Annotated in this window: 183 protein-coding genes and 2 riboswitches (1 of these 185 cut by a window edge); of the genes, 106 read left to right on the top strand and 77 right to left on the bottom strand. The window is 40.9% G+C overall.

Annotated features, from left to right (window positions below; genetic code table 11):
- Positions 1-1,336: the 5' portion of an MFS transporter gene (locus EGN73_RS18550; RefSeq protein ID WP_014772545.1), read on the bottom strand. The gene continues 5 nt to the left of window position 1, outside the view; the window shows 1,336 of its 1,341 coding nt (coding positions 1-1,336); it begins with the start codon at positions 1,334-1,336; its stop codon lies beyond the left edge, outside the window.
- Between the two features lie 142 nt (positions 1,337-1,478).
- Between EGN73_RS18550 and queD the strand changes: the two genes are divergently transcribed.
- The 3 genes from queD (at position 1,479) to EGN73_RS18535 (ending at position 3,141) form a co-directional block, all read left to right on the top strand.
- The gene (queD, locus tag EGN73_RS18545; protein WP_014772546.1) at positions 1,479-1,886 is read left to right on the top strand and encodes a 6-carboxytetrahydropterin synthase QueD; all 408 of its coding nucleotides are present in this window, start codon (positions 1,479-1,481) and stop codon (positions 1,884-1,886) included.
- A gap of 514 nt (positions 1,887-2,400) precedes the next feature.
- Entirely contained in the window at positions 2,401-2,631 is a 231-nt protein-coding gene (locus EGN73_RS18540) for an SH3 domain-containing protein (protein ID WP_157466080.1), read from the top strand.
- 57 nt (positions 2,632-2,688) lie between these two features.
- A complete protein-coding gene (locus EGN73_RS18535; protein ID WP_219293149.1) occupies positions 2,689-3,141 on the top strand; it encodes a hypothetical protein in 453 nt (150 codons plus the stop codon).
- Positions 3,142-3,317: 176 nt separating this feature from the next.
- On the opposite strand, the gene EGN73_RS18530 is transcribed toward EGN73_RS18535, so the two are convergent.
- The 6 genes from EGN73_RS18530 to EGN73_RS18505 form a co-directional block, all read right to left on the bottom strand.
- A complete protein-coding gene (locus EGN73_RS18530; protein ID WP_041779309.1) occupies positions 3,318-3,632 on the bottom strand; it encodes a hypothetical protein in 315 nt (104 codons plus the stop codon).
- A gap of 4 nt (positions 3,633-3,636) precedes the next feature.
- Positions 3,637-4,272 carry an HPP family protein gene (locus tag EGN73_RS18525; RefSeq protein ID WP_041779601.1) on the bottom strand — a complete coding sequence of 212 codons (636 nt, stop codon included), beginning with the start codon at positions 4,270-4,272 and terminating at the stop codon, positions 3,637-3,639.
- 205 nt (positions 4,273-4,477) lie between these two features.
- Positions 4,478-5,068: an SCO family protein gene (locus EGN73_RS18520; protein ID WP_219293145.1), complete on the bottom strand. Its 591-nt coding sequence runs from the start codon at positions 5,066-5,068 to the stop codon at positions 4,478-4,480.
- 7 nt (positions 5,069-5,075) lie between these two features.
- Positions 5,076-5,864: a formylglycine-generating enzyme family protein gene (locus EGN73_RS18515; RefSeq protein ID WP_219293143.1), complete on the bottom strand. Its 789-nt coding sequence runs from the start codon at positions 5,862-5,864 to the stop codon at positions 5,076-5,078.
- Entirely contained in the window at positions 5,861-7,363 is a 1,503-nt protein-coding gene (gene nirK / locus EGN73_RS18510; RefSeq protein ID WP_246611658.1) for a copper-containing nitrite reductase, read from the bottom strand. The genes EGN73_RS18515 and nirK overlap by 4 nt, the downstream gene beginning before the upstream one ends.
- A 143-nt stretch (positions 7,364-7,506) precedes the next feature.
- Complete coding sequence (locus EGN73_RS18505; RefSeq protein ID WP_016255031.1) at positions 7,507-8,169, bottom strand: Crp/Fnr family transcriptional regulator; 663 nt, start codon at positions 8,167-8,169, stop codon at positions 7,507-7,509.
- Between the two features lie 242 nt (positions 8,170-8,411).
- On the opposite strand from EGN73_RS18505, the gene EGN73_RS18500 reads away from it, so the two are divergent.
- The 7 genes from EGN73_RS18500 to EGN73_RS18470 all read left to right on the top strand — a co-directional run bounded on the left by EGN73_RS18500 (position 8,412) and on the right by EGN73_RS18470 (position 14,634).
- Complete coding sequence (locus tag EGN73_RS18500; protein ID WP_009034375.1) at positions 8,412-8,852, top strand: c-type cytochrome; 441 nt, start codon at positions 8,412-8,414, stop codon at positions 8,850-8,852.
- A 113-nt stretch (positions 8,853-8,965) separates the two neighbouring features.
- On the top strand, positions 8,966-10,321 hold the full coding sequence (locus tag EGN73_RS18495) for a cbb3-type cytochrome c oxidase subunit I (RefSeq protein ID WP_009034374.1): 1,356 nt from the start codon (positions 8,966-8,968) through the stop codon (positions 10,319-10,321).
- 130 nt (positions 10,322-10,451) lie between these two features.
- Entirely contained in the window at positions 10,452-11,231 is a 780-nt protein-coding gene (locus EGN73_RS18490) for a CbbQ/NirQ/NorQ/GpvN family protein (RefSeq protein WP_014772556.1), read from the top strand.
- A gap of 329 nt (positions 11,232-11,560) precedes the next feature.
- Positions 11,561-13,327 (top strand): nitric oxide reductase activation protein NorD, encoded by a 1,767-nt coding sequence (locus EGN73_RS18485; RefSeq protein ID WP_219293142.1) that lies wholly within the window; start codon positions 11,561-11,563, stop codon positions 13,325-13,327.
- Between the two features lies 1 nt (position 13,328).
- Positions 13,329-13,916, top strand: coding sequence for a cytochrome c oxidase subunit 3 (locus EGN73_RS18480; RefSeq protein ID WP_219293139.1), 588 nt, complete (start codon positions 13,329-13,331; stop codon positions 13,914-13,916).
- A 1-nt stretch (position 13,917) separates the two neighbouring features.
- Positions 13,918-14,160, top strand: coding sequence for a cytochrome C oxidase subunit IV family protein (locus EGN73_RS18475; RefSeq protein WP_014772559.1), 243 nt, complete (start codon positions 13,918-13,920; stop codon positions 14,158-14,160).
- An 87-nt stretch (positions 14,161-14,247) separates the two neighbouring features.
- Complete coding sequence (locus tag EGN73_RS18470) at positions 14,248-14,634, top strand: GxxExxY protein (RefSeq protein WP_219293137.1); 387 nt, start codon at positions 14,248-14,250, stop codon at positions 14,632-14,634.
- 319 nt (positions 14,635-14,953) lie between these two features.
- Here the strand turns inward: EGN73_RS18470 and EGN73_RS18465 are convergent, their stop codons facing one another.
- Genes EGN73_RS18465 through EGN73_RS18455 form a run of 3 tightly spaced genes read right to left on the bottom strand, consistent with a single transcriptional unit; the run spans position 14,954 to position 17,911 of the window.
- The gene (locus EGN73_RS18465; protein WP_219293135.1) at positions 14,954-15,631 is read right to left on the bottom strand and encodes an anaerobic ribonucleoside-triphosphate reductase activating protein; all 678 of its coding nucleotides are present in this window, start codon (positions 15,629-15,631) and stop codon (positions 14,954-14,956) included.
- Positions 15,632-15,636: 5 nt separating this feature from the next.
- Entirely contained in the window at positions 15,637-15,807 is a 171-nt protein-coding gene (gene nrdD / locus EGN73_RS22705) for an anaerobic ribonucleoside-triphosphate reductase (protein ID WP_219293134.1), read from the bottom strand.
- Positions 15,797-17,911 (bottom strand): ribonucleoside triphosphate reductase, encoded by a 2,115-nt coding sequence (locus EGN73_RS18455; protein WP_219293133.1) that lies wholly within the window; start codon positions 17,909-17,911, stop codon positions 15,797-15,799. Before EGN73_RS18455 ends, nrdD begins: the two co-directional genes overlap by 11 nt.
- 263 nt (positions 17,912-18,174) lie before the next feature.
- Between EGN73_RS18455 and EGN73_RS18450 the strand changes: the two genes are divergently transcribed.
- The 11 genes from EGN73_RS18450 to EGN73_RS18400 all read left to right on the top strand — a co-directional run bounded on the left by EGN73_RS18450 (position 18,175) and on the right by EGN73_RS18400 (position 29,770).
- Complete coding sequence (locus EGN73_RS18450) at positions 18,175-18,774, top strand: uracil-DNA glycosylase family protein (protein ID WP_009034362.1); 600 nt, start codon at positions 18,175-18,177, stop codon at positions 18,772-18,774.
- Between the two features lie 98 nt (positions 18,775-18,872).
- Positions 18,873-20,678: a hypothetical protein gene (locus tag EGN73_RS18445; RefSeq protein ID WP_219293132.1), complete on the top strand. Its 1,806-nt coding sequence runs from the start codon at positions 18,873-18,875 to the stop codon at positions 20,676-20,678.
- Between the two features lie 387 nt (positions 20,679-21,065).
- Positions 21,066-22,163 (top strand): hypothetical protein, encoded by a 1,098-nt coding sequence (locus EGN73_RS18440; RefSeq protein ID WP_219293130.1) that lies wholly within the window; start codon positions 21,066-21,068, stop codon positions 22,161-22,163.
- Positions 22,164-22,180: 17 nt separating this feature from the next.
- Complete coding sequence (locus EGN73_RS18435) at positions 22,181-22,621, top strand: RrF2 family transcriptional regulator (RefSeq protein WP_219293128.1); 441 nt, start codon at positions 22,181-22,183, stop codon at positions 22,619-22,621.
- A 457-nt stretch (positions 22,622-23,078) separates the two neighbouring features.
- Positions 23,079-23,906, top strand: coding sequence for a MotA/TolQ/ExbB proton channel family protein (locus EGN73_RS18430; RefSeq protein WP_219293126.1), 828 nt, complete (start codon positions 23,079-23,081; stop codon positions 23,904-23,906).
- Between the two features lie 57 nt (positions 23,907-23,963).
- Complete coding sequence (locus EGN73_RS18425; RefSeq protein ID WP_219293124.1) at positions 23,964-24,293, top strand: hypothetical protein; 330 nt, start codon at positions 23,964-23,966, stop codon at positions 24,291-24,293.
- A complete protein-coding gene (locus EGN73_RS18420) occupies positions 24,293-24,934 on the top strand; it encodes an ExbD/TolR family protein (RefSeq protein WP_219293122.1) in 642 nt (213 codons plus the stop codon). The genes EGN73_RS18425 and EGN73_RS18420 overlap by 1 nt, the downstream gene beginning before the upstream one ends.
- A 1-nt stretch (position 24,935) precedes the next feature.
- Complete coding sequence (locus tag EGN73_RS18415; protein WP_219293120.1) at positions 24,936-25,397, top strand: ExbD/TolR family protein; 462 nt, start codon at positions 24,936-24,938, stop codon at positions 25,395-25,397.
- Between the two features lie 66 nt (positions 25,398-25,463).
- Positions 25,464-26,789 (top strand): MFS transporter, encoded by a 1,326-nt coding sequence (locus tag EGN73_RS18410; protein WP_219293118.1) that lies wholly within the window; start codon positions 25,464-25,466, stop codon positions 26,787-26,789.
- Positions 26,782-28,254: an NAD(P)H-hydrate dehydratase gene (locus tag EGN73_RS18405; RefSeq protein WP_219293116.1), complete on the top strand. Its 1,473-nt coding sequence runs from the start codon at positions 26,782-26,784 to the stop codon at positions 28,252-28,254. The genes EGN73_RS18410 and EGN73_RS18405 overlap by 8 nt, the downstream gene beginning before the upstream one ends.
- 271 nt (positions 28,255-28,525) lie before the next feature.
- The gene (locus EGN73_RS18400) at positions 28,526-29,770 is read left to right on the top strand and encodes an MFS transporter (RefSeq protein WP_219293114.1); all 1,245 of its coding nucleotides are present in this window, start codon (positions 28,526-28,528) and stop codon (positions 29,768-29,770) included.
- 55 nt (positions 29,771-29,825) lie between these two features.
- Here EGN73_RS18400 and asnS read toward each other — a convergent pair whose 3' ends face one another.
- A complete protein-coding gene (asnS, locus tag EGN73_RS18395; protein WP_219293112.1) occupies positions 29,826-31,277 on the bottom strand; it encodes an asparagine--tRNA ligase in 1,452 nt (483 codons plus the stop codon).
- A gap of 344 nt (positions 31,278-31,621) precedes the next feature.
- Between asnS and rpoN the strand changes: the two genes are divergently transcribed.
- Together rpoN and EGN73_RS22760 are read left to right on the top strand one after the other, a co-directional pair.
- Entirely contained in the window at positions 31,622-33,079 is a 1,458-nt protein-coding gene (rpoN, locus tag EGN73_RS18390) for an RNA polymerase factor sigma-54 (RefSeq protein WP_219293110.1), read from the top strand.
- A complete protein-coding gene (locus tag EGN73_RS22760) occupies positions 33,080-33,697 on the top strand; it encodes a phosphatase PAP2 family protein (RefSeq protein WP_343207140.1) in 618 nt (205 codons plus the stop codon).
- A gap of 121 nt (positions 33,698-33,818) precedes the next feature.
- On the opposite strand, the gene EGN73_RS18380 is transcribed toward EGN73_RS22760, so the two are convergent.
- On the bottom strand, positions 33,819-34,988 hold the full coding sequence (locus tag EGN73_RS18380; RefSeq protein WP_219293108.1) for a baeRF7 domain-containing protein: 1,170 nt from the start codon (positions 34,986-34,988) through the stop codon (positions 33,819-33,821).
- A 109-nt stretch (positions 34,989-35,097) separates the two neighbouring features.
- Here EGN73_RS18380 and EGN73_RS18375 point away from each other — a divergent pair, with 109 nt between their 5' ends.
- Positions 35,098-35,406: an HPF/RaiA family ribosome-associated protein gene (locus EGN73_RS18375; RefSeq protein WP_219293106.1), complete on the top strand. Its 309-nt coding sequence runs from the start codon at positions 35,098-35,100 to the stop codon at positions 35,404-35,406.
- A gap of 51 nt (positions 35,407-35,457) precedes the next feature.
- Here the strand turns inward: EGN73_RS18375 and EGN73_RS18370 are convergent, their stop codons facing one another.
- Genes EGN73_RS18370 through rnr form a run of 3 tightly spaced genes read right to left on the bottom strand, consistent with a single transcriptional unit; the run spans position 35,458 to position 39,250 of the window.
- On the bottom strand, positions 35,458-36,087 hold the full coding sequence (locus tag EGN73_RS18370) for a rhomboid family intramembrane serine protease (protein WP_219293104.1): 630 nt from the start codon (positions 36,085-36,087) through the stop codon (positions 35,458-35,460).
- Positions 36,088-36,096: 9 nt separating this feature from the next.
- Positions 36,097-37,083 carry a polyprenyl synthetase family protein gene (locus tag EGN73_RS18365; protein ID WP_219293101.1) on the bottom strand — a complete coding sequence of 329 codons (987 nt, stop codon included), beginning with the start codon at positions 37,081-37,083 and terminating at the stop codon, positions 36,097-36,099.
- On the bottom strand, positions 37,058-39,250 hold the full coding sequence (gene rnr / locus EGN73_RS18360) for a ribonuclease R (RefSeq protein WP_219293099.1): 2,193 nt from the start codon (positions 39,248-39,250) through the stop codon (positions 37,058-37,060). Before rnr ends, EGN73_RS18365 begins: the two co-directional genes overlap by 26 nt.
- A 156-nt stretch (positions 39,251-39,406) precedes the next feature.
- Between rnr and EGN73_RS18355 the strand changes: the two genes are divergently transcribed.
- Positions 39,407-39,742 (top strand): hypothetical protein, encoded by a 336-nt coding sequence (locus tag EGN73_RS18355; RefSeq protein ID WP_219293096.1) that lies wholly within the window; start codon positions 39,407-39,409, stop codon positions 39,740-39,742.
- 160 nt (positions 39,743-39,902) lie between these two features.
- Here the strand turns inward: EGN73_RS18355 and EGN73_RS18350 are convergent, their stop codons facing one another.
- The 4 genes from EGN73_RS18350 to lipB form a co-directional block, all read right to left on the bottom strand.
- Entirely contained in the window at positions 39,903-41,063 is a 1,161-nt protein-coding gene (locus EGN73_RS18350; RefSeq protein WP_219293094.1) for an ATP-binding protein, read from the bottom strand.
- Positions 41,064-41,449: 386 nt separating this feature from the next.
- A complete protein-coding gene (locus EGN73_RS18345) occupies positions 41,450-42,199 on the bottom strand; it encodes a 3'-5' exonuclease (protein WP_219293092.1) in 750 nt (249 codons plus the stop codon).
- A gap of 74 nt (positions 42,200-42,273) precedes the next feature.
- Positions 42,274-42,675, bottom strand: a complete 402-nt coding sequence (locus EGN73_RS18340) for a hypothetical protein (RefSeq protein ID WP_219293090.1) — start codon at positions 42,673-42,675, stop codon at positions 42,274-42,276.
- Between the two features lie 353 nt (positions 42,676-43,028).
- Positions 43,029-43,742, bottom strand: coding sequence for a lipoyl(octanoyl) transferase LipB (gene lipB / locus EGN73_RS18335; protein WP_219293088.1), 714 nt, complete (start codon positions 43,740-43,742; stop codon positions 43,029-43,031).
- Positions 43,743-43,864: 122 nt separating this feature from the next.
- Between lipB and EGN73_RS18330 the strand changes: the two genes are divergently transcribed.
- Positions 43,865-44,221 (top strand): YraN family protein, encoded by a 357-nt coding sequence (locus tag EGN73_RS18330; RefSeq protein WP_219293087.1) that lies wholly within the window; start codon positions 43,865-43,867, stop codon positions 44,219-44,221.
- Positions 44,222-44,283: 62 nt separating this feature from the next.
- Positions 44,284-44,736 (top strand): hypothetical protein, encoded by a 453-nt coding sequence (locus EGN73_RS18325; RefSeq protein WP_219293085.1) that lies wholly within the window; start codon positions 44,284-44,286, stop codon positions 44,734-44,736.
- 34 nt (positions 44,737-44,770) lie between these two features.
- Here the strand turns inward: EGN73_RS18325 and EGN73_RS18320 are convergent, their stop codons facing one another.
- The 4 genes from EGN73_RS18320 to EGN73_RS18305 all read right to left on the bottom strand — a co-directional run bounded on the left by EGN73_RS18320 (position 44,771) and on the right by EGN73_RS18305 (position 49,733).
- Positions 44,771-45,742, bottom strand: a complete 972-nt coding sequence (locus EGN73_RS18320; protein WP_219293083.1) for a c-type cytochrome — start codon at positions 45,740-45,742, stop codon at positions 44,771-44,773.
- A 98-nt stretch (positions 45,743-45,840) separates the two neighbouring features.
- Positions 45,841-47,400 (bottom strand): helix-turn-helix transcriptional regulator, encoded by a 1,560-nt coding sequence (locus EGN73_RS22700; protein ID WP_219293081.1) that lies wholly within the window; start codon positions 47,398-47,400, stop codon positions 45,841-45,843.
- 195 nt (positions 47,401-47,595) lie between these two features.
- Complete coding sequence (locus EGN73_RS18310; protein ID WP_219293079.1) at positions 47,596-49,092, bottom strand: M43 family zinc metalloprotease; 1,497 nt, start codon at positions 49,090-49,092, stop codon at positions 47,596-47,598.
- A complete protein-coding gene (locus EGN73_RS18305; protein ID WP_219293077.1) occupies positions 49,092-49,733 on the bottom strand; it encodes a porin family protein in 642 nt (213 codons plus the stop codon). Before EGN73_RS18305 ends, EGN73_RS18310 begins: the two co-directional genes overlap by 1 nt.
- 242 nt (positions 49,734-49,975) lie before the next feature.
- On the opposite strand from EGN73_RS18305, the gene EGN73_RS18300 reads away from it, so the two are divergent.
- The 4 genes from EGN73_RS18300 (at position 49,976) to EGN73_RS18285 (ending at position 55,887) form a co-directional block, all read left to right on the top strand.
- A complete protein-coding gene (locus EGN73_RS18300) occupies positions 49,976-52,657 on the top strand; it encodes an alpha-L-rhamnosidase-related protein (protein WP_219293076.1) in 2,682 nt (893 codons plus the stop codon).
- A 59-nt stretch (positions 52,658-52,716) separates the two neighbouring features.
- On the top strand, positions 52,717-54,132 hold the full coding sequence (locus EGN73_RS18295; RefSeq protein WP_219293075.1) for a DUF1593 domain-containing protein: 1,416 nt from the start codon (positions 52,717-52,719) through the stop codon (positions 54,130-54,132).
- 86 nt (positions 54,133-54,218) lie between these two features.
- A complete protein-coding gene (locus EGN73_RS18290) occupies positions 54,219-55,091 on the top strand; it encodes an alpha/beta hydrolase (protein ID WP_246611657.1) in 873 nt (290 codons plus the stop codon).
- A 181-nt stretch (positions 55,092-55,272) separates the two neighbouring features.
- Entirely contained in the window at positions 55,273-55,887 is a 615-nt protein-coding gene (locus EGN73_RS18285) for a DUF4230 domain-containing protein (protein ID WP_219293073.1), read from the top strand.
- Between the two features lie 324 nt (positions 55,888-56,211).
- Here EGN73_RS18285 and EGN73_RS18280 read toward each other — a convergent pair whose 3' ends face one another.
- Entirely contained in the window at positions 56,212-57,051 is an 840-nt protein-coding gene (locus tag EGN73_RS18280) for a bacteriorhodopsin (protein WP_219293071.1), read from the bottom strand.
- A 370-nt stretch (positions 57,052-57,421) separates the two neighbouring features.
- Here EGN73_RS18280 and EGN73_RS18275 point away from each other — a divergent pair, with 370 nt between their 5' ends.
- Positions 57,422-59,557, top strand: a complete 2,136-nt coding sequence (locus EGN73_RS18275) for a M3 family metallopeptidase (RefSeq protein WP_219293069.1) — start codon at positions 57,422-57,424, stop codon at positions 59,555-59,557.
- A gap of 91 nt (positions 59,558-59,648) precedes the next feature.
- On the opposite strand, the gene EGN73_RS18270 is transcribed toward EGN73_RS18275, so the two are convergent.
- The 4 genes from EGN73_RS18270 to EGN73_RS18255 form a co-directional block, all read right to left on the bottom strand.
- Positions 59,649-60,611, bottom strand: coding sequence for a PorP/SprF family type IX secretion system membrane protein (locus EGN73_RS18270; protein ID WP_219293068.1), 963 nt, complete (start codon positions 60,609-60,611; stop codon positions 59,649-59,651).
- A gap of 87 nt (positions 60,612-60,698) precedes the next feature.
- Positions 60,699-72,644, bottom strand: a complete 11,946-nt coding sequence (locus EGN73_RS18265; protein WP_219293067.1) for an MBG domain-containing protein — start codon at positions 72,642-72,644, stop codon at positions 60,699-60,701.
- Between the two features lie 367 nt (positions 72,645-73,011).
- Positions 73,012-74,232 (bottom strand): helix-turn-helix domain-containing protein, encoded by a 1,221-nt coding sequence (locus tag EGN73_RS18260; RefSeq protein WP_219293066.1) that lies wholly within the window; start codon positions 74,230-74,232, stop codon positions 73,012-73,014.
- Positions 74,233-74,308: 76 nt separating this feature from the next.
- Complete coding sequence (locus tag EGN73_RS18255; protein WP_219293065.1) at positions 74,309-75,025, bottom strand: acyl-[acyl-carrier-protein] thioesterase; 717 nt, start codon at positions 75,023-75,025, stop codon at positions 74,309-74,311.
- A gap of 259 nt (positions 75,026-75,284) precedes the next feature.
- Here EGN73_RS18255 and EGN73_RS18250 point away from each other — a divergent pair, with 259 nt between their 5' ends.
- Entirely contained in the window at positions 75,285-75,692 is a 408-nt protein-coding gene (locus tag EGN73_RS18250) for a hypothetical protein (RefSeq protein ID WP_219293064.1), read from the top strand.
- On the opposite strand, the gene EGN73_RS18245 is transcribed toward EGN73_RS18250, so the two are convergent.
- A complete protein-coding gene (locus EGN73_RS18245) occupies positions 75,679-76,851 on the bottom strand; it encodes an MFS transporter (protein WP_219293063.1) in 1,173 nt (390 codons plus the stop codon). The two genes, EGN73_RS18250 and EGN73_RS18245, sit on opposite strands and share 14 nt — an antisense overlap.
- A gap of 111 nt (positions 76,852-76,962) precedes the next feature.
- Here EGN73_RS18245 and EGN73_RS18240 point away from each other — a divergent pair, with 111 nt between their 5' ends.
- Positions 76,963-77,508 carry a cupin domain-containing protein gene (locus EGN73_RS18240; RefSeq protein WP_219293062.1) on the top strand — a complete coding sequence of 182 codons (546 nt, stop codon included), beginning with the start codon at positions 76,963-76,965 and terminating at the stop codon, positions 77,506-77,508.
- A 193-nt stretch (positions 77,509-77,701) separates the two neighbouring features.
- Here the strand turns inward: EGN73_RS18240 and EGN73_RS18235 are convergent, their stop codons facing one another.
- The 5 genes from EGN73_RS18235 to trxA all read right to left on the bottom strand — a co-directional run bounded on the left by EGN73_RS18235 (position 77,702) and on the right by trxA (position 82,124).
- Positions 77,702-78,184, bottom strand: a complete 483-nt coding sequence (locus EGN73_RS18235) for a DUF6691 family protein (RefSeq protein ID WP_219293060.1) — start codon at positions 78,182-78,184, stop codon at positions 77,702-77,704.
- Between the two features lie 12 nt (positions 78,185-78,196).
- The gene (locus EGN73_RS18230) at positions 78,197-78,778 is read right to left on the bottom strand and encodes a YeeE/YedE family protein (RefSeq protein ID WP_219293058.1); all 582 of its coding nucleotides are present in this window, start codon (positions 78,776-78,778) and stop codon (positions 78,197-78,199) included.
- Between the two features lie 23 nt (positions 78,779-78,801).
- Entirely contained in the window at positions 78,802-80,169 is a 1,368-nt protein-coding gene (locus tag EGN73_RS18225; RefSeq protein WP_219293056.1) for an OprD family outer membrane porin, read from the bottom strand.
- Between the two features lie 127 nt (positions 80,170-80,296).
- Positions 80,297-81,718 (bottom strand): MBL fold metallo-hydrolase, encoded by a 1,422-nt coding sequence (locus EGN73_RS18220; RefSeq protein ID WP_219293054.1) that lies wholly within the window; start codon positions 81,716-81,718, stop codon positions 80,297-80,299.
- A gap of 85 nt (positions 81,719-81,803) precedes the next feature.
- Positions 81,804-82,124: a thioredoxin gene (trxA, locus tag EGN73_RS18215; protein ID WP_219293052.1), complete on the bottom strand. Its 321-nt coding sequence runs from the start codon at positions 82,122-82,124 to the stop codon at positions 81,804-81,806.
- A gap of 148 nt (positions 82,125-82,272) precedes the next feature.
- Here trxA and EGN73_RS18210 point away from each other — a divergent pair, with 148 nt between their 5' ends.
- The gene (locus EGN73_RS18210) at positions 82,273-85,254 is read left to right on the top strand and encodes a glycosyltransferase family 117 protein (protein ID WP_219293050.1); all 2,982 of its coding nucleotides are present in this window, start codon (positions 82,273-82,275) and stop codon (positions 85,252-85,254) included.
- A gap of 253 nt (positions 85,255-85,507) precedes the next feature.
- On the opposite strand, the gene EGN73_RS18205 is transcribed toward EGN73_RS18210, so the two are convergent.
- Together EGN73_RS18205 and EGN73_RS18200 are read right to left on the bottom strand one after the other, a co-directional pair.
- On the bottom strand, positions 85,508-85,921 hold the full coding sequence (locus EGN73_RS18205) for a GxxExxY protein (protein ID WP_219293048.1): 414 nt from the start codon (positions 85,919-85,921) through the stop codon (positions 85,508-85,510).
- Between the two features lie 1,380 nt (positions 85,922-87,301).
- The gene (locus EGN73_RS18200; RefSeq protein ID WP_219293046.1) at positions 87,302-87,583 is read right to left on the bottom strand and encodes a hypothetical protein; all 282 of its coding nucleotides are present in this window, start codon (positions 87,581-87,583) and stop codon (positions 87,302-87,304) included.
- Between the two features lie 221 nt (positions 87,584-87,804).
- Between EGN73_RS18200 and EGN73_RS18195 the strand changes: the two genes are divergently transcribed.
- The gene (locus tag EGN73_RS18195) at positions 87,805-88,137 is read left to right on the top strand and encodes a YbaB/EbfC family nucleoid-associated protein (protein WP_219293044.1); all 333 of its coding nucleotides are present in this window, start codon (positions 87,805-87,807) and stop codon (positions 88,135-88,137) included.
- On the top strand, positions 88,137-89,132 hold the full coding sequence (locus EGN73_RS18190) for a glycosyltransferase family 2 protein (RefSeq protein WP_219293042.1): 996 nt from the start codon (positions 88,137-88,139) through the stop codon (positions 89,130-89,132). The genes EGN73_RS18195 and EGN73_RS18190 overlap by 1 nt, the downstream gene beginning before the upstream one ends.
- Here the strand turns inward: EGN73_RS18190 and EGN73_RS18185 are convergent.
- Complete coding sequence (locus EGN73_RS18185) at positions 89,129-89,347, bottom strand: PspC domain-containing protein (RefSeq protein ID WP_219293040.1); 219 nt, start codon at positions 89,345-89,347, stop codon at positions 89,129-89,131. The two genes, EGN73_RS18190 and EGN73_RS18185, sit on opposite strands and share 4 nt — an antisense overlap.
- Positions 89,348-89,458: 111 nt before the next feature.
- Here EGN73_RS18185 and EGN73_RS18180 point away from each other — a divergent pair, with 111 nt between their 5' ends.
- From EGN73_RS18180 to EGN73_RS18165, 4 genes are all read left to right on the top strand, one after another.
- A complete protein-coding gene (locus EGN73_RS18180; protein ID WP_246611656.1) occupies positions 89,459-91,213 on the top strand; it encodes a tetratricopeptide repeat protein in 1,755 nt (584 codons plus the stop codon).
- Positions 91,214-91,758: 545 nt separating this feature from the next.
- Positions 91,759-95,019, top strand: coding sequence for a SusC/RagA family TonB-linked outer membrane protein (locus EGN73_RS18175; protein WP_219293036.1), 3,261 nt, complete (start codon positions 91,759-91,761; stop codon positions 95,017-95,019).
- Positions 95,020-95,079: 60 nt separating this feature from the next.
- Positions 95,080-96,813 carry a RagB/SusD family nutrient uptake outer membrane protein gene (locus tag EGN73_RS18170; protein WP_219293034.1) on the top strand — a complete coding sequence of 578 codons (1,734 nt, stop codon included), beginning with the start codon at positions 95,080-95,082 and terminating at the stop codon, positions 96,811-96,813.
- Between the two features lie 471 nt (positions 96,814-97,284).
- Positions 97,285-100,812, top strand: a complete 3,528-nt coding sequence (locus EGN73_RS18165; RefSeq protein ID WP_219293032.1) for a VCBS repeat-containing protein — start codon at positions 97,285-97,287, stop codon at positions 100,810-100,812.
- Positions 100,813-101,016: 204 nt separating this feature from the next.
- On the opposite strand, the gene EGN73_RS18160 is transcribed toward EGN73_RS18165, so the two are convergent.
- The 11 genes from EGN73_RS18160 to EGN73_RS18110 all read right to left on the bottom strand — a co-directional run bounded on the left by EGN73_RS18160 (position 101,017) and on the right by EGN73_RS18110 (position 115,492).
- Entirely contained in the window at positions 101,017-102,264 is a 1,248-nt protein-coding gene (locus EGN73_RS18160; RefSeq protein WP_219293029.1) for a serpin family protein, read from the bottom strand.
- 64 nt (positions 102,265-102,328) lie between these two features.
- Complete coding sequence (locus EGN73_RS18155) at positions 102,329-103,501, bottom strand: trans-sulfuration enzyme family protein (RefSeq protein ID WP_219293027.1); 1,173 nt, start codon at positions 103,499-103,501, stop codon at positions 102,329-102,331.
- A 509-nt stretch (positions 103,502-104,010) separates the two neighbouring features.
- A riboswitch (SAM riboswitch) is annotated at positions 104,011-104,115 on the bottom strand.
- 264 nt (positions 104,116-104,379) lie between these two features.
- Positions 104,380-104,940: an aminoacyl-tRNA hydrolase gene (gene pth, locus EGN73_RS18150; RefSeq protein ID WP_219293025.1), complete on the bottom strand. Its 561-nt coding sequence runs from the start codon at positions 104,938-104,940 to the stop codon at positions 104,380-104,382.
- A gap of 171 nt (positions 104,941-105,111) precedes the next feature.
- The gene (locus tag EGN73_RS18145) at positions 105,112-105,684 is read right to left on the bottom strand and encodes a 50S ribosomal protein L25/general stress protein Ctc (protein ID WP_219293023.1); all 573 of its coding nucleotides are present in this window, start codon (positions 105,682-105,684) and stop codon (positions 105,112-105,114) included.
- Positions 105,685-105,725: 41 nt separating this feature from the next.
- Positions 105,726-106,652 (bottom strand): ribose-phosphate pyrophosphokinase, encoded by a 927-nt coding sequence (locus EGN73_RS18140; RefSeq protein WP_219293021.1) that lies wholly within the window; start codon positions 106,650-106,652, stop codon positions 105,726-105,728.
- Positions 106,653-106,777: 125 nt separating this feature from the next.
- A complete protein-coding gene (locus EGN73_RS18135; RefSeq protein WP_219293019.1) occupies positions 106,778-107,488 on the bottom strand; it encodes a 2-phosphosulfolactate phosphatase in 711 nt (236 codons plus the stop codon).
- Between the two features lie 189 nt (positions 107,489-107,677).
- A complete protein-coding gene (gcvT, locus tag EGN73_RS18130) occupies positions 107,678-108,772 on the bottom strand; it encodes a glycine cleavage system aminomethyltransferase GcvT (RefSeq protein WP_219293017.1) in 1,095 nt (364 codons plus the stop codon).
- Positions 108,773-108,884: 112 nt separating this feature from the next.
- The gene (locus EGN73_RS18125; RefSeq protein WP_219293015.1) at positions 108,885-110,225 is read right to left on the bottom strand and encodes a RagB/SusD family nutrient uptake outer membrane protein; all 1,341 of its coding nucleotides are present in this window, start codon (positions 110,223-110,225) and stop codon (positions 108,885-108,887) included.
- Positions 110,226-110,237: 12 nt separating this feature from the next.
- The gene (locus tag EGN73_RS18120) at positions 110,238-113,285 is read right to left on the bottom strand and encodes a SusC/RagA family TonB-linked outer membrane protein (RefSeq protein ID WP_219293013.1); all 3,048 of its coding nucleotides are present in this window, start codon (positions 113,283-113,285) and stop codon (positions 110,238-110,240) included.
- Positions 113,286-113,664: 379 nt separating this feature from the next.
- Positions 113,665-113,991: a HesB/IscA family protein gene (locus EGN73_RS18115; protein ID WP_219293011.1), complete on the bottom strand. Its 327-nt coding sequence runs from the start codon at positions 113,989-113,991 to the stop codon at positions 113,665-113,667.
- A gap of 151 nt (positions 113,992-114,142) precedes the next feature.
- Positions 114,143-115,492 (bottom strand): CoA-disulfide reductase, encoded by a 1,350-nt coding sequence (locus EGN73_RS18110; RefSeq protein WP_219293009.1) that lies wholly within the window; start codon positions 115,490-115,492, stop codon positions 114,143-114,145.
- Between the two features lie 149 nt (positions 115,493-115,641).
- On the opposite strand from EGN73_RS18110, the gene mce reads away from it, so the two are divergent.
- From mce to EGN73_RS18080, 6 genes are all read left to right on the top strand, one after another.
- Positions 115,642-116,040, top strand: a complete 399-nt coding sequence (gene mce, locus EGN73_RS18105; RefSeq protein ID WP_219293007.1) for a methylmalonyl-CoA epimerase — start codon at positions 115,642-115,644, stop codon at positions 116,038-116,040.
- Between the two features lie 324 nt (positions 116,041-116,364).
- Positions 116,365-116,937 carry a hypothetical protein gene (locus EGN73_RS18100; protein ID WP_219293005.1) on the top strand — a complete coding sequence of 191 codons (573 nt, stop codon included), beginning with the start codon at positions 116,365-116,367 and terminating at the stop codon, positions 116,935-116,937.
- Positions 116,938-117,168: 231 nt separating this feature from the next.
- Positions 117,169-118,197: a thiamine-phosphate kinase gene (gene thiL / locus EGN73_RS18095; RefSeq protein WP_219293003.1), complete on the top strand. Its 1,029-nt coding sequence runs from the start codon at positions 117,169-117,171 to the stop codon at positions 118,195-118,197.
- Positions 118,198-118,292: 95 nt separating this feature from the next.
- On the top strand, positions 118,293-118,973 hold the full coding sequence (locus EGN73_RS18090) for an ERCC4 domain-containing protein (protein ID WP_219293001.1): 681 nt from the start codon (positions 118,293-118,295) through the stop codon (positions 118,971-118,973).
- A gap of 143 nt (positions 118,974-119,116) precedes the next feature.
- Positions 119,117-122,062: an FAD-binding and (Fe-S)-binding domain-containing protein gene (locus EGN73_RS18085; RefSeq protein ID WP_219292999.1), complete on the top strand. Its 2,946-nt coding sequence runs from the start codon at positions 119,117-119,119 to the stop codon at positions 122,060-122,062.
- A 671-nt stretch (positions 122,063-122,733) separates the two neighbouring features.
- Positions 122,734-123,036, top strand: a complete 303-nt coding sequence (locus EGN73_RS18080; RefSeq protein WP_219292997.1) for a GIY-YIG nuclease family protein — start codon at positions 122,734-122,736, stop codon at positions 123,034-123,036.
- Between the two features lie 820 nt (positions 123,037-123,856).
- Here the strand turns inward: EGN73_RS18080 and tenA are convergent.
- The 8 genes from tenA to EGN73_RS18040 form a co-directional block, all read right to left on the bottom strand.
- A complete protein-coding gene (gene tenA / locus EGN73_RS18075) occupies positions 123,857-124,513 on the bottom strand; it encodes a thiaminase II (RefSeq protein WP_219292995.1) in 657 nt (218 codons plus the stop codon).
- The gene (thiD, locus tag EGN73_RS18070) at positions 124,500-125,330 is read right to left on the bottom strand and encodes a bifunctional hydroxymethylpyrimidine kinase/phosphomethylpyrimidine kinase (RefSeq protein WP_219292993.1); all 831 of its coding nucleotides are present in this window, start codon (positions 125,328-125,330) and stop codon (positions 124,500-124,502) included. The genes tenA and thiD overlap by 14 nt, the downstream gene beginning before the upstream one ends.
- Complete coding sequence (gene thiE, locus EGN73_RS18065) at positions 125,327-125,974, bottom strand: thiamine phosphate synthase (RefSeq protein WP_219292991.1); 648 nt, start codon at positions 125,972-125,974, stop codon at positions 125,327-125,329. The genes thiD and thiE overlap by 4 nt, the downstream gene beginning before the upstream one ends.
- Positions 125,974-126,765 (bottom strand): hydroxyethylthiazole kinase, encoded by a 792-nt coding sequence (gene thiM / locus EGN73_RS18060; protein WP_219292989.1) that lies wholly within the window; start codon positions 126,763-126,765, stop codon positions 125,974-125,976. Before thiM ends, thiE begins: the two co-directional genes overlap by 1 nt.
- A 63-nt stretch (positions 126,766-126,828) precedes the next feature.
- A riboswitch (TPP riboswitch) is annotated at positions 126,829-126,920 on the bottom strand.
- A 538-nt stretch (positions 126,921-127,458) separates the two neighbouring features.
- A complete protein-coding gene (locus tag EGN73_RS18055) occupies positions 127,459-129,114 on the bottom strand; it encodes a S8 family peptidase (RefSeq protein WP_246611655.1) in 1,656 nt (551 codons plus the stop codon).
- 110 nt (positions 129,115-129,224) lie between these two features.
- Entirely contained in the window at positions 129,225-130,625 is a 1,401-nt protein-coding gene (locus EGN73_RS18050; RefSeq protein ID WP_219292987.1) for an MBL fold metallo-hydrolase RNA specificity domain-containing protein, read from the bottom strand.
- Between the two features lie 108 nt (positions 130,626-130,733).
- On the bottom strand, positions 130,734-132,650 hold the full coding sequence (locus tag EGN73_RS18045; protein ID WP_219292985.1) for a PspC domain-containing protein: 1,917 nt from the start codon (positions 132,648-132,650) through the stop codon (positions 130,734-130,736).
- Positions 132,651-132,654: 4 nt separating this feature from the next.
- Positions 132,655-132,984, bottom strand: a complete 330-nt coding sequence (locus tag EGN73_RS18040) for a PadR family transcriptional regulator (protein WP_219292983.1) — start codon at positions 132,982-132,984, stop codon at positions 132,655-132,657.
- A gap of 391 nt (positions 132,985-133,375) precedes the next feature.
- On the opposite strand from EGN73_RS18040, the gene EGN73_RS18035 reads away from it, so the two are divergent.
- The 3 genes from EGN73_RS18035 to EGN73_RS18025 are packed head-to-tail and all read left to right on the top strand — an operon-like array spanning position 133,376 to position 140,030.
- A complete protein-coding gene (locus EGN73_RS18035; RefSeq protein WP_219292981.1) occupies positions 133,376-134,488 on the top strand; it encodes a putative type IX sorting system protein PorV2 in 1,113 nt (370 codons plus the stop codon).
- The gene (gene porU2, locus EGN73_RS18030; RefSeq protein WP_219292979.1) at positions 134,488-139,515 is read left to right on the top strand and encodes a putative type IX secretion system sortase PorU2; all 5,028 of its coding nucleotides are present in this window, start codon (positions 134,488-134,490) and stop codon (positions 139,513-139,515) included. Before EGN73_RS18035 ends, porU2 begins: the two co-directional genes overlap by 1 nt.
- A 2-nt stretch (positions 139,516-139,517) precedes the next feature.
- Complete coding sequence (locus EGN73_RS18025; RefSeq protein WP_219292977.1) at positions 139,518-140,030, top strand: GNAT family N-acetyltransferase; 513 nt, start codon at positions 139,518-139,520, stop codon at positions 140,028-140,030.
- Here the strand turns inward: EGN73_RS18025 and EGN73_RS18020 are convergent.
- Positions 140,024-140,731 (bottom strand): TVP38/TMEM64 family protein, encoded by a 708-nt coding sequence (locus tag EGN73_RS18020; protein ID WP_219292975.1) that lies wholly within the window; start codon positions 140,729-140,731, stop codon positions 140,024-140,026. The two genes, EGN73_RS18025 and EGN73_RS18020, sit on opposite strands and share 7 nt — an antisense overlap.
- 71 nt (positions 140,732-140,802) lie before the next feature.
- On the opposite strand from EGN73_RS18020, the gene EGN73_RS18015 reads away from it, so the two are divergent.
- From EGN73_RS18015 to EGN73_RS17985, 7 genes are all read left to right on the top strand, one after another.
- Positions 140,803-141,951: a cystathionine gamma-synthase gene (locus EGN73_RS18015; RefSeq protein WP_219292973.1), complete on the top strand. Its 1,149-nt coding sequence runs from the start codon at positions 140,803-140,805 to the stop codon at positions 141,949-141,951.
- A 12-nt stretch (positions 141,952-141,963) separates the two neighbouring features.
- The gene (locus EGN73_RS18010) at positions 141,964-142,683 is read left to right on the top strand and encodes a glycosyltransferase family 2 protein (RefSeq protein WP_246611654.1); all 720 of its coding nucleotides are present in this window, start codon (positions 141,964-141,966) and stop codon (positions 142,681-142,683) included.
- A gap of 66 nt (positions 142,684-142,749) precedes the next feature.
- The gene (locus tag EGN73_RS18005; RefSeq protein ID WP_219292971.1) at positions 142,750-143,850 is read left to right on the top strand and encodes a Gfo/Idh/MocA family protein; all 1,101 of its coding nucleotides are present in this window, start codon (positions 142,750-142,752) and stop codon (positions 143,848-143,850) included.
- A 10-nt stretch (positions 143,851-143,860) separates the two neighbouring features.
- Positions 143,861-144,751, top strand: a complete 891-nt coding sequence (locus tag EGN73_RS18000; protein WP_219292969.1) for a hypothetical protein — start codon at positions 143,861-143,863, stop codon at positions 144,749-144,751.
- A 17-nt stretch (positions 144,752-144,768) separates the two neighbouring features.
- On the top strand, positions 144,769-146,085 hold the full coding sequence (locus EGN73_RS17995) for an MptA/MptB family glycosyltransferase (RefSeq protein ID WP_343207136.1): 1,317 nt from the start codon (positions 144,769-144,771) through the stop codon (positions 146,083-146,085).
- Positions 146,075-146,803: a hypothetical protein gene (locus EGN73_RS17990; RefSeq protein WP_219292967.1), complete on the top strand. Its 729-nt coding sequence runs from the start codon at positions 146,075-146,077 to the stop codon at positions 146,801-146,803. Before EGN73_RS17995 ends, EGN73_RS17990 begins: the two co-directional genes overlap by 11 nt.
- Positions 146,804-146,917: 114 nt before the next feature.
- A complete protein-coding gene (locus EGN73_RS17985) occupies positions 146,918-147,646 on the top strand; it encodes a DUF6503 family protein (RefSeq protein WP_219292965.1) in 729 nt (242 codons plus the stop codon).
- Positions 147,647-147,658: 12 nt separating this feature from the next.
- On the opposite strand, the gene EGN73_RS17980 is transcribed toward EGN73_RS17985, so the two are convergent.
- Positions 147,659-148,759 (bottom strand): hypothetical protein, encoded by a 1,101-nt coding sequence (locus EGN73_RS17980; RefSeq protein WP_219292963.1) that lies wholly within the window; start codon positions 148,757-148,759, stop codon positions 147,659-147,661.
- A 312-nt stretch (positions 148,760-149,071) separates the two neighbouring features.
- Between EGN73_RS17980 and EGN73_RS17975 the strand changes: the two genes are divergently transcribed.
- The 5 genes from EGN73_RS17975 (at position 149,072) to egtD (ending at position 153,681) form a co-directional block, all read left to right on the top strand.
- Positions 149,072-149,560 carry a DUF2062 domain-containing protein gene (locus tag EGN73_RS17975; protein WP_219292961.1) on the top strand — a complete coding sequence of 163 codons (489 nt, stop codon included), beginning with the start codon at positions 149,072-149,074 and terminating at the stop codon, positions 149,558-149,560.
- A gap of 233 nt (positions 149,561-149,793) precedes the next feature.
- Positions 149,794-150,075, top strand: coding sequence for a DUF427 domain-containing protein (locus tag EGN73_RS17970; RefSeq protein WP_219292959.1), 282 nt, complete (start codon positions 149,794-149,796; stop codon positions 150,073-150,075).
- Positions 150,076-150,117: 42 nt separating this feature from the next.
- Positions 150,118-151,602: a BCCT family transporter gene (locus tag EGN73_RS17965; protein ID WP_219292957.1), complete on the top strand. Its 1,485-nt coding sequence runs from the start codon at positions 150,118-150,120 to the stop codon at positions 151,600-151,602.
- Complete coding sequence (egtB, locus tag EGN73_RS17960) at positions 151,599-152,753, top strand: ergothioneine biosynthesis protein EgtB (RefSeq protein WP_219292955.1); 1,155 nt, start codon at positions 151,599-151,601, stop codon at positions 152,751-152,753. Before EGN73_RS17965 ends, egtB begins: the two co-directional genes overlap by 4 nt.
- Before the next feature lies 1 nt (position 152,754).
- On the top strand, positions 152,755-153,681 hold the full coding sequence (egtD, locus tag EGN73_RS17955; protein WP_219292953.1) for an L-histidine N(alpha)-methyltransferase: 927 nt from the start codon (positions 152,755-152,757) through the stop codon (positions 153,679-153,681).
- A 52-nt stretch (positions 153,682-153,733) separates the two neighbouring features.
- On the opposite strand, the gene EGN73_RS17950 is transcribed toward egtD, so the two are convergent.
- Positions 153,734-154,012 (bottom strand): hypothetical protein, encoded by a 279-nt coding sequence (locus tag EGN73_RS17950; RefSeq protein ID WP_219292951.1) that lies wholly within the window; start codon positions 154,010-154,012, stop codon positions 153,734-153,736.
- Between the two features lie 260 nt (positions 154,013-154,272).
- On the opposite strand from EGN73_RS17950, the gene EGN73_RS17945 reads away from it, so the two are divergent.
- Positions 154,273-155,682: a Gfo/Idh/MocA family protein gene (locus EGN73_RS17945; RefSeq protein WP_219292949.1), complete on the top strand. Its 1,410-nt coding sequence runs from the start codon at positions 154,273-154,275 to the stop codon at positions 155,680-155,682.
- A 527-nt stretch (positions 155,683-156,209) separates the two neighbouring features.
- Here the strand turns inward: EGN73_RS17945 and EGN73_RS17940 are convergent.
- From EGN73_RS17940 to EGN73_RS17920, 5 genes are read right to left on the bottom strand one after another with little or no spacing between them, the layout of a single operon-like run.
- Positions 156,210-156,668: a DUF4268 domain-containing protein gene (locus EGN73_RS17940; RefSeq protein ID WP_219292947.1), complete on the bottom strand. Its 459-nt coding sequence runs from the start codon at positions 156,666-156,668 to the stop codon at positions 156,210-156,212.
- On the bottom strand, positions 156,669-157,532 hold the full coding sequence (locus EGN73_RS17935) for a ChaN family lipoprotein (protein WP_219292945.1): 864 nt from the start codon (positions 157,530-157,532) through the stop codon (positions 156,669-156,671).
- A complete protein-coding gene (folB, locus tag EGN73_RS17930) occupies positions 157,525-157,890 on the bottom strand; it encodes a dihydroneopterin aldolase (RefSeq protein ID WP_219292943.1) in 366 nt (121 codons plus the stop codon). The genes EGN73_RS17935 and folB overlap by 8 nt, the downstream gene beginning before the upstream one ends.
- Positions 157,890-158,792 carry a DivIVA domain-containing protein gene (locus EGN73_RS17925; RefSeq protein WP_219292941.1) on the bottom strand — a complete coding sequence of 301 codons (903 nt, stop codon included), beginning with the start codon at positions 158,790-158,792 and terminating at the stop codon, positions 157,890-157,892. The genes folB and EGN73_RS17925 overlap by 1 nt, the downstream gene beginning before the upstream one ends.
- Positions 158,793-158,797: 5 nt before the next feature.
- Positions 158,798-159,706 (bottom strand): WD40 repeat domain-containing protein, encoded by a 909-nt coding sequence (locus tag EGN73_RS17920; protein WP_219292939.1) that lies wholly within the window; start codon positions 159,704-159,706, stop codon positions 158,798-158,800.
- Between the two features lie 38 nt (positions 159,707-159,744).
- Between EGN73_RS17920 and EGN73_RS17915 the strand changes: the two genes are divergently transcribed.
- Both EGN73_RS17915 and EGN73_RS17910 read left to right on the top strand, forming a co-directional pair.
- Complete coding sequence (locus tag EGN73_RS17915) at positions 159,745-160,374, top strand: 4'-phosphopantetheinyl transferase family protein (protein ID WP_219292937.1); 630 nt, start codon at positions 159,745-159,747, stop codon at positions 160,372-160,374.
- Positions 160,375-160,419: 45 nt separating this feature from the next.
- Positions 160,420-161,007: a redoxin domain-containing protein gene (locus EGN73_RS17910; RefSeq protein ID WP_219292935.1), complete on the top strand. Its 588-nt coding sequence runs from the start codon at positions 160,420-160,422 to the stop codon at positions 161,005-161,007.
- A gap of 7 nt (positions 161,008-161,014) precedes the next feature.
- On the opposite strand, the gene EGN73_RS17905 is transcribed toward EGN73_RS17910, so the two are convergent.
- The 3 genes from EGN73_RS17905 to EGN73_RS17895 form a co-directional block, all read right to left on the bottom strand.
- A complete protein-coding gene (locus tag EGN73_RS17905) occupies positions 161,015-161,866 on the bottom strand; it encodes a transglutaminase-like domain-containing protein (protein WP_219292933.1) in 852 nt (283 codons plus the stop codon).
- A 117-nt stretch (positions 161,867-161,983) separates the two neighbouring features.
- Positions 161,984-163,612, bottom strand: coding sequence for an acyl-CoA carboxylase subunit beta (locus tag EGN73_RS17900; RefSeq protein WP_219292931.1), 1,629 nt, complete (start codon positions 163,610-163,612; stop codon positions 161,984-161,986).
- Positions 163,613-163,947: 335 nt separating this feature from the next.
- Positions 163,948-164,748, bottom strand: coding sequence for an N-acetylmuramoyl-L-alanine amidase family protein (locus EGN73_RS17895; RefSeq protein WP_219292929.1), 801 nt, complete (start codon positions 164,746-164,748; stop codon positions 163,948-163,950).
- Between the two features lie 110 nt (positions 164,749-164,858).
- On the opposite strand from EGN73_RS17895, the gene EGN73_RS17890 reads away from it, so the two are divergent.
- From EGN73_RS17890 to EGN73_RS17870, 5 genes are all read left to right on the top strand, one after another.
- Positions 164,859-167,591: a putative LPS assembly protein LptD gene (locus EGN73_RS17890; protein ID WP_425515036.1), complete on the top strand. Its 2,733-nt coding sequence runs from the start codon at positions 164,859-164,861 to the stop codon at positions 167,589-167,591.
- Between the two features lie 470 nt (positions 167,592-168,061).
- Complete coding sequence (locus EGN73_RS17885) at positions 168,062-169,504, top strand: fasciclin domain-containing protein (RefSeq protein ID WP_219292927.1); 1,443 nt, start codon at positions 168,062-168,064, stop codon at positions 169,502-169,504.
- Positions 169,505-169,615: 111 nt separating this feature from the next.
- A complete protein-coding gene (locus EGN73_RS17880; RefSeq protein ID WP_219292925.1) occupies positions 169,616-170,638 on the top strand; it encodes a sensor histidine kinase in 1,023 nt (340 codons plus the stop codon).
- The gene (locus EGN73_RS17875; RefSeq protein WP_219292923.1) at positions 170,619-171,389 is read left to right on the top strand and encodes a LytR/AlgR family response regulator transcription factor; all 771 of its coding nucleotides are present in this window, start codon (positions 170,619-170,621) and stop codon (positions 171,387-171,389) included. Before EGN73_RS17880 ends, EGN73_RS17875 begins: the two co-directional genes overlap by 20 nt.
- Before the next feature lie 2 nt (positions 171,390-171,391).
- Positions 171,392-171,760 (top strand): hypothetical protein, encoded by a 369-nt coding sequence (locus EGN73_RS17870; protein ID WP_219292921.1) that lies wholly within the window; start codon positions 171,392-171,394, stop codon positions 171,758-171,760.
- Here EGN73_RS17870 and EGN73_RS17865 read toward each other — a convergent pair whose 3' ends face one another.
- The 5 genes from EGN73_RS17865 to EGN73_RS17845 are packed head-to-tail and all read right to left on the bottom strand — an operon-like array spanning position 171,761 to position 175,511.
- Positions 171,761-173,272 carry an NFACT RNA binding domain-containing protein gene (locus EGN73_RS17865; RefSeq protein ID WP_343207134.1) on the bottom strand — a complete coding sequence of 504 codons (1,512 nt, stop codon included), beginning with the start codon at positions 173,270-173,272 and terminating at the stop codon, positions 171,761-171,763.
- A gap of 56 nt (positions 173,273-173,328) precedes the next feature.
- Positions 173,329-174,093 carry an MBL fold metallo-hydrolase gene (locus EGN73_RS17860; protein ID WP_219292917.1) on the bottom strand — a complete coding sequence of 255 codons (765 nt, stop codon included), beginning with the start codon at positions 174,091-174,093 and terminating at the stop codon, positions 173,329-173,331.
- A complete protein-coding gene (locus tag EGN73_RS17855; RefSeq protein ID WP_219292915.1) occupies positions 174,090-174,368 on the bottom strand; it encodes a hypothetical protein in 279 nt (92 codons plus the stop codon). The genes EGN73_RS17860 and EGN73_RS17855 overlap by 4 nt, the downstream gene beginning before the upstream one ends.
- A gap of 16 nt (positions 174,369-174,384) precedes the next feature.
- Complete coding sequence (locus tag EGN73_RS17850) at positions 174,385-174,762, bottom strand: response regulator (RefSeq protein WP_219292913.1); 378 nt, start codon at positions 174,760-174,762, stop codon at positions 174,385-174,387.
- Entirely contained in the window at positions 174,759-175,511 is a 753-nt protein-coding gene (locus EGN73_RS17845; RefSeq protein ID WP_219292911.1) for a response regulator, read from the bottom strand. The genes EGN73_RS17850 and EGN73_RS17845 overlap by 4 nt, the downstream gene beginning before the upstream one ends.
- Positions 175,512-175,561: 50 nt before the next feature.
- Between EGN73_RS17845 and miaA the strand changes: the two genes are divergently transcribed.
- Positions 175,562-176,476, top strand: coding sequence for a tRNA (adenosine(37)-N6)-dimethylallyltransferase MiaA (gene miaA / locus EGN73_RS17840; protein WP_219292908.1), 915 nt, complete (start codon positions 175,562-175,564; stop codon positions 176,474-176,476).
- 65 nt (positions 176,477-176,541) lie between these two features.
- Here the strand turns inward: miaA and EGN73_RS17835 are convergent, their stop codons facing one another.
- From EGN73_RS17835 to EGN73_RS17825, 3 genes are all read right to left on the bottom strand, one after another.
- A complete protein-coding gene (locus EGN73_RS17835) occupies positions 176,542-176,919 on the bottom strand; it encodes a hypothetical protein (RefSeq protein ID WP_219292906.1) in 378 nt (125 codons plus the stop codon).
- A gap of 3 nt (positions 176,920-176,922) precedes the next feature.
- Positions 176,923-177,897: a 6-phosphofructokinase gene (gene pfkA, locus EGN73_RS17830; protein WP_219292904.1), complete on the bottom strand. Its 975-nt coding sequence runs from the start codon at positions 177,895-177,897 to the stop codon at positions 176,923-176,925.
- 213 nt (positions 177,898-178,110) lie between these two features.
- Positions 178,111-178,464 carry a single-stranded DNA-binding protein gene (locus tag EGN73_RS17825; RefSeq protein ID WP_219292902.1) on the bottom strand — a complete coding sequence of 118 codons (354 nt, stop codon included), beginning with the start codon at positions 178,462-178,464 and terminating at the stop codon, positions 178,111-178,113.
- A 219-nt stretch (positions 178,465-178,683) separates the two neighbouring features.
- On the opposite strand from EGN73_RS17825, the gene EGN73_RS17820 reads away from it, so the two are divergent.
- Entirely contained in the window at positions 178,684-180,189 is a 1,506-nt protein-coding gene (locus EGN73_RS17820; protein WP_219292900.1) for a S10 family peptidase, read from the top strand.
- 65 nt (positions 180,190-180,254) lie between these two features.
- Here EGN73_RS17820 and EGN73_RS17815 read toward each other — a convergent pair whose 3' ends face one another.
- Complete coding sequence (locus EGN73_RS17815) at positions 180,255-180,581, bottom strand: hypothetical protein (protein ID WP_219292898.1); 327 nt, start codon at positions 180,579-180,581, stop codon at positions 180,255-180,257.
- Between the two features lie 518 nt (positions 180,582-181,099).
- Here EGN73_RS17815 and EGN73_RS17810 point away from each other — a divergent pair.
- The 33 genes from EGN73_RS17810 to EGN73_RS17655 all read left to right on the top strand — a co-directional run bounded on the left by EGN73_RS17810 (position 181,100) and on the right by EGN73_RS17655 (position 225,958).
- Complete coding sequence (locus tag EGN73_RS17810; protein ID WP_219292896.1) at positions 181,100-183,130, top strand: tetratricopeptide repeat-containing sensor histidine kinase; 2,031 nt, start codon at positions 181,100-181,102, stop codon at positions 183,128-183,130.
- A gap of 204 nt (positions 183,131-183,334) precedes the next feature.
- Positions 183,335-183,961 (top strand): response regulator, encoded by a 627-nt coding sequence (locus tag EGN73_RS17805; protein ID WP_219292894.1) that lies wholly within the window; start codon positions 183,335-183,337, stop codon positions 183,959-183,961.
- Positions 183,962-184,325: 364 nt separating this feature from the next.
- Positions 184,326-185,156, top strand: coding sequence for a helix-turn-helix domain-containing protein (locus tag EGN73_RS17800; protein ID WP_219292892.1), 831 nt, complete (start codon positions 184,326-184,328; stop codon positions 185,154-185,156).
- Positions 185,157-185,305: 149 nt separating this feature from the next.
- Positions 185,306-185,995 carry a hypothetical protein gene (locus EGN73_RS17795; protein ID WP_219292890.1) on the top strand — a complete coding sequence of 230 codons (690 nt, stop codon included), beginning with the start codon at positions 185,306-185,308 and terminating at the stop codon, positions 185,993-185,995.
- A gap of 172 nt (positions 185,996-186,167) precedes the next feature.
- Positions 186,168-187,718 (top strand): hypothetical protein, encoded by a 1,551-nt coding sequence (locus EGN73_RS17790; RefSeq protein WP_219292888.1) that lies wholly within the window; start codon positions 186,168-186,170, stop codon positions 187,716-187,718.
- A 146-nt stretch (positions 187,719-187,864) separates the two neighbouring features.
- Positions 187,865-189,403: a hypothetical protein gene (locus EGN73_RS17785; protein ID WP_219292886.1), complete on the top strand. Its 1,539-nt coding sequence runs from the start codon at positions 187,865-187,867 to the stop codon at positions 189,401-189,403.
- Between the two features lie 135 nt (positions 189,404-189,538).
- A complete protein-coding gene (locus EGN73_RS17780; RefSeq protein ID WP_246611653.1) occupies positions 189,539-190,042 on the top strand; it encodes a YceI family protein in 504 nt (167 codons plus the stop codon).
- A gap of 207 nt (positions 190,043-190,249) precedes the next feature.
- Positions 190,250-190,387 (top strand): hypothetical protein, encoded by a 138-nt coding sequence (locus tag EGN73_RS17775; RefSeq protein WP_219292882.1) that lies wholly within the window; start codon positions 190,250-190,252, stop codon positions 190,385-190,387.
- Between the two features lie 33 nt (positions 190,388-190,420).
- Positions 190,421-191,674, top strand: coding sequence for a dipeptidase (locus EGN73_RS17770; RefSeq protein ID WP_219292880.1), 1,254 nt, complete (start codon positions 190,421-190,423; stop codon positions 191,672-191,674).
- Positions 191,675-191,918: 244 nt separating this feature from the next.
- On the top strand, positions 191,919-193,100 hold the full coding sequence (locus EGN73_RS17765; protein WP_219292878.1) for an ATP-binding protein: 1,182 nt from the start codon (positions 191,919-191,921) through the stop codon (positions 193,098-193,100).
- Between the two features lie 184 nt (positions 193,101-193,284).
- The gene (locus EGN73_RS17760; RefSeq protein ID WP_076499352.1) at positions 193,285-193,629 is read left to right on the top strand and encodes a helix-turn-helix domain-containing protein; all 345 of its coding nucleotides are present in this window, start codon (positions 193,285-193,287) and stop codon (positions 193,627-193,629) included.
- Positions 193,623-194,909, top strand: a complete 1,287-nt coding sequence (locus EGN73_RS17755; RefSeq protein WP_219292876.1) for a type II toxin-antitoxin system HipA family toxin — start codon at positions 193,623-193,625, stop codon at positions 194,907-194,909. The genes EGN73_RS17760 and EGN73_RS17755 overlap by 7 nt, the downstream gene beginning before the upstream one ends.
- Before the next feature lie 239 nt (positions 194,910-195,148).
- The gene (locus tag EGN73_RS17750) at positions 195,149-196,438 is read left to right on the top strand and encodes an agmatine deiminase family protein (protein WP_219292874.1); all 1,290 of its coding nucleotides are present in this window, start codon (positions 195,149-195,151) and stop codon (positions 196,436-196,438) included.
- A 165-nt stretch (positions 196,439-196,603) separates the two neighbouring features.
- Complete coding sequence (locus EGN73_RS17745; RefSeq protein ID WP_219292872.1) at positions 196,604-197,125, top strand: hypothetical protein; 522 nt, start codon at positions 196,604-196,606, stop codon at positions 197,123-197,125.
- Entirely contained in the window at positions 197,115-197,393 is a 279-nt protein-coding gene (locus tag EGN73_RS17740; protein WP_219292870.1) for a DUF418 domain-containing protein, read from the top strand. The genes EGN73_RS17745 and EGN73_RS17740 overlap by 11 nt, the downstream gene beginning before the upstream one ends.
- A gap of 461 nt (positions 197,394-197,854) precedes the next feature.
- Positions 197,855-198,781: a leucine-rich repeat domain-containing protein gene (locus tag EGN73_RS17735; protein WP_246611652.1), complete on the top strand. Its 927-nt coding sequence runs from the start codon at positions 197,855-197,857 to the stop codon at positions 198,779-198,781.
- A 334-nt stretch (positions 198,782-199,115) separates the two neighbouring features.
- Positions 199,116-201,905: a TonB-dependent receptor gene (locus EGN73_RS17730; protein WP_343207133.1), complete on the top strand. Its 2,790-nt coding sequence runs from the start codon at positions 199,116-199,118 to the stop codon at positions 201,903-201,905.
- Between the two features lie 31 nt (positions 201,906-201,936).
- Entirely contained in the window at positions 201,937-203,289 is a 1,353-nt protein-coding gene (locus EGN73_RS17725; RefSeq protein WP_219292866.1) for a hypothetical protein, read from the top strand.
- Positions 203,290-203,349: 60 nt separating this feature from the next.
- A complete protein-coding gene (locus EGN73_RS17720; RefSeq protein ID WP_246611651.1) occupies positions 203,350-204,327 on the top strand; it encodes a hypothetical protein in 978 nt (325 codons plus the stop codon).
- A gap of 312 nt (positions 204,328-204,639) precedes the next feature.
- A complete protein-coding gene (locus tag EGN73_RS17715; RefSeq protein ID WP_219292864.1) occupies positions 204,640-208,353 on the top strand; it encodes a hypothetical protein in 3,714 nt (1,237 codons plus the stop codon).
- A 99-nt stretch (positions 208,354-208,452) separates the two neighbouring features.
- Positions 208,453-209,025 carry a flavodoxin family protein gene (locus tag EGN73_RS17710; RefSeq protein WP_219292862.1) on the top strand — a complete coding sequence of 191 codons (573 nt, stop codon included), beginning with the start codon at positions 208,453-208,455 and terminating at the stop codon, positions 209,023-209,025.
- An 81-nt stretch (positions 209,026-209,106) separates the two neighbouring features.
- Positions 209,107-210,450: a DUF418 domain-containing protein gene (locus EGN73_RS17705; protein ID WP_219292860.1), complete on the top strand. Its 1,344-nt coding sequence runs from the start codon at positions 209,107-209,109 to the stop codon at positions 210,448-210,450.
- A gap of 396 nt (positions 210,451-210,846) precedes the next feature.
- The gene (locus tag EGN73_RS17700; RefSeq protein ID WP_219292858.1) at positions 210,847-212,268 is read left to right on the top strand and encodes a hypothetical protein; all 1,422 of its coding nucleotides are present in this window, start codon (positions 210,847-210,849) and stop codon (positions 212,266-212,268) included.
- A gap of 45 nt (positions 212,269-212,313) precedes the next feature.
- Positions 212,314-214,449, top strand: a complete 2,136-nt coding sequence (locus tag EGN73_RS17695; RefSeq protein WP_219292856.1) for a S9 family peptidase — start codon at positions 212,314-212,316, stop codon at positions 214,447-214,449.
- A gap of 236 nt (positions 214,450-214,685) precedes the next feature.
- Positions 214,686-215,054, top strand: a complete 369-nt coding sequence (locus tag EGN73_RS17690; RefSeq protein WP_219292854.1) for a DMT family protein — start codon at positions 214,686-214,688, stop codon at positions 215,052-215,054.
- Positions 215,051-215,866 carry a prephenate dehydratase gene (locus EGN73_RS17685; protein WP_219292852.1) on the top strand — a complete coding sequence of 272 codons (816 nt, stop codon included), beginning with the start codon at positions 215,051-215,053 and terminating at the stop codon, positions 215,864-215,866. Before EGN73_RS17690 ends, EGN73_RS17685 begins: the two co-directional genes overlap by 4 nt.
- A 1-nt stretch (position 215,867) precedes the next feature.
- Complete coding sequence (locus tag EGN73_RS17680; protein ID WP_219292850.1) at positions 215,868-217,031, top strand: pyridoxal phosphate-dependent aminotransferase; 1,164 nt, start codon at positions 215,868-215,870, stop codon at positions 217,029-217,031.
- 1 nt (position 217,032) lies between these two features.
- Entirely contained in the window at positions 217,033-217,881 is an 849-nt protein-coding gene (locus EGN73_RS17675; RefSeq protein WP_219292848.1) for a prephenate dehydrogenase, read from the top strand.
- A 108-nt stretch (positions 217,882-217,989) separates the two neighbouring features.
- Complete coding sequence (locus EGN73_RS17670; protein WP_219292846.1) at positions 217,990-218,694, top strand: SIMPL domain-containing protein; 705 nt, start codon at positions 217,990-217,992, stop codon at positions 218,692-218,694.
- Between the two features lie 649 nt (positions 218,695-219,343).
- Positions 219,344-220,870, top strand: a complete 1,527-nt coding sequence (locus EGN73_RS17665; RefSeq protein WP_219292844.1) for a M20/M25/M40 family metallo-hydrolase — start codon at positions 219,344-219,346, stop codon at positions 220,868-220,870.
- Positions 220,871-221,393: 523 nt separating this feature from the next.
- Positions 221,394-224,774 carry a methylmalonyl-CoA mutase family protein gene (locus EGN73_RS17660; protein ID WP_219292842.1) on the top strand — a complete coding sequence of 1,127 codons (3,381 nt, stop codon included), beginning with the start codon at positions 221,394-221,396 and terminating at the stop codon, positions 224,772-224,774.
- A 774-nt stretch (positions 224,775-225,548) separates the two neighbouring features.
- Complete coding sequence (locus EGN73_RS22695) at positions 225,549-225,680, top strand: hypothetical protein (protein ID WP_281422297.1); 132 nt, start codon at positions 225,549-225,551, stop codon at positions 225,678-225,680.
- Between the two features lie 44 nt (positions 225,681-225,724).
- Positions 225,725-225,958: a (2Fe-2S) ferredoxin domain-containing protein gene (locus EGN73_RS17655; RefSeq protein ID WP_219292840.1), complete on the top strand. Its 234-nt coding sequence runs from the start codon at positions 225,725-225,727 to the stop codon at positions 225,956-225,958.
- A gap of 364 nt (positions 225,959-226,322) precedes the next feature.
- Here the strand turns inward: EGN73_RS17655 and ald are convergent, their stop codons facing one another.
- Positions 226,323-227,441, bottom strand: coding sequence for an alanine dehydrogenase (gene ald, locus EGN73_RS17650; protein ID WP_219292838.1), 1,119 nt, complete (start codon positions 227,439-227,441; stop codon positions 226,323-226,325).
- A gap of 442 nt (positions 227,442-227,883) precedes the next feature.
- Between ald and EGN73_RS17645 the strand changes: the two genes are divergently transcribed.
- Entirely contained in the window at positions 227,884-230,301 is a 2,418-nt protein-coding gene (locus EGN73_RS17645) for an alpha-ketoacid dehydrogenase subunit alpha/beta (protein ID WP_219292836.1), read from the top strand.
- Positions 230,302-230,686 lie beyond the last annotated feature (385 nt).

The following is a 230,686-nucleotide window of genomic DNA, read 5'->3' as shown; positions in this document are numbered from 1 at the left end:
AAGGTCTCTCAGCTCCTTTTCTATCGTAGAAATACCAGTTGATAACTGTCGCGAGGACCAGGAAGATAGCAAGTATCCAGAAGAAGCCTTCTGCATGGCCAGTGCTCCCGATAAAGGCACCAAGGGCCAAGGAGAATATAAATGGGCCATATGCCGCAATTGCCGCTGTCCAACCAATTACCCCGGCCGCTTGTCTAGGGTTATGCTTAAATATAATAGGAAATTGTCGAAAAGTCGAGGCATTTCCGATTCCTGTGAAAAAAAACAAGGCCATCATGGTGCCCACAAAGAGTGGAAACTGCTCCATTCCCGTTGGATTGACCAATCCAAATGAAAGCAAGACGATCACTCCGCCTAAGAGTCCTACACCTGTTATAGTAGTCAAAACAGCCCCGCCGGTTTTATCTGCCACAAATCCAAAAAGAATTCTGGATGCAGAGCCCACTAAGGGCCCGTAAAAAGCATATTTCAATGGATCCAAGCTGGGGTCAAAGCTGCCATAAAGTACCTTCATCAGCAAGGGGAAGGCAGCTGAAAGTCCAGCAAAAGTACCAAAGGTCATAAAGTAGGTGATGGTACAATACCAGGTATGTTTGTCTCCAAAAATATCCAACTGTTCTTTGAAAGAGGCTTTGATTGGAATACTTTTTAGGTATTTCCAACTAATGATACCCATGATGATCAAAAGAGGAGCATACCAAAAAGCACCACTTTGCAGGTAAATCTCTTTTGAAACCACTTCTCCTGTTGCCTTATCTACACTTTGGAAAAGCTGAGGTGCTCCATATAAGGCTACTCCGATCATGACAGGGGTCATGAACTGGGCTATGCTGACACCAAAATTACCGATGCCTGCCTGAATTCCCAAAGCTGTTCCCTTTAACCTGGCTGGGAAAAACATATTGGTCGATGGCATAAAAGAAGAGAAATCTCCTCCTCCAAATCCTGCCGTAAGGGCAAGAACTACAAATACCCAGAAAGGTGTTCCAGGATTCATCACTGCCAAACCAATCCCAATCACCGGGACAAGTTTAAGTATTGTAGCTACTGTAATGGTATGTCTGCTGCCATAGATCGGGATCAGGAATGTATGGACAATCCTTAAAGTTCCTGCAGCCAGTCCGGGGAGAGCAGCAAGCCAAAACAGTTGGTTATCTGTGAATGAAAAGCCGATACCCGGTAGTCGGGTGACGATAGCGGACATCATAAACCAGGTACAAAACGACAGGGTCAATGCGATAGTAGTGATCGTGAGGGTACGCCAAGCAATTTTTTTTCCGGTTGATTCCCAAAAATCGTTGTCTTCAGGATTCCATTCTTTCAGCCAAGTAGCCATAGTTTTTTGCTTTTATTGGAAGCAAAGGTAATTTACTAAAACACAACAAAAGATGACAAAAGTCATAAAGAATGATGATACAAATGAAATGAAAACCTTTGCATTTAAAGATAAATTTGTCTTTTAAATAAAGGTTTAAATTATGTTGAGTATTACAAAAATTTTCACATTTGAAGCAGCGCACCGGATTTCAGATCATGATGGAGCCTGCAGTCAACTACATGGGCATAGCTATAGTCTGCATGTGACAGTATCAGGAGATGATTTGAAAAAGGACATGCTGCTGGATTTTAAAGATTTGAAGAAAATAGTACAAGAGGAGGTGATTGAAGTATTTGATCATGCCCTTCTTTTAAAAGAATCCGAAAAAAACCTGATTGATTTTGAAAAAATTGGCCAGAAGATTTTTTGGATGCCTTATGAACCTACGGCAGAACGGATATTGCTTTGGATGAAAGATAGGATTGCTCCCCAATTGCCTTCCCATGTAAAATTGGAAGGTTTGACCCTCTATGAAACTGCGACTTGCTATGCAAGATGGAAAGATTGATGACCGTATTCTGCTGTTAGGGATTTGCAATCCCGAACCTAGATAAAGAGGATTTCAAATCCTCTTTTCCGGTTTAGGGTAAAATGAAATTTAAAATTCACGTTATCTGTACCTCGAAATTGCAAATTTCGAGGAGCAAGGATAAGATAAAGTTCTGCCGTCCACAGCTGGCTTATGGCGGGCGTGGTTTTGGTTTTGTTGATGGTGAGAATTGGATGATTACCAGATTGATAAAATAAGTATTATCTATGGTTCTCTGTGAAAATATTATAGGAATTGTCTCAATTGAACTAGTGTACAATGGTAAAAAAGTTTGAAAGAATGTAAATCTATTGGCACAATAATTGAAAATGTGATTGGATAAACCAACAACTTAGCTATGCTTTTAATTTCACAATTCTTATCACGAAAAAAGATTGGTGCCTTATTTTTAAAATCCTTTTCAAGGCAAAAAAAAATTCTATTTAGTTTTGTTGCATTCTCCTTTTTTTTCTCCAGCTCCTTTGCTCAATCCATGTATGTCAGCTCCACTGTTGGAGCAAACTTAAGAAATGGGCCTGGAACTGATTACAATGTGATCAGTACAGTTGGGTACAACAATCAGGTAAAAGTAGTCGGGAATGAAGGTTCCTGGAAAAGAGTCGAATACAATGGGAATACAGGGTATATCAGCTCTTCTCTGCTTAGCGAAAAGCAAGGCAGGTCCTCTCAAAATAATTCATCTTATTCGAATAGGGGCAGTTGAGGTGCAAGAACATCAAGCGTTGCGAGAGGTGCTTCCGGATATACTACTGCTATTGGTTTGAGAGGTGGATTTACCTCTGGAGTTTCTTTGAAACACTTTACCAGTTCGAGAGGTGCTCTTGAATTCGTTGTTGGTTCTCGATGGCATGGAGTTTCCATTTCGGGGATGTATCAGATGCATCAATCTGGAGCCTTGGGAGTGCCTGAACTTTCATGGGTATATGGACTCGGTGCAAGGGTAGGTCATTATGATAGGTATTACTATTATTATGGCTATAGAGGTCCGGGAAATTGTCAGGATCCGAATAATCCGAGATGTTACCCCTATTATAACCGCTATCGTACAGGTGGGTTTACAGCAGTGGGATTACTGGGGATTGGAGGTTTGGAATATAAATTTAAGGATATCCCATTTACGCTCGGCATAGACCTTATTCCTTATTTTTATTTCAACCATTGGGGAGGGAGTTTTATAGATGGAAGTATTTTAGTCCGTTATATTTTGAAGTAGATACTGGCTGTTAGGGCTGCCCAGCTGCCAGCTGTTCCCAGCCGTTCGGGATTTGCAATCCCGAACCTAGATAAATAGGATTTGTAATCCTTTTTCCGGTTTAGGGTAGAATGGAATTAGAAATTCCTTTTAACTGTACCTCGAAATTGCAAATTTCGAGGAGCAAGGATAACGGTTCAAGTTTTCCCGGAACCAATTCTGATATTTTCCCAAAACATCTCGGTTGACTTTGGAATAGCTGAATTAAAATCACTCTTAATTTTCTCTTCAAAATCAATTCCTACAAGGTAAAATGCGAGATCCAGGCTTGAAAAATGGGTTCGGTATTCATCCCGAATCTCTGCCACTTCTCTAAGACAAAGATTGGCTGTGGGGTTGTTGTCAGGAAGGTATGTCAAGTTTAATTCTTTTTGTATTGAATTGGTCATATCCTGAAATTCCCCTGCCTGAATTTTTTGAAGTAGATTTTGAAGTTCAGAGGTATTAGCCATTTGCTTAAAATTCAGTCTGTTTGGTTTCCTTTTTCCAAAAATAGACTTTCTCTCCATATTTTAAAGGCCGGATTTCTTCATCTCTGTATGGATAAACCCTGTTTTTGGATAAATTATTGAATAAAATGGCCATTACAAAAAGAATGATGATACCGGTCAGGATCGGGTTGATGACATAAAAGTAGCCCATTGATTTGATTTCATCCGAACCGATGTTGGCAATCAAGGCAATGGCACCCCCAGGAGGATGTAAAGTTTTGGTGTATTGCATGGCCAGAATAGCCAATGAAACAGACAATGCAGGTGAAAACCAGATCATTGATTCAATGTAAAAAAACTTATAAACTGTAACTCCAATAACTGCCGAGATTAAGCTTCCCAAGAATAAATTTCTGGGTTGAGCAAATGGACCGTGAGGATTGCCGAATAATATGACTGAGGTGGCTCCAAATGCTCCAATCAAAAATAAAATATCCGAATTGTCATCAGTGTGGAAGAGTCCTTGAAGGATGCCTATAGTACTTAAACCTAAAAAGCCACCAAAAAAAGACCATGCATTATCCCTTGGGTTGTGTCTCGTTTCTTTATAGACAATGTATCGGGCTTTTTGGAAGGACTTTTTCAGCTTTTTCTTTTTCATGGCTGCAAAAATAGGCAAATTGCCTTATGTCATGTTTTAAACCATCTTAGATTTCAAAAAATGACCAAGCACCAACCTAAGCTGTTCGGGATTTGCAATCCCAAACCTAGATAAATAGGATTTGTAATCCTTTTTCCGGTTTAGGGTAAAATGGAATTTAAAATTCCTTTTATCTATCCTCGAAATTGCAAATTTCGAGGTACAGCTAATTTTTTGCCACAGCCACAATCTTGTTTACGATCTCCTCATTGACCAATCCAAGCCCTTCTTTTTGGTACTTCATGACTCCTTGACGGTCAAAAACGGAGATGATGTTGGAATGGGAAAAATCTATGGGATTGATTTGTTTGTACTTGACGGCCATGATATTGGCAAAATCCCTCACGCCATCTTCGGTGCCTTGTAGGAAAAGCCATTCCGGGCCTTCCATTTGGTTGTCCTTGGCAAATTGCTTTAGTTTTTCTGGGGTATCATTGATAGGGTCAATACTGACCATCACGTATTGGACATCTTTCATTTTTTTGGATGAAACTCTTTCCTCGATCATGCGCATATCGGCTACCAATCTAGGACAGGCTGTTCTACAGGCCGTATAGATCATCACTACGACCAATGGTTTTCCTTTGAGGTCTTTGAACTCGATGGTCTGGCCATCCTGGGTATTCCATTCAGAAGGAAGCTGATAAATAGAGAGGTCATCCATGGTCTCTTCCATATTTTCAGATTGTTCTATTTGGGTGTTTTCCTGACAAGAGAAAAGGAAAAAAGATAGAAGTATAAGGCTGAAGTAACGCATGACAGGTTTATTTAAATGTGAGTTGATTTTGTGGGCCGGCATCTTTGGCACATCTGAACCCCAGAGTTGTGAGGGAGAAGTTGGCCTTCAGGCTGGAGCGCATGGCAAAGCGCATAAATGCTGCGTAATTCATCATGTCTTTGGCACCGATAGCACCTGCGGCGCAGAATAATCCTGCATCTGTGTTGCCGTTGTTTCTGGATTCTCCGGTCAGGATGATGGAATTGAAGTCCTGAGTCCATTCCCAGACCATGCCATGCATGTCTTGGACTCCCCAGTAATTGGCTTCAGAGTTCCCTACAGTTTTCATGTAGGTTTTGGGTTGTTCATAGCTTCTGAGTATGGATACATTATAGAGGCTGTCTGAGCGGGAATCTCTTTTGGAAGTTGAGGCCATGGCAGCATATTCCCATTCATCCACTGTAGGAAGTCTTTTTCCCTGACACTCGCAGTAAGCTTTGGCAGCAAACCAAGATACCATAGTAACCGGCTTGTCCATCAGATTGGCAGGCGCTTTCAGGTCATTTTCCCAATTGGACAAATACCTGCTGTCAGCAAATAACTTGGTGACATTGGATTTTTGCCATTTGGAGTGATTTCGGACAAATTCCTGAAAGTCCGCATAGGTGACAGGGAGTTTGTCCAAATAGAAGTCCCCCACAGCAGTTTCGGACTGTTCACCTACTCCGTAGAGGGGGGTGTAATTCCCCCCCTCTATAAGAGCCATTTGATTATTTTGGGCTGAGGCATTGCTGATTAGAAAAAAGCCTGCCATCAGTAAGATTAACTTTCTCATTTCTTTCTTCTTTTGTTCACCATTTCAGGGGTGACTTCGGAACCGTTATTCCCCCAGCTGTTGTACACATAAGTCAATACGGCTGCTACCTCTTCATCTTTGAGCTGCTGGGAAGGCATGATGCTGTTGTATTTTTTGCCGTTTACTGTGATTTCACCTGAAAGCCCATGAAGTAATACATCTATAGAGCGATTGACGTCAGCATTCAGATAGTCGGCATTGGCTAGGGGAGGGAAGGCATTAGCTACCCCTTCACCATTGGCTTGGTGACAGGCAAAGCAGGCCTGCATGTAGATTTTCTTTCCTGTATCGATCAGCTCACTTTTGGTCATAGTCACTGGAGGGCTTACAACATTGCCATCTTTGGGCATTTTCTGAATGGTACTTCCTTCAGGGAGATAGATCCCTTCCATGATTTCTCCGGCAAAGATTTTTTCATTTTCTTCACCAGTTACACTTAAGATTCCCAAAGCACCTTTATTAAATGCCCTGAAAATGGAGTGATCTACGAGGACAAGGTTAGAGGGTACATCAGCTTTGAATTCCAGGATCGCTGCTCCACCTGCCGGAACCAAAGTCGTACCTACATTGGAATTGATCTGATCACCACCATCTACATAGACTTTATCGAAAATTTCTCCGATGACGTGGAAGGAAGAAGCCAGGTTAGGGCCGCCGTTTCCAAAGAAGATCCTGATGGTTTCTCCTGCTTTGGCTTGGAGGGCATTTTCTCCACTGAGTCCATTGACGCTACCGTTGAATACCACATAATCAGGTCTTTCGTCGTAAGCTTTTTGCATGTCGAAAGGCTGTAAACCAGGTTCTCCAAATCTACCTTCAGTATAAAAGTCTCCTTGCATCACATAGAACTCTTTGTCTACTGGAGGTAAACCGCCTTCTGGTTCCACGAGAATCAGTCCATACATTCCGTTGGCGATGTGCATGCCCACTGGAGCTGTGGCACAGTGATAAACATAAAGCCCAGGATTGATCAGTTTGAAGGAGAAGGTTTTTTCATGACCCGGAGCAACGAATGAAGCTTCGGCGCCACCTCCCTGACCTGTCACTGCGTGGAGGTCAATATTGTGAGGAAGTTTATTATCAGGGTGATTTTTGATTTTAAATTCTACTTCATCACCAACCCTAGCGCGGATAAATGATCCTGGTACAGTTCCGCCAAATGTCCAGAAAAGGTAAGATACCCCATCTGCCATTTCCATTTCTTCTTCGGTGATTTCCATTTCCATGTAGAGTTTCATGGCTGGTCTGTTTCCAACAGGTGGAGGTACATGGGGAGGTGCAGTCAGTTCTGCTACCATTTCTCCGAATACTTTGGTTTTGCTGTAATCCTTTGTATAGCTCTTGGCTCCTGTGTTCCTAGACTGGCTTTGGGTGCAGGCTGTAAAAGCTAAAGCTAAGATAAAGAGTAAAGGATAAAAATATCCTTTATTTGGGCAAATGTTTTTGTAGTTCATGGTTTCGTATTTTTTTAATTTCATGGATTTACTTCATTGACTTCAAAAGGCGATTAGGCTTTTTGTCACTACAAAGAAAATAGATAAGCTATAGAAAGCTCATGATTGGAGTCAATCCGATTTAACTATTTTGGCAGAAAAATATCTGCGAAATCGCAGGTTTGGGTTTAATATTGTGTTGCAAAAGCATAGTGGCTGATAACTTCTTTCAGTTTTCGGATATCACAGAGCAAAATTGCCCTTTCATGGGTTTCTATCAGGCCATCTTTTTTGAGAGAAGAAAGAACCCTGCTGACCTGTTCGGAATTGGTACCTATGATCTGGGCAATTTCCTGTCTGCTGAGATTGATCTCTACCTGATTATCATTTGGATCGGGTAAGTAATTGTCAGCTATGTACAATAAACCTAAAATTACCTTCTCTTCATTGTTCATCAAGGCAAGACATTTAGTTCTGATTTCACTTTTTCTTAACTCTCTTGAATAAAAGCGCATCACCTCAAAAGTGAATTTGGGATTCTCCATAAATGCAGCCTGCAAAGTTTGATTATCAATAAAGCAAACCTGAGAATCTGTCAGGGTAACAGCGCCAATACTGTATTTTTCCATACCTATGGCGGTATGCCCCAGCATATGGCCTTCACGGGCCAATCGGACTGTATGTTCTTTTCCGTCCAAGCTGGAACTGATGACTTTGACTTTTCCTTTCAAGATAAAATAAGCACCCATCACCAAACTCCCTTCCATAAAAATAAACTGCCCTTTGGGGTAAATAGGGGAGTTTTTGGCAAGGGATAATTTCTCCAGCCATGCATCGCTACAATTTTTCACAAGGCAAGAAGAAGTTATACATACTTTACAATTGACTTCCATAATTTGAAGATGCAAGTAAACTTTTGTTGAAGCTTTTTTTTCTGACCTGCGCCAAGTCTAAACCTGATCTACATCAGGTTTTTTTCAATTTGGTAATTTTTTTTCAAAATCCTATTTGATTTTTCAATTCTGGTTGTACCTTCGTTTCAATAAAAGATAAAAAGGTCTTTTAATACTAAAATATTTAAACCCGGTTATATATGCTATCAAAATCACAGGCAAGGACATTCTTTCTGGGTGGTACGGTGGTGACCTTTCTGATATTTATCGGATTGACCATTTATTCCATGGCTCCTAGCAATGACCAGTCCAATCATCAGAACATTACCGAACAGGTAATTAAAGGCAAGCACATTTGGGAAACCAATAATTGCATGGGTTGCCACGCTATTCTGGGAGAAGGGGGCTACTATGCTCCTGAGCTTACCAAAGTCATCGATAGAAAAGGAGCCCCAATGGTAAAGGCTATCCTTCAATCCCCGATACCTTGGGCACCCAACGGAAGGAAAATGGTTGCTTACGAAATGAACGACGAAGATGCAGAAGCCATGGTTGAATACCTCAAGTGGATTGGGGAGATCGACCTCAATGGCTTTGAGAGGATTGTTTCACCATTGGCAAAAGACAAAATAAAAGACTAGAACTATGAAATCGAGCATGTCAAAAATCTCTTTTAGAGACAAAATGCTGTCATGCGAGATTCCACCCCGATTATCGGGGCAGGTTATGACCATTGTAAACAAAAAACAAACACATGAAATATAAATCACAACAGGTAGCCTACTGGTTTTTTGCCTTATGTATGCTGCTCTTCGCTCTACAGATCGTCTATGGATTTATCATGGGATTTGCCAGAATCGGCATGGATGGACTCCATGACTGGATTCCCTTCAATACCGCGAGGGCGGTTCATACCAATTTATTGGTTGTTTGGTTGCTGACCGGATTTATGGGTGCAGCATATTACATCATTCCGGAAGAAGCACAAAGGGAACTCGTCAGTGTAAAACTGGCATACGTGCAGTTGATTTCTCTGGCTGTGGTTGGGGTGGCTGCCATCACAGGCTACCACTTTAATATCTGGGAAGGAAGAAAGTTTTTGGAAATCCCCCGAGAACTGGATTATCTGGTGGTCATCAATGTACTGCTGTTTTTGGGAATAATCTTAGCTACTTTGTTTAAAGGGAAAAGGCAGACCACCACAGCTTTGGTTATGACTATGGGGCTGGTTTTTGCCGCGCTCTTGTACCTCCCTGGAATGATATGGTTTGATTCACAGGTAACCGACTCCTTTTTTAGATGGTGGGTAGTTCATCTTTGGGTAGAAGGAGTTTGGGAATTGATCATGGGCGGAATATTAGCCTTCCTTCTGATCAAATTGACAGGGGTAGATAGAGAAGTCATTGAAAAATGGCTTTATGTGATCGTTGGTTTGACCTTCCTATCAGGGATCCTGGGTACAGGTCACCACTATTACTATATAGGAGTGAATAAAATCTGGTTAATCGTAGGGGGAGTATTCTCTGCCTTGGAGCCACTTGCATTCTTGGCCATGGCATTGTTTGCAGTCTATATGTACCGCAAAGGTGAGAAAAACCACCCCAACAAAATCGCCCTTTTCTGGACTATCGGAGCGGCTATTGTTTCTTTTATCGGTGCAGGGTTGCTGGGCTTTGCCCATACACTTCCACAGACCAATCTCTACACCCACGGTACTTTGGTGACGGCTATGCATGGACATTATGCTTTTTGGGGTGCTTATGTGATGATTGTATTGGCCATCATCAGTTATGCCATGCCTAATATCACCGGCAGAAAACGACATGACAAAACCAACGGACATCTTGCTTTCTGGCTGTCAAATATCGGTATGCTAGGGATGGTGGTAGCACTTGGTGTTGCAGGTGTAGTACAAGTCTATCTGGAAAGAAGACTCAGCATGGATTTTATGGTGGCTCAGGAAGAAGTCAAAATCCACTTTGTGGTGATGCTGCTTTGTGCTACCATGTTTGCAACCGGAATCGGAATCTATATTTATGAATTTATCAAATATGGTAGGCCTACTGATGAAGCACTAACCAAAAATGAAGAAGCTGTTTTGGTTAGTTAAAGCCTTCATTTTAATTCTCAAACAGGAAAATAGGCCATCGGTCTGTTTCTTTATCAGATTTGCCGATTCCTGATTTTAGCTGGGTTGTCTCTTCTGGCAGCCCGGCTTTCAAAACTCAAAACTCAATATTATGGTCATCGAAGCACCTTATTATCATCAGACACATCAGGAATCGGAGGTTTTTTTACAAACCTTCCAAAACCGCATGCCTTTACTGCTAAAAGGGCCAACAGGAAGTGGGAAATCCCGGTTTGTGGAATATATGGCCCACACAACAGGTCAGAAACTGATCACTATTTCCTGCCATGAAGAAACATCCTCTACGGATTTGATAGGTAGGTTTATTATCAAAGGAGCTGAAACGGTATGGATAGATGGCCCATTGACTACAGCAGTCAGGGAAGGGGCAATCCTTTACCTGGATGAGGTGGCTGAGGCCCGACCTGATGTGATAGTGGCTATCCACTCGCTGACAGATCACAGAAGGGAATTGTTCATTGATAAACTCGGAGAGACGGTCAAAGCCCATGAAAACTTCATGTTGATTGCTTCCTTCAATCCAGGTTACCAAAGAGGTTTCAAAGAGCTGAAACCTTCCACAAGGCAACGTTTTGTGGCTTTGAGCTTTGGTTATCCAACAGCAAAAATTGAAACAGAAATTCTTGTCAACGAAACTGGAGTGGAGCAGGATATTGCCAAAAAGCTGGTGGCTATAGGTGGTAAAATCCGGAATCTTACCGAATTGGGTTTGACAGAAACGGTTTCTACCCGCTTGTTGGTGGATGCGGCTAAACTGATCAATAGTGGTCTACCCAAGAGGCTTGCCTGTCATGTGGCGATTGTCGAACCCCTTAGCGATGATGCACAGACCATTGAGTCTATGAAGGATTTGGTGGATTTGATGATATGATATTGGAATAGGGTTGAAATATAATTGAAATATGCGGTGCGAAATCGGAGTGAAACGGAGATCCCGAGAGCGAAGCGATTCGGGATATTGTAGAAATATAATGGAAATATGCTTCGCGAAATATGATTGAAATAGATATTGGTGGATACTGATTGATATTTATGGATACTGGCTGAAAGTGATCTTGGGTATTGGTTATTGAAATATACTTCGTGAAATAAAGTTGAAATATGCCTTCGGCGAAATATTTTCAAACCAGAGCTTTAGCGCAAACCAGAAGAGAGAAGTGATTCGGGATAAAATTGAACAAAATAGAAATAAATCAGAAAATGGGACTGGATATAGATGAATGGGTATATGGCAGGTTGGTTCGGTATTTTAAAAAAAGCCGACTGAAAGCCGAATTGGAAATGCACCAGAAGGTGGATTTGGAAGTAATCCGGCCAAGATTGACTTTTTTGGCCAGGGCCATTACCGGGAAAGCAATTGACATTTATCCTGCTGAAGCAGAGGGAGGTTTTAAAAACAATAATTTCTTCCTTCCCATTTCTTTTGCCGAGTTTCCAACTTGGGAAGAAAACCTCTATTTCTATTTTTTTAGAACACTTTATCTGAGCGCACAACAAGACCTAGGCTATAATTGGACTAAGGAAACGGACGATCTGATCCTTTCCCGTCAGATGGCCGAACAGACGGCTCCTGCCGTCATGGAAAAGTTAGCTGATGAGTTTAGGATTGCTGCCCAACTGCATGATAAAATAAAAAGCCATTTTGAGTCCAAGACCAAGCCCGGAGAGCAAGCGGATTTGAGTTTACTTTATGGAAAATGGATGTATGCTGACCCTTTGGCAGATGTAGATGATTCCCTTCAGAATTTTGACGATCGAACCAAAAAGGGCAAAGAAGAAAATCCAACAACCACATTGATGGCCAAAGCGGTGGAGGAAGTAAAAAACCTCACCATCGATAAAAAGCAGCAGGAAGACTATGTTTTACTGCACAACTTTGAAAAGGTGGAAACGGCTGAAGAATCCAATGGGGTTTGGCGGGATTTTGATGGCAAAGACGAGTTGGAAGACCATCAGGATGCATTGGAAGAGTTGAGCATGAAATTTACTGTTAGGGTGGATGACCCTGCGCATTCGATTTATCAGGCAGAATTTGTAGAAAATACTACCGTCTCTGAAAGTGCTGAGCGGGATGAAAAAGGCTTCCATTTGCTCTATGATGAATGGGATTTTAAAAAGCGGATTTATAAACCTGATTTTTGTAAAGTGTATCCCCAAACTTTGGTGAAAACTGATTTGGACTATTACCGAAATACCATTTCCAAGCATGCAAATACCTTGTTGGGTTTACGTAAAATGCTTACTTCCGTCAACAACAAAATGCAGCAGCAGCGCAGGCAGAATCAAGGGGATGAGTTTGATATAGATGCTTTGACGGATTTATATACGGATGTACATGCCCGGAAAACTCCTGCTGAAAATATTTATCTCTCCAAACGGAAAAAAGAGAAAGACCTTTCCATATTACTTCTTTTGGACGTGAGTTTATCCAGCGATGGATATGCTGACAATAATCGGGTGATTGACGTGGAAAAAGAAGTCTCCATTCTTTTCGGAGAGATTTTGAATGAGTTTGATATAGATTTTTCCATTGATAGTTTTTATTCCAAAACCAGAAATTACTCCACGTACCTTACTCTTAAGGAATTTGATGAAAGCTGGAATTTAGGCAAACAAAGAATTGGGGCGGTCGAACCTCAAGGCTATACCAGAATTGGGGCTGCACTGCGTCATGCCGGTGCCAGGCTAGATCAACGAAAGACCAAAAACAAATGGGTAATCCTGATATCAGATGGCAAGCCCAACGATTATGACCGATATGAAGGGAAATACGGCATTCAGGACATCAAGCAGGCACTACGCGAACTGAATGAGAGGCAGATACATTCCTATGCCCTTGCCATTGAAGCCCAAGCCAAATACTACCTGCCTCAGATGTTTGGACAAAATCATTATCAGATTCTGACCACACCAGTGGAGTTGTTAAGCTCACTGGTCAAGTTGTACGAAAGGATTAAACACCAGTAGAATGCAAATAAAAACACATTCCATAGATCATAGAGACATTTCTTATCCTCCAGGTGGAATCCTGTTATGGATTATCATCATATTGGAGTTGGTCACCTTTGGATTGGGGATTGGAGGTTTGGTTTATTATGGAAATTTAGAGACGGAACTTTTTCATACATCGAGATTGATGCTCAATGCGCCGCTGGGAATGCTGAATACCTTGGTACTTTTAGTGAGTGGATATTTTATGGCCGACACTGTTGCGAAGTTGAAATCTTGGGAAATGGAAGCCTCTAAGAGGAGTCTTTTGTTGACCATGCTTGGCGGCCTGGTATTCGTAGGTCTGAAAAGCTGGGAATATTATGAAAAGCTTTCATCAGACATAGAAATGGCAGATAATATGTTTTTTACTTTTTATTGGCTACTGACAGGTTTTCATTTGGCGCATGTGCTCGTGGGTTTGGTGATTTTGCTGGTAATCTGGATCAATATGAAAAGTAAATCTATGGCAGTAGAGCTGGCTGATGTTGAGTCTGGAGCTGCATTTTGGCATATGTGTGACCTGATATGGTTGTTGCTTTTCCCGGCACTTTATCTTGTGTTTTGATATGAAAAATGAAAATTTATTTACGCTCTCGGTTTTGATAGGATTGACTTTGACTACTGCACTGATAGTCAGTTTTTGGGGAGATTCAAGGCTACTGTCTCTTATGGTTATGGGAATCGCAGGGGTCAAGTTTTATTTGGTAGCCTTTGAGTTTATGGAGTTGAGAAAAGCGCATGTTTTCTGGAAGATTGCAACTATCATGGTAGGGATGTTGGTCGTGATAGTGGTGGGGATGTCTTTTTGAAATTCACTAATCGAGGGCTGTAGTGATTGAATAATTTTCTGAGAATCATTAATTTAGTTCATTATTTTTCACTAAAACTTTTAAAATATGGAAATTAAGCAAGAATTTTTCCCTCTAGCAGGGGACACTGAAATTATCATTGGATTGGCAATCGAGGTACACAAGACATTGGGGATGGGGTTTTTGGAGGTGGTTTATAAGGATGCTTTGGAGTATGAATTCAACAGGAACAACATTTTCTATGAGCGAGAAAAAATGTATGATGTCCCGTATAAGACAGTGATTTTGCCCCATAAGTTTTTTGCCGATTTTGTTGTTTTTGATTCTGTGATTTTGGAAATCAAAGCCAAAAGTTCAATTGCCAATGAAGATATGGCTCAAACGATCAATTACTTGAAATGCTCAGGATGTGAAGTTGGGTTGATTCTTAATTTTGGGAAGGTAAAGTTGGATATTAAAAGGGTATTGCTTTGATATTATTATTGCCACGGAGGTTCGGAGGAGCACGGAGGGGGTGGTTAGTGGTACTTAGGATTTTATTGTTTTGAGATATTTCTTCCGTGTTTTCGGTGCTTCTGTGGCAATAGAATATTTGCCACGGAGGTTCGGAGGAGCACGGAAAGGGAGGGTTAGCGGTATTTAGGGTTTTATTGTTTTGAGATATTTCTCCAAGTCTTTGGTGCTTCTGTGGCAAAAATAGTTACCACGGAGACTCGGTGGATCACGGAAAAGAGATTTACTTTTTTAGAATTTATTTCCGTGTATTCAGTGCTTCGGTGGCAAGGGAAAAATCTTAGTTTCGCCAGACTAATTCAAGTTCGGGATAATCTGTGAATGCCAAATTTGGTTTTTTGCTGTGAGATAAGGTCTTGATTGTTTCTTTTTCGCCTACAAAGTGTTGTAAATAATATTTTCCCTTGTAGCCTTGGTCACGAAGGAAACTAGCCATTTTCGAAAGCTTTTCTACGTTGATCAATTCTGAATGGACGGTTGTCCTTATTTCAAAGGGAACATCGTGGCCTATCAATACTTCCAGACTTTCTTTAAACTGCTCAAAGAAATCAGAGTGGGTGATGCTTTCAAAATCTTCTGGCAAAGCTTTGAAATCCAGTGCGACATAATCCACCAATCCTTCATAAAGCAAATCCTCGAGCACGTGTGGACGACTTCCGTTGGTATCTATTTTGACTTTCATCCCAAGGCGCTTTACTTCCGAGGCATAGTAAGGTAGGTCTTGGTGCATCGTGCACTCCCCGCCGCTGAAGACAACACCATCAAGCAGGTTTTTCCTTTTTTCTAAAAAGCTGAGCACTTCATCGAAACCGACCTTTCCTTTTCCCCTGACGATTTCAGGATTGTAGCAATAGCCGCAACGCATATTACAGCCTGCAAACCAAAGGATGCAGGCTGTATGATCTGGATAATCCAGCAGCGTAAATGGGGTGATACTGTAAATTGGCTTTTTGACCATTAAGTTTATTCTTTGAAATGGGTTCTCTGTTTGTGCTCCCCTTTTTTGCCAATGTTAAAACTTTCTACAGGTCTGTGGTAACCCATGACCCGAGTATATACCAGACATTTCGTCCTTTTGTCTTTATGTTGGGAAAGTAGGTTTTTGGTTTGGGGTTCTTTGATTTCAGTTTGCATGTTCTTGTTTATTTTGGTTTAAATTATCTAATAGGATTTCATCGCATTTTGGGCAGAATTCATGTTCACCGTTCAGATATCCATGTACAGGGCAAATGCTGAATACCGGGGTGACAGTTATGTAAGGCAGTTTAAAGTTAGAGAGTACTTTTTTGACCAAGTTTCGGCAAGCCTCTGCTGAAGATACTTTTTCCCTCATGTAAAGGTGCAAAACCGTGCCTCCGGTGTATTTGCATTGGAGATCATCCTGTAGCATCAATGCCTCGAATGGATCATCGGTGTAGTCTACAGGAATCTGCGAGGAATTGGTGTAGTAGATGTTTTCCTCCATTCCAGCCTGAATGATATCATCAAAGCGTTTTTTGTCTTCTTTGGCAAATCTGTAGGTAGTGCCTTCAGCAGGCGTGGCTTCAAGGTTGTAAAGGTTACCTGTCGCCTCCTGATAGACTTTCATCTTCTCCCGGATATATTCCAGGATATCTGCCGACAATTTTTGCCCTGAGTCAAAGGTGAGATCATCCACACCGTCGGTGAAATTGAGGATCATTTCATTGATGCCATTGACACCGATGGTGCTGAAGTGATTTCGGAAATGGGGAAGGTACCTTTTGGTATAAGGGAAAAGACCTCTGTCATACATCTCTTGGATAAATTGTCGCTTCTTCTCCAGGGTGGATTTGGCTATTTCCAAAAGATGATCCAACCTTTGGTATAATCCCTCCAAGTTTCCTTGGTAGATATAGCCTAACCTTGCCATATTGATGGTGACTACGCCAATGCTTCCGGTCATCTCTGCCGAGCCAAAAAGGCCATTTCCTCTTTTAAGAAGTTCTCTGAGATCCAGTTGCAATCTACAACACATGCTGCGCACAGCGTTGGGTTTATAGGCATTTGGGTTTTCGACCTTGTTGCCCGATTCATCATAGGTGTATTGACTTCCTATAAAATTCTGGAAATACGAGGAGCCGATTTTGGCGGTATTTTCGAACAGCAGGTCGGTATTTTCTCCATACCAATCAAAATCTTCCGTGATGTTGACAGTGGGAATGGGGAAAGTAAAGGGCTGACCATTGGCATCACCTTCTGTCATTACAGTGTAATAGGCCTTGTTGATCATATTCATTTCCTTTTGAAAATACTTGTAGCTCAAATCTTCCAAGCTGTTTACACCTCTGCTTTTGGCGATTTCCAGTAGTTTTTCATCTTGGATAAATTTGAACAAATGAATGTCATTTTTAGTGGGGATCTGATCTTTTAAGTCCTCAGGAACAACCCAATCCAAAGTAATATTGGTAAAAGGAGACTGTCCCCACCGGGCAGGTACATTGAGGTTGTAGACAAAAGAGCGGATGGCTTTTTCTACATCCTTCTGTGAAAGTTGGTCTTTGAAGACATAGGGAGCCAGGTAAGTATCAAATGAACTGAATGCCTGTGCTCCTGCCCATTCACTTTGGAGGATTCCAAGGAAATTGGCCATTTGACCAAGTGCCTCTCTGAAGTGGGAGGGAGGCTTGCTTTCAACCCTGCCTCTTACACCATTGAAACCTTCATTGAGCAAAACTCTCAAACTCCAACCTGCACAATATCCGGTCAGACAGTCCAGGTCATGGATATGAATGTCTCCATTGCGGTGTGCATAACCTTCTTCCTTGCTATAAACCTTATCGAGCCAGTAATTGGCGATGATTTTTCCCGCTACATTATTGACAAGTCCTGCATTGGAGTAGGATGTATTGGCATTGGCATTGATCCGCCAGTCGGTTTGATGGATGTATTCTTCGATGGTCTGCGTGCTGTCCACGTAGGTTGTGTCTTCGTTGAGTCCTGCCACATGCTCCCGTTGCATTTTGCGGGTATGCCGGTAGAGCATAAAGGAGCGCATGACATCAAAATACCCGAATGCATACAATTCCTTTTCGATGATATCCTGAATCTCCTCTACTGCCCAGGTCGTTTTGGATTGTAAATGGTGAAGGACTTTTTTAAAAGTGAGGGAATGATACGGTTGATGCACACTCTGAAATGCCTTGATCAGGGCATCTTCTATTTTGAAAGGTTCAAATGGGGCGTATTCCCCGTTTCTTTTGATGACAAATTGATTCATATTTATGCTAAAGGTTATGGGTGTTATTAATTAAAATCATCTCCAATGTAGGGAATCGGGCAGCTTTGCAAGCGGGGAATTGTCATGAGTTGAAATGACTTAAATCAGGGAAAAAATCAGGCTGGAAATTTGGGTGAAAACCTAAAAAAAGATAATTTTGTCCTCTAAATTTGAATCATATTTTTAAGATGAAAGGCAGTTTGAAAGTTTAAAAAAAGATAAAAGTCTGAATTTTTATATGTTTATGTATTGCAAAAAAAGCTATGCTGGAAAGATTGTTAAAGGAAATCAGTAATTGTGAAATCTGTAAAGAAAAACTGCCGTTTGCTCCAAGGCCTGTTTTACATATTTCCTCCGAAAGTAAAATTCTGATAATAGGCCAGGCACCTGGGACAAAGGTACATGCATCGGGGATTCCTTGGGATGATCAAAGTGGTAAAGAACTCAGGAGATGGCTGGGAGTGGATAAGGAGACCTTTTATGACACATCGGTTTTTGGAATTATGCCGATGGGGTTTTGCTATCCAGGAAAGGGGAAAGGTGGGGATTTGCCTCCTAGGCCAGAGTGTGCTCCTGCCTGGCATCGATCTGTTTTGAATTACCTTCCTCAAGTAAAACTGACTTTTTTGATCGGGCAATATGCTCAAAAGTATTATATCGGTTCAGAGGTAAAGAATAACCTTACCGAAACTGTCAGAAACTTCCATGACTACCTACCGGATTTTTTTCCTTTAGTTCATCCTTCTCCCAGAAATAAAATTTGGCAAAAAAGAAATCCTTGGTTTGAAGAAAATGTGGTTCCTGAGCTTAGGGAGGTTGTGCTAAGAATAATAGGAGAGGAGTTTATAAAAGGCGAATCCTGATCAAAATCATATTTTTTAGACTTCATCAAATTACAGTTTGAGAATTGGGTCAGGTACCTTTGGAGGAAATTTCAGTTACCTATATTTTAAAAATTCCAATGACCCCAAATCACGCATTTCATATCCCAGTAATGGGATTAGGCTTCACAGTCGACTCTCCTTTAAAGGTAGCCAATTTTGGTATCAGCTCTGTAGTTTCCATTATGGATGACCATTTGCTGGAAGACATGAGACGGCTCCATTCCAGAAAAAGAAATATTCCTTATATACCAATAGAACCCAATACTCCAGATTACAGAGCCGAGCGGATTAAAAGTTATCTTAATCTTTTGCACGGTATAGTATCGAGACAAATCAATGAGGTCAAATCTCAGGCATTCAGTCCAGGTAGTGTGTTGTTTAAGTATTTTGAATTGCTTCACCCTCAGAATTCTCTTTATTTAAAATTCAAAAAATACTTGAGTATCCCTGAATCTATTGAAAAATCGGAACTGGAACGAGAATTAATCGAAGCTGTAAGACCTGGGGACATAGATGTCAACATCATGACTAAAGTGGATAAAATAAACTTCGATAAGGAAGGGAATGAATTGCCTAGAACTTATTCGGACGCCTTGTCTGCATTGCGTGGATTTGCTCAATCTTCACTTCAAAGTTCTGTTGTATTTTCTGCAGGCATGAACCCAGCCCTTTACAGCTATATAGAAGAGTTCGATGACTTTTTCCCTGATAGTCAGGGGAGGTTGAAAAAGAAGATTATTTTGAAAGTTTCTGATTATCGTTCTGCGATGATACAAGGAAGGTTTTTAGCGAAAAAAGGAATATGGATTTCAGAGTTTAGAATTGAATCCGGCCTCAATTGTGGAGGTCATGCATTTGCTACAGAAGGGGTGCTTATTGGTCCTATATTGGAGGAGTTTAAAAAAGAGAAGGCAAACCTTACCCAGATGTTGTTTTCTTCTTGTCAACAAGCACTTGAGACCAAAGGGAAAAATCCACTTCCAGAGAATATTATTCCTAAAATCACTTATCAAGGTGGAATAGGTACTTCGGAAGAAAATGAATTTTTGATGACTTATTACCAACTCGATGGAACAGGTTGGGGAAGTCCGTTTTTGCTTGTTCCGGAGGCTACCTCAGTGGATAAGGACACCTTAGATAGGTTGATTCAGGCCAAGAACTCCGATTATTACCTCAGCCATGCTTCTCCTCTGGGGGTTCCTTTCAATAACCTCCGAATCAGTAGTGGAGAGGATCAAAGGAAAATGAGGATAGCTAAAAACAGACCCGGAAGTCCTTGCTATAAAAAGTTTTTGTCCTTTAATACTGAGTTTACAGAAAAGGCTATTTGTACGGCTTCACGACAATATCAGGATCTTAAAATCAAGCAATTTAACGCTGGAAATACCAGCAAAGCAGCGCTGGATGAAGTCTTGGAAAAAGATTGTCTATGTGAAGGTTTAAGTGCCCCTGCGATTTTAAATGAAGGAGGAACACCTAAAAGAAACTTAAATGCGGTGACCATTTGTCCTGGACCAAATCTGGCTTATTTCAAAGGTGTTTTCACTTTAAGTGAAATGGTGGGCCATATTTACGGAAAGCTTCAATTAAAGGTCCAGGCGGAAAGGCCTCATATTTTTGTAAAAGAGCTCCAATTGTATTTTGAGTATCTGAAAAAAGATATTCAAAAAAATCTACCCGATCCAAGCAAAAAATACGAGGCATACGTAGAGAAATTCAAATCAAACCTTTTGGGTGGGATTGAATATTATCAAAATTTGGAGTTGCAATTTTCAGAAGAAGCTGGAAATGTTAAGAATCAGTTTTTTCAACAACTGGATCAAATGAAAGAGGAATTAAATGGCTTGAATTTCTTCAAAAATGAGAAGGTATTGTCCATGTGATTTTCAAATATATGTATATCCGGAATTAGACCAGTAACCTATTTAATGTGGGGCTTGAATCAACCCGGCCCAGAGTCTTCGGGGTTGGTTACTCATTGATAACTTTTCCCGGTTTATCGGGATTGGATAGAAATCGTAGGCTTATTCTATTGTGAAAATTCCACTGGTTATAGAACGGATGATTATGTTCAAAGAGAATCTTAGAATAATAGATTATGTCAGATGACTTTATTTAAAAGGTGAAATTGTAAACGAAAATAATAAAGGATAAAATTGTCTTATAATATTTTTCTTTTACCTTTGTAATCAAGAAACAAAAATGAGGGAGTTCTTGCTCCCTTTTCTTACAATACAATAAAGGATAAAAAAGTCCTTAAATTGCTTACCATGAAAATAATTAAGCCTAACTATATTTTACCTCTGGTTCTATTGGCCTTACTGATGGGTATTTCCGGAGGATGGGTTAGGTTGGGGGATTTATCTTGGGTTGTTCCTGGCGCTGCCGCTCAGCATGGTTTGTTGATGGTAGGGGGGTTTTTGGGCACCTTGATTTCCTTAGAAAGAGCAATGGTCATGAAGCATAAAAGTTGGTTGGTTGTTCCTCTCCTGAGTGGGTTGTCTGTTCCGGTAATGTTGTGGATGGGCAATCCCACTCTCGGAGGTATAATGCTACTAATGGCCAGCATTGGACTGGTATTGATCATGTACTTTCAGAGTTTCCAACACCAGGTTTTGGAACAATATGTAATTTCATTAGGTGCTGTTTGTTGGTTGTTGGGCAATGCGATGGTACTGAAAACTGGATTTATACCTGCTGGGGTGTCTTGGTGGATCGGGTTTATATTATTGACTATAGTAGGAGAGCGGCTAGAACTTAGCAAGTTTTTACCTACTCCTCAATGGGCCAAAGTAATTTTATTAGCGCTGATATTTATTTTCTTCGTCAGTTTGCTCCTGCCTTTCCATGGATATGGAGGCCTTTTGCTGGGAATGTCGATGGTTTTAGCTGCATTGTGGCTATCTGCTTTTGATATGGCCAAAGTGGCAGCTAAAAAGGTGGGACAGTTTTGTTATATAGGAATAGGTTTGAGGTTTGGTTATATTTGGTTAGGACTGAGCGGATTGATTCTGAGTTTCTTTTCGCACAGTCCTTTTCATTATGACTTGTTTGTTCATAGTTTCTTTTTAGGTTTTACATTTTCTATGATTTGGGCACATGCCCCCATTATTTTACCTGTCGTATTAAATATTAAAGAGAAGCCCTATCATCCCATATTATGGTTTGGGTGGATTGTATTCCAAATGAGTTTAATAGGGAGGATTGTATTCAGTGCTTTGGAAATTCAAATAGGGAGGACCATGTTTGGTCTGATTAACGGCTACAGCATTTTGGCAATGTTTGCCTTGATGGCTTTGATTGTGCTTATCAAAAGCTTAAAGAAAAGGTTTAATTTTATTATTAAGACATTTTTATCCTTAATTTAGCTTCAAATCTATTTAATATGTTTTCAAAAGCTTGCCAATATGGCATCAAAGCGGTAATCTACATTTGGGTTCAAAGTTTATCTGGAGCGAGAGTAGGAGCCAAGGAAATTGCAGTTCATGTTGATGCCCCGGAGCCTTTTACGGCTAAGATTCTTCAGGATTTGGTCAGGAAAAAAATCGTTGGTTCACAAAAGGGGCCCAATGGAGGATTTTATGTAGACAAATCGCATGAAAAGTTTACTTTAAAGGATTTGGTTTCGGCAATAGATGGGGATGGGCTGTTCAGTGGATGTAGTTTAGGTCTCAGGGAGTGCTCGGAAGAAAACCCCTGCCCCCTTCATTCGGAAATCAAAAAGGTGAGAAACCATGTCCTTGAAATGTTGACTAAAAAAACACTAAGGGAACTGGCCTTAGAAGTCAACAATGGAGAAACAGTACTTTCAAGGCTTATAGGATAAAGTCCAAAAGTCCTGAAATTCCGAATTTTCAATTCTTTTTGAATATACTCCAGTCATGGGGCATATTTTCCGACTTACACAAAAAGCATGGTGCTTTAAAAAATCTTTATTAATCTTGAAAATTGAGATGGTTCTGGTTTTTGTACAGATTCACATGAACGGTTGTCTGCCAAAACCTGAATCATAATGGTATTATTTGTAGAAAGATAATTGCGGAGCTATATGCCTATTTGTCAGGGAAATGATTTTCTGAATGAATTTAATACAAAATATAAGCAGTTCATTATCCATTATTTAACCTATTAAATACGCCTTTGTGTAGGTGATAATCGCTTGGGATAAAAAAAATATGAATATTTCCTTTGCAATTTGATTCGAAAAAATGATAACTTTAAAATCTCAATATTAAATTAGAAACCGTTTAACCTTTATTTAAATTCTATTTAAAATCTACATTATGAAAAAGTTAATCGCTTTGTTCATGCTTGCCGGATTCCTATTCTCTCCGGTGATTACAAAAGCTCAGGACGCAGACGAATCTGCAGACGAAACCACTGAAGAAGTTATGGACCAGGAAGAAGAAGAGCAAGTTGTCGAACCTGCTCCGGCTGCTCCAGCAGTAGTTGATGATGAAATCATCGACGAAGAGAAAGGCTTCCACCAAATCATCAAAGAGAAGTTTATTGAAGGTGATCCTACTTTCATGTCTCCAGTATTGATCTGTTTGATTTTAGGTCTTGCTGTAGCATTGGAAAGAATCATCACTTTGAACCTTTCTACTACCAACACCAAAAAGCTTTTGGCCAGAGTTGAAGAAGCTCTTGAACAAGGCGGTATTGAAGCTGCAAAAGATGTGACCAAAAACACTAAAGGTCCAGTTGCTTCTATCTTTACCCAAGGCTTGATGAGATACACTGAAGGTATCGAAATGGTAGAAAAATCAATCATTGCATACGGATCTGTGGAAATGGGTCGTTTGGAAAAAGGATTGGTTTGGATCTCCCTATTCATCTCCCTTGCTCCGATGCTTGGTTTCATGGGTACGGTAATCGGTATGATCGGTGCCTTTGACGCTATCGAGGCGGCTGGTGACATCTCTCCATCTCTTGTGGCCGGTGGTATCAAAATCGCCCTTTTGACTACAGTAGCTGGTTTGATCGTAGCGATTATCCTTCAGTTGTTCTACAACTATTGTGTTGCAAAAATTGACTCTTTGGTTAATGACATGGAAGATGCTTCCATCTCTTTGGTAGACTTGCTTGTAAAGCACAAATTGACCAAGTAATCTAATAGGAGTACGGACTCCAATTAGAATTATCAATTAACTAAAGAAAATATTATTATGGATTCTATAGACATCTTTTTATTCGTAGCTGAGGCGATGATCGTTATCGGTGCCATTCTTGCGATCTTGATGCCATTAATCAAGTCCTTGAGTGATCCCGGAAGTTTGGTCAAAACCGGTGCGGCGGTCGTAGCATTGGCAGTTGTGTTCTTTGTAATGTATTCCATTGCAGATGATACAGTGTTGCCAAGATATGCTGCTGATCCCTTCAATTTAACCCCAGAACTGTCAAGGTTCGTAGGGGGTGCACTCCTAACAACCTACGTATTATTCTTCGTAGCCTTGATAGGTATCGTATTTACAGAAATCAATAAAGCAATTAAGTAATGGCAAGGAAAAAAGGTAGAATGAGTCAGGAAGTAAATGCAGGATCCATGGCGGATATCGCGTTCCTGTTGCTTATCTTCTTCTTGGTGACCACTACAATTGCCTCAGACAAGGGTATTCTTAACTTCCTGCCTCCAAAGCAGGATCCAAACCAACCACCACCTGAAATTTTATTGAACGAGAGAAATATTTTCAATATTCTCGTCAATGCAAATGATCAGCTTTTGGTGGAAGGAGATTATTTGGAAAATACCAATAACCTTGCTGAGCAAGTTAAAGAGTTTCTTCTCAACTTCGGTGCTCCGGATGAGGAGGCAGTAGCCCTGTTCAACAGCCTGCCAGCTTCCCTTCGTGAAAAAGCGAGGAGAGATCCTTCCTCTTCTGATCACCCTATGTCCGGTGGTGCGGTAGTATCCATCAAAACCAACAGAGGTACGTCTTATGAAATGTATCTTGAGGTCTTGGATCAGGTGAAAAAGGCTTACTTTGAAATCTATGCTGAGCGTGTTGGACTAACAGCAGACCAATACAGGGCATTGACAGGAAGAAACCCGGCAGAAAGAGAACTACAGGATAGAGGAAAAGAAGGTATACCAATGGCAATCTCGATTGCAGAACCAGACAAAATAGGAGGAAATTGATATGTCAAAGTTTAAGAAAAAAACAGGCACTTCCGAAAATATCCCGACTTCTGCACTTCCGGATATTATCTTCATGCTTTTGTTCTTCTTTATGGTGACTACTGTATTGAGGGAAAATGAAATCTTGGTAGAGCAAAAAATCCCACAGGCAACCCAGCTTCAAAAGCTGGAAAAGAAATCATTGATTTCTTACCTTTATGTGGGTAAGCCAAAAAATACCGCTATGTACGGTACCGAACCAAGAGTACAGGCTAATGACGTGTTGATAAGTACCAATGACATTGTGCTTTGGGTAAATCAGGAAAAAGATAAACTTTCTGAAGTAGAAAGAGATCAGATAACCATTTCGATGAAAGCTGACCGTGATGTGAAAATGGGTCCAATCTCAGATGTTCAGTTTGAACTAAGGGAAGCGGACGCCAGAAAATTGCTCTATGCAGCAGTAGGCAGGGTTCAAAATTAATCGATATTTAAAATTTAATAATGAAAAGCTATTCCACTTGGAATAGCTTTTTTAATTTAAATCCTGATGACAACTGTAGTTACTTCAAACAAAAAAGTGCAAAATGCCTGGGCAATGTATGATTGGGCCAACTCAGTCTATAGCCTTGTCATTACTTCAACCATATTTCCGGTGTATTTCAATAGCGTCACCAAAACAGAGAATAGAGGTGATGTGGTCTCTTTTTTTGGGATTGATATTGTCAATACCGTACTCTATTCATACTCTATTTCTTTTTCATTTTTAGTAATAGCCATTATTTCACCACTACTTTCCGGAATTGCTGATACAGGTGGTAAGAAGCTTACTTTTATGAAATTCTTTGCCTATCTGGGCTCCGTATCTTGTGTTGGGTTGTTTTTCTTCGATGGGGACAATCTTGAATATGGAATTCTCTGTGCAGTTTTGGCAAGCATAGGATATGCAGGAAGTATTGTGTTTTACAATGCCTTTTTGCCTGAAATTTCCAAAGAAGAAGAATATGATTTTTTAAGTGCAAGGGGATTTGCCCTAGGTTATATAGGAAGTGTAATATTATTGATTTTAAACCTGTTAATGATAGAATTTCCGTCTTCATTCGGATTGTCTGATGGCGGTCAGGCTGCCAGATGGTCATTTTTGATTACAGGAATTTGGTGGGCAGGTTTTTCGCAGATACCTTTTAAGTATCTTCCTGATAATCCGTATAATAAAAAAGTGCAGAAGGCGCTTATTTTTAAGGGGTACCAAGAAATTAAAAATGTATTTGAAATTGTCAAAAGCAAACCTGTGATGAATAGGTTTTTGGCGGCCTTTCTTTTTTACAGTATGGGAGTGCAGACGGTAATGTATTTGGCAGCTACTTTTGGAGACAAAGAACTTGGACTTCCAGGTGATAAGCTGATCATTACTATTTTGATCATTCAACTGGTTGCCATTGTAGGGAGTTACCTTTTTGCTTTTGTTTCCAAAAAATTCGGAAATAAGTACTCCTTGGTTATTATGGTTTTCATTTGGGTTTTGATTTGTGGAGCTGCCTATTATGTCATAAATGAATACCAGTTCTACGCATTGGCATTTGTTGTAGGTATGGTAATGGGGGGGATACAATCTCTTTCCAGGTCCACATATTCCAAACTGATCCCTCCTGATACTACAGATCATGCTTCTTTCTTTAGTTTTTTTGATGTAACTGAAAAAGTGGCAATCGTTTTGGGAACTTTTTCGTATGGTTTTATTGAACAACTTACCGGAAATATGAGGAACTCATCTTTGGCCTTGGGATTGTTTTTTGTTGTTGGCTTAGGCTTTTTATTTTTGGTGAGGATTCCAAAACAGGATTTGCAGAATATAATTGAAGTGAAGCATGCTTAAAATTCTTTCAGGAAATAAGGTTTCAGAACTGGACCAAAGTTTTATAAAACATGAAAATATAAGTTCATGGCAATTGATGGAAAGGGCTTCCTTGGCATTTTCCAATTGGTTTATGCAATCTCACGGGAATAGTGGAGACAAAGTCTTTGTATTTTGCGGGCCTGGAAATAATGGGGGAGATGGTTTGGCCATTGCCCGACAATTATTTGATAAAGGATTTTCGGTTTCAGTTGTTCTTTTTTCATCCCTTTCAAATAGTAGTAAAGATTGGCAGGAGAACTTCAAAATGCTTCCAGAGGACATAGGTAAATTTCAATTTGATGATTTTGACTTTCAATTGGCAGATGGAGGAATAATTATAGATGCCCTGTTTGGAATAGGTATCAACAGACCATTGGAAGGTAAATTTCTGAAAGCCATTTTGTCCCTCAATAAAATCGGGGGAGAAAAGATTGCCATAGATATTCCTTCCGGCTTGCCTTCGGACGATTTAGTTGAAGGTGAAGCATTTTTGGCAGATGTAACCGTAAGTTTTCAGTTTCCTAAATTGTCATTATTGGTACCCGACCATGTAAAGTTTGTCGGAGATTTAGAAGTGGTCGATTTAGGGATCCCGAGTTCTTTTTTGGAAAGGTTTGAATCTCCCTATTATTTTATCCAATCTGCTTCCGTCAAACAGGGGCATACTAAATTTCACAAATTCAGCCATAAGGGGGACTTTGGCCGTGTTTTGTTCATTGGGGGACGCAAGGGCAAGGTAGGCGCCATTATTTTGAGTGCCAAGGCTGCATTAAGGACAGGCAGCGGTCTTGTGCATGTATGGGCAGAAGGATCCTCGGAAGATGTGATCCATGCTTCAGCTTTGGAGCTGATGACCGAAGGAGAAGAGGTGATGAAGCGGATTGATGATTTTGATGCTTTAGGGATAGGGCCTGGAATGGGAGAGATACCTGAGATGGTTTTTGAGGAAATTTTGCGGTCATTTAGAAAGCCCATTGTTCTGGATGCAGACGCGTTGAACATGATTGCAAGGCACAGTGAACTATGGGATCTTTTGCCTTCAGGAAGTATTCTGACCCCTCATGTGGGAGAGTTTGACAGACTGGCAGGTAAGTCAATGGATCATTTTGATCGTTTGAAAAAAGCGAAAACTCTTGCCGAGAAAAATAAGATATATTTGGTTTTGAAAGGAGCTTATACCTGTATCTCAACTCCAGATGGGAAGCAGTATTTTAACTCTACAGGAACCAAACATATGGCTACAGCAGGCTCAGGTGATGTGCTGACAGGAATTCTGACCTCTTTTTTAGGGCAGGGATATTCTCCTTTCAATGCCTGCGTTGCTGGTGTATACCATCACGGATTGGCAGGCGAGATTGCTTCAAAAGAAAAAGTACGGGGAACCATTGCCTCTGATATCTTGGAGAAGATTCCGGAAAGCTTTTTGAAATTGGGTATTGACTGATTTTATGTGAGGTGTCGACAGGGTTGCATCCTGTCCTGGAATGATCTAGAGAATTTGCGGAAATTTGTCCTGATCACAATACAAATGTTGTCAGTTGCTATTTTATGTGGAAGGGTATCATAATGGTTTAGGTACCTTTAATAAATCGGGAACAAATAAAATTTTCAGTTAGCTGTTTTTTTTAGATCGAGTGACCTTCAGGATCAAACAATTTTAGGACGGGAAGAACTTAATCCGATCGGTAAAGGTTGTAGAGTGGAATTTTGTAAGAATGAATAAAGAGAAACTTCTGCTGTGGACACTGGCTGCCATCAACTTTACCCACATTGTTGACTTTATGATTTTGATGCCTCTGGGTCCTCAATTGATGAGGATTTTTGAAATCAGCCCAAGGGAATTTGGTTTACTGGTATCTTCTTACACCTTTAGTGCCGGATTAAGCAGTTTTTTAGGTGCATTTGTCCTGGACAAATATGACCGTAAAAAAATTACTCTCTGGGTTTTTGTAGGTTTTTTACTTGGTACTTTGGCCTGTGCCCTTTCACCCAACTATCCTATCCTACTCGTGTCAAGGATTGTTGCAGGAGTTTTCGGAGGACTTACCTCGGCATTGGTATTGGCCATCATAGGGGATGTTATCCCTGATTCCCGTAGAGGCAGGGCCATGGGCTTGGTCATGGCTGCCTTTTCTGTGGCCTCTGTCTTTGGAGTGCCTTTTGGTTTATTTATTGCAAGCATGTCCAATTGGCATGCACCATTTTTCTTTTTGGCAGGACTATCGCTTATTATCCTTTGGATGATATATAAATATATCCCGAGTATCACAGCTCACTTGGTCTCTGGTCGCCTCAAGCCCAGTCCTATTCAGGTAGTACGCAGAGTGACCGGTAATGCCAACCAGATGAGGGCCATTACACTTACGATCATGATGATGCTGGGACAGTTTACTATCATTCCTTTTTTAAGCCCATACATGGTGGCCAATGTTGGATTTACTGATTTGGAACTGACATACATCTATATAGCAGGTGGGCTGTTCACCATATTTACCTCACCTTGGGTGGGTAAGTTGACTGACAGGTACGGTAAGATCCGGATTTTCACCATCTTCATGTCTTTAAATATCATACCTATTGGAGTCATTACTCATTTGGGAGTGACCCCCATTCCTTATGTGTTGTTGATCACGACCATGTTTTTTGTGACATCAAATGGCAGAATGGTACCGGCAGCTGCTTTGATTACTGGAACAGCAAAGGCAGAAAATAGAGGAAGCTTTCTAAGTTTCAATTCGGCTGTTCAGCAATTGGGTGCCGGGGTTGCATCATTTTTTGCGGGATTAGTATTAGCAGAAGGGCCAAATGGGGAATTGGTAAATTTTGATACGATCGGATACATTGCCATTGTTTTCAGCCTCCTGTGTATTCCTTTGATCAGAAGGATAAAGGTAGTAGATGTGGAAACCGAAATTGTCGCTGATTCGGAAAAAGATAAGGCGATTGTATTGGAAAAATAAAATATGGGTTTAAAAGCAAAGGCTGCCAAATTTTGACAGCCTTTGTTTATTCAGTTTAGAATTCTGCATTTCCAGGAGTTCTTGGAAAAGCAATTACATCACGGATATTTCCCATCCCTGTGACAAACAAGACCATCCTTTCAAAGCCCAGCCCAAAGCCTGCATGAGGGGTGCTGCCAAACCTTCTCGTGTCCAAGTACCACCACATCTCTTCCTGAGGAATGTCCATTTCTTCCATTCTTTGGGTGAGCTTGTCCAATCTTTCTTCCCTCTGCGAACCTCCGATGATTTCACCTATGCCCGGGAAGAGTATGTCCATGGCTGCCACGGTTTTGCCATCGTCGTTTTGACGCATGTAAAATGCCTTGATGTCTTTGGGGTAGTCGGTGAGAATCACAGGTTTTTTGAAGTGCTTTTCTACCAGGTATCTTTCATGCTCTGACTGTAGATCAGCTCCCCACTCTTCTATTAAGTACTGAAACTTTTTCTTCTTATTTGGATTGGAGTTTTTCAGCACGTCGATTGCCTCTGTATAGGTCAAGCGCTCAAACTTATTGTCTACTACAAATCTTAGCCTTTCCAGAAGACCCATTTCAGCTCTTTGTTCAGCTTTTTTGTTACTTTCTTCTTCTTGTGCTCTTTTGTCCAAAAACTCCAAGTCATCCTGGCAGTTTTCCAAAGCATAGGAAATGATATATTTCAGGAAATCTTCTGCAAGATCCTGGTTGTCTTCGGCATCGTAAAAGGCCATTTCAGGCTCTATCATCCAAAATTCAGCAAGGTGCCTCGTGGTGTTGGAGTTTTCCGCTCTGAAAGTAGGACCAAAGGTATAGATTTCCGCCAATCCCATCGCGGCAAGTTCACCTTCCAATTGACCTGAAACGGTAAGGTTGGTTTCTCTTTCGAAAAAGTCCTGTTTGTAGTCAATATTTCCTTGATCATCCAAAGGAGGATTTTTCAGATCCAAAGTAGTCACTTTGAAAGTCTCTCCGGCCCCCTCTGCATCGGAAGCTGTGATTATAGGGGTATGTATATAAAAAAAACCTTTGTCGTTGAAATACTTGTGGACAGCATATGCCAGGGCATGTCTCACTCTGAAGACTGCGCCAAATGTATTTGTCCTCACCCTCAAGTGGGCAATTTCTCTCAAAAACTCCAGAGAGTGTTTTTTGGGTTGAAGGGGATATTTTTCCGGATCTGCATCACCAAGGACTTCGATTTTTTCTGCAAGCAGTTCTGCTTGCTGACCCGCACCCTGAGAAGCTACTATCTTGCCACTGATTTTTAGGCAAGCCCCTGTGGTGGCTCTTCTTAAGGTTTCATCCTCAATTTGATTGGGATCTGCCACCACCTGAAAATTTTTGATGGTAGAGCCATCATTCATGGCAATGAAGGATACATTCTTGTTGCTCCTTTTGGTTCTTACCCAGCCCATGATGTCTACTTGCTTGTCCAGAAAGTCATCGGACAATAGATCCTTGATTTTTACTCTTTTGTTAAAAGCCATATCAAATTGATAATGTTGAAGAAATAAAGATTATGCCTTAAAAAAGGCCCTTTTGAAAGGAATGCAAAAAAACGATATAATCAGCTTTTTATCAATAAATTGTTCTAATTTCCTAAATTTGGTGACTTGGGAGAAGAATTTGAGCTCTCAGGTGTTCACAAGTGACATAGACTGAAGGGTATCAGATTTTAAGAAAGCATCATTTTAGGTTGATGGGAATGTCCGTCTGAAAAAAACGGGCTTTTTCTTCACTGAAAGGTGTATTAAAGTCTGAAATAGTAGCCTTTAATCTATTGTGAATATTGAAAATTTAACCAAACCGGATTTTTCAACAGAAGAGATATATGCAGAAATTACATTTAAGCCAAGTATTGTCCCAGAAGCTTTCTCCTCAGCAGATTCAGTTTATCAAATTGCTGCAAGTGCCTACTGCAGAACTAGATGCCAGGGTTGAGGAGGAGTTGGAAATCAATCCGGCGCTTGAAGAGGGAAGAGAAGAGGAGAAAAAGGAGTCGGAAGAGGAGGATTTTGAGGATAGCTATGAGGAGGACGTGTCTTTGGAAGACAAAGACCTTAATCTTGATGATTACCTCAATGATGATTATGGAGGATACAAAATGCAAGGAGATGGTAATTATTCCCCTGATGATGAAGACAGAGAAATTCCCATTTCCAGCGGATCATCTTTGCACGAGCAGCTACTGTCACAATTGGGTTTTCTCAAACTTGACGAAAGGCAGAAAAATATTGGAAAGCAACTGATCGGAAGTATAGAGAATGATGGATATATCCGTAGAGATTTGGAGGCCATCATTAATGACTTGGCTTTTTCCCAAAATGTAGAAACCGATCTGGATGAAGTAGAAGAGATACTAAGAAGGATTCAGGAGTTTGATCCAGCAGGTATTGCGGCACGTAATCTACAGGAATGTCTGTTGATACAGCTAGAAAGAAAAGAGCATCCAGATGATCCTGCTGTACAGAATGCCATCAAAATCGTTACGGAATGTTTTGATGAATTCACTAAAAAACATTATACCAAGATCCAGAAAAAGCTTGAAATTGAGGATGAAGACTTAAAGGATGCAGTCAATCTTATCATTAAGTGTAATCCTAAGCCAGGAGGCATTTCTGATGGACTGGTCAAGACACAATACATCATTCCGGATTTTATTCTGACCAATGTGGACGGGAAATTGGATATTTCTCTAAACTCTAAGAATGCTCCTGAGTTAAGAGTAAGCAGATCGTATTCAGAGATGTTTGATGCTTATGACAAGAGTGATAAAAAGGACAAAAAACTCAAAGATACTGTCACCTTTGTCAAGCAAAAGCTTGATGCAGCAAAGTGGTTTATTGACGCCATAAAGCAAAGACAACAGACACTGCTCAGGACCATGCAGGCTATTTTGGACTACCAGACAGAATTCTTCGTGGAAGGTGACGAAACCAAACTTAAGCCCATGATCTTAAAAGATATAGCTGAAAAAATAGAAATGGACATCTCTACAGTTTCCAGGGTAGCCAATAGCAAATCTATTCAGACTGAGTTTGGTATTTTTCCTCTGAAATACTTCTTTTCGGAGGGAATTGCAACAGATTCCGGTGAGGATGTCAGCAACAAAGAAGTAAAATCAGTCCTTCAGCAGATGGTAGACAATGAAGATAAAAGAAAACCTCTTTCAGACGACAAACTTGTCAAGCTGCTCAATGACAAAGGCTATAACATTGCCAGAAGAACCGTAGCAAAATATAGAGAACAATTGCAAATCCCTGTCGCGAGACTCAGAAAGGAACTTTAAGTGTACAGAGTTTTAGCTTTATTGATTACATATGTATTTCAGCCACTACTGATGCCGACATTGGTAGTGGCTCTATTGCTTTTTAAAGGCATTCAGCCTCCGCAATTCAACACCACTACCAACCTTATTTTGGTGTTTTTGGTATTTCTTACCACGTTTATCATTCCTGCTTTAAGTTTGATTACGCTAAAACTGACCAAAAACATCAGCTCATTGCATATGAGGGAGAGGGAGGATAGACTTTTGCCTTTTGGGATGGTAAGTGCTTTTTTTCTATTATCCACTTATTTGTTTTCTACCAAGCAGGAACTAGATCCGCTCATAGTTTTGGCTATGTTTCTCGTTACAGCCTGCATCATTTTGTTGACCGTCTTGACGATGTTTACCAAAATCAGTGCTCACATGATGGGAGTGTCGGGGCTTCTTGGCTTCACACTTTTTGTGCTGATCAAGCAGCCTGAATCCCAGCTCTTGCCCTTGTTTCTGTGTGCATTGGTTTTAACCGGAGCTGTCGGGAGTTCCAGGCTTTATCTTAATGCCCATACACCGAAAGAAATTTTATGGGGATTTTTGGTAGGGTTTTCGGTTTGCTTTACGGGGATGTGGTATTGGATGTAAAAAGGCAGGTCATCAACCTGCCCTTTTGAAAGATAAAAATAATTCGAGTCACTTATTTTGCTGAGTTTGATACCTTTGTCTTAAAGTGAAGATAAACCTAAGACGCCTTTTGATGTGTTTATTACAGTGGATACCTAAGGATCGCCGCTACTTGAGCACTTTCAGGCATGTTTTCCTCTTTGACCATGTATACTTTTCCTTTGAACTCTACCGTTTTAGCTGCAGCTTCATCTATAAGGCAATGTTGCCCATTTTCCTGTTTGTCTGATGTGGCGATTTGATGGTTTTCAGGGTCATAAGTGCCAAAAAGGTGTTTGTGGTTGGTGTTGACCAAAAGCGTATCTACACCACCTGTAAGAGCAGCCTTGATGATTTTTAGCTTGTCATTGCTCAGAGCAAGTCCATCCGCAGATTTTTGTTCAAATGTTTCTTTTCGTTTAAGTCTTTCTTTTTCGAAGTGTGGTGCCACTAACTCCCATGATTTTTGGTGCAGTGTCATCATGTCTTTTTCACCAAATGCACCACTCACATGACCTTCCAAAAGGTGGTTGTATTTGGTGGCTTCATTGAAAATGGGAATAAGATAATCCACTCCTGCCAAAATCAAAGGTAAGGGATTGTTGTTAAGCTTTGGTTCCAGCATATTGGTCATCCTATGAAAATAATTCAGGATAGTTACTTTCTTTTCCTCATCCGAACCACCGGCATGGCCATGGTACATGGCACCAGCCTTTCCGACTCCACCTTGTCCATGAAGCTGTTTCTGATTTTCGTCCTCCTCTTCTTCAGCGGTAAATGACACAGCCACTTCTTCCGGATCAAGAAGAATTTCCTGAATGGTATTTCTTGTGGCTTCGTATAATCTGATCTGGTCCAAATTGAGCAGCAACAAGTAGTAATGCCCGTCGTCCGAAAGCTCAGGGAGCATAGGGAGAAGCATGGGCTTGTGCCCTACAAAGTTTTGCCCGTCTTTGATTTCTACAGGAACCTTGATCAGGTCCATACCATCTTCTGATAGGAAACAAGCAAGCAAATCGGAATTATTTTGCCAGAACTTATGGTCTTCCAAGAGCCTATTGGCCGGTGAAAGCAGTTTGTCTATTTGAGAGGATTCCATCTTATAATCCTGCTCAAGTTTGGAGGTGACATCCTTGAGTTGATTTTTGAGGTGAATCTGATCTTTTTTATATCCATCAGAACTTTGACGGGATGTTGGCACGTAAATACTGATAAAAGGATTGGCCTTCTTTTTGGATAGGTCTACAAAGTCGTTTCTATTAAAAATCTCCATACGATTTGAATTTTAGATTAAACATTTAATTTTGATAAACGCCCGAACGGCTATTAAAATGGAACAAAAACTTCGCCAAGGAATTCTTATTTAAACTAAATCATATTATATGAATTACACCGAAAATTATAGAGGAATTAAAATTGATGTACAATCTGTAAATCTGGATATCAGTGAGTCTGTTCAGGCAGAGATCAGAAGCTGCATAGATAAGCTTTCTAAGTTCACTAACGTGATCAATGCAGTAGATATTTACTTTAAAGTAGATGGACAGGGAGGCACTGCAGAAAGTGTGGTCAGCATGCGTGTGGGAATCCCCGGTCCGGATGTTTTTGCTGAAGATAAAGGTGAGCATTGGATCCCTTTGCTCAAATCTGTCACGGATAAAAATGTACGACAACTCAAAAAGGGGAAATAATTCCCCATTATTCACTCAAGAGGGATCACCTCAAATCAAAAAGCTTCAGGACTAAAAAATCCTGAAGCTTTTTATTTGCTCAAAAAAGTCCAAAGCACTGGAAGGAGAAAGTATAAGTATAAATATTATACCAAAGAGTGCACCAAACAAATGGGCATCATGGTTGATACCATCATCCCCTTGCCTTGCCTTTACGACCGAATAAATTAAAAACATAACCCCCAAAGCAAAGCCAGGAAGGCACAATATTCCAAAGAGGCAAATATCAGATAATGGCATCAATATGATGCTGGCAAAAACAGTAGCTGCGACTCCTCCGGAGGCTCCTAATGCCCTGTAGTAACTGTGGTCACTGTGCTTGAAATAGGTGGGGATATCTGCTACCACAATGGCAGCAAAATAAAACAAGACATATATGGCTATTCCCAAGCCACTTCCAAACTTATAACTGAGGTACATTTCTATCACCCTGCCGAAAAAGAAGAAAGTAAACATGTTAAACAACAAATGCATGCTGTCTTTATGAATGAGTCCGGAAAGTACAAATCTGTCCCATTGTTTTCTATGCTTGATGGCATAAGGGGTAAACATCCACCTTTCCATTAGCTCAGGCTTTTTCCAAGCCTGATAGGAAGTCAATACCGTGATAAGAATTAAGATTACCGTAGCGGATAATTCCATAAATATGGGTTATTTTTCCCTGTTGATCAGGTCCTTTGTAAGTTGACGCAATACCTCCAAGGTATCCTGATTGGAAACCTCTAGTTTTTCAAATTGGGAAAAGCCCAAATCAAAATACTCTTGCATTTTCTTTTCAGTCAGCGTTTTGATATGGAGTTTGTCATAAATGGCAGTTACAGCCTTGACTTTCTCCTCTTTGTCAAAATCCTTAGAGGCTATCCATCTTTCTAAATCTTCTTTAATTGCCCCAGATGCCAGTTCTTTGGCTTTGATCAAAAGAAAAGTCTTTTTATTGGCAATGATATCTCCCCCTACTTGTTTTCCAAACTTTGCCTTGTCTGCATACACATCAAGTAGGTCATCTTTGAGTTGGAAACCGATGCCGATATTGACCCCGAAATCATACAATAGCTTAGCCTCTTTTTCGTCCCTTCCTGCCAAAATTGCTCCCAGTTCGAGTGCGAAACCCAGTAATACGGCTGTTTTGAGCCGGATCATATTAATATAGGTGTCTTCTTCCACCTCGTCCATTGACTCAAAGTTCATGTCATGCTGCTGCCCTTCACATACCTCGGCAGCAGTCCTGTTGAAGAGTCGGATACATTTTGGAAGGAGTACAGGGTCAATATCTACCAATAAATCATAAGCCCTGACAAGCATGACATCACCAGAGAGGATGGCTGTGTTGGGGTTCCACTTTTCATGTACTGTAGCCTTTCCCCTTCTCAAGGGTGCATCATCCATGATATCATCATGCATCAGTGTGAAATTGTGAAACACTTCCACTGCTGCGGCAGGAGAGAGTGCCTGTCGGTAGTCGTTTTTAAAAAGAGAATATGAAAGCAAAGTCAGTAAGGGGCGGATTCTTTTGCCGCCCAGACTCATGATGTAAGAAATAGGCTCGTAAAGTTCTTTTGGCGATTCTCCGTAATTCAGGTTTTCGATATGTGATTCCAGATCCTGGAGGATATCATTTACGCTTATAGTTTTGTTCATCATTTACAAATTCGAGGTCAATAGTTCTACGGTCAATGTCTGTGGCAATGACGCGTACCATTACTTTTTCACCCAAAGTGATCATTTTTTTATTTCTTGTCCCAATGAGACGCATATTTTTTTCGTCAAACTCATAGTAATCGTCTTTCATGTCGGTGACTCTTACCATACCTTCGCATTTGGTTTCGGTAATTTCTACAAATACACCCCACTCGGTGACTCCTGTGACAATGCCTTCATAATCTTTGTCCTCTGCCAAAGCCATGTATTCCACCTGCTTGTATTTGATGGAGGCTCTTTCGGAATCTGCGGCTCTTTTTTCCCTTTCGGATGAATGTACGCACTTGTCTTCCCAGGTTTCGGCATCCGGGCTTTTCCCCTCATCTAGGTAATGCTGAAGCAGCCTATGGACCATCATATCCGGGTACCTCCTGATAGGGGAGGTAAAGTGAGTGTAATGTTTGAAAGCCAGCCCAAAGTGCCCTTTTGGCTCAGTGGTGTATTTGGCTTTGGCCATACTGCGGATAGCGAGCTGTTCGAGAACGTTCTGTTCCGGTTTGCCCACAATTTCGTCCATAAGTTGGTTGAGAGCCCTGGATATTCTGACGCCTTCACCGATTTTGAGTTCATGGCCGAATTTTTTGGCAAAATTGGCAAATGTCTCCAGTCTTTCCGTGTCGGGATTGTCGTGAATCCTATATACAAAAGTATCCTTGCCTTTGTTTTGATTGAATACATATTCGGCGACCGTTCTATTGGCAAGGAGCATAAATTCCTCGATCAACTTATGGATATCCTTTCGTTCTTTGACCATCAGTCCAAGTGGAGTCCCTTTTTCATCCAATTTGAATTTAACCTCCACGGTCTCAAAATTGACAGCACCTTTATCAAACCTTCTTTTTCGGATTTTCTTGGCGAGCTCGTTGAGTAGGGTGAGTTCCTGGAAGAAATCGCCTTCTTGCTTGTCAATGCATTCCTGTGCTTCCTCATAGGCAAAGCGCCTGTCAGAATGGGTTACCGTCCTGCCAATCCAGTGATTGAGCACATCGGCGTTTTCATCCATTTCGAATACACAGGAAAATGTCAGTTTGTCCTCATTGGGACGAAGTGAGCACAGTCCATTACTCAGCCGCTCAGGTAGCATGGGGATTGTCCTGTCCACCAAATACACGGAAGTAGCCCTGTCGTAGGCTTCTTTTTCCAGCTTGGTATTGGGCTTGACATAATGTGTTACATCGGCAATGTGCACACCGATTTCATAATTTCCGTTTTCGAGTATCCTGTAAGAGATGGCATCGTCAAAGTCTTTGGCGTCTGCCGGGTCAATGGTAAATGTAGGAATGTCCCGCATGTCCCGTCTGTTTTTGATCTCCTTTTCAGGTATTTCATCCGGGATAGCGTTGGCTTCTTCTTCTACTTCTTGAGGGTATTCGAAAGGAAGCCCAAATTCGGCCATGATGGAGTGGATCTCTACTTCATGCTCTCCTGCTTTTCCTAGGACGCGGATAATTTTTCCAGTTGGATTTTTATCCTCTTCCCTCCATTCGGTCATTTTGACTACTACCTTCTGATTGTGTTCTGCACCACCCAAGTCTCCTTTGTGTACGAAAATGTCATGATGCATTTTTTTGAAATCGGGTACTACAAAAGCGAAGCGTGGTGAAATCTCCACCCTTCCAACAAATTCATCTCTGTTGCGCTCCAAGATTTCAAGCACCTTTCCTTCCTGCCTTCCACTCCTTCCTTTTGCAGGATGGATCATTATCCTGACCCTGTCTCCATCAAGTGCATGCTTGAGATCGGCTTCTTTGACCTGTATGTCTTCATCCAGCCCATATTTGGAGTCAGGGATAATATAGGCGAACCTTGGGTTGACAAAGTCCACCTCCCCTTCTATAAATTCCGGTTCCTTAACCGAGGAAAAGTAGTTTCTGGGGCTTTTTGAAATACTGCCCGAGTCGGCCAGTTTGTGCATGACAGGTTCTACTGCTCCTTTTGTCAGACTGTCTCTGATTTCCAATTTTTTGATAATTTGTTTGGCATTGAATTCCTGCCCGTAATGGTTGTCCAAAAAGTTAAGGACTTTACGTGCCAGTTGGGCTGAGTCGGTTATTTTTCCGCCTTTCTTTTTGCCCTGTTGGCTATTTTTATTTGATTTTCTTCCCATAAAAGTTTATTTCGAATTATTTAATTTCAGGCCATTGATATGTTTGAACTGGGCCTGTTTGTTTGTGATTAAAGTTACTAAAATCATTTGGGTTTCGAGGGATATTTTTAACTTAGAGTTTAATTAAAGAGTGATAGGTTATTAACCTCTAAAAAGATGAACTCGAATATCAGCATTTTTTTATTATTCACCTGCTTTGCTTTTGAGATAAATGGGTTTTCTCAGAATTTTCAGGGTATCTATCAGAGTATTGACGTGGAGAACCCATTGGTTTTATCTGTTTCTGAGCAGGGCGAATTGCTAATGGGAAAACTTTACCGATCCGATTTAAGTTCCAAAGAGTTTGTTGGCAGGAAAAGTAAAATTGGATTTGCAGGTGTTTTTGAGGTGGAAGGAGAAGCAGAAGAAGTCCATGGAGTAATTACCAAAAAATCACTGACCTTGACTTTGAAAGCTTCAGAATTTTTAGAAGCATCGCAAATGATGGCTTGAAAAATAGTGGGAAACAATATTCATATTTTTCCTTCACAATCAATCCCTGGTGCACCAAACTTTGTTCAAATTTCAAATGTTGATTTCGAGGATGGCAAAATGATTCTCAAAAACACCGAGTTTGGATGGATTGAGGTATACGAGAGGAAAGATTGAATTTTTATAATTCAACCCTCCTCCATGACACCAAATTTCCAGCACTTCTTTTTTGAGTTGTATCTCCTCCATAAACCAATGACTTGTTTAGGTTTTGTATTTGGGAGATTTCTTCAAACTTGGCAAGTCCATCAAACATTTGGGTTTTTATAGTTTGGGAGGCTTTGAATTCTATGATATCAATTTTGTCGCCTTTGTCGACCAATAGGTCAATTTCATTCCCAGCAGCATCCCGCCAAAACCATAGATCTTGAGGATTGTTTTGATGGTGCATTTGTTTCACATACTCTGCAATCATCATGTTTTCGAATAAAGCACCTTTGATAGGATTTGTCAGTATACTTTCCGTTTTGCTGATTTTGAGCAAGTGACATAATAAACCTGTATCGTAGAAGTAAAGCTTAGGTGTTTTGACAATCCTTTTATTGAAATTTTTGTGATAGGGGTATAGTTGAAATGTAATGAAACTTTGTTCCAAAGCGGAAAGCCAGGCTTTAGCAGTAGGTTGACTGATGCCGCATTCATTGGCCAAGGCATTCATGTTCAATAGTTGTCCTGCTCTAGTAGCGCAAAGGGCAAGGAAGTTTTGGAAAATCCTCAAATTCCGAATAGCAACAAGTTCACCGATGTCCCGGTTGATGTATGTTTCGATGTAATTGGAGTAAAAGACCTTTGAAGGGATATCCCGGTCATAAATGGCCGGGTAATATCCTTTGATCAGTGAATTCAAATAGTTCTCTTCCAATATTCCGGCATTGTTCAATTCCTTTAAATCAAAAGGGAACAATTTGAAAATCGCAACTCTTCCGGCTAGGCTTTGGGTGATGCTGTGCATCAGGTGAAAATTTTGCGAACCTGAAAGGACATAAATACCCATTTCCCCTCTTCGATCATCAACGATATTTTGGATGTAAGAAAACAGTTCAGGAACACGCTGAACTTCATCAAAAATGACATGTGTATGGAATTCTTTCAAAAAGCCATTAGGATCTGACTCAGCGAAGTTCCTGTTGTCAGGATTTTCCAAACTGACATATCGGTAGTCCGGGAATAAACTTTTGAGCAGGGTAGTCTTTCCGGATTGTCTTGGGCCTGTGAGTGCCAGAATCGGGTACTTGGGGCTAATCCTTTTTATTGCTGACACTATGTCTCTCGAAACCAGCATGTTTTTATTTCAAAGGTAAGTTTAATTTTGAAATTTCACAATGTTAACTTTGAAATAACACAAGTTAAATTTTGAAATAACATATTATAAACTTTGAAATAACACAAGTTGAATTTTGAATTGACATGGCGGTAAAATGCCTTAATTATCTTAGTAGAGAAAAATTCCCATCAATATCGAAACCCCTATTTCAATCCTATTTCCATAATCTCCCAAATAGCTCTGGTCTCAGAATCTCTGTTTCTTATAGATTTTCCCGCTATTCTATTTCTAATTATTTCAATTTTATCCCAAATCACTTCGCTCTCGGGATCTCCGTTTCACTCCGATTTCGTGAAGCATATTTCAATATCCACCAATATCGATAATCCTGCTCTAATCATATATCATTCAGAATTATCTGTATTAATAATCTCCATCTCCACATCAGGAGGGAAACATTGAAAAGCCAAATATATCTGTGCGGTCACCAATACATCCCTTAGGCAATATTCACGGATTTTTTGAAGGTTGTTTTCTACATAGTACGCCTCATTGACCTGAGAACCATCAATCCCATCTTTGGAAGTAGGAATGTCAAAAACTGCAGCCAGCAATTCCAATCTGGTGTAATGCTTGTAATCCCCGAATTTCCAAAGTTCCAGGGTGTCCAAATGGCGGATTTCCCATGGTTTCTTACCTGCCATCTGAAGTGGCTCTGGTAATGGAATCCTATTGATCAGAATCCTCCTGCTCAGGTAAGGGAAATCAAATTCTTTTCCATTGTGGGCACAAAGGATCCACTTCTTTTTTTGAAGCAGCTCGGCAAAAGCAGATAAGGTGTCGTACTCATTTTCATCTGCAAAACTCTTGAGCCTGAATTCCAACTTGTTTTCTTCAGCATTAAAATGAAAATACCCAACCCCTACGGTGATGACTTTGCCAAATTCAGCATAGATGCCAGCCTTCTCGAAAAACAAACTCCCGGCTTCAGTTTTTTCTTCCTTCTCCTTATTATTTCCTTGGGTGATGAGTTTTTCTTTTTTCAACCATTCTTCTTGCAGCCTCGGAGGCAAGTCTTCGTAAGAGGATTCGCAAGAGGCTGTTTCGATGTCGAGAAAAAGGATGTCTTTGAGTTCATTCAAAAAATTGTTCATTCGCTTTAATTATTAAGTTGGTAGCGATGAATTTAATTAGAAATCACGGATTTTAAAATTGAATTTTGATCCTTTTACCCATGCAGAACTCCCTCAAGGCCCAGTTCAGGAATGAATTTAACATTGCCGGGATCCATGCTACCATGGGGGAAGATGAATTTTTTGTCAAAAATCTGATCCAGAATATAGTAACTCACCCAGAATTCATTGCTTAAAGCAAAAAGTACGGGATCAATAGGTTCAATTTTAGCAATGGACTGTGCTCCCAATTCCTGTATCATGTGACGCAGTGTGGAGGTTTTCTTTTCTTCCCCATCCATGATTCCATAACCTTTTGAGGTGATCATCACTGTATTCAGCTCTATCAGGTTGAGGTTGATGATATATACTGTCCATTCTGTATTGCCGTTTACCTCTTCCTTGGCAATGGCTAGTTTTACCCCTGTTACGGGATGAAAGTTGATGTCTTTTTTCATTTTTTAGATTTGAGACATGAGATTTGAGACATAAGATGCAAGACAAAAGATGCAAGACATGAAATCTAGTTTTTGACTTGTTTTATATGAATGTCCACTAATACCTACTAGTTTTTTAAACGAGATCCCGAATCAATTGTCTCTTCTGGTTTGCGCTAAAGCTCTGGGTTGAAAATATTTCGCCGAAGGCATATTTCTAATTATTTCGCGAAGCATATTTCTGTATCATAATATCCACTAATATCCAATATCCATTAGTATCTAAAACCTTATTTCAACCATATTTCAATTATATTTCTACCTATTTCTATTTAGGTCTGACCAGAAAATAAAATATCCATTTTTATCACAAATCATTCTTCCATTTCAAATAGATGAATGATATGCTTTTTGACCTTTTCCTTGACTTCGTCTTGATCTAAGGGCCTGCCTAATTCCAAGTGCATGGAGGTCACTGCTTTGTCCGGAATGCCGCAGGGAATGATGTTGTTGAAGTAATCTATATCTGCATTGACATTGAAAGCAAAGCCATGCATGGTGACCCATCTGCTGGATTTGACTCCCATAGCACAGATTTTTCTGGGATTTTTTTGCTCGATATGATCAATCCAGACACCCGTAAGCCCATCAATTCTTCCGGCCTCAATCCCGTAATCAGCCAAAGTTAAAATGATGGTTTCCTCAAGCAGTCTCAGGTACTTGTGTATATCCGTAAAGAAATTATCCAAATCCAGAATTGGATAGCCAACAAGTTGCCCAGGACCGTGATAAGTAATGTCGCCACCTCGGTTGATCTTGTAAAAAGTAGCTTTTTTTTCTGTCAGTCCAATCTGATCCAGCAAAAGATGGGATTCCGCACCGCTTTTGCCCAATGTATACACATGGGGATGCTCCACAAAAATCAGGTAGTTGTCCGTTATTTGTTGCGCTTCGGGAGTAGCATTTCTATTTGCGATTTTTAAAGCTACGGTTTTGGCGAAAATTTCTTCCTGAAAATCCCAGGTTTCCTTGTAATCTTTGATGCCTAGGTCTAGAAATTTTACTTTTTTATTGATAACTTGATTCACGGGATGTAATTGATGCTATATGGAAACGCTGATTTTTTTCGGATAGTTCTCCTGTAGACGCCATTGTAATTGCTCCTGTTTTTAACTTAAGTTTTTTAACACACACACAAACAAAACAAAAAATGGCCATTCATAATGACAAAGGTAAGGAAGCGGAGGACCTGGTCAAAACTTGGTTGTCCGGAAAAGGGTATGAATTTCAGGAAGCCAATTACCGCTATGGGCATGCGGAGATTGACCTGATATTTACATTTCGTGGATTGCTGGTTTTTGTGGAGGTTAAATACCGCAGTGGTACTGGCTTTGGGTTTGCCGAGGAGTTTGTCGATGCTACCAAGCGTAAGCTGCTGATCAAGGCTGCGGATCATTATATCCACGAAAAAGATTGGCACAAAGATATCCGCTTTGATATTGTAGGAGTGTACAGGGATCGAAACGGGAATATTAATTTCAGGCATTTTGAAGATGCTTTTTATTAAAAAACCAAAGGAACTGGTAAGTATTGTCAGAATTTAGGTAGTTTCGGACAAATATCTTCAATATGAAAATCCGCTTCGTAATTTTATTTTTTATGCTTATTGGATTGTATTCCTGTAATACTGATCCCATGGTCAAATCCGCTAAAAAGGATGCGGAAAGATTTCTAAAAAATGTAAGAAATCCTCAGCAATTGATCCATCATCCCATGCTCGAACCGGAAGGACTTTCCACCACCATCGCTTTACAAAACAAAAAGAGAAACTTGGAAGGTTTACGTGATTCTGTCAACGAGCTCTGTGGCAAATCTTCGGATTATTCCTTGGTCAATACTTTCAAAAAAGTCGGGGAAAATCAAAAGAAGTTTATCTACCTGGAATATGAATATTGCAAGCAGATCACATTTATAATGGGATATGTGAAGCAGGGAGACAAAGTGATGCTACATAGTATTTGGCCAATGAACAGCGAAGACAGACCCAAGGACCTTTTTCAAAAGGATGCAGACTGGAATTAAGAAGGGGCAGTTGTAATACCGCCTCTTTGATGATTTATTTTTTAGCCTGAAATTTTTCCACGTAGTTTTCTACCGGCTGAAGGGATTTGAGGTAAGTATATATGGCCTCCAGGTCACTTTCATCCATACCTGCGTACATGATCCATGGCATTATTGTCTGAAAGTCGCCTGGTTTGACTTTTTCGGGGATATAATTGTCTCCATACATTTTAAAGCGCTGAACAAACATTTCCTTGGTCCAATTCCCTATTCCACTTTCATGTGGGGTAAGGTTAGGGGTTACAAGCATAGCCTCAGGGAATTCAAACTCACGTCCCCCGGCCAGCCTTTCTCCTACAAAAGCCCCGTTTTCAAATCTGGTATGGCATTCAGCACAACCCGAAATCGTAGCCAAATAGCCACCATATGCAACTTGATCTTGTTTTGGGTCCGGTCTTTTGCTAAGGTTTGCTTTTTTGGGCATAGTATTCAGAATGATGTTGAATGGGAAATCAGGCTTGGACTTTGGGTGGTTTGTTTCTACTGGGTCTAAGGTTCTGAGGTAAGCAATCACAGCTTTTACATCCTCGGCGTCTGCCTTGGAATATTCTCCATAAGGCATCACTGGGAAAATAGCGGAACCGTCTTTTCTTACCCCAGTGGTAATGGCCCTGAAAATCTCCCCATCTGTCCAGTCTTTGAGGTTGAAAGGAGTGAGGTTTGGGGAAATAAACGTTCCAGGGAAACCTTCTTTTTTGTCAAAAACTTCTCCCCCGGCAGCCAAGGTGGACTGAATCGGGGGACCCGCAAAAAGTTCGAAATCCCGCACAGAATGACAGTCAACACACAACATTACGTGGTGGGCTAGGTATTTTCCATGAGCTACCCGTTCTTCTGTGATTTCTATTTGCATCTCCTCCGGTGGGCCAACATTGGGAAGCGCAATGGAAATGTAAGCAATTGCCACAAGAATTAAGGCAAGGATTCCTGTGATTACGAAAGCAGAGATTTTCAAGATTTTCTTCATAGTAAAAATTGGTTTTGAGAGCGGTTGTTTTCTTGACAAAAATCCAGGAATCTTACTTTTCATCAATCACCCTTTTGGGTGATTTTTGCTTCTTTCTCTCAATACCTGTGCAATCTGTGAATTAGGTCAGTCCTATTATTGGCTTCTGTTTTGGAAAAAATATTTTTAAGATGTGTCTTGATGGTGTTTTCACTGACAAACAATTGATTGGCAATTTCTTGGTTTGATTTCCCTTCCTCTACCAGCCTGATAATTTCGATTTCTCTTTTTGTCAGAGGGCTGAGCATTTTGAGGTTGATTTTTGCAAAATCAAGGTTCCCTGAATTGTTTTTTTGTTCCAGCTCCTCTTGCCGGATTTTTACTTGTTTTCTCCATTTTTTTACATAAAAAAACAAACTGATGGTAAAAGCGAAAAACAATAATGTAAGGATGATGCTGATGTTTTTCTTTTTTGACTGCTCCGAAAATAAGGCCATTTCCTGCTGTTGGATTTTCTTATCTTTTTCTATAGCGTCAAACCTTGCCTGCATCTCTTCTATGGCCCATGCTTTTTGCTCATTATTGATACTGTCATTGAGGAGGTTGTATTCTTTCCAGAATCTAACAGACCTTCCAGGATCGCCAGTCAACTCGTAGGCAAGTGCCAGTTCTTTATAAAGAAGTCTTCTGAGTTCTAGCCGGTCAGAGTTTTCGAGCAGCTCTCTGGCCTCCAAGAGTTTATTAATCCCGTTTTTGTCAAGTTTGATCTCTACTATTCCCAAATAAGTAAGGGCAGCTGCTTTTTCATGGATTTTGTCTGGCTTGAGTTTGGGGACTTCTTCAGAAAGGAGTTTATAGGCAAGAGTGTCATTGCCTAAGTGATAAAAGGCTACCGCTTTTCCGATATTGATTTCTGCCAGATTGTGGGAAGAGGCAGTATTGGATGAAAGTGCATCAGCTTTTTGGAATTCAAGTAAGCTTTTGGGATAATCATTAAGGTAAGCATATAACAGTCCAAGATTGTAATGTGAATTGATCATTCCCACGGTGTCTGCTTGGCTGTTTTTGATTTCGAGGGACTTTTGGTGTACCTCCATAGCTCTTCTGAAATTTCTTTGTTGCCTGTAAATGACTGCAAGGTTGTTGAGTGCTTGGGACATACCCTCCAAATATCCCAAGTGCTCGCTGAGGTCAAATCCCTGCTGAAAATTTTCCAAAGCCTGATCCTGAATACCTTGGTAATAATAGGCCACTCCAATGGCATTGGTGACCTTGGCGAGACTAAGGCTATCTTTACTCTGTAATGAGAGACTCTTCATAAAAGCAAAAACTTCCATAGCTTCCTCAAATCTGTTGAGGTACTCCAGCGCAAGTGCTTTTTGGTAAAGGCTCCAGATTTGTCCGCGAATAAAATTGAGCTGAATGGCCAATTTGGCACCTTCGTCTGCGAAGTAAATGACAGAATCGGAATGCTGATCTTGATAGTAAAATGCCAGGTCTCTGTATATCCAAACCTTGTTGGTGTCCCTTGGGGCAGTGATCAAGTCCTGCTTTAGTTGCTTGATGATAATTTCTTGGGAAAAAACGGGTGAGAAAAACAGGCAGCAAGTAAGAGTCAAAATAGTTCTACGCAACTTTTTCAAGAAAAAGGCTTCTGACTTTGATCCATCTCGCTTCATAATCCGGGTGTATAAGCGTAAAAGTGAATGTGAAACTTTCGGTTTGGAAAATGAATGTAAGGATTTTGGAAATCAAAGTGAAATAATGGATTGATTTTTAGCCTGTTGAGGGTTCATGGGTAATATTGGAAAAAGTAACACAAAAAAAGCCTTGCAAATTTTCACTTGCAAGGCTTTCAATATGGATTACCAGATTTAAAAATTACAAATAATGGGTTCAATGCTCCTGTCAAGTGTTCCCTTTTTAAAAGAGGAGATCCTTGAAGTCTGATTTTCGGCACGGGGTACAAAAAGACCAAAATCATAAACTGCATTCATTCTCTCTCTTTGGTCAAAGGTGAAATGATCCACATTTACCACGTAATCCATGAAATTGGTAGAAATGAAGTTTTCACCTAAACAACTCCTTCTATTGTTGTTGAAAACAGCATTTCCAGAAAGGTTGTCTATGCTATGGGGTTTTGTGTCATCTACATAATCACCGGGTCCACAGTTTTGGAAGGTATGATACAATCCCAAGTAATGCCCCATTTCATGAGCTAGGACATGTGGATTTGGATTGCTTTGTTCTATGGCAAACCTGTAGTCCAAAGATATAGAATAAGGGTAGTTGATGACCGGGTCAGGGTTGGAGTTGACCTGAAGACCGGGAATCACTCCCTCACTCAAAGTAGGCAAATAGGCAAATCCTGCAGCAAAACCTATGCTTTCTATGAATACATTAATATACCTGTTTGGGTCCCACATTTCATCGAACTTGGTCTGAAGGTATTCCGGACTGTCATCAGAAAAGTCAGATGCTACTTCAATCCTATTGTATCCTACTGTCTGAAGCATGCTTCCATCCGGGGCCCTGTCCGCTAATCTAAATCTGAAATAACCGTTTACGGCATTTACATTACTTCTGAAGCTTGTTCTGATTGTATTGGCAAATGCTGCATTGACTTTGGAAATTTCATTGGCCATCTGTGCTTCAGAAATATTGGGACCATTGGAAAATACATGAAAAATGATCGGCATTTCTTTCACTGGATAGACAATATCTTCTCTGGATTCAATCTGAAGCTCATTGCTTTCCACTCCGAAAATTCTGGCTTTGACTTTAAGGGATCCGGTCTCTCTGATCCGTATGTTTTGAAGCGAGCTACTTACTTGTTCGCCCACTTGAAGCTCCAAGTTTCTCAAAATCTGATCTTCCAGTCCTGTAATTTCTCCTTCAGGCCCAAATACCCTGACCCTGAAATCCATGGTGTTGTTGTCTGCTACCGCAAAACTGTTTCTTGTTTCATCAGAAAAATCCAATCTGATCTCTTGAATGTAATCTGGGCCTACCACTTGGATTTCCACATCGTTGCTAAAAGTGCGTTCCCGTGTCGGAAATGCTGCCCGAAGTCTGTATGTACCTGGTCGGGAAAGGTCCAGGCTTGGTGCTTCAATCAAGGAATCCGTGAGGAATAATTCGAAAGGAATGTTTTGGTTTGTAAAAAGAGGCCTGTTGCTTTCGTCAAAATACCTGACATCCACAGGCAAAGCCTGGCTAAGATTTTCAGAAAAGAAAATCTGCTGTGGGGTGCTTATGGAAATCCTTGCGATCTGATTAAGGTAAAAGGAATTTTCCTGTTCTCTTTCTGCCACACAGGAAATACCGAGTAGGAGTGCCAGGCAGGGGATGAATTTTTTTAATGCCTTCATTAGTATACCAGGATTAATTGAACTTGATTGATGCTGTTAGGAACCTGAGTGTTTTCCACGAAATCATTCAGGGATTGGTAATATCTGAATTCCACTAAGCGTTTCCCTATATAGACACCGACGCCATAGTTTAGGCCATACTGCAAACTACTGGTGTTTGCTTCGAAGTTATTTACGGAGTTACCATTCAAGGTGGTTTCCTGAGAGGTGCTCAGGTAATACTTTGCAAATCCGCCAAATGAAATTTGGGGTTTAATTTTTCCTCCGTAAGTCAGGACTAACGGAATGGCATCAAGCCCAAACACAAAATTGTTGAATTCTGTAACAGCTTCGATATTGGAATTGATTGAATTGTTGACCACTGGCTGGATCTCCATATATGGTTCCAGTCTTGCATGGTTAAATTCAGACAACTTCCAATCAAAAACTGCTCCTGCGCCAAAGCCTACCTTATAGTCTGATGTTACTTGTGCAAAACCCAAATCATCGTAATTGAAAAAATTGAGTGATGGAGCAATTCTGACTCCTACTTTCATTTCTTTTTTAGGTTTGGGGATACTGTCATTCAGTATCTCGGCCTGGAGTTGATGTGAAATCGACACGATTGCCACAACCAGCATTATTGCCATTGCTTTTTTCATATAAACAAGTTTAAGTTATCCCAATCACTATTTTTCCGGGAAAGTCTAAAATTAGCCCCTGAAACTAGGTATTTCTGATTTTATTCTCAATATAAACTAAGGGATTTTTCGAAATGTTTGTAAGCGTTTGGTAATTAGTTATTTGAATTTATCATAAAGTCTTCAGTTATTGTATTTATTCACTAATTTATTGATGGAAATAGGTCTTTTTAGAATAAATAAAAAAATAACCGAACATAAATATGGGTAAGTTTAAAGGAGATAATAAAGGCAGACGGGACTTTCTACGTACCATATCAGCTACGGGGGCATTTTCATTGATGCCTGTTTCATTTGCACTTTCAGAATCAAGAAATGCTTTGGAAAATCTCAAAAGAGCCAAAGGTGTTGTCGAACTTTCTGAGCTACCCAAGCGGAAGGAGCTTAACCTTTCTCCTGCTTCATGGATTTGGTTTCCTGCCGAACGGATACTTCCAAATTCCTTTTTTCATTTCAGAAAGGTGCTCAAGCTAAACAAGTCAGTACGTTCCGCAAAAGGTTGGATTCAGGCAGAAAGTAGGTATGTCCTTTTTTTAAATGGGCAAAGGATTCAATTCGGGCCAGCCCCATCTGACCCACGATATGCAGAAGCCGATCCTATAGATTTAACAGATAGATTAAAAATTGATGATAATGTCTTTGGAGCAACTGTAGTTTATTTCGGTTTTGGAGATGGTGCATGGCCTGCAGGAAAAGCAGGATTTATTTTTAGGTTAGAAATAGGATTTGAGGATGGTGAAAAATCAATCTTGGTGAGTGATGAAACCTGGTCTGTCCAGCAGGCAAAAAGCTGGCCTTCCGGAAAATATAAACGCTGGTATCTACGAGCTTTACAGGAGGAGTTTGACAACCGGTTATATCCGGATGGCTGGAACGACGTAGGTTTTTCCGAAGATAATTCTTGGAAAAAGGCCAAGGTGTTTTCGAAGGAGGCGCAGAAAACGGCCTTGAGTTCTTCCATTTCTGATTATTTATATGACAGCGGAGGAAATCAGAATACTCAACTCAGAAGACGCACTGTTCCGCTGATATTGGAAAAGCCTGTACATGATTTTCAACTTAAGGAAGTACATACTTTAAATTGGAATACCTCGATTGAAGAATACTTTGATTTTAAAACTGAAAATGCTTTTCAAGTTGATCAAATTATAGATGGGTTTTCGGAAAAAGGTGCAACATGGGAGTTTGAAGTACCTAAAAGCCAAAATCAGGGACTGGTTCTGTCTTTTGAAATGCAGGAGCATGCTATTGGTTGGCCTTTCGTTACCATCAGCTGTAGTGAAGGTACTACAGTTGAAATGTTGGTGCAGCAAGGGCATGAACTGTTGAAAAGGGGTGGTCCTGCTCTGATCAACAACAATTTCAATTCATGGACAAGATTTATATGTAAGGAAGGGGAGAATCAATTCATGTCATTTGATTATGAAAGCGTCAAGTGGATTCAGCTTCACATCCACCATGCAGTAGGAACAGTCAAAATCAGTCATCCCGGACTTCTGAGAAGAGTGTATGATTTTCCTTTTCAACCTACAGTTGAAACGTCTCATGAGGGATTTAACCGACTTTTGGGAGCATGTATCAATACGGTTTGGAACAATAGCCATGATACCATTGTGGATTGTGTGGGGAGGGAGCGGCAGCAATATAGTGGAGACATTGGACACATGATCCATGCCTTGCATGTTGGATTTGGAGAAGGGCAGCTTCCTTATAGATTTGTAGACACCTTCAGTCAAGGGTTGACATTGGGAGGTTTTTTTATGGACAGCTGGCCGGCCTACGACCGATTAAATAGATTGGCGCAAAGACAGTTGGATCTTACTCCTTGGGGAGTGCTTTTGGATCATAGCGTAGGTTTTTGTTATGATTGCTGGAATCATTATCTCTATTCGGGGAAAAAAGAGGACTTGGAGGAAGCATTTCCAAGACTGTTACGTTTTTTTGAATTGATCCAAAGCTCTCTAGACAATGAAGGCCTGCTTCAGGTAGAAAATTTAGGGGTAAATGCCATCTGGATGGATACAGATTCTTACAAAGCAGTCAGAGATAAGCAATGTGCCTATAATTTGTATGTCGCCAGCATGTTGAAATTAGCTCTGGCTCCATTGGCAGCCGAGTTTGGGTTGGATGCATTAAAAAATCAAATGTTTGATATGTCCTTAAAGCTGGCTGAGAAAGTAGAAGCCAAGTTTTACCTTGCCAGTGAAGGTTTGCTGGTTATCAACTTGCCATGGCTTGACGAGGATAAAGAGAAAAGAACCTGTGAGCGCTCTTTGGCTCATTGGGTATTGGGAGGTTTTGTACCTAAATCTTCAAAAAAAGCGGTTTTAAATGAATTGACCACTCTGCCCAAGAGGTTAGGAAGGTGCTACCCGGCCAATACTATCTGGACGTATTGGGCTTGTTCAGCTTTGGGGAATACAGAGTTTATTTTGAAAGACTTTGATCAGAGGTGGTTGCCAATGCTTTCTGTAAAAGAGAACAATACCATCCAGGAACATTGGCAAGCAGAGAAAGATACACAAAACCAATTGAGCCATGCCGGAATAGCCCCTTTCTATGCAGCCTACATGTGTTTTGCCGGTATTGAAGTCATCAGACCGGGTGGGAGCTTGGTCCGAGTGAAACCTCAGCCAGCTAGTTTAGAGAAATTGAAATTGACCTACCATACTTCTTATGGGCCTATGGGGTTTAACTGTCAAGGAAAAAAAGGGAACAGAAAATTAATCCTATCTATTCCTAAAGGTGTCTTAGTCCATTTGGAAATTCCTTCCTCCGAAAAGATCCCCCATGGAGCTGAAAAGGTGACAGCCGATAAAAATGAATTTACAACTGTTTGCCTTTCCGGTGGGAAGGTGTGGGAAATAGATTTGTTGTATGTTTAAAAGGGCTGATGTATCTTTAAATGAATTGATAAAAACCTCCCAATTAACCTTGTATCTAAATGAAAGACCTTCTTTTTTTTCCTTTACTCTTTATTTCTTTGGCCATCTCCGCTCAAACTTCCTTGGAATTTAAGAATCCTGTCAAACAACGTGTTTTGGTACTCACGGACATTACCAATGAACCCGATGATCAGCAGTCTTTGGTGAGGTTTTTAGTCTATTCCAATGAATATGATGTGGAAGGAATAGTGGCTACCACTTCCACTCATTTGAGAGACCACACAAGGAAAGACAAAATTGAAGAATTGATCAGGAATTATGGAGAAGTAAAAGCCAACCTGGATAAGCATGGGGATGGCTTTCCCAGCGCGGAATATCTGCTGAGTGTGACTTCTGAGCACTTACCACTTTATAGCATGGATGGAGTAGGGGAAGGGAAAGATTCTCCAGGCTCGGAGCTGTTGATAAAAGCAGTGGACAAAGAGGATGATAGGCCGCTTTGGGTGTCCGTGTGGGGAGGTGCCAATTGCTTAGCGCAGGCCTTGTGGAAAGTGAAAAATACCCGTACCGAGGATGGGATCAAAAAGTTTGTCGAAAAAATCAAAGTATACGCCATCTCTGATCAGGATTTTGCAGGGCATTGGATCAGACAAAATTTCCCTGGTATTTTTTATATCGTAGATGCAAGTGCCGGGGACAACTGGAGGGAATATTACAAAGCCACCTGGACAGGAATAGCCGGCGATAAATGGTATAAAAATGGGCCATTTCATCATTTTGATCTGGTTGACAATCCGTGGCTGATGGAAAATATCCGGGACAACCATGGCCCACTAGGTGCAAATTATCTCCCTGTAGAATATATAATGGAGGGTGATACGCCTTCTTTTATAGGTTTGATTCAAAATGGGCTAGGCTGGGATCAAAGTCCCAGCTATGGAGGATGGGCCGGGAGATATGAACACTGGAAGTCTTTCGGAGAGGTGGACAAAATCTGGACTTCTTCCATCAACACGCAAGATGAGCTTGTATTGCCTGATGGCAGAAAAGAAGCTTCGAATCAAGCGACGATCTGGAGGTGGAGAAAGGCCTTTCAACATGATTTTGCGGCTAGGATGGATTGGAATGTAGCCGAATCCTTTAGTGAAGCCAATCATAACCCTGTAGTACTCCTTAATGGAAATGAAGGAAAAGCTTTGGCTTTTGGAAAGGTAAAAAAGGGAGAAACCGCCAGACTATCAGCGAAAGGAACATTTGATCCTGACGGGGATCTGCTAAGGTTCAAATGGTGGATCTACGGGGAAGCAGGAGGTTTTTCAGGGAAGCTCCAATTTCATAATCCGCATGGAGAAGAACTGGTTTTTGAAATGCCAGTGCTAGGTCAGGGACAGTCGTTGCACGTGATTTTGGAGGTAGAGGACAATGGAGAACCTAGTTTGACCAGTTATAGAAGGGTAATCATTCAGCATCCGTGATCCGCTAATTTGACATGAGGATAAAAAAAATGTTATCTTCCAAGACGATAAAAACCAATCTCTTGATTGTTTTAAGTCTGCTTTTTATGTTTTCTACGCAGGCACAGTCAGTTTTCAGTTTGTACGGAGAGCAAAATATTCCCAATTCCATAGATACACCCGATGATGAATTAACTGAAGTAGGGGAGGATGGTATATTGAGGATCAGTAAGGTCAGCCGGCCAACCTTGACAGCATATTTTCCAGAGAAGGAAAAAGCCACCGGGGAAGCAGTCATTATAGTTCCAGGTGGGGGATATTGGATACTTGCAGCTGGACATGAAGGTGCGGATGTTGCGGTGGCACTGGCTGAAATGGGCATTACAGCATTTGTTTTGAAATATAGACTTCCAAGCGATGACACCATGATCAATAAGCGTATTGGTCCTTTACAGGATGCACAGCGGTCTTTGCAATTGGTAAGGGAAAATGCAAAAGAATGGGGAGTCCAGTCTGAAAAAGTTGCTTTGTTGGGCTTTTCGGCTGGTGGACACTTGAGCTCAACTGCCGGAACCAAATTCGAAACTTCTTATATTCCCAATCCTGAGGGCTTGAGTCTGAGGCCTGACTTTTTGATTTTGGTTTACCCTGTCATTAGCTTCGATCCTGCAATCGGCCATAGTGGTTCCTCCAAAAATTTGTTGGGAGAAAACCCATCTAAAGAAATATTGGACGATTTTTCAAGTGATAAGCATGTCTCATCAGATACTCCTCCTGCATTTTTGGTACATGCGGCCAATGATCCAGTCAGTATTGACAACTCCAGAGTTTTTGAAAATGCGCTGAAAACCCACAATGTGCCGGTGGGAACCTTATATTATGAAACCGGTGGACATGGGTTTGGGCTGTACAATCCAGAATCGGATAATTTATGGCTGGACAAGGCTATCCAATGGTGGAGGGAAAATTCAAACCGTTAAAATTATTTAATTTTTACGCTTTGGATGTGATTATGAAGGGTTTGGATAGTTTATTGTTCCGTGATGACTGTAAGATTTGCTTGGAAAAGTCTATTGATGGCCCAAGAATACAGAACACTTATCGCAAGCGACCTTTCTTAAAAACTCAACTAGCATTTTGACCACCCCGTAATACAATACTATGGTAAGATTTATTTCAGGATTTGTGATTGCTGTTCTGCTTTTGACAGGAGCATGGATCATATTCAGTGAAAAAGAAAGCAAAGAATCTTTGGACGAAAGTTCGGCATTGATCCAGCAACAGATAGAGCAAGTCGGAAAATTGATAGTTACTGAGGGTAATTTTTCCCAGGTATTTAATTTCAAAAATTCCCAAAACCTATTTCTCAATATTCTGAAATCAGATAAAAAAGCTTTAGTGGTTGCAAATGCCAAGGTAACGGTAGAGTATGACTTGAGACAACTGGAAACAGAGCTTGATGTAGAAAACAAGAAGGTTATTTTGAAAAAAATCCCCGATCCTGTGATCAATATTTACCCTGATATCCAGTATTATGATGTCAGACAGGATTATTTCAATCAGTTTGGTGCTGCAGACTACAATAAAATCAAAAATACCGTGACCGAGCGTATCAGACAAAAAGTTGATCAATCCAATTTGTTGGATAATAGTCGGGAGCGTTTGATGGCGGAATTGGCCAACATATACGTACTTACCAAGTCATTGGGCTGGACTTTACAGTACAATGAGATAGTAATAGAGCACGAAGAAGACCTTATGATTCTCCAGCGTTAAAAGTAAATAGGGCGTGCTGAAAAACGCCAACTGGAGAATAAATGCTTTAAATTTTGATGAATATCCCGTTTGTCAAGTATTTTCTTTTTAAGCAGGTGCACGCTTATTCAATGATATAAATGATTTCCGTGCTCCTTAAAATTTCAAAATTCGAAATTTTAAGGCTAGTATCAGGCATACCATCTTCTTCATTGGGCTTACTCGAAGTATAAGCATACATCTTCATTCGCCCGCTTTGAATCTGGCATACCTGAGACTTTTTCAGCAAACCCTAAATAGGCCACTCTTTCAAGAAAGTGGCCTAAAAAATTCAACGGGGATTTATTAAACTGTGTGTTCCAAATATCCTTCTTCCTTACTCAATATCTGAGCGACATTGGTCAAAAGAACCCCATAAATTACCTTGGAGCTGACATCCGCAATGGTATATGTAATCTGCCTGGCAACAACTCCTACTTCATTGAAAAAAGCACCTTCTATGCCTGCCAAATGTGGCATGAGATAGGCGCCAGGATATAACATCCAGCTGACCAGAAATAATACCCAAATGGACTGCAAAGTTTTTTGTGCTTTGACAGGGATACCTTCTTTACCCTCATCGATAACTTTTTTCATCAGCCACAGAATATGGAAGAAAAAGACTGTGGAGATAGCTCCCCAAACTGCAAACATGGTCAGATCTGTTACTTCATAGTACTGTCCTACATAGCCAGTTAAAATCATACCTGTTCCAGAGAACCAAAACTGATTTCTAATACTGCTGAAGTTGGATTTGGTAAGTGTGACCACAAATAGAATTTGGAAAAGTAACATGGGAACATCAATCAGCCAATTAAGATATCGATATCCATTATTGAATAGGTCATTGCCTTCTCCTAGGAAGTATTTGCCTCTTTCCGTATCAAAAACAAAACTACTGGTCCAATTTTCCGCCTGAACGTAAAGGAGTAAGAATGCGGAAACCATTACCACTACAGAAAGCACCGAAGATGTTCTAAACCTTGGTGCTACCGTTTTGATGGTCAAAACAAAATAAAACAGCCCTGCCAGCATTACTGCATAGCCAAGGGTCAAAACGTGGGCTACCATCTGATAAGCCATTTCATTGAAGCCATCCTGAAAACCTATATAATTTTCAAAAGTGGCATTGCCTAATTGTTCCATGGGTTTAGGGTTTTTGATTTGAAGTTGAAACAGCTTGTTCGGAATTATGTTTTTTTAAAAGGGTGTAAATTTTAATAAAATTCTGATAATTCATTATTTATCTTATAATAATAGAATTCTATTTTATTTTTTTGGGGAGAAAAAGTTAAAAACCGGATATGAATAGAGCCTTTTTGTATGTGATTTAAGAAGTTCTAAAAATGGGGATCAGTCTTTTTTATTCAGTTATTTTCGCACTTCTTATTTTTTTATTGAAAGTTAAAATCAAAACCTATGAATTAAGGAATCAACGGGTGATTATTGAAGTGATTGAATAGTAGGGGTTAAATTATTCTTATATTTGCCATCCGAAACCCAAATATTCATATTCATGAGAAAATCAATATTGACTTTGGCCGCAGCGGGAACCCTGCTTTTTGCCTGCGACCAATCTGATGAAGCATCCACTTCTATGAACCCATTCTTCGAGTCTTACAATACCCCTTTTGAGGTGCCTCCTTTTGACAAGATCAAAAATGAGCATTTTGCTCCAGCACTTAGGGAAGGGATGAAAATCCAGCAAGAGGAAATCGATGCGATAACCAATAATCCGGAAGATCCTACTTTTGAAAATACCATTGAAGCCATGGAAAACTCAGGTAGACTGCTGGCTAAGGCAAGCATTGTATTTTCTAACCTGAATTCAGCAAATACCAGTGATGAGCTTCAGGCGATTGCCAGAGAAATGGCTCCAGAATTGTCCAAGCACAGCGACAATATCAACTTGAATCAAGAATTGTTTGAGCGAGTAAAGGCTGTTTGGGACAAAAAAGATGAGCTAGGCCTTAGTGAGGTTCAGCACAAATTGTTAGAAAAAAGGTATAAGGCATTTGTCCGAAGCGGAGCAAATCTTAATGATGCTGATAAAGAGAAAATGAGAGAAATCAACAGCAAACTCTCTACTCTTGGACTTCAGTTTGGACAGAACCTTCTAGCCGAAACCAATGCATTTCAATTGGTGGTAGAAAATGAGGAAGACCTTTCAGGTCTTCCGAATTCCTTGAAAGAAACGGCTGCTGCAGATGCCAAGGATGCCGGAATGGATGGGAAATGGCTTTTTACCCTTCAGAATCCAAGTGTAATGCCTTTTTTACAATATGCTGACAACAGAGATTTGAGAAAAAAAATCTGGGAAGCTTATAAAAACAGGGCTGATCAGGATAATCAATACGACAACAAAGAGATCCTTATTGAAATTGCCAATTTGAGAAGAGAGAAGGCCAATCTATTGGGATTCGAGACTCATGCTGATTATGTGCTTGAGGAAACCATGGCCAAAAACCCCGAGGGCGTGTACAACTTGCTCAATCAACTTTGGACACCGGCACTCGCTAAGGCCAAGGCTGAGGCTGCTGAAATACAGGAATTGATCAAAGCTGAGGGCAAAGATTTTGAATTGGAACCTTGGGATTGGAGATACTATGAAGAAAAGCTAAAAGTCAAGAAATTTGACCTTGACGAGCAGGAAGTCAAACCTTACTTTTCACTCCCTAAGGTTCAGGAAGGAGTGTTTATGGTAGTCAACAGGCTATGGGGACTTACATTTGAAGAAATTGAGAATATTCCTGTTTACCATCCTGATGCCAAAGCTTATGAAGTAAAAGAAGCTGACGGTTCCCATTTGGGAGTCCTTTACATGGATTTTCATCCAAGAGCTTCCAAAAGGGGAGGGGCATGGATGACTTCTTATAGGGGACAGGAGATGGAGAATGGGGAGAGAAAGGCTCCGGTTATTTCTATAGTGTGCAATTTTTCCAGACCTTCTGGCAATGCGCCTGCTTTATTGACCTTTGATGAGGTGACTACCTTTTTCCATGAGTTCGGTCATGCTTTGCATGGTCTGATGTCCAATGTGCAGTACAGAAGCCTTGCCGGCACCTCTGTTCCAAGGGATTTTGTGGAATTGCCTTCACAGATAATGGAAAACTGGGCTACGGAACCTTCTGTCCTGAAAGAATATGCTTTTCACTATGAGACAGGAGAAGTGATTCCGGATGCTTTGATAGAAAAACTTCAGAAGTCCGGTACTTTTGGACAGGGTTTTGGAACCACCGAATACTTAGCTGCATCTTTATTGGATATGGACTATCATACTCAGAAAGAAGCCATTTCAAAAAGTGCTGATGAATTTGAAGAAGCTTCTATGGATAAGATTGGCTTGATTGATGAAATTATACCAAGGTATAGAAGTACCTATTTTCAGCACATTTTTGCGGGTGGATATTCAGCTGGGTATTACAGCTATATTTGGTCAGGAGTGTTGGATACAGATGCTTTCCAGGCATTTAAGGAAACTGAGCTCTTCAATCAGGAAAAAGCTCAGGCATTCAGAAAAGAGATTTTGGAAAGGGGAGGTACGGATGACCCTATGAAGATGTATGTCAATTTCAGAGGAGCTGAACCTAAAATCGATGCTTTGCTGAAGAAAAGAGGATTGGACCAGGTGACTGTGGACAGGACAAAGTGAAAAATCCTACCCTATAAAAGTAAAAAACCCGTAGCATGCGTTACGGGTTTTTCTTTTAGGGTGAAAGCAACTTGATCTGATTCCATAATTCTTACCAGATAAGGACTTCGTCTTTTGACTCTCTGATGTTCTTTCTAAAGATCGGGAAAACAGCCAGGAATTCATGTGTTGTATTGGGTAGCAAAAAAGCCCTGTTGCTTGGCATTTCATAAACATATCCGATCCTGACAGCTGGGAAAATTACACCAAACTGAAAGTTGTTGGCATAGTCCACTCTGTGTCCTGCGCCCAGCCATATTTTGTCCATCAAGATGGCTTTGAGGTTGAATTCTATATTGTCCGGCAGATCGCTTTGTGAGCGGTACATGAAGTTGGAAGCTATTCCAAAGTTGTCTGTCACCATGCTACGATAGCCTGCCTGCACCACTGATACAGGAGCTTTTCTATCCATAAATACATCCCCTGAACTCAATGCTCCCTGATTGACATTGTGCATGGCGTAGGAAACATAATATTTAGGATGTGTCAGGGCCATTCCAATGTTAAAGTCGAATACCTGCATATTCGCAAAGCCATTGACATATTGGGCCATGGTTGGGTCATTGGATTGTTCGGTAGTCATACTGTTGCCATCTAATCGGACAGTATTATAGTTTAGGCCTACCCCCAGTCTTAAGTTTGCCTTGTCGGAAAGCTGGATTCTTGAAGCGTAGCTGAGCATCAACTCTGTATCTACGAAGGCTCCATATCGATCATGCATGAGGTTTAGACCCACTGCATTTTTTCCGGCTGTGGAAGGGTCAGGTGCAGAATTGAAATCGGCAAGATCAAATTCTGCCGAAGCAAAATAAGTCTTTGGAGCCCCTTCAAACCCTGACCACTGGTCTCTCACAAATCCTCTGAAATTGGATCCCTCATAGCCTGTCAGGGCAGGGTTATAATAGTTTTGAAGATGACTGAACTGGCTTACGTATTTTCTGGATTGGGCTGAAACACCTAAGCTAAATAATATGGCCAGGCCAGTCAGAAAAAGGGTTTTTGTAAAATTTGCCATAATGATATCAGTTTGGAATGTTAGATTCTGAAATGAGTTTTTGTAAGGCGGGATGTCTTTGCGCATCCCGCCTCTTATTGAATAGTCTTATTTTCTGATCAAGTTGAGTATGCCTCTTCTTGATTCACCTGTCTCCTGAACTTCAAGGACCCAATAGTAGGAGCCCACCGGCAGTTCTTTTCCGTTGTGGGTTCCGTCCCATCTGTGGTCTGGATTGTTGGTGACAAAGACTTGTAGGCCACTTCTTTCAAATACCCTTATAGTGACACCTTGATAAAATCTCAGGTCAGGGATGCCCCATGTATCATTTACCCCGTCTCCGTTTGGAGTGAAGCTGTTGAAGACTGTAATGTCAGAAACCGATTTTCTCACTCTTCTAATCTCAAAGGTTTTGGTCAGTATATTTCCGTCTCTGTCATTTACTTGAACATGGACCGTGAATTCATTTCTACCTTCAACCTGTTCTGCACTGCTCCAGAAGAGCATTTTGTCGATGATTTCAAAGTACCTGTTGTCCCCTGCATCCCCAGCCAGTGCTATCACATGGGTTTCATCTATTGGATCAACTACAGAGAAACCTCCCACATGGATGAAGAACTCTGTTGCCGAACCTTCAAATGTATTGTTGCTTAGCAATAAGTCTTCAGGAGCAGGTTTTGCGAGTACCCTAACTTTAAGGATTCCTTTCAGTCCTTCTTCATTCAATACCCCTTCCGGTAGCTTGATTGAGCCGGAGATTTCGTATTCTCCTCGTGAAAGGAGATTGAGGTTGGCAAGGTCCCAGGTAACTTCAAATTCCAGGAATCTTCCATCTTCAGTCATTATGGTGATGGTTTGTGGCAATTCCGGTGAGCTGTTCCATGCTGTCTCCACATCTGCCGGACTGATTACAGCTTCTAACCTTGCAGGGATAATACTGAATTCATTTCCTGTGAAGGTGATGGTGTAATTGTCTCCTGCATAGATGGAACCTAACTGAATTGGGTAATTCCCGACATTTTCACCCTCAATTCTTTCCAATGTGCCACTAAGCAGGTCTTTATTGTCCTCTAACTTAAATCCGACAGCAGTGAATGTAAATACAGGATCTTCTGTACCATATATTTTAAACTGTCCATGGTCCACTGTGAGCTCAAGTATTGCAGGAGAGACTTCCAATTGGCCACTTTCTATAGTTATGGTGTAATTGCCATCTTCCGCTCCGATCAGTTCGATTGGGTAAGTACCAATATTCGAATGAAGATTTGCAGAAGTGGAGATTTTCGGCTCCGTACTGATGCGAGTGTCCCCATTGACCAACCCTGTATAGGTAAAGGTCAAGATTGGATTTTCATCACCATATACTTTGACTTTGTCATCAGCAGTAATAGTCAATGCCTTTTTGCCTACCGTCAAGGTTCCATTCTCTAAGGTGATTTTGTAATTCTCATCTGATCCCCCTTCTAGTAGGATAGGGTAAGTTCCTGCATTGGAACTTTGATTGGCTGTGGTAGAGATTACAGGTTCATTATCAATTTTCTGATCATTATTGACCAGCCCGGAGTAAGTAAAGGTTAGTGCAGGATTCTCTTCGCCGTAGATTTTGCTCTTGTTATCTGCGGTGATTACGAGTGTCTTTTTGGTGATGGTAAAGTCAGCTCCCTTGAAGTCAATCTCGTAATTGTCTCCTGCACTTAAGCTTCCCAAGTTGATGGCATAGTTGCCTACATTCTCACCTGCTGTTCTTGCCAAGGCTCCGGAAATTACATCCTCATCATCTCCATTTTCAAAACCAATTGCTTTGAAAGTGAATACAGGGTCTGCTGCTCCGTAAACTTTGCTTTGTCCTGCATCCGCAGTGATTACGAGTGTCTTTTTGGTGATCGCAAAGTCCGCTCCCTTGAAGTCAATCGCGTAATTGTCTCCTGCGCTTAAGCTTCCCAGGTTGATGGCGTAGTTACCTACATTTTCTCCTGCGGTTCTGGCCAAAGTTCCAGTCAACACATCCTCGTCATCATCATTTTCAAAACCTGAAGCTTTGAAGGTGAATACCGGATCTGCTGTACCGTAGATTTTGGATTGACCTGCTTCAGCTGTAACTGTCAAGGTAGCTTTTGTGATAGCGAAATCCGCTCCCTTGAAGTCAATCCCGTAATTGTCTCCGGCACTTAAGCTACCCAGGTTGATGGCATAGTTGCCTACATTCTCACCTGCGGTTCTGGCCAAAGTTCCAGTCAACACATCCTCGTCATCATCATTTTCAAAACCTGAAGCTTTGAAAGTAAAGACAGGATCTGCTGCTCCGTAAACTTTGCTCTGTCCTGCATCCGCAGTGATGACAAGCGTCTTTTTGGTGATGGTAAATTCAGCTCCCTTGAAGTCAATCGCGTAATTGTCTCCTGCACTTAAGCTTCCCAGATTGATGGCGTAGTTACCGACATTTTCTCCTGCGACTCTGGACAATGTTCCAGTCAACACATCCTCGTCATCATCATTTTCAAAACCTGAAGCTTTGAAGGTAAATACAGGGTCTGCTGCACCGTAAACTTTGCTCTGTCCTGCATCGGCAGTGATGACCAAGGTCTTTTTGGTGATGGTAAAGTCAGCTCCCTTGAAGTCAATCTCGTAATTGTCTCCTGCGCTTAAGCTGCCCAAATTGATGGCGTAGTTACCTACATTTTCACCTGCGGCTCTTGCCAAGGCACCGGAAAGTACCTCCTCGTCATCTCCATTTTCAAAACCTGTTGCTTTGAAAGTAAAGACAGGGTCTGCGGCACCGTAAACTTTGCTTTGTCCTGCATCGGCAGTGATGACCAAGGTCTTTTTGGTGATGGTAAAGTCAGCACTGTTGAAGTCAATCTCGTAATTGTCTCCTGCACTTAAACTTCCCAAGTTGATGGCATAGTTGCCTACATTTTCCCCTGCTGTTCTTGCCAAAGTTCCAGTCAACACCTCTTCATCATCATCATTTTCAAAACCAATTGCTTTGAAAGTGAATACAGGGTCTGCGGCACCGTAAACTTTGCTCTGTCCAGCATCTGCGGTGATTACGAGTGTCTTTTTGGTGATGGAAAAGTCAGCACTGTTGAAGTCAATCTCGTAATTGTCTCCTGCACTTAAGCTTCCCAGATTGATGGCATAGTTGCCTACATTTTCACCTGCGGCTCTTGCCAAGGCTCCGGAAAGTACCTCCTCGTCATCTCCATTTTCAAAACCCGTTGCTTTGAAGGTGAATACAGGGTCTGCTGCTCCGTAAACTTTACTTTGCCCTGCATCTGCGGTGATTACGAGTGTCTTTTTGATGATGGTGAAGTCCGCACTGTTGAAGTCAATCTCGTAATTGTCTCCGGCACTTAAGCTTCCCAGATTGATGGCGTAGTTGCCTACATTTTCCCCTGCTGTTCTTGCCAAGGTTCCAGTAAGTACGTCCTCGTCATCATCATTTTCAAAACCTGTTGCTTTGAAAGTAAAGACAGGATCTGCGGCACCGTAAACTTTGCTCTGTCCTGCATCGGCAGTGATGACAAGTGTCTTTTTGGTGATAGCGAAGTCAGCACTGTTGAAGTCGATCACATAGTTCTCACCTGCGCTAAGGCTTCCTAGGTTGATGGCATAGTTGCCTACATTTTCACCTGCGGCTCTTGCCAAGGCACCGGAAAGTACCTCCTCGTCATCTCCATTTTCAAAACCTGTTGCTTTGAAAGTAAAGACAGGATCTGCTGCTCCGTAAACTTTGCTCTGTCCTGCATCAGCTGTAACTGTCAAGGTAGCTTTTGTGATAGCGAAATCCGCTCCCTTGAAGTCAATCTCGTAATTGTCTCCTGCACTTAAGCTGCCCAAATTGATGGCGTAGTTACCGACATTTTCTCCTGCGACTCTGGACAATGTTCCAGTCAACACATCCTCGTCATCATCATTTTCAAAACCTGAAGCTTTGAAGGTAAATACAGGGTCTGCTGCACCGTAAACTTTGCTCTGTCCTGCATCGGCAGTGATGACCAAGGTCTTTTTGGTGATGGTGAAGTCCGCTCCATTGAAATCAATGGCATAATTGTCTCCGGCGCTCAGGCTGCCTAAGTTGATGGCATAGTTGCCTACATTCTCACCTGCTGTTCTTGCCAAAGTTCCAGTCAACACATCTTCATCATCATCATTTTCAAAATCTGTTGCTTTGAAAGTGAATACAGGATCTGTTGAACCGTAAACTTTGCTTTGTCCTGCATCGGCAGTGATGACCAAGGTCTTTTTGGTGATGGTAAAGTCAGCCCCGTTGAAGTCAATCTCGTAATTGTTTCCGGCACTTAAGCTTCCCAGGTTGATGGCGTAGTTGCCTACATTTTCTCCTGCTGCTCTTGCCAAGGTTCCGGAAAGCATATCCTCATCATCTCCATTTTCAAAACCTGTTGCTTTGAAGGTAAAGACAGGGTCTGCTGCACCGTAAACTTTGCTCTGTCCTGCATCGGCAGTGATCACAAGTGTCTTTTTGGTGATGGTGAAGTCAGCTCCCTTGAAGTCAATCTCGTAATTGTCTCCGGCACTTAAGCTTCCCAGGTTGATGGCATAGTTGCCTACATTCTCCCCTGCTGCTCTTGCCAAGGCTCCGGAAATTACATCCTCATCATCTCCGTTCTCAAAACCTGTTGCTTTGAAAGTAAAGACAGGGTCTGCTGCTCCGTAAACTTTGCTTTGTCCTGCATCCGCAGTGATTACGAGTGTCTTTTTGGTGATCGCAAAGTCCGCTCCCTTGAAGTCAATCGCGTAATTGTCTCCTGCGCTTAAGCTTCCCAGGTTGATGGCGTAGTTACCTACATTTTCTCCTGCGGTTCTGGCCAAAGTTCCAGTCAACACATCCTCGTCATCATCATTTTCAAAACCTGAAGCTTTGAAGGTGAATACCGGATCTGCTGTACCGTAGATTTTGGATTGACCTGCTTCAGCTGTAACTGTCAAGGTAGCTTTTGTGATAGCGAAATCCGCTCCCTTGAAGTCAATCCCGTAATTGTCTCCGGCACTTAAGCTACCCAGGTTGATGGCATAGTTGCCTACATTTTCACCTGCGACTCTGGACAATGTTCCAGTCAACACATCCTCGTCATCATCATTTTCAAAACCTGTTGCTTTGAAGGTAAAGACAGGGTCTGCTGCTCCGTAAACTTTGCTCTGTCCTGCATCGGCAGTGATGACAAGTGTCTTTTTGGTGATAGCGAAGTCAGCACTGTTGAAGTCGATCACATAGTTCTCACCTGCGCTAAGGCTTCCTAGGTTGATGGCATAGTTGCCTACATTCTCCCCTGCGGCTCTGGACAATGTTCCAGTCAACACATCCTCATCGTCTCCATTTTCAAAACCTGAAGCTTTGAAGGTAAATACAGGGTCTGCTGCTCCGTAAACTTTGCTCTGTCCTGAATCGGCAGTGATCACAAGTGTCTTTTTGGTGATGGTGAAGTCAGCACTGTTGAAGTCAATGTCGTAATTGTCTCCTGCACTTAAGCTTCCCAAGTTGATGGCATAGTTGCCTACATTTTCACCTGTGGCTCTTGCCAAGGCTCCGGAAATTACATCCTCATCATCTCCGTTCTCAAAACCTGTTGCTTTGAAAGTAAAGACAGGGTCTGCCGCTCCGTAAACCTTGCTTTGTCCTGCATCCGCATTGATTACGAGTGTCTTTTTGGTGATGGTGAAGTCAGCACTGTTGAAGTCAATGTCGTAATTGTCTCCTGCGCTTAAGCTTCCCAAGTTGATGGCATAGTTGCCTACATTTTCACCTGTGGCTCTTGCCAAGGCTCCGGAAATTACATCCTCATCATCTCCGTTCTCAAAACCTGTTGCTTTGAAAGTAAAGACAGGGTCTGCCGCTCCGTAAACCTTGCTTTGTCCGGTATCTACGATTACAGATAACTGTTTTGCAGTAATTTGGAAAGTAATGTTGTCGGTGAATTCGATTTTGTAATTACTAGCCAGGAAGTCTCCATTATCTTCCAAAGCCAAGGTTCCAATGTTAATATTATAGTTGTTGACATTTTCACCGCTTTTCCTGCCAAGATTACCTATTAATGAAGGTGTCTCATTTTGGACTTGGCCGTTGAAGGTATAGGTGAATATTGGATCAATGCTTCCATATATTTTTGATTGATTGCTATCTGGAGTTACGCTGATGCTAGCAGGTGTAATGTCAGCGGTGCTTGTAGGGGCGTTTATCAGGCTAAGTGTGTAATTGTCAGCTCGAGTGCCGGACAATCCCGCAGAAGAAATCTGAACTGACCTATTTTCTCCAACATTAGGGGAGTTGAATTTCAGAACAACATTGTCAAGGGAAACATCATCACTTCCTGCAATTCCGGATAAGCTCAAATTATTGGTGTTAAATACAGCTGCTTCCGACCCATCGTAAATTTTGTCAAGAGCTGTAAAACTACCTGAAATCAAAAGTTCCTTTTTACTTACTTCAACTTCAAAAGCATCTGTGAAAACTGAATTACAGACTCCGCTTTTTACTTCTGCTCTGTAATACCAGGTTCCAGTTTCAGCAGGACTTTCTTCGTACACTTTAGAAGTTATAGCTAAGTCCATCCACGTTCCACTGTCACCTTGTCTTCTTTGCCACTTGATTACTTCTCCTATGTTTCCTGAAAGAACCAGATCCCCTGTACTTTCTCCATAGGTGATGGAATTTTGTCCAGTGATGTGGCCGGAAACTGTAGCTTCATCTACTGTCACCACTATTGAATTAGAAGGTAATGCTTTGCTCCAGTCACTTTCGCATTCCACTTTTGCCAATCTCCTAAACCAAGTAGTATTTGCTAATGTGCTGCTTTGGTAAGATGCAGAATTTGAATTGGATATGTCTGTCCAATTGCTGTCATCAAAGCCTAGACCTGATGGATCTAGGGTAGTGAATTGCCACATGAACTCCAAGGTTCCTGTTTCTCCACTAGGGCTTTGGTTATTGGTGAAAATTGTTGGGGCAGTTTCAAAACAAATCGTTTGAGTACCGGTGATTTCCCCTGCATTATCAGGATTTAGACAATCTTTTTCCCTGAATATCACATAAACTCCATCACCTATTGGATCGCCTTCTATCAGGCTTGGATCTGAGTTGTAGCGGATATTTTCTATTGAAACCAAATCTGACAATCCTTCACTATCAGAGATACTTCCTGAGAAAAGTTTGGCAGTGCCCCCTGGTCCAACAGTTATCGTTGGATTTCCAGTGATTAAGATATTGCCACCAGTAGGATCACCTGCTGACTTATTGATATCTGCAATTAATTGAATGGCATTTGTGGAGGAATTGGTAGTGGTGATACTTTGGTTGATTTTTAAGTCTCCTCCAAGAGTAGAAATGTCAATCAAACCGCTTACACTTATCTCTCCAAGTACCAATTCATTTTGACCAAAAATCTGGAGGTTTGCTGCACTTGACACCGAAACACTACCGCCGAAATCATTGCTTTCATGCGATAAAGTAATATTGTCAGTTGCTTCTAAATTGGAGTCCCCTCCAATGATCAATCCCCCTAATGAAGCTGAAATTCTTCCGGTACTTAGTGCAGTGAAGTTTCCACCAGTTTTGATAAAAGAACCTGGTGTTGAAACATTGATCCCATTTCTCGCTGATGCAGTTGGTTTGCCATCAAGAAAAATGTATCCGTTTTCATTTTCCAAAATACCAATTGCACTAGGGTTAAACCAACTATCACCTAAGGCAATAGCATCCGAAATACCTCTAGCAATTCCATTTATCGTGATATTGCCATTGTTTGAAGTTTTTATCGTTGCTCCAATGCTTACCCCTCTACCATTTGAAACGCTGTTCGATGCTTTACCATTAATTGTAATATTTCCTCCTGCTGCATTTATTGAGCCATTGATTGTCACTCCACGATTTCGTGCAGAATTTTCATCTGTAGAAGGAACGCTTGAATCTCCAAAAGCAAAACCTACCAAAGGATCAGAACCTCCACCCATAATTATATCTCCACCGCCTGAATTAACTGAAGAACCTTGAAGCATCCATACTTTGCCATAATTAGCATCGGTTGCTTCATTGTTACCACTTGCACGGCTCCATAATTTCAAATTATTGGCAAATGGGCTGCTTACATTAGCATTTGAATTAAAAATGATGCTCCCATTGGATTTAATAGTTAAAGGATCATGGTAAGTAATGTCTCCTTCTAATGTTATAAGCCCGGTTTGATTATTCCCTACAATTATTTCCGAGAACCCATCAGCAAAATGGGTACTGAAGTTATTTGAAGAAAGCAATAAACTTCCTGCAGTCCCTCCAATACCAATAGAGGTGTTGGGGTCAATAGGGTAAATGTTTAATTTCCCGTCTTCTGATATTAGGGTAGCAGTTCCATTGATATTGATTTTATTAGCAGTAAGGTCTATGTTACCTCCCTGGGCATCAAGGGTAATCAAACCTCCGCCACCACCGACGATGTGAATAGGGTTGCCGTTGGTAGTTGGCAGTTCCCCTTGGACAAAAATGGAATTTGTAGCAGAAACATTTAATTCGGATCCACCACTTCCTGAGGTGGAAAGTGATACTCCCCTGGCCCCTGCGGCGGTACTTGCACTTGAACCAATCAAATGAATATTTGCTCCGTTTAAATCTACATTTCTATTTGAGCTGTTGTTGGAGATCAACCTGATCCCAAAATTATTCGTGCTCTTACCAATCAACCTTATATCTCCAGTACCACTGTTAAGACTAGCAGATTCCACATTGATAGCATATCCGGCAACTGTCGCTCCTTCTGGCCCTGTAAGGTCATTCCAGATTTCTTCTGCCTGACCTGACCCCATCCAAATATGACCGCCGTTGGTATTGATGCTGGCAAGTTCATTGATGTTGATATTGCCTGTGCCATTGGCTATTGCATCAGACCAGAGTACCAAAGAGGCATTTTCTCCTACCTGACCTGTCAAGGAACTGGATGCCAACATTTCGATTTGTCCGGAGGACTTTAGGGTCAGGTTGTCTTTGAATGTAGTACTGCCTCCTATTGTGATTTTTCCAGTTTCTGCTGATCCAATTATTATTTCTTTGAATCCGTTTTCAAAGTTTTCGCTAAGTATAGTGGAGCTTACTTGAAGTGTACCTGTAGCACCTCCGAGACCAATAGTCGTATTAATAGTTCTTGGTCTAACGATTAAAGAGCCTTCATCCCCTCTAAATCTCACAATGCTTGCAACATTTATTTCATTGGCTTCCAAAATTATTTTTCCTCCTGCCAAAGCATTTGAATCATCCCTAGATTCTGAAATACCATTTGTATAATCAATATCTGAAGAGTTTGCATGAAGTCCTGTTGTACCATTAAGCAATAATGTTCCAGTATCAACCCTCAGGGTTCCTCCGTTGAGCCGGATACCATCATTGTCGCTGTTGGCACTGATAGAAGGATTGCCTCCTCCAGTTCCGATTAGGGTTAAATTCCCAGAGCCTTTTACGATAATTGAAGAATTTGAATTAGTGAAAATCCCGTGATTTCCACCTCCATTGGAGCCGGCATTTTGTCCTCCAGCTTTGCCTTCGAGTAATATGTTTCCAGAGCCAGTAATAATGGTATTTTCTACTCCTATACCCCAGTTGCCTCTATTGGTGTCAGAGCTCGTGTTGGCGTTTGGTGAACCTTCGCCGAGAATTGTAATGTCATTTCCGGTCATGTCCATCCTGTTTATCCTGGTTCCAATCCCAAATCTGTACGTTGTTTGGGTGGATTTACCATTTAGGTACAGGTTTCCTTCGCCGGCATTGATTGAGCTTCCAACAGCATTGATACCGGCATAAGTTTCAGAAACACCTGTTGCAGTATTTGTGAGACCTACAGCATAGCTGTCACCGACAGTCAACCCGTTCCATAATTCCGTGGAGCCCCCACCTCCAATCCAAATATGACCGTTGTTACTTGAAATACTTGTATTAGAGTCAAAGAGAACTCCTCCAGATTGATCAGCATCAGTGTCTGCCCAAAAAATTAGATTGAGGTTGTTACCTGATGCAGTAATCTCTTTCTCATCGGTCAATACAATGTCTCTGGAAGATTGGAAGGTAAGCGTTCTAGAAGTTGTTAAAGCAATTTGTATATTTTCTCGAATCACAACATCCCCATCACAAGACTCAATGACCAAATCTCCAGTATTTTGTAGGTAGTCTACAATTACAGAAGCTGGTACAGTTGCATTTCCTGAAGTTTTCAGAACACCTCCATCGATAGAATAAGCAGCTCCTAAAGCAGTTGAGCCAATGGTTATGGTACCTGTGCAAGGAATAGCTATTGTCGTGAAACTCTCCACTCCCCCGTAGCTTGTTCCCTCAGAATTGGTGGCATAAGCTTGGAAATAGTAGGTAGTCGAAGGTTCCAAACCTGATACTGTCTCTTGGAAAGTGCCAGTACCGCTCCCAACTACCACATTGGTTACTCCACTTTCACCAATGGTTGGAGTATTGTCAGAACTGGAATAAACGAAACCTCGGGCAGAAACTGCGGAGCCTCCATCTGAGGTTACATCACCATTTAAAGTGGCTTCCGACGAATTGATTGAAGAGGCAGTGTTTGAATTAACACTTGGAGCTGAAATTACAATTTCAGCTGGCTCAAAATTGATATTATCTAAACCAATATATATATTGTTAAAAGGGGCATCATCTTCGGGGAAAAATCTGATCTCATCAATATTACTCCAACCTATTCCGAAAGTGAGTGTTCCTGAATTACTTCCATCTTGATCAAAATCCTCTCTGATATAACCAATAGCAGCATTTCCAATACCATAAGTCCCAGAGGCTTTTACCTCAAATCCAGTCACGCTAACTACTTCTATTCCATCATCATACCCTTTAATCGAATAGACCTCAGACACTTGCCCATTGGAATGTCCAAAAAATTCTGCCACAAATGATACAATTCTAAAATTATTTGAAGGATTTGCACTATTAAAGCTTACATACCCTCCCGGAGAATCACTTATCAATACCACTGCACTACCTGAAAAAAGTGGACTTAATGTGATTGCTTGGCCAACTGCGTTGCCGATTCCTACATAAGCATCACTACCAGTATATGTAATGCATTGATAAGTTATTGAACCCCTGTAATCAATATCTTCATAACTCCCAAAGTTCTGATCGGGTGGAGTACTACAATCCAAATCAGTTGTAAAACTCTCCACTCCCCCATAGCTCGTCCCCTGACTATTGGTGGCATAAGCCTGAAAATAATAAGTTGTCGAAGGGCTTAATCCAGAAACCGTCTCATTGAAAGTACCCGTACCACTTCCTGATGTCACATTGGTTACTCCTGATCCCCCTATAGTTGGGGTATTGTTTGAACTGGAATATACAAAACCTCGGGCAGTGACAGTGGCTCCACCATCAGAGGTTACATTGCCATTGAAGGTAGTTCCTGTGGCAAAAATAGAGGATGCAGCCGAGGTGGATATGGTCGGCAAAGCAACTACTACACTTGGATTTTCAAATACAAAAGTGTTAAAAGATTGAGTAACAGATCCATTCTGATTTGAAATCTCCACTCTATTAACATTTTCAAAATCAGTATTTAGATTGATCTGAATATAAGCACCAGGGCTAATGGTTTGGGTTTGTGTAGCTACGGGTATTCCATCCCGGAAACCCGAAATTAAAAAATTTGGAGACTCGCCTAATTCATCAAATACTTTGAAGCTTTTTAGAGAAAACGAATTACCTGATCCGCTTTCAATTATCAATCTATTTATTGGTAATCCCATCCAACTGCCATCATCAATAAAGAAATAGTGTGACTCTCTTGGGGGAGCATAGTCTAAAACCAAGATATTTCCTATTTTCCCTCCACTCGAATTAACTCCATAGATATTATAGGTAATGCCTGGTATGTCAGTTGAACCGGCAGCCCCATCAGTCAATGTATTTCCGTGATGGCCTACTTCTGTAAACTTTAAAGTACCGGCCTGTCCAAAAGCTTGCATCGGAAAAATGAAACCTATAATTATCAACACCATAAAAAGTGTATAGAGACCATTCTGAAGTATTGAACTTTTCATGTAGTTATAGTGGCTTTTTGAAGTGGCACATAAAATCTCTGACGAATTCATAAAATGAAATTTAGTGTGGGGGTGATTTTTAGAATTAAATGATTGGTAAATCACACCAAACTCACCCCGATTTTCAACTTTTATTTGTTTCAAATTCCGTTTTTGAAACACAAAGTCAGAGAACTCCGAAAAATTTAAAATGAAATGCAAAAAGCTTATGTTAAAAAAAGAAGGTTAAAAAAAATATTTGAGGAGTGGTATCGTTGCGTAAAGATTTTGCAGTATTTTGATTAACAATAGCTTAATTTTCTTAAACAAAAAGTAGTGTTACTGGTTATAAAATCCTGTAAAAAGTCAAACTTCACAATAACAAGTGTTATGCTCCATTTTGGAATTTTTTCCAGTATTCGCTGGGACTACAGCCCTTATATTTTTTGAATGCATTGAAAAAGGTTGTTCGTGAATTGAAGCCTACCTCTTCTCCTAATGCCTCCAGGGTAAAATCATCCAAATACCCATTTTCAATTTTATCAACTGCATAAGTAATTCGCATTTCATTGACAATCTCATTGAAACCCTTGCCATAGGCCAATTTGATGCATGTTGAAAGGGTTTTTGGAGAGGAACCAATCCTGTCTGACATAACCTTGAGGTTTAGGCTTTTTTCTTGAAAAATCTTTTCGTTTTCCAGAAGGTATTTCAATGCTTCTATTGTTTTGTTCTCTGTTTTGGCTACCAATTGTTCATTTTTTTCAACTTCTGAGTGGTATTTTGTTACGTCTTGCTGTCTTAGAGATATAGTTTGACCTACTTCATTCTGATTTGATCCAAAGTCTTTCTGGGGATCAAATTGATACACTATTTCAGGCTTGAAGTTGACATAAATATTCAGAACCAAAATCCCGATCAATGAAATATGAATCGTGATTTGCCCTAAGAAAAAAGTATTACCTCCGAAATTGAAATATCCAAGCAAAACATAGAGTAGGTTAGAAAAAACAATCCAGCCCATTAGGAAAATAGCAATGGATAGCCAATCCTTCAAGGTATCCATATTGAATCTTTGCAAAAAATCAGGTCTGATCTGAAGCACTAAATGAATACAATAAATATAGTAAAGGGTCTGAAGAAAGATTCTGAACGAGTAGTGAAAAGACATAGGAATCAGACCGCTGCCCAAATAATTGATTTGATTTGGAGAGGCTATGATAGCTTGGGCCATTTCCAGTTTCACTTCTGTTGGAAGTAAATAAAACGGGATCAACTCCAGTAAATGAACCAATGCCGGAATAAAATGTATCCAATCTAAAGGTTGTAGTCCCCGAAGTCCCTTAACTGAATTTCTTACATAAAAATAAAAAAACGGAGCACATAGGTACATAAAAGGACTGAAGGACCTTAACAAATGAGGCTTGTCCAGAATATATTCTGCCTCAATCCATAAAAAATAGGTTAGGATAAATAAATTATACATCAATAGTGACCAACCCAACATGGTATTCGGGTAGTAACCTTTGCCCTTGTTGACTATCAAAAAAATGCTGTTGACAGTGCCCAAGGATAAAAGAATAATAATAAGGAGTAAGCCTACGCTCATGTCAAAATCAGTAAATCAGAGGTTTTGATAATGTTTGGTTCTAATCTAAAATCCTAAAAAACTTAATGTATAGAATTCAGGTTATATCTACAATAAAAAACACCTTACTTTCAGAAATTCCTGCCAAAATGTTTTTTGTATGGCTAAAATCCCCTTTGATCGTAACAGTCTCTCCAATCCGCGCTTCAGACAGGTAATTGATGCAAAGTTTATTGAATTTTTTTTTCTGTTCTATAGCGAAATCTTCAACCCATCTGATATAGCTGACATTGTTGACATGGTTGTTCATGTCCAGATCAGAAGCTCGGACGTTGAATGCTGTGGAAAGATCTCCCGTTTCAGAAAAAGTGATTTTGGGTGGCAATTGTGAATCGTCTTCAGTCAGTGCAAATAATTCCGACGGCAAGACCTGACTTGGTCTTTTCGGTCTTTTGCTTTTGACATCCAAAAGCAACCATGCAGACATGGCTTCAGCGAGTACCTCACCTGCTTGGTCTATCACTTCAAATTCCCTCAAGGCAAAAAGTCCGGAAATTCCCCTGCCAGCAGTTTTTACTGTGATGAGCTCTCCCCATGAAGGCATGCGGTGTACTTGAATCTGAAACCTCGAAAGCACCCACATCAGTCCTTTTTCAAACAGCTCCTGCCCAAATCCACGGCTATCAGCATGCTTCCAGGCTGTTTCCTGAAGTAAGTCTCCCAGTGATGCCCATCTCAGCTTTCCTGATGGATTGATCTGAAAAGAGAGAACTTCAAATTCTTTTTCAAATTGAAAGGGCTTCTTTGGGGTCATTTGGTGATTATTGAACTTGACAAGGTTTTTAAATTTCTTTCCTCTACTTTTTCCTGGAATTTACCGGGACTTTCTTCTAAACTTAGGAATATTTCAAAAATTTAGCACTACAGATTGTTTTTTATTGGCGTAGCCTATTGATTATGAGTGCGTAATAAATTAACTTTTGAAAATTATTCTCCTTATGAAATGTATACTTACATTACTTTTATTTATGAATTTATCCTTGTCAGCCTTAGGCCAAAAACCAATTCCGACTATGCCTTTCAAGCATTTTACCCATCAAGACTTCATCGACCTAGCTGAGGAAAATGATACCTTGATGGCTGTGGTCAATTTTTTCTTCAGGAAAAGAAATGAGGCTAAGACTGGATATTATATTGCTGGTGGATCTTATTTTCTAATGCCTATTTTGCTTACTGGCACTGCCTTGACTTCCCAAAGTGATCCCAATGAATTTCTGCCTGCTGTAATTTCAGTTTATTCTACAGCATTTCTGGGGGTTTTGACTTTTTCTACGGTCAATACTATCCGATATCCGAAAAGGGAACTCCTTCAGGTGATCAAAGATTACAGGCTAAACGGAAAAATCCTGGAAAAATATCTTGGAAGACTTAAATCTAAGGATTTTCCTCCTGGGTCCTTGACCAAACCTATTGGACAGTAGTTTTCTCCGGTGCATTTAGGCTACTAAACACATCCATTTTAAGGCTGGATAACAATACTATCCCAAATCCAGCAAAGGCGACCAACACAAATGAAGCTTTCAGGGAAAGGAGCTCGGCAATAAACCCAATTAGTGGTGGTCCAATCAAAAATCCAAAGAATGATATGGTAGAAATAATCGCCAAAGCCACGCTGGGAGGATAATCCTTGGAGCGACCCGCTATACTGTAGGAAGTAGGTACAATGGAGGCCACTCCCAATCCGACCAGAAGAAAGCCAACAGTAGCAGTTACTGGCTCAGGGAATATTACTGACACGAGCAATCCGGTGAAAATCAGGAAGCCGCTTGACCTAAGAATTACAATCCTTCCAAACTTATTGATCAGCCTGTCCGTAATAAATCTGCCTCCTGCCATTGCTCCCATAAAAGCCACATATCCCAAGGCTACAAATCTGGCCTCTATTTCCACTACCTTTTTGAAGTATACCCCGCTCCAGTCAAACATGCAGCCTTCGCTCAGCATCCCCAAAAAAGCGATGCCTCCAATCCGCAATAGAAGACCTTCAGGTTTTTTGAAAACCATTCCGGAACTTCCCCCGCTTCTTTTGTCCTGAACCAAGTAGCTATTGGTAAGCAGTATGATAAGAATGGTGATTACAGAGATTATCAGAAAGTGTTGTCTGGGTAAGAAATCCCAGTAAATCATCATTGCGCCTATGCCCGCTCCGGTAAAACCTGCAAGACTCCAAAGGCCATGGAGCGAAGCAAGAATACTTCGGCCATAACTGTCCTCCAGGGCCAAGGCCTGGGTATTGAGGGAGATATTCATCATGTTACCGATCATTCCAAAAATGACAACCACAGGAATCAGCATCCATAAACTGTCGCTAAAGCCAATAAGCGGAAGAAAAACAGCATAACTCAAAGCCGATATGATTACCACTATTCTGCTTCCGAAACGATGTGCAGCCCAACCGGCCAAAGGTAGTGCCACCATAGACCCTATAGGCAAACCCAATAGCAAGGTGCCCAACTGTGCTTCAGATAGGGAGAATTTCATCTGAATATCCGGGATCCGGGAAGCCCAAGAGGCAAAGCTCAGTCCTGCCAAAAAAAACAGGCCGCCGATCGCTAACCTTCTTTTGGATAGTGGGTTCATTTATTACAATAGCTTAGGTTTGAGCCCGCAATCTACAAGGAAAAAACAGAATAATAATTGGTTTTCCTTGAAAGGTTTTATAGTTTAGGATTTGACTAAATAATAAGCCAAATGAAAAAAACAATCGTTAATCCTTTGTTCAAAGATAAAGTCACTTTTGTCCAAACAGCAAAGGAAAGCAACGGGAAAATTACAGAACTTTTATTAGAATTGAACCCAAAGGGAGGTAATCCAGTACACCTTCACAAGACTTTCACAGAGACTTTTACAGCAGTAAAAGGAAAGCTTGGCCTAAAACAGAAAGGGGGTAAAACTATTATTTTAAATCCTGGAGAATCTTACAAAGTTGAAAAAAACGAATGGCATGGATTTTACAATCCCGAAGACCAGCCTATAGAATTCAATATCAAAATTGAGCCCGGACATCAGGGTTTTGAGTATGCACTCAGAATCATGTATGGGTTGGCAGAAGATGGACTGACCGATAAAAACGGCATACCAAAGGATTTGGGAGTTGCTTTTATCCTGGCCGGGATGAACGATTCTTTTATCGACAGTTTCTTTTTCAGACTCATTTCTCCTCTAGGTTTTTTTCTGGCCAACAAAGCCATCAAAAAAGGAGTCAAAGATGAATTGATCAAAAAGTATTGTATCTAAAACAATGATACAAACAGAAGGTTGTTAGGGAAAGCAACAGTTTATGGAATTTGTAATAGCAGGCTCGGTCATATTTGTAGCCATATTGATGATCAGAGCTATCATCAAAAGAGTGTTTGATTGAAGAAGCCACCCTTTCTACATGGAAAAGGTGGCTTTCAGTTTCTTTGCTCAAGATATCAAAAACTTGAAATCAGTTTGGAAGCTTGTGTGCAAACCTGCCGTATACCCATGTACCGACTATAGCAGAAAGTAAAGTGACTGCTACCACCGTAAATCCTGTTCCGATCTGAGCATATAATGGTCCAGGGCAAGCACCTGTGATAGCCCATCCCAAGCCGAATAAAAATCCGCCAATGATCTGACCTTTCCGGAATTCTTTTTTGGGGATATCGATCACTTCGCCTTTCATGGTTTTGATATTAAATTTTTTGATCAGTTGAATGGAAATGACACCTACCGCAATTGCACTTCCTATGATTCCATACATGTGGAAAGATTGAAGTCTGAACATTTCCTGTATTCTAAACCAGGAAATAACTTCAGCTTTGACAAATAAAATCCCGAAAATAACACCTACGATCAGGTATTTAAGAAGATTTTCACTTTGCTGCTGCATATTTGGTGAATCACATACAGCGTCATTATTTTGAATTTTTGATTCTTTTGTTTTCATCGTATCAGTATTTTAGAATCCTGCCCAAGCCATCAAGGGACCAAGAAGAAAATGAGTGGTGAAAAAACCACCGATCATAAAGAAAATAGTGGCAACTACTGATGGCCACTGCAGGGCACTGATGCCCATAATGGCGTGGCCGGAAGTACATCCTCCGGCATACCTAGTGCCAAAGCCTACCATAAATCCTCCAAACACGAAGAAAATCAATCCTTTTAGGGTAAACAGGTTTTCCCAATTGAAAATCTCAGCTGGAAGAAGCTTGGAATAATCGGTAATACCCAAAGCCGCCAAATCTCTTTGTGTAGATTCTGCCACTACAATGGTGTTGGGATCGGAGAGAAAAGATGAAGCGACGATTCCACCTATCAGAATCCCAAGTACAAATGTCATGTTCCACATTTCCTTTCTCCAGTTATATTGGAAAAAGGGGATGTTGGCAGGAGCACACATCGCACAGACATGTCTGAGTGAAGAAGATATTCCGAAAGATTTATTTCCTATCAGCAAAAGTACCGGGACTGTAAGTCCAATAAGTGGGCCTGCTACATACCAAGGCCAAGGTTGTCTCAGCCATTCCATAAATTGTTCCATATAATTTGTTTTTTTGTTTCGTATTAAAATTTGTAATCCATAATCAAGTTGAAATTCCACAGGTCGACCCTGTTTATTCTATATCTGTCAGGTACGTTAGTACCGTCTTTTGCGGTTTTGTTGGCGACCAAAAGCTGCATATTTAAGCCATCAAAATAGCCATTAAATTGATAAGAAGCCATGCCGGTAAAGTGATAGTAGGAAGGAATCCCATATTTATTGGATCTAAAATCATCTATACCGGAATGTAATACCGACCCTGCTCCCAGTTGCATCAATAAACCTTCCACAGGGGTAGATTGCTCATATTTGAAAACCAGTGCGCTCATGTCTCCGCTACCTTCATACCTTTCCCTTGGTAAACTGGCAAAGAAACTTTCTCTTCCCCATTCTCTGGGGAAAAGGAACCTTCCCTTGTCATTGATGCCCAGATAATTGACGGACAATTGATGCCTTTGGAAAAACCAACCCAACTTTGCACCAATTCCGCTTGCGCTTTCATCAGGCATGATATAGGCTTTTTGCATATCAGGATTGCCTCCCTGCCCCAAGGCGAATTGGTGGAAGCCTTGTATGCCAGCTTGTAGTTTTGATCCGTTTTGTAAGGTTTTTATGTATTCTGCCTGCCCAAAACTGATATTGAAAACATGGTCGGCGGTATAGTTCCATGCTTGGGCACTAAGCCCGCTTTTATGGTACTGCCATCCAAAGACACCAATACCCCTGGAGGATACATTTCCTTTGTAACCGGAAGGCTCACCTAGTGGATTTCTTCCAAAAGGATAAACTCCAAATGAATCCTCAATGCTGTACCAATCTACTGTACCCCTTATGGTTACAGATGATAGCCACATGCCTGTGACTTTCCAGTTTGTATGACTATATGTAGCTGATAATCCTCCGAAGACATTTGGACGCATCCTGTTGTCCTGTTCGTTGAGAAGGGGACTATGAACCTTCTGACGTCCGAGTTTTAGTCTTAGGTTTTTGATTTTATAGCTTAAATATAGCTCCTCCAACCTATCCAGCTTGTTGGTATTGGTGATGTCATTCATGTCATATAGCAGAATTTCATACCTGTTACCGGCCCCAGTGCTTGGATCTGCAATCCGGATATTGTTTTCAAAGAGCTGAAAGGTGAAGAAACCGTTAAACCTCAGTTGAAAGCCTTTCCACTCCGGACTGGTATATCCAATGCCCGCCCCAGCGGCCAATGTGCTGTAATTGAGCAATTCACCTTTGTTGATCGTAGACATGAAAAAAGATTTAACGTGAAAGTCAATTTCACCTTTTTTCAACTCCTCCCCCAATGTAAGTGGAATGCTATCTACGCTGGCCTGGGCCCAATTGCCAAATATCAGGAAAGCCAACACTGAAACTGTCCTTGTCATTTTCAAAACTCAGGATTTTGAATCTTTGTTCTTGTGACTATTATCACTTAACCATTCTCCAAACTAAAAATGGCAGAGCTCATGTCTCTGCCATTTTAAAGTTTTTACGAATGTACTACGGCTTCTCTTACAGCAAAGTAGTAGGACAAACATAGTCGCTGACTTTGATGTCACCGGAGTCTTTGATGGCTGCAAAACCACCTTTGACGTCGATGAGATTTTCAAAACCCCTTGCTTTTAAGATGGATACAAAAATCATAGACCTGTAACCACCTGCACAATGCACATAGTAAGTTTTATCTTTGTCCACTTTGGACATGCTTTCATTGATATAGTCCAAAGGTGCGTTTTCGGCACCTAATACATGTTCACTAAGAAATTCTGAATTTTTCCTTACATCCAATACTTCTAAGTTTTGGTCTTTTTCCATCAAGGAAGCCAATTCTCCGGCAGAAATTGAGGTGATGGTATCCACTTCTTTTCCTTCGCTTTTCCAAGCTTCAAAACCGCCTTTCAAAAACCCGATGGCATGGTCATATCCCACTCTGGCAAGCCTTGTAACTACCTCTTCTTCCCTTCCTTCTTCAGCTATGATAAGAATCTCCTGCTTCAGGTCAGGGATCAAAGCACCTACCCATACGGCAAAACTACCGTCAATACCTATATTGATTGAGTTTGGAACGAAACCTTTTGCAAATACCTGTGCTGCTCGAGTATCCAATAGTACCGCCCCTGTTTCGTTGGCAGCAGCTTCAAATGCAGCAGGACTGAGTGGGTTAATACCTCTGTTCAGTACTTCGTCAATAGAATCATACCCTTGAATGTTCATCATCACATTTTGCGGGAAATAGGATGGGGGAGGGGTAAGTCCTGTAGTGACCTCTTTTATAAATTCCTCCTTGGTCATTTCCTGCAAGGCGTAATTGGTTTTCTTCTGGTTGCCCAAAGTATCCGTGGTTTCTTTGCTCATGTTTTTACCGCAAGCACTTCCTGCTCCATGGGCAGGATAGACAATGATGTCATCTGCAAGAGGCATGATTTTATTTCTCAAAGAATCATAGAGGTGGCCGGCCAGTTTGTCCTGTGTCAGGTCTTTTACTACCTTTTGGGCCAGGTCAGGCCTTCCTACATCTCCTATGAAAAGGGTGTCTCCTGTGAATAAAGCCTCTTCTTTTCCTTCTTCATTGGTCAATAAATAGCAGGTGCTTTCCATGGTATGTCCGGGAGTGTGGATTACCCTGAATTTCGCTTTGCCAAGTTGGAATTCCTGTCCGTCTTCTGCGATGATCGCATCAAATCCCATTTTCATGCTAGTTGGGCCAAAGACAATAGGCGCCCCGGTTTTGGCCGAAAGGTCCTTATGACCCGATACAAAATCAGCATGGAAGTGTGTCTCAAAGACATATTTGATGCTTGCCCCTCTTCTTTCTGCTTTTTCAATATAAGGCTGCACTTCTCTAAGTGGATCAATGATAGCCGCTTCTCCATCTGACTCAATGTAATAGGCTCCCTGAGCCAGGCATCCGGTGTATATTTGTTCTATAATCATGATTTTCTCTTTTATTTTTGTTGATGATACAATATTAAAGCAAAGGCAAATCTGTCAAAATGACTTTTGTCACTTAAGTGTTATTTCAGGAAGTGACCTGTGTGTTTTGTCTGATGATCGTGGTCAGCTGATGCGCAGGTACTACTCCGGACTGACGCCAGAGGATTTTTCCTTTGTGGAAAAGTATAAGTGTAGGCACTCCTCTGACCTGGTATTTATTGGCGGCGAGCTGGTTTTTGTCTACATCCACTTTGATGATCTTTACAGCTTCTCCCAATTGTCTGGAAGTATCCTCCAGAATAGGTTGCATCATTTTGCATGGGCCACACCAGGTGGCGTAGAAATCCACCAATATTGGCGTATCTCCATCTATCAGTTCGCTGAATGTTTTAGGCTTTTCGCTCATGGTGTTTTGATTTTAAGTATGATACAAATGTACCCAATGACAAGAGGGTTTTCAGTAATTTTTATCACATTCCCTTAAATGCTGTTAAAATACCCCTCAATTATTAATTATTGCTTATTTTCGCCGTTCACAACTATTTTCAAAAACAATGCTTGAATATAAGAAGGTCAATAACCTGACAGGTTGGCTGGTTTTTGTCGTAGCTACTTTGGTATATGCGCTTACAGTAGAGGAAACGGCAAGTTTTTGGGATCCGGGAGAGTTCATCGCGGTATCCTACAAACTTCAGGTTCCACATCCTCCGGGAGCTCCGTTTTTTCTTTTGACATACAGAATGTTTGGCTTTTTGGCTTTCGGTGATGGACTTTCGGTGGCCTATTGGATGAATATTGGAAGTGCTGTTTTCTCCGGTCTGACCATTTTGTTCCTTTTTTGGTCGATAACCCTTTTTGGCAGGAAGCTATTTGGGGTAGAAAAAGGTAAAGAAAGTAAAGGGCAAACCATCACGCTGATGGGGGCAGGTATAGTGGGAGCTTTGGTATATACCTTCTCAGACAGTTTTTGGTTTTCTGCGGTTGAGGCCGAAGTGTATGCCATGTCTTCTTTTTTTACTGCAATTGTCATTTGGGCATTTCTGAAATGGGACGTGATAGAGGATCCAAGGGATGAAAACAGGTGGATGATCTTTATCGCCTATCTGGTAGGGCTCTCTATAGGGGTCCACTTGCTCAATTTGGTGACATTGCCTGCTTTGGCTCTGATTTATTATTTCAAAAAATATAAAAATCCAGACCTCAAAGGAGGAATCATTGCCTTGGGTTTAGGTGGAGTGGCACTGATCATCATCAACAGTATCATTATTCCCGGCCTTCCAAGTATGGCAGGATCCATGGAGATTTTCTTTGTCAATAGTCTTGGCTTGCCTTTTGGATCTGGTGTTGTTGTCTTTATAGCCTTGTTTTTAGGTTCTTTGATTTACGGCGTTCTTTATTCCATCAAAAACCAAAAAGTTATTTTGAATACCATCTTGGTTTCATTGGTATTTATCATGATCGGTTACGGATCATATGCATTGATCGTCGTACGTGCCAATCAGGATACTGTCATCAACCAAAATGCTCCCAAAGATATCATTAGCTATGTGTCTTATCTGAAGCGTGAGCAATATGGTTATAGACCGTTGATGCATGGACAGTATTTTGATGCAGAACTGATAGAGCAGGAAGAGGGGGCGCCCATTTACCTCAAAGGGAAAGATAAGTACGAGATCGTGGATTATTCCACTGTCAATAAATATGACCCATCGAGGACCACAATTCTTCCAAGGATATATTCCACACAGGAAAGGCACAAGCAGCTTTATCGTTCCAAACTGGGTTTAAGAGAAGGGGAGAAGCCCTCTTTTGGAGACAACCTTTATTTTATGTTCTCCCATCAGTTGGGTCACATGTATTGGAGATATTTTATGTGGAATTTCTCCGGTAGGGAAAGTGATTTTTCAGATGCCCCATGGCTCGGAATCACCGATTTTTTCTCTGATAAATTCCCTGATTATATCAAAGAAAACAAAGCGCACAACAACTACCTGATGCTTCCGCTACTTTTGGGAATTATTGGATTGATTTTTCAGGCCAAATTTGACCCCAAATCCTTTTATGTTACAGCCATGCTCTTCCTGATGATGGGGGTGGTGCTGGTATTGTACCTCAATTCTCCACCTATAGAACCTCGCGAACGGGATTATATTTATGTGGGTAGTTTTTATGCATTTGCCATCTGGGTGGGTATGGGCGTGATGGCCTTGGCTCATGGTATAGGCAAACTCAATAAAAACCTTGCAGTGGCCGGAGTAATTGCTACATTGATCACATTTCCGGTTCCTATTTTGATGGCCAATCAAAACTGGGACGACCACAACAGGCAGGGGAGGTATTTCTCGGTAGATTCCGCCAGGAATTTTCTTTCTTCCTGTGCTCCTAATGCCATATTGTTTACCGGAGGAGACAATGATACTTTTCCATTGTGGTATGTTCAGGAAGTAGAGGGCTTCAGGACAGATGTAAGGGTAGTGGTGTTGAGCTATTTTGACACTGACTGGTATGTGGATCAGCTGTCGCGTCCGGCATACGAGTCTGAAGGTTTGCCGTTTTCCCTTGAGTACGAAAACTACAAGAAGGGGACAAACGATGTGCTTTATGTCATGGAGCGGCAAAATTTGGAAGCGATTTCAGCTAGGGAATACCTCAGACTCCTAAAAAATAAAAGCAATGCCTTGAAATTGACTGCCGGAGGAAGGAGCAGTTACAATATGGTTCCTTCCAAAAATCTGATATTGGATGTAGACCTTCAGGATGTTTATGAAAAAGGTTTGATTCCAGAAGGAATGGAACCTTTGATGACAGACCAGATGAATCTCAGGGTCAAAGGAAACTACCTTACCCGTGGGAATCTGATGTTGGTGGATTTGATTACGAGCAACAATTGGGAGAGGCCGATATATTTCAACAACACGTCCTTGGCGACCATAGGATTGGATATTGAAGATTATGTCGTGATGGAGGGTTTGACCTACAGGTTGCTTCCTGTCCGTAAGCCACAGAACATGCGCTCCGAATTGGTCAATTCAGACCTTGCATTTAAGAATGTCATGGAAGAATTTGCTTTCCGTGGGATGGATAATCCTGATAATTATTTTGATGATGAGTTTAGGAGGTTTACCTCCAATCATAGGTCTGCTATCAATGCCATTGCCATTGCATTGCTGGATGAGGATGATATGGATAGGGCTTCAGAAATTCTGAAGTTTAGCTTGGAAAAAATGCCTCACGAAGGAGTGCCTTATGATCTGGCCAGTGGTCAGATGGTTCCATTGCTATTTGAGGTGGGAGAAGATGATCTGGCCTTGGATATTGTGGAAAAAATCTCCCATAAGTCCATTCAGATGCTTGAATTCTATACCAGAGAAGATAGGGAATTTGACAGGGAGGCCATGATCAGTATAGAAATGCTGAAATACTTTATCCCACTACTTAATGAGCGTGGTTATTCTGAGTTGGCTGATCAGCTAAAAGTTGGGCTTGAAAGGGTGATGGGGCCTGTATCCGGAGGGTCTTTACTAGATAGAATGTAACATTTGATTGCACTTTAAAATACCGTTAAACTTGGTGCTACCTGTCCTGAACTTTGGGGCAGGTAGTGCTTTTTTTGAACCATAAAAGAAGACAAAAGTCACAAAAGGTAGGGGAGTGAATGTTATCAGAAGGAATTAAATGCTTATTGATGTTCGTGTTGGTTCAGGAAAATGGGTTCCGGTTAATAATTTTCTTTTGTTTCCTGTTATGACTTATCCCGAAAGTCGGGACAGGTAGTGGTACAAAACAAAATCACTCATTTAGAACCGTATAAAATTCATTAACATAGGTCTTTTGGCCTTCGTGGTAGAGGTTGACCACATTGAAATTATACATTATTCCTTTTGGAGATTTAAGGAGCTTCATATAGCTGATCAACTTTGCCTCTGCTATCGGAGGAATAGCATCTACTGACTTTAATTCTACTACAATCAGATCTTCAATGTAGAAATCGCACCTTAATTTGGAGTCAATTGAAATATCTTTGTATTGGATTGGTACTCTTAATTCTGATTGAAAATGTAATCCTCGTTTTTCCAATTCATAAGCAAAGCATTGATGGTAAACACTTTCTAATAGGCCTGGCCCCAAAACCTTATGAACCTCAATTGCTGCTCCATTTATTTTATACGTTAGGTCTTTGATGCTTGATTTTGTAGGTTCCATAAAAGTTGAGTTTAAATTTCTTTTTAAAGACTATGTCTAAACTTAAAGTTATATAAAAAGTGTGAAAACATATAATTTAGGTTTCAAATAATTCAACCACAAAAGATTACAAAAGTCACAAAAGTGGGGGGTATGAATGCGAATAGAAGGGGTTGATAGTGATTGTTCTAATAGCAATTGGCTTTGGATTAAAGTTAGTATTGATAATTTCTTTTGTTCCCTATTGTCACTTTTGTGGTTCAACAAAAAAATATGCTGTTGGGAAAATTGGCTTAATATTCCTCAAAAGACAGGGAAGTAATTTTTAATATTGAGGTTTCACCTAGGGATTTATTGAACCACAAAAGAAGACAAAAGTCACAAAAGTTTAGTGATGTGAACGTTCCTAGAAGAAATGAAAGGTATAATTAATGCCTTATCGATACTGGAAAATGGGTTCCGATTAATAATTTTCTTTTGTTCCCTTTTGTGACTTTTCCCGAAAGTCGGGACAGGTAGTGGTTCATTAAAAAAAGACTAATAGTTGTTCAGGAGATCTACTTAGAATATCTCAAATTATAGGGGAATGATATTTTTACTTTTTGAGGTTTCAGCTTGGATTTATTGAACCACAAAAGAAGACAAAAGTCACAAAAGTTTAGTGGTTTGAACGTTCCTAGAAGAAATGAAAGGTATAATTAATACTTTATCGGTACTGGAAAATGGGTTCCGGTTAATAATTTTCTTTTGTTCCCTTTTGTGACTTTTCCCGAAAGTCGGGACAGGTAGTGGTTCATTAAAAAAAGACTAATAGTTGTTCAGGAGATCTACTTAGAATATCTCAAATTATAGGGGAATGATATTTTTACTTTTTGAAGTTTCAGCTTGGATTTATTGAACCACAAAAGAAGACAAAAGTCACAAAAGTTTAGTGGTTTGAACGTTCCTAGAAGAAATGAAAGGTATAATTAATGCCTTATCGGTACTGGAAAATGGGTTCCGGTTAATAATTTTCTTTTATTCCCTTTTGTGACTTTTCCCGAAAGTCGGGACAGGTAGTGGTTCAACAAAAAAATATGCTGTTGGGAAAATTGGCTTAGTATTCCTCAAAAGACAGGGAAGTAATTTTTAATATTGAGGTTTCAGCTTGGATTTATTGAACCACAAAAGAAGACAAAAGTCACAAAAGTTTAGTGATGTGAACGTTCTTAGGAGAAATGAAAGGTATTTAATGCCTTATCGGTACTGGAAAAGGGGTTCCGGTTAATAATTTTCTTTTGTTCCCTATTGTCACTTTTTTGATTTAAAAAAAATCGGCCTTCACCTGTGAAAAGAAAAAAGCACGGAGAAAGTGATGTTTTCTTTTCCGTGCCTTAATTTCTTTAGCAGGTTGCAATCAGTTCAGTCTACTTCCAAAATGGCATTGATTGGGATAAAAAGATTTTGTTTTAGACTGACATATTCAGATCCTACAGCCCACACTGTGGTGGTTACCTGAAAGATTTTTTCATCCGCAGTTTCGAAAGTAATACTTACCTTATTTTTCAATAAGTTCCCCAAAGCCTGCGCTCTCATCAACTCAAAGTTGCGCCGCTTTCGCTCCATTTCATCCTGAAGTACTTCCTTCTTGGAAAATTTCAGGTTTGTGATGTCCTCCTTCTCAATTCTTTCAACAGTTCTCATATTCAATTTAGTCAATGGTATTTGGTGTTATACTTTTTTCAATCGAATTTGATTGAAATAGGTTACGTTAGTTCTATAAAATTTTCAAATAATTTACATATATAAAATTTAATTTCTGTGAACGGTAGATCATTATTGTCATAATTCTTTTAACCTACAAAAAGATGCAGGTTAGACTAAAAGGAAAAAACTATATTTGCCTGAAATTAAACTGATATACTATGTTTGACTTTATGAGTATTATGAATAAGGTGAAAGAAGCCCAAGTTAAAATCAAGGAAGCACAATCCAAGCTTGTGCACCTAAAGGCTGAGGGTGAATCAGGTGCAGGTATGGTCAAAGTTACCGTCAATGGCCAAAGGAAGGTGATTTCTATTCAAATGGATGATTCCTTGGTCAATGTGGCAGATAAAGATATGCTCAGTGACCTCGTAGTAGCAGCTACCAACAAGGCCCTGGAAGAAATCGAAGTAAAAATCAAAGAAGAAATGAAAGCCGCTACCGATGGCATGATGCCAAATATTCCCGGTATGGACTTTGGAAATATGTTTTGATGCAAAAAGCAGCGATTGTCATCCTCAATTATAATGGTGTAGCGCAGCTACGGAAATTTATTCCTTCCGTAGTGTCGTTTTCCTCATTTGATATTGTCGTGATTGACAATGCGAGTACTGATGCCTCTTTGGATTTCCTGCGAAAAAACTTTCCACAAATAAAGCTTGAACAACTGCCCGAAAACCTGGGTTTTGCAGGTGGATATACCAAAGGACTGGGAAATCTTAGAGGGAGATATGAATATTATATTTTGCTCAATTCTGATGTGGAAGTTACCCCACTTTGGGATAGTGAGCTGATCACTTGGCTTGAAAATAATCCTGAGGTGGTCGCTGTACAGCCTAAGATTCTCAAATATGATCAAAAGGACTTTTTTGAACATGCCGGAGCTGCCGGGGGATTTTTAGATGAGTTAGGGTATCCATTTTGTAGGGGAAGGATTTTTGAAACACTGGAAAGTGACAAAGGTCAGTATGAAGAGGACATAAGAGTTGATTGGACTTCCGGCGCCTGTATGGCTGTGCGTTCTGAGATGTTTCACCTTTTTGGAGGGTTTGATCCCTTGTTTTTTTCCCACATGGAAGAAATAGACCTTTGTTGGAGATGGAGAAACCATGGCTACCCGCTTTATTGCCTTCCAAAAGTACAGGTGTTTCATGTAGGAGGAGCTACCCTTTCGCCCACTCATCCACGCAAAACATTCCTGAATTTCAGGAATAGCCTTTTTTTACTTAGAAAGAACCTTGACAAATGGGAATACAGAAAAATTTACCTAAAACGAATACTGTTGGATTTGCTGGCAGCATTTGTTTTTCTCCTCAGAGGCTTACCGTCGCATAGTAAAGCGGTTATAAAAGCCCATATTGGATTCCATAAGTTTAAAAATAAACTTCACAATAGCGGTAAAAAATCTAAAAAGATTGGGACAATGGGAGTTTCTTCCATTCTTTGGGAATATTATTTGCTAGGAAAGAAGAAGTTTTCTGAAATTTAGTCGAACAGTACCGGGTTATTCATCTTTCTAAGGTATTTCCTTACTTTCATCATCATGGCCATACTGACATATATGATGATCGGAGAACCCAGGGTGATAAAAGAACTATAGATGAAAAAAAGTCTGATTGAATCGATGGGAAAGTTGAATTTCTCACCCAATCTGGAACAAACCCCAAAGGCTCTTTCTTCGAAAAACAGTTTTAACTTATTCATGATTCGGTTGGTTTAGAGTCGATTAAATGTAATAAAATATTCTCAATAACTCCAATAATATATTTGAAGCTGGAAATGTTTAAATCTTATCCTTATTTAATTCCGACCATTTTGTTTTTGGTAATTTTTTCTTCTTGTAGTCCAAAGCTTCATAAATATGAAAGTCTGCTGGATGGTATTTCTGCCAAACCGGAAGTGCTTACCATGCACAGGGATTCGGTTCGCGTCAACATTACCGGAGCTTTGCCATTGCCTCTTCTCAATAAAGATACCAAAATATATCTTTTCCCGGAATATAGATATGGAGAGGGAGCTTTGAGATTGGGAGAATTTGTGGCCTTCGACGGCACATACACAAATGCAGTACAGGCCGTAAGGCTGGATGAGAAAATCACTTTCCCCTACCTGGAAGGCATGGACAAAGGAGTGTTGGCCATCAAAGCGCTAGTATTTCATAAAGACAAGGTTTTTGTGCCTTCAGAAAAGGAATTGGTACCTGGAGTCAGCATATTGCCATTGCTGACCCGCTTGGGGCAAATCACTCCCAATGAGCCCATTGAGGAAATAGGGATGTACATCAGCACTGACTTCCCGGGTTTTTCCACCAATTCAGAAAGACAGTTTTCTGTAAATTTTCCATTAGGTTCTGCACAGGTACCTGGCAGAACTTTGCCGACTACACTTTACAACTTTCTAAATAGAGGAGAAAGAGGTTTTGTAATCAAAAAAATCACGGTCACAGGATTGGTTTCTCCTGAAACCGCTGAATTGAGCAATCCCACTTTGTCTGGTCAGCGGGCGGAAAACCTGAAGCAAAGAATCAAGAATATCCCTGCTGTAAGTCATGTTCCGGTGGAAATTGAAGAGAGGAGAAATGATTTTTTTGATTTCAGGATGCTGCTGAGAGATTATGGAGGTATCAATACTACACAGAAGGATGCGTATTACCAGATTCTGACCACAGATGAAAGTTTCGAATCCCAGCTTGCCCAAATCCGACAGTTGAGCACTTTTAGAAAAGTATCAGCAGACCTGTTCCCAAAGCTGCGGACCGCCCAAGTTAAAATAGAACTGGAGAATTCGAGATTTTCCGATGCGGAGATTTCTGCCTCAGTGTATAAGATGCTCAAGGAAGGCGAAGGATTGGAAGGTTTTACGAAAGAGCACCTTATTTTTGCCGGGCAGCAGGCCAAGCGATTGGAAGAAAAGGAAAAAATCTATCAAAAACTGGTTGAAATTGCTCCTTCCGTACTGGCTTATAATAACCTGGGGGTAGTCTTTCTCAATAAGGCTCAGAGGGAACTGGATGTGCGGCAAAAAAATATATATATCAGCAATGCGCTTAGTAACCTAAGGGAAGCAAACAGGATTCAGACCAATTCTATTTCCATGCACAATATTGGTAGGGCGTATTTGTTAAGAAAGGATTATTTTGAGGCTTATGTGGCTATATCGGAAGCCTCTGGCCTGGAAAGAAGTGAGACGAGCGAGTTTCTTAGGGTCAATGAAGGCCTGAGAGGAGCTTTGGATATTTTGAATGGGGATTACCGATTGGCCACCATAAGGTTTAACCGTGCTCCTGAAAGTGAAGTGAATTATTTTAATAAGGGTTTAGCCTATTTTTTGGCGGAGGATTACAGGCAGGCCATGATTGCTTTCGAAGAGTCGGCGCTTTTGGACAGAGATTTCGGATATGGATTTTATGGACTTGCTTTGGTAGCAGCTGTCAGCAATGATGAACAGGCCCTGATAGAAAATCTGCAGAAAGCGATCAGCCGGTCTGAGTTTTTAAGAGAAAGGGCCATGAGGGAAGTTCTGTTCAGAAGGTATTGGGACAGACCGGCATTTATAAGAGTGTTGAAATGACATTATTTTTTGATATGCTCAAAAACTGCCTTTAAAGAATATTAAAGGCGTTTTTTGTCAAATATAGGATTATTTGAAGTTTGTTTTAAAATGTTAAAAAATTTAAAAATCGAATTTCAAAAAAAGTTTTTGTATTATTCATTATTCTCTTAAATTAGTTGCTGATATATGGGGAAATGTAAAAGAATCTTCATTCTTACGCATCTTTACCAAATATTCATGAAGTACCCAATCAAAGAATAACCTTAAAACCTATATTAACAATAATCCCAAATCTCGATGCCTATGAACAAAGCCCCTTTTTTTATTTGAGAATACAAAATCGTTTTAGCAGTACACACTGACGACCTCCTGATCTTTGGATCCAGGATTGTAGAAAAAGATAGCACAAGTTATCGTGGTTTAATCAAGCAATAGGAAAAGGCTGATACTGGTCTTGCAAACTATTGCAATTATTTTGCAAAATTTTGCAAACGATTGCATGATTAAGAAATAATTAATTGCTTTCAAACCTTATCAATTAATAATTATTACCCAATCAATCTATGTTTATGGAAAAACTTTACAAAAGCTTAAGTGTATTTATACTACTCTTAGTGCTTTCCAGTGCTACAGCACTGGCGCAAAGAACAGTGACGGGTACCATTCTCGATGAATTCGGGGACGGTCTTCCTGGAGTTACTGTTTTAGTCAAAGGAACCACCACTGGAACAGCGACGGACATTGATGGAAACTTCTCCCTTAATGTTCCCTCAGATCAAAGTGTGTTGGTATTTTCTTTTATCGGCTATGCTACTATTGAGCAAGTGATAGGAAACAGGTCAGTCATTAATCTGACTATGAATCCCGATGAAAGAACGCTTACAGAATTGGTCATCACAGGTTATACTATTGATAGCCGTAGAGAAACTACAGGTGCTATTTCAACGGTTGACCCAAAAGATTTGACGATCATTCCTACAGGAAATATTGAGCAGACCTTACAAGGAAGGATTGCCGGTGTTACTGTAGTTACCAATGGTCAGCCCGGAACGGCTTCCCAAGTTAGGGTACGTGGTTTTGGTGCTTTCGGTGGTAACGAGCCATTGTATATTGTTGACGGTTTACCAGTTACCAATACTGATTTCTTGAATCCTGATGATATTGAATCAGTTACTACTTTGAAAGATGCTGCAGCTGCTTCCATTTATGGTGCTCGGGCAGCGAATGGTGTAATTGTATACACTACAAAAAGAGGTAGTAAAAAAGCCCAAAAATTAAGATTTGATTATAATGGCATGATGGGCTTTACTGATCCAGGTAGAGGTTTGGATATGACTAATCCTCAGGAATATGCAGACATTACATGGTTGGCTGAAAGAAATCAGGCTAGAATCGACGGTAGAGCTCCTAATTTCGGTCACCCACAATTAGGTAACGGTCCAAATCCTGTTTTGCCATACTATATTAATGTGGGTGGTGAGGCAGGTGTGGCGGGACCTTTGACTCCTGCTCAACTTGAAGAACAAAGAGAACTATACAATATTGACCCCAGAAGAGGTGCAGTGCATCAATTGGTGAGGGCTGCTACCGGAGAAGGTACAGATTGGTTTGATGCTGTAACCAGAAGAGCACCAATTCAGAGACACTCTTTAGGTTTTTCAGGTGGTTCATCCACCAGTAGATTCTTCTTGGGTATGGGTATCCAGGAACAAGCAGGGATCTTGTTGAACAATGATTTTAGAAGGATTTCATTGAGAGCCAACTCAGAGCATGATATTGGAAGCAAAATAAGAGTAGGACAAAACTTTCAGGCTACTTATATCCAAAGATTGGGTCAGACTGGTGCTGGTGGAGGACAAAGGGTAGCTCAGGATGAAAATGACATCCTACAGGCTTTCCGTATGCCTTCTATTATTCCTGTTCGTGATGAATTTGGTGGATATGCAGGCACGGCTGCAAGAGGCTTCAATAACCCTAGAAACCCTGTAGCCAACAGAGAGGGATTAGCCGACAATAGAAACTTCGACGCCAATGCATTTGGTAACGTATATGTTGAATTTGAGCCGGTGCAAAATTTGGTATTTAGATCTTCCATTGGTGGTCAATACAATAATTTCTATGGAGTAGGATTCTCAAGATTACAGTATGAAAACTCTGAAAACAATTCAGCTTTTGGATACAATGAATTTTCAGGTTATAGCATGCAGTGGGTATTCACCAATACGGCACAGTGGAAAAAGACAATTGACAGACATCAATTTGATATTTTGGTAGGTCAAGAGTCTTTGAACACAGGTTCTGGTAGAAATATGAACACTACAGGTCAGAATCCTTTCTCTGAAGACCCCAACTTCATTACCATTTCTAATTTGCCGTTTGCCACTAGGATTGCCAACTCTGGACAATTCTTAGGTGTTAATTTCCTCTCTTATTTCACTAGGGCGAATTATACCTACAATGACAAATATATTTTCAGTGCAGTAGTAAGGCGTGATGGTTCTTCCAGGTTTGGTCCAAACTTCAGATGGGGTACTTTTCCGGCCTTCTCAGCTGCATGGAGGTTATCTTCAGAGTCGTTCATGTCTTCTGCAACATGGTTGGATGATTTGAAAATCCGAGGGGGTTGGGGACAGATGGGTAACTCTAACAACGTGGATCCCAATAATCAATTCTCATTGTTCGGTGGTGACTTAGGAGCTTCTTCTTATGATATCACAGGCTCCAACAGTTCAGCCTTGATTGGTTTTAGAAGAACTAGAATTGGTAACCCTAATGCGAGATGGGAAACAGCTGTAACCAAGAATATTGGTTTTGACGGTTCAGCCTTCGGAGGAAGATTGGATGTAATCGTGGATTTGTGGCAGAAAGATACCAGAGATCTTTTGTTCCAAGTACCTATTCCATCTGTGGCTGGATTTAATGCAGCAGCTCCTGCTGTGAACATTGGAGAAATGCTGAACCGTGGTGTGGACATTACCATCGCTACAAGAGGTAATTTTTCTTCAGATTGGAGATATGATCTTCAGGTGAATGGTGGTTTCTTGAAAAACGAGATAGTATTCTTGGCTCCAGGAATTGACTTTATCATCGGCGGTGCAGCTGATCCTGCATTTAGAGGTATCCGACCAATCAGAAACCAAGTGGGTCAGCCAATTTCTTCTTTCTTTGGTTATGTCGTGGATGGATTGTTCCAAAATGAAGAAGAGGTGGCCAATCATGCCACTCAAGACGGTGCTGCCCCTGGTCGATTCAGATATGTGGATACCGATGGGGACGGAAGAATTACACCAGATGATAGACAGTTCCTAGGATCTCCTGTGCCAAAATTCTCTGGAGGGTTGAATTTCACAGTAGCATATAAAAACTTTGATATGTCGGCCTATTTCTTTGGTACTGCTGGTAACAAGATTTGGGCACAGTGGAGATGGTTTACTGACTTCTTCCCTACATTTGAAGGAGCTGCCATATCAAGAAGGTTATTGGATTCTTGGACACCTGATAACCCTAACACTAATGTACCTGTGGCTGATAAAACAGCCAGCTTCAGTACTTCGGGTGTAGAAAACAGTTATTATGTGGTTGATGGCTCCTTCTTGAGACTTCAAAACCTTACTTTAGGTTATACCATGCCTAATAACTTACTACAAAGATGGAAATTAGAGAGGTTGAGAGTTTTTGTTGCAAGTAACAACTTGTTTACTATCACTGGATATGATGGATTGGATCCAATGGTAGGTGGTAATGTTGACTTGGCTTATGGTATTGACGTAGGAAACTACCCTGTAACTAGGCAGTACACTGTAGGTTTAAATTTAAGCTTCTAAATCTAACAATGTTTCAAACATTTTGTTAGCGAAGAAAATTTCAAAAGTAATTACTGAAATATGAAAAGATTTAAAATTAAAATGGCGATGATGCTTACAGCAGGAACTCTGTTGTTTGCATCAAGTTGTGAGGACTTCTTGGAGGTTCCGGTGGTGGGCCAGTTATCAGAAGCTCAATTATCTTCCTTAGAAGGTATTGATGCTGCCTTGATTGCTGCTTATTCTCAGGTAAATGGAAGGTTCCAGCGTATGGCTTCTCCTTCCAACTGGGTATGGGGAAGTATTCGAGGTGGAGATGCCAATAAAGGTACTGATCCAGGGGATTTCGTTTCCATTAACCCTATTCAAAGGTATGAGGCATTCTCTACAATTGATATCATTGAGGAAAACTGGAATGGTAACTATGAGGGTATAGCAAGAAACAACAATGTCCTTAGATTGCTAGATATTAGAGGTAGTGATGTTTCTGATGCGCAGGCTTTACGTTTTGAAGCTCAGGCAAGATTCTTAAGAGCTCATCATTACTTTATGTTGTACAGAAACTTCAATAAAGTTCCTATTGTACCTCATACTGTGGATTATGGATCTGAGGAGTTTGATAACTTGAGCAATGACCAGGAAATGCTTCCTTTTATTGAAGCTGAATTTAGGTTTGCTGCTGAAAACCTACCGGCTACACAGCCTCAAGTAGGAAGGGTTAATTCTTGGGCCGCCAAATCTTACCTTGGAAAAGTTCTATTGTACCAAGGAAAGTGGGCTGAGGCAAAGCAAGTATTTGATGATGTGATTGCCAATGGTGTTACCAGCAATAACCTTAAATATGGACTTGTCCCCTATTATGACGATATGTTCCGGGGTGCCAATGATAACCATCAGGAATCTATCTGGGCATATCAGTCAGCGGCCGGTACAGGTACTGTGAACAATGCCAATCCTGAATTTGACCTGAATTTCCCATACAATACCGGACCAAATGGACCTGGTAACTGTTGTGGGTTCTTTCAGCCTAGCTTTACCTTTGTAAATTCATTCAGAACAAGTAACGGTTTGCCTTTATTGGACAACTCCTTTAACCAACCAGCAAACAGAGTAGTTAGTGATATGGGTTTGACTTCTGCACAGCCTTTCACTCCTGATGCTGGTCCATTGGATCCAAGGTTGGATCATACTGTGGGAAGAAGGGGTATTCCATATTTGGACTGGCAGGACCATCCAGGTGAAGCTTGGGTACGTAACCAACCAAATGGTGGACCTTATGCGCCTAAGAAGTATGTGTATCAGCGTGCTGAGCAAGGTACTTTCCAAGATAACTCTTCTTGGACTCCAGGCTATACCGGTATCAACTTTCTGATCATTCGTTTCGCGGATGTATTGTTGATGGCTGCAGAAGCAGAAGTTGAGTTGGGTAATTTGGAAGCAGCCAGACAATATGTAAATATGGTTAGAGAAAGGGCCAAAAACTCTGAGCTTCTTAGAGACAATGGACAGCCTGCTGCCAACTATGTAGTGGAATTATATAATTCTCCTTGGACTGATGCCAATACTGCTAGGACAGCGGTTAGGTTTGAAAGAAACCTAGAACTTGGTATGGAAGGACATAGGTTCTATGATTTGGTAAGATGGGGTATTGCCAAAGAAGCCATTGATTTCTATTTGGCTTTGGACGGAACCCTTTTACAAGCTGCATTAGGTGGATCTGTATTCACCGCTGGCCGTGATGAATTGCTTCCAATTCCGCAAAACCAAATTGACTTGATGGGTTCTGACAAAGTCAGACAAAATCCTGGATTCTAATTTATTATGTAGTTTTATATTGAAAAGAGGATGGCTTATGCCATCCTTTTTTTATGTGTTGTTTGGAAGAACGTATGATAATTTTTAGGCATGTTTGTTAAGCTATAGCTTTCACTTTGGTGTTATATTTGATAGCTGCCATTCGTGTCTTATAAAGGCTACCGTTTATGTCTTCAAGTATTAACCGCCTACGTTCGTGTCTTCACGAACGGCTACAACCGCCTACTTCATCGCCCCAGTTCGTATCCTCACGAACGGAAACATCCTCCACTTTCACCGCCTACGTTTGTGTCTTCACAAAGGTATAATCACCGTACTGCCGTCCATGCTGAAATTTCCATCGCACTTAAGCGGTGGCATAAGCTTGGTAATTGGCCTTTAAAGTCAAAATTCCCTAAAATCTTTTCGCCTTTTAATAAATAAATACCAATATTTGGTTTCTATTAAGCCCAACACAACCTGTTATTACCCATGAGAATTATCCTATTGATTTGCAGTGCTTTGGTGCTGCTTTCATCCTGCAAAAAATCCCCCGAAACCTTATTCGTCCTCAAGTCCCCAAATGAGACCGGTATTCATTTCAATAACGAAATTGTAGAAACGGACACTTTCAATATCCTGACGGACGAATATATTTTTAACGGAGGCGGTGTGGCTGTAGCTGATTTCAACAATGACGGATTGCCGGATCTTTACTTTACAGGGAATCAGGTGGCCAATAAACTATACCTCAACAAAGGAAACCTGAAATTTGAAGACATAACAAATGGTTCAGGTACAGCCGCTGCCGATAGGTGGAGTACGGGAGTGACCATTGTGGATATCAATGGAGATGGTTGGATGGATATTTATGTCTGTGCCGCCATGTTTCCGGATATGGAAAAAAGAGCAAACATGCTTTTTGTAAATCAGGGTCTTGATGAAGAAGGGAATCCTTACTTCGAAGAACAGGCTGCCCAATATGGAATTGCGGAAACGGGCAATAGCATGATGGCTACTTTTTTTGATTATAACAATGATGGCTTTCTTGACCTTTATGTGCTCAACAATGAGCAAAATAAGGCCATTCCTTCCAATTTCAGAGAGAAAATCACCGATGGTTCTGCAATCAATAATGATAGACTTTATCGCAATAATGGGGATGGGACTTTTTCAGACGTGACCATTGAGGCAGGAATTACCATAGAAGGTTTTGGTCTTGGATTGGCCATTGCTGATATCAATTTTGACGGCTGGCCGGATATTTATATTTCCAACGATTACACACCGAATGATATCCTGTATATCAATAATCAGGACGGCACCTTTTCCAATCAGACCAAGGAGTATATCCGGCACCAAAGCATGTTTTCTATGGGCTCTGATATAGCGGACTTCAACAATGATGGATTTGTAGATATCATAACTTTGGATATGTTGGGTGAAACCAATTTCAGAAAGAAAACCACCATTGCCAAGAATCCATATCAGACCTATATTTCCAATGAGCAGTGGGGCTACGAATACCAACATGTAAGGAATATGCTACATGTGGGTAATGGTCCAGGTGTACCTTTCAGCGAAATTGGGTTTATGGCAGGGGTGTATCAGACCGATTGGTCCTGGTCTCCTTTGTTTGTGGATGTGGACAATGACGGGCAGCGGGACTTGTTGGTGACCAATGGTTTTCCCCGGGACATCACAGACAAGGATTTTGCCAATTACCGGGCGGATGTTGGAGGTGTAGCCAGCACAAGGCAGCTTCTGGATTCTATACCTATAGTCAAAATACCCAATTACTCCTTTAAAAATAAGGGGGATTGGACCTTTGAAGATGTTGGGGAAAAGTGGGGACTTAATAAGCCATCCTTTTCCAATGGAGCAGTGTTTGTGGATCTGGACGGGGATGGAGACTTGGACTATGTGGTCAATAACATCAATGATCCGGCTTTTGTTTTTGAGAACACATTGGATTCAAGAGCTGATAAGGGACATTTCTTCAGGGTCAAATTGCAGGGAACGAAAAATAATCCAATGGGAATAGGGGCCAAATTGGCCCTGCGGGATGAGAATGGCGGTTTTTTGTATCATGAACAACAGGTCTCCAGAGGATACATGTCAGCAGTGGAAGATGTGGTGCATTTCGGACTTGGGTCGGGGAATGGAAACCTAACTTTGGATGTTTTATGGCCTGATGGCAAGTTTCAGCAAATAAAAGGTTTGTCCCCTGATCAATTGATCCAGGTAGCTCATCAGGATGCTGCTGTGGTAGATTTAGCCCAGGTCACTTTTCCTTTGAAAGCTCCTGTGACCAATCCTTTTCTCAAGGAGGTGTCAAGAAGTCTGGGGATAGATTTTACGCACAAGGAAGATGATAAAATTGATTACAATGTTCAAAGGACCCTTCCCCATAAGCTGACACAATTCGGCCCAAGTCTGGCGGTAGGAGATCTGAACGGTAATGGACGAGAGGACTTTATTGTGGGCAGTGCTGCAGGTTACCCTGCCTCAGTATTTTTGCAGAATGGAGATGGAAGCTTTACCGAAAGGAGATTATTGGACAGTGATGAGGACAATCGCTATGAGGAAATGGGGATGGTCCTCTTTGATATAGACAATGATGGCGATCTGGATCTGTATCTTGTTTCAGGAAGTTCTGAATTTAAACCAGGCGCAGAAGAATACATAGACAGGGTGCTTATCAATGACGGCAAAGGTAATTTTTCAAAGCCCAATGATTCCAACCATTTTTTACCGGAGGCAAGTGGTACAGTGGTACGGGCAGCAGATTTTGATGGTGATGGATATATGGATCTCTTCGTTGGAGGAAGGACACCGATAGGCAAGTATCCAATGCCGGAGCGTTCTTTTATTCTCAAAAATGTGGACGGCAGGCTTCAGGATGTGACAGAAGATATTGCTCCGGGGCTTTCTGAAATTGGTATGGTGACGGATGCCTTGTGGACGGATGTGGACGGAGATGGGTTGCCGGACCTGATGGTAGTGGGCGAGTTGATGTCTATTGTAGTCTATAAAAACACAGGTAATGCATTAAAAAGGCTGAATGATACCGGGCTGGAAAAATACAAGGGCTGGTGGAACAGTATTGCGGCAGGGGATTTCAACGGAGATGGTAAAATGGATTACATCGTAGGTAACCTCGGCGCCAATAATTATTACCATCCATCCCAGGAAAGGCCGGTGAAAGTGTATGCAAAGGATTTTGATGGCAATAACAGTATAGACCCTGTGATTTTCACCCATTTCAAAGACAATACAGGGAACTATATTTCTGTACCGGCACACTACTGGGATGACTTATATGGACAGAGTACGCTTTTCAGGAGGAAGTTTTCCAGGTATAAAGAATACGGCAGGGTGACTGAACAAAGTTTGTTTACTCCCCAAGAATTGGAGGATGTATTGATTTTGGAAGGAACTTATGACAGAAGTGCTTTTTTGGAAAATTTAGGAAATGGAAAGTTTAAGGTTCATGAGCTTCCTTTATTGGCCCAGACGGCTCCGGTCAATGGGATTACCATTGATGACCTTGATGGAGATGGAAATTTGGATGTTTTGTTGATTGGGAATGATTATGGCAATGAAGTGTTTTCCGGCAGGTATGATGCCTTCAATGGCCTGGTATTGCTGGGAAATGGAAAAGGTGGCTTTGAGCCAAAAAGGTCTTTGGAAAGTGGTTTTGTCGTGCCTGCTGATGCAAAGGCAATGGTAAAGCTTCATCAGGAGAATGGCAATGCCTTATATATTTCTTCGCAAAACCGGAACCGTTTATTGGTACATCAACAGGTAAATGAAGTGAATGACAAGGTTTTTAAGACCCCTACCCAATTCCATACTTTGATTATGGAAATGCAGGATGGTAAGAAGAAAAGGGTGGAGGTGAATAACCGATCCGGTTTCCTGAGTAATTCTTCCAATGCAGTGCGATTGCCTGAAAATATCAAGTCATTGAAAGGGGTGGATTATAAAGGGAATGAGGAGGAGTTGGAAGTGAATTAGTTCAATTTGAGCTTCTGGATTTTCCTCATCTTGGAGCTCTATAAACACACTCTCTGGTATCGGCCTTAAAGTATAAATATCTTCTCCACTGGGATACAAAAATGCATCTCCACAGGTACTTGTGGGGAGGTCTGGATCATCAGCACAAGATGCCAAAGTGAAAAGTAAAAGTATTAAGATTGCTTTGGGGATTTTGGGCATGGCTTAAAGTTTTGACGGATCTCCAAGCTTACCCATGAACAAAATGGCACCGCTGTGTTTTTCCTGAATCATGAAGATAAAAGGCTTGTCCAGCGTGATTACCGGAGGTACAGAAGGCCCAGCACTAAACCTTTCCACCACTTCGACAACCGTCGCTGCCGCTGCTTCACTTCCTTTTTCATCCACTTCTATCAGGGCATCGTGGATCACCCTGGAGATTTTCAGTAAGTCAGTAGGATTATCAAACAATTGGGTGAAGTTATCCTCATGAAATCCAAAAGGTGTCACCAAGCCCATGGCTATCAGGTCATCTGCAAGATTCTCGATTTTATAACCCATTTTGAACTTGGGCATTTTTAGGATAAAGTTGGCCTCCTGACTTTCTTCCTTCCATTTTTTATAATTGTCAAAAGTAAGGGCAGCTGCTGCTTGATTGAGGTCGCCTGATTCATTGTACAAGATAGCCATATTGTATTGTCCTGTGCTGTAGGGGATTTCCAGATAGCGGTATCCATTTCCCCAAAAGGTTCTAAAAGTGCTAGGTTTATCCAGATCCATCATATCTACCTGAATGGGAGAGTTCGGGCTAGGGTAGAAGGGTTCTTTTTTGGTTTTTTTGGAATCAAACTGGTATTTCCAATCGGCTTTGTAATGGATGGCATTGACCAGGTACATGACTGCATTGGTAGGAATCATATCCAGAATATCCCTGATCATGCCTCTTGTTTTTTTCTCTACCCAGTCATTGATGACTTTGACGGAATTGGGATCCGTCATTTGGAGTGGAGCAATTTCCGCATCATAAAAATCATTGGCTATGGATTTAAATGGAGCTTTCACCTGATATCCTTCTTTGTACCATATGGCATTGGCAATCTTCAGGTCAACTTTTGGATCCACTTGGGTTAAAAACTGTCTTAAGTCTCTGGATCCCTGATTGGCCTCATCAACACTCAGATTGTCGTAGCGCAAGGTTTTGATATATTCCTGGAGCACCGGGTTTTCATTACCGTTCATGGTCATGGAAAGTGCCTGGTGAATGCTATAGGGGCTGAAAAACTGGTTAGGCTCCTGCTCATCATTGAGCTGATGAAACAGGTCAATGGCAAAAAGGCTACAGGCTCCTGAAAGCTCCTGCTCCTCCGCCGATAGTGTTCTTAAATTGGCTTCCCTGGGTGTTTGCTCCTGATATTCTATACAGGAAGAGGCAAGTAAAACTAAAACAATGAGAGAAATAGCTGGAGTTTTCATGGCTCAAATAATTTTGTTTACAGCTACAAGACGCCAGCTTTAACCTAAATGCTACAGTTGCTTATCAGAATTTTGATTTTTCCAAAGCTCTTTCGATATCCTTGGTGATGTCTTCGTGGTGCTCAAGTCCAACAGAAAGCCTGATAAGCCCGTCAGAGATCCCGACTTTGGCCCTTTCCTCTTCGCTCAGTTTGCTATGTGTGGTAGAGGCAGGATGCGTGATAATACTTCTGCTATCTCCCAGGTTAGCGGTGACAGAAATCATTTGAAGCTGGTCTATAAACCTTTGTGCCCTGGCTATGCCTCCTTTCAAGGAAAGCGTAATGATTCCACCCCCTAGTTTCATCTGTTTTTGAGCAAGATCATATTGTGGATGGCTCTTTAAAAATGGATATTTTACATTTTCCAATTCAGAATTCCCCTCGAAATACTGGGCTACTTTCAATGCACTTTCACAATGCCTGTCCATTCTGACGGCAAGTGTTTCCATGCTTTTTGCCAAGATCCAGGCATTGAACGGGGAGATGGAAGGTCCTGTATGTCTGGCAAAAAACTGTACCTCTTGGATAAGCTCTTTTTTGCCCAATATCAATCCACCTAATACCCTTCCCTGTCCGTCGATAAACTTGGTAGCAGAATGGGTTACAATATGGGCTCCCCATTTGGCAGGTTGCTGTAAGTATGGTGTAGCAAAACAATTGTCCACTACCAGTATCAGGTTGTGCGCTGCCGCAAACTTGCCTGCCCATTCGAGGTCAATGATTTCCAGTCCTGGATTGGAGGGTGTTTCGATGAAAAGCATTTTGGTGTTGGGCTGAAGCAGTTTTTCCCAATTGGCAATATCTGAAATGTCACCATAGGTAGAGCTGATCCCCCATTTTGGAAATACCCTTGTCAAAAGCTGATGGGTGGAGCCAAAAAGAGAGCGAGATGCCAGAATATGATCTCCCTGTTGCAGCAATGCTGCCATACTGCCAAACATTGCCGCCATACCGGAGGCTGTTGCGATACCATCTTCCGCCCCTTCAGCAGCACAGACTTTCTGTATAAGGTCGGTTGAGTTTGGATTGGCGTATCTGGAGTAAATATTTCCTTCAATCTCTTCCGCAAACATGGCACGGGCTTCTTCTGCGGTGTCAAAAGTAAAGCTGGAAGATAGGTACAGTGGGGCAGAATGCTCCCTTTGATTGGATTTGGAGGCTGCTATGCGTATGGCGTCGGTTTCAAAATGGGTCATGGGATATTAAATTGATATATAGTAGAAATAGGGTAGAAATATATTGAAATAGGCTTATAGATATTGATCGATACTGGTTGATATTTGTAGATATTGTTTTCGCAAGTTGTAAGTTTTCTGATAAGTTTTAAAAGAGAAATTGGGTTATTAATATAGATATAAGGTTGAAATACAGTGGAAATAAGTAGAAATAGGCTTATAGATATTGATCGATACTAGTTGATATTTGTAGATATTGTTTTCGCAAATTGTAAATGGCATGAGTGAATTTTAAAGGAAAATGGAGTTTAGGCTTCACCCGAGCGAGTAAGGTGAAATTATTGAAACTTGAAATAAGGTTGAAATACAGTGGAAATGTGTTGAAATAGGGTTGGAGGCTAGTTTTGGGTTTGCCCAACCTTTGAGGTCTTTTTTTGACCTCGAAGGTTTTTCTTATAACGATCCCTAAATCGAATGCTCTTTCGAATCCCTTAAATAAAATGAAAAGCTGAATCAATCGCATAATTTCCAATTTATAGTTCCCACTTGGGGCAGGTATTGGCACCTTTCCTGATGTGTCGGGATGGTTGCCAGAGGGTCCTAGAGCCTGTTCTCTCACCTCTTCTTTATAAATCAGTTTCCTGAAGTGAATACAAAGAAAGTTTTCAAAAAGTTGAAATCAAAAAAATACAGTCAATACTTTTGAAACAGATAGGATCTCCTTAGATGTAGAAGGGAAATATGATAGAAATATGATAGAAATACGGTAGAAATAAAATGGAAATACAATTGAAATATATGTATATCCGGTATTATACTACTAGCCAATTTAAACAAGTGCCTAGATCAATCAGATACTAAAATCCATCAATATCGATAAATACCCATCAATATTTATTTTAATCATTAAACTGAGTCATGGTCATATTGATCCCGGCAGTTCCAAAACTTAAGGTCATGTCAATGGCCTTGTCCATGAAAATAGGCAATTCATCGATTTCCTGCTGGGTCCATCTTCCAAGGACATAATCCACCTGTCTTCCTTTGGGGAAATCATCACCTATTCCAAACCTAAGTCTAGGGTAATCTTGACCTCCGCAGAGTGCTTCAATATTTTTTAATCCATTGTGTCCTGCTGCAGATCCTTTTCCGCGCATTCTCAATTTCCCAAAAGGTAGCGCAACATCATCCACGATTACCAGGATATTTTCTTTTGGAATATTCAGCTCCTTCATCCAGTAATTGACAGCCTTGCCACTGAGATTCATATATGTTGTAGGTTTGATCAGGTGGAAGGCCCTTCCCTTGTGTTTGAAGTCTGTGGTGAAGGCAAGACGGTTACTTTTCCAAGCCGCACCAAACTTGTCCGCAAGTCTATCTAAGGTCAAAAAGCCCACATTGTGTCGGGTAAGTTCATATTCAGGTCCGATATTTCCCAGTCCCACTATAAGATATTTCATACTTTATGCTTTCAGTGTGTATTCATTATACTTTGAGGGTACAAATAAAGACCTGTCAGGTTTTTAAAATCTGACAGGTCTTAAATTGCTGTTTTTTAAAACTTACCCAAAAATAAAAAAATCCTGCTTAACTGGTAAGCAGGATTTTGAGTTTCGGTTATCTGAACCGGCTTATTCAGCTTTTTTACCTCTAAGCGCTCTTGGAATACCGATAGTAACGATAGACACGTTAGGGCTGGTAAGGATCTCAAAGCCTTCAGGCTTCAATTCAGCAACTTTGAAAGATTTTCCAAGATCAAGATTGGAAATGTCAACCGTGATTTTGTCAGGAAGGTTGGAAGCCAAACCTTTAACAGCAAGTTTTCTGGTTTTGATTTCCAATTTACCACCTTTTTGAATACCTGGAGAAGTACCTTTGATTTCCACAGGAATTTCAAATTTAATAGCTCTATCTTCGCTGAAAGCCAAGAAGTCAGCATGTAGCAACACCTCAGATACCGGATGGAACTGAGTGTCTTTCAATACTGCTTTCATTTTTGTGCCTTCAATGTTAAGGTCTACCATGTGCACATCCGGAGTATACACCAAGTCCCTGAAAAGGATAGCTGGAGTGTAGAAATGGATCTGCTCTTCGATAGCAGGACCGTAAACTACGCATGGAACATTGCCTTCTTCACGGATCTGCTTCAAGTCTGCACCGTCGAGATTTGCTCTTTTAAACCCTATAATCTCTAGTGATTTCATAAGTTTTGATTTAAGTATATAATTGAATAAAATTTTTCTAATTAAATAAACAAGGCACTGATAGAAGTATTCCCGGTCACTGCATGGATGGCTTTTGCAAACAAATCCGCTACAGAAAGCACCCTGATTTTGGATGATTGTTGTTTCAGAGGAATGGTATCCGTAATCACCAATTCTGTGAGCACTGAATTTTCAATGTTTTCATAAGCTTTACCCGAAAGTACACCATGCGTTACTATGGCCCTTACCGAGTTGGCTCCTTTGTCCATGATGATTTGGGCTGCTTTGCAGAGCGTGCCTGCTGTATCTACCAAATCATCGACTAAGATGACATCTTTCCCTTCTACATCTCCTATTACCTGCATGGAAGCCACTTCATTTGCTCTTTTTCTGTGCTTGTCACAGACCACCATTTCTACTTCGAAGTGCTTGGCGTAAGATCTTGCTCTTGCTACACCGCCTACATCAGGGGCTGCAAAAATAAGGTTGTCCAAGTCCAGTCTTTCCAAATAGGGCACAAAGATAGCTGATCCATTCAAATGATCCAAGGGAAGATCAAAAAAGCCTTGGATTTGTCCGGCATGCAGGTCGCAGGTCATGATCCTGTCTGCCCCGGCAGAAGTAAGCATGTTGGCAATCAGCTTGGCTGCGATCGACACCCTAGGCCTGTCTTTTCTGTCTTGCCTGGCATAGCCATAGTAGGGGATTACAGCGCATACTTTGTAGGCTGAGGCTCTTTTGGCAGCATCTATCATAAGACAGAGCTCCAATAAATTGTCAGCAGTCGGGTTAGTGGATTGGATCAAAAATACGGTACAGCCTCTTACAGACTCGTTGAAACTTGGGGACATTTCGCCGTCGCTAAACTTTGAAATGGTAAGGTCTCCCAATTTTTTTCCGTAATGTTTGGAGATTTTTTCAGCTAATTCGTGACTGTTTGTTCCGGAGAATAATTTGACCTCGGTCATGATGGTGTGGAAGATTTTGCAGTGAAATGATTGATTTCAGAATGCTTGCAAAGGTAATTAAAATTGGATTCTTTTGGTGCCAATCTCCGATGTTTATGAAATTTAATTCTGTTTTTGGAACACTTCTACTCTGGAATTGAAATTTCATTCCCTTTCATTTTGGCTACAAAATCATACCGGTCTATTTCAAGGCAAAAATCAATATCCCTGTCTATGCCATGGTTTTCAAGCCTTTTGGCATGTGAAGCCTGCCCTAGAAAAAGTTGTAGCCTGTGAGAATTGCCCTCATAGAGGTTTTTCATGGCAATGGTGCTGTCGCACTCTGTAAGAAAATGTGGATGCAGCTTGCTTGCCAAGGCTCCTGCATAAATGGAATCCTCGAGGTTGAATTTTCCTTTCCACCCGGCGCATAGGATCAGGACATCTTTGTCCTGGGTGAGGATTTCGGCAGCTGTGGCAGAAAGGTTCACAAATGCACCGATCAAAATGGAGGATGCTGCTTCTTTGGTTTTTTCGATGGCCACGGTACCATTGGTTGTGGTCATGGCTACTTTTCTTCCTTTATGATTTTCTTCAAGATAGGCCACAGGTGAGTTGCCCATTTCAAAGCCTGCTGCTTTTTTACCGTCTCTTTCACCGGCGATCAGGTATCCCTTTGACTGGAATGACCTGCAGGTGTCGAGGTCCATAACGGGAAGAATACTGCTGACACCACTGTGCAGGGCTGCGATCATGGTGGAGGTAGCACGGAATATATCTACTATTACCACGACCTTGTCCTGGTGGTCATACAAGTGAAGCAATTCGGGGCTTAGGCAAATTTCAACTTTTTTCATGTTTGGGGTGATTTGGATTTTATGGAATCAAGCCTATTCGATTCTGGGGTAATGCCAATGGAGTGACTATAATTTGGCTTTTGATCATTAGACCAACCCGCCCGTAATCTTTTTGGTTTCACTGATTCCTGTCAATAAAAAAATCCCAAGCACATAGCCTGTGCCTGGGATTTTTGGTTTAATATTAAATTATTTTTTGTAAAGGGGAAGTTTTTCAATTTTGGCGGGGATGCTTTTGTTTCTTACAGCGATGAAGATTTCTGTACCTGGAGAAGACAATTCAGTTTTTACATACCCAAGTCCAATTCCGACTCCCATGGAAGGAGACATGGTGCCTGAGGTCACCTCACCGATCTCATTCCCATCTTGGTCGGTGATTTTGTAATGTGCTCTGGGGATGCCTTTTTCCTGAAGGATAAACCCAACGAGTTTTTTATTTACACCTGCTTCTTTTTGTTTTTTTAGGTTTTCTGCATTGATAAAGTCCTTGGTAAATTTGGTGATCCATCCCAATCCTGCTTCCAATGGGGAAGTTTCGTCGTTGATGTCATTTCCATAAAGGCAATAGCCCATTTCCAGTCTCAAGGTGTCTCTGGCCCCAAGTCCTATGGGCTTGATGCCGAAGTCTTTCCCAGCTTCAAAAATGGCTTTCCATACTTTTTCTGCATCTTCATTTTTGACATAGATTTCAAAGCCACCGGCCCCAGTATACCCAGTGCCGGAAATGATGACATCTTTCACCCCTGCAAATTCACCGACTGTAAAATGATAAAATTTCACCCCCGATAGGTTGACAGGAGTAAGAGATTGTACTGCCTCTATGGCTTTTGGTCCCTGAACTGCAAAAAGAGAAATGGTATCTGAGATGTTTTCCAGTTGCGCTCCCATACTATTGTGCTGGTTGATCCAGTTCCAGTCCTTTTCAATATTGGAGGCATTGACTACAAGCATGTATTTTTCATCTTCAAACTTGTACACAATCAGGTCATCTACAATTCCGCCTTTTTCATTGGGAAAGCAGGAGTATTGAGCTTGTCCATTGACCAACTTGGAAGCATCATTTGAAGTGACTTTCTGGATCAGGTCCAGGGCCTTAGGTCCTGTCACCATAAATTCCCCCATGTGTGATACATCAAATACGCCCACAGCCTCACGCACGGTTTTGTGTTCTTCTATATCCGAGCTGTATCGCACAGGCATATTGTAACCTGCAAAAGGAACCATTTTTCCTCCAAGAGCTTCGTGGAGGTCATTTAACTGTATTTTTTTGATCTTTTCTGTCATGTTTGGGATTTATTTTCTTCTGTGGCAAAGGTAATAAAAGCATTCAAACTCCTAGGAAATAAAATCGGCCACTTTACGAATAAAGTAGCCGATCAAAATAAGCGGAAAATACTTAAAGTGTTTCGTATCCAGGATTTTGTACCAAAATACCATCAGATACCTGTAACTCATCCCTTGGAATTGGCCATACTTTTCTGAAAGAAGGCATGTCCAATACTGAACCGATTCTGTCAAACCTGACTAAGTCAAAAAATCTATGTCCTTCATAATTTAACTCAACCCGCCTCTCCTGAAGCAATGCATCAATGTAATCGCCCATGCTTGAAAAACTATTAATAGGGCTTAGACCAGCTCTCTCACGGATTACATTTAAGTCATCAGTGCCTGCATTAGGGTTTTCACTGACCATTACTGCTGCTTCGGACCTGATCAAATATAATTCAGCAAGTCTGAAAACCTTCGCATTGTTGGAGTTGGTAGGGTCAGGATACTTGTCAGATCTGAATGAATTTCTACTGAATGTGAATAGTTCCGCTCTTTCATCTCCGTCTTCAAATGCATCCAGAAGACTTGGATCTACATTGTACTCATCTCTTCTTATGATATAAGTATTGAAAGAACTTTGGTCCTGGTCATTATACTCTACGTCAAATATGGACTCTGAAGTAGGTTCTGTTGCTTGATAGATATCAAAAACAGATGATAGCAAAGAGAAAGGTCCTTCTGTGATAACCCTGTCAGCATCTTCAATGGCAGCGGAATAGTTTTCTCTATAAAGATTAATCCTGGCCCTTAGACTTAGTGCTGCCCAGAAATTCAACCTGCCCCGATCATTAAATCCCTCTAAAAGCTCAATGCCTGTGTTGAGGTCATCTAGGATTTGATTGTAGGTTTCGGCTACTGAACTCCTACCTATTTCCGGAATCAAACTGAAATCATTATTTTCAATAGGTTCCAAAATCAAGGGAATACCAAATGCTGATCCAGCAATGAAAAACTCCCCATAAATCCTCAATAAATCAAAGTAGGCAAGAGCCCGGATGGCATGCGCCTCTCCTAATACTCTGTTTCGGTTATTGAATAAAGGATCTTCAATTTCCGGAACTTCAGTAATCAATAGATTGGCCATATTGATGACTCTATAAATATTTGGCCAGGCTTGCGTGACCCAAAGATTTGTGAAAGGAACAGCTCTTTGGTCAATTTCTAATTGAGAATCAAAAAAGCCCTGGTACCTTGCATTATCAGCAATGAGATCAATGTTCAGTACATATTCCATTCCGTAATAATTGATGTTTTGCATCTGAGAGTAAGCTCCCAAAAGAATGGCATTTGCCGAGGATCCATCAACCAAAGCGGCTGTTGCGTCCAGGGAAGTAAGCGGTTCAGGCTCTAATATATCGCATGATGCAACTGTAAAGAGAGCTAAAATGATGATATATAATTTTTTCATGATTTCTGAAGATTAAAGGCCAATATTAAATCCTAATGAGATGCTCCTGGTCTGTGGAAATGTTCCAAAATCAGAACCGGCCACCCTTGGATCTCTTGCATTTTGACTTACTTCTGGATCAAATCCAGTATACCTTGTGAATGTCAAGAGGTTCTGTGCCTGAGCAAATAGTCTTAAACTCCTCAAACCTATTCTGTCTATCACTGCGGGATTAAAGTTATATCCCAAAGTCAGCATTCTTAGTCGCAGAAAAGAACCGTCTTCCAGCCATCTGGAAGAATATTCTCTCCAATTCCTGTTTGTAAGGGATGCTCTCGGGATATCGGTTACATCACCGGGATTCATCCATCTATTGTCAGCAAGCCTGTGATTGTTTCCATCTGGCAGAGGGAATCCTGTACCGATTCTGCTCCAGCCAAGATTTTCATAAGATGCACGGGAGTGGTTGAAAATTTGATTCCCAACTGTAAACTGGAAGAAGACATTCAGATCAAATCCTTTATACCTGAAATTATTGTCCCAGCCTCCAAAGAAATCCGGTTGTGCATTACCTACTATTCTTCTATCAGCGGAGTTGATAGCTCCGTCTTCATTGAGATCTACCCATCTCATATCACCTGTTTCAGGATCTACGCCTTCATGATCAATTAGGAAAAATGTTCCTATGGGATGACCTACAGCAAGGATATGGGAATCATTCAAGATCTGTTCGTCCACCTCTAATGCCAATACCTTATTCCGGATCCAGGAAATATTAAATGCGGAACTCCATTCAAAAGGCCCAGTCAAAATCGCTCCTCTTATGGCTAATTCCAATCCTCTGTTTTCAACACTTCCTATATTTTCCGTAACAAACTTAAAACCTGAAATTCCTGGAATAAGTCTGTTTAACAAAAGGTCATCTGTAGTCTTAACAAAAGCATCAGCGGTAAGAGTGATTCTATCATTGAGTACACCAAAATCCAAACCGACATTCAACTGCCGGGTACTTTCCCAAGTTAGGTTAGAGTTGGTCAATTGTGTAGGGACTAAAGTAGGTGCTAGTCTATAGGCGCTTACTCCATAAAGCCCTCTAGAAGCGAAATTTCCAATTCCATCTTGGTTTCCAACTACACCATAAGATGCTCTCAATTTCAGATCAGACACCACATTTTGGTCTTTCATGAAAGATTCCTCACTGATTCGATAAGCTAATGATCCAGAAGGAAAAACTCCAAAACGGAAGTTTTCACCAAACCTTGAAGATCCATCTGCCCTTACGGTAAACGTTGCCAATAATTTATCTGCATAGTTGTAATTACCCCTGAAAAAATATGAGGCAATACCCCAGTTGGTACCTGAAGTGGAAGCTGCGGTAACCCTTGCAGCAACTGATAGTTTTGTGAACTGATCACTTGGGAAACCTTGAGCAGAAATAGAGGAAAAGTCCCTTTGCGATGCCTGGTATGATGTTCCAAGTACCCCATTTATGGAGTGTAGGCCATCTCCGAAACTATTGGTATAGGATAAGTAGTTTTCTGCAATCCAAGTGAAATCTTGCGTGTTGCCATAATTTCCAAATCCGTTGAAATTTCCGTTGACCGATTCTCTGGAAATGATAGGGGTATACGCTTCATCCTCCAAATAAGTATAGTCAATCCCCATAGTCGATCGCAAAGTAAGTCCTTTAGCAAGAGTGGCTTCGGCATAAGTGTTAGCCAATGCCCTCACAGTGCGGGTAAACCTATAGTAATTCTCCGCTATCAAAACAGGGTTGTCCAGCATCCACCACCCAAAGTAGTCAAAAGGATCTGCATAAGAACCGTCGTCTTCTCTGACCGGCATCAATGGGTCTCCTGCTAGGGAATTGATTACTACACCGTAAAGGGAGTTGTCATTGATAGTTCTGTCCTGAATTGTCCTGTTTAAAGTCATACTGGTACCTACTTTGAGCCACTTTTTGGCTTGAGTATCAAGGTTAAGTCTTGCAGAAATTCTTTCGAAACCTGTTCCTATTTGTACACCATCTTGATTAAAGTAAGCCAAACTTGTATAGTATTGGGTTTTGTCGGTTCCACCAGAAACTGCGATATCATAACTTTGAATAGGTGCATCTCTAAAAATTTCCTGAAACCACCTCGTGTTTTGAAGATCTGGATCATTTGGGTCAAATCCCCAAATATCAGATACATAGTTTTCCGGATAATTTGTCCCAAGTGCTCTATTATCCTGCCTGGCAGCATCATTCATCAAGTTTAGAAACTCCTGAGAGCTATGCATCTCAATTTCATTGGTTATTCTTTGAAAACCATAAAAACCATTGATGTCAATCTTAGCATCCCCGGACTTTCCTCTTTTAGTGGTGATCAATACCACACCATTTGCTCCTCTTGAACCATAAATGGCAGCGGCTGATGCGTCTTTGAGGATTTCTATTGATTCTATATCGGCAGGGTTGATGTCAGCTAAGGAATTTGTTGCCTGGCCTCCTGAAAAGAGTCCAGATAGATCCTCCGAAATGATAGGAATTCCATCAATTACATATAGAGGTTGGCTGCTGGCAGAAAGAGAAGTGTTTCCTCTAATTTGCATGGAAATCCCAGCGCCAGGTGTGCCGGAAGGAGACTGTACAAATACTCCAGCTGCTCTTCCCTGTAGTGCTCCATCTAAGGATGCTACTGGCATCCTGTTGATATCCTCTCCGCTTACACTTCCCACTGATCCTGTTAGGTCTCTTCTGGATTGTGTGCCATATCCAACTACCACAATTTCCCCCAAAGTTTTGGAGTCAAGCTGAAGGACCACATCCACCGTAGACCTATTTCCGATAGCCAATTCCTGTGTGTCAAATCCAATGTAGGAGAAGACCAGCACCTGATTGGCATCACCCTGGATGGTATATCTGCCATCTAGGTCTGTCACTGTTCCGGTAGTCGTACCTTTAATTCTGACATTGACACCAGGTAAAGGCAAATCATCCTCCGCGGAGATTACAGTACCGGTCACCGTTTGATTCTGGGCTATTGAATTGTTTCCCACAAGAAACAAAACTAGCGCACTGATTAGTAATTTTTTCATCATAAACGATAAGGTTAAAATTGGAAATAATAGACTAAAAAGGTTATTATGGGGTAGGAAATTACTAAATAATTTCTATTGTTTATTGTAGAATTTCAAATTAATCAAATATTTATTGTTCGAAAAATGTAATAAAAATGTAAGTTTTTATATTATAGCAATATTTTATTTTAATTTATTTTTAATAGATTTCAACTTGGTTTTTTGTAGAAAAGAGAGAAAAGTAAAAATATAAAAAGTACCATAGCAAACGATTGAAATGAACTGAAAAATGCGTTTTTAGGCTTTGGTGAAAATTGATTTCCCTAAATTCAACAGGGGCACAAAAAAAGGAATCCGGACTTTTTAGCCCGGATTCCTTTTTGTACAATTCTAATAATTCCTAAATAGAGAAACTTTCTCCACATCCACAGGTTCTGGACGCATTTGGATTGACAAATTGGAATCCTTTGCCGTTCAGGCCATCTGTAAATTCCAAAGTTGTCCCCGCCAGATACAAGAGGCTCTTCCGGTCTACAATGATTTTAACACCTTTGTCTTCAAATACATGATCGGTCTCCGAAGTGTTTGCATCAAATCCTAAGTCATACATCAGACCGGAGCATCCTCCACCTTTTACCGAAACCCGTATGTTCTCACCTTCATTTCGGCCCTCTTCTTTTTTTAGCTCTAGAATCCTGTCTTTGGCCTTTTCTGAAACGATTATCATATATCTTCTTATTTATCTTTCTACTTTCAAACAGAATCAAAACACCCTGCTCAAAAAAATGATTCAACAACAAAGTTAAATCTGTTGCAATAAAGTAACAAATGTGAAGCGAATTTCCAAAAAACAGTTTTGACCAATATAGGCCATTCCTCTAAATCAGCCTTCTGGCAGCAATCTGAACGGGATCCCACACGGTAGAAAGTGGAGGAACATATGCCAGATCCATCATAGCCAGGTCAAAGGCTGTCATTTTGCCCATGATTGCTGATGCAATTACATCAATTCGCTTGCCGCTGCCTTTATTGCCTATAATCTGTCCTCCAATGATATGCCTGGATTTTTTATCAATTATTAATTTGACTTTGATATCGCCGCTATCAGGGTAGTAGCCTGCAAAATTACTGCTTTTTATGGTGGCCGTTTCATACGGAATATCCGCTTCCTTGGCCTCCCTTTCCGAAAGGCCTGTTCTGGCTATTTCCAAATCCTGAAATTTGGTAATGGCAGTTCCCAGGACTCCCCGAAATTCCATTTCTTCCCCAGCCATATTGCTGCCTGCTACCAAACCATGTTTGTTGGCAATGGTGCCCAAAGCGATAAATTGGTGTACTTCTTTCAACAAATGGTAGGAAGAAGCACAGTCTCCTGCTGCCCAGATGTTTGGATGGGAAGTCTCCATTTTGGAATTGATCTGTATGGCTGCCGTGTCGCACAGCTTGATGCCTGACAGCTGGGCCAACTGACTGTTAGGGCTGACACCCATACCCAAAATGACCAGATCAGTAGCGTAGCTGCTTTTATCTGTTTTGATTTTATTCACATATCCATCGGAATCTGCTTCAATAGTTGTGAGGTTTTCATCAAGTTTGAGGCGGACTCCTGCCTCTGTCATCTTGCTACAAATGTCTTCGGACATGTCTGTATCCAAAGTTTTCATGATGTATTCATTTCGGTCAAACAGCGTCACTTCCATATCCAGTTCCAATAGGGCTTCTGCCATCTCCACCCCTAGATATCCTCCTCCGATGATGCTTGCTTTTTGAGGTTTGTTTTTTTCTATAAATTCAAATACATCAATCCCACTCTGCAAGGTGGAAAGGCAAAATACCCCCTTGGAATCCACCTCGGGAAGGTCGGGCTTGTGGGGATTGGCACCTGTAGCGATCAAAAGCTTGTCATAAGTGTCCCATTGGGATTTGTTGGTTTTCAGATTTTTGACCAGCACTTTCTGTTTGCCCGGGTCAATCTGTATCACTTCATGGAAAACCTTGGCCTGTATATCGTATTCTTCTGCGAAGGTTTTGGGGTCTCTGGCAATCAGCTTTTCAGAGGAGTCAACTTTGCCGGAAATAAAATATGGCATCCCACAAGCAGAGTAGGAGGTGTGAGGGCTTCTTTCGTATACTGTAATTTTCCAGTTTTTGTGAACCCTGCGGATTTTGGAAGCTGCGCTCATTCCTGCCGCATCACCTCCGATTATGATAACCTTACAATCTGGCATAGTTGGATTTTATTTTAAAATCTGAATTTACTTCTTTATTCATTATTCCATGGTTAAAACCCCATCTCTTTTAGGTGGAGTTTTGGGAATGCATCTGAAATTCCATCTTTTAAGTATTTAGTGTATATTTGATCAGTAAGTAAAAAAATATGAGAAAAATAGAGCATCTTGGTATAGCTGTGGCGGATCTTGAAAAGTCCAATGCGCTTTTTAAAAAACTTTTGGGGTCAGCGCATTATAAAGAAGAAACTGTGGAGGGAGAAGGAGTGAAGACTTCTTTTTTTCAAATAGGGGAAACTAAAATTGAGCTTTTGGAAGCTACAAGGGAAGACAGTCCTATCGCGAAATTTATTTCAAAAAAGTCAGAGGGAATCCACCACATTGCTTTTGATGTGCAGGACATTTATGCAGAGGTAGAACGTCTAAAGAATGAGGGATTTGAAATTCTGAACGAAACGCCGAAAGAGGGGGCGGACAACAAACTGGTGGTGTTTCTCCATCCTAGGTCAACCAATGGAGTTTTGGTGGAATTGTGTCAGGAGAGATAGATTATTGGGTTGTGGTTTTTGATTTATAATGGATGCTCTGATGATTTTAATTTTAGTTGAAATAATGTTGAAACTGGAGCTTTAGCGGAAGTCCCGAGAGTGAAGCGATTCGGGATATACTTGAAATAGATATTGGTGGATATTGGATATTAGTAGATATTGAAATATGTGTTCGTGAAATCGGAGTGAAACGAAGATCCCGAGAGCAAAGTGATTTGAGGTAAGGTAAAATATGTAGGTGATTTATCAAAAAAGGGTGAATGAAAATGGTACCAGGGGCATCCTAAGAAGGTACTTTCGAAGAATCTGCAAGAAAAATATTATATGAAAAAAGCCATTTTTATGATTGTCGTTTTCATTGTTTGTGCTGGATCGGGTTATGGACAAGATAGGGAAAAGGCAAGGTTTGGTATTCAGGGATCTTTTGGTAAGCCCTATTATATTCCTTCTTATGCAGACGGGGCGCCAAGTTATGAGGGAAGGTATTTTTTTGATATTGGCTTGCTTTACATGAAATCTATTTCCGAAAAATGGGAATTCGAGACAGGATTGGTTTATTCGAATAATCAATTTCTTGTGACACCCTCAGATCCATTTGGACAACCTATAAGACCGAATAATTTGGGTATGAATTATTGGTTAGTTCCGGCTAATTTCAGGCTTTGGACTCCTCATAGGTTCTTTTTACAAGCAGGGCCCAATTTGGTGCATTCTGCTAATGAATCCTTTGGATTTTTCCGTTTGGGCTTTTCTTTGGGTGTGGGCAAAGAATTCAATTTGAGTGATAAGCATTCCCTTATGATTGCCCCAACAATAAATGCCAATCCGTTTTTCCCGACCAATTGGGATGGAATGACCCAATTGGGAATAAAGACCGTTTTTGTATTTGCACCTTAATTTTGAAAAATATGATCGCTGAAATGATGAAAACTTTGAATCTTGCTTCTGTTTTATTGTTTTTTTGATAACCTTTTTTGCCTTTTTGATCTCTAAACAGCAGGCCCAAGGCCTTTTCGATTAATAAGCTTACTTTTGTGAATTCAAATTGATGGCAGCTCAATTTTAATCCCAAGCGAGAATACTGTCTTTCGGGGCAGGATGCTGTCAATGCACTAAAAGAGAATAAATATGTCTGAAAAAAGAACTGAAATAAGTGAGATCGGAGAGTTTGGTTTAATTGACCGCCTTCATCAAAAAATCAAAATCCAACATGAGTCTTCTTTAAAAGGAATTGGTGATGATGCAGCGGTGATTGATGCGGGAGATCATGTCAAAGTGGTGACTACCGATCTTCTGCTGGAAGGGGTGCACTTTGATCTTTCTTATGCACCCTTGCCGCACGTAGGATTCAAGGCGGTGGCAGTCAATGTGTCCGATGTGGCAGCGATGAATGCCATAGCCAAGCAGATTACAGTAAGTATAGCCATTACGAACAGGTTTTCAGTAGAAGCTGTGGAAGCTTTGTACGCCGGGATCAATGCAGCTTGTGAGCACTTTGGAGTGGATTTGGTGGGGGGCGATACTACTTCCTCCAGGTCGGGTCTTGTAATATCTGTTACGGCTATCGGAGAAGCCCAAAAAGAGCAGCTTAGCTACAGGTCCGGGGCCAAAGAAAACGACATCATCTGTGTCACAGGTGACTTGGGAGGAGCCTTTGTGGGATTACAGGTGTTGGAAAGGGAGAAGCAGGTGTTTTTGGCCAATCCAAATATGCAGCCTGAGCTTGAAAAATACCAGATTGTGACTGCAAGGCAGCTTAGGCCGGATGCCAGAATGGACATTGTCCACGAGCTCCGTGAGTTGGGAGTGGTTCCTAACAGTATGATGGATATTTCAGACGGACTGGCCTCTGAGCTTTTTCATATCTGTAAAGCTTCCGGGGTAGGGGTAACCATTTATGAAGACAAGTTGCCAATAGACAAGCAGACTTTTGATACTGCTGTAGAGCTCAATATGGATCCCATTACCTGTGTGCTCAATGGAGGGGAAGATTATGAGCTGATCTTTACTATCAGTCAGGAAGATTACAAAAAATTGGAAAAACATCCGGATATACACTTTATCGGATATGTGAACAAAGAAGCCGACGGGAAGCATTTGGTGACCAAATCAGGAACCGCTGTAGCCCTGAAGGCTCAGGGTTGGAAACATTTCTAAGATATATTTAAAATAGAGAGAGCAAGAGCAGCTCTCTCTATTTTGAAAATAATTGCTGTTGTGTATTTTTATTTCGTAACAGTTTTCTTAACAATATGGGAGATTTTTTAAAGGGTTCTAAATTCTATCCTTTACAGATTGTAATAGATGACAGGGAGCCACAGGCCATTGTTGATCAGATTCTGGATTTTAAAAATATTATAGTAAGGAAGGAGCGTTTGCCCATTGGAGACTATCTTTTGGATTCAGATTTATTGGTTGAAAGAAAATCGGTTCCAGACTTTTGTGCTTCTGTCAAGGATGGCAGGCTTTTCAAACAAGTAGCCAAGTTGGCCAATTCAAAAGTCAGGCCCTGTTTGATTTTGGAAGGAAAGGAAAAGGAGTTTAGAGAAACCGGCTTTAAGAAAAAAGCAATTCAAGGGATGATTATTTCCATTTCTTTGGTCTTTAAAATTCCGATAGTAAGGTCCAAATCCCCAAAGCAGACCATTTCAATAATGCTCCAAAGCTATCGGCAACTTACTAAGGACAGATTGGAAGATTTCAGATTTTTCCCAAGGCTGAAACCGAAATTCAGGAAATCTGATGCTTACTTTAAACAGAAGGTGCATATCCTTGAGGGCTTTCCAGGAATAGGAGCCGATAAAGCAGAACAGTTGCTTCGTCATTTTGGTAGCCTTCAAAATGTTTTTGTTTCACCTGAATCAGAATTGGTTAAGGTAGAAGGTATTGGGAAAACTATTGCTGCCCAAATGAGAAAGGTGTTAGGAGATTGATTATTTTGATAAACTTTCTTTAAGAATGGTGGAACTCTTGTTTTGGGCCTAGTTGATACCGGATCTAAATATTAAGTGTACAAACATGAGTTTTCTTATCGATACACGATGCACCCAAAGCTTCTATTCCTTATTTTTGGGACATGACTTTGACCAAACCTAACCTATTGCCTGCCTTGGAATCTCTGAAACAAAAACTGGCAGGAGACCTGAAGTTCGATTCACTTACCAAAACACTTTATGCCACAGATGCCTCTGTGTACAGAGAAATGCCTTTGGCGGTAGCTTTTCCTAAAAATGAAGATGATCTTAGGGAACTGATTGTTTTTGCCAAGGCTCATAAAACATCATTGATTCCTAGGACAGCAGGGACTTCCCTGGCAGGTCAATGTGTAGGTAACGGAATTGTAGTGGATGTTTCAAAATACTTTACCTCCATCCTCGAATTCAATCAGGAGGAGAAGTGGGTCAGGGTACAGCCAGGTGTGGTCAGAGACGAACTCAACAGGTTTCTAAAACCACACGGACTTTTTTTTAGTCCCATTACTTCCACTGCCAATAGGGCCATGATAGGCGGTATGGTGGGCAACAATTCTTCCGGGACTACCTCCATTGTGTATGGTACCACTAGAGATAAAGTGCAGGAGCTTAAGACCTTACTTTCCGATGGAAGTACCGCATTATTTGGAGCGCTCGATAAGGAACAGTTTGATCAAAAATGCCAGGCTGACAGTCTTGAAGGAGAAATTTACAGACAGATCAAATTAGAATTGTCCGATCCTGTCGCCCAAAAAAGCATAGAGGAGAATTTTCCCAAAAAAAGCATCCATAGAAGAAATACTGGCTATGCGGTGGATGCCTTGCTGGACTCTGAGATTTTCCAAGAAGAAGGCGAACCTTTTAATTTCTGCAAATTGCTTACCGGTTCTGAGGGTACATTGGCTTTTACTACTGAAATTAAAATAGCTTTAGACCCACTTCCGGATCCTTTGGAAGTAGTGGTTGCCGCCCATTTTGACTCCATTCATCAGAGTATGCTGGCTGCACAGGTGGCCATGAAACACCCGGCTACTGCCGTGGAGCTAATGGACAAGATCATCTTGGACTGTACCAAAGAAAGTATAGAATACAGCAAAAACCGGTATTTTGTGGAAGGTGACCCTATGGCCTTGTTGATGGTGGAGTTTACAGGGAAAAGTGAAGAAGAAGCACGGTCTAAAGCTTCCAAGCTGGTTGAGGACCTCCAAAAAGCTGGTTTGGGCTATGCATATCCCGTGATAGGCCCTGACAAGACCAAGTCTGCCTGGGCCCTTCGTTCTGCGGGCCTTGGCCTGTTGGCCAATATCCCGGGAGACAGAAAAGCAGTAGCCTGTATAGAAGATACCGCAGTGGATATCGAAGACCTTGCGGCCTATATTGATGAGTTTGACAAAATGATGGAGGCCTATGGGCAGGAACCTGTCCACTATGCCCATGCAGGGGCGGGAGAGATTCACCTGAGGCCGATTTTGGACCTTAAGAAAAAAACAGATCAGGAGGAATTTTACCGCATATCCTTGGATGTAGCCAAATTGGTGAAAAAATACAATGGATCCCTGTCAGGAGAGCATGGGGATGGCAGGGTACGGGCTCCTTTCATCCCAATGATGGTAGGTGAAGACAATTACCAACTGTTCCGAAGAATCAAATACACCTGGGATCCGGACAATATCTTTAATCCTGGCAAAATTGTAGATACAGCACCCATGAATACCTTTTTAAGGTATGAACCCGATATGCATACTCCTGAGCAGGAAACTTTGATGGATTTTGGACATGTCGGCGGATTTTTGAGAATGGCAGAGAAGTGCAATGGCTCGGGAGATTGTAGAAAGCTGCCTGCTTCCGGAGGAACCATGTGTCCTAGCTATCAGGCTACCAGAAATGAAAAGGATACCACAAGGGGCAGGGCCAATACTCTGAGGGAGTTTTTGACCATGGACAAGAAGCCTAATCCATTTGACCATCCCGAAATCAAAGAAGCTTTGGATCTCTGCCTTTCCTGTAAAGGTTGCACGGCTGAATGTCCTTCCAATGTGGATATGGCATCCCTAAAAGCGGAATTTTTATACCAATACCAGCAGCAGAACGGTGTACCGCTGCGTTCGAAAGCCTTTGCCTATATCAACGATCTCAATGGTCTGGCGGGAATTCTTCCAGGGCTAAGCAACTTTGTGTTAAAAAATGGATTGACCGGGAACTTGGTCAAGAATGTATTGGGAGTAGCGCCAAAAAGGGAACTCCCGGCCATTCAGAAGGTGACATTAAGGAAGTGGTTTAGAGAAAATTACGCCCTTCTTCCTGTTCCAGAAAAGATTGTCAAAACCATTTACCTTTTTGTGGATGAGTTTACCAATTACAACGATCCCCATATTGGAATAGCAGCAGTAAAGTTGCTTAGAAAGCTTGGGTATGAGATCATGATCACTCAGCATCAGGAAAGTGGGAGGTCGGCGCTATCAAAAGGACTTTTGGAAAAAGCGAGAAAGCATGCTGATGCCAATGTGAAGCTGTTTGATGGCCTGATAGATGGAAATACACCCTTGGTGGGTATTGAGCCTTCAGCAATCCTTGGCTTCAGAGATGAATATCCGAAATTGGTTTCCAAGCCGTTGGTAGAAGCTGCCAAGAAATTAAAGTTTCACACTTTGTTGATTGATGAGTTTATCGGAAGGGAAATCGCGGCAGGCAACATTACAAGCAGTCAGTTTACACAAGAATCCAAAAGCATCAAACTCCATGGCCACTGCCATCAGAAAGCCTTGTCTTCCTTGACCTGGACGCAGAAGATGCTTACCCTTCCGGCCAATTATAAAGTGGAAACCATACCATCCGGCTGCTGTGGGATGGCGGGTTCTTTTGGGTATGAAAAAGAACACTATGAAGTGAGCATGCAAATAGGAGAAATGGTATTGTTCCCCGCTGTACGTACGGCAGACAGTGAGGTCGAGATTGCAGCACCTGGCACTTCATGTAGGCATCAGATTGCGGATGGTACTGGCAGAAAATCCAAGCATCCAGTGGAAATTTTATGGGAAGCGGTGAGGTAGAAGCGAGAGACGAGAAGCGAGAGGTGAGATGCGAGAGACGAGAAGCGAGAGACGAGAAGTAAGAAGGGAGAAGCGAGAAACAAGAGACAAGAAGCAAGAATCAAGAAGGGTTGATGTTGACCTTTGGGGTTTTCAAAACCCCGGTCTGAAGGGAGTGAAGTGAAGAGAGACGAGAAGCGAGAGACAAGAACAAAGATGCAAGAAGCAAGAAGGGTTGATGTTGACCTTTGGGGTAGAATATTTGTTTGGTAAAACAAAAATATTTTGATTTTACGGATGATGCTTTTTGAAAATGAAGACCGAGAAAGGCCTCACCTTGTCATCCCGACGCAGGAGGGGTCTGATAATATTTGGTAAGTTTGGATTTTTCACTTCGTTCAAAATGACAAGGGGAAGTTTTTCTCAGAAATTGAATGTAAAGCCGTATCGAAGGCTGAATAATGCCTTGCCTTGTCACCCCGACGCAGGAGGGGTCTTATCATATTTGGCAAGTTTGGATTTTTCTCTTCGTTCAAAATGACAAGGTGAAGTTTTTCTCAGAGATTGATCATAAAAGCGTAACGACGGCTGAATAATGCCTTACCTTATGAGACGGCAATTGAGGGGTTTAAAATTTCAATTTTGAAGCAAAAAGTCATTAAATTTCTTTTCAACTTTTAAACTTAACTTTTATGAAAAGGCATGAATACTTTGTTTACATATTAACAAATTACAATAAAACAGTCCTCTACGTAGGTATGACGAACGACCTCTCGAGAAGATTATCGGAGCATGTTGAGAAATTTAATCCTGACAGCTTTACAGTCAAGTATAGATGCAAGTATTTGTTGTTTTGGGAACAATATCAATATGTAAGAGAAGCGATAGCGAGAGAGAAGGAGATTAAAGGTTGGAGAAGATCAAAGAAGGATTTGTTAGTTTCTGAATTTAATCCAGATTGGAGGTTTTTAAATGAAGACGTTTTATCAAATTGATCAAAAATTTAATAAGTTGGATTTTTCACTTCGTTCAAAATGACAAGGTGAAGTTTTTCTCAGAGATTGATCATAAAGGCGTATAGAAGGCTGACTATTACTTTACCTTGTCACCTCGACGCAGGAGGGGTCTGTTCATATTTGGTAAGTTTGGATTTTTCACTTTGTTCAAAATGACAAGGGGAAGTTTTTCTCAGAGATTGATCATAAAGGCGTATCGAAGGCTGAATAATTCCTCACCTTGTCACCCCGACGCAGGAGGGGTCTTTTCAATTTTGGTAAGTTTGGAATTTTCACTTCGTTCAAAATGACAAGGGGAAGTTTTTCTCTGAAATTGAATATAAAGCCGTATCGAAGGCTGAATAATGCCTCACCTTGTCACCCCGACGCAGGAGGAGTCTTACCATATTTGGCAAGTTTAGATTTTTCACTTCGTTTAAAATGACAAGGGGAAGTTTTTCTCAGAGATTGATCATAAAGGCGTATAGAAGGCTGACTAATGCTTTACCTTGTTACCTCGATGCAGGAGGGGTCTATTCATGTTTGGCAAGTTTAGATTTTTCACTTCGTTCAAAATGACAAGGGGAAGTTTTTCTCAGAGATTGATCATAAAGGCGTATCGAAGGCTGAATAATGCCTTGCCTTGTCATCCCGACGCAGGAGGAGTCTTACCATATTTGGCAAGTTTAGATTTTTCACTTCGTTCAAAATGACAAGGTGAAGTTTTTCTCTGAAATTGAATATAAAGGCGTATCGAAGGCTGAATAATGCCTCACCTTGTCACCAAGACGCAGGAGGGGTCTGTTTAAAACTTCAGATTTTAAACCTCCCACTTTTCCAATCGATAAGCGGAATCCCAAAACATCCATTCCAGTTTACTTGCCATTTCAAATGCCTGCAGCATTTTCTCCTGCCCGGATGCACTTGTTTGCCCTGCCAACTCATCCGTTATCTCCAAAGCCAAAGCTACTGACTTGGCAAAGTCTTCGCCTGAATAGGTATCAATCCAGTCTTTGTAAGGATTGCCTTCAATCCCCTTCTGATTGTGGTAAATGTAATCGCCCACTTTTTTGTAAATCCAGAAACAAGGCAAAACTGCTGCTACAGCGGTTTCTATATTTCCATAAGCTGCTTCTTTTAACAGATAGTTGGTATAAAGTAAGCAGGAGGGACTTGGATTGACATTTTCAGGAAGCCCCAAAGTCTTGAAGTATCCCTCATGCAAGGCTCTCTCGACTACAATTGCGCCACTGGCAAACTGCGAAAATGCCAAGACATGCTCTGTTTTTTCCATCCGGGCAGAAATCATGCTTAGCGCCTTTCCAAATTCCCCCAGGTAATAGGCATCCTGCGCCATGTAGAATTTGAACTTTTCAAGCGGTAAAGTCCCCATCATCAATTCCTGATTGAAGGGCATCTGTAGAATGGTATTGTATAGGGGGGTAATGTGCTCCCAGGCAGATTCAGTCCATTTCATGGATAATTTGTTTATGAGGGTTATAAAAATGATTGAGCGGGCCATGTCCCTGTCCGATATGGATATCTTTGCCGGATTCTATGGCTCCTATGATGTAAGTTCTGGCATTTTTCACAGCTTTTGGAAGGGGATTCCCCTTTGCCAGTTCCGCTGCAATGGCAGAGGATAAAGTGCATCCGGTCCCGTGAAGATTTTGGGTATGGATGTATTCACTCTGCATTTTGATGGGATCTTGCTCCTTTTGACATAAAAGATCGGTGACAACTTCGTTTTTTAAATGACCTCCTTTGATAAGAACAGCTTTGCATCCTGCCTCGATGATGTTTTTTGCAGCCTCTTCCATGTGTTCTGTTTCTCCGATATCAATTCCTGTTAGAATTGTAGCCTCATCTAAATTGGGGGTAAGTAAGGTGCAGATAGGAAACAAAGTTTCTTTCAATACCTGAATCGTGTCAAATTCAATCAGACGGTCTCCTGAAGTTGCTACCATCACAGGGTCGAATACAACCGGGATTTCAGGGTGTTTGGCCAAAAGATCTGCAATACACCGAGCTACTTCTGGATGGTTGACCATTCCGATTTTGACCGCCAAAGGAGGGATGTCTTCCATTATGGCTTCCAGTTGCTCTCTGATATGTTGGACAGGGATGGCATGGATAGACCAAACTCCGGTGGTATTTTGGGCCGTGGTGGCAGTGATGACACTCATTCCATAGCAGCCAAGTGCACTAAAGGTCTTAAGGTCAGCCTGTATGCCGGCGCCGCCGCTGCTGTCCGATCCGGCGATGGTCAATACTGGAAGATAAGATTTTTTCATATTCGCTTACTTAATCCTTTTTCGATGGCTTCTCTGAAGGCTTCAGCTGCATGGGCAGGCGAAGGAGCTGAGCAGATACCTGAAACCACAGCAAGACAATCTGCGCCGCTTTGTATCATTTCTGCTGCGTTTTCCACTTTTACCCTACCGATGGCCACCAGCTTTTTATGTGTTTTTTTTCTCAAATCCTGAAGACCTTCCAGTCCCCACTCATATTGGGTGTCGGTTTTGGTTGGGGTAGAATAGATAGGGCTGACGCCAAAATACCAGGCAAGTTTGCTTTTGGGTTTTTCCAGATCAGAAATTTTGTCCAATGACAAACCTATTGGAAAATCTTCTCCCAAGACCCCCCGTGCATCCGAAATGGGACTGTCACTTTGGCCAACATGAAGTGCTGCGGCATCTATGCTTTTGGCTACATGGACATCATCATTGATGACTAATGGAACTTTGTATCTGTCGCAAAGCGCCTTTAGTCTTTCAGCTTTTCTGGAAAAGGATTCCATATCCAGATCCTTCTCCCTAAGCTGAACAATATCTACTCCTCCTTTCAGCCCTTCTTCTACTACCCAAAAGAAATCTCTGCCCAGACAAAGTGCCTGGTCTGTTACCAGATAAAGCCTATATGGGAAGTCTTTGTTCATCAATTGTATTCAACGATTGCTGTATCAGCCAATTTGGATGGTGAAAGCTGGTAAAGTGCGTCATAAAAGTGAAGTTGAAGGGTGCCTGGGCCTTCGGCTTTTTCCGCAGCCAAGTCTCCCGCCACACCCATCACTGCCATAGCAGCCATGGTGGCCACAAAAAGATCCTTTTCTACAGCTGCAAATGCCCCGACCAAAGCGGAGGCTGTACACCCCATTCCTGTTACTTTTGCCATCAATGGATTACCGTTCTTGATTTTTCCGATTTTATCACCTTTTATGATGTAATCTACTTCTCCCGAAATACAAACCACAGCTCCTGTTTCATTGGATAGTCTGATACCTGCGTCCAAAGCTTCGTCAGAAGAATTGGTACTGTCCACACCCTTGGATTTGATGTTTACGCTGGCCAATGCCATGATTTCGGAGGCATTCCCTCTGATGATATCCGGTTTGTTTTGGATAAGTTGGGTTAAGGTTTGGTTGCGGAAAGGAGTGGCCCCTGCACCCACAGGGTCTAGAATGACGGGTTTGCCCAAGGATTTGGCTTTTTGACTTGCTGACAGCATGCTGTCCACCCAATATTCATCCAAAGTACCGATGTTGACCACTAAGGCTCCGACGATACCGACCATGTCATCCATTTCTGATTTGGCATGTGCCATTATGGGTGAGGCACCCAGTGCCAAAAGGGCATTGGCAGTGTTGTTCATCACTACATAATTGGTAATGCTATGTACAAGAGGGGATTGTGCTTTTACTTTTTCAAATGCTCTGGCGATCTGCTCCATCTGTGATATTTATAAGTGAGTTCGTTAAAAAACTTTAGGAGGTCAACCGGTACCCGAAATTGATGTCAGGGACAAACTTTTTCCTTCGCCGGTACTAGCCGTGGCAGGTTCAAAGGGTGTGATCTCAGCCTGAAAAGGCACCCCTAAAGCATATCAAAGGTAATAAATACTCGGGCATAAAAAAACCGGCACGATGGGTGCCGGTTTCTTTTCTGATTATTAATCACATGATTATCATCTTCATTCCAAGTAGCTATTGATTGTTTTGAACCAGTTCTTTCAGTAAAGTTCTAATCAAGAATTTCGAATTCCCGAGAAAATCGGGACAGGCTCTATCCACGCTCAAGGCCTGCGCTGGCCCGGTCGAAATTCATCCCACCCTCCAAATTTCTAATTTACTGTTAAAAGTAAAGTTGACTGTTTGGTTCTTAAGTTTTAAAGTGCAATGATCCTGATAATCCTGTAAATTGTATATGAGACGAAACAATTATGTTAGCTTGATTTATTTTCTATTGAAATTTTTCGCAAAACTTGTTTCCTGACCACAGCCACTGCAAAATGTGTTTTGTATTCTTAGTAACAAATTTCTCATGCAAAATCACTTCTAGAAGTCAAATTGCTTTGTAGAAGCAATACGAGCTGCCTTTTTTCCGTAAAGGGTGATTTATCCCCTTTCATAAATGTAGAAGGCGCTTAAAGTTTCACTTTTCCTTTGGAAACCTGATGGGCCAAAACCATGGCGTTGTAAGCGTTGGCGATCTTTCCTGACTTGGAAACTTCACTCAGTGTATACAGACTGGAGAGGTCTCCGCCAACACCGACTTTTACTTCAGGGCTGATGCCTGACTCCATGATTATCTTTTTGACCTGTTCGGCTGTGAGTTTAGGATAATAAGACCTGATCAATGCAGCCAGTCCGGCTACTGCTGGGGCAGCCATGGAGGTTCCGCTCTGATAGGTGTATTCTCCTTCAGGCATAGTAGAGTATATCTGTGCGCCTGGGGCAAACACATCCACGTTTTTTACGCCATAATTGGAAAAAGGAGCCACCATTCTTGCACTATATTGTGAAGCTAGCGCACCTACGGTAATCACATTATTGGTGAATTCTTTGCCATTGTCATATTTATGGTCATTGGGGAAGTTGGTGTTTTCAGGATTATCCAGGTCCATACCATCATTTCCGGCAGCGTGTACAAAAAGTACATCTTTTTCAGCAGCATATTTTAATGCTTCATAAACCCATTCGGCGTTAGGAGAAAAAGATTTCCCGAAGCTTGCATTGATTACTTTTGCACCGTTGTCTACCGCATAGCGAATGGCCAAAGCGATGTCTTTATCGTATTCATCACCATTAGGTACGGCTCTCACGGCCATGATTTGTACATTGTTGGCTACACCTTGGATACCCAGATCATTTGTTCTATTGGCAGCAATTATTCCTGCTACATGTGTTCCATGACTTTCGTCAGTTACCCTGTGCATGGGGTTGCCATTGCCATAGTCCTGATCATTGTAATCATAGGGATCATCTCCTACATCGGTTCTGCCGTCAAACTCCACGTTAAGGTGGTATTTTAGCTGCTCAGAGTAATACTCATAAGCACCTGATAGGCTTTCTTTGACTTCTTCCAGGTCATCTGTTCTGCTTAGCATCTGGCTCAGAAACCCTACCTGCATGGACAACTGACCACTGGCTTCTATTCCCTTTAGGTCCTCCAAGGTGTAGTTTTCCTTTCCCAGTTCAGCTTGTACAGCTTTATCAGCCTCTTCCAAAGCTGACATCATTGGTTGTATCTGGGACAATGTTTGGGTTACTTCTTCGAGCTTGGAGTCAAGCTTGCTCTTGGCCTGGGCCTGGTATGCCTCGTCTCCGATACCCAATCTAAGTATTCTGGTATATTCCAGTTGCTCATTATATGATTCAGCAAGGAAATTATAACCATGGACATCATCTATAAATCCGTTACCGTCATCATCAGTGTTTGTTCCGGCTTTTTCTCCTTGATTAGTCCAAAGAACATCGGCAAGGTCTTCGTGCTGAAGGTCTATGCCAGAGTCAATTACCGCTACGATAACGGTTTTTCCTTTTTTGTTTTTGATGATTTCGCTATAGGTGCGGTTGACGCTCATGCCAGGTACGGTATCCTGAAGGAGATCCAAGTGCTGCCAATTTTGTCTTTCATCTTCTGAAAGAGGGCTTTTCCTGGATTCCGTTGCCTGAGAGGCAGTCAATAGTGTAGAGGTGCCAGGGTTGAATGAAGCACAACCTGTCATCCATGTAGAGGTTCCCAGCAATATTATTCCAAATGCGGAGTGTGATAGTTTTTGGATTATTTTTGTTTTCAAAATCATATTTGTTGGATTTGAGTCCGATTTAGAGACTTTTTTATTTTTTGGCAAGGAAATTACCATAAATGGTTTTCGATTAACCTTTATTAAGGTCAAAAAGTTACCGGTTAAAGACCGTCAAAGAGTATGAAGTTTTCAAGGTATTCAGGTACAATTACATTCCAGTCCAATTCTTCTTTAAGTCTTTTTGAAAGGGCCTCTGAGGCTTCTTTTTCACCATGAACCAAAAAAGTCATTTTTGGTTTTGTGGCAAATCCCTCTGCCCATTCCATAAGTTCCTCTTGGTCTGCATGTGCTGAAAGCCCTTCTATGTAATAGGTTTTGGCTTTTATTGGGACTTCTATTCCGTACATCCTGGAAGTTTTTTCTCCATCCAGAATCCTCCTTCCTCTGGTGCCTTCTGCCTGATAGCCCACGAAAATGAAACTGTCCTGTTCGTTGGGTAATCGGTTGTACAAATGATGGAGGATACGGCCACCTGTGGCCATACCACTTGCAGACAAAATTATAGCATCTCCTCTGATGGCATTCAGGGAAATAGAGGCCTCCTGACTTTGATAGTAATGCAGGTTTTTGTTGAGAAAGGGATTGCCCCCTTCATCCTCAAAAACAGGTCCTAGCTTATGAAATTGATTGAAGCGTTTGTACAATCTGGTGACATCAATGGCCATAGGGCTGTCCACGTAAATCGGGATATTGGGGATTTTACCTTGCTGTTGAAGCAAATGAAGGTAATACAAAATCAACTGTGTCCGCCCTACCGCAAAGGCCGGGATAACCGATACACCTCCATTGCGATAGGTTTCCCTGATCGCCCTAGCGAGGTCCTCTTCTGGCTTATGGTGTGTTTGCTTCCGGTTGCCGTAGGTGGATTCCATCAACAATATGTCGGCAAAAGGAAGTCTCTTTGGAGGGTTGAGGATAGGATCATGGTACCTGCCCAAGTCTCCCGAAAAAACCAGCTTTTTTTCCTGGTTTTCACCTTTGATTTTCATTTTGACTATGGCAGCACCTAGGATATGGCCTGCATTATAAAATGAAATCTTAATATGATCTTTAAGCTGGATTTCTTCTTCAAAATCCACCTCATGTAAAAGCGGGAATACTTTTTCAGCATCTTCTTTGGTGTAAAGAGGAAGAGGTTTTTCATGTTTGGAGTACCCTTTTTTTGCAGCGTATTGGGCTTCTTCTTCCTGGAGTTTACCCGAATCCAGAAGAAGTATTTTTACCAGTTCGGCAGTGGCTTGGGTGCAGTAGATTTTTCCTTTGAAGCCTTCTTTGACCAATTTGGGTAAGTATCCGGAATGATCAATGTGTGCATGGGTCAATACCACGGCGTGAATTTCTGAGGGTGAAATAGGAAAGGGCTCCCAGTTTCGGCTTCGGTAATCCTTCAATCCCTGGAAAAGCCCACAATCCACTAGGATTTTAGTATTTTCCGCTGTGATCAAATAGCGCGACCCTGTAACTGTTTTTGCTCCCCCTAAAAACTTAATCTTTACTTGCATGGTCATTTGGGTTAGGCTTAAAAATAGACTAAAAATTTCAAATGAGTAAGATCAGATTGATGAAATAAAAAAATAAAGCCCGGATGTCCGGGCTTTGTAAGGGTTGGTTTAGTTTTCAGGTATAACCTCTTCTGCGGGAGGATTGCTGAATTTTTGCAGGGAAAGGCTATCAGTCGCAGTTAGCTTTTTGCTCGCTGTGCAGGTAAGACATAGAAGTCCTTCTTCATTGAATACCCAGGTATTTTTACTGTTCACATCTCTACTTCTATAACCGTTTCTGTATAAAGTATTCCGGATAATGGGGAGGATGGATTTGTCCATGATGAACGGTTTATCGTAGGGTATTTCCAATGTGACTTTGAGTTTTTGCCCTCTGTATCTATCCAGACTTTCCAGGTTGATGCCTCTGTCCATGGTGAGTATAGAGTCCAAAACAGAATAACCATATATGATCTGCTTGGCATTGTTGACTGCATCGTTGTGGTTTCTTCCTTTTGATTTGAAGTCCTGCACCATGACTACATCGTCGCCATCTGTACCAGTCAATTGTAGTTGGATCATGTCATAAATGCCCCTGTTGGAAGTGTATCCTTCAGATTTGATGACAAGAGTTCCTTCGCTTAAATCGAGTACTTTTTCATCTGTATAAGTGGCTTCGTTCTTAAACTGAGCGATGGTTTTGGGTAGCTGAAAGGCTGCAATACCTATACTTAGAAGCCATATTCCCAATACAATCAAACCAAACCTGCCTTCAATCAAGCTTTTGCGGATGATTACGCTGATGCCCAGAAGCAAGATCACGATTCCTGGTATCATGATAGCAAATCCCGTAGAAAGGGCCAACCAGACCGGAAGAATATCTGTAATCCACTGGGCAGGGATGTCATCCAAAAACATTTGGCTGTCATTCAAAGGAAGTATTTCGAAATATACCCCCAATAGCACAAGAGGAGTGATGGTGATGGCCATTCCTATCAGAAATATGATCAATCCGAATATCACCCTTACTACCGAGAGGATAAATTTCCCAAATGGGCCCAGTGCCATTCCGATACCTTCGATAACTTTTCCCAAAACCCTAAAAGGAGTAAGAAAGACCTTTCTTGCATGACTTTCCTCTTTGGGCGCTGGAGGGGCCATGTTTTCCCTAATGGTAGATTCAATATTATCTAAAGTGATTGCACCACCTTTCATCTGAATTCTTTCGGTAATGGATTTGGCCTGAGGAGTGATGATCCAAAGGATCAGGTAGATGACCAGACCGGATCCCCCGGCGAAGATCAGGCCGATAAACAACAGCCTTACCCAAAGTACTTCCACCTTGAAATATGCAGCTAAGCCACTGGCTACTCCGCCGATAGTTCTGTCGTCAGGATTCCGATAGAGTTTTTTAATGTGTTTGTCTTCGGGTTCTTCATAAGATACAGGAAGGATTACCCACAATACTATATAAGCGATTAGTGCCCAGGCTCCCAAAGAGAAATAGAAATTGAAATTCCAGGGCAGGAAATCCCAAGCAGGTCTTCCAAAGTTTATCTTTCCGCTGAACAAGAGGAGGATAGCCACCAACCTTGTCCAAAGTGGGTCTATGGCCAGATAGTGGGCCAGACCGGCACATACACCACCAAGAATTTTCCTGTTTTCAAGGCGGGTTAACTTTTTATATCCTTTTGGATTTTCTCCGGGAGGTGTAATGTATTTATAGAAATCATTCTCTTCTTCCTTCTCGGTATTTTCCTTTTTAGGCTCCTCTTCTTCCTCGATGGCCTTGAAGTCGGCGATGGTACCCATTTTTTCAATAAGGGCATTGACATCGTCGGCAGTGATGACCTGCTTGTTATTTTTGAGGTTGCTTAAGAAAATTTCGGCAATGCGGTTTTCTATATCAGAAATGATTTCCTGATTGTCTTCATAATGGGAAAAATGCCTGTTGATAGCCTCGAGGTATTTTTTCAGTGTAGCGTAGCCGTCCTCTTCTATGTGAAAAAGGATGCCGCTGATATTGATGCTTATGGTCTTTTTCATTTGATTATTGCTTAGAGGTGATCATTTGGGTAGAGTCCAGTAGGGAATTCCATGTTTCCTGAAGAGAATGTAGAAATGCCCTGCCGTCTTCTGTGATGGCATAATATTTTCTAGGAGGCCCTGATTCAGACTCCACCCACCTGTAAGTGACTAGGGAAGCTTTTTTTAATCTCTGCAACAAGGGGTAGAGCGTGCCTTCAGCCACTATCATTTTGGCTTCTGTAAGTTCTTCCAACATGTCGGAGGCATAAACTTCCTCCCGCGATATGATATGAAGAATGCAGAATTCCAAAATCCCTTTCCTCATTTGTATTTGGGTGTTTGAAGCATTCATATTTTTTTATTTCTAGGGTTTGATTGTGGAGGCATTGCATCACGCAAAGCCTCCCTTGTGCCAGAAATAGAGAAAAACTGTACCAAATCAATTAGAAGCCAGACTCTAATACCCACTACTAGGTATAAAAAGGTACTGTTTTTTGCAGAAGTAAGAAAAAAAACCTGATTTATTTAAAGATAAAGCGGTTTTTGGTTTTTTTGGACAAAACAGAAAAATCCTGAAGTGAGAAGCAGTTTTTATTTTTGGAAATGGAAGCTGTCAGCGAAGTGGACATAAAACTGTACGGAGGCGTACATTATTGGAGTTTTTGAACTTTCTGATTTTTTGTGATTTGGCTTTTTCATAACGTATTTATTTTTACTTTGCACTGGTATTTTCCACAGAAATTATGAGCGTTTTGCGGCTGTTCGTTTGTATGCTTCTTTTTGCATTATGCACTGAAATAAGTGCACAGTCGATAGCGCCTAAGTATTCCAATGAATTCATGAACATCGGGATAGGTGCCAGAGCATTGGGTATGGGAGGGGCTCAGGTGTCTTCTGTAAGGGATGTGACGGCAGCTTTTTGGAACCCAGCGGGATTGATCGGGATCAAGCATGAGCATGAGTTTTCCCTGATGCATGCAGAGTATTTTGCCGGCATAGCCAAGTTTGATTACCTGGGTTATAGTACGGCGATCGATGCAGACAATCAGATCGGAATCTCAGTAATCCGCTTTGGGGTAGATGATATTCCTGATACCAGATTCTTGTATGATGCCAATGGAGCATTGAACTATAACAACATACAGTTTTTCAACGCGGCGGACTATGCACTGCTTTTGACCTATGCAAGAGATGTCAGTGACAATTTCAAGTTTGGAGGAAATGCCAAAATCATCCATAGAAATGTAGGGAAATTTGCACAGGCTTGGGGCTTTGGCCTGGACCTGGGTGGGATCTATCTTATGGACCAATGGAGATTTGGGGTCATGCTCAGGGATGTGACCTCTACCTTCAATGCATGGTTTCACAATGCAGACATGGTGCGTGATATTTACTCCCAAACCAATAATGAAATCCCTGTCAACAGCATAGAACTAACGCTTCCCCGAGCCATCTTCAGTGTCACAAGAGATGTGGATGTCACGGATGAGATCAGGGTTCAGGGTGTTATAGACCTTGACTTCACCTTTGATGGCATGCGAAATACTGTCCTGAGAACCAACTTGGTGAGTTTTGATCCTCGGGCTGGTATAGAAGGAAGTTACAAAAACATGGTTTTCCTTAGAGCAGGGGGCAGTCATATTCAGCGGATAAAGGATTTTGACGGGTCATTTTATACGGCATGGAAACCAAGTTTTGGCTTGGGGATATTTTTGAATGAAAAATTCCAGATTGACTATGCTTTGACCGATATTGGGGGAATTTCGCAGACACCCTACTCCCATGTGTTCAGTGTAAAAGTCAGCTTGAAAGAGCATAGCAATAGATTTAGGTTACATAAAGGTTGGAACGATTAATGGTAAAACGGTTAATTTCCATATGGTTTTGCTTCTTTTTATTGGCACCAATCGGACATGCACAGTCCGGTTGGATCAATTACGGCCAACCTTACTATAAGATTCCAACAGCTGAAGATGGTATTCACAGGATCACTTTTACTTCCCTTTCTGCATCTGGTATCAACCCCAGCTCCATCGATCCGAGAAATATACGCTTGTACCACAGGGGAGAAGAAGTGGCCATCTATGTGCAAGGTGAACAGGATGGAAGATTTGATCCCAATGATTTCATTGATTTTTATGGAAAGAGAAATGATGCGGAACTGGATAAAAAGTTTTTCTCCAATCCAGATCATGTTGGAAACATTCAATACAATCAGCACAACGACTCCACCGCATTTTTTCTCACCATAGGCAATAGCCCAGGAAAAAGAATGGCCACAAGACCGGTACCTCCTGTCAATATCCCAGATTTGCAGTTTTTTCAGACTTCTGTGATGGAGATTTTTGCCAATCAATATAACCTGGGAAGAACCTACAATCCTGGGGTCAGATTGGCAGCATTTGAAGAAGGACAGGGATGGATGAGTGCTCCTATTCCGAAAAATACGCCCTTTAACTTTACCTTCAATCAGCTGGGCAGGATAGCTAATTCGGGGACTGCTACCTTGGAAATAGGTTTGGCCGGCAGGTCTGATACCCCGCACCTTACCGCAATTTCAGTTGGGCCGAGTTTGGGTTCGGTAAGGGAAATAGGTAGGGTAGAATATGAAGGCTTTAATGTAAGAAATGAATCTTTTACATTTAATCCGGGAGATTTCAATCCAGATGGTACTTTGACTGTCAGGATTTCCTCTTTGGGCAGTGCCAATGTAGACAATGTATCGGTAGCTTATATTCGCATCACTTATCCCAAAGAAGTGCAGAATGGGGATTTCGATGCTGAAGTTATTACCCCTGATCAGACCAATTCAATCTTTAAAGTAGGCAATGCTCTTTCCAATTATGTGGCCTATGATATCCTGGACCCCATCAATCCTGTCCGGATTCCTGCGAACAAATCCGGAAATGAGCTCAGCGTCTGGGCAGGGATACAGGGTCAGCCTACTAAGGTCAGGGTGGAAAACCAACTCAACATCAGAGAAATCAGCATCATGCAGCGGGTCAATTTTAGGAACCTGCTGAACAGGCCTGCTGATTTTATTATTCTTACCCATAGTTCACTCAGGAGGCCGACTACATCCTATTCAGATCCGGTGAGGGCTTATGCAGCCCATAGGGCTTCCCCGGATGGAGGAGGTTTTGATACGCTGGTGGTGAATATGGATGAGCTCTACGATCAATTTACTTTTGGAGAAAAAACTCCTCTGGCAGTATATGAATTCTTGAGGGAATACTACCCCAGGCATCAGCCGGAATACCTCTTTTTGGTAGGCCGTGCTATGGGGATGTTTACCACAGCTCGTCAAAACAATATTACCTATTTCTACAGGCAAAGGCCTTATATTTTCAATTTTCAGGATTTGGTGCCTCCGGCCGGCTATCCTTATGCGGATAATAATTTTTCCATAGGTTTGGATCCTCAAAACCCCTTTGTCCAAGCAGTGGCCACTGGAAGGATTCCTGCTCGGGTACCTGAAGATGTGGCCAATTACCTCGAAAAAGTAAAGGAAAAAGATGCGCTTGGGGTATCAGAGGACTGGATGAAAGAAATCATACACCTCAGTGGAGGAGTGTCAGCTTTTGAGTTGACCCGTTATTTTAACTTTCTGAATGGATTTAAAACCATAGCAGAAGGGCCCTATTTAGGAGGTAATGTGACGACCTACAGGAAACGGTCCAATTCTACCATTGAGTTGATTGATATTTCAAAAGATGTAAATAGAGGTACCAATCTCATTACATTTTTTGGTCATGGAGCTCCTTCTGTGATTGATATTGAGATAGGTTTTGCTTCGGATCCTACCATGGGGTACAACAATAGAGGCAGATATCCCATGCTATTGCTGAATGGCTGCGACGCAGGCAATGCCTTCGGCAATGCTTATACATTTGGAGAGGATTGGGTTTTGGCACCTTCCAAAGGGGCAACCAATTTTATGGCCCATGCCAGTATTGGAGTGGATGTTTATTTAAGAAGGTATTCGGAATCCTTTTATACCATAGCCTTTTCGGACTCTTCCAACATATACAGGCCAGTAGGTAAAGTGATCAGAGAGACCGAAAAGCTCTTTTTCCAAAGATACGGTACCTCTACAGTCAACCGTGCCCATGCCGAACAGCTGATCATGTTGGGTGATCCGGCTGTCAGACTGTTTCCAGCGGACAAAGCGGATTATTCTATAGAAGCCTCTGATGTGACTTTAGGGGCCTTTGAAGGAGATGTCTTTAATGCACTGTCAGACTCGCTGAGGTTGTCTTTTGTAGTGAAAAATCTCGGAAGGGTAGACATGGACTCTATCACTTTTAGGGTGGGGAGGAGGCTGCCGGATGGTACTTCTTTAACTTATCCAGTAGAAACTTTGGCTCCGATTTTCAGAAAAGATACCATAGATTTTGCTGTTCCCAATTCAGGAGTGACGGCTTTTGGGGAAAATATTTTTACCATTGAAGTCAACCAGGACAGAAGCGTGCCTGAAATGACTTTTGCCAACAATTCAGTGACCGTGACGGCATTTGTGCCATTGAGTGGTACCATGCACATACTGCCAGCAGAATTTGGTATAGTCAATGATAGAAATGTAGACCTGCTTGCTCAGATACCAGGTAAAAATGTTGAGCCAAGAAATGTCATCATGCAGGTAGATACATCCCCCAATTTTTCCTCAGCCAATAGAAGAGAAAGCAGGATGACTACCAACAACCTGATGAGGTGGAGCCTGGACCTGTTTCAAAACTCAAGTCCCAGAGATTCGGTGACATTTTACTGGAGGTCAAGGTTTGCAGAGCCCAGAGAAGGTGAGTCTGAGGATTGGACAGTGACTTCCTTCAGCTATATCAATGATGGCCCTGAAGGCTGGACGCAGCGTACTTTTGCCCAGCTTGAAAGTAACCTGCTCAACAACCTTGAAATCGATCAGGCCCAGAGACAATGGAAATACCCGGACACCAACCTCAACATCGAAGTATTTACTTTTGGTAACCAGACCGATTCCCTTACTTTCCGCAACACACAGTTTTATCTGGATGGCGTACCCTACATCATTGACAATGTCAATAATGTGAATTCCAGACTTTGTCCTGACGGATCACTTGGTCTGGTAGCTTTTGAGCAAAGGTCTCTCACGCCATATCTGGTGATTCCTGTTCCGGGATTTGACATCTTGGATGGCAGGAGCTGTGGGCGTGTGCCGCAGGTGATCCAAAGTATCAGGAATGCCTGGATCACGCAACCTGATCAGACGCTTTTGATAGACTACATAGATGGGTTGAAAGAGGGTGATTATGTGGTGATCTTTTCGGTAGGAAATGTGACATTTGAGCAGTGGCCGGATAGGGCTTTCGAAAAGATGAAAGAGGTGGGGGCAAATGAAGCTTTGCTCCGTAATCTGAAAAACGGAGATCCTTACATCTTATACGGGCGTAAAGGAATGAGACCCGGAGAAGCTGTGGAAGTCGTGGCCCAAAGAAACATAGAATTGGAGACCAATCAGCAAATCATACAGTTTGATACAGATTTAGAAGGATTTTTCACCTCAGGAAGCATCATCACTCCTAGGATTGGCCCTGCTTCGGAATGGAAATTGTTTTTCAACAAAGTCAACGAAAGAGATTGGTTCAATGAAGAATTGTCCGGCTTTGACATCATTGGCGTCAGACCGAATGGAGAGGAGCAAACCCTGTTTACAAATCTAAGAAATACAGATTTTGACCTTCAGTCCATCAACCCTTCTGCCTATCCTTTTATCAGGCTCAGGTATGCGATGAATGATGAGCAATCTACTGCTCCTTCCCAATTGAACAAATGGCAGGTCAATTATACAGGAGTGCCAGAAGGCGTGTTGCTGTTCAAAAACCGGGAAGAGAACATGACGCTTCAGGAAGGAGAAGAAGCAGTTTTGAACTTCGAGTTTGTGAACCTTTCCAGGCATGATTTCTTGGATTCCATCCAAGTGGATTGGACTTTTAATAATGTCACCCAGAGAAGAAGGGAGACATTTACCAAAAAAATCCCGGCATTACCTGCAGGGGAAAGCCATGAGTTCCAGATTGATTTCAATTCTATTGGCAGAGGAGGAAATATAGAAGTGGAAGTATTTGCCAACCCGAGAATACAAATGGAGCAGACTTTCCGGAATAACTTGGTAGATCTTGGTCAATATTTTATTGTAGCACCGGATAATAGTACTGCCATTTTGGATGTCAATTTTGACGGAGTGTACATTTTGGATGGTGATATCGTGTCCCCTTCTGTGATGATCAATAGTATCCTCAAAAATGAGCAAACGCTGATTTTCAAAAAAGATACCATTGGGATAGATCTTTTCTTAAAAAAGCAATGTGATGGGTGTCAGTTTGAGAGAATCAGTTTCAGCAGCCAAAAAGTAAACTGGACCGAAGCTACTGAGGATTCGGATTTCAAGATTGAGCTCAAGCCCGGACCATTGGAAGACGGCATGTACACATTTAGGGTGGTGACGGAAGACCTCGGTGTGGACAAGCCTTACGAAATCAATTTTGAGGTGATCAATGAAGCATCGATCACGAATTTTTATCCCTATCCTAACCCCTTCAGCAGTTCTGTGAGGTTTGTGTTCACGGTTACTGGTTCGGAAGTGCCCGATCAGGTCAAGATACAGATCATGACAGTGACCGGCCGCGTAGTCAGAGAAATTCTCCAAGATGAACTTGGCCCTATCCGTATCGGCAACAACATTTCCGAATACGCTTGGGATGGGCGTGATGAATTTGGGGACCAACTGGCCAATGGAGTCTATATCTACAGGGTGTTGGTAAGGAAAAATGGTGCTTTTGTAGAACCGCGGGCCACTGCCGGTGACAAGGCCTTCAGGCAAGGATATGGAAAGATGTATTTACTGAGGTAAAAATGGCTGAGATTGTCCGCACAGAAAGACTTTTGGTCAGGCAGCTCCATCCCGAAGACCAAGACTTTATTCTGGAACTGCTCAATAGTCCAGACTGGATGAAGTACATAGGTGACAGAGGTGTAAAGGATGCGCTATCAGCTCAGGAATATATCATTTCAGGTCCTATGAGTGCTTATGCGAAGCATGGATATGGATTGTTTCTGCTTGAAGAAAAGGAAAGCAATAAGCCATTGGGTTTGGCAGGTTTTTTAAAGAGAACGGAGTTGGATTTTCCCGATTTGGGATTTGCATTGCTTCCCGAGGCAGAGGGTAAGGGTTACGCCCACGAAGCTTGCGCGTCTTTAATCAATATAGGGAAAGAAAATTGGGGTTTTACCAGACTTTTTGCCATTACGCTTTCCGAAAATACCCGGTCAAAAAAACTTTTGACCCAATTGGGTTTTGTACCAAAAGGAGATTTTTCCTTTTTGGGAAAGAAAGAAAAGCTGGAATTGTTGGAGTTTGTTTACTGAGGTTTTTTAGTGAAAAATTTCCAAATCCCCCAAATACTAAGCAGCAGGAGTGCCGTAAACATGATGACATTGTAATTGCTGTCACCCTGTAAAAGAGCTTCAATCAGGTCGGACGCTAAAGTTCCTGTAAAGAAAACAGCGGCTGTTCGGGGCAACATTCCTATCGTGCCGAAAATAAGGAGTCTTAAGTACCCGGTTTGCAGCAAGGCAAAAAGAAAATTGGATAAGGCAAAAGGAATGACAGGGCTCAGCCGTACAAAGAATATCAATTCCCCCATGCTATCGCTTTTTTCCTCAATTAACTTAGCTGCTTTGGGAAATCGGGATAAAATCAGATCCAAACTGTCCCCTCCAGCTCTTCTTCCCCAGGCATATCCCAATACTGTCGCAAGGGTGTAACCTAAGACCAACCAAGGAAAAGCCGGCCATCCAAGTAAAAAACCTGACAAACCTGCGACCATTGTGGTAGGCATCAAGGCCAAACCCATCAAAAGAGAGGAAACTATTAAGCCTACTGCGATGGTTATACCCTTGAGAAAATCCAGTTCTCCAAACCATTCAGGATTGGATATGGCCCAAGGAACTAAAGCAAGACTGCCAATTGAAGGCATGAAAGTAACCCAGAGCATGGCAAAGGCCACCAAAGGGTTCACCTTAGCTGCTTCCTGGAATTGCTTGAATATGCCTGTCTTTTTTGTCATCTTTGGGCTGCCCGATCACAAAGGAATAAAAATAAACCAATCAAACCCACTTAATTTTAGAACTAACGCTTATGAAATTTGGAACAAAAACAATCCACGCCGGAGTAGAGCCGGATCCTTCAACAGGTGCCATCATGACACCTATTTTTCAGACATCCACTTACATACAGAAGTCCCCGGGAGATCATAAAGGCTATGAATATTCCAGAACACATAACCCTACCAGAACAGCGCTTCAGAATAACCTTGCAGCCTTGGAAAACGGAAAGCACGGATTGTGTTTTTCTTCCGGATTGGGAGCCATAGATGCCATCATCAAACTCCTCAATCCCGGAGATGAGGTGATCAGTACCAATGACCTTTATGGAGGGTCTTACAGGATTTTTACCAAAGTATTTGAGCGGTATGGTATCAAATTCCATTTTGTTTCTATGGAAGATCCTAAGACCATAGAAAATTACATCAATGAAAGAACAAAACTGATTTGGGCGGAAACACCCACCAACCCGATGATGAACATCATTGATATTGAAGAAATCGGGAAAGTGGCTAAGAAACACAGGTTGCTCTTTGCTGTAGACAACACCTTTGCTACTCCTTTTCTCCAAAATCCATTGGATCTGGGAGCGGACATGGTGATGCATTCCGTTACCAAATACCTTGGAGGTCACTCTGATGTGGTCATGGGAGCCATTATCGTCAATGACGATCAATTGGCAGAGCAGTTGGCCTTTATCCAAAATGCCTGTGGAGCTACTCCCGGACCTCAGGACTGCTTTTTGGTCCTTAGAGGAATCAAAACCCTGCACCTGAGAATGGAAAGACATTGCCAAAACGGAAAAGCCATTGCGGAATTTTTGAAAACTCAGGAAAAAGTAGATAAGGTCTATTGGCCTGGATTTGAGGATCACCCTAATCATGATATCGCCAAAAAGCAGATGAGGGATTTTGGGGGTATGATTTCCTTTACCCTAAAAGGCAATAAAATCGAAGATGCTACCAAAGTCCTGGAAAACCTGCATTATTTCTCACTTGCGGAATCACTTGGAGGAGTGGAGTCGCTTTGCGGCCATCCTGCGACCATGACACATGCCAGCATTCCTAAGGAAGAGAGGGAAAAAGTAGGCTTGGTAGATTCATTGATAAGGCTGAGTGTGGGAATTGAAGATGTGGAGGACCTGAAAGAAGATCTTGCTGGTGCTTTGGCCAAACTTGCATAATTCCCTTTTTTGATGCAAAATAACTCCAGTATACAAGGGGATAAGCGCATGCCCATCGTGGATGTGCTTATCCCTGCTTTTAATGAGGAAAATTCGGTTGGCAAAGTCATAAATGACATTCCTCCTCTGGTGAGAAATATCGTGGTGGTCAACAACAACTCCAATGACAACACGGTGAAAGTTGCTCAATCTGCTGGAGCCATAGTATTGGACGAAGCTCAGAGAGGATATGGCAGGGCTTGTCTTACCGGAATGGAGTACATTGCTAACTTGGAAGTACAACCTGACATACTCGTTTTTTTGGATGCTGATTACAGTGATTTTCCCGAACAGCTTACCTTGCTCATTGCACCCATTTTAGAGCATGACATGGATATGGTGATAGGTTCCAGGGCAAAGGGTAATAAAGAAAAGGGCTCTATGACTCCTCCTCAGGTTTTTGGCAATTGGCTGTCTACAAGGTTGATGAGGTGGATTTACAAAACAGATTACACAGATTTGGGGCCATTCCGTGCGGTAAAGTGGGGGAAGTTAAAATCCTTAGGCATGGTGGATCAAACTTATGGCTGGACCATAGAAATGCAGATCAAAGCAGCCAAAGCGGGATGGAAAACTACCGAAGTTCCGGTGGATTATAGAAAAAGAATTGGAGTATCTAAGGTCAGTGGTACAGTCGAAGGGGTTTTTGGAGCGGGATATAAAATTCTCTGGACCATCTGGAAGTACAGGTAATTCAGAGGATTGTTTTGAGGAGGAGCTTGTGTTATTTATTTTTGGACTCCAATAGACCCAATTTACATGAACCTATACACCAAATTGCTTTCATTTTTGCTCTTTTTTGTCCTGCATTTTCAAGTAATAGCACAGACCAAGTTTGTAATGGCGGGCCTTACCCATGGTCACTCGCACTGGATTTTTCAACCTTCATTTCAGGGTGATTTTGAATTGGTTGGGGTTTTTGAACCTAATACGGAGGTAGCCAGACAATTTCAGGAAAGATATGGATTGGAGGAGAGCCTGTTTTTTGAGGGCTTGGAAAGTATGCTGAATGAAACCAATCCGGAGGGAGTGCTGGCCTTTGGCCCAATTTCCCAGCATATCGAGATTGTCCGTGCAGCAGCTCCAAGGGGAATTCATGTGATGGTAGAGAAGCCCCTGGCCTACAGCAGAGAAGAAGCTGAGGAAATGGAGCAGCTTGCCAAAAAACATGAAATTCACCTGCTTACCAATTATGAGACTTCATGGTATCCCAGCACGGATGCCTTGATCCATAAAGGCAAAACAGAAGAAGATCAATTTGGAAGGGTAAGAAAGGCAGTGTTTCATCATGGACATAGGGGACCAAAAGAAATTGGTGTGGGAAAGGAGTTTTTGGATTGGTTGACTGATCCGGAGCAAAACGGTGCGGGTGCATTGGTGGATTTTGGCTGTTATGGGGCCAACATCATGACGCTCCTCATGGATGGAAAACTTCCTCAATCCGTGACTGCTATTACCCAGACACACAAGCCAGATGTTTATTCTCATGTAGAAGATGAGGCGACTATTCTTCTGGCTTATGAAGGTGCTCAGGCCATTATTCAGGCTTCTTGGAATTGGCCTTTTGATAGAAAGGACATGGATGTGTATTTCGAAAAGGGATACATCCGGGCTCCTGAAAAGGAAAGGATTGATATGAGGTTTGGAAATCAAAAGGAAGAAATGGTACAGTTTCTGGATAAAAAACAGACCGGAACGTACGAAAATCCATTTCAGTATTTCGCGGAGGTCATCAGGGGCCAAATCAATTTGCCTCCTTATGGGTTGTATACTTTGGAAAACAATGTCATCGTATCCAAAATCCTCGATGCGGCCATTGAATCAGCCAAGACCGGCCAAACAGTACACTTGACACCTTAACTTAACTGACATGTTGAAAAAACTCATTTTTGGTATAGCCTTTTTGTCTGTTGTATTTTCATGCAGCCAGCCTCAAAGAGAAGATGTAGATTTCGAAGCTTGGGGAAGATATTGGTTTCAGGGAAAAGCAGAAATCAGCAGTTTTGACCTTACCCAGTACCGCTATGGGGAAGCTAGAGAAGGGGAGGCAGTATTGGTTTTTGTAACGGAGGATTTTTCACGTAGCAATCAGGTCAAACTGGATAACCCGGATCAAGCAGGGAGAGACAAGCAGTCTGTGATCAAAATGAATCAGACTAGGGATTTTGTGACAGGGATTTATCCTTATCACATGATGCTGTCCGCTTTTACCCCTACCAAGGAACAGTCTAATGGTGTCAAATTTACCATGTCCTCACAGGAATGGTGTGGGCAATCTTTCGTGCAGCTCAATCTGAAAAGTGGGGACAGTTATTCAGGCAAAATTTTCTCTTATTTCGAAAAAGAAGGAGATGACAGTTTTTCTTTCAGCGGGCTTTCTGAAGATGACCTTTGGAACCTCATCCGGATCAATCCCAATCAGATTCCTACCGGAAGTGTCTCCATGATGCCCTCCTTATTTTATCAAAGATTTACCCATAAGGGCTTTGAAGCGCAAGAGGCCTTTGTGAGGGTGAGGGACATCAGCAACAACAGGAGTCAGGTAGAAGTGACCTACAGCAATGGCAACCGAGTACTTAAAGTTGACTTTGAGAAAGAATTTCCATATCAGATCATGGCCTGGGAAGAGGAAGATACCCGCTCTGACGGAAGTAAGGAAGTGACCAAAGCTTCACGAAAAGGTCTGAAAGTAGTGGATTATTGGACAAGAAATAAAGTGGAGGATGAGTTTCTAAGAAAGGAGCTCAATCTTAAAAATTAAGCAGTATAACCCCTGTGGTGAAAAAAATCTTACTCCTACTCGTACATGCCGTGGCTTTTCTGGCTATGGCTTATTTCTTGGAGAGGAGGGATTTTTGGTGGCAGTTGGGTTTGTATGCCATTTTGTTTGGGACGTATTATGTAGCCTTTTTTAGAGAAAAGTTGACACTCAGGCTCTGGGAAGGTATTCTTGCTGCTGCTATCTTGAGATTGCTGTTTTTATTTTCCATACCGGTACTGTCGGATGATTTTTACAGGTTTGTATTTGATGGTCAGCTGCTGTATCATGGAGTCAACCCCTACCTTCATCTTCCTGTGGAATCCGCTGAGTTGTTTGGATTTGGAGAAAGTGCCTATTGGCAATCCTTGCTAAAAGGTATGAATTCACCTGAGTATTACTCAGTATACCCTCCATTGCATCAGTTTGTATTTTGGATTTCAGCTTTAGCTGGGGAAAACCTCCTTGCGAATGTAATCCTTCTGAGGTTTGTCATTTTGGGATTTGAAGCGATTACTTTTTTTCTTCTGTTCCAGATTATACATTTGAAGAATTTACCGCTTAATTTTCTATGGTTATATGCTTTCAATCCATTGGTCATATTAGAATTGAGTGGCAACCTGCACTTTGAAGGCATGGTGTTGGCTTTTCTTCTTCTTGCAGTGTACAGTTGGGAGAGAAGCAGGTCAAAGCAGTCGGGTTTGGCCTGGTCCTTGGCTTCAGGTTTGAAGCTTACCCCACTGATTTTGGGTCCTTTGTGGTTAAGATCCTGGTCTGGTATAAATTTGCGGACTTTTCTGATTTTTGCAGGTGTGGGGACAGTGTTTTTTCTAAGCCCTCTTTTTTTCGGGAATTCATTTTCCGGATTTTGGAGCAGTTTTCAATTGTACCAAAATAGTTTCGAATTCAATGCATCCTTTTATTACCTGATAAGAGAGATTTGGTCAGGGTTTGTTGGATACAATCCAATTATTTATCTGGTTCCGATTCTTAGTGCTGTGACCCTTTTTGGGATATTGCTTTTTGCCTATTTGTGGAAAGTGGGTTCGCTTCAGCAACTGGTGCAAGGTGGGGTTTGGATTTACCTCATTTACTTATTGCTTCAGCCGGTAGTACATCCTTGGTACCTTATTCCTGCTTTTGGTCTCAGTGTATTGATAAGAGATAGGATTTTTCTGGCATGGACTGCCGTGGTTTTCTTGTCGTACAGTGCTTATCAGACCATTCCGGTAAAGGAAAATTTTGTTTTAATATTTTTGGAGTACGGAGTAGTGATTTTCTTCCTATTTTCGTCCCTTGCTAGTAAAGCATACAAAGTAAAGGTCCATGAACATTAAGTATTACTTTCTCATTATTTCAATTTGCCTTCTAAGCTCCTGTTCTTCGAGGGACAAGCAGGCCGTTTCTATCATAGAAAAATCCATAGAGGCTCATGGTGGTCAGCTAGCTTGGGAAGAATTGCAGTCGATTTCTATGGTCAGGGAGATTTGGCTCTTTGACGAGTCAGGAGAACTGGAAACCAACTCCGTCCAAGAAAATGAGTTTCGCATCAAACCTTATCTTGAGGCTAAAATGAGTTGGGAGAAAGATGGTATTTCCCATAGAGTGGTCTTTGATGGGCAGAAAACCCAATATTGGATGGGTAGCAATGATATCCAAAATGAGGGGTTTTTAGCTGCTAAAAAGCGGGATATAGATGCCGCATATTACGTTTTGACCAAGCCTTTTGACCTTCTTGAAAAGGAAAAACACCTTACTTATGAAGGGAAAAATGAACTTCCCGGAGGTTTGGTGATGGAAACTGTCAAAGTCATTGACGGGGACCCAAGTGATCCGGATGTGGACGTATGGTGGTACTATTTCCATCCAAAGAGTTTTGAGATTTTTGCTTATAAAGTAAAAACAGCTGATCATTACAGCCTTGTGTACAACCATGCCTGGGATAGAAGCTTGGGTGTTTTGATGCCCGCACAAAGAGAGAGTTTCAGGGTGGATTCTGCTGGAAATCACTTATACCGCAGGGCCCTGTATGCTTATGGTATGTATAAAAAGTAGATATTGACCGTCCGGTTTTTCTGCCCTAAATTGAAGAAAGCAGGTATGACTAAAACCTTTAAATTTGCTTTCTGATTTGAAGCAATGTAATCCATCCCAATTAACCTTAAATATATGCGGATTTTAATGTGCCTGTCTATTGTTCTTTTCTTGTTGTCCTGCGAGCAAAGTTCAGAGGCAGAAAAAGTAATAGACAGGGCTATTGAAGCTCATGGTGGCAAGCGTTTCGAGAAGGCAAAGATCAGCTTCACATTTAGAGAAAGGGAGTATGGGATATTCAAGTCGCCTGATTTTTTCGAGTATACAAGAGAGTTTACTGATTCTACTGGTAGGGTAAAGGATGTGCTCAACAATGCCGGATTTACAAGGACAGTGGACGGAATCCCCGTGGAACTGGAGGATAAATGGATCCGTGCTTATTCCAATTCGGTCAATTCAGTAGCTTATTTTGCTTTTCTGCCTTACGGTCTCAATGATCCTGCGGTTTACAAAGAATACCTTGGTGAAACAGAAATTTCAGGTCAAGGATATCATGTGGTAAAAGTGACCTTTTCAGAAGATGGGGGAGGAGAAGATTTTGAAGATGAATTTTTGTATTGGATCAATCAGGACTCTTACCTGATCGATTATTTGGCTTATTCTTATCTGACAGAGGGTGGAGGGGTCCGGTTCCGAAAAGCAGGCAATAGACACGAAATAGAAGGTCTGGTATTGCAGGATTATGAAAACTACAAGCCTGTTAACAAAGAAACTTCTCTTGAGGGGTTGGAGGAATTGTTTGTCCAAGGTGAGTTGGAGTTGCTTTCAGAGATTGTCCTGGAAGACTTGAGGGTAGAGTATTGAGCATTCAAGGATTCAGCCCTTTTGGTCTTTACTGATAATTCTGTAGAGTTCCATGATTTCCTCTTCTATGGTTTCTCTTTCTTTCAGGTTTTTCTCCAATTTCTTTTTCAGTGATTTCATCTGGTAATTCTTGAGGGTGAGGATTCTATAAAAAAATCCTGCAAAAAAGAGTCCCTGCCTTGCTTTCATTAATAATCCTCTGAGTTTGTACCCTCTGGCAAGTTGGGAAAGCCGGGCTACTTTGATGATTCGCATGGTCCTGACAAAGGCAATAAACGGCAAAAGAATGATCAGGAGGTCTATCCAGTTTTTTTGCACGTAATCAATTTTTTCCCTGCTAAGGGATACCATCAAGATAAACTCAAATGCAAAAGCCAGCCAGATGAAAGCTTGGGCAAGATCCAATACAAAGGAGAGGTCGGTATTTAAGTATGCCTCTACTTCTTCATAAAATTTCCATTCTATCACCAATACAGGGATGATCAACAAAGCGATAACAATCATAGGGATGGAAAATTTTTCTTTAAGATGTCTCAACATCCCTTCGTTTCTGTAAGACCATCCCAAAAAAGGGATCCATTGAAAATCCGGATCGTACAGGTGTCTTGCCCCCATTCTGACCGGAGGGAAAAGAAGCGATTGTATCCTTCCGAGAAATACGCCTTTGTCTACTTTTTGAGGACTTTTTTTCCTGAGAAAATTCATGACAAAAAACTCCAGCATAAAAATTCCCCAGCCTGCCAGATAGATCCATGCAACTTTACTTTGAAAAATGGCCACGGAGATGTTTTCCCCTTCGTGGGCTAATAAGTTGATTAATGCCGCTGCGAGAACCAGCATCAGCAAACCCAGGCCATACATGATCGGTGTCATGAAGTTTTCATACTTGGCCAAGTGCGTAGACTTTGGTGGGCACTGGTTTTTCAGGATACGCATGTCTCGGGGAGCAGTATCTTCCAAGAGCATGGGAAAAGCTTCGGTAATTTTCGCCATATCCTTCAAAGCGGAGTCTCTTTCGAGTATTTTTTCCAGCTGAAAAAGAATGTATGGGTTGCTACAGTTCCTGACTTTTTCAGCCAAAAGGTTTGGCGCTATTTGACTTTCTTTTTCCATTTTTGATGGTTGTTCTTAAAAATCATTCATTATCATACGCTTCTTTACCAGTAGCCTCAATTTCTGATACAAATGGGTGTTCCAAACCAATATCTATAAGTATCTAATTTCAATAAATATCGATTTAACCTGAAAATCCAAGCTTAATTTCATTAGTGGCAAAGTCCCGTATATACATAAAATCATTTATGTTCAATCAAATGGCAAATTATAAAAAAGTCCAGACACCACTCAAAAAATCAGGAATTGTAGGGTATTTGGAATCAATTTGGCTTAATTGAAGGTTCCCATAAAGAAGCGAGTATAAAGCAGATGAATTTCCGGAAGTTTAGAAAAAAAATAAAGTATTTTTTAAAACAGGGTCTGAGTCCAAAAGACCTGGCCCTCTGTCTTGCGCTCACTGTTTACATCAGTATTTTTCCGGTATTGGGTACGACTACGGCATTGTTGGTTTTGGCCATGGTAAAATTAAAGCTGAACCTGCCTTTAGCCATGAGTGTAAGTTACCTGCTCACTCCGGTGCAATTGGTGGGGATTATCCCCTTTATCAGGATTGGCGAATTTATGGTAGGGGCAAAACCTTACCCTATTGATTTGGATCAACTCAATACTACATTTTCTTCAGGGATTTTGGAGTTGATTACGGAGTTTTCCAGCAGGCTGGCGATGGGAGTAATTGGCTGGTTTATAGTGGCTACTCCATTGTGCCTAGGCTTGTATTTGCTGTTTTTCCAAGCGGCACGATGGAAACAATTGGGAAGAATAAAAAGTACTGTGGAGGATTATGAGGGGAGTGGGTAAACAGCAAAACCACTGATGGAATCAATGCAGGCAAAGTTTAATGTTGTATATTAAGAATCAATGTCGTTTAGATAAGACTACAAGTTGAATTTAAACTTTTCCAAAGTAGGGTTAACAGTAAAAACAAACATTGTTTACAAATCAGAACTTTGGAAAAGTTACCCTAAACATAAATGACATTGTATTAAGAATACAAAATTCGAGCTGTTGTCAATTTTAAAAGAAAAATAATCATGAAAGCAATCTGGAACAATCAAGTCATCGCAGAAAGTGATAAAACCATACAAATAGAAGGAAATCATTATTTTCCTCATGATAAGATTTACAGGAATTTCTTCAGGAAATCTGACACCCATACTACCTGCCCTTGGAAAGGGGAGGCATCCTACTACCACATTGAAGTAAATGCGGAATTGAATAAAGATGCTGCCTGGTACTATCCCAATACCAAGCCTGCCGCCAAAGAAATTGAGAATTTTGTGGCATTTTGGCGTGGGGTGGAAGTGAAGCCTTGATTTTATCAAATTGGCAATCTAGATGCTCGGGAACCCTTACTTATGATTTTTGCTCCTGTCAAAAACCCCAAAAAATCCACTTTAATACCTGTTGGAATTTTTTGCGTACTTTTTTTGGTATTGGCATTTTTATTTCCAGAAAATTCAAAAAATGTTTTAAACCATTCCTCTTCTTTTCTTCTGGGTAAATTTGGCTTTTACTACCTGCTGTTAGGCTTTCTTTCGGTTGTGCTGTTGTTGTTTTTGGCATTTTCATCTGGGGGAAAAATGAGCTTGGGTGAATCCAAGCCTGCTTTCAGTTGGTTCTCTTGGATAGCCATGCTCTACAGTACAGGAATGGGCGCGGGACTATTGCTCAGGGCAGTTCAGGAACCGGTATACTACTTTCAAAACCCGCCCAGATCCTCTCTTCTAAGTTCAGGAGATTTTGCCCTTCAGTACACGTTTTTCCATTGGGGGCTGACTCCATGGGCATTCTATGGGACTTTTGGGCTGATCATGGCATTCGTGATGTACCACAAAGGAGCAAAGGCATTGGCTTCATCTCTTTTACCAAGACCTGTTCAATCCAGTGTTTTAGGGATATTGATGAATTTATTGACCATTATCTGTACCTTATTGGGAGTCGTGGCTGCTTTGGGTCTTGGATCCCGGCAGTTGCTCGAAGCTATAGGGTATTTGCTAGGCATGGAAACCCACTCCCTTCAAGCCCTTTTGGTAGTGATGTTAGTGACTGGAATTGCCACCGCTTCGGCACTTCTGGGCATGCGTAAAGGTATCCGTAACCTGTCCAATTTCAACCTTGGTTTGGCAACATTTCTATTGCTTTTCCTGATTTCTTTTGGTTGGAAAAACGGGATTGGATCTGGCTTTTTGACTGTACTGGGAACATACCTGTATGAATTCATACCCATGTCCCTCAATCTGGGCAGATTCAAAGTCAGTGCAGGTTTTTTAGAAGAATGGACCTATTTCTACTGGGCTTTTTGGCTGGCTTGGGCACCTTTTACTGGAGTTTTTATAGCCAGGATTTCGAAGGGGAGGAGTATCCGGGAATTTATTCTCGCTGTCTTGGTCATACCGGCATTGGGCACATTTGTTTGGTTTACTGTATTTGGCCAAAGTGCTTTTCAGCTATTAGAATCCGGGCAGCTTGAAGCCACGGATTTGGATTCGATTTACACAGGTATTTTTATTTTCTTAGGTTATTTCCCGATTCCTATACTGACAAAATTGGTTGGCTTGATTTTGGTCTTTACATTTCTGATTACATCGGTAGATTCGGCCATTTACGTTTTGGGGATGTTCAGTGACGAAGGAAATGTCAGTCCAGGAAAAACCTATCGTGTATTTTGGGGTTTGATGATAGGACTCATTACGATAGGATTGATGCTGATAGGCAAAGAGGCTCTTTTAGAGTCAGTTTCCCAATTGCTGATAGTGTTTGCTTTTCCTTTTAGCCTGATGTTTTTGGGAATGGCGGTGTATTTTGTTAGATTATTATTTTCGGAACGACCAATAAAATGAGCAACAAGAAAGTACTTCAAGAGCAGTTTTTCCAAACCAGAAAAAGATCAGAAGAAATCTGCGCTCCTTTGGAGATAGAGGATTATGTTCCCCAACCCATGGTGGATGTTTCCCCACCCAAGTGGCACCTGGGGCACACTACCTGGTTTTTTGAGGCTTTTGTTTTGGAACCTTACTCGAAAGGATATCGGCTCTATCACGATGATTTTGCTTATCTGTTCAATAGCTACTACAACAATGCAGGAGAAAGGGTGCTCCGGCCGAACAGAGGTCTCATGAGCAGGCCTCCGGTCAGAGAAGTGATGGCTTACAGGGCATATGTGACCGGACAGATGCTGGATTTTTTGGGCAAAAATCCAGACCAAGAGGTGTTGGATGTCATAGAAATCGGTATCAACCACGAGCAGCAGCATCAGGAACTTTTGGTCTATGATATCAAATATATACTCGGGAATCAGCCAATATTTCCTGTATATGGAAAAGGATTTTCCTTAAGCCAAGAAGAAAAAAGAGGATTTGTGAAAGTGGGAGGAGGCTTGTATAAGATTGGAGCAGAGGGAGAGGGCTTTTGTTATGACAATGAACTTGGGCAACATGAGGTATTGATCCGGCCATTTGAAATTGCTGTAAACCTGGTTACCAACGGAGAGTTTTTGGAATTTATGGAAGCAGGAGGATACAAGGATTTCAACTATTGGTTGTCAGAAGGCTGGGATTATATAAATAAGGAGAACATTACTGCGCCCTTATACTGGCATAAGCACAAAGGAGAATGGTACTCATACACCTTGGAGGGTTTTGAAATGCTGGACTTATCCTTGCCCGTACAGCATGTGAGTTTTTACGAAGCTTATGCTTATGCAGAATGGAAGGGGATGCGCTTGCCGACCGAATTTGAATGGGAAGCAGCAGCGGATAAGCTCAACTGGGGACAACTCTGGGAGTGGACTTACAGCGCCTATTTGCCTTACCCGGGCTTTGAAAAAGCACCCGGTGCTCTTGGAGAGTACAATGGTAAGTTTATGAGTAATCAGAATGTACTCCGTGGTGCTTCGGTGGCTACCCCAAAAGGGCATAGCCGTAAAACTTACCGTAATTTCTTTCATGCCTCCTGCAGATGGCATTTTTCAGGTTTTAGATTAATTAAATGATATGGATAATTTTTTGAAAGATGTAATTCAAGGACTTCAGAAGTCTCAAAAATCCCTTCCTTCCAAGTATTTCTATGATGAAGAGGGAAGTAGAATTTTTCAGAAAATCATGGCATTGGAGGAATATTACCTTCCAGAATGCGAAGTGGAGATCCTTCGGGAAAGTTCAGCTGATATACTCAAAGAGCTTCCTTTTTCTGACTTGGATATCATTGAATTGGGAGCTGGTGATGGTACCAAAACAGTGATATTGTTGGAGGAGGCAAAGCTTAAGTTTTATAAGCTTACTTACCTACCTATGGACATCTCTCCTGAGATCCTCGAAGTGAACAAGGAATTGGTACAAAAACAGATTCCAGATTTAGAAGTGGAACCTGTAGCTGGAGATTATCTTCATACTTTGCATTTGCTTAAGGAAAGAACCAATCCCCGATTGGTTTTATTTATGGGAAGTAACATCGGTAATTTCCCTAATGGCAAAGCCTTGGAGTTTATTCAGTTTGTCAATGATTTTCTCAGGCCTGGTGATTTTTTTCTGATGGGAGTAGACCTTAAGAAAAACCCCCATGTGATCCGTGCAGCTTATAACGACAGAGAAGGTGTTACCAAACAGTTTAACTTGAATCTTCTGAACAGGATCAACAGGGAACTGAATGCTGATTTTAATATTGAGGCCTTTGAGCATTATGGGGTTTACAATCCTCTTACCGGATCTGCTTTGAGTTTTTTGGTAAGTCTTGAGGAACAAAAAGTAAAAATCGGTGAAATGGAAATCAGCTTTGATAAATATGAAACTATTCATACGGAAATTTCCCAAAAGTACAGCCTCAAAGAACTGGATAAAATTGCCTCCCAGACCGGTTTTTCCTGGGACCGTCATTTTACGGATAGGAGGGGATATTTCAGTTTGAGTTTGATGAGGAAGTAATTGAAATCTAGTACTTTGGGAGTATTTTTTAATTGGACACTGGCATACTTTTTTAATAAAGATTGACCTCTCCTTTTTTTGCGTTATTCAGGACTTTAAGTATTTCAGATTTATTCTGGATATTGATATTTTTTAAAATGGTAGGCATCCAAGAATAAGTAAAGCTAATTCCAATAATGACGTTTTCTATTTTAATTTCATCGCCAGGCAAATTTTTAAAATATTGCAAATAATATGGATAGCTTATAAAAAAACTCTTGATCTCCGGCTTAAGAGTATCAGCAACTTTGATTAATCTATTTATTATGTCTTCATTTCTCTGATTATTCATAAATAATTTGAATAGCATTAAAATTCTAATTTAGCATAAATTATTTTTTTAATAGGAATATCTTACTTTTTAACGTTTTACTGGCTTAGCGCTATAATTAGGGGCTGTCTTTCTAGAATTGCATAGGAATGGATCAAGTAACAAGCTTTTTTTGACTTTTATCATCCATAATTTAGCAGAAGTTTTGACTCATGTTTTTATCTTCTATCTTCATTCCATATTTCAATAGACCCAAATCTAAAATCTTATTTTCCACATCCATGAGCAACAATAGAAGAGACTTTATCAAATTGGCAGGACTAGGGCTAGTAGGATCTGCCATCCCTCAGTTTTCCAAAGCGGAATCCCCTGCGCAGTTACTTAATTTGAGCCAAAAGCGACACGAGCAACTTTTCAATATGTGTGGCTTTGCTGCTCCCAAACTGGAGACAGTGCGGGTAGGAGTAATCGGTCTTGGGCAAAGAGGCCCGGGAGCAGTGGACCGTTTGAGCAAGATCGAAGGGGTGGAAATCAAAGCTTTGTGTGACCTGATACCGGAGCGGGTGGACAAAATCAAAGAAAAGCTCAAAGGAACAAAACACAATCCTGAATCTTATTCTGGATCGGTCTATGCCTGGAAAAAAATGGTGGATAGAAATGACCTGGATCTGATCTACATTGTCACACCTTGGGATTGGCATACCCCTATGGCTGTTTACGCCATGGAAAACGGCAAACATGCGGCCGTTGAGGTGCCTGCTGCCAAGACCCTTGAGGAATGCTGGCAATTGGTAGAAACTTCAGAGCGTACCAAGAAGCATTGCATGATGTTAGAAAACTGCTGCTATGACTTTTTTGAGTTGATGACCCTGAGCATGGCCAGAGATGGGTTTTTTGGAGAAATCATCCATACAGAGGGAGCCTATATTCACGACCTGCTATGGCTCAATTTCATGAAAGAAAGTGATGGAGGATATCAGGACATGTGGAGGCTGAAGGAGAATTACCGGGATGGAAACCTCTACGCTACGCATGGGCTTGGTCCGGTCTGTCAGATCTTGGATATCAATAGAGGAGATCAGATGGATTACCTGACTTCGCTTTCCAGTGCGGATTTCCATATGGCAGAAAAAGCCCGCGAACTTGCAGAAGAAGATAATTTCTTTGGTTCCTTTGCGGAGAAGCTGTACGGAGGTAATATGAATACCACCATCATCAAGACCAAAAAGGGGCGCTCGATGATGATCCAACACGATGTCACTTCCCCAAGGCCTTATTCCAGGCTGCATGCCATCAGTGGGACAAAGGCTTTTGCACAAAAGTATCCTGTGCAAAAGATTTCCAAGGAACATAGCTGGCTGAAAGAAGATGAGGTGAAAGCCATAGAGGAAAAATATACTCCTGAAATTGTACTGAAGGTCGGGGAACTGGCCAAACAAATTGGTGGACATGGAGGCATGGATTTTATGATGGATTGGAGGTTGATAGATTGCCTGCGCAATGGATTGCCTTTGGATCAGGATGTGTATGATGCTGCCTTGTGGTCTGCTATTTCCCCTTTGAGCGAATGGTCAGTTGCCCATAGGTCCAATTCCATTGATGTGCCTGATTTTACAGGCGGAAGCTGGAAAAAGAACAAACCTGTTGAAATTACCTTGAAAGGTGGAGGGTCGACAATGGTGATTGTTTAATATGTATATCCGCAATTACACCACTAGCCAATTTAAATAAGTGCCTAGATCAATCAGATACTATTAGATATTGGATATTCATAGATATTGGCTAGAAATCATAGGTTTGTTCCATTATTTAGGTTCTACTGGTAATTAAGCGGCTAATCATGTTGTATAATGACCTTTGGTTTTTTTTCAAACCTCGAAGGTCCCAAAATGGGAATTTATAGTTCTCGCGGCGGTCGCAAGGATAACGCAGCGGTCACAACGAAGTAAAACATGAATTAAAAGTAAAACCCACGTTGCGATCATTGCGAATTTCTTTGCGATCATTGCGTGAAAAAATCGCAGAATCTTCGGTACCGTACTTACGGTGTCAAAAGTGAGCGACCACCTGACCTTTGGGGTTTTGAAAACCTCAAAGGTCTTTTTTTACAACCACGGATATTCACAGATAAAGCGTCGTTTTTCTGGAAATGGGGAATGACAGTTTTGTAAGGTTTAATAAGTTCAACCCCTTTTTGGTGAAGCGACCCAAAAGGACCTCAAAGATCCTCAAAGGCAGGTTTGATATTGGACCAGAAAGCATCCAATGCAATAATCCTGGGCTTGAGAAAACTGATGATGGCAGGCCAGTCATTCTTGTCCATTACATTGACTTTGTTCAACACTGTCTGAATCCGGGAAACCACATTTCCCGATTCATCAAAAGCATGAAGCTCCCAGTCCCACTCCTCTTGCTGTTCAGCTTCGAGGAGCCTTTTGAACTCCTGAAACTGACCAAAAACGAGTTCCTGCATTTCTTCATCCTTGTGATTCAATTCTATTCCTATAGAAGCAAATCCCCGTTCTGCTTTCATTCTGAAAAATATCTGTCTTACTCCTGTCTTATAATTTTGCCAATTGACTTTCAGCCCATCTGCATTTGGGACAGGCTTCATATACTGCCCAAAAGCAGTCCAAAAATCCTTTCTGATTTTGGCTGTTTCGGCTCTGGAATACATTTAATAGCTTTTGGGACTGTCAGATGGGAGCACTAGGATGAAATCTGCTGTCTTGGAGGTTTTTTCATCAATGCTAGATAAATCATCTTGCTCCACGGTATTGATGGTGATGATTTTTGTTTCCGGAAATGCCTGCTTGACATACCAGACTATACCTTCATAATTATTGGAATGATAGGAACCGTTGATATGAAGAATGCGATTGCCTTCCCCGATAAATTCAAAAAGAGAAAATGCCATGGTCGCATCCTTAAGTGCCTGCGCATCTATCATATAATCCACATTCATGGATGATCCATGCATCATTTCTTTCATTCCTGCATATCCGGGAAGCTCCCGGTCTACTGTGATAGGTAGGGGCGGAAAGTACTTTTTCGCTTCCAGACTCAACGAATCTAAAGCCCCAAGTCCTTCTCTACTGACCAAAGAGGCATATTTTCTGGGTACATTTGTAGCCACAAAAGGAATATTATGCTTCTTGGCATAACCCATTAAAGGCTTATAATCGGTGTGGTAATTGTTCCAAAGCTTGGCTTCAGCTTCGAAGTTTTTGTCTGTGATTTTCCCTGCAAAATACTCTTCGATGTTCAGCTGATCATCACGCTCAAAAAACTCTCCTGCTAACACCACAGGCGATTCTTCAGAATGAAGGGATTTTAAGACCTGTAATTGTAGCCAATGGGCTATGCTGTTGTTGTGCAATTCTCCAAAAAATATCAATTCATGATTGCCCGCTTCGGAAACCAGATTTTCAAAAGTAACTTCCTTACCTTCCTTATCAAATATTTTGAAAGCCTGCACTTGGCTTATTGCCGGAAATGCAAAAATGCAAATCGCCAAAGTGGTATAAATTCTCTTAAGCATAATCTTCGGGATAATTAACAGTGACTACTGAATAGTTGACCACCCCGCCTAAGGCCGGGTTGTGTTTTTTGATCACTATGGTAATGCTTGACAGTTCAGGATAGACTTTCAGAATATCCTCAATCATTAGGTGGGCAAGGTGTTCGAGAAGTTTTACAGGTTCCAGCATGTGGGATTTGGCGATTTTGTAAAGCTTGCCATAGTCTACAGTGGCTTTGAGCTCGTCGTCCAGCATGGCTTTTTTAAAGTCAGTTTCCACGTGAATGTCCACGGTAAACCTGTTGCCCAACTTTGTTTCCTCCTTAAATACACCATGATAGGCGTGAAACTCAATTCCTTCGAGTGATACTTTACCCATTAGTCCAGCTGGTCAAAAAACGATCCTCCTTTGTTTTCCTCTTTTTTTGGTTTTTCCTCTTCTTGGGAAGGTTCTTTGGCAACTACTTCTACCTGTACCTCCTTTTCTTTCACTTCTTCATCAGGAACTTCCGCTTTTACCGGTTCCGCTTCAATTTCTTCTGTGACCTCATCGGGAGTGTCTACTGCTGCTTGGGGAGTAGGGATTTCTTCTGGTGCTGCTTGGGCCACTGTAGTTTCGATAGGCTTTTCTTCTATTTTCTCCTCATTTTTGACTTCAAATTTCGGAGAGGATTTCTGAACCTCAGCAATCTGGGCCATGGAAAAAGCATTTGATTTGCTCAGCTTTTCTACCATCTGGGCATGGACGTCAACATTTATTTTTTTGAAGGCTTCCTGAGATACGGAAATGTTATCATTGATGTCCTCTGCCAAAGCTTTGAGGTTTCTCAGAACCATATCTCTTTGTGCCAATAGGGAAGAATAATCTTCCACCAGGCCTTTGACATCTGACCTCAGGTCATCCATCATTTGTTTGCCTTTTTCTTCAGCGCTTTCGATAAGATTTTGAGCCTGTCTTTGAGCATCTTGTACCATGGTTTCAGCATTCTGATGTGCCTCTGACATGATTTCTTCAGAGGATTTGGTGGCCTCTTCTATCATGGCGGCACCTGTGTCTTCAGCTGTTTTGAGGGTCCTGAAAAGTGACTCTTCTACTTCTTTGAGTTTAGTCGCTTCTTTTTCAGAGGCTGCCAGTTTTCTGGTTAGTTCTTCATTTTCCTTAAGCAGGGTTTCAAATTCCGCACTTAAAAACTTCAGAAAGTCGGTGACTTCATCTTTGTCATAACCACGGAAGTTTTTTTCAAAGGATTTGTCGCGGATTTCTATAGGTGTGATTTTCATGGTGTTTAAAGTTGAAGGTCCCAGATTGATATTTTGCGGTCATCACTGACCGATACAATTTGATGGTTGTATGTACTCCAAAGCACTTTATTGATGGATGTCCCATGTCCTGCATAACGTGCTTTGTCGATTACTTTTAAGAGTTTGAAATTTTCGGCATCCCATACTTTGATGGACTTGTCCATGCTGCAGGTTACAAAATACTTGCCATCTTCCCGGAAGCTGAGGTAATTGATGGCAAACATGTGGGCCACGATGGATTCCTGAAGAGAATAGGCGGTGGTGTCCCAGATGTTGAGGTAAGCATCCCTGCCTCCACTTACCAGAATAGGTTTATGAGGAGCATATCCCAACGCAAAAACCGAGTTGTTATGCGCCTCAAGGTTGTGTATGGGATTATGGTCCAGCAGGTTGAATATCTTGATTGAATTGTCGCTCAGACCTACTGCAATCTGTCTTTTGGTAGGATCAATAGACAGGACACGTACGCTTTTCTTACTTATTTTGATATGTTTTTTTACGGACTTGTTTTCTATGTCGATGATGATGATTACACCATCTCCGGTACCTACATAGAGTTCGTTTCCTATGGCTTTGATATCAAATATGGATTGGTCAGTCACTTTGATAGACCAGAGTTCCTTGCTGTTTTCCAAGTCTATGACATGGATTCCTTCAAAATTGTGACCTACGAAAAGCAGGTTGCGCTCTTTGTCTACTTCCAATGCATATACAGAGTGGGCGACTTTGGCCATAAGCTTTCCATCCTTAGGATTGTCCATGTCCCATTCTACCACCATGCCGTCTCCTGAAGCAGTATAAAAAAATCGTGGATCCGGCCCCTCTACCAAGGCATAGATACAATCGTTGTGACCAGTTAATGTATGGAGTTTATTGACTTGGATTTTTATCATATATTGCGTGAATTAGCAAACCAACCCGCGAGGGGCCTATGCAAACAAAAATAGAAAAAATTAGTCCTTTATCAGCTTTAGCTCTAAATATTATTGAAGAGGTACCCGAATCAGCGGTTGATTTTTTGAGCTTTAGAGAGAGGCTTTCGTATGCAAATATTTCCAGACCCGATAAAAGGGTGGAATGGATTGCCGCCAGAATCGCCATCAACAAGGCTTTGGATTGTATTTCACTTCCATACCCTGGATTTTTTAAGGACGAAAACGGCAAGTCCCATCCTATGGATGGTTACGGATATGTCTCGCTTAGCCATACCAAAGGCATAGCAGCGGCCATTTTTCATAAAGAAATGCCTGTGGGAATTGATCTGGATTATATCAGGGAAAAAGTAGTGCGTTTGGGCCCGAAATTTTTGGATCATTCAGAGATGGATTTTCTTAATAATTGCCCTGAGTTGTACACAACAGCATGGTCAGCAAAGGAATCAATTTTTAAATGTCAGGGGAAAAGAGGGGTTAGCCTAAAGAATAATATTATCCTGGAGGAATTTTCCAAAGAAGACAAAGTGATCAAAGGCAGGATATATGGTTCGGAGTATTCTGATCACCATTATACGGTAAAAGTGGAGAAAGAAAAAGATGTCATTATGACGTATACAATTTGGTAGGTTCTTTGCTATATTTCCGAAACACCCGATGAATATTTCTGAGAGATGAAAAAATCAATGATCTTATTGCTGGCTTTCATTCTGTCTTTTCAAACAGCAAATGCACAAAGAATTGAGAGTTTTACCCTGAAAGACATTCTTACAGGGAAAGAATTTGAACTGTCTTCTTTTTCTGATAAAAAGGCAGTAGTCATCATATTCAGTAATATGAACTGTCCATTTTCAAAGCTGTATGAAGAAAGGATAGCACAACTTTCAGATACTTTTTCCAGAGAGGGGTTTCAGTTTGCTATGGTCAACCCGCATTTTGAAGCGGAAGAAGGAGAGTCCAAAAATGACCACGAAGAAAGGGTGAAATCAAGAGGATTTAAATTTCCTGTATTGGATGATTCTGATCAAGTGGTCACCAGAATGCTTGCTGCGAGCAAACTTCCTGAGGTCGTGGTCGTGACACCATCCCAGACCGGGTTTTCTATTGCATACAAAGGAGCTATTGACAACAATCCCCAAGTCGCTGCCAATGCTAATGTCCGGTATCTGGAGAATGCCTTGAATGCTATTATGAACCGCAGGAATCCAAGCCCTTCGTCAAGCCGTGCAGTAGGTTGTAATATCAGACTTAAATCCCGTTGATCAATTTCTATTCCTCCTCGAGAATCTGAAGCAATTCATTTACCTCATCCACTTTTTCCAATTCTCCCAGCTTTTCAAAGGCTACGATCAGGTTGCGCATGGATCGGATCAAAATATCTTTGTGGGTACAAGGCTGGAAAAATGCATCTCTTGATTCTATTTTCAAGTGTTCGAGATAGTTGTTGATGTCCTGCTTGCTGAAAATCAGCCCTTTATTGAACGCGTTAATGTAAAAGGAAGCTTCTTTTGTTTTGTAGGTAAGTACAAAAAGATTCGGCAGGTTGACCCCATATATGGGAAGTCCCAGTTTCTGCGCTACTAAGAGATAAATGGAGCAAAGACTGATCGGATTCCCTTTTTTGGTTTCCAGTACGCTATTTATCATAGAGTTGGCCGGAGAGTGAAAATTTTTTGTATTGGCAGAAAATCTCAATTGGTTGAAAAGTATGCTGTTGATGATTCTAACCTGTTCATAAGGCATAAGGTCATTTTTGAAGGATGTCCATACTTCAAAGTAAATCTGATGCATGTCTGCATTGAGTTTGTCAAACTCAAGGTCGGGATATTGGTAGGTGTTGAGTATCCATAGCCCGGTGAGCAGGTCCTGATCTTCACTTTTTTTCCAATCCATCAACCTTTGCTTAAGCTGTGCAAACTGCAGACTGTGCACCAGTTCTTCTATTTCTTTCTGTATGTCAGGATTGAAGCTTTCCTCCCATTTTTTTTCCAGAAAAGGGATGACTTCATAGCCAATAGAAGCCAATCTTTCCCGGACATGAGATTTTACTTCCTGATCAGAATCATCCAGAAGCGATACCAGTGCGTGCAGTTCTTTGTCTGTAAGTTTATCCTTGCCCATGTTTCTTTATCAAGATAAAAATAATAGTTGTCAATAAAAACAGCAGGTGCGGAGTGTTTGATTCCAGAAAGAAATCAAAAAAGGCTTTGCAGGTTGATTTGCAAAGCCTTATGTTTTTTAGGTCTGTATGACACCCACATTGAATTTTTCTGTGATGGGGGAGTGGTTGGCAGCTTCGATACCCATGCTGATGACTTTTCTGGTTTCAACAGGATCAATGACTCCATCCACCCAGAGCCTTGCAGCAGCATAGTATGGACTCAGCTCTTCGTTATATTTGTCTGTGATTTCTTTCAGCAATTGTGCCTCATCTTCTGGAGTGATTTCCTTGCCGGCTTTTTTCAGAGATGCAACTTTGATCTGAAGCAGGGTTTTGGCGGCTGAAGCTCCGCTCATCACGGCCATCTGTGCAGTAGGCCAGGAATAAATCAGTCTTGGGTCATAAGCTTTTCCGCACATGGCATAATTGCCCGCTCCGTAAGAGTTGCCCAGAATGATGGTGAATTTTGGTACCACCGAATTGGCCATGGCATTGACCATTTTGGCCCCGTCTTTGATAATGCCTCCATGTTCTGCTTTTGATCCTACCATAAACCCGCTCACGTCCTGTAAGAAAACCAATGGGATTTTTCTCTGGTTGCAGTTCATGATAAATCTGGCTGCTTTGTCTGCGGAATCCGAGTATATTACCCCGCCCATCTGCATTTCGCCTTTTTTGGTTTTAACGATTTTCCTTTGATTGGCAATGATCCCTACCGCCCAACCATCAATTCTTGCCGTACCGCAAAGTAAGGTTTTGCCATAATCTTTTTTGTATTCATCAAAATCCCCTTCGTCCACCAAATGTTTTATGATCTCAAGCATGTCATAAGGTTTGACCCTGTCAGATGGGAATGTACCGTAAATGTCTTCGGGCTTGAGCTTAGGAAGCTTGGGTTCAGACCTGTCAAACCCTGCCTTTTCGCTCTGACCTATTTTGTCAAATATATTTCTGATGGCGTCAAGGCAGTCTTGGTCTGTTTCGTATTTATTGTCTGTTACTCCAGATATCTCACAATGGGTAGTGGCTCCACCTAGAGTTTCATTGTCTACATTTTCTCCAATGGCAGCCCTGACCAGGTAGGAGCCTGCCAGGAAAATAGAGCCTGTTTTATCCACTATCAGTGCCTCGTCCGACATGATGGGAAGGTATGCTCCCCCTGCCACACAGCTGCCCATGATGGCAGCGACCTGTACGATTCCCATTGCCGACATTTTGGCATTGTTGCGGAATTGACGGCCAAAGTGTTCTTTGTCCGGGAAAATTTCATTCTGCTTAGGCAAAAATACCCCAGCACTGTCTACCAAATAGATGACAGGGAGCCTGTTTTCCATGGCGATTTCCTGTGCACGTAGGTTTTTTTTGGCAGTCATGGGAAACCATGCGCCCGCTTTGACGGTGGCGTCATTGGCCACTATCATGCACATTCTGCCTTTTACGTATCCTATGCCTGTCACTACCCCTGCTGAAGGACAGCCTCCTTCTTCCGCATACATGCCATCGGCTGCCAAGGCTCCGATTTCCAAAAAATGGGAATCCGCATCGGTGAGGTAATCGATTCTTTCCCTTGCGGTAAGTTTGCCTTTCTCATGTTCTTTTTCTATCCTGGATTTTCCTCCGCCAAGTTTTACGGTGTCCAGTTTTTTCTTCAGTTGAAAAAGTAATTGTTTGTTCTGGTCTTCATTCTTATTGAATTCGATATCCATAAAGTATTTTGGGTTTAGTTTTTCAGAAGGCTAAAATAACTTCTTTTAAGACTAAGTATCAAATATGGAAGAAGGTTAATGTATTAAATCTTATATGCATATCCGCTATTGCACCACATGCCAAATTAAATGAGGGCTTAGATTAACCCGATACTAATCCATATTAGATATTCATGGATAACTTGTCCCGGTTTATCGGGGTTAGCTTGAAATCATAAGTATATGCCACTCTAAAGGTTCTACTGGTAAGAAAGCGGATAATCATGAAATCTTAACCGATACAGCGATGTAGTTTTAGTAAAGGTACCTTTTTCAATGTTCCGTTTTTAAAACAATTACATTTCGTCCAATTCTTCCTTGTAGGCTTTGATTGCCCTGTAAATGGCCGAGGCAAGGTAAGTTTGTCCCTCTGAGCTTTTTAGGAACCTTTCCTCATTGATATTCGAAATGAAGCCTAATTCTACGAGCACAGAAGGCATGTAGGTGGTCCAAAGCACATATAGGGGTGCCTGCTTCACACCTCTGCTGTGTCTGTTGACCCTGGTGCGGAAGTCATCCTCTACCTTGGCTGCCAAGGATATGCTATTGGACATGTAGGCTTTTTGGGTCAGGTTGAACATCATATAGGACTCGGGAGAACTGGGGTCAAAACCTTCGTAATTTTCCTCATAATTGTCCTCAAGGAGAATTACTGCATTCTCTCTTTTTACAATGTCGAAGTTGGCTTCAAAGTTTTTGGTACCCATTACAAAGGTCTCCGTACCATACGCAGATCTGTTGCTTGCTGCGTTACAATGAATGGAAATAAAAAGGTCTGCTTTGTTCCTATTTGCAATGTTGGCTCTTTCCCTAAGTTCCAAAAAAGTATCTGTTTTCCGGGTGTAAATCACTTCTACACCGGGGAGGAGTTCCTCCACATACTTCCCTACCTGTAAGGCTACAGTCAGGGCTATATCTTTTTCTTTGGAAGATGAGCCTAGGGCTCCGGGATCCTTTCCTCCATGGCCTGCATCTATGACAATTCTCTTGATACTGGCTTTCGGGGTTTTGTTCTCTGCCGTAGAAAAACCGGCAAAGAAAAGGGCGAATGTTAAAAATGGGATAATGAGAATATTTTTGACTCTGAATCGTTTCATGCGTAATGAATCCTATTAACTTTGCTCGGGCAAAATTTATACATTTTTAATTAAATTTGAATCAATTAGTGCGGAATTACTGGTTTTATTTGCTTGGCATGATTCTCGTCATGGCATTGCCAGAGTCTGGGTATTCCCAGCAGAGAGATCCGGAGCAAAGGCTTACCGCACCTGATACTGTCCTTAATCCCAATGCCCTGCAGTTTCCTGACATGGATACTTTGATGGATTCCCTCCACGTATCATTGAGTGATTCCATCCCTGAACTTGATGGAAAAGATCCCAAAGAGCCTCAAGGTGACATTCAGACCACTATCAATTATTACGCCGAAGATAGTATCATTACGGATTTCAGACAAAATAAAGTTTATCTCTATAATGACGCTTGGTTTGAATACGGAAATATCCGCCTTGATGCCGACCTGATCATTATTGACTGGGATAAAAGTGAACTTTTCGCTTCAGGGATTACAGATTCCACTGGTAACATCACAGGCAACCCGATTTTTAAGGAAGGTCAGACTACTTATGAAATCCGTAAGGAAATGCGGTACAATTTCAAAAGTCAGAAAGCCATTATCAAAGATGTAGTGACAGAGCAGCAGGATGGACTGCTCCGCGGGCAAACCATCAAAAAAGATCAGGATGGTAGTATTTATATGGATAAAGGCTACTATACGACCTGTAATCTTGCCGAACCCCACTGGCATATCAATGCCGCCAAAATCAAATCCATCAGAGGTAAGCAGGTAGTCACTGGGCCATTTAACCTGTACTTCAACAATATCCCCACTCCTGCAGGATTGCCTTTTGGCATTATTCCCGATACTCCGGATGAAAAAGCGTCGGGGATAGTTTTTCCTTCTTATGGACAGGAACAAGTGAGGGGATTTTTCCTCAGAAATTTCGGATACTATTTCGCTTTCAATGACTACATACACACTCGGGTTACCGGAGATATTTACACCCAGGGTGGTTATGGAGCCAAGGCGGCCTCTGTATATAAAAAGAGATACCGCTATAATGGAGCCTTCAATATCGATTACCAACGTTTTCAGAGCCCTGAGACAGAGCTTCCTGAAAGGGCCCAAGATTACAATACCATCTGGGTCAACTGGAACCATGCACCGGAAACCAGAGGGACCTCCCGTTTTTCGGCTTCTGTCAATGCAGGTACGACCAATTACAACAATGTGGTAATCAATCCGGCAAGTTTTGCCAACAACGTCAATTCAGAATTTTCTTCCAATGTCTCATACAGCAAAACTTTTGCTGGCACTCCTTTTTCCATGTCTGCCAATTTGAGGCATTCCCAGAACATACAAACAGAAGAAGTTAATCTGATATTGCCTGATATTGCTGTCAATATGAACAGGCAAAACCCCTTTGCAAATGTGCGCTTTGAGCCTCTGAAGACCTTGAACATTGCCTGGAACTTCAACATGCAGAACTCCATCAATAACAGGATTACACCTGCTTTTGGGGTTCCAAACCAAGCATTACAGCAGGCTCAGGGCAACCTTGATATTCCTGAACAGAATGTGTTGGATTTTACTTTTCGAAATCTTCCTCAATTGCTTCGTGAAGCTGATAATGGAGCAAGAAATACCATACCTATCACTTCCAATTTCACCTTATTCAAATATTTCACTGGTACGGCTTCAGTGAATTACACAGAATTGTGGTACATGGAAAGGATCAATTTCTTTTACAATCCAGTAGAAAATAGGGTAGATAGGATTTTGGAAAGTGGGTTCAACAGGGTCAACTTTTACAATACTTCCTTTGCGATGAATACCAACGTTTACGGTTTTTACAACTTCAAAAGGAGTAAAAAAATAGAAGCGATAAGACACCACATGCAGCCCTCATTTGGGTTCAATTTTACACCTGATTTTTCAGATCCTTCTTTTGGACTGTATCAGATGGTCCAGGTAGATGAACAAGGAAGGACACAGTTATTTTCCAGACATCAGGGTTTCCTGTTTGGAGGAGCACCACTTGGTGAACAACGGGCCCTAAGCATCAACATACGAAATGTAGTGGAAGCAAAGCTCAAAGCAAAGGATGACGATGATGAAGGGAAAACAAGAAAAATACCTTTGCTCCAGTCATTAAATATTTCTACCAACTATAATTTTGCGGCGGATTCGTTTAACCTTTCGCCGATCAACTTCAATACACGTACTTCGTTTTTTGAAAACAAACTTTCCCTCAACTTGTCAGGCAATCTTGATCCTTATGCCACAAGGACAACCAACAACCTCCAGACCGGACAGGAAGTTACCAGAAGGATCAATCAGTTTGCCTGGACATCAGGTCAAGGTATAGGTACATTGAGGTCAGCTCAAATGAACATCAATGGCAACATCAATCCTTCGGGTCAAAAGACACCGGGCGAAATGAGGGAAGATATGACCAATGATTTTTTGCAGCAGGGAGGACAGATGAACGAATTTGTGGAAGAAGAAATCAACCGTGTTGTCAATGATCCTTCGCGCTACATCGATTGGGATATTCCCTGGAATCTGGGGTTTGGGTACAACATCGCCTACAACAGAAGGCAGGATGGGCAGGTAAATATCACTTCTGCCTTAAATATCAATGGAAATGTGAGTATTTCAGAAAAATGGAAAATTAACTTTTCGGGAGGGTATGATTTTATGACTCAGCAGATCACACAGACCATGCTAGGCATTGACAGGGATCTGCATTGCTGGCAGATGGGAGTCAACTGGATACCATTTGGCCGATTTACATCTTATAATGTGGACATCAGGGTCAAGTCTTCCATTCTTCAAGATCTGAAAGTCAGTAGGAGAAGGTCGTTCTTTGATAGGTAGAGAGGGCGATTTAAGAATTTCGGCTTAGATAAAGAATTTTTTAACTGAAATAAAGTAGAAATAAGATTGAAATAAAGCGGATGCGAGAGACGAGAAGTCAGATTTTACTTTAGGAATTCAATCCCCGATGTTTGTTGCTTAATAATCTCGAATAATGAATGATGAATGATGAATCAAGAAGTTCGGGAAGCGGGAAATTAGGTGCAAGATCGGCTTGGGATGAAATGGAAGGAATGATTACCAAACAGCCTCGTAAATCGATCTTCGTAAATCGTAAATCCTCAAGATGCCTGATAATGTCCGGAAAGCTGGTATGTATCAAATCTTAAATCTCAGATCTACTATCCTAAACCCAGCAGTTCACTTTGTTTTTTTAACAGTTCAGTACTAAAGGGCTACAGTTCAGAAGATATGTGTATCCATTTTTGAAAAACGCATGTTTATACATCAAAAACTAAACATTCTCAACTATGGAAAAATTATTTAGATTTCTGTTCTTAGGCGCATTTCTTTTTGCGATAGTCGCCTGTAATGATGAAGATGATCAGCCACCAGTGACCGATCCTGCTGCTCCCAACTTGGTAGAAGCTGCAAGTGAAGCAGGTTTAACAACTTTGGTAGCTGCGGTGCAAGCAATCCCGGGACTAGCTCCGGCTCTTTTGAATGCTGATGCGATTACTGTCTTTGCTCCTACCAATCAGGCTTTTGATAATGCTTTGGAGGCATTTGGTGCATCTAATTTGACAGAACTTGTAGATCGCGTTGGTGGTCCTGACAACCTTGAAACTGTATTGGGTTTTCATGTAGTTCCGGCAGTTGCTTTTTCAAGTGATTTGAATGCCAACAATACTTTTACTACACTTTCAGGACAGTCTATAGAAGTAAATGTCAGTGGTGGTAATGTTACGGTAGTAGATGCTACTGGAGCGACTGCCAATGTAGTGGAAGCTGATGTAGAAATCTCAAATGGTGTAGTACACGTGATAGATAGAGTTTTACTTCCAGATCTTGAAATGGGAGACGAGCCTGCTCCTAACTTAGTAGATGCTGCTACTGAAGCTGGACTTGATGTATTATTGGCAGCGGTAACTGCTGTGGATGGATTAGCTGATGCATTGTTGGCAGCAGATGCAATTACAGTATTTGCTCCTACCGATGAGGCTTTTGGTGCTGCACTTGAAGCATTCAATGCTGCTGACCTTAACCAACTTGTAGCCAGAATTGGTGGAGTTGAAAATCTTGAAACTGTACTTGGATTTCATGTGGTGCCAGCTGTAGCTTTCTCTTCTGATCTAGAAGCTTCCAATACATTTACAACATTAAGCGGTCAAGACCTGACTGTTACAGCCTCTAATGATGGTGTGACCGTAACCGATGCGACAGGAAATACTGTTAATGTAATTGTACCTGATGTGGCCATTGAAAATGGAGTAGTACATGTAATTGATGGAGTGCTGCTGCCTGAACTTAGCTTCCCTAATATAGTAGAGGCTGCTACTGCCGCTGAATTGACAGTATTGATAGAGGCTGTATTGGCTGCAGGTCTGGATGATGCTCTACTGGAAGCTGAAGATATTACAGTATTCGCACCTACGAACGACGCATTTGTGGACTTGCTTGCTGCCTTGGAAGTAGGATCTTTGGAAGAATTGATTGACGAGTTAGGAGCTGAGGCAGTGGTTCAAGTGTTGCAATTCCACGTAGTACCTACGGTTGCATTCTCCTTTGATCTTGCAGAAGGCGATAACGAAGTGCCTACTCTTGCCGGAGAAACATTGACTGTAACAAGATCCGGATCTTCTGTGACAGTGACTGATGCTGCTGGTAATACTTATTCAGTAGTAGCTGCAGATGTAGCCATCGAAAATGGAGTAGTCCATGTGATTGATGGTGTATTGTTGCCTACCCTATAATAAATCATATAAAAAGGCAGGGAATCCCCTGCCTTTTTTACTTTTTACGGATTGAGATCAATCCAATTACTTTTTGAATTGCGTTAGTTGATTCACCTAAATACTTGTCTCATGTTTGGCCACCGCTTTCATTATGCATTTCCTGCGCTACTTGCGGTTTATTCATTTCTGAATATTCAGATTCTCGAAGGGGACAGGTTGTATCAAGCTGATTTGGATTCCAGTCGCTTATTTTATGTTATTTTTTTGCTTTGCTATGCGGTATGGTATGCCAATAGGGGAATAGAGAAATTTCTTTTACCCAAATTTCCAAGGTCACATCCATTATTGGTTCAGTTTATTTCAAGTTTGCTGGCAGTCACAGGGATAAGTATTATTTCAGTATACACTACTGGGATTTTGTTTGGAGAGCCTTTTAGCTACTCCTGGCCTAATCTGCTTCTGACAATGGGCTTTTCATTTAGAATTAACTTATTCTTGAATTGTGTAAATGCCATTTACTATTTTAGCAAGAAATTCAGGGAAAAGGCTGTCGAAGCAGAAAAGCTCCACTCCTTAAATGTTGAAGCGAAGTTGAAATCACTGAATTCCCAACTGAATCCCCACTTTTTTTTCAATAACCTCAGTGCACTATCTGCACTTATCCATGAAGATGTAGGTGCAGCCGATGCCTACCTCCAAAAGCTTTCTATTATATATAGGTATATACTGAACAATACAGACAAAGAATTGGTGAGTTTCAAGGAAGAGTTGGAGTTTTTACAAAACTATATTGATCTTTTAAGTATAAGATTTGAAAAATCTTTGAGTTTCAATTTGGAGCTGGAAGAGTCATGTCAGGGATCATTTTTACCGCCTGCTGTATTGCAGCTTTTGGTTGAAAATGTGGTCAAACACAATTATTTCACACTTTCTGAACCAATGGAGGTATCCATCAAAGCTGACTGTGACCACATTCGGATCAGGAATAAAATCCAGTCCAAAGAGGTGGTGGAGTTGTCCACAGGCATAGGACTTCAAAACATATCTGACAGATATAAGTTTTTAGGAAGTAACATCGAAGTAAAAGACACTTCTGAGTATTTTGAGGTAGTGCTTCCATTGATCAAAGCCTATGAAAACAGCAATAATTGAAGACGAACCACTTGCACTGAAAAGAATTGAAAAAATCATTGCCCAGCACAGACCAAATTGGGAAGTAGTATTTAAGGCCCAAAGTGTTAAAGATTTAAAAGCCTTTCTTGAATCAGGGCCTGAAATTGACCTTATGCTGTGCGATATTCATCTTGCTGATGGATTGAGTTTTAAGGCATTTAAAAATTTCAAACCTGATTTTCCCGTAATTTTTATAACTGCATACGATGAATACGCTTTAAGATCATTTGATCACAACTGTATAGATTACATTCTCAAGCCACTTGACGAATTACGCATGGTTCAGGCATTTGAAAAGCTTGAAAATTTAGAGAAGAGAAATAAGCTGCCTGAATTAGATCCTGAAGTTTTTGGGCAATTGTTGGATAATTATCAGGTAAAAACGTACAAAAAGAGGTTTTTGTCGAAAATTGGAAATAGAATCAGGTTTGTTCAGGTAGAAGACATTGCCTATTTTTTTTCCGAAAATGGGGTGACTTATCTTGTAGAAAAAGAAAGTTCCAAAAAATTTATGGTCGACCATAGTCTTCAGGAACTTGAAGATATACTGCTTGACCCATTAAAATTTCATAGAATCAACAGATCCACGATTGTTCATCTGGATGGATTAGTAGAAATGAAACCTTATGTCAATGGTAGGTTGCTGTTGTCTGTTTGTGCTGAAACAGACTCAAAAATTGTTGTAGCGAGAGAGCGGGTAAATCAATTCAAAAACTGGATCAATCAATAAATATGAAAAATTTCGGATGCTTAGTATTTCTATTTTTTGTACTCATTATCAATTCAAATGGCCAAAGTCAGATGAATGCCAGGTTGGATAGTCTTGAAAAAACGGTTCTTCTGCTTGAAAAAGAAGTATATGATATCAACCTCAATCTCTACAATTCCCAAAAGCAACTAAAAAGAGGGATTCTTGTAGCCACATTGGGTTATACAGTAACTATAATTGGAGGGCAACTTTTGGGTACAAGGCCTGAACTTGGTGAAGCGCTGCTGTATACAGGTGGAGCCATAGGGATTGCAGGAACAGTGGTATTGGTAAGGGGATTCAACAAAATCAGTTTGGGGCCTCCCCGAAGACCACTTCTTTCTCCCCAATAGTCAAAGTACTTCTCTTGGGCTTTTTGGTACTGCCATCACTACCTTTTCTTTGTCCACCATCACTGCGCCGGGAGCGCTTCCTTTCACCTTTCGTACATATTTCACAGGGGTATATATGACGGCAGCAAGACTTTCATTTTTGTTTTTTGAATAAAAAGCTGCCAGCTCAGCGGCATTTTCTATGACGGATTTAGGAAAATTCACCCCTGATTTATACTTGATCAGGACATGGGATCCGGATACATCTTTGGCATGAAGCCACAGGTCTTCCTTCCAGGCATACCTCCTTAGCATCTCGTCATTTGATTTGGCGGATTTTCCTACAAGAATTTCAAATCCTTCCACTTCAAATCTTTTGAAGGGAACTTGTTCTTCTTTTTCTTTCTGTTGTTGTGTAAGGTTATTGTCTTTTACAAAGCTTTTCAACTGACGGAAATGACTTATGCTTTCCAAATCCCTGATTTTATTTTCGGCCAAGTCCAATTGATTTTGTTTGGCTTGGAGGTTTTCTTCCAGGTGTTGGATTTCTACCTGACGGTTTTTGGATTTCCTATACAGAGATTCAGCAAAGCGTTGGGGGCTAAGATTCTTTTTAAGACGGAATACTTCTTCTTTTTGGGTATAGAAATTAAACAGTTCGATTTTTTCGGTCCCAGGTTTAATTTGATGCAGGTTGGCCATGATCACATCGGCTGCCTGCGCAGGTGAAGCTTCTGTCTGAAGACTTTTGAGTTTGCTTTCTGTTTTTTCAAGATAAGATTGCGCTTTTTTCTTTTGATCCTCGAAGTATTTTATCCAGTGTTTTTTCTCTTTTTCAAAAGCCTGAATGACTACTTTATATCGAAAAAGCTCATTGCAAGCCTCTATTGGATCGGAGGTTTGGAAGATAGGGTTTGCAGCAGGCAGTGTGCTGAGAAAGTAATCTTGATCCTCTTTGACTATGCTGAACAAAGGAGTGTCCAATAAGTCGATAAGTTCCTGAATGAGCGACCATTTTCTTTTCAGATCTGCTTCGATGTAACCCTTTTCCTTTAACCAGTTTCTTGGAATTTTTCCCAAAGTAGGGATGAACTTTGAAGCATTGCCTTCCACATTGGCAAAACGGTCAAAACCTAAATCCAAGCTGACATTGAGGCTCTTTTGGTCCAGGGATTTGTCATCTCTCAGCTCATTCCTAAAAAGAAGGGATGGAAGAGGATTTTCATGTTCATAAATCAGGACATTGCTTCTTGTGCCATGAAGTTTGAATACCAACCTTATGTTTTGATCCAGGTCCATCCAAAATGCCCTTTCATTTTCATAGACCTGGATGTTTGTAACTGTTTTTCCGATTATTTCCGGAAAAAGAGAGATGGTATTTTTTTTACTTCTTTTGAAATCTTCGGGAAAAGCTAGCGTAGAAATCACAGGAAGTAGATTTGCCCTGATGTAGCGCTGATCTGTTCCATCACTGCATCCAATGACCAACTCGTCTTTGTTTTGGGAGAAACATTCATAGATGGATTTTCCCAAAAAAGCTTTTTTGAGTTCGGGGCAAAGGAATTTTAAAAAGTGATAATTGAGATGCATCAGGCGATTTCAATTTTCAATCCGTCAAAAGCAAGGCGCACATTGGGAGGAAGCTTGGATTCTATTTCCTGGTGCGTTCCCAGCTTGTGGCTGATATGAGTAAAATAAGCCATTTCAGGTTGGATTTTTTCCACCATTTTCAGTGCTTCATCCAAGGTGAAGTGTGAAATGTGATGCGTTAACTGGAGTGCATTGAGAACAAGGATTTTGGTTCCTTTGATTTTTTTAAGTTCGGTTTCGTCTATGGTCTTGGCATCCGTGATATAGGTAAAATCCCCAATCCTAAACCCAAAAACAGGTAGTCTATAATGCATCACTTTGATAGGTAAGACTTCTATTCCTTCTACCGTAAAAGCCTCATTTTTGATTTCAAAGGGCAATACAGATGGTACTCCGGGGTATTTGATTTCTTCAAAAACGTAAGCAAATTCCTTTTTTATCTGTGCCAGCACCCTTTTTGTGCCATAGATGGGCATGTCTTTTTTTTGGATAAAATTGAATGGTCTGATATCATCCATGCCGGCAGTGTGGTCTTTGTGCTCATGGGTAAAAAGTATGGCGTCCAGTTTATTTAATCTTTCCCGTAAAATCTGGGTCCTAAAGTCCGGTCCTGTATCTATCACCAGGTGTTTACCTCCAACTTCCAAAAATACTGAGCATCTGGTTCTTTTGTCTCTGTAATCTATCGAGCTGCAGACCGGGCAATCGCAGGCGATCACCGGTACTCCTTGGGACGTTCCTGTTCCTAAAAATGTAATTTTCAAAGCTTTAATTCGGTTTGCTGTAATTCCCCTACCAGGTCTTGGATTTTTTTGTCATTAAAATCTTTAGGGCTAAACCCTATTTCCTTGATGATGTCAATGAGAGTATTGATTTTGCCATCAAGAGTATAGTACTTATTGATAATGACAATTTTACTTTCTTTGAGAATGCAATAGCCGGATTTGAAATTGCCTTTTTCGTACCGCAAAATATAATCTGAAGCTGCGAAGATATTTTCGAGTTTGTCCAGAAAACTTTTCGTGTACTTGATACTCATTTTTTGAGAGGGAAGTTTATGAGAGGTGTTTTTTCACAGTAGCCAAAAGGAGGTCATAATCCAGTGGTTTTTGCACATAATCATCCAAACCAGCTTTTTTGAAATCATCCAAGGTGTAATTTTTGTAATTGCCTGTTATGGCAACAATTGGGATTTTGGACTTTTCTTTGTCGTTGAGGGCTCTTATTGCTTTGGTGCATTCTATTCCGTCCATTACCGGCATATTGATATCCATCAATATAAGGTCAAATTCCTCTTTTTCTAATGACTCCAATACTTGCACGCCGTTTTTGACTGCTTTGATTTCGTAGTTTTCAAACATAAGTACATTTTTGGTCAAGTTGATGATGACCGAACTGTCCTCGGCTACAAGTACTTTTTTAGACTTTGTCATAGATTGAATAATTGATTTTCGTTAAAATGTAACTTAAAGGAATTATAAAGCTTCCGTAAATATAAATAATCTTCAAAGGTATTATCAAAATTGCTGTTTTTTATACTTTTTTCAAACTTCTCTGTGAATTTATACAATTGTATGGCCCCTAAAGTACCTGAATTTCCCTTTAAAATATGTAATTTATTGCCTACCTCAGGGAAATTTTCACTGGCAATGAGGTTCTCTATTTCGGATAGCAACCTTTCTGATTCCTCAAAAAAGTCAGTGTATACCAATTTGATATTTTCAGCATTGTTGTACTTCATAAGTTGCTGAAGTACTTTTTGATCGAGTAATTCGAGACTTTCCCAGTCTGTATTGCTCTGGTTATCGGCATTGTTATTTCTTATGAGAAGTCTATGGATAGTTTCCAAAAGGATCTTAGGCTTCACAGGCTTTGCAATAAAGTCATCAAAACCAACGGATAAAAAATAATCCCTGTCACTGCTGCTGGCAAACGCTGAGACTGCGATAACAGGTGAGCTTGTAAGCTGATCAGTTTGTATTTTTTTTAAGGTATTGATCCCATCTCCCAGAGGCATTTGTATATCCATTAGAATCAGATCAAATGGATGCTCTTTGATTTTCAAAAGGGCTGTATTTCCATTTTCAGCTGAATCAAACTGGTATACCTGACCGATAATATTTTCGAATACCCTTCGGTTCAATGCATTGTCATCGACTATCAATACTTTTTTACTTTTCATGACTATGGTATACTTTTGACAAGTTAAGTAACTATGTAAGAAAAACAGAATTGGAAAAGAAAAATAAATTTTTAATCGTAATTGTAGGACCTACAGCTGTAGGGAAGACCGAGCTATGCATAAAGTTGGCCAATACTTTGAATACGGAAATTGTATCGGCTGATAGCCGGCAGTTTTTTATGGAAACCGAATTGGGGACTGCAAAGCCAAATGCTGATGAACTTTCAAGGGCCACACATCACTTGGTGAACACTAAGTCTATTCATGAAAATTATGATGTTGGAGAATTTGAGAAGGATGCCTTATCTGCCCTTGAAGATATTTTTTCGAAAAAAAATACAGCTATCCTGACCGGAGGGTCAGGGCTGTACATTAATGTGGTCTGTGAAGGAATGGATGAAATGCCAGAGATTCCTTCAGAAATCCGACAAGGGGTAATATCTGATTATTCATCTTTTGGGTTGGAGTACCTCCAAGAGCAGATCAAGGTCTTGGATCCGGAATACTATAGAACTGTAGATATCAAAAATCCCCAGAGGCTAATGCGCGCTTTGGAAGTGTTCAGAGGGACAGGAAGGCCTTTTAGTTCATACAGAATCAAGCAAAAAAAAGAACGGCCGTTCCATGTGGTAAAAGTTGCTTTGATGCGTGATAGGGAGGAGTTGTACCGAAGGATTGAAAAGAGAATGGATAATATGGTCGAGCAAGGTTTATTTGAAGAAGCTGAAAAATTGTTTCCTTTAAGGTTTCTCAATGCGCTCCAAACTGTAGGATACACTGAGATTTTTGGTTTTTTGGAGGGTAAATATGACAGAGAAGAAGCAATAAGATTGCTTAAAAGAAACTCCAGAAGGTATGCCAAAAGACAATTAACATGGTTTAGAAAAGACCCTACCTATAACTGGTTTCATCCGGAGCAGTTCGATGAAATTCTTGACTATATCAAAGGTCAGATTAATCCGTGATTTTCCCTTAAGTAAAAAATGTATTTACTCTACTCAATTTGATAGGCTTTTCATTAAAACAGAAATCAATTTAATTCAAGCTTTTGGTGTCCCATTGCCTTTGCTACAAAGCTGTAGGGCTTTTTTGATATGATGTTATTGTACTGAAGAAGGGTGATTTTGAGTTCTCTGTATGGTTCTTGGACTTTTGTTGAGAAGTGAGTGGCATTGTCCTTTTGTAATTTGGACTTGGCAACCTGAAATATGCTTTTAAGGGCAATCAATTGCTCAGAGCTTAAGTTCTGATCTGGATTGCCTAAAAGCCCCAAAGATGCTAAGGCTTCCAAAATCTGTTTTTGGAGCCTCAGCATTTTTTCCTTTTTAGCATTGAGACTGTAATTTACAGTCATGAAGAAAAGGAAAATTGCTGCACTGAGTGTAGCAATAATTGGTATGAATCCCATATGTCAGATGCTTAGAATTTCTATTAACTTGAGGTGGTCGTCTTTCAAATGTTTGGTTTTGGTGATACAATCTTCGAAAGAAGTATATACCACCTCCCCATTGATAACACCTGCCATGCAGTTTTGTTGACCAGTAATTAGGCCTTCTACAGCCGCCATACCACATCTGGAAGCCAATACCCTGTCTCTTGCAGTTGGGTTGCCACCTCTCTGAATATGTCCTAAGGTGGTGACCTTAAACTCCTTATCTGGGTCGTTGATTTTTGTCTGAACCTTTGACATAATATTCTCTGCACTTCCTTCCTCATCACCTTCTGCCACTACTATAATGGAAGATGATTTTGACTTTCTTAGATTTTTCAGTGACTTAGTTACTTTTTTCAAGTCTGTTTCTGTTTCAGGAATCATGACAAATTCCGCTCCTCCTCCTATGCCACATTCCAGCGCAATGTATCCGGAATCCCTTCCCATTACTTCTACAAAAAATATCCTGTCGTGTGCAGCCGCGGTGTCCCTGATTTTATCTATTGCTTCCAAGGCGGTATTGACAGCAGTATCAAAACCAATGGTATAATCCGTGCCATAAATGTCATTGTCAATAGTGCCGGGGCAGCCTACAGTGGGAATACCATATTCTTCAAAAAACACTTTAGCACCTGTGAAGCTTCCATCTCCACCAATGACAATCAATCCCTCTATTCCAAACGCCTGTAATTGTTCATATGCTTTTTTTCTGCCCTCTTTGGTCCTAAACTCATCACTTCTAGCAGACTTAAGGATGGTTCCGCCTCTCTGGATGATATTACTTACAGAATAGGAATGCATTCTTTTGATCATTCCTTTTATCATTCCTTCGTAGCCGTAGGTGATGCCGTAAATCTCCAAATCTTTAAAAATGGCAGTACGGACGACTGCTCTGATGCATGCATTCATTCCCGGAGCATCTCCTCCGGATGTTAAAACTGCTATTTTTTTCATGTTCAATAGGCTAATTGATCCTCAAAAATACTGATAAAAACAAGCAAAAGTGAAGAATGGAAAAATTCTTTGTGGAGTTTTTATATAGGCCTGGAAAACAAGCTATAGAGGAGGGATGGATTCTCAAGAGTACATGAGAGGAGACGGGGTAAAGGCCGCCGGTTTAGTTGTTCACGGGTTTTCTTCTTTAAAAAATACCGACGGCCTTTTAAATCATTCTGCCATTTTGGCGACCCTTTCACCAAGTAGAAGGATACTGTCTACTACTACTTCAGAAATGTACTTTTTAGTACCGTCTTTGTCTTCCCAAGATCTATTTGAAATTTTCCCGTCAATGGCTATTTCGGAACCTTTGTCCGTGTACTTTTGTATCGTCTCGGCAGACTTGTCCCAGGCTACCACATTGTGCCAAGTCGTTTCTTCCACACTTTCACCTTTCTGATTCCTGTAAAAATCATTCGTGGCCATCCTGAAGGAAGCTTTGATTTTTCCTCCTTCAAACTCTTTGATTTCCGGTTTGGTACCCAATCTCCCGATCAGCTGTACCCTGTTTCTCATACTGCTCATATTGTTGTTGATTTTTAGTGATACTGCTTGATAAAAAGCATGGATAAATTTCAAAAGACTTTTCTAAATTATCATCAGCTTAATCGGATATATCCGTTTATATCCGATTAATCCGTTTATATGGGCCAGGAAGCCACTTTTATAATGAGTTTGACAAAAGTTTACCTTTTTGATGTTTATGTGTAGATTGACATTCTGAAATCACTTATCTATCACTTTATGAAAAAATTCAACTTATTTGCCTTTTTGCTGTTCTTTGGAATTTCCTTGGCTTTTGCCCAGGAAAAAGAAGGAAGTAAAGAAATTCCAGAAGCCCAAGTTTTTAATTCCACCCAGACGGTGAGAATAGGAGGGACTACCCACAGTCTAAAAACAAGGGCAGGTACCATGCTGCTAAGGGACGAAAACAATGAGCCCATTGCCCTACATGGTTTTACTGCATATTTTAAAGAAGATGGTCCTTCCAAAAGACCCATCATTTTTTCTTACAATGGAGGCCCAGGATCATCTTCCTACTGGCTTCATATGGGTGTAATGGGCCCAAAAAGAATCGTGGTAAACGATCCGGGATATACTCCGGCAGCTCCTTATGAGTTGGTGAACAATGATTTTTCCATTTTGGATATGGCAGATGTTGTCATGATGGACCCTATAGGAACTGGACTGAGCAAGCCTGTGGGAAAGGCAGAAGGCAAGGATTTTTGGGGTGTAGACCAGGATATTCGGGCGATCAGCTTGTTTATCATGCAGTTTTTGAAAGAATACGATAGGCTACAATCACCCAAATACCTCTTGGGAGAAAGCTACGGAACCATGCGAAATGCAGGAGTGATGAAGTATCTTTTGGATAAAGGATATGCGCTCAATGGCGTGGTAATGGTATCTTCTGTGTTTGATATCCGATCATTGGCGTTTCCTGTTCAGGAAAGCACTTCCTATTTGGTACATTTCCCTTCTTACGCTGCTACAGCTTGGTATCATGACAAAATAGCGAATAAAACTCCGGATTTGGAGGCTTTTGTGGATGAGGTAAGAACATTTACGGAAGAGGAATACATGCCGGCTTTGTTTAAGGGAGGAAGGCTTTCGGATTCCGAAAAAGGAGCTATCGCTTCAAAAATGCAACAGTACACGGGGATTTCTTCTGATATATGGAAAAGAAATAACCTCAGAATGCGAGCAAACGAGTTTTTTAATGAACTGCTTCGAGAGGAAGGTATGACTGTTGGAAGGCTAGATTCAAGGTTTAAAGGGATCAACCCAATCCCCCAAAATCAGTATTCGATTACCGATCCTCAAAGTGATGCCATTTCCCCTGCTTACACAGCTGGATTTTTGGATTACTTTCATAGAGATTTGGGTGTAAGCAAAGACCTCACCTACAAGACCTCAGCCTATGCTTCACCGGGATTCAGATGGGATTGGTCGCATAAAGGAAATGAAGGTTGGGGAAGTATGATTTCTATTAATACGGCAATTGACATGGCTGACGCCATGAACAAGGATCCCAATCTGAAAGTGCTGATGATGAATGGATACTATGATCTAGCGACTGTTTTTTATGGTGTGGAGCATACTGTAGATCAAATGAACTTGAGGCCGGAAATCAGAGATAATATTATCATGACTTATTACGAGGCAGGCCACATGTTTTATACCCACATGCCTTCCCTCGAAAAGTTTAAAAAGGATTTAGCAGATTTTATAAAGGATACTTCAAAATAAAACCTTAAAGACAAAAAAAGCACCGGTGTGAGCCGGTGCTTTTGTGTTAGTGGTTTTAAAAAAAATTAGTCTCTTTTTTCGTTGCCAGCGGCATCGTATTTTTTAGAAACTTCTTTTCCTTCATGATCGAATTTGACAGCGTAGTACATTTTGCCATCTTCACCCATCATTTGCCATGCTTCTTTGACATCTGAGTCTTTACCTTTTTTGTCTCTTTTGACGGCTTCTTTTACTGGTTCAGGCAATCTGTCTTTTTCGATTTTCACTTTTTCTTTCTCTTGAGTGAAAGAAATTTCGATTGCATCTACATTGTTTGGAGTAGCGATTGTCACCATTGGTGCAGCTGCAAGTCCTAAAACAAAGATTCCTGGAATAATTAGTTTGGTTTTCATAATAATAATTGGTTTAGTTAAAAGGTATTTATTTATGGTTGTTTATGTAAAGGGTAGCTATGCCACCTCGTTGAATTCTCTTATTATTATTCATCAATTGTGCCAATGTGTTTAAAAAGTCTTGTAAAATAGCGTAAAAGTACTTTTATGAATGTTTAAAATATTTTAGTATCTATTTTTTGCCGTAATTGTCTACATGTTGGGGAATTGCATACACGAAATATTTACCCAAATTGATGATTAAGATGTGTTTTTAGTTTTGTTGGAGATTTTTGACACATCACAGGTTGGAGGATTTTATGACTATTAATTAAAATTTTGATTTTGAGATTCAATGGTTTTATGGCGGTATGTTTTTAAGATTTGTTGTAAGAGTATAATTGAGTTAAATATCGTTTGACGTAAATTGTGATTGTATATTTTTTTGTCGTATGTTTCTTTTGTTGAGCTTCATTCTGCTGTTTTGTTACATTTGAATTAATATTTTGATATATTGTAATAGTTTAGAATTATCAACTATGAAGGTTTTTGGCGGTCAATTTTTTAGAGTGCTTCTCCTATCATTTTTTGTTTCATCATTTTCCCATGCCCAGACTTCTGTCATCGATAGCTTACAGCAAATAGTTGGGCAACGAAAAGGGGACACCCTTCATGCTAAAGCACTACTGAATCTTGGGGTCAGTCTGGAAAGATCAGATCTAAAACGGTCCACTGAAAGCTATTGGGCAATTCTGAAGATGCCGGAAAATCAGGCTTTTGATAAATTCAAAACCAGTGCTGCAGTGCGGTTAGCAGGGAATTACTCAGCCATGGGAGTTTTGGATTCTGTAGACTATTATTTTGGTCAGGCCGAATCATTCCTTCGGTCCAACCCAAATGACCAGAAGTTGGCCTATACGCTTTACAATGGAAGAGGAATTCACCTCAACAGAATAGGGAAATTTGAAGCTGCACTTTCAGCCTATGACAAGGCCATCTCTTTAGACCATCAGGTTATTGGCTTGGATAATGTTGCTGGTCTTTATATCAATTTGTCCAATGTTTACAAACAGATGGATAATCAGAAATCCAATTTTGAAGTGACTTACAAAGCCTTGGATATTTTTGAGAAAACCCAAAACAAGACCGGATTGGCATTTGTGTACAACAGTTTAGGTACCGCCCATTATCACATCAAAAACTATGATGATGCTGAAAAATACTTTTTGAAATCCATGGAATACAGAAAACTTCTTGGGGATAAAAGGGGAGAATCCATGGTTTTGGGAAATCTGGGCAATGTCTACATGGATCAAGCGCAACATCAAAAAGCTAAGGAATATTTCGAATTGGCCATGGAGATGCAGGAATCGCTTGGCCTGAAAGAGATGGTGGGGATTCAACTTTATAATATCGGAAGAAATTACCTCTTGATGGAAGAACCGGAGCCTGCTTTGACGCATTTCCAAAAAGCTCAAAAAGTATTTAGAGAGGCTGGTATCAGTACTTACGATTCCAAAATTTTAGCTGATTTGGGAAAAGCTCAAAGCTTACTATCACAGGGTAAAGAGGCTTATCAAAGTTTGAAATTAGCTACAGAAACTGCAACCCAGCAAAAACAATACAGTGAGGCGATCACTGCTTTCAAAAACTTAAAAGAGTATTATCAGGCTCAAGGGAAATTTCAGGAAGCCCTTGAAGCCCAGTCCAAAGAGTTTGCCTATCGCGACTCTATCGGTATCGGAGCATTGCAGGCGCAGCTCAAAGAACTGGAATCCAGATATGCTTTGGATCTGAAAGAAAATGAAATCACTTTATTAAAAACTGAACAGCAATTGGATAGGGCTGAATTGGCCAAAAAGAAAGCCAATCAGAACCTGATTATCTTGGTATTTACTTTTTTTATAATTCTTGCCGGAATATTGGTGAATAAATACCGGATCGTAGGTCGTGCCAAGCGTCTTTTGGAGGTGGAGAAGCTCAGGAATTCCATAGCCAGAGATTTGCATGACGACTTGGGGAGCACCTTGTCCAGTATTCATATCTTATCGCAAATGGCATTGCAAAAGAAGGAATCGCCCGACATAGGTCTTTTTTCGAAAATCAATGTCCAAACAGCTTCTATGATGGATAAACTCAGTGACATCGTCTGGTCTATTCATCCCAATAATGACAGCTTAGAGCAGTTGCTCAGCAAGATGCAGGAATTTGCCGCTGAGATCCTGGAACCAAAAGGAATTACATATCAATTCGAAGTAGGAGAGGGTGCCGAGCAGATCAAATTGGATTTGGAAAAAAGAAGAAATCTGTTTTTGATCTTTAAGGAAGCGCTCAACAATGCCGCCAAATACGCAGAGAGTAAGCATTTGGATATTAGATTGAAAATGGAGGGAGGCAGGCTGCATCTATTCATCAAAGATGACGGAAAGGGTTTTGATCAGGAATTGACCAAAAAAGGTAATGGACTTTTCAACATGCAGCAAAGGGCCAGTATGATGGGTGGGAATATGGTAATCGAAAGCTTTCCCAATATGGGTACGACCATCCAACTGAGTGCACCTATCACATGATGCTTTCATATCACATGATTGGGGTATTTATATTTTATCAAATAAGTCGGATCTTTAGTATCTATAATTGATATTAATGGATACTTTTTGATATTGAATCGATATTCAGCTGAGGATTAAGGTCTTGATTAGTAGTAATATCTATTAATATCCAATATCTACAAATATCTAGTTTGCAAAATAAAAACCAATCTGGGAAAAGTAATGATCAAAGTACTCCTATACGAAGACAACGACCTCCTTCGCGAAAGCATCAGTAGCATGGTGACTTTGAATGATGGGATGGATTTGTTGGGGGCTTTTTCGGATGCCAATAAAGTAGAGGAGGAGGTGAAGACTTTTCGACCTGATTTGATTTTGATGGATATTGAGATGCCAGGAAGGACGGGGATTGAAGCTACGGCTTTGGTGAAAAAAACATCACCTGAGACAAATATTTTGATTCTGACTGTTTTTGATGATTCCGAAAACGTGCTCAATGCCATCAAAGCTGGAGCTTCTGGATATTTGCTCAAAAAGTACATAGCCAACCGTTTGTTTTCTGCCGTGGAAGAAATATTGGAAGGCGGTGCACCCATGTCACCTGCTGTGGCCAAATTGGTGATACAGTCTATGCAAAAGCCGCAACAATCCACGAATTATGGGCTGACTGAACGGGAAAAAGATGTTTTGGTATCTTTAAGTAAAGGCAACAGCTTCAAATTGATTGCTGCCGACTGTAAAATCAGTATCGATACGGTGAGAACGCATATCAAACATATTTACGAAAAGCTCCAAGTGCATTGCCAGACAGAGGCGGTATCCAAGGCAATTAATGAAGGGTTGGTATAAAACCTTTGAGGTCTTTTTCAGACCTCGAAGGTTTTGAAGAATTGAATGTGGTTGGGGTGAATAGAAAGATATTAGTGGATATTAATCGATACTTGTTGAAACTCGATTGATATTATTGGGAGGGGTGTATTAGGTTAAATATCTACCAATATCCCAATATCCATGAATATCTTTTCCCAGACAATAATATCTATCAATACTCCATGATAAGTCTGGTAGTTTAACATGAAGATATTAAATTGATACTAATGGATATTAGATTGATATTTTTTTAGCGGTATGTTATAGATAATATCAATGAATATCCAGTATCCACCAATATCTTGATCTATTTATAACTCCTATTGAATATTAAGAAAAGAATATGATCCAATTCAGATTTTTCGACCCCCATCCGCTTTTGGCAAGTTTTGTCCAAAGTATTTTTCTGGTGGATCATGTACTTGAGCCAGATGAAGGGTCAATTGTCGGGCAATATCCCCCAACGCCTCAGCATTGTGTTTTTTTGTATATCAAAGAGAAGTTCCAGGCCAAAAAAGTCAATGATACTGAATTTAGGTTTAGGCCAAAGACTGTTGTGGTAGGGCCGCAAGTAACCCGAATGGAGTTGACGGTTAGCCATGATTATACAGTTGCAGTAATAGGCTTCCGACCTGGAGGTCTTTTTAGATTACTGGGTATTCCTATGGAAGAGATATTCGATGATGGCTTCGACGGATTGGAGTTGATGGGGTCGGATATCAATGAACTAGTGGATAGGTGTGCGGAAATGGCAACCTTGGAGGAAATGCACCAACGCATAACACATTATTTGCTTGGGAAATTGACTAAAATAAAGGACCTGCTTCCAATAGACAAAGCCTTGTTTCACATGCTCAATTATCAAGGCCATTTGCCAATTACTCAGGTGGCGGATTTGGCATGCTTGAGTTTGAGGCAGTTTGAAAGGAAATGTAAAGAAAGGTTGGGGCTATCCCCGAAGGTTTATTCCCGACTGATCAGGTTCTCCAATGCATACAGACTTTTTGAGAGATCCGAAACCCCTAATTGGTCAGAGATAGCCTATCTCTCCGGTTATTACGATCAAATGCACTTTATCAAAGACTTTAAGGAATTTGCCGGAATCACGCCTACAATGATGGAAGAGGAATTGAAAAGGAAGCCATTGAGGTTTCAGAAAGAAATTAGATTTTAGAAGCGAGAGAAGAGAGACATGACACAGGTGTCTTGATTCTTGTGTCTTGCTTCTCGCTTCTCAAAAAACATGTCGTTTTCTTACTATCCATTTTTTTGCTTGGAGTCTAGGTTTGTAGGGTAATTATTTGAAACCCTAAAATCAAAGTCATGGAAAAAGCAACTTACCTCAATTTAAGCAAGGCGGCCATTGCTTGGGTCATTTTGGTAATGGCTTGCGCCAATGAAGATCAACAGCCGTTAGTTTCCGAGCTTGAAAAAGCCCGACTGGAATATGAACAAATGAAAGCCAATCCTGCATTTATAGAACTGTCCTTTCCCGAAGATGATCCAGGACCTCCCTTTTACGCAAGAATTGCAGTCCTCGGCCCAGATGTTTTATTAATGGAATCGAATGGCACGGTTGTGATTCCCATGATGCGGCAGGTAGATTGCATTGATCCCGATTTTAATCTGCTGGATTTGTATCATGTTCCGAATGGATTTTTTTGCCCATTGACACTATCCGGACGAGGTTTGATCGAACCAAATGCACCAATGGGTACATTTCCTGTCATTGCTTATGGAGAGGGGTCTAATATGCCAGTTTGGTTTGTGGATAGTGGCTTATTGGCAAATGCTATGGAGGATGGAGTCTTAACTCTTCCTGAATTGGAAGTCCTCAATCCAAGGAAAGGAGTGGCTTCCCGCTACGAAGAGTACAATAAGCCTAGGTCTGAGGAAGATTATCTGTTAGTCATAGAGTCTGAAGGAACCATACCCGGTACCAATCAGCGATTTGAGTATAAGGTGATTTCCAGAACTAAGGCAAGACAGGATGTTGAATTGAGGATTTGGTAACATAGACCTGGCAGGTTTTCAAAACCTGCCAGGTCTTTCTAGGTGCACTTCAACTTTTCCAAAGTTTAAAACTTTGGAAAAGTTTTTCAAAAAGTATATCCCCTGATTAGGGTATTGTGCTAGGTATCCGAAAGCGGTAACTTGTCTAAGTAATTCATAATTAAGTATCCAAATGAAAATCAAAAAATGGCTTTCTAATCTTCCCATGTGGCTCTATGGCTGTATGCTCTTGCCGCTTCTGGCTTTTGGCTTGAGTAAGCAAGGGGTTTCTTATTTTTCTGTTTTGGATATTCCACGGATCTGGACGGATGAAGCTATGAAAGATTGGGAGTTGCCTAATTCCAATCCGGCATATTCAGCGCAGCCTGTTACCGAGGAATTTTATTACAATCTTCCAGAAAGGGTTATCTATAAAACATATCCTGTGTACCATCCAGACCACGAACCTGAGGGGTATTGGGATTGGTTGCACGAGCAGGAAGCGGAAATTGTATTTGATGAAAGTAAGCTGGTAACTGAGGAAGATTGGATCAAAGCCGGTGAATTGCTCTTTGATTACCCCATAGATACCCTAGGGGCTGTGATCAATACTCAACATGTACGCAATCCGGATTTTTATTCAAGTACAGGTATGCCTTTGACACCTGAAGGAATCATGCCTTTTGCGCAATGGATAGTGGCTGGGAAAGGCAAGGTGTATTTGGGCAATCTTTCCTGCGCCATGTGCCATACCAGGGTAATGGAAGATGGTAGTTTATTGAAAGGGGCTCAAGGGAACTGGCCCGGGGATAAGGCTTTTGCATTTGCTTTAGAATCCGATGTAGTTTCTGAAAGGGGAGTGCAGGGTATTACCAATATTCTTTTCGGAAGTGCTTTTGTAGAAGGTGATCCCCATGGGAAATTATTGGAAAGTGGCAGACAGAGTATCATTGAAGCTTATAAGGCCGTTCCAGAGGGGGCTTTTGGTAGGCAGGGTACGAGTATTTTGTATCCTCCTCAAGCGCCAAACCTGATAGGAGTGAAGGATAGAAAGTATTTGGATCATGGTGGATTGGGGCAACATCGCTCTATAGAAGATATGATGCGCTATATAGCCATGAATCAAGCGCTAGATTTTCTGAATTTTTACGGGGACTATAATTCACTTGGTTTGACCAAAGAACGTTTGTACGATGGTCAACCCATTTTTTTTCCTGGAACCTACGACAGACATTCAGATGCACAATTATATGCAATTGCGAAGTATGTGTATGCCTTGATACCACCCGAAAACCCTAATAAACCATCAGCTGTCAGCGAGCGGGGGAAGTTCATTTTTGCGGAACAAGGTTGCGTAACCTGTCATACCCCGCCGCTATTTACAAACAATAAACTGACTCCTGCTGATGGGTTTGAGGTTCCTGATGAACACTTTGATAAGTATGATATTTTTGATATTTCTGTCGGAACAGATCCAGGCTATACCCTGAATACCCGAAGGGGGACAGGGTATTACAAAGTTCCTTCTTTGTTGGGGCTTTGGTATAGAGGGCCGTTTTTACATGATGCTTCTTTGGCCAAGCTGGAGGATCTATTTGATCCAGCGAGACTGAGAGATGATTATGTGCCTACAGCATTCAAGCCACATGATGTCAAAACCAAGGCTGTCAAGGGACATGAATTTGGAATGGAGTTGAATGAAGGGGATAGGAAGGCATTGGTTGCTTACCTATTGACTTTATAAGGAGGAGAAATTCACTAAGCTGTCGCTCAATATCGTGTGGAGCGCCCTTATAGTATAATGTTTTGACTTGTTTGTCACATGATTAGGGTATTGTAATCAAGTAGCATTGGAAGTAATTTGAGGATATGTATTTACTCTGAAGAGACATGAGAAAAATTATCGAGAAATTATCAGATTTACCCAATTGGCTTTTTGTAAGCTTGATTTTTCCCTTACTAGCATTGGGATTTGGTGAAAAAACAATAAGTATTCTAAGGGAACTTGATATTCCACGAGTTTGGACTGACGAGGCGATGAAAACTTGGGAATTGCCTAATCCCAAACCAGAATATTCTCCTCAGCCTGTTTCAGAGGAATATTACTATGCGATGGCTGAAAGAACCATTTACAGATCTTATCCGGTTTATCATCCTGATTATGAACCAGAGGGTTATTGGGAGTGGCTTCAATCGCTGGAACCAGAAGTAGTTTGGGATCCATCCAAGTTTATAACAGAGGAAGATTGGATCAAAGCTGGCGAGATGCTGTTTGATCACCCCATTGATACCTTAGGGGCCATTCTTACTAACGATTTGGTGCGAAACCCGGATTTTTACGACTATGTCGAAATGCCTCTTACTCCTGAGGGAATTATGCCATTTAGCAGGTGGGTGGTTACTGGAAAGGGTAGGGTTCGAGTAGGTAATTTGTCCTGCGGCATGTGTCATACTCGCGTAATGCCCGATGGATCTTTGATTAAAGGTGCACAAGGCAATTGGGCAGGGGATAAGGCATCCGTATTTTTTGCTACTGAGGAAGGTTTTGAACCTGATAATGATCTAGTTCGGTCTATGGGTTTTTTAATGAATGCATTGTTTGGAAGTCCTTGGTCTGATGGAGATCCTCATGGAAAGTTAGTTTCTCAAGGTTTTGATGCAATAGTCAAAGCTTTTCAATCTGTACCAATTGGAACTTTCGGTAGGCAAGGGACAAGTATATTATTTGCTCCTCAAGCTCCTGATCTAATTGGAGTGAAAGACCGAAAATACTTGGATCATGGAGGATTAGGCCAACATAGGGGCATTGAAGATATGATGCGATACATTGCCATGAATCAAACCATGGATATACTTAACTTTTATGGGGATTTCAGTCCTTTAGGCATACCCCGGGAAAGGCTGATTTCTGGCAGACCTATCATGTTTGCAGGAACACATGATCGCTACTCGGATGAACAATTGTATGCACTTGCCAAATATGTTTACTCCTTAACTCCACCGGAAAACCCCAATAAACCATCAGCTTTGAGCGAAAAAGGAAAAATCATCTTTGCAGAACAAGGATGTGTCACTTGCCATACTCCTCCTTTATTTACCAATAACAAACTTACGCCTGCTGAAGGCTTTGAAATTCCAGAGGACCACTATGAAAAATATGACATTTTTGATGTCTCCGTGGGCACAGATCCAAATTACACATTCAACACCCGACGTTCCACAGGCTATTACAAAATACCTTCATTAAAAGGACTTTGGTATCGGGGGCCATACCTACATGATGGTTCAATATCTCAATTGGAAGACTTTTTTAATCATGAAAGGCTTCATGAGGGATGGTCACCCAAACCCATCAAAGGACATGAATTTGGGATGTATTTGAGCGAAGGGGATAAGAAGGCATTGGTTGCGTATTTGTTGACACTTTAAACATTGATATTGATGGATATTGGATATTTGTATATTGTTATTTCCCCGTGCCGATCGTCGCGTAATCACTGCGTTCGTTGTGAGAACTTATCTTTCAGAGACGAAAAGCCTAATCTTTGGAAAGAGCCAAAGTTTATGGCTCTACTCGTTTTTTTATTCATCCCATTCATTCTTTCAGCACAGTCTATAAAACCTGAAAATCCCATCCAATTCAAAATCAAAAATGCAGGGATTACTGTGGACGGCACCATCTCGGATTGGGAAGTGGAGGTGGATTTTGATCCAAAGAAATTGGCGCAATCCAGCATACGTGGAAAAGCCAATCCTGAGAGTATCCAAACTGGGATCAAATTGAGGGACAAGCACCTTCATGGGAGAGAGTACTTTCATATCCAAAAATTCCCGTTCATTAGTTTGGAATCCAAGTCTTTTCAGTCAAAGGGCAAAAACACTTTTGTAGGGATTTTTGAGCTACAGATCCGGGATGTGAAAAGGGAAGTTGAAATCCCATTTACTTTGTCCCAAACAGGAAAGCAGCAGAAGTTTAAGGGAGAGTTTGTAATTGACCGATTGGATTTCGGGATAGGAGAGAAGAGTCTGGTGCTTTCTGACGAGGTGAGGGTCATTATTGAGTTTTAGTGGGTCAAACTTTGGAAAAGTTATCAGAGAGGGGAGTGTGTAGCTCTGAAATAGCGATCGACTTTTGACGCAGACCCGGCAGGTTTTTAAAACCTGCCGGGTCTAATTCCTAAATGGTATCACATAATTAGGGTATGGTCCGCACTGTTTCATTTTCGTACATTTATAGAATGTTCATTTTCAATGTTTTACCAAACCGCCAACACTATGAAAGTTCAAACTGAAAACATTCTGGCCCATACCTGTGTGATAGGGGGCTGCGCTTCCCTGATAGGTACAGTCCTTTTCCTATTTATGATGTTATCGGATTATGTAAAAGGGCTATTTACCATTGCACAGATTTAATCTTCTGATATTAGACCTTATAGATTTCTTGCTATGACAAAAAAGTTTTTGATTGTCAACTTGGTTTTATACATTTTGATTTCCTGTGCAGGCAAAGTAGAGCTGGCGCATGAAGAAATGGTCGCTAAAGTCCTGAGAGAAGCTCCTCTGATAGATGGTCACAATGATCTGTTGATCCATTATATTTGGTGTCAAGCCTGTCCGAGAGAATTGGATGCCTACCGTTTAGATACCATCACAGATGGTCATATTGATATTCCCCGTTTGAGAAAGGGAGGTGTAGGTGCGCTGCTGACCAATATTTTTGGTAGAGGTAAAGAGATGAACGAATACCTGAAAGGCTGGGATTTGATCTATAGAATAGAGGAGAAGTATGCTGATGATTTCAAAGTTGCAGTTACATCTTCAGAAGTCAGGCAAGTAATGAAAAACGGGAAGATTGCCATTATCCCTTCGATGGAGCATACCTATGAATTGGTGGATGAATTGGGTAGATTGAGGACATTATACCGGTTGGGTTTGCGCTCGGTGATTTTGGCTTATAACAACAACAATATTGCGGATGGGGCCTTTGATGAACCCATCCATGATGGCTTAACTGATTATGGGAAAGAATTGGTGTTGGAAATGAACCGATTGGGTATCATGATTGACCTTTCACATATTACGGAAAAAGGGATGTTGGACGTGCTTGAAATTACGAGAGCCCCTGTCATATTAAGCCATGCCAATGCAAGGGCCCTTACAGAAACCGAAAGGAATGCCTCAGATCAGGTGCTTTTGAAATTGAAAGAAAATGGTGGATTGATCATGCTGACTCCGGTCAATTATTTTACCACGCAGGAAGCCCATGATTATTTTTTGGTAAAGCTCGATAGTATGAGTAAAGTCTTTCAAGAAAAATACCCTAATCCAGGTCAGATGTCTGAAGAAGAAATTGAATTAGCTGAAGCAGAATGGGATGCTTGGGAATCAGCCAATCCAGAACCCAAAGTGACCGTCAGGGATTTTGCAGATCATTTTGATTACGTAAAAAAATTGATTGGTATAGATCATATAGGCATTGGAAGTGATTTTGATGGGATGTATTATTTGATTGAAGGGATAGAGGATGCCAGTACATTTCCGAATATCCTTTTGGAATTGGCTAGCAGAGGTTGGACAGAAAGCGAGTTGAAAAAGGTGACCCAAGAGAATTTTTTGAGGGTCTTTGAAGCAGTGGAACAAAAAGCCGCTGAATTGCAGAAAGTTGAGCAGCCAAGGATTGCTAAAGTTGTGTCCGATTAAGATGTTAAATGTATATCCGCAATTATACCACTAGCCTATTTAAATAAGGGCCTAGATAAATCCGATACTAATAGATATTGGATCCGCCTCGGCGGACAAGTTATTCATGGATAACTTGTCCCGGTTTATCGGGATTGGCTAGAAATCATAGGTTTGTTCCATTATGCTTTCTTGAAAAACTATTTTTTAAAAGTGCTTTTTGTAAAAACTATTTTGTAATTTTGCTTTCTAGAAAAACTATTTTATGGAAGTATTGATCAAAAAGTCTGAAAGGAAAGCAAAGTCCGTTAAGGAAAAGCAAAAGAGATATTTGTACTATCAAATAGACTGGAACCAAAAGCTTATCTTAATCTTGGGTTACCGGGGTTCAGGAAAGACAACTCTTCTATTGCAGTACTTGTCCACTTCCGATAAAAAAGGCATCTACCTAAGTCTGGATGATTTTTATTTCGAAACGCATAGGTTGGTAGCGTTTGTGAATGAACTGTATGAATTAGGATATCGGCTTTTTCTTTTGGATGAAGTCCATAGGTATGAATTTTGGTCAAAAGATCTCAAACAGCTTTACGATGATTATGATGATATTCAAGTCATCGCGACAGGATCCTCTATCCTTGATATTTCCAGAGGTAATGCCGATCTTTCAAGAAGGGCATCTGTTTATCATTTACATGGTCTTTCTTTTCGGGAGTACCTGAATTTTCAGTACCGAAAAGACCTTTCAAGTTTTACTTTGGATGATATTTTGACAAAGCACCATGCTCTGGCTCCTGAACTGTTGGATAGTATTCCTGTCCAGTCCTATTTTCAGGATTATTTGAAATTTGGTTATTTTCCTTTTTTTCTCGAATCTAAAATCGGCTATTCACAAAAACTGCTGGAGACAATCCAACTGGTGATTGATACGGATATCGCTCCATTTGAAGAATTGCAGCACAGTACAGTTCGGACTTTAAAAAAGCTGCTATTTGTCCTGAGTGAGAGTGTACCGTTTACGCCCAATATCAACAAGTTGGCAGAAAAATTAGAGACACCTAGAAATACGGTCTTGAGATTGTTGGATATTTTGGATCAAGCGCAAATCCTTAAACTGCTTAGGTCTGCTACAAAAGGAATCAGCTATCTTCAGAAGCCTGATAAAATATACCTTCAAAATCCAAATTTCATTTATCTCTTTTCGCCAACTATGGCCAATGTGGGAAATCTACGGGAAACTTTTTTCATTAACCAACTGAGTGCTGTCCATCATGTTACCAGTCCAAAATTTGGAGACTTTATGGTGGATGACACTTATGTCTTTGAGGTAGGAGGAGCTAGCAAAACCACTGATCAAATCCAAGGAATTCCTAATGCTTACCTGGCCCTTGATATCGATAGCGGGAATGGTAAAAGAATCCCTTTGTGGCTATTTGGCATGTTGTACTGATTGTTTTTTATAAGCATACATAAAAAGAGTGATTTGATGTTTGATTAAATGAATGAAATATTACTCAATAATAGCCTAAATTCTGATTAACGAATGAAAAATCATTCATATTGTGTTTTTTGTATTAAGGAATATTTGTACATTTGTATGAAAAATAAGTCATAATAGCTTAATTTGTTATGTAATGAATGATTTTTCATACATATCGTATATAAGTGATGGAGCGCTTCTCAAAAAAATAGGAGGCTTTATCAAGTCCCGCAGGATTGAGCAGAACCTTACGCAAGATGAAGTGGCGGAGCGGGCTGCGATCAGTCGATCTACCCTCAGTTTATTGGAGAGGGGAGAGAATATTGCGCTGACCAATCTATTAAAAATACTTCGTGTTTTAGATGCGCTGTATGTGTTGGAGCATTTTCAAGAAGTAAAGCCTATCAGTCCTATGCAGCTGGCCAAAGAAGACGAGGCCAAATGGAAAAGGGCATCCAAAAGCAAAAAATCTTCCCCTAAAGATGATCTGGGATGGTAAGGACGGCATTTGTCAAGCTTTGGGGGCAGCGGATAGGAGCGGTGGTATGGGATGAACTTCAGGAATTGGCTTTTTTCGAATATGACCGAAGATTTGCCTCTGGTAAACTCGATATCTCACCAATTCGGATGCCGCTTGGGAATCGTGTCTATGGCTTTCCCGAATTGAGAGGTAATACTACATTCAAAGGGCTTCCCGGTTTGTTGGCAGACTCTCTACCTGATCGTTATGGAAATGAATTGATCAATGGCTGGCTTGCCCGTCATGGACGACCGGAAAATTCCCTGAATCCCGTTGAACTGCTTTGCTTCATAGGAAATAGAGGGATGGGTGCATTGGAGTATGAGCCTTCTACACTGCCTGCACAAGAGCAAGGTCAGTTTTTGGAGCTATCAAGCCTTGTCGAGACAACCAAAAAGTTGTTGGAGAGCAAAGAGCAGTTTGAAACTAATACAGATCAGGCAATGCGCGATGTCATGCTGAATGTATTGAAGATGGGTACTTCAGCGGGAGGTGCAAGACCCAAAGCCATCATCGCATATAATGAAGCCACCGGAATGATCCGATCGGGGCAGACTTTGCAAGATGCTGGATTTGAACATTGGTTGATCAAGTTTGACGGGGTCAATGACACACAATTTGGAGAGACCTTTGGTTATGGGCGGGTGGAGATGGCTTATTATGCCATGTCGATAGATGCTGGAATTGAAATGGCTGAAAGCAGGCTGATTGAAGAAGAGGGCAGGGCACATTTTATGACCAAGCGCTTTGACAGGATGAATGGAACTGATAAGCTTCACATGCAGACTTTTTGTGCTTTGCAGCATTTTGATTTCAATAATGTGAGTAGCTACAGCTATGAGCAGTTGTTTCAGACCATGCGCCAACTTCGGCTTACCTATGCCGAGGCAGAGCAATTATTCCACAGGATGGTGTTCAATGTTTTGGCACGCAACTGTGATGATCACACCAAAAACTTTGCTTTCCTGATGGATCAGGAGGGGAAATGGAGTCTTTCTCCGGCCTATGATATTTGCCATGCTTACAGGCCTGACAGTGTCTGGGTCAGTCAGCATTGCCTGAGCATCAATGGCAAAAGGAAGGATTTTGTACTAGACGATTTTTTGGCCATTGCCAAGCAAAATTCTATCCGAAACCCGCAAGGGATTATCCAAGAAGTAAAGGAGGTTGTTTCCAATTGGATGGACTATGCTGGAAAGTATAAAGTGAATGCAAAACTTGCGGATGCAATAGCTGCTACTTTGGTGAAATTGGTTTAGAGACTTGGTTGTATTGATTTTTCAATTTCTCAAAATTTCACCCATCACATCATTAGGGTATTGTGGGCAACTTGAAATTCAGGGAAATTTAGGGGTATAAGTTCACGCCACGAGCGCAACAGATTTAACGCAAACCTTGTCCCGAATTTCGGGAGGGCGCAACGTAATTAATTTAAAAAATCACCACGTTCGCCGCGTTTTTCTTTGCGTTCGCCGCATGAAACAAAAATCCTTAATCCATGAAAAATATAATTTTCTTTGTCTTTTTGATCGTGATTATTTTCTCCTGCAAGCAAGAGCGAAGAGATCCTTCAATTTTTTATTATCCTGCTCAATGGGAACCACAGGAAGCCATATTATTGGGCTGGGCTGAAAGGGAACCTGAGTTTTTCCCCTTGGCTGCCGATGTGGCCCGTGCACTGGAAGGTTCCACTTTAGTTATTTTTGTATCAGATACCAGTGAAAACCCTCAAGTATTTAAGTCATATCTAGTAGAAAATGGTTTAGATACGGCTTCATTTACTTTTTTGGCCATCCCTATTCGGCAGGCTTTAGCCTTAAGAGATATTGGGCCTGTGTATCTGATCAATGGGTTGGGAGAGAAAAAGACAGTAGATTTCAGGTGGTCATACCAGGACTACTTTGAGCGCTTTTTAATTGAGAAAGGAGAAGAACCTGATTCAGCAAAGGTATATGCCTCGTTCTTTGACCGAAATCAAAAAACAGATAGCCTGATAGCAGCTAGGAATGGTATCGAAGTCATAACTTCTTCATTGAACCTAGATGGGGGAGCAATTGAAGTCAATGGTAAAGGTACCATATTGCTGAATGAAGAGTGGATGTTAATGGTCAATCCGGCTTCAACCAAGGAAAGCATGGAGCAAGAGTTGCAACGAACATTGGGTGTTCATCATTTTATTTGGGTAGGAAAAGGCCTTGTAGAAGATGGTGATGTGTCGAAATTCATCATTCCTGGATATGTTGCTATGGGCACCGCTGGTCATACGGATGAATACATTCGATTTGCCAATGCCAATACGATTCTTCTAGCATGGGTAGATGAAGAAGAAAAAAACCTGCATCCCATACATGCCGAAAATCACAAAAGGATGCAGGAGACTTATGAAATTCTGAAAAAAGCAAAAGATCAAGATGGAAAGCCTTTTACTATCATTAAGGTTCCTTTGCCAGACCTTCGGCATAGGCCTAATGTGGTTGTAGAAGGTTGGTCAATGAGTGATTCTACGATTGGAAAAGAGTATTTTGCCCCTGATCAAGGTGTGCAAGTTGGAGATACCCTTCAATATTTGTCGTCTTCTTCCTATTTGAATTTTTTGATTTCAAATGACAAGGTTTTATTGCCCACCTACTTACATGTAGGCAGTTCACCTGAAAAAGAAGAACGCGTAAAAGAAATCTTTTCAACCCTTTACCCTGATAAAAAATTGGTTTGGATAGATGCTACAATCTATAATTGGTGGGGTGGAGGTCTTCATTGTTACACCAAGCAAGTGCCTAAAGTGAATTGAGATTTATGGATTTTTTATCAAACCATCACATCATTAGGGTATTGTGGGCAACTTGAAATTGAGGGAAATTTAGGGGAATAAGTTCACGCGGCGTTCGCAACGGGAGGGTAAAATCGCTGCGCTTTCCTTTTCGCTCACTGTGTGAAACAAAAATTTTAAGAAATTATGAAAAACCTATTTACATCCCTTCTACTCTTTTTGTTTTTCGGTCATTCTTTCGCACAGTCTGATGCTTTACTAACTAAAAATCCATCAGGAATGACCCAATGGGAGCCATTTATCGGGCAATGGAAAGGAATCGGCTGGAGGTTGACAGAAGATGGACAAAAAACCGAATGGCATCATGCCTATACCATCCAATTCAAACTGGATGGGAGGCTCCTAATGCTGGAAAATACCACTACAGTGAAAGCTGAGGTTCACCATAAAAGTCTGATCCTAGGGACTTATGATGAAAAAGCCAATAACTTTCCGTTACGAGTTTACTCTACGCTGACTCCGGAAGGTGATTATTCGGGTGCTTTTGAAAATGGAATATTTATCTATTTCATGAATAAGAACTTACGTTTTTCTATGCAGGTAAATGAAAAGGGACAGATCTATGAAATCGGAGAAATGAAAATGGGCGATCAGTGGGTGCAGGTTTTTGAAATGCTTTCTACCCGACAAAATTTAAATGAAAAATAAGCACCCCCGTTTTTACCTGACCATAACCATTATGTTACCTTCCTTTGGAGAAAGTACCATGGAGATCCTTTCCAATGGTTTTATTTACTTCTCTTTCACCGGAAAATTCTTTGTCTTGTTTTCCCTCTTATTTGGTTTGTTTGGAGAAATCGAAGTCTGGCAGGGTATCTTGTTGGTCTTAGCTATTTTCAGCTTCCAAATTTCCTTTAGCAAATGGTGGCTAAGCAAGTATAGGTTTGGTCCAATGGAATGGTTATGGAGGACGTGACTTATGGTAAAATACCAGCATTGGGAAAATAGAGATAAAACATAATAGGACACTTTGAAAACATCAAATATATTTTATAAACATATTTATTGATCGTATAAAAAAACCTATTATTTATTTTTGTGATCCGGGATTTTGCAATGAGAATTCTGACTTTCAATAAATTTCTTAACATTAACTTATTCTGAAAATATAATTTAAAAAATGAATAATTATATAAAAACTGTATTTTTTAATCTTCAGCCTTGCTTCAAATTTTGCACTCTACACTTGACCTTTTAACCTTCAGTTAATATTCAACACTCTAAAGTTACCGGACTGTTAACTGGTGTTTATGATTCGATTATAATACCCTTTTGGATTTGTCTTTTCCTTTGGTTCGCTTTTACATTCGTCCTGTTCATATTTATTCAGAAAACTACAAACCAATAATCAGGATGATAACAAAATCTACAATTAACATGCTTAAGGGAAAGTCCATTTTAGCGTTGAGTTTACTCGTAATGTTCTTTGCTTCTTGTGATCAAAGTGATGATCCAGAACCTATTCAAGATGATCCAGATGATGAAGTCGTTGTGATTGCTGATTCCGAATTAATGGAGATTCTTATGGAGGAGTTGAATGTAAATAACCCCTCTAATCTTACAGTAGGAAGAATGAAACAGTTGGAAACTTTGAATATAAGTAATTCTGTAGTGACATCTTTAAATGGTTTGGAAGCTGCTGAAAATCTGAAAGTTATTCTTGCTAGAAGTGTTGAGGTGGAAGATTTAACTCCAATTTCTTCTTTATCTGAATTAGAAGAGTTGGATATGAGAGATGCTTTGCTTCCTACATCTTTGTCATTTCTATCACCTTTAGAAAACCTTAGGTCAATCGATTTTCAAAATACTGCTGTTGCTGATATTTCTGCATTAAGCGGTAAAAATACTTTGACGCATATCAACTTGAGAGAAACAGATGTAACTGATATTTCTCCTCTTGAAGGCATGACACAATTGATGTTTTTGAACCTTAACAGAGCAGGTGGAGGAAATGGTATTTCCAACCCGGAAATTACCATTCCAATGGAAAACCTGTACTACTTGAGCTTGAGAAACACTACTGTTGGTGATGACCTTTTTGCTGAAATCATGGCGAACAAGACTCAACTGGTAGAAACTAATGTGAGGAATACAGGGATCACTTCAGTAGCACCTTTGGTTCAGGTTTTTGAGGCAGGAGCTTTCACACAGGGGCTTTCTGATCAGTACAATAACAAGATTTCATTGGATTTACAAAATAACGCCATTACTGACCTTTGTTTGATCTCTCCATGGGTGGACAACTTCCCTGAAGGAGAATTGGAATGGTCTGCAGTTGCAGGTGATTTCAGTGAGTGTGACTAAAAAATCATAAGAGAAAGCCTTCGATCTACGGGGCTTTCTCTTCTATCAATCATCCGGTTTTTTTCTTCATTGTCCAAATCAGTACAGAAATTAAATCACAAGGACTAAGGAAAAGAACTGAGGAAATATTAAACCTTCCGCATCTTACTCAATCAAGATGCAAAATGGAATTAGTACATCAAAAAGGAAGGTGTATTAATGAGAAAAATGGGGAAGCACCCCATTATGAAATTATCGCATGCTGTTCATTTGATTTTGACATTAAGTAAGGAAAGTGTCAAAAAATCATGGTGATAAAAGTAATTCAATGAAATGTTGAAAAATAAAATTACCTGTGAAAAAAGTACTTATAACATTTCTTAGCCTGTTTTTTTTAGGACAGAGTGAGGTCTTTGCTCAGCACCAAGTTAAGGGTTCTGTTTTCGATGAAAATAAAGAACCGCTTGTTGGTGCAGTAATCCAACTCAAAGGAGAACAAAACCAATATCATGCTGTAGCAGGTTTGGATGGTTCATTTACAATTGCCAATATCAAAAACGGCAACTACAATTTTGAAATCAGTTTTATTGGATTCAATACATATAATGAAAAAATAGAGTCCCTTAACGGTCCTTTGAGAAAAGACATCGTCATGGAGCCTGACAGTCAGGTTTTGGGAGAGGTTGTGATTATGGGAGCTGCCAACAGAGGTTCAGATGCCCAAGCTAGGAAATTGGAGCAAATGGCTAAAAACACTATCAACGTAGTTTCTGCCAAATCCATTGAATTATCTCCTGATATCACCGTAGCCAACGTTGTACAGAGAGTTTCCGGTCTTTCCATAGAGAGAAATGCCAGTGGGGATCCCCAGTATGCCATAGTGAGAGGCATGGACAAAAGGTACAACTATACCTTAGTGAACGGGGTGAAAATCCCGTCGCCCGATAATAGAAACAGGTATGTCCCTTTGGATATTTTTCCTGCCCAAATGTTGGAGCGATTGGAAGTAGCCAAAAGCCTGACACCCGATATGGAAGGCGATGCCATTGGTGGATCCGTAAATTTGGTAATGATAAGTGCTCCGGATGAATTTGAAGTAAATGCAGACTTTCAGATGGGGTATAATTTTATTCACTTGGACAGGCCTTTTTACAGTTACGATAGGTCCACCGAAGCCAGGTTTTCGCCTGGAGAACGGTTTGGGTCAAGGTACGAGGCAAATGTAAGTGATTTCAGTACCCAAAATCTTTTGATAGAGCCAATCTCCCCATTGCCTGACCTTTTTGGTGGGATTACCATTGGAGACAGGTTCATGGATGGAAAACTTGGTGTGATGTTAGGGGCTTCTGTTCAGAATTCTTTTAGAGGAGCAGACAGGGATTGGTACAAAATAGACGTAGATCCATTGGGGACCGGCAGACCTTCTCTTTCCAGTTATCAAGAAAGGCAGACCAGCATTCACCAATTCAGATTGGGTCTGCACTCCAAAATTGATTATCAAATCAACCGGAACAATGAAATCAGTCTTTACTATGGAGACTTCACTTTGAATGACTTTGAGGCCAGGGAGATGATCAGTAGCGACAGGGATATTTCTCCGGATAACCAAAATGCCACCTATCTCTATCAGACAAGGGTAAGGTCTACTTACAGCGGAATCAGAAATGCCACCTTACAGGGAAATCATAGATTCCTCAATGATCAATTGCTGGTAGATTGGTCTGCACTTTTTTCAAGAGCTGATTTTGACAGGCCTGACAATGCTATTTTTATTAGAAATGGTGGAATAGAGAATGGAAGAGAGATGCCTCAGAACATCGAAAGAAGAAATCCACGTCGGTGGGAAAAACATTACGATCAGGATTTGACTTTTCACCTTAATTTTCAGTACAACTTTAATCCTTTGTTTCTCAATAACTCCTATGTCAAATTCGGAGGAATGTACAGGGATAAAGAAAGGGGAGCGCTGTTCAACAGGTACCGCTTTGATCCTAGTCCCTCCTTTCAGGAACAGGGAGTGGATTGGGATGATTTTACAGACGTAAGGTGGGAATTGTTAAATCCTGCCGGGACGCTTGGCCATGCGCTGAATTACAATGCCCTTGAGCAGATCAGTGCCTTTTATGTGATGCAGCATATTGGCTTTGGAAAGTTTGATGTCAATGCCGGGGTCAGGGTGGAAAATACCAATCAAGGATATAAATCAAGAACCACCAACCAATTTGAAATCCCCGAACTATATCAGATTTACACTGATGTCCTTCCTAATTTCAGCTTTAAATACAAGCCTAAGGATGATGTAAACTTAAGAGGTTCTTACTACAAAGCGATTAACAGGCCTGGCTATTTTGAGATTGTTGATGGGATTTCTGATGAAGACGATGAATTTCCATTTAAGGGAAATCCTGATGTGACCCGAGCAATTGCTGATAATTTTGACATCAGGTATGAGTATTTCCCAAGAGCAAACGAACAGTTTTTATTGGGTGCTTTTTATAAAAGGATTGAAGATCCAATCGAGTTGCTTTTGATCCGTCAGACTTCATTGACCACCGGACCAAGAAACCTAACTCCTACCAATTCTGGTACAGCAACTAACTGGGGCATAGAAGCTGATTTCAGTAAGTTTTTCAACAAGTTTGGAATCAGGGCCAATTATACTTTTACTAATTCTTCTTTGACTACTGTCAAAAGTGAAAGGGTCAGAGAAAATCCTGAAGATGTGACTTCTCAGCTGATTTTGAGAGAAGCAGTACAGACCAGGCCACTTCAAGGTCAGGCCAACCATATAGGAAACCTAAGTATACTTTATAAAAATATTGAAAGAGGTACAGATATTCAACTCTCGGCAGTGTACACAGGGGAGAGGATAGAAATTGTTTCTCCTTGGCTTGACCTGGATATCTGGTCAAGACCATTCACCCAACTGGACTTTTCATTTGAGCAAAAGCTGGGCAATTGGGTGGTATTTATGAAAGCAAACAATATTCTAAATGCACCTTATGAGCTTTTTGTCAAAAGCCCGCGGAAGACAGAACAATTGGACTTCCCGCTTCAGGACAGAGATGGACAGACCATTGTACAAAGAGACTATTACAGGCAATCTGTCAGGCTTGGAGTAAGGTTCAAATTCAACACTATCTGATAACAATTCGAAAATCAAATAAATGATTACAATGAAAACCACAAGTAAATTACTAATCGCGATCATGTTGTTGTTCGGCTTTACGGCTTGCGACAACTCCTTCTTCGAAGATGATGACACGGATATCGTTGACAATGAAGACGGTATTCCGGCAGGATTTACACCTTTGTCAGGTGAAGTATCAGGAACCTTAGGTCCAGATGAGTCATATTGGGTTACATCGGATATCTTTATTCCAGAAGGAGAAATATTGACAATTCTTGAAGGAACCAATATTATCATGGATGGATCAGGAAGACCTGGGAGTAGCCCTGAAATCAATGTTTCGGGTAGTCTCTTCAGTTACGGAACTGCTGACAAACCGGTATACATTGGTGTAGAGGAAAGTAAAAGAACGGTCGGTAATATTTTCAGAGGTTTTTGGGGAGGTATCATCGGTACAGATAAAGCCCAGAATATGGTTTTTGAATACACTACCATTGAGTTTGCAGGAGCACCTGCTGAAGCAGGGTCTTCTATTGTGGCTGAAGGGGAAATTGATGAAGGTGAACCTCGATATGCCGTTTACATGGTAAACCCAGAAGGAAACTTCATCATGTGGCATTCAAGAATTGCCTACACCAAAGATGATGCTATCCGTTTGAATGGAGCAAAAACGCTTATCGCCTACAGTGAGTTTGCCTTCAATGGAGAAACAGGCGGGGAATCTGTCAACACTAAAAGTGGTGTGGTAGGTGACTTTTGCTACAATGTGTTCTACAGTATTGCTACAAATGGATTGAAAGCAGCCAACTCCAAAGGCCGTCAACCACAGTGTAACAATAACTACTATAACAACACTATGGTAAGCTCAGGCTGGAGAAGGTCTCAAGCTGGAAGAGGTGGTTCTCTTAATTATGAAAATGGTGCCAGAGGAGAAGTCTTCAACAACCTTGTGGTGGACAGCAGATATGGATTAAGACTTTTCCCGCCGGATGATGAGCCTGATATGGCCAACATGAAATGGGGTAATCATTTTTACTTTGGTAGTAGTGAAGAAGCAGTAGAAGGTTTTCACCCCAATAATGGGATAATTGGTCAGGATATTCCAGGATACGAAAATATTGTAGTTCCTTCAACAGATGTTTTTGGAGGTGTGGGTGAAAATGATCCTAAGTTTGTTGGATATACTGTAGGCAATTACACACCAGCCAACTTCAGGGCCGTATCTGACGCCAAGTTTGTGACGAACCTTTTTGAGATGTTCAAACTTCAACCAGACAGCCCTGCTCTGACAGGAGGAACAACTGATTTCAGCCCTATATTCAGTGAGTATGTGGTCAATGGCAAAACTTATGTCACTCCCCTTCCATCAACTTTCTTTGGTGCTTTAGGAGCAGATTAATAGATTAAACCAAACTTAAATCCGGAGCTGGCATAAATGTCAGCTCCTCTTTATTTAGCCATGCGACAGACTAAATGTATATTGTTTAACCTGTTTTTTCTATCTTTTTTATTTGCTTGTGAGGAGACGGGAAATTCCTTTGAGCCTACAGTAGACTTTTGGGAAGCAAATGAACCCTTTGAATTGGATTATTCAGCCCCTTTTGGATTGGCTAGGACCGATAGGTTTGCCGAGTCAGCAGAAGCAAGAGGCGAGTCAGACCTGATCGAAGCTTCCGGGATAGTGGTGAGTATAGCCAATCCCGGATATATCTGGACGCATGAGGATAAAAACAATACCAATGAGATTTTTCTTTTGGATGCTGAAACCGGTGAAACAGTGGCAAGCTATGAGTTGCAGGGGATTTTTAACAGAGATTGGGAGGATATTGAAATCGGCCCAGGACCCGTTGAAGGGACTAATTACATTTATCTCGGAGAAGTCGGTGACAACGATCGGGTGTACAGAGATTATAAAATCTACAGATTTGTAGAGCCGGTATTTTCAGAAAGCCATAGAGGAAATAAAAACACCATTCAGAACGCAGAGATAGAAATCATTACTTTTGAATACCCGGACAGGCTGAGACATGATGTAGAGACCCTTTTGCTTGATCCATGGACCAAAGACCTGTTTTTGGTTACCAAAAGAGACTTTTTCTCTATCATCTACGTGTTGCCCTATCCGCAGTCAACAGATGAACCTATGGAGGCTATCAAGGTTGGAGAGTTTCCTTTTACCAGGGCTGTAGGTGGAAACATTTCTTTGGATGGAAAAGAAATGCTCATAAAAACCTATGACTTTATATTTCATTGGGAAAGAAATGAGAATGAAGACATGGTGGAGTTTTTCACCAAGATTCCAAAATTGGCCCCATACAATCCTGCAGAGCCTCAAGGAGAAGCTATCTGCTTTGATGAAAACAAAGGCTATTATACACTGAGTGAGTTCAGTAATGCCATCGTGCCCGTATTGTATTACTATGAAAGGCTGAGGTGATAAACATATATTAAAAGGAATATTAGTCTGATGTTTTGCTGATAGCTAGAAATACTTCGTTTTGAGTAGAACGGTGAAAGGAGGATTTGTCGACTTTCCGGCACTTTCTTCTTAAATTCCTCGTATCTTTAAATGAAGTTAATTGATACCAATGCGCTTATTTTATTAATTATTGGATTAATAGACCCCCGCCAGATTAATAAACATAAAAGGCTTTCGATATACGAACAAGAGGAGTAAAAGTTTACGAATTTAAACTATTGATTTTCAGTATTTTTTGTAACTTCCCATTGATTTTTAACCTGAGTTTTCATGGGATTCCACAAACTAAAAATATGGATATTTTTTTTGGTGGCGATTGTAGTGGTGGGTTTTGTACTCTTCCGGCAATCACAGGATAATAAAGTTCAATTGGATAATCAGGCTATTAGGAATCTTGAGATGGTTAAAAGTAAGTTTTTTGCTTTCTATCATTCCTTTTTGGCTGAGCAGGAGGATAGGTTTGTGAGGTTCATGATTACCCAAAATCCTGGACAAAATGATTTTCCGGAAGATTGGGAGAAATTTGCTGAGTATCTCAAATCCATCACAGGCGAACATTACAGGGAGTTTAAATTTTTGAATTACACAGATAGTGCCAATTCATCCATTGAAATTGCTTATTTGAATGGGCAATATTCTATTCAAAAAAACAGACATCCTATAAATCCGGAGTTTTTTGAGGAGGAAGTGAAATGGACTGCATCTCAGGGGAAACCACCGGTAATAAATCTGACGATACCTTTGGCAAATTCCCTAAGTCTGTCTGCTCAGCATGATTTTTTTGAAAAAATTATTTTGGCTGATGAAAATGGGGGAATCCTTTATCCTTCATCTGATGTAGGGAAGAAACTTTTGAAATTAGCGGAAAATGACGGTGTAGATCTACCCATCAATAAGGCTGAAATATTTCATCAAGATCAGTCTTACTTTTTGTACTATACCCCATTCTTTCTGGAGGGCAAAAAGCTGATTCTTGGGGGATTGATAAGTAAAAAACATTATGAATCATTGGGCTTTAGGGTTGACTTCAGTTATTTGTCTTTGTTACTCTTTTTGTTGGCTACAGTGGTTTTTTCTTTGCCTATCATTTCTTTGTTTGGCTTTCGGCGTGGAGATGTGTTGACGAGGTTTAAGGTTTTCAGTGTTGGGCTTTCACTTTTCGGGTTTATGCTGCTGATGGGTTTTGGGTTTGCATTTGTCAAGGACCACCATCCCATCTCGGAAAAGGAGCATTCAAAGCATCGAAAGGGTATTGGTGAAGCGGTAAAAAAAGAAATAGATCGTAATTGTGATTTACTGAGAGAACCATTTGGCAGTGGAAGCCTGATGGAGTTTTTGACGATAGATTGCCAAGGAAAGATGCAGGCTTTGGTCTTAGGTGATAAGAAACTCCCTGGAATTGGTTCTTTTATCAACTTGTCTGAAAGGGAATATTTCACCCATTTTTCCAAAAAGAATTTTCAGGAATGCAATGATCCAAAATCACATGAGCCTCATTTTTTCATCGGAAGCCAATACTCGAGGAAGGACGGGAATCTCGAAACTGCAATCAGCAAACTTGATACTTTGGCTTGTGAAGTAAATGCTGTGACCTTTAAATGGGGATATTTAAATCAGCTTTCAGACAAACACAGGTTTATTTTGGTGAAAGACAATGGAGATGTGATTTTTAAAAGTGAAAAGGTTAGAGCCCCTTTTGATAACCTATCACAGTTGCTTTCTAATGAGAATTGGTTCCTGCTCAAAAACATCATGCAGTCCAATAGGGATGTTTCGGAAGAAATTGTTTGGGATTTAAACCTTCATGTGGATGGATATTCCTATATCATGAATCTCCAAAAAATCCCTGTTGATAATTTGGACCGGTCCGCTTGGCTGATTTATCTGCAGGATGAGCACTTAGAGCATTCCTTTTCCTTCTTTGTAGTTTCGGAAGCATTGGTGTTATTGACTGGATATATTGTGCTGTTGTTGTTTTTGGCAATGCTTAGGTGGGCATTCAGTCCAAAACCCAAATGCAGTCTTTGGTCGGATTTTTCTTATCAGCACCTCTATCCCAACCGACATAACTCTTCAAATTATCTGCTTCTGATCATTTTGTTCATCAGCCAACTATTGGTGCTTTTGGGAATGTACCACAACCTTTCGGTAAACATATTCACACTTTACTTTTTTACCCTGTGCTTTATGGTGTTTTCTTCTCAGGTAGTTTTCATTTTTCTGGAAATGAAATGGACAGCAGATACATCCGCTATGGATGAAAGGATTAATCGGTTATATGCCATCAAATATTTGGGTATCACTACCTTGATTGTGCTTTTTTTGGCCATTTTATTCGAAGGAACATTTCAGCATCCTTTTTCAGCTTTTCTCTTTTCTATAATCCTGATTTTTTTGAGTTTCATTTGTTGCGTGGTGAAGGTATATTTTCAAAGGTATCTTCAAGTATTAAAAGATGGCAGAGGTATCATTTGGCTAAAAAATCAGATTCCTTGGCTACAGACCAACCATCTCTTTGCTTGGTTTTTTGTGTTGTGGGTGACATTGATTGGCTTCTTTCCAGGTTATATGATTTTGTCAATGACTTTTCAGCAAGAAAAAGAGGTCTGGCAGGCGAAATCCAAAACACTTCAAGAAGATGCAGCAGTTATTTCTCCATGGGTTGAGGATTATAGCCAGAAAAGAAAAAACCTCTTTACGGCTTTTCCGATCAGAAAGGATGAAGAATTACTTCAATTTGTCGCTACATCCCCTGCCAACATTGAATTTCTGATCAGGGAAAAAAGAGAGTGGAAGCCGGATTACTCGTCATTTTCGGAAAATGGAATTCAGTTTTTCAGGAATTTAGAGTTGGGTGATTTTTTCACCATTTTAGCCTTTGCCCTCTTTTTCTGGATAATTTATTGGCTCAATAAAACAGTGACCAAAAAAATGTTTTTTGCAGGAGGGATCAATCCAAGGCTGAGTGAAACGATCTCAGCTATTCAATCCAGACTTCTGGAAAAAAGAAAGTCTGACCAAGGGGAAGTGGAGGAGAGATTTCAATGCAGGTTTTTCTATATCCACCGGTTGATTTCCGATGGGAACAGTGATTTGGTCGCTAAGCTGTTTAAGGTTGAAATTGGCAAAATCCGTGCTTTCGATGGGAAAGGTTTAAATGTGTTGGATGATTTTTCAGCTAAGATGGATGGCATAAAGCATGATCAAATTGAGGTTATATTGGTTGAAAACATACATTGTATTCCGGACAGTGGCAAGTTTGTCGAGAGACTTTCGTCCCTGATGGCATTCTGTGAAAAACAGGAAATGCTCTTGGTGCTAGTCTCAGGGATTTCGTGGAAACAAATGTTAGCTAAAGTTGCCGGAGAACAGCAAAGGTTACATTATTCTGAAATTTTTAGTCCCTTTATTTTTACATATATCCCCATCAAGGACAAAGATTTCTCAAAAAGTAATTTTGAACATATCAGTATGGTGATTGATGAAAATGAAACAATCCAGGATGATGTGGAGACCAAGCTTTTATTAAGGCAGCGGTTTTTTAAAGCTGATTATACCAATATTTGGGCGGAATTGAGTCTTGAAGAGAAGAAAGTTACCTATGAGTTTGCAGTTCATGAATTTCTCAATTATGCAGCTTCTCCGGTTATTGTCGAGCTGATTCAAAAAGGAGTGCTGGTTTATGAAGAGGGGATGGACCGTTTTACCTTATTCAGCGATACCTTCAGGTATTTTATTTTACTCCATGTTACAAGAGAAGAAAAGGAGATTTTCAAAAATCTTGAATTGAATACAGGCAATGCGACTTCCATACAGATCGCGGTTTTTAGTTTTGTGCTGATTTCCGTAGCGATGATCAGTTATTTTGACCGAAGCTTTTTGGATGAAGCAACAGCCTATGTAACCGGGATAGTGGGCACCTTAGGTGGGATTTATTCTGTATTTAGGAGTAAGTTCTGGAAAAATCCAGTAGTAGCCCAATGATCAATTATTGAGTAGGATACCGGATCTTTGAAGAAGGTATATCAAGGAGTTTGAAGCAAAAGTTCTGTTCGTTACTTTTACTTCACAATTGACGATCCTATGAAAACATTTTCCAAATTGTTTTTTTTTCTGGCCATTTTTTCATGCGTCAGTCTAAAAGCCCAGTCTGAAAGAAATATCCTGATCACTTACCATTCCGAGTCCGGGAAAACCCAAGCCATGGCAGAAGCAGTAGCAAAAGGGGTGGCAGAAGTTAAGGGTGCTGATTTTGTCCTCAAACCTATAGCTGAAGTAAGCGAACATGAAATCCTACAGGCCTCAGCCATCATCTTAGGGTCTCCAGTTTACAATGCCAATATGACTCCTGAGGTACAGGCTTTCATTAATTCCTGGCCATTTGAGGGAAGACCACTGAAAAATAAGATTGGTGCAGTTTTCGTTACGGGAGGAGGTTTTTCGATAGGGGAGGAAGCCACTATGTTTGCCATGATCCGATCCATGATGATCCACGGGATGATTATAGTAGGTGGTGAAGAACTGGAAGCTGCTTTTGGTGCTTCTGCGATAACAGGAGAAGGAGAGTTTGCCGAAAAAGAAGTGCAGGAGATTTTTTTAAAAAAGGCTGAGGGATTGGGAAAAAGGGTAGGTGAAATGGTTTTGAAATTTTATTAGGTGAAAAATTATCACATCATCATGTGATCTGAAATTCAATGGATTAGGATTATATTTGTTAAACTTTTACTTCCTGATCTTATGGCATTATCCAGCACCACTGAAGTCGAACAAATTGAGCAGGCACCCAAACCCGCTGTTTTTACTGAAAGAATCGAAATTATAGATATCATAAGAGGTGTTGCACTTCTGGGCATCCTTATTTTGAACATTCCATATTTTTCCATGGAGGAGTACTTCTCAGAACCATGGTCACAGGACACCTCCAACCCCAATTTTTGGGTGCATGCCGTGAATGTGATTCTTTTTGAAGGGAAAATGAGAGCATTATTTTCCATGGTTTTTGGAGCAGGAATAGTGCTTTTTACGACCAATAAGGAAAAGTCAGGAAGGTCTGCTACTTGGCTTTTCTACATGCGGATGATCTGGCTGACCCTTTTCGGACTGGCCCATGCCCATCTGATTCTTTGGATAGGTGACATCCTATATTTCTATGGGCTGATAGGAATGCTGGCTTTTCTTTTTAGAAAAATGAAACCCAAATACCTGGCCATGGGGGTGCCTATAGTTGCGGTTATAGGTTTTGTGGCAAGTACCCTTTTTATGCAGAATATCAGAGGCGAGTACCTCGCATACAAAGAAGTTAAGGCCCTTCAGGACTCGGGAGTTGAGCTTGGAGAAGATCAACTTGCAGCACTTGAAGCTTGGGAGGAAACCAGAAAAGAAATGATTCCAAACAAGGAGGAAGTAGTGGAAAATACCTTACTGATGAAAGGGAGCTATGCTGATGTGGCCAGCCATATCAGGCCTAAAGCTTGGGATAGCCAGACCAAGTATTTGATCTTTTCAGTTTGGGACATGTTGGCTTTGATGCTTTTGGGAATAGCATTGTACAAATGGGGTTTTCTGACAATGAAATGGACTCAGGCACAATACATCAAAACCATTTGGATAGGATATGGTATAGGTTTGCCTTTGGTGATTTTTTCCTTTGTGTACAATACCATACATTTTCACAATGTAGAATCAGCGCTTGCTTTTTTCGAAAAACACCCCATCAATTGGGTGGCTTTAATCTATGATTTTCAGAGGATACTAATTATGATGGCTCATGTGGCCTTGGTGATTGTATTGTACCAAAAAGGCCTATTTTCTTGGCTGATGAAAGGTTGGCGCGCTGTGGGCCAATTGGCATTTACCAATTATGTCATGCACTCTGTGATCTGTACATTGGTATTTTTTGGATATGGACTCAGTCAGTATGCGGAATGGGAATATTACCAGCTGTATTACCTGGTAGTAGGGATCTGGATTTTTCAACTGCTTATCAGTCCGATATGGTTGAAGTACTTTCTCTTTGGGCCCTTGGAATGGCTATGGAGGTGCCTGACTTATGGCCGGGTTCAGCCTTTTGTTAGGAGGTGACCCAAACCCCTTCAGTTTTATACAACCCCAAGCCCCCCAGTAAATGAGTAGTGCTGTTCAATGAATCTGATATTTTCTGAAATCTATTTTTTCACTCCATAATCACCTATGAAAACATGGGATGGCCTGTGGTGAAAAATAGATATAATCCCCGAACAAAGGTCAGTTAAGGCCTAAAGGAAATCGCTTCGAAATGCCCCGCGATTCTTAGTTGCGACACGTTTCCAGATAAATACAAATTCCATCGCATATAGAATTCCAGAATGCGAATTTAAAAGACTAACTGAATTCAATTTTCTCCCAGGTTCTTTGCTAAGACTTGGTGAGAAGCATGTTCTTCATTTTAGGATAATATTTCGAAGCCAATATTTTATCTTGCAGTTCTATAATAATCTTATGGCAAAAAGAAAACCAAAACCCCAACAACAAAAATTCAATCCTTTCACTTATTTGAAGTCAGGCAATGCAAGAAGACTACCTTTATTGGAGTGCCTGATCCCTGAAAATTGGGAGAAAATAAAGAAATTCCCTGTATTAGTAGCCAGAAAACATGTCAACGGTAATTTGACTTTCACCTCTGTTCTGGTTGATTTGTTATGTACCGGAGCAAAGGATGTATTATTTTTTGTGAATGAATCTGAATCCGTCTATAGAGATATCATCGAAAGATATGAGCAGACTTTATTTATGAAATTTAATCCGGCATCATACGAATTAGTCCATAACATTGTTTTTGAGTCTATTGCATTTGCCGAAGAATTTGGAATCGCACCACATGAAGATTTTAGGTTTTCGGAGTTGATAATGGAAGCCAATACAGATGATTTTCCATTGGTAGACATTCCTTTAGGTGAAAATGGTCTTGCATATCTTTACCTGAATCCTGGAGATGAAAGAGCGGATTACTTCGAAAGACAGATTGCGAAATATGGCAAAGAAGGTACATACAAAATTGTTAGGACTGATTTTGATCCTATTTTTGAAGATGAGCTATCCGAAGAAGATGATTTGTATGAGAATACTTGCTTTAGCTGGGATGAATTGGAATGGGAAGAATTTTATGATGAAGGGGAATTTGATAATCTGTCAGTTGATGTAGTTTATTTCACGCTATCAAAATTGCCTGATTTCAATTACCAATGGATGAAAAAGGAGAAGCTTTTCCAGCCATTTTTAGGAATAAAATCAACGGAAAAGCCAGTTTCCGAATACCTTTTTAGCGATCAGGAAATTATTGAAATGGAAGAAATTTACGGCTTATTGGAGGATTTGGAGGAGGAAAATGTCAAAGGTAGAAATGAAATATTTGAGATAATAGAACAGAATATCCAAAAATGGCCAAAAAACAGAGTTTTATGGCAATACAAATGGGAGTATTTTCAAAGAACCGGAAAGGATGATAAAGCACTTCATACAGCCTTGGAAATGAAGCAGAAATTCCCCGATTATATATTCGGGCTGACTTGCCACGCACAATCGCTCATGGAAAGAAGTGAGGTAGACTCAATTCCCGAGGCAATGAATTTTCACACCAAAATTCAGGAATTCGACCCTAAAAGAAAAAAATTCCATCTTTCAGAATTGATGTCCTTTTATTCTCCCTGGATTTATTATTACTCAAAAACCGGACAACTAAGGTCCGCATACTTTCTTGTCAACTTCTTAATTGAACATGGAGTTTTAATCAAAAATGCATTTCATCCCATTATCAATGAAGCTTACATGTCTGCGGCAACTGAAAGGGCCAATTTATTTTATGAAGATGTTAAATCGGGGCGAATAAGCAGAGACGAGTTTCTTGATATCATGCTGGATTAATCCCTTACATTTGTTCCAAGTTTGACTTGCAAGAGTTGACAGACTATGAAAAATAAAATCAAAAACCTTTTAATATTCAGTCTCGCAATGAGTACAGCATGTTCGCAACAAGAACCGGATTTTCAATATCCGGAAGTGTATCCCCCAATGGCCGAAGTAAAACCTCATGAAATAATTGCCAAGCATGGCCATGTGAGAGTGGACAATTATTATTGGCTCAATGACCGTGAGGATCAAAAGGTCATCGATTACCTTAATGCTGAAAATGCTTACATGGACAGCATGTTGGCCCATACCAAGGATTTTCAGAATTCTCTTTTCAAAGAGATGAGAAGTCGCATCAAGGAAGATGATGCATCTGTGCCTTACAAGCTGGATGATTTTTATTACTATACCAAATATGTAGAGGGGGGTGAATACCCTATTTACGCAAGAAAAAAGGGTTCCATGGATGCTAAAGAAGAGATTCTGGTGGATGGCAACGAATTGGGAAAAGAGGAAGCTTATCTCAATTTCTTTACTTCGGTCAGCCATGACCACAACCTGATCGCCATCATCAAAGATACACAAGGAAGAAACTTTTATAACGTATCTATCAAAGACCTCAGAACAGGAGAAATGCTTGAGGACAAAATCGAGAATATAAGAAGTTCTGCAGTTTGGTCCACTGATAACAAATCCTTTTATTATTCTATTCCGGACCCTGTCACTTTGAGAAATTATCAGGTCAAGAGACATGTTTTGGGTCAGGATGCTTCTCAGGATGAAGTAATTTTCGAAGAAAAAGATCCAACACTCAACTGTGGGGTTGGGCTTACCAAGTCCAAAAAATACATCATAATCGGTTCAGGAAGAACAGATGCTTCTTATGCTTTTTATTTGGATGCGGATAAGCCGGGAAGCCCTAAACTTATTGCTCCAATAGAAGACAATGTCCAATATAGTGTTGACCATGCCGGAGGAGAGGATTTTTATATCCATACCAATCAGGATGCGGTAAATTACAGGTTAGTAAAGGCTCCTGTCTCCAACCCTTCTAAAGCCAATTGGTCGGATGTAATTCCAAATCGTCCGGACATCTTTTTGGAAAGTGTGGACTATTTTAAAGACTATATGGCTGTAGAAGAAACCAAAGAAGGGCTTGCAAGGATCAGAATAGTCAAATTTGAGGACGGATCTGAATACGAGATTGAATTTGACGAACCAGCCTACTCAGCTGGCTTGGGTTACAATCCGGCCTTTGATACGGAAGTCGTGAGGTATTCCTATACTTCCATGACTACTCCCAACTCTGTTTTTGATTTCAATATGAAAACCAAAGAGAAGGAGCTGATGAAAGAGCAGCCGGTTTTGGGTGATTTTGATAAAAACAACTATCAAACTGAAAGGGTGATGGTCACTGCCAGGGACGGGAAAAAGGTTCCAATGTCCATTGTCTACAGAAAAGATAAATTCAAAAAGGACGGCAGCATGCCAGGATGGATTTATGCTTATGGGTCTTATGGCTACTCCATGGATGCTTCTTTTAGCAGCAGCAGATTGAGTCTATTGGATCGGGGAATGGTGTATGCCATAGCCCATATCCGTGGAGGTCAGGAAATGGGAGGGGACTGGTATGAAGATGGGAAGATGATGAATAAGAAAAATTCCTTCTATGATTTCATTGATTGTTCTAAATGGCTTCAGGACAATGGTTACGTAGCCAAAGACAAGCTTTTCGCATCAGGAGGAAGTGCAGGCGGCTTGCTGATGGGAGGGATCCTCAATATGGCTCCGGAGGTGTACAGAGGTGTGATAGCCGCAGTGGCCTTTGTGGATGTGGTGACCACCATGATGGATGAGTCGATCCCATTGACCACCTTTGAATGGCTGGAATGGGGCAATCCCAACATCCAGGAGCAATACGAATACATGCTATCCTATTCCCCTTATGATAATGTTGAGGCTAAGGATTATCCGCATATATTGGCTACTACTGGACTACATGATTCTCAGGTGCAGTATTGGGAGCCTGCCAAGTGGGTGGCAAAGCTTCGCACGATGAAGACAGACAATAATCGCCTCTTCCTTTACACCAATATGGACGCTGGACATGGTGGCGCCAGCGGTAGGTTCGAAAGACTCAAAGAAGTAGCCCGGGAGTATGCCTTTGTATTCGATATTCTGGGTATCAGAGAGTAGTTTTTATTCTAACATAAAAATAAAAAAGTGGACTACAGGCAAATATGTTTTACTTTTGTGACTGCAATCCCAAATGCTTTTTGCTAAACCCGGTCACTTTCAAATGAGATTTTGGACTACAGAAGAGCCATATTTCCTAGATGCACCTTCAGTATTCAAACTATTGCAACTTTGTGGTTTTATCAAATGAAAGTCAGGTTCAAAAGTTTGATAGCTATTATTAAATATCTGAGTAGATGAAAGGTGTTTTTACAATTCTCTTATTGGTGCTTTCCAATACATTTATGACATTCGCATGGTACGGCCATCTGAAATTCAAAGAATTGAAATGGTTCGAAAACCTGGGCCTGATTTCTATTGTACTGATCAGTTGGGGGATTGCTTTTTTTGAGTATATCTTTCAGGTGCCTGCCAATAGGATTGGGTTTAGAGAAAATGGAGGTCCTTTTTCTCTTGTCGAGCTCAAAGTGTTGCAGGAGGTAATCACACTGGTGGTTTTTATGGTTTTTACATTTCTTTTTTTCAAAAATGAGAGTATCAAGGTCAATCATATTATCGGGTTTGGGTTCTTGATCCTCGCAGTTTATTTTATCTTTAAAAAATGAAAATTTCTATTCAAGGTATTCCAGGTTCGTTTCACCATCAGGTAGCTTTACAGTATTTTGGTGATGATGTAGAAATTCAAAGTTTCAAAACTTTTGAAGAAGTAGCAAAAAGCGTCAGAACTGAAGATTCGCAATTTGGTGTAATGGCTATAGAAAACTCGATTGCTGGAGCCATTTTACCAAATTATGAGCTTATAGACAGATACAGTTTGCATATTTTTGATGAATTTTTTCTGCCTATTTCCCACAACCTGATGTGTATGCCAGGGCAAAAAATCAGAGAAATCAAAGTGGTGCGTTCCCATCCTATGGCATTGCTACAATGTAAAAAATTCTTTGAAGGTTATCCCAATATCAGCCTCATAGATGATGTGGATACTGCCACTGTGGCCAAGAGAATCATGGAGGAGAAATTGGTCGGGGTAGGGGCTATAGCAAGTTCAATTGCAGCAGAAATTTATGGTCTGGAGATTTTGGCTTCTGACATTCAGACCGTCCAGAACAATTTTACCAGATTTATCCTTCTTCAAAAGGAAAAATCCACTCCTACTTCGATTCCAAACAAAGCTTCCATCAAAGTTACCATCAGCAATGAAAGGGGAAGTCTTGCAAAGTTGCTTTCACAGATAAGTGATCTTGGGTTAAATCTTTCCAAAATACAGTCTATTCCTGTGATTGAAAATCCATGGAACTACTCTTTCTTTCTAGACATACAGTTTGATATTTATGAGGATTACCTGAAAGCTGTGGAAGCCATCATTCAGAGTGGCGGTGAAGTGAAGGTTTTTGGAGAATATCAGTCAGGAAAATAACATGAAGGGATTTGCTAAACGTACAGCTGAGGTTGGGGAGTACTATTTTTCCATTAAACTCAAAGAAGTGAAGCGGTTGACAGAGGAAGGTCATCCCGTGATCAATATGGGAATTGGGAATCCTGACTTGCCTCCTCATCCTTCTGTGATAGGGGAGCTTCAGGATTCAGCAGCAATCCCATCCAACCATGGCTACCAGGGTTACCAGGGAATTCCGGAGTTGAGGATAGCCATGTCTGAATTTTACCGCCGTCATTATGCCGTAGATAAAGATCCTCAATCTGAAATTCTTCCGCTAATAGGTTCCAAAGAAGGAATCATGCACATTTCTATGACTTTTTTGAATGAGGGGGATGAAGTATTGGTACCAGATCCAGGGTATCCCACATATTCTTCAGTGACAAAATTGCTGGGAGCCAAAGTGAAGCCCTATGCACTTTTGGACTCCAATGCATGGTATCCGGATTTCGATTTGCTGGAGCAACAGGATCTGTCACAGGTTAAACTCATGTGGTGCAATTACCCACATATGCCCTCAGGAGCAAAGGCCGATATCTCGGTTTTTGAAAAACTGGTCTCCTTTGCGAAAAAACACCAAATTGTCCTGGTACATGACAATCCTTACAGTTTTGTGCTAGAAGACAGCCCGAAAAGCATTTTCCAGGCTGAAGGTGCTGAAGAAGTGGCTTTGGAGCTCAATTCCCTCAGCAAATCCTCCAACATGGCGGGCTGGAGAATTGGTATGGCGATAGGACGTAAAGACTGGATAGCAGAAATCACCAAAGTCAAAAGCAATATGGATTCGGGCATGTTTTTGCCCCTTCAAAAAGGTGCCATAGCAGCAATGGGGATTGATGAAGATTGGTTTGAACAGAAAAATCAAGTCTACGGGGCAAGAAGAAAATTGATCTGGCGCTTTGCGGAGCTATTAGGACTGGAATTCAAAAGAGATACAGCAGGGATGTTTGTCTGGGCCAAGCTGCCATCCGGGATTTCAGGATATCAATTTGTAGATGTTTTATTGGAAAAAGCACATATCTTCACGGCTCCCGGAGAAATATTCGGGACTGAAGGTCATGGGTATGTCCGTTTTTCTCTTTGTATTGCAGAGGAAAAAATACTCGACGCTATAAAAAGAATAGAATCAATCAAACCTATATTTTAAAATGAACAATATACACGTAATTGGTCTTGGACTCCTTGGAGGATCCTTTGCCCTGGCCCTCAAAAAGGAAAAACCAAGCTTGAACTTTACCGGATTTGATGCCAGTGAAAGGAATCTTAAAGATGCTTTGACATTGGGAATAATCGACCAATCCTCTGAGGTAATTCCGGCCGAGACCGATGTGGTCATTCTTGCTACCCCAGTAGATACACTTGAGAGTCTGCTTCTGTCTGCATTGGATCAGATTCAGGAAAACACCTTAGTGATAGATTTCGGCTCTACCAAAGAAGCGCTTTGCAAAGCGGTAGCAGACCACCCTAAAAGGACTCAATACCTTGCAGGGCACCCAATTGCCGGTACAGAATATTCAGGGCCTAAAGCGGCCAAGCCTGACCTTTTGGAGAAGAAAGTATTTATCATCTGTGAAATGGAAAAAACAGATGTTCACCTCAAAGGAATGGCTTATGATATCTTGGAATCCTTGAATATGAAGCTTCGCTTTATGGATCCGGAAGAGCATGATAGGCAGTTGGCCTTTGTATCACATCTTTCCCATATATCATCTTTTATGCTGGGAAAAACAGTCCTGGATAAGATGGAGGATGATAAAAACATCTTCGATATGGCAGGCAGTGGTTTTGCTTCAACGGTACGGTTAGCGAAAAGCTCTCCTGCCATGTGGGCACCCATAATGGAGGCCAATCAGGGAAATATTCTCGATGCCTTGGATGCTTACATTTCCAATCTTTCAAAGTTCAGAGAAAAAATAGCCGAAGAAGATAAAAGTGGGCTAAAGGAAGAAATGGCTTCCATCAATAAAATCGGAGATATTCTCGATCTTGGGAGATAGTCAATTGTTAAATAAGCTAAAAAATAAATAATTGGAGGACTTTTTGAATTTTGCTACGTCTGGGTGGCAACATGTAATTATACCGGACCATTGTTAAATTTGAAAACTATGAAAAAGATCATTTTCCTATTGCCGATGATCCTCCTTACCTTAGGAGTGATGGCGCAGCAACAATTGATAGAAGTAGAAGGAAAAAGCGAAATCCGGATCCTTCCTGACGAAGCATTGATTCATATTTCATTGTCCGAAAAGGCAATGAAAGTGTCCGATGCAACCAATTCGCTTAACAAGAAAACCAAAAATCTGGAGGATGCCCTGAAGAAGACAGGGTTAAAGAATTATGAATTTTTTGTGGACAATTATTTTGTCGGCGTCAATAGAATTTATTCTCGCAATACCTCAAAGGACTCAGGATATGTTGCTTCCCAGACCGTTCGGATCAAAGTTTCCAATACAGGCGAAGACCTGGTAAGGATCACCGAAACGATTCATCAGTCAGGTAATTTAGGATTCAATATCAATTTTTCCGTATCCGATAAGTTGAGAAAGGAATCAGAAAAGGAGTTGATCGAGTTGGCCGTAGCAGATGCCAAAAGGAAAGCTGAAATAATTGCGGCTAGTCTAGGGATCAGTGAAGTAAAAGTCCATAGAGTAGCTTATGGGAATACTCAGAAAGACTTTTTTCCAGTAGCAAGAGATGCTAAAATGATTATGGCCATGGAGGTGTCAGATGATAGAAATGAAGCAGTGTTCAGGCCGGAAGAGCGTAGATTGAATGATTCTGTGACCATAGCCTTTTCATTTGAGAATTAAATTGTGGCTTCTTGATTCATTTCGATCCGCCGAGGCAGACAAGTTACTATCCTACTTTGTCAAATTAGCAGATTAGGTCAAACCTGCCAGGTTTATAAGCCAAAACAGATTTATTTTTTCATTTCAAAAAGAAATCTGGCAGGTTTTTTCTTGTTGTTTTCTAACCTGACAAAGTAGGACTGATTGAAATTTATAGGTATCAGTCAAATCCCAACATTAATTCCATAATTTGAAGTTGCTGTCAAAGAAGTGTATAATCACATTAAATAACATAGACCTCAAAGGAAACCATCTTCGGATGGTTTTTTTGTTATGTGGATTGGGAAAAGTCGAGCGCTTTTTTAGTTGATTAATTATTGAAATAGTACAATTGATATTTAAATTGTTTAATTAAAGCGTTAAAAAAAATTGAAAAGAACGCAAAATTACCCTGTACAGGGTATTTTTTTTCCTAAAAATGATCTCTACTTTTATCCCGGGTGATTAAGCAACTTTTCAGACAATTTTTTCTAGAGTAAAGCAAGACCTTGGGGCAGTAATTGAAATTCAATTTTTTCAACTGCCCTTTTTCTTTTATACCGTTTATCAAAAGTGTTTTTTATTGTCCCTGCCTTCTTTTAAATTTCTATGCATTAATTAACCTAATATTATGCTTAAGAAGACGAAGATTCATATTTGCCTGACCTTTTGTTTGGCTTTACCAGTGTTACTTTTTGCCCAAAAAGAAATCGATCTGGAAAAAGTCACTGAGGCACATTTTTCAAATGGGATACAGATTCTCAACGAAATCCTCAGCATGCCCAATGATTCCCACTACCCTGAGCAGTTGGCTGTGAACATCGATTGGTGCGAAGAAAGTTTTGAATCAAGGAATTGGGAAGTCAAACGACTGGAGACTTCAACTGTCCCCTTGCTTATGGGTCAGAAACTTGTGCCCAATGCTGAAAAAACTGTTCTTTTTTATTTCCATATGGACGGGCAGTCAGTGGATCCCAAACAATGGGAGCAACCAGACCCTTTTAAACCGGTTCTTAAAAGAAAAAATACACAGGGTAAGTGGGAGATTATTCCAATGGAAAGCCTTGAAAGCGAATATGATCCCGAATGGCGGATTTTTGCCAGGTCAGCCTCTGATGATAAAGGACCATTTGCCATGTTTTTGACGGCATGGGATGCCATGACGGCCCAGGGAATGATGCCCAATTACAATGTAAAAGTAGTATTGGATTTTGAAGAGGAGATTGGATCGCCCAATCTGGCTTCTGCTGTCAATCAATATAAAAATGATTTAAAGGCCGATATGATGCTGATCATGGATGGTCCAAGACATGTCAGTAATTTGCCAACCTTAAGCTTTGGAGCGAGGGGGATTTCGCAGTTTACATTGACTACTTATGGTCCAAGAGTTGATTTGCACAGTGGTCATTATGGGAATTTTGCCCCAAACCCTGCTTTAAGGATGTCGGAACTTTTGTCTTCCATGAAAGATGAAAGAGGTAGGGTGGTAATTCCAGGGTTTTATGATGGGATCAACCTGACCCAGGAAGAAAAGGACATACTTTCCCAAGTACCGGATGACGATGAGGATATCATGGAGAAGTTAGGGGTCGGTATTTCGGACAAGGTGGGCAATACCTATCAGGAGTCTTTACAATATCCCTCGCTTAATGTCCGTGGTCTGGCATCGGGTTCTGTAGGAAATGAAGCCAGAACCATAGTGCCTGCAATAGCGGTTGCTGAAATTGACGTCCGACTTGTGCCTGAATCTGATCCTGAAAGGCTTTTTTCTTTGATCCGAAAACATATTGAAGGTCAAGGTTATCACATTCTTGAAGAAGATCCTACGGATGAAGAACGCAGCAAGTATCCCAAATTGGTAAAGTGGGAAGGCAGTATTTCTTATCAGGCTTTCAGGACACCGATGGATTCCGAACCAGGAGTTTGGTTGAACAACGCTTATTTACGGGCTTTTGGGGAAGAACCCATCCGTAAGAGAATCAGTGGAGGGTCTTTGCCTATAGCTCCTTTTGTGGAAGCACTGGACAATATACCAGCAGTCACGGTCACTACAGTCAATTTTGACAATAACCAACATGGGCCTAATGAAAATATCCGCTTGGGGAATTACAAGGAGGGGATCAAGACGGCCTTGGCTATATTGACGCAGCCTATCTGAAAATGTCGAACAATCACAAAAGTTCTGGCCTTTTGAAAAGTCCGGAAGGTATGAGAGAGGGGGAATATTGTGGAGCCAACAATTATTGTGAATACTTGGAAAAGGCTGCCTACCATCTTGTAATACCTTTAGGGATTGAATAATTGTCTTTAATCCAACAATGGAGAAGAAAACCAGAAAATAAGGTCCTAGGTTTAAGTTAACGCTTATACCTGAAAGGAATGAATTTGATATAGATTCAAATTTACTTCTACCTACAAAATCTCTTTATTTTAATTTTATTCTGATTGAAAGATTGATGTTTTTAATTTCAGTCAATTTTATTCTACAATATTCTGAATAAAAATGAAAATTAGATTCAATCAAAATATTATTCCGGTTATTGCTTTTAAGTTTCAGGAAGACTTTAGCTTTTTTCCTATATTCGCAAGGTATTCTGTGCAAGCAAAATATCAATTGAAATAAGATTTCTAATTTTGCTTTGACGTATTTAGAGCAATCAATTACAAACCCAAATATATTCATGTCTCATTCACAAGAAAGTTATAAACCCAAAAACCACATCAGGCTGGTAACTGCTGCATCCCTTTTTGACGGTCACGATGCTGCGATCAATATCATGAGGAGGATCATCCAAGCGACAGGTTGTGAGGTGATTCATTTGGGCCACAACAGATCTGTTCAGGAGATTGTAGACTGTGCTATTCAGGAAGATGTACAGGCGATAGCGATTACTTCCTATCAAGGTGGTCATGTGGAATTTTTCAAATACATGTATGACCTTCTGCACGAAAAAGGCTGTGGACATATTAAAATCTTTGGTGGTGGGGGCGGTACCATTCTTCCTGAAGAGATCAAAGAATTGCATGATTACGGAATTACCAGAATTTATGCCCCAGATGATGGCAGGTCTATGGGCTTGCAGGGAATGATCAATGATCTGGTCGAAAAATCTGATTTCCCTGTAGGGAAAGATGTAAAAGCTGAGGTGGCATTGGATAAATCCGATAAAATGACTATCGCCAGGGTGGTGTCAGCTGCCGAAAATTTTCCTGAACAAAGCAAAAGTTTGTTGGAAGCAATCAGAAAAGCTTCTGCTGAAAATAGAACGCCTGTTTTGGGTATTACCGGGACAGGTGGTGCCGGGAAATCTTCTTTGGTAGATGAGTTGGTCAGAAGGTTTTTGACAGATTTTGATGACAAACACATTGCTATCATTTCTGTAGACCCGTCCAAAAGAAAAACGGGAGGTGCGCTACTTGGAGACCGTATCAGAATGAATGCCATTCATCACCCCAGGGTTTACATGAGGTCATTGGCCACAAGACAATCCAATCTTGCTCTTTCCAAATATGTACAGGATGCGGTGGATGTGATGAAGGCTGCATCTTTTGACCTGATCATTCTTGAAACCTCAGGTATAGGACAATCGGATACAGAAATTATCGAGCACTCTGACATGTCTTTGTATGTGATGACACCTGAATATGGTGCTGCTACACAATTGGAAAAGATTGACATGTTGGATTTTGCCGATATTATTGCGCTAAATAAATTTGATAAAAGAGGTGCGCAAGACGCTTTAAGAGATGTCAAAAAGCAATATAAGCGTAACCATAACCTCTGGGACATCAAAGAAGAAGATATCCCTGTTTTTGGAACCATTGCGTCGCAGTTTAATGATCCCGGAATGAATAATCTTTATAGGGCTATCATTCATAAATTGGTGGAAAAAACCGGGACAGACCTTTCATCTTCTTTTGAAGTCACCAAAGAGATGTCCGAAAAAATATACATCATTCCTCCCGCCCGAACCAGGTACTTATCTGAGATATCTGAAAACAATAGGAATTATGACAAATGGGTGTCTGACCAAAAAGAAATAGCACAAAAGCTTTACAGCATCAAAAAATCCATAGAGGCCATTGAAAGCACAAAAGTGGCTGATAAAGACCGTTTGACCAAAGAATTGCAAGAAGTATACGCTGAAGTAGAACTGGAACTTGATCCCAAAAACAAAAAATGGTTGGAAGAGTGGCCTGCAAAAGCGCAGAAGTACAAAGATGATTTCTATGTATTCAAAGTAAGGGAAAAAGAAATCAAGGTACAGACCTATACCACTTCTCTCTCTCAATCCAAAATACCGAAAGTTTCCCTTCCAAGATTTGAGGCCTGGGGAGATCTTTTGAAATGGGGTTTGACCGAAAATGTCCCAGGTGAATTTCCTTATACCTCAGGTGTTTTTCCTTTCAAGAGAGAAGGGGAGGACCCTACAAGGATGTTTGCAGGCGAGGGCGGCCCTGAGCGTACCAACAAAAGATTCCATTATGTGTCCAAAGGAATGCCTGCAAAAAGGCTGTCTACTGCATTTGATTCAGTGACTTTATATGGAGAAGACCCAGATTACAGACCTGATATTTATGGAAAAATAGGTAACTCCGGAGTAAATATCTGCTGCTTAGATGATGCCAAAAAACTCTATTCGGGCTTTAATCTGGCAGACCCGAAAACTTCAGTTTCCATGACCATTAATGGTCCAGCGGCGACTATGACGGCATTTTTCATGAATGCAGCTATTGACCAACAATGTGAGTTGTATATCAGGGAAAATGGTCTGGAAGAAGATGTCAATGCTAAAATTGACAAAATTTACAAAGAAAAAGGAAGTGAGAGGCCTAAGTACAATGCAACGGTACCGGAAGGAAATGATGGATTGGGCTTGTTGTTGTTGGGAGTGTCCGGAGATCAGGTTTTGGATTCGGAAGTCTATGCCAAGATCAAAGCAGATACCTTGACTAAGGTCCGTGGAACTGTGCAGGCTGATATTCTCAAAGAAGATCAGGCACAGAATACCTGTATTTTCTCTACCGAATTCTCTTTGAGATTGATGGGGGATGTGCAGCAGTATTTTATCAATCATGGTGTCAGAAATTTTTATTCAGTGTCTATTTCAGGTTATCATATTGCGGAGGCGGGAGCCAATCCCATTACACAGTTGGCTTTGACGTTGTCCAACGGCTTTACTTACGTAGAGTATTATGTTTCCAGGGGGATGGATATCAATAAATTCGCTCCAAATCTTTCATTCTTTTTCTCCAATGGTATTGATCCCGAGTATTCAGTGATTGGCCGGGTAGCAAGAAGAATCTGGGCCAAGGCGATGAAGTTAAAATACGGTGCCAATGAAAGGTCACAAATGCTGAAGTATCATATTCAGACTTCAGGGAGGTCTTTACACGCACAGGAGATTGATTTCAATGATATCAGGACTACGCTTCAAGCCTTGTATGCAATTTATGACAATTGTAACTCTCTGCATACAAATGCCTATGATGAGGCCATTACTACGCCTACAGAGGCTTCTGTCCGTAGAGCCATGGCGATACAGCTGATCATCAATAAGGAATTGGGATTGGCCAAAAATGAAAATCCACTTCAGGGGTCATTCATCATCGAAGAATTGACAGATTTGGTAGAAGAGGCAGTGAACCTGGAATTTGACAGGATTACTGAAAGAGGTGGTGTTCTCGGAGCCATGGAAACCATGTACCAAAGAGGGAAAATTCAGGAGGAAAGTCTTCATTACGAAACTTTGAAGCACACTGGTGAGTATCCGATTATTGGCGTAAATACTTTCCTTTCTTCTGAGGGATCACCTACAGTGACTCCTGGAGAAGTAATCAGAGCTACAAAAGATGAAAAAGAGGCTCAGATTCAGACCTTAAATATCCTGAAAAAGAAAAACGAAAAAGAGGCTGAAAAATACCTTGAAAATCTGAAAGAGGTGGCCATTCAAAATGGTAACATCTTCGATACTTTGATGGAAGCAGCAAAATATTGTTCCTTGGGACAGATTACCAATGCGCTATATGAAGTTGGTGGGCAGTATAGGAGGAATATGTGAGGAAGGATGAAGGATGAGGGATGAAGGATGAAGGATGAAGGATGAGGGAGGAAGGATGAGGGAGTAAGGTGTGTCCTTCGAAATTCATCATTCGATGTTCGATATTCAATATTTCATAATTTCGAAAATAAGGGCCTGGATCAATCCGATACTAATTGATATTGGATATTCATGGATATCGGCCTGAAATCATAGGTTTCTACCACTTTAAAAGTTGCACTGGTACGAAAGCGGATATACATTATTTCAAATGGTGAATAATGAATCAAGAAGTTCCAGGAAGGATGAAGGATGAGGGATGGGGGAGGAAGGATGAGGGAGTAAGGTGTGTCCTTCGAAATTCATCATTCGATGTTCGATATTCAATATTTCATAATTTCGAAAATAAGGGCCTGGATCAATCCGATACTAATTGATATTGGATATTCATGGATATCGGCCTGAAATCATAGGTTTCTACCACTTTAAAAGTTGCACTGGTACGAAAGCGGATATACATTATTTCAAATGGTGAATAATGAATCAAGAAGTTCCAGGAAGGATGAAGGATGAGGGATGGGGGAGGAAGGATGAGGGAGTAAGGTGTGTCCTTCGAAATTCATCATTCGATGTTCGATATTCAATATTTCATAATTTCGAAAATAAGGGCCTGGATCAATCCGATACTAATTGATATTGGATATTCATGGATATGGGCCTGAAATCATAGGTTTCTACCACTTTAAAAGTAGCACTGGTACGAAAGCGGATATACATAATTTCAAATGGTGAATAATGAATCAAGAAGTTCCAGGAAGGATGAGGGATGAAGGAGGAATGATGAAGGATGAGGGAGGAAATTGTGAATCAGGAAGTTTTAGCGGCAAAAAACTTGAGATAAGGTTTGATTATCGAAAAGCCTCGTAAATCATCCTTCGTAAATCGTAAATCATATCATATATCGTAAATCGATGGCAACCTACAGGAGGTTTATATTTGTGTGCACAGGTTCTGACTGTAAAAAGTCCGGATGTAAAGTGCTGCAAAGGGAGATCAAAGAACTCATACAAAGTGAAGATCACAAAGGGAAATTTAAGGTAATCAAAACCAAATGCATGGACTTTTGTAAATCTGCTCCTACCGTGGTGATCAACAATGAGGTGATCAAAAAAGCGGATATTTCCTCGATAAGGAAGAAATTGTGAGTACAGCTCAATAAGGAGGGCTTGCTGAAAAAGTCTCAGGTATGCCAGATTCAAAGCGGGCGAATGAAGATGTATGCTTATACTTCGAGTGAGCCCAATGAAGAAGATGGTATGCCTGAGGCTAGCCTTAAAATTTCGAATTTTGAAATTTTAAGGAGCACGGAAATCAAGCTATATCATTGAATAAGCGTGCACCTGCTTAAAAAGAAAATACTTGACAAACGGGGTATTCATCAAAATTTAAAGCATTTATTCTCCAGTTGGCGTTTTTCAGCACGCCCTAAGTAGATATCAGAATGAATCCTCATAAAAAAGGCCTCTGAAAATGTTTTCAGAGGCCTTTTCAATTTATCCTAATCAAAGATTAATCTACAAGATATTTTTCGACCGGGACATAATCCATATCAAAAGCTTCTGCAACTGCTTTGTACACGATATCACCGTGGATAACATTCAGTCCTGGTACCAATTCCGGATTTTCCTGCGCTGCTTTTTTCCAGCCTTTATTGGCCAATTGTATAGCGTAAGGAAGGGTAGCGTTGGTGAGGGCCAAGGTAGAAGTATATGGAACTGCGCCTGGCATGTTGGCCACGCAATAATGAACTACATCATCAATGATATAGGTTGGGTTTTCGTGAGTTGTTGGCTTACAAGTTTCAATGCATCCGCCCTGATCTACTGCCACATCTACCAATACAGTTCCAGGCTTCATGTCTTTCAACATGTCCCGGGTGATCAGGTGAGGGGCTTTTGCTCCCGGGATCAATACAGCACCTACGATAAGGTCTGCATCTTTGATCATATCTCTGACATTATATTCGTTTGACATCATGGTCTTGACATTGGCAGGCATTACATCTGCTAGGTATCTCATTCTCGGAATCGACACATCCATGATAGTCACATCTGCTCCTAGTCCCGCGGCCATCCAGGCAGCTTGAGTACCTACTATACCACCACCTAGAATCAAGACTTTGGCAGGAAGCACTCCTGGTACTCCACCAAGAAGTATTCCTCTTCCTTTAAGTGGCTTCTCGAGATAATTGGCACCTTTTTGCACAGCCATTCTTCCGGCTACCTCAGACATAGGTACAAGCAGAGGCAAGCTTCTGTCCATCTTCTCTACGGTTTCGTAGGCCAAACAGACTGACTTGCTTTCAACCATGGCTTTGGTCAGCGGCTCATATGAAGCAAAATGAAAATAAGTGAACAACAATTGGCCCTCTTTTATGAGCTTATATTCAGGTTCAATTGGCTCTTTCACCTTAATGATCATTTCAGCGATGGCGTACACATCTTCAATGGTAGGAAGAATGGCGGCACCTGCTGCGGTGTAGTCGTCATCAGCAAAACCGCTACCTTCACCGGCAGTGTGCTGAACAAATACCTGATGACCTCTTTTAACCAATTCCTGGGCACCTGCAGGGGTCAATGCTACCCTGTTTTCGTTGTTTTTTATTTCCTTTGGAACACCTATTATCATTGCTATATAATTTGGGTTTTTAAATCGATTGCGCAAAGATACTAAGTGACTCGAAAATCGCTTAAAAATCTAATCATTATTTTGAATCAAGTAAGAAAATGACTATAATTCAAAATTTATATTTGTTTAATAGGGTATTTTTTAATAAAATTTTGATTTAAGGGTTTAAAAAATTTAATATTTTGACAATTCATTTTTTCCGAAGTTTTATATCATTTATATGGCGTTTTTCCATCTTTTAAATCAAATAGTGTTGTAAAGTATTGAAAATAGAAATTTAATTTTGTTTAAATTAGAATTATTGAGTTTTATCAAAATTTTTTATCGAAAAAAATCAAAATTATTCTCTTTATGAATTTGTTAAAAAATGAAAAATCTCTATTTTTGAAATACTTGCACCTAGTGTGGTATAAACCCAAAATAGCTTATCTGATTATTTAAAATGACAAAAGTGGCGACATTCTCAAGAAACAAAAGGACTAAGGTACTCAACAAAGAACAGCTTTTAGGCGATTTTCGTCTTGCTCTCCAAAGTAGACACGCTTCTCTTATGGGAAGAAAGGAAGTCTTTATGGGTAAGGCCAAATTCGGGATTTTTGGTGACGGGAAAGAGCTGGCCCAAATAGCTATGGCCAGACATTTTCAGGATGGGGATTTCAGAGCAGGATATTACCGTGATCAGACCTTCATGTTTGCCATTGGTCAATTGACCATCAGGGAGTATTTTGCCCAATTGTATGCCCATACTTCTGTGGAAGCAGATCCAGCCTCTGCAGGGAGACTGATGAATGGCCATTTTGCTACCCGCTCCCTGCACGATGACGGGACTTGGAAAAATCTGACGGAGATGAAAAATTCTTCTGCGGATATTTCTCCTACTGCAGGACAAATGCCAAAACTGCTTGGCTTGGCTTATGCTTCCAAGCTTTACCGGGAAAATGAAGGATTGCATCATTTGACTCAATTTAGCAATAAAGGAAATGAAGTGGCGTGGGGCACAATAGGCAATGCAAGTACTTCTGAGGGGATGTTCTTTGAAGCAGTCAATGCTGCGGGAGTTTTGCAGGTTCCTATGGTTATTTCTATTTGGGATGACGGTTATGGAATTTCTGTGCCCAACGAATACCATACTACCAAAGGAAGTATCTCAGAGATTTTGAAAGGTCTACAGAGAAATGATGACGAAAAAGGCTATGAGATTTTTGTAGTCAAAGGTTGGGATTATGAGGCATTGGACCGGGCCTATGAAAATGCAGCCAGAATTGCCAGAGAAGAACACGTGCCTGTAATGGTTCACGTAGTGGAAGTGACACAGCCTCAAGGACACTCTACCTCTGGGTCGCATGAGCGCTATAAAAGTAAGGAAAGACTGGAGTGGGAGAAGGAATATGATTGTCTCCTTCAGTTTAGAAAATACCTCGTAGAGAATGACATTGCTACAGAAGAGGAGCTGGATAAAATGGACCAAGAGGCAAAAGCATTTGCCAAAAAGGAAAAAGATGCAGCATGGCAAGCCTTTTCAACAGAAATAAAAAATGAACTTAAGGAGGCTGCTGGTCTGATAAAGAGTGCAGCGGTTAAGTCACAGAAAAAAGAAGTATTGGAAGGCTTAGCAGATGAACTTTCCAAAACCCTGAACCCAATCAGGAAAGATGTGGTATCGACTGTTAGAAGGGCTCTTTGGATCATGAGATCAGATTCAGAGGAAGTGAAAGCTGATCTGAAGTCATGGTATGAGATCCAGCAGGAACTCAATGAAGACCGTTACAGCAGTCATTTGTATTCACAATCTGAATTCAGCAGTGCAAATGTTACTCCCGTTCCGGTAGAATATGCAGAAGAAGCAGCAATGGTGGATGGGAGAGAAGTCCTTCAGGCATGTTTTGACCATTTATTGGAAAATGACCCACGCTTCTTGGCGTTTGGAGAAGATGTAGGAAAGATCGGAGATGTCAATCAGGCATTTGCCGGCCTTCAGGACAAACATGGGGAATTGAGGGTGACAGATACCAGTATCAGAGAAGTTACCATAATCGGACAGGGAATAGGTGCCGCTTTAAGGGGCTTGAGACCAATGGCCGAAATTCAATACCTCGATTACATCCACTATGCCTTAATGACCTTGTCAGATGATCTGGCTTGTCTGCATTACAGGACTAAAGGTGGTCAAAAAGCACCTCTAATAGTAAGGACACGTGGTCACAGGCTAGAAGGTGTATGGCATGCTGGATCACCTATAGGAATGTTGCTTCATTCATTGAGAGGGATGTTGATGTGTGTTCCAAGGAATATGACTCAAGCAGCAGGTATGTACAATACATTGATGCAATCAGACGAACCTGCCTTGGTAATTGAATGCCTCAATGGATATAGGCTGAAAGAAAAAATGCCGGCCAATATAGGTGAATATAAGGTGGCATTGGGCAAGCCCGACATCTTGAGAGAAGGTAGAGATCTTACTGTGGTGACTTATGGCTCCATGTGCAGGATTATCGAAGATGCGGCTGATGAGTTGTCAAAGATGGAAATAGAAATTGAAATCATAGATGTACAGACCCTTCTTCCATTTGATGTAGATCACATCATAGTAGAATCCATCAAGAAGACCAACCGCGTTCTTTTTGCTGATGAAGATGTGCCAGGAGGAGCTTCAGCTTATATGATGCAAAAAGTGGTGGAAGAGCAGAAAGCCTATTATCATCTGGATGCTGAGCCTGCTACATTAGCAGCCAAGGCACATAGGCCTGCCTATTCATCAGATGGGGACTATTTCTCCAAGCCTTCTGTAGATGATGTGGTAGAAAAAGTATATGGCATTATGCATGAAGCCAACCCTTCAAAATTTCCTGCAATAATTTAATCTGAATTCCTTGTCAACTAGGGTGTTCATTAATAAGGGCTTCTTGGAAAATTCCTCCGGAATTAGAAAGTAGGATTGAAACTAAATTCTACTTTCTTTTTTTATGTATTTGGCCCTTGACCCAGGAGTCAATTTCAGGTTGAAAAAGTACAATTAACGGTCTGGTACTGTATGAAAATGACCTGGATTTTCCGTATGGGCACACCTATCCCATAAAGTTGCTTTTTGGATGCTTTTCTAGGCTGCTTTTTGCTTAGGTGGACTTTCTTTGGCTTTCCTTCTTTTAGCGATCAGAACAGCGTTGGCCGTCATAATACCAAAAAAAATCATCAGCTTCTCCCTCTTTTCCCCTTTGACCTTGATTTTACCCAGACCGTAAAAGTTT

The sequence above is a fragment of the Arthrospiribacter ruber genome, from assembly GCF_019343195.1.
In the GTDB taxonomy this organism is placed as follows: domain Bacteria; phylum Bacteroidota; class Bacteroidia; order Cytophagales; family Cyclobacteriaceae; genus Arthrospiribacter; species Arthrospiribacter ruber.
The sequence above is the reverse complement of the archived record's forward strand: the minus strand, read 5'-3'. Positions and strand labels throughout refer to the sequence as shown.

Bases quoted from the DNA above. Each gene is read 5' to 3' on its own strand.
- queD (WP_014772546.1), top strand. From the start codon at position 1,479: ATGTTGAGTATTACAAAAATTTTCACATTTGAAGCAGCGCACCGGATT.
- EGN73_RS18540 (WP_157466080.1), top strand. From the start codon at position 2,401: ATGTATGTCAGCTCCACTGTTGGAGCAAACTTAAGAAATGGGCCTGGA.
- EGN73_RS18530 (WP_041779309.1), bottom strand. From the start codon at position 3,632: ATGGCTAATACCTCTGAACTTCAAAATCTACTTCAAAAAATTCAGGCA.
- EGN73_RS18525 (WP_041779601.1), bottom strand. From the start codon at position 4,272: ATGAAAAAGAAAAAGCTGAAAAAGTCCTTCCAAAAAGCCCGATACATT.
- EGN73_RS18520 (WP_219293145.1), bottom strand. From the start codon at position 5,068: ATGCGTTACTTCAGCCTTATACTTCTATCTTTTTTCCTTTTCTCTTGT.
- EGN73_RS18515 (WP_219293143.1), bottom strand. From the start codon at position 5,864: ATGAGAAAGTTAATCTTACTGATGGCAGGCTTTTTTCTAATCAGCAAT.
- nirK (WP_246611658.1), bottom strand. From the start codon at position 7,363: ATGAAATTAAAAAAATACGAAACCATGAACTACAAAAACATTTGCCCA.
- EGN73_RS18500 (WP_009034375.1), top strand. From the start codon at position 8,412: ATGCTATCAAAATCACAGGCAAGGACATTCTTTCTGGGTGGTACGGTG.
- EGN73_RS18495 (WP_009034374.1), top strand. From the start codon at position 8,966: ATGAAATATAAATCACAACAGGTAGCCTACTGGTTTTTTGCCTTATGT.
- EGN73_RS18490 (WP_014772556.1), top strand. From the start codon at position 10,452: ATGGTCATCGAAGCACCTTATTATCATCAGACACATCAGGAATCGGAG.
- EGN73_RS18485 (WP_219293142.1), top strand. From the start codon at position 11,561: ATGGGACTGGATATAGATGAATGGGTATATGGCAGGTTGGTTCGGTAT.
- EGN73_RS18480 (WP_219293139.1), top strand. From the start codon at position 13,329: ATGCAAATAAAAACACATTCCATAGATCATAGAGACATTTCTTATCCT.
- EGN73_RS18475 (WP_014772559.1), top strand. From the start codon at position 13,918: ATGAAAAATGAAAATTTATTTACGCTCTCGGTTTTGATAGGATTGACT.
- EGN73_RS18470 (WP_219293137.1), top strand. From the start codon at position 14,248: ATGGAAATTAAGCAAGAATTTTTCCCTCTAGCAGGGGACACTGAAATT.
- EGN73_RS18465 (WP_219293135.1), bottom strand. From the start codon at position 15,631: ATGGTCAAAAAGCCAATTTACAGTATCACCCCATTTACGCTGCTGGAT.
- nrdD (WP_219293134.1), bottom strand. From the start codon at position 15,807: ATGCAAACTGAAATCAAAGAACCCCAAACCAAAAACCTACTTTCCCAA.
- EGN73_RS18455 (WP_219293133.1), bottom strand. From the start codon at position 17,911: ATGAATCAATTTGTCATCAAAAGAAACGGGGAATACGCCCCATTTGAA.
- EGN73_RS18450 (WP_009034362.1), top strand. From the start codon at position 18,175: ATGCTGGAAAGATTGTTAAAGGAAATCAGTAATTGTGAAATCTGTAAA.
- EGN73_RS18445 (WP_219293132.1), top strand. From the start codon at position 18,873: ATGACCCCAAATCACGCATTTCATATCCCAGTAATGGGATTAGGCTTC.
- EGN73_RS18440 (WP_219293130.1), top strand. From the start codon at position 21,066: ATGAAAATAATTAAGCCTAACTATATTTTACCTCTGGTTCTATTGGCC.
- EGN73_RS18435 (WP_219293128.1), top strand. From the start codon at position 22,181: ATGTTTTCAAAAGCTTGCCAATATGGCATCAAAGCGGTAATCTACATT.
- EGN73_RS18430 (WP_219293126.1), top strand. From the start codon at position 23,079: ATGAAAAAGTTAATCGCTTTGTTCATGCTTGCCGGATTCCTATTCTCT.
- EGN73_RS18425 (WP_219293124.1), top strand. From the start codon at position 23,964: ATGGATTCTATAGACATCTTTTTATTCGTAGCTGAGGCGATGATCGTT.
- EGN73_RS18420 (WP_219293122.1), top strand. From the start codon at position 24,293: ATGGCAAGGAAAAAAGGTAGAATGAGTCAGGAAGTAAATGCAGGATCC.
- EGN73_RS18415 (WP_219293120.1), top strand. From the start codon at position 24,936: ATGTCAAAGTTTAAGAAAAAAACAGGCACTTCCGAAAATATCCCGACT.
- EGN73_RS18410 (WP_219293118.1), top strand. From the start codon at position 25,464: ATGACAACTGTAGTTACTTCAAACAAAAAAGTGCAAAATGCCTGGGCA.
- EGN73_RS18405 (WP_219293116.1), top strand. From the start codon at position 26,782: ATGCTTAAAATTCTTTCAGGAAATAAGGTTTCAGAACTGGACCAAAGT.
- EGN73_RS18400 (WP_219293114.1), top strand. From the start codon at position 28,526: ATGAATAAAGAGAAACTTCTGCTGTGGACACTGGCTGCCATCAACTTT.
- asnS (WP_219293112.1), bottom strand. From the start codon at position 31,277: ATGGCTTTTAACAAAAGAGTAAAAATCAAGGATCTATTGTCCGATGAC.
- rpoN (WP_219293110.1), top strand. From the start codon at position 31,622: ATGCAGAAATTACATTTAAGCCAAGTATTGTCCCAGAAGCTTTCTCCT.
- EGN73_RS18380 (WP_219293108.1), bottom strand. From the start codon at position 34,988: ATGGAGATTTTTAATAGAAACGACTTTGTAGACCTATCCAAAAAGAAG.
- EGN73_RS18375 (WP_219293106.1), top strand. From the start codon at position 35,098: ATGAATTACACCGAAAATTATAGAGGAATTAAAATTGATGTACAATCT.
- EGN73_RS18370 (WP_219293104.1), bottom strand. From the start codon at position 36,087: ATGGAATTATCCGCTACGGTAATCTTAATTCTTATCACGGTATTGACT.
- EGN73_RS18365 (WP_219293101.1), bottom strand. From the start codon at position 37,083: ATGAACAAAACTATAAGCGTAAATGATATCCTCCAGGATCTGGAATCA.
- rnr (WP_219293099.1), bottom strand. From the start codon at position 39,250: ATGGGAAGAAAATCAAATAAAAATAGCCAACAGGGCAAAAAGAAAGGC.
- EGN73_RS18355 (WP_219293096.1), top strand. From the start codon at position 39,407: ATGAACTCGAATATCAGCATTTTTTTATTATTCACCTGCTTTGCTTTT.
- EGN73_RS18350 (WP_219293094.1), bottom strand. From the start codon at position 41,063: ATGCTGGTTTCGAGAGACATAGTGTCAGCAATAAAAAGGATTAGCCCC.
- EGN73_RS18345 (WP_219293092.1), bottom strand. From the start codon at position 42,199: ATGAACAATTTTTTGAATGAACTCAAAGACATCCTTTTTCTCGACATC.
- EGN73_RS18340 (WP_219293090.1), bottom strand. From the start codon at position 42,675: ATGAAAAAAGACATCAACTTTCATCCCGTAACAGGGGTAAAACTAGCC.
- EGN73_RS18330 (WP_219293087.1), top strand. From the start codon at position 43,865: ATGGCCATTCATAATGACAAAGGTAAGGAAGCGGAGGACCTGGTCAAA.
- EGN73_RS18325 (WP_219293085.1), top strand. From the start codon at position 44,284: ATGAAAATCCGCTTCGTAATTTTATTTTTTATGCTTATTGGATTGTAT.
- EGN73_RS18320 (WP_219293083.1), bottom strand. From the start codon at position 45,742: ATGAAGAAAATCTTGAAAATCTCTGCTTTCGTAATCACAGGAATCCTT.
- EGN73_RS22700 (WP_219293081.1), bottom strand. From the start codon at position 47,400: ATGAAGCGAGATGGATCAAAGTCAGAAGCCTTTTTCTTGAAAAAGTTG.
- EGN73_RS18310 (WP_219293079.1), bottom strand. From the start codon at position 49,092: ATGAAGGCATTAAAAAAATTCATCCCCTGCCTGGCACTCCTACTCGGT.
- EGN73_RS18305 (WP_219293077.1), bottom strand. From the start codon at position 49,733: ATGAAAAAAGCAATGGCAATAATGCTGGTTGTGGCAATCGTGTCGATT.
- EGN73_RS18300 (WP_219293076.1), top strand. From the start codon at position 49,976: ATGGGTAAGTTTAAAGGAGATAATAAAGGCAGACGGGACTTTCTACGT.
- EGN73_RS18295 (WP_219293075.1), top strand. From the start codon at position 52,717: ATGAAAGACCTTCTTTTTTTTCCTTTACTCTTTATTTCTTTGGCCATC.
- EGN73_RS18290 (WP_246611657.1), top strand. From the start codon at position 54,219: ATGTTTTCTACGCAGGCACAGTCAGTTTTCAGTTTGTACGGAGAGCAA.
- EGN73_RS18285 (WP_219293073.1), top strand. From the start codon at position 55,273: ATGGTAAGATTTATTTCAGGATTTGTGATTGCTGTTCTGCTTTTGACA.
- EGN73_RS18280 (WP_219293071.1), bottom strand. From the start codon at position 57,051: ATGGAACAATTAGGCAATGCCACTTTTGAAAATTATATAGGTTTTCAG.
- EGN73_RS18275 (WP_219293069.1), top strand. From the start codon at position 57,422: ATGAGAAAATCAATATTGACTTTGGCCGCAGCGGGAACCCTGCTTTTT.
- EGN73_RS18270 (WP_219293068.1), bottom strand. From the start codon at position 60,611: ATGGCAAATTTTACAAAAACCCTTTTTCTGACTGGCCTGGCCATATTA.
- EGN73_RS18265 (WP_219293067.1), bottom strand. From the start codon at position 72,644: ATGAAAAGTTCAATACTTCAGAATGGTCTCTATACACTTTTTATGGTG.
- EGN73_RS18260 (WP_219293066.1), bottom strand. From the start codon at position 74,232: ATGAGCGTAGGCTTACTCCTTATTATTATTCTTTTATCCTTGGGCACT.
- EGN73_RS18255 (WP_219293065.1), bottom strand. From the start codon at position 75,025: ATGACCCCAAAGAAGCCCTTTCAATTTGAAAAAGAATTTGAAGTTCTC.
- EGN73_RS18250 (WP_219293064.1), top strand. From the start codon at position 75,285: ATGCCTTTCAAGCATTTTACCCATCAAGACTTCATCGACCTAGCTGAG.
- EGN73_RS18245 (WP_219293063.1), bottom strand. From the start codon at position 76,851: ATGAACCCACTATCCAAAAGAAGGTTAGCGATCGGCGGCCTGTTTTTT.
- EGN73_RS18240 (WP_219293062.1), top strand. From the start codon at position 76,963: ATGAAAAAAACAATCGTTAATCCTTTGTTCAAAGATAAAGTCACTTTT.
- EGN73_RS18235 (WP_219293060.1), bottom strand. From the start codon at position 78,184: ATGAAAACAAAAGAATCAAAAATTCAAAATAATGACGCTGTATGTGAT.
- EGN73_RS18230 (WP_219293058.1), bottom strand. From the start codon at position 78,778: ATGGAACAATTTATGGAATGGCTGAGACAACCTTGGCCTTGGTATGTA.
- EGN73_RS18225 (WP_219293056.1), bottom strand. From the start codon at position 80,169: ATGACAAGGACAGTTTCAGTGTTGGCTTTCCTGATATTTGGCAATTGG.
- EGN73_RS18220 (WP_219293054.1), bottom strand. From the start codon at position 81,718: ATGATTATAGAACAAATATACACCGGATGCCTGGCTCAGGGAGCCTAT.
- trxA (WP_219293052.1), bottom strand. From the start codon at position 82,124: ATGAGCGAAAAGCCTAAAACATTCAGCGAACTGATAGATGGAGATACG.
- EGN73_RS18210 (WP_219293050.1), top strand. From the start codon at position 82,273: ATGCTTGAATATAAGAAGGTCAATAACCTGACAGGTTGGCTGGTTTTT.
- EGN73_RS18205 (WP_219293048.1), bottom strand. From the start codon at position 85,921: ATGGAACCTACAAAATCAAGCATCAAAGACCTAACGTATAAAATAAAT.
- EGN73_RS18200 (WP_219293046.1), bottom strand. From the start codon at position 87,583: ATGAGAACTGTTGAAAGAATTGAGAAGGAGGACATCACAAACCTGAAA.
- EGN73_RS18195 (WP_219293044.1), top strand. From the start codon at position 87,805: ATGTTTGACTTTATGAGTATTATGAATAAGGTGAAAGAAGCCCAAGTT.
- EGN73_RS18190 (WP_219293042.1), top strand. From the start codon at position 88,137: ATGCAAAAAGCAGCGATTGTCATCCTCAATTATAATGGTGTAGCGCAG.
- EGN73_RS18185 (WP_219293040.1), bottom strand. From the start codon at position 89,347: ATGAATAAGTTAAAACTGTTTTTCGAAGAAAGAGCCTTTGGGGTTTGT.
- EGN73_RS18175 (WP_219293036.1), top strand. From the start codon at position 91,759: ATGTTTATGGAAAAACTTTACAAAAGCTTAAGTGTATTTATACTACTC.
- EGN73_RS18170 (WP_219293034.1), top strand. From the start codon at position 95,080: ATGAAAAGATTTAAAATTAAAATGGCGATGATGCTTACAGCAGGAACT.
- EGN73_RS18165 (WP_219293032.1), top strand. From the start codon at position 97,285: ATGAGAATTATCCTATTGATTTGCAGTGCTTTGGTGCTGCTTTCATCC.
- EGN73_RS18160 (WP_219293029.1), bottom strand. From the start codon at position 102,264: ATGAAAACTCCAGCTATTTCTCTCATTGTTTTAGTTTTACTTGCCTCT.
- EGN73_RS18155 (WP_219293027.1), bottom strand. From the start codon at position 103,501: ATGACCCATTTTGAAACCGACGCCATACGCATAGCAGCCTCCAAATCC.
- pth (WP_219293025.1), bottom strand. From the start codon at position 104,940: ATGAAATATCTTATAGTGGGACTGGGAAATATCGGACCTGAATATGAA.
- EGN73_RS18145 (WP_219293023.1), bottom strand. From the start codon at position 105,684: ATGAAATCACTAGAGATTATAGGGTTTAAAAGAGCAAATCTCGACGGT.
- EGN73_RS18140 (WP_219293021.1), bottom strand. From the start codon at position 106,652: ATGACCGAGGTCAAATTATTCTCCGGAACAAACAGTCACGAATTAGCT.
- EGN73_RS18135 (WP_219293019.1), bottom strand. From the start codon at position 107,488: ATGAAAAAAGTTGAAATTTGCCTAAGCCCCGAATTGCTTCACTTGTAT.
- gcvT (WP_219293017.1), bottom strand. From the start codon at position 108,772: ATGACAGAAAAGATCAAAAAAATACAGTTAAATGACCTCCACGAAGCT.
- EGN73_RS18125 (WP_219293015.1), bottom strand. From the start codon at position 110,225: ATGAAAAAATTATATATCATCATTTTAGCTCTCTTTACAGTTGCATCA.
- EGN73_RS18120 (WP_219293013.1), bottom strand. From the start codon at position 113,285: ATGATGAAAAAATTACTAATCAGTGCGCTAGTTTTGTTTCTTGTGGGA.
- EGN73_RS18115 (WP_219293011.1), bottom strand. From the start codon at position 113,991: ATGATAATCGTTTCAGAAAAGGCCAAAGACAGGATTCTAGAGCTAAAA.
- EGN73_RS18110 (WP_219293009.1), bottom strand. From the start codon at position 115,492: ATGCCAGATTGTAAGGTTATCATAATCGGAGGTGATGCGGCAGGAATG.
- mce (WP_219293007.1), top strand. From the start codon at position 115,642: ATGAGAAAAATAGAGCATCTTGGTATAGCTGTGGCGGATCTTGAAAAG.
- EGN73_RS18100 (WP_219293005.1), top strand. From the start codon at position 116,365: ATGAAAAAAGCCATTTTTATGATTGTCGTTTTCATTGTTTGTGCTGGA.
- thiL (WP_219293003.1), top strand. From the start codon at position 117,169: ATGTCTGAAAAAAGAACTGAAATAAGTGAGATCGGAGAGTTTGGTTTA.
- EGN73_RS18090 (WP_219293001.1), top strand. From the start codon at position 118,293: ATGGGAGATTTTTTAAAGGGTTCTAAATTCTATCCTTTACAGATTGTA.
- EGN73_RS18085 (WP_219292999.1), top strand. From the start codon at position 119,117: ATGACTTTGACCAAACCTAACCTATTGCCTGCCTTGGAATCTCTGAAA.
- EGN73_RS18080 (WP_219292997.1), top strand. From the start codon at position 122,734: ATGAAAAGGCATGAATACTTTGTTTACATATTAACAAATTACAATAAA.
- tenA (WP_219292995.1), bottom strand. From the start codon at position 124,513: ATGAAATGGACTGAATCTGCCTGGGAGCACATTACCCCCCTATACAAT.
- thiD (WP_219292993.1), bottom strand. From the start codon at position 125,330: ATGAAAAAATCTTATCTTCCAGTATTGACCATCGCCGGATCGGACAGC.
- thiE (WP_219292991.1), bottom strand. From the start codon at position 125,974: ATGAACAAAGACTTCCCATATAGGCTTTATCTGGTAACAGACCAGGCA.
- thiM (WP_219292989.1), bottom strand. From the start codon at position 126,765: ATGGAGCAGATCGCCAGAGCATTTGAAAAAGTAAAAGCACAATCCCCT.
- EGN73_RS18050 (WP_219292987.1), bottom strand. From the start codon at position 130,625: ATGCAAGTAAAGATTAAGTTTTTAGGGGGAGCAAAAACAGTTACAGGG.
- EGN73_RS18045 (WP_219292985.1), bottom strand. From the start codon at position 132,650: ATGAAAAAGACCATAAGCATCAATATCAGCGGCATCCTTTTTCACATA.
- EGN73_RS18040 (WP_219292983.1), bottom strand. From the start codon at position 132,984: ATGAATGCTTCAAACACCCAAATACAAATGAGGAAAGGGATTTTGGAA.
- EGN73_RS18035 (WP_219292981.1), top strand. From the start codon at position 133,376: ATGAGCGTTTTGCGGCTGTTCGTTTGTATGCTTCTTTTTGCATTATGC.
- porU2 (WP_219292979.1), top strand. From the start codon at position 134,488: ATGGTAAAACGGTTAATTTCCATATGGTTTTGCTTCTTTTTATTGGCA.
- EGN73_RS18025 (WP_219292977.1), top strand. From the start codon at position 139,518: ATGGCTGAGATTGTCCGCACAGAAAGACTTTTGGTCAGGCAGCTCCAT.
- EGN73_RS18020 (WP_219292975.1), bottom strand. From the start codon at position 140,731: ATGACAAAAAAGACAGGCATATTCAAGCAATTCCAGGAAGCAGCTAAG.
- EGN73_RS18015 (WP_219292973.1), top strand. From the start codon at position 140,803: ATGAAATTTGGAACAAAAACAATCCACGCCGGAGTAGAGCCGGATCCT.
- EGN73_RS18010 (WP_246611654.1), top strand. From the start codon at position 141,964: ATGCAAAATAACTCCAGTATACAAGGGGATAAGCGCATGCCCATCGTG.
- EGN73_RS18005 (WP_219292971.1), top strand. From the start codon at position 142,750: ATGAACCTATACACCAAATTGCTTTCATTTTTGCTCTTTTTTGTCCTG.
- EGN73_RS18000 (WP_219292969.1), top strand. From the start codon at position 143,861: ATGTTGAAAAAACTCATTTTTGGTATAGCCTTTTTGTCTGTTGTATTT.
- EGN73_RS17990 (WP_219292967.1), top strand. From the start codon at position 146,075: ATGAACATTAAGTATTACTTTCTCATTATTTCAATTTGCCTTCTAAGC.
- EGN73_RS17985 (WP_219292965.1), top strand. From the start codon at position 146,918: ATGCGGATTTTAATGTGCCTGTCTATTGTTCTTTTCTTGTTGTCCTGC.
- EGN73_RS17980 (WP_219292963.1), bottom strand. From the start codon at position 148,759: ATGGAAAAAGAAAGTCAAATAGCGCCAAACCTTTTGGCTGAAAAAGTC.
- EGN73_RS17975 (WP_219292961.1), top strand. From the start codon at position 149,072: ATGAATTTCCGGAAGTTTAGAAAAAAAATAAAGTATTTTTTAAAACAG.
- EGN73_RS17970 (WP_219292959.1), top strand. From the start codon at position 149,794: ATGAAAGCAATCTGGAACAATCAAGTCATCGCAGAAAGTGATAAAACC.
- EGN73_RS17965 (WP_219292957.1), top strand. From the start codon at position 150,118: ATGATTTTTGCTCCTGTCAAAAACCCCAAAAAATCCACTTTAATACCT.
- egtB (WP_219292955.1), top strand. From the start codon at position 151,599: ATGAGCAACAAGAAAGTACTTCAAGAGCAGTTTTTCCAAACCAGAAAA.
- egtD (WP_219292953.1), top strand. From the start codon at position 152,755: ATGGATAATTTTTTGAAAGATGTAATTCAAGGACTTCAGAAGTCTCAA.
- EGN73_RS17950 (WP_219292951.1), bottom strand. From the start codon at position 154,012: ATGAATAATCAGAGAAATGAAGACATAATAAATAGATTAATCAAAGTT.
- EGN73_RS17945 (WP_219292949.1), top strand. From the start codon at position 154,273: ATGAGCAACAATAGAAGAGACTTTATCAAATTGGCAGGACTAGGGCTA.
- EGN73_RS17940 (WP_219292947.1), bottom strand. From the start codon at position 156,668: ATGTATTCCAGAGCCGAAACAGCCAAAATCAGAAAGGATTTTTGGACT.
- EGN73_RS17935 (WP_219292945.1), bottom strand. From the start codon at position 157,532: ATGCTTAAGAGAATTTATACCACTTTGGCGATTTGCATTTTTGCATTT.
- folB (WP_219292943.1), bottom strand. From the start codon at position 157,890: ATGGGTAAAGTATCACTCGAAGGAATTGAGTTTCACGCCTATCATGGT.
- EGN73_RS17925 (WP_219292941.1), bottom strand. From the start codon at position 158,792: ATGAAAATCACACCTATAGAAATCCGCGACAAATCCTTTGAAAAAAAC.
- EGN73_RS17920 (WP_219292939.1), bottom strand. From the start codon at position 159,706: ATGATAAAAATCCAAGTCAATAAACTCCATACATTAACTGGTCACAAC.
- EGN73_RS17915 (WP_219292937.1), top strand. From the start codon at position 159,745: ATGCAAACAAAAATAGAAAAAATTAGTCCTTTATCAGCTTTAGCTCTA.
- EGN73_RS17910 (WP_219292935.1), top strand. From the start codon at position 160,420: ATGAAAAAATCAATGATCTTATTGCTGGCTTTCATTCTGTCTTTTCAA.
- EGN73_RS17905 (WP_219292933.1), bottom strand. From the start codon at position 161,866: ATGGGCAAGGATAAACTTACAGACAAAGAACTGCACGCACTGGTATCG.
- EGN73_RS17900 (WP_219292931.1), bottom strand. From the start codon at position 163,612: ATGGATATCGAATTCAATAAGAATGAAGACCAGAACAAACAATTACTT.
- EGN73_RS17895 (WP_219292929.1), bottom strand. From the start codon at position 164,748: ATGAAACGATTCAGAGTCAAAAATATTCTCATTATCCCATTTTTAACA.
- EGN73_RS17890 (WP_425515036.1), top strand. From the start codon at position 164,859: ATGGCATTGCCAGAGTCTGGGTATTCCCAGCAGAGAGATCCGGAGCAA.
- EGN73_RS17885 (WP_219292927.1), top strand. From the start codon at position 168,062: ATGGAAAAATTATTTAGATTTCTGTTCTTAGGCGCATTTCTTTTTGCG.
- EGN73_RS17880 (WP_219292925.1), top strand. From the start codon at position 169,616: ATGTTTGGCCACCGCTTTCATTATGCATTTCCTGCGCTACTTGCGGTT.
- EGN73_RS17875 (WP_219292923.1), top strand. From the start codon at position 170,619: ATGAAAACAGCAATAATTGAAGACGAACCACTTGCACTGAAAAGAATT.
- EGN73_RS17870 (WP_219292921.1), top strand. From the start codon at position 171,392: ATGAAAAATTTCGGATGCTTAGTATTTCTATTTTTTGTACTCATTATC.
- EGN73_RS17855 (WP_219292915.1), bottom strand. From the start codon at position 174,368: ATGAGTATCAAGTACACGAAAAGTTTTCTGGACAAACTCGAAAATATC.
- EGN73_RS17850 (WP_219292913.1), bottom strand. From the start codon at position 174,762: ATGACAAAGTCTAAAAAAGTACTTGTAGCCGAGGACAGTTCGGTCATC.
- EGN73_RS17845 (WP_219292911.1), bottom strand. From the start codon at position 175,511: ATGAAAAGTAAAAAAGTATTGATAGTCGATGACAATGCATTGAACCGA.
- EGN73_RS17835 (WP_219292906.1), bottom strand. From the start codon at position 176,919: ATGGGATTCATACCAATTATTGCTACACTCAGTGCAGCAATTTTCCTT.
- pfkA (WP_219292904.1), bottom strand. From the start codon at position 177,897: ATGAAAAAAATAGCAGTTTTAACATCCGGAGGAGATGCTCCGGGAATG.
- EGN73_RS17825 (WP_219292902.1), bottom strand. From the start codon at position 178,464: ATGAGCAGTATGAGAAACAGGGTACAGCTGATCGGGAGATTGGGTACC.
- EGN73_RS17820 (WP_219292900.1), top strand. From the start codon at position 178,684: ATGAAAAAATTCAACTTATTTGCCTTTTTGCTGTTCTTTGGAATTTCC.
- EGN73_RS17815 (WP_219292898.1), bottom strand. From the start codon at position 180,581: ATGAAAACCAAACTAATTATTCCAGGAATCTTTGTTTTAGGACTTGCA.
- EGN73_RS17810 (WP_219292896.1), top strand. From the start codon at position 181,100: ATGAAGGTTTTTGGCGGTCAATTTTTTAGAGTGCTTCTCCTATCATTT.
- EGN73_RS17805 (WP_219292894.1), top strand. From the start codon at position 183,335: ATGATCAAAGTACTCCTATACGAAGACAACGACCTCCTTCGCGAAAGC.
- EGN73_RS17800 (WP_219292892.1), top strand. From the start codon at position 184,326: ATGATCCAATTCAGATTTTTCGACCCCCATCCGCTTTTGGCAAGTTTT.
- EGN73_RS17795 (WP_219292890.1), top strand. From the start codon at position 185,306: ATGGAAAAAGCAACTTACCTCAATTTAAGCAAGGCGGCCATTGCTTGG.
- EGN73_RS17790 (WP_219292888.1), top strand. From the start codon at position 186,168: ATGAAAATCAAAAAATGGCTTTCTAATCTTCCCATGTGGCTCTATGGC.
- EGN73_RS17785 (WP_219292886.1), top strand. From the start codon at position 187,865: ATGAGAAAAATTATCGAGAAATTATCAGATTTACCCAATTGGCTTTTT.
- EGN73_RS17780 (WP_246611653.1), top strand. From the start codon at position 189,539: ATGGCTCTACTCGTTTTTTTATTCATCCCATTCATTCTTTCAGCACAG.
- EGN73_RS17775 (WP_219292882.1), top strand. From the start codon at position 190,250: ATGAAAGTTCAAACTGAAAACATTCTGGCCCATACCTGTGTGATAGGG.
- EGN73_RS17770 (WP_219292880.1), top strand. From the start codon at position 190,421: ATGACAAAAAAGTTTTTGATTGTCAACTTGGTTTTATACATTTTGATT.
- EGN73_RS17765 (WP_219292878.1), top strand. From the start codon at position 191,919: ATGGAAGTATTGATCAAAAAGTCTGAAAGGAAAGCAAAGTCCGTTAAG.
- EGN73_RS17760 (WP_076499352.1), top strand. From the start codon at position 193,285: ATGAATGATTTTTCATACATATCGTATATAAGTGATGGAGCGCTTCTC.
- EGN73_RS17755 (WP_219292876.1), top strand. From the start codon at position 193,623: ATGGTAAGGACGGCATTTGTCAAGCTTTGGGGGCAGCGGATAGGAGCG.
- EGN73_RS17750 (WP_219292874.1), top strand. From the start codon at position 195,149: ATGAAAAATATAATTTTCTTTGTCTTTTTGATCGTGATTATTTTCTCC.
- EGN73_RS17745 (WP_219292872.1), top strand. From the start codon at position 196,604: ATGAAAAACCTATTTACATCCCTTCTACTCTTTTTGTTTTTCGGTCAT.
- EGN73_RS17740 (WP_219292870.1), top strand. From the start codon at position 197,115: ATGAAAAATAAGCACCCCCGTTTTTACCTGACCATAACCATTATGTTA.
- EGN73_RS17735 (WP_246611652.1), top strand. From the start codon at position 197,855: ATGCTTAAGGGAAAGTCCATTTTAGCGTTGAGTTTACTCGTAATGTTC.
- EGN73_RS17725 (WP_219292866.1), top strand. From the start codon at position 201,937: ATGAAAACCACAAGTAAATTACTAATCGCGATCATGTTGTTGTTCGGC.
- EGN73_RS17720 (WP_246611651.1), top strand. From the start codon at position 203,350: ATGCGACAGACTAAATGTATATTGTTTAACCTGTTTTTTCTATCTTTT.
- EGN73_RS17715 (WP_219292864.1), top strand. From the start codon at position 204,640: ATGGGATTCCACAAACTAAAAATATGGATATTTTTTTTGGTGGCGATT.
- EGN73_RS17710 (WP_219292862.1), top strand. From the start codon at position 208,453: ATGAAAACATTTTCCAAATTGTTTTTTTTTCTGGCCATTTTTTCATGC.
- EGN73_RS17705 (WP_219292860.1), top strand. From the start codon at position 209,107: ATGGCATTATCCAGCACCACTGAAGTCGAACAAATTGAGCAGGCACCC.
- EGN73_RS17700 (WP_219292858.1), top strand. From the start codon at position 210,847: ATGGCAAAAAGAAAACCAAAACCCCAACAACAAAAATTCAATCCTTTC.
- EGN73_RS17695 (WP_219292856.1), top strand. From the start codon at position 212,314: ATGAAAAATAAAATCAAAAACCTTTTAATATTCAGTCTCGCAATGAGT.
- EGN73_RS17690 (WP_219292854.1), top strand. From the start codon at position 214,686: ATGAAAGGTGTTTTTACAATTCTCTTATTGGTGCTTTCCAATACATTT.
- EGN73_RS17685 (WP_219292852.1), top strand. From the start codon at position 215,051: ATGAAAATTTCTATTCAAGGTATTCCAGGTTCGTTTCACCATCAGGTA.
- EGN73_RS17680 (WP_219292850.1), top strand. From the start codon at position 215,868: ATGAAGGGATTTGCTAAACGTACAGCTGAGGTTGGGGAGTACTATTTT.
- EGN73_RS17675 (WP_219292848.1), top strand. From the start codon at position 217,033: ATGAACAATATACACGTAATTGGTCTTGGACTCCTTGGAGGATCCTTT.
- EGN73_RS17670 (WP_219292846.1), top strand. From the start codon at position 217,990: ATGAAAAAGATCATTTTCCTATTGCCGATGATCCTCCTTACCTTAGGA.
- EGN73_RS17665 (WP_219292844.1), top strand. From the start codon at position 219,344: ATGCTTAAGAAGACGAAGATTCATATTTGCCTGACCTTTTGTTTGGCT.
- EGN73_RS17660 (WP_219292842.1), top strand. From the start codon at position 221,394: ATGTCTCATTCACAAGAAAGTTATAAACCCAAAAACCACATCAGGCTG.
- EGN73_RS22695 (WP_281422297.1), top strand. From the start codon at position 225,549: ATGAATCAAGAAGTTCCAGGAAGGATGAGGGATGAAGGAGGAATGATG.
- EGN73_RS17655 (WP_219292840.1), top strand. From the start codon at position 225,725: ATGGCAACCTACAGGAGGTTTATATTTGTGTGCACAGGTTCTGACTGT.
- ald (WP_219292838.1), bottom strand. From the start codon at position 227,441: ATGATAATAGGTGTTCCAAAGGAAATAAAAAACAACGAAAACAGGGTA.
- EGN73_RS17645 (WP_219292836.1), top strand. From the start codon at position 227,884: ATGACAAAAGTGGCGACATTCTCAAGAAACAAAAGGACTAAGGTACTC.